Source organism: Caldifarcimen microaerophilum (genome assembly GCF_055387105.1).
The window spans coordinates 1,940,786-2,170,517 of sequence record NZ_AP038914.1; the positions used below are offsets into that span (position 1 = coordinate 1,940,786).

Sequence of the window (229,732 nt, forward strand, 5' to 3'; positions counted from 1 at the left end):
TGGTGCCCACCGAGGTCTCAAGGCTGTCTTCTTTCAGGTGATCAAACAGGAAAATCCCCTCCTTGTCCATCCGGCCTTCGGCATATTTGAACAGCATGGCGCCCCAGTGGCCTTCCACCTCGGCCACCACCACGTGGTCCACCCGGGCATGAGGGATCATCCCCCCTTCCTGAAACCGCATGATCTTCCGGAGCGCCATGAGGCGATCCCGGAGCCGGGCGGCATATTCAAAGGCGAGTTTCTCCTTGGCCTTTTCGATTTCCCGTTCAAAGTGCTCTTCCAGTTCCCGGGTCCGCCCCTGAAGAACATCCACAAATCCCCGAACCATTTCCCCATAGGTTTCCCGGCTCACCAGACCGGCGCACGGGGCACTGCACAGACCGAGATGGTAGTCCAGACAGGGCGCATAGGGTTTTCGCGAGGGAAGTTTCAGGGTGCAGGTGCGAATGGGAAAGGCCTGGCGAAGGAGATACAGGGTTTCCCGGAGGGCTTTCCAGGACGGATAAGGGCCAAAGAGCAGGCCCTCCCGGGGTTTGCGCAGGATTTCAATCCGCGGGAAGGCCTCCCGTGTGTCCAGAAAGATATACGTGTAGGTGTTGCTCGTTTTGAGACGGACGTTGAGAAGGGGCTGGTGGTTGCGGATGAGCTGGGCTTCGAGGAGAAGGGCGTCCGATTCCGACGCGGTCACCACCCAGTCCAGAAGAACCGCTTCCCGGTGAAGGGTCCGGGTCTTGCGGTCTGCAGGACGGCGATAGGCTTCAAGACGCTTCTGGAGGGAACGGGCTTTGCCGATGTAGAGATACCGGCCCGTGATATCCCGGAAGAAATACACCCCGGGCTGGTCCGGCGCCTCTTTCAGGCGTTCAAGCCATGCCGGACGCGCCATCTCCCCCTTTTCGATAGACCGACAGGATCGCCCCGACGATCTCGGAGGCGGAGGGCAAACCCACGAGAACCTCGCTTCCCACCTTCAGGGTGGGGACGGCAAACACCCCGTCCTTCCGGGCTTCTTCGCCACAGTGATCGGCATCCAGGATTTCAAGGGTTAAGTGAGGAGAAGCCGTCACGATCTCGGCGGCGAGGGTTGCGGTGGGCACGCAGTAGCCACACCCTTCCCGGATCCACGCCCGCAGGTGCAGGGGACGATCCACATACGTAAGATGCTCCCGGAGTCGATCCGGGAGGGTGGAGAAGCCGCCCACCCGCTTCAGGATCTCCAGGACGAGTCCCACCTCAAATCCCGCCACACGCCCCCGAAAGCGGATACGACCGTCCAGAAACGAAAGCTCCACCGGACCGCAGGGAGAATCGCCAGGTTCTTTCTGAAACATCACATGAGGAACAAGGATCCGGGCGAGCTCCTCCACGCCGGGATCCTCCCCACGCACCCCCACCACCACACCGTCCACGCCCTGCACGGCGTTCTGAATTCGCGCTTCCATCATTCGTTCCATCGGGATGAGGAGAAGGTTTCCAGGAGACGGGCCCGGAGACTTTCCAGGGCTTCTTTCAGGCGTTCTCCCGAAGACGCACCGCCTTCCGCCTTCTCCCGGGTTCCTCCACCGCCTCCACCCAGTTCTTTCCCGAGGTTCCGGACCAGGTCCACAGCGGAGAAGCGGTCGGTCAGGGAGGGGCTCACGCGGGCATGGAAAAACACCCGTTCGCCACGGGATGCAAGCACCAGAACCCCTTCGTATCCTGTGGAGAAGATGAGATCTGCAAGCCGGCGCAGGGCTTCCGGCCGGAGGTCCTCCACTTGAGTCACCAGGAAACGCACGCCGTCCTGTTCCACTGCCTGGCCCAGAACCTGATCACGGAGGAGGACAAGAAAGCGCTCTTCAAGCCGCCTGTAGGCCTTTTCCGTTGCGTCTTTTTCCTGAAGAAGTTTGTGCAGGCGTTCCGGAAGGTGACGGGGATCCACCCGCAGGACCTTCCCCGCTTCTTCAAGGAGATACCGTTCCTTTCGGGCTTCCCGCACGGCCCTCGCACCCACCAGGGCTTCGATCCGGCGTACCCCGGAAGCCACCGCCTCCTCCTTCACGATTTTGAAATACCCGAGATCCCCCGTCCGGCGGGCGTGGGTTCCACCGCACAGTTCTTTGGAAAATCCGCCGATGGTGATCACCCGGACCTCCTGACCGTACTTCTCCTCAAAGAGGGCCATGGCCCCTTCCTGAAGGGCTTCCCGATAGGATTTCCAGCTCACCTCCACCGGGATATTTTCACGAATTTTTTCGTTCACGAGATCTTCAATCGCCTCCAGCTCTTCCTTTCGAACGGCCTGGGGATGGGCAAAGTCAAACCGGATGCGGTCTGGCGCCACCAGCGACCCCTGCTGGCGGGCATGGCCTCCCAGGATCTCCCGGAGGGCGGCATGGAGCAGATGGGTACCGGTGTGGGCTCGCTGGGCTCCCTCCCGGTGCTCCCGGGACACCCGGGCCTGAACCACCACCGGCTCCTCCGGAAGCTCGCCCTGCCGGAGGCGTCCAAAGTGCACGATGTCCGATCCCACCCGGCGGGTGTCTTCCACATCCACCAGGAATCCCTCACCTTCAATCCAGCCCCGATCGCCCACCTGACCGCCGCCTTCCGGATAGAAAGGTGTTTCATCCAGCACCAGGGCCACCTGATCCCGCAGGACACCCCACTTCACCAGACGGCTGCGGTGCTCCAGCGTCTCATAGCCCACAAACCGGGAACCGGTGTAGGACGGATCCAGAACCTTCCATTCCGGGAGTTCCATCTTGAAGGCCGCGTGGGCACGGGCGCGCTCCCGCTGCCGGGCCATGGCCTCCTCAAACCCATCCCAGTCCAGCGCCACCCCCGCGTCTTTCGCCACCTCTTCAATGAGGTCCAGCGGGAGACCGTAGGTGTCGTAAAACCGGAAAAACGTTTCCCCGTCCAGCACCCCCCGGGATCGCGCCTCCTCCACCGCCTGAACCAGGTCGTCAAACCGACGGGCGATGGTCTGGATAAACCGCTCTTCCTCATGTTTGATCACCTGCTGGACCGTGACCTGGGCTTCCATCAGTTCCGGATAGGCGTTTTTCATGATGTCCACCACGACGGGAACCAGGCGATAGAGGATGGGTTCGTCCTTCACGCCGATTCGCTGGCCGAACCGGTAGGCCCGGCGCAGGATGCGCCGGAGGACATAGCCCCGACCGAAGTTGGAGGGGAAAATGCCGTCCGCGATGGCAAAGGTGAGGGCCCGCACGTGATCGGCGATCACCCGGTGAGGCGCACCGGCCTCCCCACGATCATAGGGAACCCCGGTGATACGCGCCACTTCTTCAATGATGGGAAGGAAGAGATCCGTGTGATAGTTGGAAAGCTCTCCCTGCAGAACGGCCAGAATGCGCTCAAGCCCCATGCCGGTGTCGATGTTTTTCTTGGGCAGGGGCTCCAGTGTCCCGTCCGCACGACGATTGAACTGCATGAAGACCAGGTTCCAGAGCTCCAGAAACCGTTCTCCTTCTTCATACGGTGTTTTCTGGTTGGGATCGGCTTCCTCTCCCAGGTCATACAGGATCTCCGAACTCGGACCGCAGGGACCGGTGTCTCCCATCTCCCAGAAGTTGTCCTTGGCACCAAACCGGAGCACCCGATCCTCCGGCAATCCCACCTCCTTCACCCAGATCTCGAAGGCTTCGTCATCTTCTTCATACACGGTTGCGATCAACCGGTCCGCCTCCAGCCCGAACCGCTCGGTGAGGAGTTCCCATGCAAACAGGATGGCCTCCCGCTTGAAATAATCTCCGAAGGAGAAATTGCCGAGCATTTCAAAGAAGGTGTGGTGGCGCCGGGTGAATCCCACGTTGTCCAGGTCATTGTGCTTCCCTCCGGCCCGAAGGCATTTCTGCACGCTCGCCGCCCGGGTGTAGGGGGGGGTGACCTCCCCCAAGAAATACGGCTTGAACTGGTTCATCCCGGCGTTGGTAAAGAGAAGGGTAGGATCCGGTGGGAGAAGGGAAGACGATGGCACCACCGTGTGTCCCTTTTCCTCAAAGAAGGAGAGAAACGTCCGCCGTACCCGATCACCCGTCCATTCCATGGGCTGTTCCTCCATCCGATCTTTTCACACAATGTACATACACACCCACCCCCTCCCTCAAGAGGGGGCGCACCACACGATGCCTTTGATCCGGGCGTTACTTCCCGAAGACCTGGCTCACCTTCGCCAGGGCGTCCTCCGCAACTTGGAGGTGATACACTGACTTGAGGTTCAGGAAACTGCGGAAGGACGGCGCCTCCATCGTCACGAGTTCGCCGGGTTTCACCTCTGCGGTGCCTTCCGCGTTCTGGGAAAGGAGCCACAGAATGTCCGCCGTGGCCTTCCCGACCTCTTTGAAGTCCGGTTCCATCCCGAAGGTGGCGCCGGCTTTCACGTGAGCCGCCGCGTAGCCCCAGAGAGGGAGTTTGTGTTTCCGGCTTTCGGCCAGGAGCTTTTTGTAGGATTCCAGGTTGGCAAACAGGGTGTCCACCGGGAGCCACACAAAGTCCACCTGGCTTGCCTTCATCACCTTCATCATCTGCGGGATGTCCTCCCGACTAGAGACCGCATAGATGAAGATCTGCACCCCCAGATCCCCGGCCATCAGAAAGAGTTTCTCCGCCTGGGCTTTGGACTGCTCCCCATAGGGCACCCCCACCCGCCTGATGTTGGGGAACACCTCCTTGAGGGTACGGATCTGCCGCTCGGGCGAGATCTCCAGGCTCACCCCGGTGAAGTTCACCCGGTTGATCTGGAACTGGGCACTGTTGAACACGGCTGTGTAGACCACCGGTTTGTCCGGGTTGAGTTGGAGCACAGCCCGGAGGGCCGGCGAGCCCACCGGAATGACCATGTCCACCGTCTGGAGCTTGGAGGCAAGCTGGGCAGGGTCCTCAGGCAGGGGGAACACCTCCACGCTTGCCTGGGGTGGAAGCCCGGACACAATCCCCTCCACCACCTCCTGATAGAGAGGAAGACGAGGGGACTGCACAACCAGCACCTTCAAACTGACCAGCGTCCACAGAAGCACACTCTCACCCCCTTACAGGTTAAAGTTGAGCCGCACCTGAAACACCAGGCGCCGGGCGTCGGGATACCACTGCTCATCCTCCGTGGGTGCGGGGCGAAGCCCCTGCTTGTATTCTTCCCACGGATAGGGGTTGAAGATAGACTTTTCTTCCCAGATGTTGTATCCCAGCACCCGGAACTCCAGGAAACGATACCGCAGGGCTGCGGACATGTTGAGAAAACCGTGCCCTGCAAGCCCCGCGTCCTTCCAGTCAAAGAAATGAACGTTGCGCCCCCCCGAAAAGTGCCGAACGAAGGAGACGTCACCCGACCAGTCTCCCACCGAATGGGAAAGAGTAAACCCTGCATTGGCATTACTGGTGAAATAGTCCAGGAAATAGAGGGCGACTGGATCGGAGGGATCGAACTTCATGTACGTCACATCGGCAAACAGATGAAGGAAAGGAGCTGGACGGCTTTCCACACGTGCCTCCACACCGTATTGCTTGACTTCGGGATAGTTTTCATAGGTGATGTGGGTGGGAACCGACCGGAGATCCTGCGGGAGCATCATCCCGGGAATGGGGAAACTGGTGGGGTCCACCGCGGGAAAATACACGAAGAGGGGTTGCAGCGTCGGTGTGGACCAGATCACGTCGTTCAGGATGTTGTAATACACCGAGGCCTCGGCCTTCAGAAATCGGCTGGGGGTGTAGCTCAGAAAGAACTCCGCCGTCTGGATCTTTTCAAGCCCGAGGCTGGAATTCCCTTCGGCTTTCGCGGTGGCAAAGAGCTGATCCACATAGAGCTCCACATAGTTGGGCGCCCGGAACGCCCATCCGTACATCACCTTGGCCACCAGGCGGGGAAGGGGCGTGAGCACCAGCGCCACCCGTGGCACCACAGAAGCCTTGTAAATCGTGTTGTAGTCATATCGCACACCCACCAGGGATTTGGCCCAGTCCGCAGCCTGCCACTGCCACTGGAGATAGGCGGCCACGTTGGTTCCGGTGAACACCTCCCCCTGTTTGATGGCTTCGTGATACACCCGCTGATAGAGAGCCTGCACACCCGCAATCACATAGTGGGCATCCCCCAGGGCAAAGTCCGTCTGGACTTCTCCGCCCACCTGAGTCTCAAAAGCCTGCCGGCGGGTGAAGGTGGTATATATGGGATCCGTGATCACCATGAACTTACCGGCCGTGAGGCGCTGGCGCATGGTGGTGGTGTCCATCGTGCCCACCACATCGTCACACTGGTGGGCAATCACCGTGTCAGCCGGAACCGCACCCGAAAGAACCGCCCAGACGTTGATCAGGCTGCTGTGATACTGGTCATCCCCGCAGCCGACAGGGGCCGGAAGGGGGTTGAACACCCAGAGGGTGTCGTCCGCACCATCCCCCGGGCCTTCAAACACGATGGCGTGGACGGGTACGGGGAAGGATCCGCGGGGCGTGAACAGCGAGTCCTGAAGCATCTGATCGGTGATATCCCCGCGAACGGGCACCACCGTGCTGGAAAGCCTGTAGTCCGCGTCCAGATAGTCTCCCCACAGCCGTGCCGACAGGCGGACGTTGGGCGAAAGATCGAAAGAAGTCCGAAAGTCGGCCATTACTCGCTGTTCAAAGGAACGATCGAAAGGTGTGGGATAACGGTAATTTCCATACCGCCCCTGCTGGTTCCGCAATCCCCAGAGGGAAAGCTCATGCCGTCCCCAGGTAAATTTGGCCCGGAGAAACTCGTCCTCGTGCTCCGCATTGGGTCCCACAGAGGTGTCCCGGTTCGGAGAGCTCTTCAACACGGGATCAAACCCTTCCGTGAAAAACATTCGCCCCCCCAGCATCATCGCACCCTCGCCGGGAAGGGCCCCTGTGGCGAAGCCGGCGATATAACCGGTTCCCTGCTCACCGGTCCCCACTTCAAAGGCGGAAACGGAGGCGGTGTCCGCCTTCCGGGTTACGATGTTGATCACGCCGGCATATGCGTTTGCACCGTACAGAGCGGATCCCGGTCCCTTGATGATCTCCACCCGTTCCACCCAGGGGCCGATGGGTTGCTGAAAGTCGTAATAGCCATAGCCCAGGGCGGCGGTGTTCATGGGACGTCCATCGATCAGGAAGAGGATCTTGTTGGCATAGGGGGTGGTGAGGCCACGGATGGTGGCCATGGGCAGGAGGCTCTCCAGATGCATATCGCCACCGGGGATGAGGCGAACGAGATCCAGGATGGTGAGGGCACCCAGGCGCTGGAGGTCCTCATAGGTGAACACCGTCACGTTGGACGGTGCCTCCACCGCGCGCTCCACCCGCTTGGTGGCCGCCTCCACCACGAGTTCTGTTCCATAGAGAAGGGCCTCCAGGTCCATCCCTTCCTGAACCTCCTGGGCATGGCCCAGAGAGGCCATCAGAAACATACCCAGCAGAACACGCATAGCCACCTCCCCGTTTGAAAAGAAGTTTTTCCCGCTTTCATGTTATATATAGCCCCGATCCCCCGAACTGTCACCCCCCAGGGGCTTCGGCCTCCTGATACCGGGACGGACACTTGGTCATGAGCGAAGTGGCGTCCACCCGGCGGTCTGATGCGTGAAAGGTGCCTTCCACTACCACAGGAACTTCGTCGGTGAAAGCATCGGGCAGAGGACCCCGATAGGTCACCCGCAGGGTCTCACCCTCTTCGGCCATGGCAAACCGGACCTCCAGGCCTTCCCGTTCCACCGTTCCGGGCACCACCGTTCCGGAGGTTTTCACCACCCGCCCGTCCACCTGCGACGCACGGAACATCAATTCAGCGGGGGTGTAGTAATACACCCAGGTTTTGCGCACCCCCTGCACCACCACAAACCCGGCGAACAGGAAAAACACCAGGCCTGTCAGGGCAACCTTAAGATTTTTGGGACGCAAGGGCTTCCTCCACCATGGTCAGGAAATACCGGTGAATCCGTGGATCCTCCGTGAGTTCCGGGTGGAAGGTCGCACCCAGCACGTTGCGAAAACGCACGAGCACGGGCTCATCACCGTCAATCCGCCCGATCACCTCCGCCTCCCCCGCATCCAGGATCCGGGGGGCCCGGATGAACACCCCGGTGATGGGGTCGGGGTCGAAGGAGAGGGTGACCGGCGCCTCAAAACTTTCCCGCTGACGTCCATAGGCGTTCCGTTCCACCGTGATGGGCAGCACTCCCAGGCCATAGCCTTCCTCTTCCGGAACCACGTTCCGCGACAGGAGGATCAGGCCGGCGCAGGTGCCGAACACAGGAAGTCCTTCTTCGATACGATACTGGAGTTGCTCCCACATGCTGGACCGCACGAGAAGACGCCGGATGGCGGTGGATTCTCCTCCCGGGATCACCAGGCCGTCCACCTGGTCCAGATCCCCGGCATATTTGACGGGGAGGGTGTCCACCCCGAGGGAATGGAACATGTCCCGGTGTTTGTTAAAATCTCCCTGAAGGGCCAGCACACCCACCTTCATCTCACCACCCCCTGTCCTGAAGCAGGGCTTCCTCGGGAATTTCCCGGATGTCCAACCCTTTCATGGGCTCGCCCAGATTCCGGGAGATGCGTGCCAGGACGGAAGGATTGTCATAATAGGCCACGGCCTCCACGATGGCCGCCGCCCGTTTCCGGGGATTCTCCGACTTGAAAATCCCGCTCCCCACAAACACGGCTTCCGCTCCCAGCTGCATCATGAGCGCGGCATCCGCGGGTGTGGCGATGCCACCGGCCGCAAAGTTCGGCACCGGAAGTTTCCCGTGCTCCGCCACCCATTTCACGAGCTCATAGGGCGCCTGGAGGCGTTTGGCCTCGGCATACAGTTCTTCAGGGCGTCTGGTGGTGAGCTCCCGAATCTCCCGCTGGATAAGACGCATGTGGCGGACCGCCTCCACGACGTTGCCCGTCCCGGCCTCGCCTTTCGTGCGAATCATGGCCGCGCCTTCCGCGATCCGCCGGAGGGCTTCACCGAGGTTCCTGGCCCCGCACACAAAAGGCACCGTGAAGGGGTGCTTGTCGATGTGATGCTCCTCATCCGCGGGGGTGAGCACCTCACTCTCATCAATGTAGTCCACCCCGAGGGCTTCCAGGATCTGGGCTTCCACGAAATGGCCGATCCGGACTTTGGCCATCACCGGGATGGACACGGCGTCCATGATGCGAAGAATGATCTCCGGATCGGCCATCCGGGCGACCCCGCCTTCCTTCCGGATGTCGGCAGGGACCCGTTCCAGGGCCATCACTGCCACCGCCCCCGCTTCTTCCGCAATCCGGGCTTGTTCCGGGGTGGTGACGTCCATGATCACCCCCCCTTTGAGCATCTCGGCAAGCCCGACCTTCAACCGCCAGGTTCCATGCATAATCGTCTGCGTTTTCATGGTCAGAACCTCCGCTCTTTGCCTCAATTATACCTTTCGGTTTTCGTTCTGTCAAAGACGCTGGGTGAAGTTCAGGAAGATGCGATGCAGGGTATCCAGGCTTCCCAGGTCCACCCACTCCCCCGCTTCGTGGATGTTTCCACCGATGGGATAGAGAATCACCACGGGCATTCCTTCCTCCGCAAAATACCGGGCATCCGTGGCCCCATGTTCCCGGGCCAGTTCAGCCGGGCGTCCCAGCACCTCTTCCACCGTTTCCCGGAACCGGACGAAGAGGGGGTGTTCCGGATCGGTTTTCACGGGTGCCGCCCGGGTGAGAACCTCCACCTCATAGGTTCCAAGATCCTTCAGCATGCCTCGCACGGTCTGTTCAAAGGCTTCCACCGTTGTGGGTCCGGGGAAACGAAAATCCAGATCCATCCAGGCCTCGTCCGGAATCACGTTGGCTTTTCTTCCCCCCTCAATCTTGCCCAGGTTGAGGGTGGGGTGCCAGTGTTCGGGATCGTCGGTTTCCTGTGTGGCGATCCACCCCCGGAGAGCGAGATAAGCACGGATCAGGTGATCAATGGCGTTTTCCCCCACCCAGGGTGTGGAACCGTGCCCGCCCTTCCCTCGGGCACGAACCCGGAGATGGAGGGCACCTTTTTCTTCATAGATCAGGCGGAAATTCACCCCACCGTCCGGAACCACCACAAACTCGCCTCCGATCCCTTTCTCCCGAACCAGCCAGGCCACGCCATCCTCGCTGCCCACCTCCTCATCCGTGGTGAGAAGGAGGGCCACCGGAGGAGGCGAAGACTGCTGAGCAAGGTCCAGAAAGAGCCTGATCATGGCGACAGAGGGCCCTTTCATATCCAGTGCCCCCCGGCCGTACAGCCGGTTGCCCTCCACGCGGGGTTCAAACTGGGAAGGATCCTGGGCCGGTACCACATCCAGATGGCCGGCAAAAAGCACCCGTGGGGTGTCGTCCGTGAAGGAGAGATACAGGCTGTGCTTGCCGTTGCGCTCATACCGCTTCCGAAGCAGAGGGGTGGACTCAAACCATCCTTCCACAAGGTCCACAACTTCTTTGAGGGCGTCGGGGTTTTCGTGGGTGGAAGGAATCCGGATCAATTGCTCCAGCATGCTGCGGATGTCCATCTCATGCCTCCTCGTTTTCTCCACGATCACGCAGTTCGGGCGGATCCGTGCGGAAATAAAAATGGTTCAGGGGTCCGTGCCCCTGTCCCAGAGGCAGGGCGTGCTCAATGGCCTTCTGAACATACGCCCGGGCGCGGGATACGGCCGTCCAGAGAGAAAAGCCCCGGGCCAGTCCCGCCGCGATGGCGGAAGCAAAGGTACACCCCGTTCCGTGGGTGTTTCGGGTGGAAATCCGGGGATACCGGAGAAACCGGATCTCCCCCTCCAGGGCCACCACATCCACCACGGTGTCCCCTGTTCCGTGCCCGCCCTTCACCACCACACACCGGGGTCCCAGGTTTTGAAGGACTTCTGCAGCCCGGATCTGGTCCTCCACATTCCGGATGGGAAACCCCACCAGTCGCTCGGCTTCGGGAATGTTGGGGGTGACCACATCGGCATGGGGAAGGAGTTCCTGGATCAGGAACTTTTCTGCGTCAGGTTCGAGGAGGGGATCTCCGCCCTTGGCCCGCATCACGGGATCCACCACCAGAACGGGGAAAAGACCTTCCCGGGCAAGACGTGCCACAGTCCGGATAATCTCCGGTGTGGCGAGCATGCCCGTTTTCACGGCATCCACACCGATGTCCTCCACCACCATCCGGATCTGACGTTCCACCACGTCGGGGTCCACCACCTGAACCGCTCCCACCTCCAGGGTGTTCTGGGCGGTGATGGCCGTGATGGCGGACATGCCATACACCCCGAAGGCGGCGAAGGTTTTGAGATCCGCCTGGATGCCTGCACCGCCTCCAGAGTCACTCCCTGCAATGGTGAGCGCACGGGAAAGAGGCATGATTCAAGGATACGTCCTTGGAGATGACCCTTCAACTGACCTTCTGCCTTCGGACCCCCCGATGACCCCACCGAGCCCGGTGAAACCTGACCCATGGGGTCACCATTGATAAACCCTCCACCGAGGTGTAAGATATCTCTATATCCTCCCGTTTCGTGTGTTCCCCCGGGACGAGAGGATGGTCGCCGCGAGGTGCGGCACGAACAGGAGGTTGACAATGCGGTCATGGGTGTACCGCACGGGAATGTGGGCAGGAGCCCTGGGACTCCTTCTGGTTCTGGGGGCCTGCCAGAAAACGGACCAGACCGGTCCGGATAACAACCAGAGTTCGTCCATTCAGGATATCCTCTCCGTCCAGGGCGGAACTTTTCACGAAGGGAACCTCCCCCAGCCCACCGGAGATCCCCAGGCGCAGCCCCAGATCAACGGAATCACCGGAAACAGCGTGGTGATTCCGGGGGGAAGTGTCACCCTCACCGTGGACGCCCAGGATCCCCAGGGTGATCTCACCACCCTGTATATCGGCGTGGAGGGGATGGACGGGTATTTCACGGTGGATGTGAGCCAGAACAAAGCGCAGAACGTGGTGCTCCTCATCAGCCAGGGCATCATCAACGACACCGTACGCCTCCTTGTGGGTGGAGGAGATGCTGCCGGAAACATCGGCCCCTTCGTTGGATGGACCATGGTCCGGACCCAGGTGGGAACGGGAATCCTTCAGGTCTCCCTCTCTTGGGACCAGCCCAACGACGTGGATCTCCATCTGGTGGAGCCCACGGGTGAGGAAATCTACTATGGCAATCCCGCTTCCTCGGCGGGCGGGCAGCTGGATCTGGACTCCAATGCCGGGTGCTCCATTGACGGCGTGAACAACGAAAACATCACCTATCCCGACAGCGTGACCCTGCCTGCAGGGCAGTATATTGTCCGGGTGGATTTCTGGTCTGACTGCAACGTGACCGACACCACCCATTACACGGTTTCGGCCCGTCTGAACGGCAGCCTGGTTGCGGCGGATTCGGGGAGCAATCCCTATTCCGGCTCGTTTGCTCCGGGCACGTCGGATGGCGGAGGAGCCGGATCTGGCGTCACGGTGATGGCCTTCACGGTGACCGGGTCCACCGTGGGGTATGTGATGCACTATCCCCGCCCTGCCGAAACCCGGACGGCGAAGAAGACGAAAAAGCACTGAGAGAGGATCTGGAAACGCCTCAACCCCGGGCTGCGGCCCGGGGTTTTTATGTTCCCAGGATCTGCTCCAGCATCTCCCGGAACATCCGGGCATTCCGGGGGGCATGCCCTCCCACATCGTTGTTGAAATAGGCAAACACCTTTCGGGGCCGCCTCTCTTTCAGGGCCTCCGCATAGGGGCGCAGATCCTCTTCCTCAAAGAAATCCCGATACCACCTGTTCTTCCCGTGAAACCGGAGATACACCACATCCGTTGTCTGAACCAGATCCGCGGGCAACCGGGGCGCCACCACCGTCACCCCCACAATCCCGGCATGCTTCAGGGCATCCCGGGTTTCCTCTCTCCACCAGGAGGCGTGGCGGAACTCCACTGCCACCGGAACGGATAGAGACGAAAGCCTGGTGCACACCCTTTCCAGGTTAGCGGGGCTAAATTTGAACCGCGGGGGGAGCTGAAAAAGCACCATCCCCAGATGGTCCCCAAGTTCCTGAACGATCCTGGCAAAGCGGAAAAGCCCCTCCACGTCCTCCAGAACCCGCTGGTGGGTGAGGGACCGGTGGGCCTTCACGGCATACACAAACCCCGGTGGTGCCTGTTTTTTCCACCCTCTCACCCGCTTCTCGTCAGGGAAGCGATAAAAGCTCGCGTTGATCTCCACCGTGTTGAATTCCCGGGCATAGTGGCCAAACCACCGGTGGGGTGGAAGATCCGGAGGATAGAACACACCCTTCCAGTGCCAGTAAAAATACCCCGAACACCCGACAAACCGTTCCATCTTATCCCGCTGTGTTCAACCGGTCCACGATGTCCAGGAGTTCCCGGATGTCCTGGATTTCAAAGTCCGCCCCGGGATCCTCCGTGCCAAAGATGTCGCCATACCGGGCGAACACCGTGACCATCCCCAGCTGCCGGCCGCCCACCATATCCTTCTGGGCCCAGTCTCCCACCATGATGGCCTCCTCTGGACGCACCCCCAGTTTCTCCAGTGCAAGGCGGAACGGTCGGGGATCGGGTTTGGGCACACCGGAGTCGTCCAGGGTGACCACCACGTGAAAGAGGTGGTGGAGGTTGAGTTCCACCAGGCGAGTCCACGCCTGCAGGCGGGGGGCATCGGTCACCACGCCCAGGAGGAGCCCCCGGTGGAGAAGGGCGATCAGGGTGGAGGTCACGTGAGGGAAAAGGGCCAGGGCTCCCTCTTTCGCCCGCCGGTACCCCACAATGCCCGCCGCCAGGATTCTGTAGTCCACCTCACCCAGCACGTCCTGCAAAAACCGGTCAAACACCTTCTGATATTCCCAGCCTTCTTTTTCATAGATCTCAAAGATCTTCCGGTATGCCGTCTCCTCATCCAGCGGCAGGCCCGCGTCCATCATCTCGGCAATGGCCCGGCGAACCGCCGCTTCCTTCATCCGCACAAAATCCACCAGTGTGTTGTCGAGATCGAAGATCACGGCCCGGATCATGCTGCGCCTCCCGTTTGCCTGAAGCATAGCCGGAAAACCCCGACCCGTCAAGTCCCGTCCCATCATGAGACCCCGTCCCGGCCTGGGCCGGTTCCGTCAGGGAGTCTTCTCCTCTGGAAAATTCCGGATGTGTCCTGTATGCTTTGGGCCATGAAATCCTACACCGAATACTGGACGTTTCACACGAAAAAGCGGAAAGAAATCATCCACATCACGGACCGGGTTCGGGAGGTCGTCCGCAAAAGTGGCATTCAGGAAGGTCTGGTGCTGGTGAGCTCCATGCACGTGACCGCGGGGGTATATGTGAACGACAACGAACCCGGCATCATCATGGACATCATGGAATGGCTCGAGAAGCTCGCACCCACCCGTCCGGACTACCGGCATCACGCCACGGGGGAAGACAACGCTGACGCTCACCTCAAAGCCCTTCTCATCCACCATCAGGTGGTGGTGCCGGTCACCCGCGGGGATCTGGATCTCGGCACCTGGCAACGGATTTTCTATGCCGAATTTGACGGTCAGCGACCCAAACGGGTCCTGGTCAAGGTGATGGGGGAATGAGCGCCATACGCACCCTCGTTATCGATCCCCTCGGGATCCTGTTCCCTGGCGACTACAAGGCCCGAGCCCTGAAGGACCTCTCCACCGAAGTGTGCCGCCGGTTTTTCGTGTTCGGCAAGGAAGACTCCCTTGAGAAACTCCTGGATTCCAGGATCCGGGTCCAGCTGGAATCTCCCCACGTTCGCTGGCCCCCCATCATGGAACTGGTAGCCCTCACCATCCGGGATTTCGGTCAGCGGGAAAAACTGTCCATCACGGGTCAGCACCTGAAAGAGCTCCTGGAATTCTACAAGGACAAACTCGTTGAACATGCCAGTCTCTCCCAGGAAGCCCTGAGTTTTCTGGAGTGGGTCCGGAACAACGGGGTTCAGGTGGTGGTGGTGGCCAACATGGACAAGGAAATTCTGGACCGTCTGATGGCCAAGGCGGCTGCGGAACATCTGATCGCCCTTTCCCTTGCGGCCAGCCAGTTCGGTGTGGGGATGCCCAATCCCCTGATGGTGGAATATGCCCTCCTCTATTCTCGAACCGGCCCTCAGGAGGCGGTTTTCATTGGTTCTTCCGCCTATCACAACCTGAACGTGGCCAAACTGCTCAAAATGCCCTATCTCCATTTCGGTAAGGCGCCGGAAGGACTGGACCTCACCGCCTTTCAGGATCTCGCAAGCCTGAAAACCCGCCTTTCCCAGCTTTTCGCCGCCCAGGGATCGCCCTCAGGCTGATTTCAGGGCGATCATTTCGATTTCCACCCGTGCGTCTTTCGGCAGGCGGGCCACCTCCACCGCGGCCCGTGCGGGATAGGGAGGGTCAAAGAAGCCTTCATACACCGCGTTCATGGCGGGAAAATCGTCCATATCCGCCAGATACACTGTGACCTTCACCACATGGGAAAGATCCATCCCGGCGGCTTCCAGCAGGGCGCGGGCATTTTCCAGTGCCTGGCGGGTTTGATTCTCCACCCCTTCCAGGAGTTCCCCCTCCGGGGTCATTCCCAGCTGGCCGGAGATGAACAGCCAGGGTCCCACCTGAACGGCAGGGCTATAGGGTCCGATGGCCCTGGGTGCTTTGGAGGACGTCACGGACTTGCGGATCATGCGTCCCTCCCGGTTTGGAACCATGCTTCAAGTTTCTGAATCTGTGACGCAAGTGCTTCCCTCACAGGGCTTTCTCCCACCATCCGGACCACCGGCTCCGTGTTGGAAGGCCGGATATGGATCCAGGTTTCGCCCCACCGGACATACACCCCGTCCTCCGTCTGGATCTCTTCGGCCTGGAGATGGCCGGCAAGCCCCTCAGGAAGTACCCGCCCCGGGATTTTTTTCTTCACCCGGAAGCGGGGGGAGAATTGAAAGACCTCCGGTCCACGGAGGGCCAGGGCATGGAGTCCGAGAACGGCAGCGAGAAGCCCGTCTCTGCACGCGTTCCACGCAGGCCAGATCACGCCTCCGTTTCCCTCTCCGCCGGCATCCGCCCCCGTTTCTTCCATGCGGGCCAGGACGTTGGCTTCTCCCACCGGTGCACGGATGACCTGGATTCCCATGGAGGAGGCCACTTCGTCCACCCAGCGGGAGGTGGAATAGTTCACCACCACGGGACCCCGGATCTGCCCCTGTTCGCCCAGGAACCGGAGCACCGCGGGCAGCGTGGTTTCTTCCGAAAGCACGCCCTGCCCCCCGAGGCCCAGCACCATCCGGTCCCCGTCCGGGTCGCTCGCCACGCCGAAATCGGCTTCTTTCTCCCGCAGGATTCGATCCATCAGCGCAAGGGCTTTCGGAGTGGGTTCGGGTGGACGGGGAAACCTCCCCTGCGGTGTGGTGTGGATAGGAATCACCCGTGCCCCCCGTTCCATCAGGAGGCGAGGGAGAAGGTCAAAGGTGGCCCCTCCACCTGCGTCCACCACCACCCGGAGATCCCCGGGGATGGAGGGGGGAAGGAACGCGTTGAGGAAAGCGTGCAACGCCTGCTCATACTCCCGGGCAAGGTCCACTTTTTTCACCTGACCCACCGCGTCCCACGCGGTGCTCCGGGGAGAGTTGTCCAGATGCAATCCGATGGCGTCCACCTCGTCTCTTCGGGGAAAGCGGCCCGCCGGATGCAGAAATTTCAGGGCGTTCCACTCCGGGGGATTGTGGCTTGCCGTGATCACCATCCCGCCCACGCCGTATTTCCGGACACCCCAGACCATCACCGGTGTGGGAACAACGCCGGCATCCAGCACCCTGAATCCCCGGGCGAGGGCAGCCCCGGTCACGAAGGCCTGAACCATGGGACCGTGAAGGCGGGTATCCCTGCCCACGAGAAGCTCGCGCACCCCCTGATCTTCCAGCCAGGAGAGATAGGCATGGGTGTAACGCAGGATCACATCCGGTGTGAGGTCCTCGCCCACCACACCCCGGAGCCCCGAAACCGAAAAGAGCGGCATCACACCTGCTCCCGTTTAGAGAAACCCGTGAAAGAATGTGCAGGTTTGCACGAAGTATCCAATCCAATCATCCATTTCACAGTAGCAACAACCAGGAGAGGGGGAGATAGAGAATGCGGTGCTTCTCGTTCCAATCGGGATGCTGAAATCTCGGAGAAACGACAACCCCGTATCGATAAGACATCCCGGTTTTCCGTGCATAGTCCACAATCTGCCGGGCGGTTTTCTTCCCCGTTCCCACCTCGATCAACACGGGGCGGTTCCCCGTTTCGACAACGAAATCGGGTTTGACCTCTGCCTTTCCATCCGGGAAGGAAACCATCTCTTTACCCACAACGCGCATCAACGTCATACCTACCAGATCTTCCAGCACCAGCGCCTGGAGACGGTCGTTCCGCTCACCATAAACCAGGGTGTGGAGTGCCCACCGAAATGTGGGTGATAGAAAAATAACCTTTCGAAAGTCTCGTTTTTTTTGAGGTCCCCCGTACGGTTGAAGAATGCCCAGCATTTCCGCGTGCTCGTATGCCTGCACCGCTTTCTCTATCCGGTCTCGGGAAACCCCCATTTCCCGAGAAAGGTTATTCAGGTGAATGGTATCTCCATCCACGAGCGTAACGAGAAGTTGCATGAGAACCGTTGGGCTTTCTCCTGTCCATCGGCTGACATCTTCTGCAGTGGTTCGCCAGATGAGGTCCATTACGGTTTCCCGAAGCTGTGGGGGTGAAAACAAAAGGAACCGTGGAAGGTTATGAAACATCATGTATCGTTGCGCAAGGTCCCACAGGGACGTTTCTGTTTCCAACCGAACTCCCTCCAGCCAGGCCATCACATCTTCTTGTTCTCGTGATATGCCCTGGATGAGTTTGGAGAAGTGTTCTGCATAGAACAGCGAATTTCGCAGCTTTTCCGCCAGGCCTTTAGGAGGGTACAAGCGTTTGCCCTGATACCATTGATTCAGCATCAAAAACTCCGCAAACTTCAAAGGGAACACGTGGATGCGTGTCCACCGTGCAGCCAGGTCCACACTGGTTGCAAGATGCAGGGCGGAGCTCCCCCCAACCAGGGTGAAAAGTCGGGGATACCGATCGTGAATAATTTTGAGATCCCGGGCCCACTGGTCCACAAAATGAACTTCATCCACCATAAGCGTCATCGGGTCTGAAAGCTTCCACAGAGGTTTCTTGATGATCTCTTGCTCCAGAACTTCGATCACATCAAGCAGACGAACTCCCATGCCCTGGAGCATTTCGCCCTCCAGAGCCCAGATGGTGCGGGCATGGTTTCGGTAAATGTAATCCAGGGTCTGCCACAACAGCACGGTTTTTCCTGTGCCCCGGAGTCCCGAGAGAGCCACAACCCGGGGTAAGAGCCCCTGACGAAAAAAGCGTCGTGCCAGGCTTTTAAGAAGAACAAAAACGTGCCGCTTGGGAAACGTTCCTCGCAGAGGATCCGTCGTATGGGATCGGATTTTCCCGGGGGTCACACGCGCTGTGTTTTGAAGATACGTAACGAGTCTTTCTCGTGCAGGCGGTTGCATCACGTTCACACCACCTCCATGGAGAAATTCAGGGCCGGAGCCGAGTGGGTGATCCGTCCCACGGAGATGAAGTCCACACCGGTCCGGGCATAGGCTTCCACCGTGTCCAGGGTCACCCCACCGGAGACTTCCAGAAGCACCTTCCCCTTCAGGGCTTCCACCACCCGCTGGACTTCCTCCGGGGTCATGTTGTCCAGAAGCAGAATGTCCGCACCGGCCTCGGCTGCATCCAGGGCATCCTGAAGGGTCTCCACCTCCACTTCCACCTTCAGGGTGGACGGAGCGCGCTGTTTCAGCTTTTTCACAGCGTCTTTCAAACTCCCCCGATACAGCGCCATGTGGTTGTCTTTAAGCAGAATACCTCCCGAGAGGTCAAACCGGTGGTTGCGGGCACCGCCGATCCGGGTGGCGTATTTCTCAAAGAAACGGAGGCCTGGAAGGGTTTTCCGGGTGTCCAGGATCTCCACACCATGGGGCCGGGCCCGGTCCACGAACCTCCGGGTCAAGGTGGCGATGCCCGAAAGGTGCATGAGGAGATTGAGGGCGGTTCGTTCTGCCCCCAGCAGGGCATCGGCCGGCCCTTCCACCTCGGCCACCACCATTCCGTCGTGAAGGGCTGCTCCCTCGGGGGCCTGCACCAGGGTCCGGGTAGCGCCCAGTAGTTCAAACACCCGGAGGGCAAAGGGAAGTCCGGCAAGCACCCCCTCTTCCTGCACCACAATCACCCCTTTGCCGGAGATCCCCTCTCTTTCAAACAGGATCCGGGTGGTGGGGTCTCCGCCCGCGAGATCCTCCCGAAGAAAGCCTGTGAGCCAGAGGTCCACAACGGCAGAGTTCAGAGGAGCCGGATGTTTTCCCATGGTTCCTCCTCACCATGTTCCAGAACGATCCCGGGGGGCGGACCGTAATAAGCGCAGATCCCGGTCCGGGGGGAGTTCACATAGGGGAGTCCTTCGCCATACGGCGTATGCCGCTTGCAGCGAAGCTCCACCGGTCCATCCTCTTCTTCGGCGTAAAGATACCGGGCCGGCTGATCACACTGGCTGCAGGTCAACCGGGGCTTCAAATTTCGCATGGCAAGCAGGACCACTCCCTTCCACAAGTTCTGGTCCACGGCAGGGCCCTGGAAAATATCCCGGACTTTCCCGTGAATCACCGTGGGGGATCCAAAATCATAGGTGTACGTGAAGGTGATGCCGGGTTTGAAGACTTCGAATATGGGAAGGTCCATGGGATATTCGCCCCGCTCCTCAGGCTCCCGGAGATACCGCTTTCTCCCCACCTTGAATTCCGACAGATGGCCACAGCACTCCACCCACACTTCCCGCAGGAAAAGGTCCAGTACCATCAAAGGGGCTGCCAGGTGTACGCCGATCTCCATCCAGTACAGAACGGGGACGACGGAGTATTCCGGATCGGAGCGGAGACTGATCCAGATGAAGGGCTCTTCCCAGCCTGCGCGATGCAGATCCCCCCACACATGGGCGTGCGCACCGGAGGGCTTGTATTTTTTCCGCATGCCGCACAGGAAGCACACCCCTAACGGCCGGATGACATCAGAACGTTTAGGACGAGGCATGGGGTCCACCCTTTTTCGCAGCCTGCCGCAGTTTCGTCAGGCTGGGCCCGATCTTCACAAGCCCCGCTTCGGTGATCTCCAGCAGATGGACGTGGGTGTCATGGCCGGTGAGACGGCACCCGTCAATCCGGAAGAGCCGGACCATTTCCCCCAGAGGAAGGCCATACAGGCGTTCTTTGTATTGGGAATCAATGGTTTCCTTGGAGAGCACCATCGTGCCGTCCACGATGTGGGCCACCGCATAGCCGCCAGCCGCTTCGGCCGAGAACTCCTCATGCCCCGACCGTTTCTGCGAGACGAGCAAAGCGGTCTGATACCACTTTTTCAGGAAATTGAAAATCCGGCGCACCACCTGACGGGCAAGCATTTCCCGGTGCTCATAGAGCCCTGTCACCGAATCGATCACGGTGTGTTTCACCTTGTAGGTTTTGATCACGTGGGCCAGGGTGGCGAGCAAACTCGGAAGATCCTCCCGCAGGCGGTGGACGCTCGCCGCATCCAGAAACACGATGTTTTCTTCCACCACCTCCGGAACCACGCCCAGCGCCTTCGCCTTCCCCTTCATGCCCATCGCCACAAAAGGCGCGGGAGACTCCACGGTGATGAAGGCCACCCGCTCCCCCCGACCCGCCTGGGTGAGGGCGTATTGCTCCACCATCAGGCTCTTTCCAGTGTCGGCCACCCCGGTGAGGTTCATCACGCTGTACCGGGGAATCCCGCCCAGGGATTTGCGAACGGCCTTTCCTTTTCGCCACTCCACGGTGAAAAAGAGGTCATCCAGCCCTTCAATGCCGGTGGGGACACCTTCCAGGTCCGGTGCCTTTTCTGCTGCTTCCGCAAAACGGACAATCCCTTCCTCCACCACCTCCGGCTTTCCTTCCTCAAAGGGCCTTTCGGGTTCGGTCATCGAGATTTCCTCCTCTTGGCAAATATTCCACCGACGGTGCCATATGCTGGGGCTGGGGATAAAGATTCATGAGCTCATACACCTCGGACGGGATCTCCGTGCGAACGTCCAGTCCCATCTCTTTCGCCTCTCCGGGCGTGATGGGGTAATCGTGGGTCCACCTGCCGGTGGCCAGGGTGTGGGCCACCTCCCGGGCCCGGGATTCGTCCATCCGGTCTTTCAGAAGTTCAAACACAAACGTTTCCACCTGCTGGATGGCTTTCCGGGAGACGTCTGCATAAAGAAGAATCTGGTCGGAAGCTTCTTTCTTCTTTTCTTCGGCAACCCGGACGATGCTGGCTGCCGGGAGGGTGCCCATCTGGGGGATGGAGAGCTGGGGATCCACCGGTCCCAGCACGGCATGGGGATCCATCAGAATTTCGTCGGCCGCCAGGGCGATCAGGGTTCCCCCGCTCATGGCGTAGTGGGGCACGATCACCGTGGTCCGGGCGGGGTGATCTTTCAACGCCCGGGCGATCTGGACCGCCGCCAGCACCAGCCCGCCAGGGGTATGCACAATCAGGTCAATGGGCTGGTCTTTCGGGGTGTTGCGAATGGCCCGGAGCACCGCTTCGGAATCCTCGATGTTGATGAACCGCACAAAAGGGATACCGAACAGCCCGATCTGCTCCTGGCGGTGCACCAGGAGGATCACCCGGCTTCCCCGGAGCTTTTCCAGGCGCCGGATCAGGCTTTCCCTGGCGCTCTGGAGCATCTGGAACCGGATTTGAGGCCACAGAAAGCTCCAGAGAAGGAACAACCAGAAAATCATGCCAAACGCATCCATGGGGTCCCTCCAGTGTTATGATCCGTTGTTTTTCGGAAGGAAGGGGAGAAGAGAGCGAACGAAGCTCGCCTCTGTCCGGGTCTGAATCACCACCCGGCCCGGTCCCTTCACGTCCATCACCAGCCCTTCCCCTCCAAGAATCGCGCTCTTGAGTCCTCCAAAGGTGCGGAGTTTATAGTCCACCGTGCCGTCCATGGCCACCGCGTGAAAGTTATCCAGCGTGAGGGTTTCCCCGGGGCCCAGTTCGAGAACCTCCAGGGCGCCGAAGGCCGCCATCCACAGACCTCCGGTCCCTTCTGCTTTGAGCCAGACGAACTGCCCTTCCGAAAGAAATCCTTTGAAGCCCCGGAACCCCACACCGATCGTCACCTCTCCATGGTGGGCCAGATAGGCCCGATCCTGAAGCAGGACGGTTTCGCCGTTCAGGGGGAGATAGGCAATATCACCGGGAGTGGAAGGGGCAAGCCACACCCGGGCCTGATCTTCCTTCGCCCGATAGGTGTTGATCCAGGGGCTTTCTCCACCCAGAAAGGACCGCAAAAGGGATTTCACCACCCCACCCTGCATGGAGGTTTTCACCTCCACCCCCTGCATCAGCACCAGGGCACCGGGTTCGCTGTGGAGTTCTTCGCCCTGGTTGAGCGTGACTTTCAGAAGGCTGTAGGCGGGGCCATGAGCCAGCTCATAGTTCACGAGGACGCCTCCTCTTTCATGGCCGCTTCTTTCAGGGCCCGCAGAAGCTCGGCCGGGGAAGAAAAGGAGGGGGGAAGATGCTCCTGAAGCGCCTCCACCGGTTTGCCTTCCACCTTCACACCCCGGAGGAGCATGACAAGGTCTTCCCGATACACGGGGAACTGGGTTCCCCGGATCCGGCGCAGAACCTCCACAGGCCAGGCGATGTCCAGGACATCCGACACCCGCTCAAAGGCGCTCTCCAGGAACGAAATGCTGTCATTCCCCTTTTTGATCTCCTCATACGCCCACAGGGCAAGCCCTCCCGCCGTGTGGACCTTGATCTCTTTGGCCTTCAGTTCGTCTGAGAGCTTCTCCTTCACAAGCTGGGGATCGGCCCGGAGCATGTTCCGAACGGTCTGGACGGTGAGGCCCAGTTCCACAGCCACCCCTTCGGCCGTCCTGCCAAACTCGTTCACCAGGACCACGGCATAGGATGCCTGAAGCAAACTGGGGATCCAGGTCAGATTCCGGTATTCGATCACCTTCCGGGGACCTCCGATGAGCTCCAGGGCTTTGAGAAACACCCGGATGGCCATCGGATCGGGGTTCACTTCCCGAACCTCTTCCGCACCCAGGATCACCATGGCTCACCTCCTGTTTCAGGGAATCCGCAACACCACCTTCCCGAAATGTTTCTTTTCTTCAAGATACCGGTGGGCTTCCCGCGCGTCCTCCAGCGAAAACACCCGATCCACCCAGACCCGGAGTTTCCCGGAAAAGAGAAGATCCGTGACTTCTTCAAATTCGGCCATGTTGCTCATGGTGGACCCGATGATTTCCAGCTGTCGCCAGAAGATATACCGGATGTCCACCTCCGCCTTGGGGCCCGTGGTGGCGCCGCAGGTGACGAGCCGTCCCCCCGGCCGAAGAAGGCGAAGACTTTCGGCAAAGGTGGCCGTTCCGGAACAGTCCACCACCACGTCCACGCCTTTCTTACCGGTTCGCTGCCAGACCTGCTTCGGCCAGTCGGGGTCGGTATAGAGCACGCCCCAGGACGCCCCCCGTTCGAGGGCTTCCTCAAGTTTTTCCGGACTTCCCGAGGTCACCCACGCTTCGGCGCCCATGAGGCGGGCGATCTCCAGACAGGCCAGGGCAACGCCCCCGCCGATCCCCTGGATGAGCACCCGTTCCCCGGGGGCAAGGCGTCCCCGTCTGGCGAGCATCCGCCAGGCGGTGAGATAGGTGAGGATCCCGGCGGCCGCCTCCTCAAAACTCATCCGGTCAGCGGGGAACTTCTTGACGTTCAGGGCCGGAACCACAATATACTGAGCATAGGTCCCTGACACGTGTTCACCGATAATGCGATAATGTTCACACAGGGAGTGTTCCCCGGCCTTGCAGAACCGGCACCGGCCACAGGAGAGGCTCGGGTTGATCACCACCGGATCGCCTGGTTTGAGATCAAACACGCCTTCCACCCTGTCCCCCAGGGCGTCCACCACACCCGCACCGTCGGAGCCCAGGATGTGGGGATAGGAAAGACGGATGCCGGGGATGCCCTCCCGGACGAAAATGTCCAGATGGTTCAGGGCCGCCGCTTTCAGGCGGATGCGAACCTCCCCCGGTCCGGGTTCAGGAACCGGAAGGTCCAGAACTTCCAGAACCTCGGGACCCCCATGCCTTTCAAGACCCACAGCCAGCATGAAAACCTCCTTTCGTTTTCCATTGATTAGGATAAGCCCCGGGGACAGGACCATCAATGGGCGGTGACGACACGAAGGAATGCTCTTCGGGGCAGGGGCCCCGGGAAGGATCAGGGATTTTTCGCCCGGACGACCTCCAGCCGTGTGCGGAGAAGGGCGAGAAAGCCCCAGTCCCCTCCGGTCCGGTCATAGAAGGATAACCGGAGGGGAAGGCCCGCCCCCAGATGTCCCCACCCGCTGTTCTCCCGCCGCATTCCCACGGAGGGGAAAAGCATGAATCCCGTGAAGTTCAGGTCCTTCGCAACCTGGCCCACACCGGGATACAGAACGAGACCCAGCGCATACCGGTTGTGGACCGAAGGCTGCCAGAACCCTTCGCCCCCCAGGAACACACCGCTCCCCAGGAGGTCCCAGCCGATCCGCCCCTGCACACCGAAATCTCCCTCCTGGCGCTCCGCAAAAACGGTGAGTCCGAAGGGCAACATCTGGCCTTCCAGGGCCACGCCGAGCCGCCACACCTCCCCGGCTGCGGGGCCCGCAAGGAGCAGGGCACCAAGGATGAACCCCATCGTCTTCCCCATGGCACACCTCCTCCGTGCTTGATGCCGGTACGCAGAGAAGTATATGGGGTTTCGCGGAAACAGACATCCCGCCAGAACTCCAGGAAGACAATACCCCGGAAGATTCATCCCGCCAGCGTTCAGGAACAACCTTATTTTTCGGGACTCCTACGGCGTTTTCGAAGGGAAACGTCGTGGGGTGCAGTCGGTGGGGTCCCCAGACTCTTGCCCGGAGGTCAGCTGCCGGGTGATGACATTCCACCTTCCGAAACGTATCCTATGTCCTGTGGGCAAGAGGGTAGGGGCGCGCGCCACGGGAAAAAGGCGCGTTCAGACGTGAAGAAGTGAAAAAGGAGGGAGGATATGGTCTGGAGCCTCATGCTCATCAGCCAGATGAACGCCTATCTGGGCATGAGCCGGGCGGGCGATCTCTGGGCCTGGCAATCCCCCGATCTCCGCGACACTTTTCTCGTCATTTCCCCAGCAGATACCTTCGTGATTGCAGATCTGGACACTTCCCTCGCCGATGCGGGGACGACCCGGGTTCTTTCCATCCTTTCCGTACCGGATACCGTGCACGTTCAGATGGAAGAAGTGAGTTTCGACGGTTCTCGGGACACCCTTCTCTTGTCCTTTTCAGGTGACACGGTTTTTCAGGATACCGTTGCCCGGCGGTACGTTCTTCCTTTCAACGTGGGATCCGTCTGGCGAATGTATCCCTTCCTCCCCCTTTCCACGCCTGTTCCGATGGATATGGATGGGGACGGGGATGTCGATACCCTGACCCTTTTCCGGGATACGGTCCGGGTGGTGGCTTCCGAAACCCTGCACACCTCCCTCGGACCCGTTCGGACTTTCCGCGTTCTCACCGAGGTTCAGTATCGCATGGTTTTCAGTGCAGATTCTCAACTCCCGGAAGAGGACAGCGTGAAGGCAACGTATATCCAGGCGGAGTGGTGGGTTCCCGACACGGGAAAAGTCCGGGATTCGCTGGATTACACGGTTTTGATGTGGCAGGCCGACACCCTGCGCCGATTTCACAGGATTTTCGTGAGGGAACTCCGGTTCACCACACCGGTGACGGAACCTTCAGGGGCGACGACATTGTCCGGAATTCGTATCCGGCTCCTGCCTGGTCGTCTGGTTTTCCTCTTCCCCCAGGAACGAACGTTCCTTCTTCTGGATCCCGCCGGTCGGCTTGTCCGAAAAGGCCGGGCACGGGAGGGAACCCTTCGTCTTGCTCCAGGAACGTACCAGCTTTACCTTCCGGAGCAGCGCAAAGCGGTGAAGGTTGTGGTGCCCTGAATCACCCGTCCATCACCCACCCGTACCAGGCATAAAAGGCCGTCCATCCCGCAACGTGGAGGATCCGGCGAAAGCGAAGAGGGATCCAGGGATCCACCCGGCGGGACAGACCACCCACCACAAGTCCAAGGAGAAGGAAACGCACAATCCGCGCGGGGAAACTCGCCAGGGCGAAGAAAAGGGGAGAAAGGTGGGCGATCCCGGCGGCCACGGCATAGATCTTGTAAGGCCTGCCGGTGAAGGCCCCCACAAACATGGCCCCGAACCCAATCTCCCGAACCTGCTGGAGCACGGTCTGGATCATCCCGGAGGAAATGGCGGGGACGAGGTCCAGCGTCCGCATGGCCGTCTCCGGGCTGATGCGGCCCCACCCATACATGAGAAGGCCGCCGACCACTGCCCCCAGACCCGCCGCGAGGGACGCCCGGACCGCCCGGCGGGGATCTTTCAGGGCAAGAAAGGTGATGAGCACGTCGGGAACGATGAAAAACAGCGTGGCCTCCGCGAATCCCCACAGAAGAGCCAGAAGGTCCTCCCGACGGGAGAAACGCTCGCTCCTCATGGCTCCTCCAGCTGCCGGGCAAGGCCCCGAACCGCCTCTTCCAGTTGACGCCGGATGTCCTCTTTCGTCGTCTCCGGGGAAAAGGTGAGGGGTTTGCCCACCACCACGTCCACAAAGAGGGGAACGAAGAGGAACGTGCCCTTGGGGAGAATGCGGGCGGTGTTGCGGATATACACCGGAACACACGGGAGTTCGGGATGCCGCTTGAGGAGGTGAGCCACGCCGGGCTTGAAGGGCCCGATGTCCTCCCCGTAGTTTCGGGTCCCTTCCGGATAGATGAGGAGGGAATATCCCGCCTCCAGGGCCTGTTCCATGAGCCGCAGGGGGTTGTTTTCCGGCGTGATGTGCTTCCGGGGAATGGGGAGGATGTGGAAAAGAAACCGGGTGAGGGCAAACACCACCGGGTTTTTCGTCCAGTAGTCGGCGGCGGCGACCGGCCGGATCCGGAGAAGGGTGTCCAGGGGGAAAAGGGAGAGAAGCACCAGCGTGTCCAGATGACTGCTGTGGTTCGCCACGAGCACGAACTGCCCCTCCGGGAGGTTTTCCCGCCCCACCACGTGGACGCCCATGATCAGTTTCATGAAGGGCTTGACCAGAAGGGCAAAGAACAGTTTGCGAAGGAACCTCATGTCAGCTCCGGGTTCCCGTCACCAGGAGATAGTGCCCGTGGAAATAGGCGATGTAATGGAAATAGATGGGCGCCGCCCAGCACAGCGCGTCAATCCGGTCCACAATCCCGCCATGACCCGGAAGGAGATAACCCCAGTCCTTCTTTCCGAGGTCCCGCTTGATGGCGGACATCACCCCGCCTCCGATGAAGCCCACCACCGTCACGAGCAAACTCACCCCCACCGACTCCATCCCGGAGAAGGGGGTGAGAAAGCGGAAGAGATAGCCCAGGAGCACCGCCACCGCGATCCCGCCCACCAGGCCTTCCCAGGTCTTTCCGGGGCTGATGGAGGGCCACACCCTGTGGCGGCCCAGGGCCTTACCGAACACATACTGGAACACGTCGCTCATCTCCACCACAAACAGGAGATACATGAGAAGCGTCACCCCGTTGTAGGGTGCGTCCGGATTGACGAAGTTGTGGAGATTCACGAGATAGGCCATATGCCCCACACCATACACGAAGGCCATGAGCCCCCAGTGGATCTGGGAGGCCGAATGGGTGAAGCCCCGGGGGTTGCGGGAAAGGAGGAGAAAGAAGGGGATGGAGAGAAAACCATACACGGGCACGAAGATGAGAAACATCACATACCACTGCTGCCAGATCCAGAGATACTGCAGGGGGAGGATCACGAAAAACGCCATGAAGAGGGCCACATGGTCCTCGGGGCGGGTGCGCAGCGCGGTGAAATATTCCTTGAGCGCCCAGAAACTCACAAAGGCAAACAGGAGAATGCTGGATCGGGGATGGATGAGGGTGAGCACCACCTGAACGCCGACGATCCACCACCAGGCCTTCACCCGGTTGGTGAGTTCTTCCGCAAATTCCGGAGAGACCCGGGGCCGGAGCATCCGGGTGATGAGGGTGGCAACGACCAGGAGCCCGAAGATGATGGAGATGAACCACAGGGCAGCCGGGGGCATGCCCTGGGGATTGGGGAGATACCATTCCACCTGCAGGGTATCCATCTCACCCCTCCTGGAGTTCGCGATAGATCCGAACGGTCCGCTGGAGGACCGTGAGGGTGGAACCGGCAAGAATGAGCCAGAGGGCCGTGTCCGGGATGGCGGGATGGGGCGCCACGGCCATGATCAGAGCGGCAAGGATCAGGGTGTACATCCGGACGGGCTTGGACATCACCCCTCCGTAGTGCATGGAGGCCCCCACTGCCCGGCCCGTGGTGCGCACCGTGGCGGTGAGCAGGGCGGCCACGGTGGCTCCATATCCGAGTTCCGGTGTGGCATACCGGGCATACCCGAACCCGATGAGCATCCCCACGTCCGCGATCCGATCGGTGAAGTCGTTGACGAAGGCGCCCCAGCGGGAGGCCATGCCGGTCCGGTGGGCGATCATCCCGTCAAACACGTTGAAGGCGGAACGAAGAAAGACGAAGAGAGCCCCGAGAAGCCAGAACAGGGCTCCTTCCCGGGTGCGGGTCAGGGCGAAACACACACCCCCGGCAAGCCCGAAGAGCATGCCCAGAACCGATGCCCCGTTGGGGGTGACCCGCAGCGCCACCAGGAGGTCCACCGCCCACCGGGTGATGCCCCACTCCCTGCCCGGCACAGGCCGGCGATCCCGGTTCTCCTTTGGACGATCCATGGCCCCTCCTAATCGGTGATATCTCCAAACCAGATGAGCAACGCCCCCTCCCGATCCCGGATGGGAATCCACACCGTGTCGGGGGTGGTATCGGGATCCCACATAAAATTCCTGTGAAAGAGGCCCATAAACCTGATTTGTCCGCTTTTTTCGTCGTAAGCGTAGGTCGAGTCACGTATTTGATCAAACGGGTACATGTCGTAATGAAGCCATGTTTCCTGTGTGTTCCTTGCGCCCTTCCGCACAATTCGCCGAAGAGGCGCTGTCTCTCCGAGAACGATGTACCCCCGGGTGACGCGGATAAAGTTGCCCTTCCGCCCATCCGGAACCAGTAGCAAAAAAGGCACAAAGCCTTTCCAAAGATCCCCATGACTAAGCAAGAATGGAACGATACGGGAATCCCATTGCGGGGAACGGTACGCGACGGGCTTTCGGTCGAAAAATCCGGGGATGATGTAATCATGGGCGTTTTGTCTCCCCAGTTGATCCAGCCAAACCACGTATCCCGGCCAGAAATCTTTGGTGAACTCATCCCCTGTGTCAGGGGGAACAGGAACCCATGACCGTTGATCTCTGACTGCATCCAGCACCACTTCCATCCATCCACCGCGACGCTTTGTAACGATGATCCGGAAAATAGCGTAGTCTATACAATAAGGGTGAACACCAAATCCGAAGAGGGTGGGAGTTCGGATGCTATCCACCAGAAAGCGACCGGCGGGGATAAATGTATCCCCTTTAGGCTGGAAAATGGGGATGGACAGCGTTTCTGCAATCTTTGCATAAGACCCCGCCGAATAGGGGCCTGGATACCGATCATCGAGAGGGCATGGCATCATCCACACCCCGATGGCGTCTTTCCGGACCTGAAGGTTCACGCTTTCCGGTGGCGTAATCAAAACCTCTCCCGGGAGGTCGGCATACAGGGGTAAGCCGATCGAGAGGCCGAACCAGACCAGACGCTTCACCGCAGCACATCCTCCAGCATCGCCTGAAGATGTTCAAGGGCGGCGTCCACCGTCTGGTTGCGTACGGCTGCCCGGTCCCCGTCAAACCGGTGCTCAAACACCCGGGTGCGTCCCGGAACCACCACGCCGATATAGACCAGTCCCACCGGTTTTTCCGGTGTTCCCCCCGTGGGACCGGCAATCCCCGTGATCCCCACCCCCACATCGGCGCCCAGGAGATCCACCACCCCCCGCGCCATCAGAAGGGCCGTGGGCTCCGAAACCGCCCCGAAGTGCTCAAGGATCGCCCGGGGAACACGGAGAAGCTCCTCTTTCACCCGGTTGTCATAGGCCACCACCCCTCCCAGGAAATACCGGGAACTCCCCGGAACGTCCGTGATGGCCCCCGCGAGAAGGCCCGCCGTGCAGGACTCCGCCGTGGCCAGCCACAGTTTGCGGGAGAGGAGCAACTCTCCCACCTTTTGCGCTCGCTCAAACCGTGTCATGACCCTCCTCCTGTAAGGATCGGAGTTTTCCCTGAATGGACAGGGGTTTGTCCCGGCGCTCATCCATCTTGATCACCGTGGACACCCGGAGGGCGCCTTCCCTGAAAACCGCCTCCTGCATGGCCGCAATGGCCTCAAAGACCCGCTGTTTGTCCCCCACCAGCGTGGTGAACATGGGGCCGACCTCCCACTCCAGATCGGGGAAGTCCCGTTTCAGCACCTCCAGGGCTTTGCGGACAAACCGGCTCACACTCACCCCCTCCCCCACGGGGGACACGCTCACCGCTGCCATCACCGGATAGCGGTTTTGCTGCCTCATCGGTAGCCTCCCTTTTCCACGCTATAGAGGAGAATCGTGCACCGGCGTTTGATCTCCTGTTCTCCTGGACGGGGACTGTACGGAAGGGGCGTTTTCAGGGCCGCATCCACCTGAACCGTATACACCCCGGGTTCCTCCGGATCCCAGTTGAAGCGAATGTCCACATCCTGGCCCTTCACCCGCCACCGGCTGGCTTCCAGAGAGGGAATCCCCGGGTAACGCAATCCCGAACCGGCGGGGACAACGCCGGCATAGGGCTGGCCGGGGTTGTAACTTGCGCGCTTCGTGTTGCGGGGATCCGGACGATCCCTCAGGATGATCATCCGAAGGGAGTCGGGATGGAGGGCATCGTCCAGCCGTCCGGCCATGGAAAACTCGGGAAACCGCCAGGAGGGACGAAGGGTCCACCGGACCCGGGACGTAATCATATACACCGCCAGGAAAAACGTGTCCCTTCCCGTGGCCATGCCCACATCCACGTGGGTGTGGCAGGGATCCAGAAGACTCCGGCGGTGGCGCCAGAAGGAAAGGGCGTCCCGTTCCACCATCATCCGGACGCCTTCCCGGACATACCGTTCCACGCCTCCATCCAGCAAAATCACACCGGGGGTTCCTTCACTCCACAGGACGTACAGGTTTTCCTCGAAGGCGTCTTTCCCCCACACCCGGGTCCAGTCCAGGAGGGGGCTGTACCCTTCCGGGGAGTAGTGGGAGAACACACCCCACGAAAGGAGATTCCGGGCCTTGCGCTCGGCGAGTCCGGTGATGAGGAGCCGGACGGGTGGGGATCCGTTTTCCATCCGGAGGCGATTGAGTTCTTCCAGCGCCACGGTCTGCCAGGCGGACAGAAGACCCACAACAAGGAGGATCATCCCGCCCTGACCTCCCCCTGCGCAAGGAGATCCCTTGCGGCCTGAAGGAGGGTGGGATCGTCCGCGTTCCCGAGCATCCGGGCAATCTCCTTCACCCGGTCTTCCCCCTGAAGGCGCAGGAGCCCCATGCGCACAGGCTGATCTTCCACTTTCACCACCCGGTCATGAACCCGGGCCCGGGCCGCCACCTGAGGCCAGTGGGTGATGGCCACCACCGTGTGATCCCTCCCGAGATCCCGGAGGAGTTCACCCACCGCATGGGCGGTGTCCCCTCCCACCGCCGCGTCGATTTCGTCCAGCACCACCACGGGAACGGAGAGCGCACGGGAGAAAACGACAAGAAGGGCCAGGGCCAGTCGGGCCCGCTCTCCCCCCGACGCCCGGGACGCATCCACAGGATTGCTCCCATGGGCGCTGAACAGAAGGCGGATCCGGTCCCGGCCCAGTGGACCCGGAGAGGTTTCCTCCCGGACAAACTGAACGACGGCTCTGGGAAGACGCAGGCGGCGGAGGATATCCATCATCTGAGATCCAATTTCCGGGAGAACGGCTTCTCTTGCGCGGGAAAGGGAGGAGGCTTCCCGGTCATACGCCTCTTCCAGCCTCTGGACCCGTGCCTCCACCTCCTGAAGGCGCTCTTCAAGCCCTTCAAGCTTCGCCCACTCCCGTTCCAGGCGTTCCCGAACCCCAAGAAGGCCTTCATAGTCCGTGTGATACCGGAGCATGAGGCCTCGCACCCGCTCCCGGAGCGCTTCCAGACGCATGCGCTCCTCCTCGTCCATGCCCAGCCCTTCCGCATACCGTCCCAGGTCCCGCCCCTGCTCTTCGAGAAGATCCACCATCCGGGCGAGTTCATCCCGGATCGCCCCCAGACGTTCATCCAGACGGGCCGCTTCGTCCACCTTCCGGAGCACGTCCGCCAGCGCATCCACACCGGATTGAAGACCCTCCCCCGCTTCCTCCAGCAGGCCGCGCAGCGCCTCCATATGCTCCATCCGGGAGAGGTCCCGGGAGATCTCTTCCCAGGTTTCGGGGTCGGGCAGTTCTTCAAACAGCGTCCGTTCGTGGCGCAGCACCTCCTCCCGGAGGCGCTTTTCCGCAAGTTTCTCCCGGAGTTCCTGGAGGTCCCTGCGGGATGTCACCAGGTCCTGCCAGAGATTGCGGAGGGTTTGCCGGTTCTCCGAGAGGCCTGCATACGCATCCACGAGGTCCAGGAGTTTCGCGGGGTCCTCCACGAGATGTTCCTGCTGCTCATGGAAGAGAACCAGCGCCTCACCGATCCGGCGCAGGAGCCGGAGGGTGGCCGGCGTATCCTGAACAAACACCTTCCCCCTGCGGCGGGTTTCATCCCAGACGCGGCGCAGGATCAGGGGTGTTTCCTCGGGAAGTTCATGCTGGCGAAGGATCTCTCTCACCGCCTCCGGCGGGTCTTCCACCACCAGGGTGGCATCCAGTGGGCCCTCCACGGGAAGTTCGCCCCCCAGCACAAACCGCAGGCCTCCGGCCAGGAGGGATTTCCCCGCGCCCGTCTCCCCCGTGATGGCAAGGAATCCCGGCGGCACCTCCCAGGTGATGTCCCCGAAGAAGGCAAACCCGCGCAGGGTCAGACTCAACATGCCCTAATCATATGAGGGGCTTGGGGAACCTTCAACGCGGGGAATGGCTGTTCCCTCCATCCAGCCGGAACAGCCGGCCCGAACCGTAATCCAGCACATAGATTTCCCCGGAAGCATCCTCCCCGAAACTGCTGATGGAGAGGCCGGAGTCCAGAAGAAGACGGGCCTTCCCGGTCTCGGGGTCAAAAGCCCAGATCTTCCCGGAGCAGAAGTCCCCGAAAATGTACTGACCCACCAGTTCAGGGATGGCCCTGCCCCGATAGACATATCCGCCCGTGATGGAACAGCCTTCCCGGTGGGAATATTCCCAGACCGGGTCCACGAGATTTTCGGGGAGTTTTCGGCTGGAGCGGTGCAGGTGTCGGCCTTCCCGCAGGTTCCATCCCAGGTTCAGCCCCCCTTTCCCTGCCGGGATTCGGTCCACCTCTTCAAACCGGTTCTGCCCCACATCCGCGATCCAGAGATCTCCCGTTGCCCGGTCAAAGCTGAATTTCCAGGGGTTGCGCAGGCCCCACAGCCAGATCTCCGGACGGCCTTTCCGGGGCGTGCGGGCAAAGGGGTTGTCCGGAGGGATGGCGTACGGGTGGGTTCGCACATCCAGACGAAGGATCTTTCCCAGGAGAGTGTGGGTGTTCTGGGCGTTATTCCAGGGGTCATGGGCCCGTCCCCCGTCCCCCAGACCCACATAGAGCATTCCGTCCGGACCGAACCGGATGCATCCCCCGTTGTGGTTGGATGCGGGCTGTTCCACATACAGGACCTGTTTCATCCGGGTGAGGTCCGGGCGTCCTTCGGAGGTGAGGGGGATGCGGGCGACCACCGTGTTGCCCGCCGTGTCGGTGAAGTTCACGAAAATCTCCGGGGCGTGGGGGGAAAAGGCGAGACCGAGAAGACCCTGCTCCATGCCCCGCGTGGTGATCCAGCGCCCGAGGTCCGCGATCGTGCGGATTTGACCCGTTTTGAGATGCACTTCCCAGATCTTTCCCCGCCGGCCGGTGACCCAGGCGAGCGAGGAATCCTGCGGGTGAGGGGCAAACTCGGTGGGCTCGTGAAGCCCCGCCGCCACCGGGACCAGGGTGATCTCTGCGATCCAGAGCCACAGCATCATCACGCGCCTCCGTTACATCCAAAGTGTATGGCCTTTTCCCTGAACAGCCCATCGCCGGGGGAGCAATGTCTATGAACCGCGTGGGCGTATGGAGGATTGATCGTTAACCCCGCTCATGCCGGGAGCGGATAACGGCCCCCACGGTGCTCAGGAGAAACAGAGCGATGGCCAGTCCGTTGCCCATCCCTCCAACGCGACGCAACGCCACATCTCCCACGGCATCGCCCAGAATCCGAACCACCAGGGAGAGGTGGAGAAGGAGGAGATAGGCATAGAAGATGGGGAAAAACCCCACCCGGAAACCCGTGACGGCGGGAAGGACGGTGGGGGCATGGGCAAAGATCATGCTGAACACAAACCCCAGGAAAACGGCGTGAAGGACGGCATCATACCCGAACCCGAAAAACCAGCCCGCAAACATCCCCACACCCCCCACCCCAAGCCAGGCGTACCCAAGCAGCAGAGACACCGCCATGAACCGGGAAAGGCCCGGCATCCTCACCGTATGACGGGCGATATCATACCGCAAAAGCCACAGGGCAAGCGACAGGCTTCCCAGTCCGGCAAGCCGGATGCCCGCCGGATAAACCAGGGAGAGGAGAAGCCCGGCAACATAGAGAGCCACAGACAGAAGAAAAGCCCCCTTTCCTGCGTTCCGCGGACGGAGATTCTGCGTGAGTTCCAGGCGCTCCGCCACGATGATGAGCACGAGAAATCCTTCCCACCAGGGAACAACCTCCGGGAAAGACTTCCCGGAAGCCCAGAGGAGGTTTCCCACAAACCAGGCGAGAGCCCCCATGCTCATCACCACGGTGAACGCGGCGGGCTGGCGCCGGTAGAGGGCAACCGACTGCAGAACCATACCGGCCGCGGCAAGAACGAGAAGCACCGCCCCGGTTTTCAGCGATCCTCCCAGGATGAACATCAATGTTGCCATGGCACTCAACACCGGTGGGAAGTAGGCGAAAGGAGAGCGAAGGGCCACCGCCCGCTCCAGGCTGATCAGGGCCCCGAGAAATCCGCCCACCATGAGAGGTCCGTGAAGAACAGGCCAGGAAGGAGAAACGGAGAACCAGCCCATCCGGGCAAGTCCCGCCAGCACACCCACAACAAGCCCCAGAAAGACGAGAAGTATCAGACCCATGCGCCAGAGAGGGCGAACCATGTCAGAAACCTCCCCGGACCAGCACCACGGCCCGAGACACGATCCAAATGTCCCCCGGTTCCTCAACGGCTTATCCGATGCGAAAAGACCGCAGTGGTCCCGCCATCCAGGCGGGACCACTGCGTGTCTGTCCCGGAGGGGAAGCGTTGCCCCTTACTGCCCCGTCCAGACCGAGAGGGTGAACCTCCGGCCCGGTTCAAACACCTTCACACCGCTTGCAAAGGGATTCCGGCGATAGGAAAGATGCCGGTAATACAGTTCGTTGGTCACGTTGTCCACCCGCGCTTCCATCCGGAGACCCTTCCACTCCACCGTGAAGCCAAGGTCCAGGCGTGTCCACGCAGGGGTGGGGCTTTCGTTCAGGTCCGGATTCACCCGGTTCTGAGAGGCCTCATACGTGACGGCCGCCAGAGGGGTGAACGCCGCCGCTCCCCGATGGATCCGGGGACGAACCTCCAGACGAAGGTGAAGGGGCGGGATCTCCGAAAGGGGAAGGTCATCGGTGAGATTGTGCGCCCAGGTGTAGTGGCTCTCCAGACGGACAAACCGGTATTGTCCCATCAGACGGAATCCGGCCATCACCGCGTCCACGTTCCGGAACGTCTCCACCGGAAGGGTGTCCGCCATGGTTTTCCCCGGTTCCACATAGTTTTTCACGCCGGATCCGAACACCTCCACAGACAGCGCGAGTCCACGGTGGGAGAAGGGAACGCGCACGCGCAGGGCGCCCTTCACCGGTTGCCGGAGGTCCGGATTCCCGATCCAGTAGGGCTTCTGCATGTTGTTCATCTTCCCGCGTTTCAGGGTGATGAAGAGGTATTCCGGATCCAGTTCCTCAAGCGCCACCTCTCCATAGGCCTGCGCCCGGCCCAGAGAACGACCCACCCCCAGGGCAAGGACCGGGAAAACCCGACGCAGGGTGGAGGAACCGAGAAGGGCGAACAGGTCCCTCCGACCATCTTCCCGGGAGGCATACGCCGCTCCCACGCGCCCCTGGAGTCTCCACGCGGCCCGTTCCATCTGGAAGGCCACCGACGCCCGCACCCGGAGAATGTCCAGCATCCGCTGAACGGTCTCCATGGGCATGTTGTTCATGGTCATCCGCTGGGTGTTGTCCGCGATCCAGCGCTGAACGCTCACATCATACAGGCCTTCCCGGGTGATCCCCGCCACCCAGGTTCGGGCATCCGTCTCCATGAACATCATCCCGCTGGACGCACGAAGACCGTTGTCCATAAGATGGTGAAAGCCGTTCGCATACACCCGGTGTCCCCGGTAGGCCCCGAACACCGAAAACCCCAGATTGTCCCGTTCATCCATCAGGAGATAGGGGAAAAGCACGTCCCGGTATCGGGCCACCGATCCCCCATAGGTCCAGTCGCCCCGGACCCCGTGAACACTTCCCTCCATCACCTCATAGGCGGTGCGGACGTCCGTTTTGTACCCATACAGGTCCTGGAACGTCCGTCCCTGAGCGTCGGTGTAAGGCCGGGCACGGGTGTATCGGGCATAGAAGCCCTGTCCCATGCCTTCCATCGCGAGGCCCGCATCCAGGCCCTCTTCAGAACCGCCCATGCCCTGAACGTATCCCATGGGCGTGAACGTCTGGGCCGGTGTGCGCCGGCGCACCTTCAGCACCCCGCCCAGACCTGCCGAGAGGTCCGCACTCGCCAGCACCACTTCCGCCGAAGCCATTTCCAGGGGATTGGCCCGAACCACCGGCACGTCCATCCGGTTGGGGCAGGCGTTGTGCGTGTGTTCTCCATCCACCACGATGGCGATATCGCTCCGCTTGAAGCCGTCCACAAAGAGATCGGCGGCAAAGGCCGGACCCCTGCGAATGAGATCCAGGCCCTGCATTTCCAGCGCACGGGGAACCGCCTCCCTCACCGGTGGGAGATGCACGCTCCAGGAAAGCGCCGGCGCCGTGACTTCCACGGTGGGAAGCATCACCGGCGCCCCGGCCTTGAGGGAATCCTCAAAGGTGGCCGGCGGGCGGGTGACCCCTGCGAGTGCCACCACCCCTAACACCATCCCCTTCATAGCTCATCCTCCTTTCAGGGTTGCCATTCTCTGTTCAGGATCCACTCCACCATCCATCGAATCTCATAGTCCTTGAAGCCCTCCCCCACCTTGTCCGGGCACTTCTCCAGAGGAAGTCCGGACCAGCGCCCCCGGGTTCCCTTCATCACCCGGCGGACCAGTGCCCGAATCGAGTCCGGATGGGGAGGATACCGTTCGGCGATGGCTTCAAAGGAAGGTCCGCCGATGGTGTTCCGGATGTCGTGGCAGTTGGTGCAACCCATCGTCCGGAACATCCGTTTCACTTCCTGTGAAGGGGGTTTCGGGGGCTCCTGTGAGGAGCAGGAAAACCAGAAGATCGTCAAAAATAGCGGGACCCATTTCATCCCCGACACCTCCAGAGCATCAAAAATCCCTCCGCTGGAATCGGGCGAAAGCCCGCAGGGTGGGAAGGATCATCCAGAGTGCAAGGGCAAGAACCGCGCTCACCGAACCCCAGACCGAACCCAGAAATTTCTTGAACACGGCGGCCGTGAAACCCATGAGTGCCGCCACGTCCATCTGCATGATCACGAGCAGACGGACCAGATCCAGGGGATTCAGAAAGGAAAGCCCCACGGCAATTTTCTCCACCGGATAGGCCGAGGCCAGCACGATCACGGTGAGGACGAGTCCGTCGTAGAAAAAGGTCAGGGCGAGCCACATGAGAAGCCCCACGGCCAGGGCTTTGAGCCGATCTTCAAAAGCGAAGGCAAGCCACAGGGCAATCCCCAGAAAAATCTGGCTGAGGAGCACCGCTCCGGCCAGCATCATGAGAGCAAGCCAAACATACGAGGGGTGTTCCACGAGATAAAACCCCATGGGCAATCCCATCCCCACCAGCAACGCCAGGGCCAGGGGTCCCCCCAGGCCTCCCCAGAACCCCCAGAACACCGACGAACGGGACACGGGCTGGGTGAGGGTCAGAAGGACAAAGTTCCGGTTGTTGAAGAGATAGGTCAGGGCAAAAATCAAACTCACCAGGGGGACCACCATGAGCACCAGATTCAGCAGGGACAGGAGGATGCGGGAAGGTTCTTCAAAAAAGGTGAAAAACGAAACCGAAAGGGCCAGAAAGAACCCAGAGTAAAAGATGATCCAGGCACTCCGCAACACATCCCGTCCCACCCACCGCATGATTTTCCAGGTCATGGCGTCTCCTCCCCGTTCACCATCGCCATCAATCGGGCCACCGCCTGCTCCATGGTTCCTTCTCCCGTGTGCCGGAGGAGAGCATCCCGGGAGCCTTCAAACACCATCCGTCCTTCCAGCAGAAACACCACCCGGTCGGCCAGATGCTCCAGTTCGCTCAGGATATGGGATGTCAGGATCACCGTTTTTCCCTTTTCTTTCTCAGCGAGAATCCGCTCCTTGAACATCTGGTTGGAAAGGGGGTCCAAACCCGCTGTGGGTTCGTCCAGGATCAGAATGGGAGGATCGAACATCAGAGCCACCACCATGCCCACCTTCTGACGGGTCCCGCCCGAAAGGGTCCCGAAGGGCTTGTCCAGGAAAGATTCAAGTCCCAGCCAGCGAATCCATGGATCCAGGTTCACCCGCACGCCCCGCAAGTCCTGCACCCATGTGAAAATTTCGAAAACCGAGAGGTTTTCTGGGAACTGGACCATCTGGGGCATGTAGCCGATGTGCCGGCGAATTTCCGGATGGCCGGTCACCCGTTCACCCATCACCCGGATTTCCCCTTCCTGAGGAATCACGAGGCCCAGAACACTCTTGAGCAGCGTGGTTTTTCCGGACGCGTTGGGGCCCACCAGGGCCGTGATCCCCGGTGGGAACTGTGCAGAAACGCCTTTCAGCGCTTCGAGTTTGCCGAATCGCTTGGTGACGTTTCGGACTTCGACCATACGATCCTCCCCATGAGCGGCCTGTCGTCTTCGATCACAGAAGGCAGAAGGACAGGCAGGAGTTTTTCAGCATAATGGAAAAGGTATTCCAGAGGGCTGTGGAGCAGGACCAGGGCAGCGGGATACTGCTCCACCATACGGGCGAAAAACGTCATGGGACGATGGGGGATGTCGCCATAGCCATCCCGGTTGAGATCGTAGCCCGTGTAGGCCGACCAGTAATTGTACAGATAGGAATTGTAATTCCGTGATGCGTTGGTGGACGCCTCAAAGGTGTTGTCCAGGATGTTGTTGTACATGAAACTCATGGCCATGGAGTTGCCCAGCACCCGGAGAGCCCAGCCATTTTTCTCAAAGGTGTTGCCCCGAACCAGCACCCGGTTGGACCCCTCGGCATAGAGCCCCACGGTGTTCTTGTAAAACACGTTGTGCTCGATCTCGGTGTCGTCAATCTCCTTGAGCATCAGCCCGTAGGATGCTCCTCCCCAGTTGAATTCAAACCGGTTGTCTCGCAACCGGGTGTGCTTGGAATACATCACGGCCACCCCGGCACCGCACCGTCGGAACACGTTCCGGGCGAAATCGTTGCTTTCCGAGAACATAAAATGCATTCCATACCGGGCGTGATCCTCGCTCACGTTGTCATAGATATGGCTGTCCCGGACAAACTCCAGATAGATGCCATCCCTGTGCCGGCTCAGGTGATTGCCCTGGATCAAAACGTTATAGGAGTTCCACAGATGAATGGCATTTCCCGAAAAGACCTCCGAGCGTCCGGGGCCCCGGACGGTGTTGTTTTTGATCACACAGGTGTTGCTCGCTTCCAGATAGATGGCAAAGAAATTGTCAAGGAAGGTGTTGTCCTCCACAATGCAGTTTCGGGTGTGCCGCAGGCGCAGGGCTGCCTGGTCCCGGGTGAAGCTGACGCCGGACCCACGAAAGGTGAACCCCCGGATGCGGAACCCATCCACGCTGTCCACCACCAGAATTTCGTGTTTCCCCTCACCATCCAGAACGGGGGCATCCTCCCCAATCAGGGTGAGGGGCTTGTTGACCACCAGCGTGCTTTCCCGATACACCCCTCCCAGCACATACACCGTCGCCCCCGGCGGCGCAAGTTCCAGCGCCGTGCGAAGGCTTTTGATTTCGCAGGAAGGGCACACGGTGAGGGAGGGGGGTGGGGACGTCGTTTGAGACAGATCAATTTCGATCACCTCCGTGTCAGGACGAGGGACGGTCACCAAAACCGAAAGAAGAATCCAGCCTGTCATGGTACCAGCTGTTCTCCCATGCCATGCATCTGGCGCATGTGCTCCTGAACTCGGGAGATAAAGCGGGATTCCCGGATCACGTTGGGAAGATCATCGAAGGTCAGTTCCAGACCGTCATACTCCTGTTTGGCCTTCTCCATCTCGGCTCGTGTTTCGAAAGCGGCGAGGTTCAGTCCCATGGGGCTGCGCAGGCGCACCGTCTGAAGGAAATAGGCCTTTTCGGCCGGGATCCACTTCTGGGTTGTGAAATCTTTGACCCAGTAGGCTTTCACCTGATCCGCCGGGATCTCTCCACTCACCACTGCCGCAATCATGCACTCGATGGAGTCGAACTTGTAGACCCGTCCTTTTTTTGTCACGATTTCTGCAGCGAACCGGGGGTCAGCAATGGCCATGTTGCAGAAGGCGCACACATCCCGTCCATAGGCAATCTCTTCAGGCTTTCCAGAACAGGCCACAAGAGCAACAACCGCTCCCATCACCCACCATGCGGTGGCTCGGGAGAGGATTTTCATCCTTATCCCTCCGAACGGTTTTTCTTCTTCCACACCAGCACGCTCGCCCATCCCGCCAGCGCGGCCACGATGAGCCCCACACCTCCAATGTGGGGCCAGGCCTCCACGTGGAAGTTCATCAAATCCTTCGCCCCCAGTAGCGGCGGCGTGAAAGGCTCCATCTGAATGGCGGCATGAGGATCCAGATCGTGGCCGTAATGATAGAGCCACCGGTAGAAATCTGCAAGGGAGAGAAGGGCAAACAGCGTGTACACCCCCACCCAGCCCCACAGGAGAGCCAGACTTCCACGGAAGGCGATCCAGAATGCCCACAGAGCGAACAGGGCAAACGCGATGGGGAAGGTCTTGAATTCGATGAACTGGTTGGCCTCCACCGGGTGCATGCCGATGTAGTGATTCACCAGATTGATCTTGTCCACATCACCGGAGAGCTTCCAGGCGTGGATGTACATGGCAAGCCCTTCGGGATACTGCGGGGCATCCAGTTTGTAGATCCAGAGGGGAAACACATAGGCCAGGAGAATCCCCACGGCCGCCACGATCATGAGGATCCTGACAGGTTTCGGTACTTTCATGGCTTTCCTCCTCCTTTGATATGTCGTGTTAAAAATAGGGGAGGGTGGATGGCCCACCCTCCCCTCCCCGTTCACCTCAAAACGGTGACGACTTATTCGGGAATGACCCAGGAGAGCTTCACGTTGGCGTTCCTGGGCGAAACCCGGACATACCCCTGCATTTCCTGGTGCAGCGCGGAGCAGAAGTCGGTGCAGTAGAAGGGATACACGCCGGGCTTATCCGCAATCCACTTGAGCGTGAGGGTCTGACCGGGCATGACCAGAATGTTGGTGTTGTGGGCACCGTACATGGCGAATCCGTGGGGGATATCCCAGTCCTGCTCCAGGTTGGTCACATGGAAATACACGGTGTCGCCCACCTTGATCCCTTCGATGTTGTCCGGGGCGAAGTGGCTTCGAATGGCGGTCATGTACACATCCACGCGACGGCCCTTCCGCACCACCTTCGCCGCAGCCTTGGATTTCGTCGCATAGGGATGGTGGTTCTTCTCGAGGGGATAGATCTTCACCTGCCGCTTCATCACAAGATCCGCGGGAATGCCCTGGGCATAGTGAGGCTCGCCCATGGTGGGGAAGTCCAGAAGCATCTCCATCTTGTCACCGGTGATGTCAATGAGCTGGGCGGCATGGGCCAGTTCGGGACCGGTGGGGAGATACCGGTCCTTCGTGATTTTGTTCAGGGCCACCAGATATTTGTCCCAGGGCTTGCGGGAGTCACCGCCGGGGATCATCAGGTGACCGATGGAGTAATACACCGGGATCCGGTCCACGATCTTTCCTTCTTTATAGCGCCATTTCACCACCTCGGAGGAGATGAAGCAGGAGGTGTACACGTTGCCCCGGGTGTCAAACTCGTTGTGGAGGGGCCCAAGGCAGAGGTTGGGGACCTCTTTGTGGAGCACGGCCTCGTATTTGAGCACGGGGATGCCGTAATCTTCTCCCGCAAACTGTTTGTTCTTGATGGCGTTCATCATCTTGCTGAAGGAGAACACGGAGATGGTGGAGGAGAGCTTGCCGCCGGGGATAATGTATTCGCCCGAGGGATCCACGTCCACACCGTGGGGGGATTTGGGCGTGGGGATATAGTAGATCACACCGGGGCACTTTTCCGGACGGAGAATGGTGACGGACGTCTTCTTTTCGGAAACCGCCATCTGCTTTTCTTCATCCCAGTAGTTGTGGTAATAGACCGTGCGCATCTTCTCGCCCTTCCCCTCCTTGAGGCAGGCTTCCGCACGCTTCCAGTTCACCGCGGCGATGTAGTCCTTGTCTTTCTGGGACGCATTCCTCTCCAGGAAGGTGTGGGCCTCTTCGGAGTTATAGGAGGTGAAGAAGCACCAGCCGTGGGACGGTCCCTTCCCGCAGTGAGCCAGGTCATAGTCAAAGCCGGGCACCAGGATCTGGAAGCCGATGTCCATCATGCCCGTTTTGGGATGAATCTTCACGAAGGTGAGGGTTCCTTTGAAGTTCCCCTTGTAATTGGCAATGGGCATGTCTTTCTGGGGAATGGGCACGGAGAAGCGGGTCCCCGCCACCACGTATTCCGAGTTCTGGGTGATGAAGGGGGAAGGATGGTTTCCGCCGGAGTTGGGGATCTCGATGATGTCCACAGTGTGGAAGGTGGCCAGGTCAATCCGAGCGATCCGGGGGGTGTTGTTGGCGTTGATGAACAGCCACCGTCCGTCGGGCACCCCGTTGGTCTGGGAAAGTTCCGGGTGATGGGTGTCATCCCAGGGCACAAAGCCTTTGGACGTCATGAGCATGGGTTTGGTCTCTTCCGAATAGCCATACCCGTTCTCCGGATTCACCGAGAAGACGGGAACGATGCGGAGAAGACGACCGGATGGGAGCCCATACACCCCGATCTGACCATTGAACCCTCCGGAGAGGAACGCGTAGAACTCATCGTACTCACCCGGCGCCACATAGACCTTTTTAGCCGCATCCCGGGCGAGCTTGCGGACCTTGGTGGCGCCCACCATCATGAGGGCCGCCACCCCCATCAGGATGCCCCATTTCCAGGACCATCGGCTCATCCTGCACCTCCTTTTTAAGGGTTTTGTAGGATCACGAAACCCACATGCATTTGACAGCAAAAACGTTGCCAGAGAAAATCAAGAACTGAGGACCCGTTTGTCTCAAATTTGAGACAAAATTTTTTGCTGAGGGTGTCAGGTTTAAGACAAACGGGTCGAACGGGAAGCTGCTCCTGTGAACTTTGACAGAAAGCCACAACCCGCAGTGCCCCGTTTGTGGGAGAAGATGTGGGGAGGGACTTCCGTCCCTCCCCACGGTTTTCGCTTCACTCTTCGGCCGTCTCATCGAGGGTCTGGTCGTGCTTGCGGAAAAACTCCAGCACCGCCCGGGCGTCCTCTTCCGTGAGGTTCTGGGGTGTCATGGGGGTGTAATACATGCCCAGCAGGGTTTTGGCCATCGGATCCTTCTGAATCATCTCCATGGGGTTGAGGATCATGTTCATGATCCATTCGGGACGACGGCGCCTGGTCACGCCGGAGAGAGGCGGGCCCACCACCCGCTTGTCCATCGCGTGGCATGCGCTGCATTTGAGCTTGAAGATCTCCTCGCCCTTCTTGGCCAGGGCTTCGTCAACGGTGTCGGCAAGAGCCACCGTGTCCACCGGGCCGATGCCCTTGCCGTCATAGAACTCGTCCGGGTTCAGCGTTTCGCCCGCATATACAGTGGACAGGGCCAGGAGCATCCCCAGCGGGATCATCCACCCTCTGTTCATCCTGCACCTCCTTGTGAAAGGATTTCAAAATCCGTTTCAGGTTCAAGGTCTTCAAGGGTCAGGCGCGAAAACAGCTGCGCCAGCATGCGTTTCTGAGGCTCCACATAGGGATGGAGAGGACAGGGGTGGTCCTCTCCACATTCGGGAAGCCCCAGCACGCACCGATCAAACACGTTACCTTCAATGGCCTCCACCACGTCCAGGACCCGGAGGTGAGCGGGATCCACCCGGAGCTGGATTCCCCCACCCGGCCCCTTTTTGGATTGAATCCATCCAAGGCGGCTGGCCCGCTGAACGAGTTTGGCCAGGAAGGGATAGGGAATTCCCATCTGCCCTGCAACCCTCCGCACCGGCACCGGGCCTCCCACTTCTTTCAGGAAGACCAGCATGCGAAGCAGATAACCCGTTTCTTTTGTGAAGGTCATGGTTGGCTCAATTCTGGATTTTTGGGTCCGATTTTAAGGATACACGCTTTGTCGCGGGATGTCAACCGGAACCGGTTGACATTCGGCATGAACGGAAAGGGCGACCCGGCTTATCCATGGTCCTCCCGGGATCTGCGGTTCTCCGGATCCGGGAAAAACCCCTTCCGGTGGGGCTCCGCAGGTTCAATATGGATGTGCGTCTGCACGCTGGGGAAGGCCTGTCGGAGGGCGGCTTCCACCTGATGGGCAAGGTCGTGGGCTTCCTGGACGGTCATCTCCGGATCCACCACCAGGTCAAAGTCCAGAAACAGCCGGCTTCCCGTGAACCGGGTGCGAAGATGATGGGCCCCTTCAATCCTTCCCTCAAACGTTCGCAGGACCTCCCAGATCCGTGCCTCCACTTCTTCTTCCACCGCCTGGTCCATGAGAACCATCACCGATTCCCGGATCAACCGGATTCCGATCCACACAATGTGCACGGCAACCCCCAGCGCCACCAGACCGTCCAGCCACCGGAACCCCGTGGCCACGGTGAGCCATCCCCCCACCACCACCGCCAGGGTGGTCTTCACGTCCGACAGGATATGCTGGGCCTCTGCCCGAATGGCCGGGGAATGCCTTCGCCTCCCTTCCCGCAAAAGCCACCATCCCCACAGGGCATAGGCCCCCGCCAGGACGGCAAGGACGGTCATCCCTTCCATCAGGTGCCGGGGGCCTTCCCCCTGTGCCCAGGCGTCCATCACTTCCTTGACAATTGCGCCTCCGGCAAACACCACCAGTCCGCCTTCCATCATGGCGGCAAAGGACTCGGCTTTTTCGTGCCCGTAAGGATGGGTCCGATCCGGAGGACGCCGGGCGATGGAGCGAAGCCAGAGCACCATAAAGGCCGTGCCCACATTGACAAAGGATTCCAGGGCGTCCGAAAAAACCGCCGTTGAGCCGGTCCACCGGAACACGGCCCACTTGGCGGCGAGGACCAGCACGGCCATGAGAACGTTCAGCCAGAGGAGTCGATCAGCGCCCATAGAACCCGATCCAGAATGCCCCCTGACGGATCACCCGGTCCGCCTCATCCAGCCCGTCCGGACTGCGACGAACGTGCATGATCACTCCTCCCTCCGCAAGAAGGTGATTCCGGCGCCGGAGGAGTTTCCGGAAGGGCCCCCGGGGGAGTGCCCGCACCCAGATTTGCACGGGACGAGGGGAAGGATTCCACGTTTCCACCGGCGTGTCCAGAACCTCGACGTGCGCAAGGTTCAGTTCCCGCAGAACGTGGAGAAGAAAGGCCCGGCGGCGCATGCGGGGCTCCAGCCACACGGCCGGGAGGTCCTTCCGGGCAAGGGCGAGGGGGACCGCCATCAGGCCCCCGCCCGCCCCCACCTCCGCCCAGCAACCTTCCGGAGGAAGGAGATTCGCAAGATCCAGCGAGGCCAGCAGTTCCTCCTCCAGATCCCGGGGGGACATGCTCCGTGAAAAAAGATTCACCCGGGCGTTCCACCGCACCAGTTCCCGGGCAAACCGGGAAAGGTCCGGTGAAAGCCGGGGAAAATCATACACGGGGGTCAGTTTCGGGGACAAGATGCCCTTCCCGGAATCGCCAGATCTGGTCGGCATGCTTTTCCAGTCCGCAGGGATTGTGGGTGACCCAGAAGACCACCTTCCCTTCGTTCCGCCACCGCCGCATGAGATCCATGAGAGCCTGCTTGCGTTCGTCGTCCAGGTGCTGGTCGGGTTCGTCCAGCAACACCACCCGGGGATCCTGAACCACCAGGCGGGCCACCCGCACCCACTGACGCTCCCCTCCCGAAAGGGTGGAATACAGGCGATGCCGGAGCCTCAAGAGCCCCAGATCGTCCAGCACCTTCCTCACCCGTTTGCGATCCTCAGGGCCCGGCACCCCTCCCTGCCATCGCGGGTAGCTCCCGAGAAGGACCATTTCCTCCACCGCGAGATCCATGCCGGGTCCCTCCACCTGGGGGAGAAGGCCCACCCAGCGGGCACGCTCCCGTGGTGGAATAGACAACAGGTCCTGTCCTTCCAGCACCGCCGAACTCTCCGATTCCACGGGAAGCAGCCCCACAAGGGCCCGCAAGAACGAGGATTTTCCAATTCCATTGGGTCCAATGCCGAGATGGATGGCCCCCGCTTCCAGGAAACCCTCAAAGGCGAAGAGAACCGGCTCGTGGAATGCCATGCGAAGATAAAGCCCCTTTTCCACACGGTGCGCGCCCTTCAGGCCTGGAAGGGAGATCGGGGGATCACTCCTCTTCTTCAAGTTCTTCCAGCTCTTCAAGGAGTTCAGGGTCCACCACCTTGGTGGCCACCCGGCGGGTCTGGGTTCGGGTTCCCACCACCAGCGTCTTGGTGACCGACGGCGACAGGCGCTGGGTGGTGGAAAGTTCCTGAATGGCCCGATCCAGAATGGCCGTCACGTTGGGGTTCCCCATCCGCTGGGTCATGGATTTGATCATCTGCAGGGTTTGCTGGGCCCGGACGGGATCGGTCTTGGCTTCGGTGAGGGCACGACGGATGAGGTTCTCGATGTTCCGCTGTTCCACATAGCCCAGCACCTCGTCATCCACCTCCCGGGCGATTTCGGGATCGTGGGTCACCGGGAGGGTGAGGGGCTGTCCCCCGATATCCTCATGCTCATCAAAGGCCGGAACGTAATAGGAAAATCGAAGATTTCCCAGGGGGTAGCGCTCGCCCTCAAAGGGCGGGTTCAGGGTGAGTTCCAGCACAAACACGGTGAAATCCCCGGTGATCAGGTTGCCCAGGGGATAGGGACGCCTGGCAACCGGGATGGGCTGAATGTTGGGATACACTTTGGTGATGGCGTCCAGGGTGACACGGGGCTCCAGTTTCAGGTCCATCTGCACGTCGGTCACTGCCTCCCGAACCACCAGGCCCACCTCCTGATAAAAGATGGCGGGGAGGAGGAAAGCGTCGTCCAGGTGATAGACCCGCCCGTGGGTTCGATCGGCAATTTCCATCAAAAATTCTTCGTGATATTCCGTCCCCAGGCCCAGCGCCACCACGGGCACCCGGAGTTCTGAAAGGGCCTCGGCGGCCTTCAGAGCTTCTTCCTCCTCATATGTGTAACCATCGGTGAGGAGAAACACCTTCCGGAGCACGTTGCCGGGCAGGGGGAGAAGTTCGGAATAAGCCTTCCGCAGCCCTTCTCCAATCTCCGTTCCTCCGCCCAGGGAACGGAGGGCATCCATCACCGCCAGAATTTCTCCCCGTTCTGAGAGGGGGGTCATGGGAAGGAGGACTTCGGCCCGGTCGTCAAACTTCACGATGGCCACACGGTCATCGGGGGCGAGTTCCGAATAGTTCAAAAACTCTTCCAGCGCCCGGATGGCCCCTTCAATCCGGTTCTGCTGTCGCATGGAATCGCTGGTATCGATCACGAAGACAAAGGCCACGGGCGGGCGATGATCAGCCAGGTCACGGCGCAGGAGAAACTTCAGCATCAGAAAAACCTTCTGGGGTCGCTGTTCCCCCGCAAGAAGCGCGGTACGGTGAGGACGTACCACAAACCGGACAAAGGGCATCTTACCCTCCTTCCTCAGGGAGCCCAGACCACCTCTTCGGCTTTCTGAAAGTGGGGACCTTTCAGCACACCGTGGACCACCTGTCCGAATGTGGTCAGCACGATGAGACCTCCCCCTTCCAGGGGGGCGGCGAGGAGGGGTTGTTCCACCGCCCGGTGGATCACCCCGACCTCTTCCTTCCCCTGCCACACCTTGCAGGTCCCCTCATCGTCAAAACTGCACCACACCGGAACATCCGGGAAGGCCACAATGGCCCGGACCGACGAAACATGCGCTTTGAACCGTCCTTCTTCCTTGAGATCGTGAAGGTCCACGATGACGATCTCTCCCCGGGCGGTCCCGAGATACATTTTCATGGCCACCCGGTGCACCCCCGCCGACACAAACGAGCCCTGCAACCGGAGTTCGTGAACCTTTTCTTTCCGGCGAATATCGTGCAGGGCCACCACCCCCCGGGCATCGGCATAGAGGAGAATCCGGGGAGAAAGGGTTTCGGCCGCAAGAACCCAGGAACTTCCGGAATGGTCGGTAAACCGCACCTTCTTTTCTCCCAGATCCCACAGGATCACATGGCCCCGGGAATCGCCGGAGATCAGATGGTGAGGTTCCAGTCCGACCCGGAGGGTGGAAATCCACCCGGGGTGACCTTTGAGGGTGAACCGATGCTGAAAGGTAGCGGTGGACCACACCCGGATCACACCGGACGCCTCCCCCGTGGCAAACCAGCCCTTCTGGGAAAACGTCACAGCTGTGGGGAGGGTTTTGTGGGCCAGATGGACAAAACGCTCTTCCCGGAGGGTGTCCGCTCGATACAGACGACCCGTGTGGTCACTCCAGAGCACGAACACGTGATCCCCCACCCGCGCAGAAGCCGTGGGCATCACCCGGGGGCGTTCCACACGTTCGGTGACAGCGAATTTGTAGGTGTTTGGGGAAACGTTCGAGGGCGCAATTGCTTTCTTCTTTCCTTCCTGTTCTTTCTCTCCGGTGGTGGGCGCCTCCTGTTTCTCCTTTCGGGATCGGACTGAGCGCCTCTCCTTTTTTGACTTGCGGGCTTCCCGGCGGGCCCGAATACGTTCCAGCACCGACGGCCCCCGACGCCGCCCCGTCGTGCCGGTGGTGCTCCGGGATTCCCCTTCCAGGAGTCCGAGGGATTCGATGGCCTCCCGTGCCTCATCCACATGACGGAACCGTTTCTCCGGATCCATCTCCAGAAAGTGCATCACCAGGTCGCTCACCTCTTCGGGCACCCGGGGGTTGACTTCCCGGGGGGCAAGGACCTCCACCCCCATTTTCCGGTCTGTCGCCGAAGGCGGAATCTGACCTGTGAGCATCTGATAGAGGGTGGCGCCCACCGCATAGAGGTCACTCCAGGGTCCCAGAGGCGCATCCAGAACCCCGGCCTGTTCGGGAGGCGAATAGCCCGGCGTGACCGTTCCGGGCCGCTCGCCCTTTTCATACTCCACCGCGGATCCGAAATCAATCAGGACAGCGTGGTTGACTTTGGGAGGCAGGAGGATGTTGTCCGGTTTGATGTCCATGTGAAGGAGACCCTCGTCGTGGAGGACCTCCAGAATGTCCAGAATTTCCAGCGTGAGCCGCAGTGCCCGCTGGACGTTGAACACCGTGTGTTTCTGGAACATCTTGGCAAGGGAATCCCCTTCCACAAACTCCATCACGTAATACACGGTGCCGTTGTCTTCAAAATATTCAAACACAGCCGGGATGTAGGGATGGGTGAACCGGGCGAGGACCCGGGCTTCCCGGAGAAAGCGATTTTTGAGCTCCTCAAACCGCTCGTCCCGGAGATCCCGGGGAAGAACCACCCGAAACCCATCCCGGCGACTTCCGTCCGGGAACAGTTCTTTCAGCACCCGGCGAGCGAGAAGCACCGTATCCTGAACCAGATAGGTGAGTCCGAACCCGCCGTGCCCCAGGAGTTTCACGATGGCATATTTGTTCCGGAGAATGGTCCCTTCCGGAAGGGCCACCGTTTTTTCCACCCGCCGTTCCAGAGGTGCCGAGCAGACCTCGCACACCTCGGCGTCAGGGGGATTGGTGTGACCACAGCTCATGCAGATCCGGACATCCATCAGGATGACTCCTCAACATGAAACTCGAAGGCAATGGACCCCACCCGGATCCTCGTTCCATCTTCCAGTCTGCGAGGTTTCTGGATGGGCCCCTCACCGTTCACGAACGTCCCGTTGGTGGACTCCAGATCCCGGATCCAGAAGGCGTCGCCTTCCCGGTAGATCTCGGCGTGGTGACGGGAGACGTATTCCGCGCCAGGGATTCCCTTGAGATCGATGTCCACCGGACCCGTTCCCCGGGACGAACGCCCGATGATCGCCCGATCCTGGACGAAAAAGCGCACCTCCGGGTTGTCCACACAGATCAGCACCCCCACTTTTTCAGGCACGCTTCCCTTCTGAGGGAGTGCGTGGGCACAGTGCATGCATACGTGCGCAGGATCGGGCAGGGCCACGCCACACGTGGGGCAGATCATTCTCCACCTCCTGAAACGCGGATCACCATGGCCGTTGCGTTGTCCTTTCCGCCCCGTTCCACGGCGACCCTCACCAGCCTTCGGGCAAGATCCTGGGGGTGCACGCTTTCGGCGGTGAACCGGACCATCTCCTCGTCCGTGAGGGATTCCCACACCCCGTCAGTGAGGAGGAGGAGAACATCGCCCCGTGCAATCTGCTCTCTGACCACATGGATACCCTCCTCAGGGATCTCCTTCCAGGGCCCGACGGCATAGACAAGTTCATGACGCGATGGATTCCCGCGGGGATCCACCTCACCCCCCGTCTGGGCCAGGGCCGAGTGATCCACGGAGAGCTGTTCCATGGTTTCTCCGGAAATCCGGTAAATCCGGGTATCCCCCACGTTGAAGGCGAGAACCCAGGGCCACCGAACCCATGCACCGGCGACCGTCGTGCCCATATAGGCATCCCAGGCGTCCCCATACAGTTCCTTGGCCCGGGAAAACACGGCCGTGTTGGCTTCCTGCAGCGCTTCCCGGACGGAAAGGGTCTCAAAGGGAGCCAGGGCCAGACGCCGGTGGAGAACCTCCATGGCCAGGCGGGCGGCCTCTTCTCCCCGAGCAGCCCCACCCATTCCGTCGGCCACCAGAAACAGCCCCTCAATCTGGAGCCCCTCTTCGTGGGTCTGGGCATAGCGAACGGCATAAGAAAAGGCGTCTTCGTTGTGGAGGCGGGAAGGGTTGCGCCCAATGCTGGAAAATGCGCCTACGTCCAGATAGATCCGGGGGGCGTATTCCAGGCGAAAGATGCGCTCCACATAATCCTCCAGCGCCTCACAATCGGGCAGGCGTTCCCGCTGAAGGGCCAGGGTCTGGACCAGGATCTGGACCACACCGGGCCAGGGGGCACGGTAGATTTCCCTCAGAGGACTGCGCACCTGGGGGGCAAAAAAGTCCGCGGGGTCTTTGCCGAACACCAGCCGATAGAGGAGGGCACCCATCACATACACATCCGAAGAAGGCCCCACCTCACCGCCAAACATCACTTCCGGTGCGACATAGCCATCGGCATAATCCAGATAATCCGGTTCACCCGGGCGGGGCCAGGGCGGGAGGCGAAGAAGGAGGGCACGGCCTTTTTCCGTGATCCACACCTGCTCGGGGCGCAGGCCCAGAAGGACATGCCCCCGGGTGTGGAGCTCCCGCAGGGTGCGAATGAGATCCAGGAGAAGGGGGAGAGCCCGGACCGGGTGCCGGTATTCCCCCACCACATGGGTGAGGGGCGCACCCTCCGGCAAACGATAGGCCACGGCGCGGGATTCGTCGCTCACCGCAAAAATCTCCGGGAATCCCGGAATCTCCCGAACCTGCTCCAGCTCTTTCAGCACGCGCCCCCACGACGCGTCGCTTTCTGCAAAGGCCACCAGACCCTCGGTCATATCCTGTTCCGTGAGGCAGGTGGCCGAGAAGAACTGGACATCGCCCACCTTCCACAGAGGATCCCCGAGGAGAACGGAACCTTCTTTGAGTTTGAGGTCTCTTGGCTCCATTGGTCTTATTATACGCAGTTCCTCCGGAAACTTCAAACGCCTGGCACAAAGGACAGCCCGATGCCCGTGGACAGAGGAAGGTCCGGATGGGTTTTGGACTGGATGGAGAGAAGCAAACCTTCTCCAGGGACAAGACGGATAAGAAACCCTGTGGCGCGGGAGGAGTGGAAGGCCACCCCCATGTCCACCCGTTCGTGAAGCGCAAGGAGGAACGCCACGCTTCCCAAGAATTCCCCTTTCCGCCATTCGCCGTCCAGGGCCAGTCGGCCCGGACCCTCCGTGACCCAGAAGGTTCCCCATGCCTGGGCTTCAACACCGTCGGTCTCAAGCGCCCAGAAGAACACACCTCGATTCAGGGGGAACTCCCCCGAAATCACGAGAGATCCTGAATACGATGGTGTTTCCCCTTCCACTTCCACCAGCCGGAGATCCAGCCCCACCCCCACGGGAACACCCGGACGAAGGCCCGCCCGGAGATGCACGATCTGGAAAAAGTCAGGACCGTATCGTGTCAGGAAACCCCCTCCCGCCGGCGTCCGGACCATCACCCCCAGATGCTGAAGTTCCGGCATGCCCAAAGCCTCTCCGGCCGCCGTGGTCACCTCCACCCAGGGGGCCGTGAAAGCATGGGGATAGACGGAAAAACCAGTTCCGGAAAGGAGGGTATGGTGAAGAAAAAGCGGCCAGAAGGACTGAAAGGGGGAATAGCCCAGGCCCATCACGGGCGGTTCTCCTGAAGATAGGCCCGCTCCTCCCGCCACCACACATCTTCCGGCCGGGTGGTAGAGATGCGCGTGGGCGCCTGGTGAATGGGGCAGGTATCCTGGGGAGCGAGACTGCGAAGGAAGACTTCTTCCCGAACCGGGCAGAAGGGCGTGGGCAGGAGTCCGGTGACCTGACAGATGGGCAGGCGCACCACACCGGACGGGACGGGAAAGGCATCCTGTGCCGCAAGGGGACCGATCAAACTGTCCGGCAGGGTATCTCCATGGAGCACCTTCATGATGGAGGCCCAGATGGGAAGGGCCATGGACGCCCCCGTGGCGCCCCGGGCAATGGTCCGCAGGCTGTCAAATCCCACCCACACGCCGGCGAGATACCGGCGGGTGAAGCCCATGAACCAGGCATCCCGATAAGCGTCGGTGGTTCCGGTCTTGCCCGCGGCAGGCCAGTGGAAACGATATCGGAGGCGTGCCGAAATGCCGGTCCCCTCGTTGATCACACTCTCCATCATGGAGAGGAGGAGATACACCACGGAGGAGTCCAGAACCGGAAGGGCAAGGGGTTCCTGCTCCTCCAGCACCCGCCCATCCCGGGAGACGATCCGGCGGATGAAGAAAGGCCGCACCCGCACGCCGTAGTTGGCCAGGGTGGCATAGGCCCGCATCAGTTCCCACAGGGTCACGTCAGCGGCCCCGATGAGGGAAGAGGGATACGGAGGGATGGGGCTCTGGATCCCGGCGATCCGGGCATATTGCGCCACGGTGGAAGGTCCCACGGCGAGACCCAGCCGGATGGTGGCCAGGTTCCGGGATAGGGCCAGAGCCTGGCGAAGGGTGATGCGTCCGAGATAGCGCCCGTCGTAGTTCTCCGGGACCCACGGCGGCTCGCGGGGGTCGGGTTTCAGGGCGATGGGCTCGTCGTCAATGGAATCCGCCGGCTGGTAGCCGTTGTCCAGCGCGGCGAGAAACACAAAGGGCTTGAAGGCCGATCCGGGCTGGCGCTTCATCTGAACAGTGCGGTTGAACTGGGATTCGCCGAAGTTTCGCCCTCCCAGCACCGCCAGAACCTCCCCGGTCTGCGGGATCATCACCATCACCGCCGTCTGGAGATAGGGGGGTTCCGGATACTGTGCCTGAAGGGCGGAGTCTTCCAGCCACTCCGTCCGGGTGGGGTGGATGAGGAACCGCTCTTCCAGCCGGGGGAGAAGGGTATCCACCACGGAATCCACCACCTGCTGAACCGTCCAGTCCAGGGTGGTGTGGATGGCTCCGCCTCCGCGATAGAGAAAGTCCTCGCCATAACGATCCGTGACGTACTGCCGGATCATCTCCAGGGCATAGCGCCCCACACCTCGCACGGCCTTCAGGGTGTCCGGCGTCTGGACCTGGAGGGTTTCTGTAAGGGCGGCCTGATACAGGATGTCGTTGAGGACCCCTTCCCGTCGCATGACCTCAAGAACCACCCGCGCCCGACGCAGGGCCCGATCCGGATGGCGGAGGGGGGAATACCCCAATGGAGACTTGGGAAGGCCCACCAGCACTGCAATTTCGAGGGGCGTAAGTTCTTCAAGGGTTTTGCCAAAATAAAATTTCGCGGCGGCCTTCACCCCATACACCCCGTGGCCGAAATAGATCAGGTTGAGATACCGCTCCAGGATTTCTTCTTTGGAGAAGTGCCGTTCCAGCTCGAGAGCCAGCAGAGCCTCCTGAAGTTTTCTCCGGAGGGTGCGTTCCTGGGTGAGGAAAAGATTCCGTGCGAGTTGCTGGGTGATGGTGGAGGCACCCTGGACCACCCGTCCGGCCCGGAGGTTCACCACAACCGCCCGGAGGATGGACACCGGCTCCACACCCCAGTGACGGAAGAAGCGGCGATCCTCCACCGCGACGAAGGCCTTCCAGACCCGGGAGGGGATCTCCGGAAAGGTCACGATTTCCCGGCGCTCTTCAAAGAAGCGAAACACCGGCACACCGTTCCGATCATACACCACAGTGGGCGCCGGAATTTTGTAGCGCAAAATCTGCCCCAGAGGAGGAAGCCCCGCCGAAAGGCGCCAGAGAACCAGGAGCCCCACCAGCCCCACCCCGGCGAACACGACCACGCCGGCAAGGGCACCCTCCAGGAAAGGACGGCTCAGGCGAAACGACATGGCACCCGCGCCCCCCAAAAAATCTGGATCACCCCGGTGAGAGCGACATCGGTGGGGTCTCCCGATCCGCGATAGAGGAGAAGCCCCGCGGGGAACCAGAAAGGCCCCAGAAACGCAAGCCACCCAACCCACCGGGGGAAAAACCACACAGCCAGGCGAAAAAGGGAAAGGATGAGAAGAAAAACTCCAAAGACCAGGAAGCGGAACATCAGGTGTTCAGGGAACGAAAGCATGCCGGGCCGATGGGGCAGGGCTCCGGAAAGAAAAAGGGAGAGCCCGCCCAGAGCGAGCCCTCCCCAGCGACCGATCCGACAGAGCCTCTGGATCACTTGGGAAAGATGGGGGCAAACACCAGGGACACAATGGACATGAGCTTGATCAGGATGTTCATGGACGGGCCGGTGGTGTCCTTGAAGGGATCGCCCACCGTATCGCCGACCACGGCCGCCTTGTGGGCATCCGAGCCCTTACCTCCGAGGTTCCCGGCCTCAATCCACTTTTTGGCGTTGTCCCAGGCTCCGCCTCCGTTTGCCATCATGAGACCGATCACCACCCCCATCAGCGTGGCCCCGGCAAGAAAACCACCCAGGGCTTCTTTCCCGAGGAAATAGCCCACCAGAACGGGGCTCACCACCGCCACCACCCCGGGAATGATCATCTCCCGAAGAGCCGCACGGGTCACGATGTCAATGCAGGTGTTGTAATCCGGCTCGGCCTTGCCTTCCATGAGCCCCTTGATTTCCCGGAACTGCCGGCGGACCTCATCCACCATCCGGTTGGCCGCCCGGCCCACCGCCTGAAGGGTGAGGGCGGCGATCAGCGTGGGCAGGGCACCGCCCAGGAAAAGACCCATCACGGTGTGCACATCCGTGAGGTCAATGGCCTCAATCCCGGCCGCCTGCTGATAGGCAGAGAACAGGGCCAGGGCGGTGAGGGCGGCGGAACCAATGGCAAAACCCTTCCCGATGGCGGCTGTGGTGTTGCCCAGGGCATCCAGCCGGTCCGTGATGGACCGCACCTCTTCGCCCAGCTGGGACATTTCGGCGATCCCACCCGCGTTGTCGGCGATGGGACCATAGGAGTCCGTGGACATCACGATGGCGATGGTGGAGAGCATACCCACCGCCGCAATGGCAATCCCATACAGGCCGGCCTGGAGAAAGGCAACATAGATAGCCGCAACGATGGTGAGAAGGGGAAGCACCACGCTTTCAAAGCCCACGGCGATGCCCACGATGATCACGTTGGCTGGCCCAAAAGGCGCGGAGTGGGCAATCCGGAGGATGGGCTTGCCGGAGGTGTAAAACTCACTCTCCAGCCCAATGAGAAGACCCGCGATCATCCCGGCCACCATGGCCCAGTAGGGCGCAAGGTCTCCGGCCAGAAAGGTGCGGGTGATGAAGTAGCCAGCGATCAGAAAGATGGCCGCCGCCACATAGGTGGCGTTCCGGAGGGCTGTGGCGGGATCCATCCGCTTGAAGATTTCAATGGAATAGATCCCGATAAGGGAAGCCACAAGCCCCAGAGCGATCATGAGGACAGGATAGCCCATATACAGGGATTTGGGAACAAGGGTCGCGGAGGTGGCAGCGATGGCAATGGTGGCCACCACCGAGCCCACATAGGATTCAAACAGGTCCGCCCCCATCCCGGCGGTGTCGCCCACGTTGTCTCCCACGTTGTCGGCGATCACCGCAGGGTTGCGGGGATCGTCCTCAGGGATTCCAGCCTCCACCTTCCCCACCAGGTCCGCGCCCACGTCGGCGCTTTTGGTGTAGATCCCCCCTCCCACACGGGCGAACAGAGCCACCGAAGAGGCGCCCATGGCAAAGCCCGAGAGAACCTGGGGATCTCCGATCCAGGCGAAAAAGAGACCCACACCCAGAAGGCCCAGGGCGGCCACCGCCACCCCCATCACCGAACCACCCTTGAAGGCCACGGCCAGGGCCTGCGGTGCCCCTCCCGTGCGGGCCGCCTCTGTGGTTCGCACCGCCGCCCGCGTGGCGGCTTTCATCCCGATGAACCCGGCCAGCATGGAACTTGCCGAGCCCGAGATATAAGCGAGGGCGGTCTGCCAGCCGAAGAAGCGAAAGAGCACCGCGGCCACAATGATCACGAAAATCGCAATGGCAGAGTATTCCCGGCGCAGAAATACCATCGCCCCGTCGTGGATGGCGCGGGCAAACCGCTGCATCCGCTCATCCCCGGCAGGCAGGCGAAAGATGGAAAAGTAGGTGCCAACGGCCACCAGCACGCCCAGTGCACCCAGGACCCATGCATAGTTTACCACCGTCGTCCACTCCATCGGCTCTGTCCTCCTTTGTGTGGTCTTCGGCTGGAATGGTCTGGATGGTTGAGATTATATGCATCCGGTGCGGGAATTTCAACGATGGGAAAGGTCATCCCTCCATTGCCGAAAGATACCCCCACCCTTCCGCGAAAGGGCCCTTCATCCGGCGGGTTCGGCCACGATACGCTCAGCGCCCCCGGAAAGGAAGGCGACACAGGCCTTCCAGGGGAACCGGACGCACAAAGATCTCTTCCGCCACATCCCGGTCCACCACCAGGGTGGTGTGATCCACCTGAACCACGATTTCGGGCTTCTTCCTCACAAGACGGACGGCCTTTCCGGGATGAAGACCATAGGTGTCCAGGATGTGCCGGACCCGGGGGGACTTCACATGGATGGACACGATCTTCCCCCATTCCCCTGTTTCCAGATGGGTCACCGGGAGAAAGAGGGGACGGACCACCATCCGGTGCTCCACACAGCAGGCCCCCTGAGGAATGGGACGCCCGTGGGGGCAGGTCCGGGGATGCCCCAGAAGGGTGCAGATCTGATCCGCCGCCTCATCCGTGAGGACGTGCTCCAGCCGGCAGGCGGCCACCTCCGCACTTCGGGGATCCTTCACCACCTCCGTGAACAACCACTCCGCAAGACGCATTCTGCGGATCAGGGTGGATGCCTCCTGCCTTCCCTCCGGCGTGAACACCCACTCACCGTTTTGCTCCTCAAGCCATCCCCGCCGGGCGGCCTCTTCAAAATCCTCCCGCCGGAGGTTATAGGCCAGGACAGGCCGGAGCTCCTCCGTCTGCCAGCCCTCTTCTTTGAGCCAGAGATACTTCAGCACCTCATCCACCCTCGTCGCCACACTCATGGCTTCTCTCCTTCCGGTGATTTTCGAAACATCCGGGTGAACAGAGATAGTGTACGGGATCGGGGAGAGATCATCACGTCATATCCGCAGTGGGGACACCGGGCAAACCCGCACTCCCCTTTCAGGGCTTCCAGGGGACAGCCCCGGCACCCGGACCCATAAGCCTCATCCAGCCGGAACCGGGTTCCGCACAGAGGGCACTGGAGGAGGGTCTCGCTGCTCAACCGAACATCCATGTCAGGATCCACCGGGTGAGCCAGCCCGCAAACACGGCATAGGGGATGATGAAGGCCACGATGGCGAAAGCCTTTTTCCCCTGCTCCCGGATCATCACAAGAAAGTTGGCGATGCAGGGGACGAACAGGGTGATGGTCACCACGCTCACGATGACCTGCTGAAAATTGAGCAATCCCGCCTCTTTGAGCATATAAAAGCCCGCAGCTCCGTAATCACGACGCAGAAATCCCATGACAAAGCCCCGGGCACTTTCGGCCGGAAGTCCAAGAATGTGAACCGTAATGGGGGCGAGCAGACGCTCCAGAACCCCGAGAAGTCCTGTGAGATCCATGAAAAACAGAATGGCCGTCCCGAGAATAAAAATGGGAATCACTTCGGTGAGATACCACTCCAGCCGAGCCCAGGTTTTGAAAAAGATGTTGGAGAGGCTGGGGCGACGCAGAGGGGGGAGTTCCATAATGAAGGGCGTGCGCTTTCCCGGAATGACCCGGGAGGCGAGAAAACCCACAAACAGCAGATGCAGGGTCACCATCCCCCCCCAGAGGATATACGCCCACGGAGAAAGCCCCGCCATCATGGCCATCACCACACCCAGCTGGGCGGAACAGGGTACACCGAGAGCAAGGAGAAGGGTGACGAGCAGCCTTTCTCTCCGGGTTTCCAGCGTGCGGGTGGTTACGGTGGCCATGGTCACACACCCCAGGCCCAGAACCATGGGCAGAACTGCCTTGCCCGTGAGCCCGATCCGGCGGAAAAACTGATCCAGGAGATAGGCCAGGCGGGGGAGATAGCCCGAATCTTCAAGCAAGCCGAAAGCGATGAAGAAGGTGAGGACGATGGGGAAGATGATGGCAAACCCATAGGTCAAGGCCATGGTGAACAGACCGAATTCACCGACGAAGAAATCCTTCACCACCTGAGGGAGGGGGAGGGAAGCAAAGAGGCGGACCAGACGAGGATTGAGCCACTCTCCAAACACCTGGTTTTCAAAGAAATCCACAAGCACGCCTGCTCCCAGCACACCGACAAACTCATACAGCGCCCAGAGCACCAGGGCCAGAAAGACAAACCCCAGAATCGGGTGGGTCATCCACCCATCCAGAAGAGCAACCCAGCGGGATGGGGGAGCCGCGGGAGGGCTTTCCATCACCTGACGGCTGATTTCTCTCGCCTGTTCATAGAGCGATTGAAAAACCTCGCTTGATTGAACAGGATGGATGAATCCTTTCGGGATCTCAAGGCCCGGGACCCCCTCCTCCCCTCGAAGAAGAGCCAGGAGGACCAGAAAGTCTCCTCCTCGAAGATCTCGCAGAGGCGTCCCGTGAAACGTTGCCCGAGATCGAAGCGCGGTCATTTTCTGGCGGATGCGATCAGGCAGAGCGGGCTTCCAGCGAGGGATCCGGGCTTCTTTCAGGCGAGCGCGCAGATCGCGAATGCCCGTTCCGTCCAGCGCAACCGTGGGAATCACCGGGATGCCCAGCATCTCTTCCAGTTTCTCGACGTCGATCCGGATCTGGCGATCCCGCGCCTCGTCCCACATGTTGAGCACCATCACAACGGGGATTTCAAGAAGGGCGAGCTGGGAGAGAAGCACAAGCCCCCGGTCCAGGTTCTTGGCATCCACCACCAGCACGGCCTGCTCGATCTCGGGGGAGAGAAGGATCTCGAGGGTTACCCGTTCATCTTCGGAGGCTGGGATGAGACTGCGCACACCGGGAGCATCCACCAGCACCCGGCCATCGGGCAACTGTCCGGTGGTGATCTCCACCGTGGTCCCCGTGTAGTTGGAGACCGTGACATACCGGCCCGTGAGATGTTTGAAAATGAGGCTCTTCCCCACATTCGGAGGACCCACCAGCACCACGGAAGACTGCGCGAGTTTTGTCGACGGTTTTCCATGCGTGTGCATGTCGAAAGTATACAAAACCTGACCCGTGCTGTCAACTTTAAAACATGAGGTTCACCAAAAAGTTCGGACATCATGTTCTCTCTTCAGATGGCGCAGATGGAAATCGTCCAAGGCTCCCTCCCCCAACCCCCTCCACCAGGGGAGGAGAAAACACACCCAGGCAATTCCTCTCGGGAATTGCCTGGGGACCCCGTCAGCGTTCACAGGAAAATTCTCTCCTATTCGGGGCCCCCACGCGGTTTTCTTTGGAAAACCGCGTGGGGTGCATTCGGTGGAGGTATCCGAACTTTTGCTCTAAGGTCAGAAGAAAACGATCATCTCCCTTCGGCCAACATAGATCCGGCTCCACACTCCCGCCACGCATAACCCGTCAATCCGGCTCCGGGAAAATTCAACTGGCCATGATGGATTCGGACCAGTCCTTCACCCGGCTCGATCGTTCGGCATATGAGACACGGTATTCAGTGGCCTTCTGGTTGAGAACGTGGGATGGGGACACGGTTCAGTGGGGTCAGAAGATTGCCGATGCCAGCGGAACGAGCGGGTTCATCGCCTGGTCCGACAGCACATGGAACCACATTCCACCCGGCACCGGAACGAATGCCATCTCGGTGTTCTTTCCGCGGTTAGAGCGCGGGAGCTTGAATTTTCGGAAATTTTTCGTTACCTTTCTGATATGATCGGGCGGCGGACACGAACCAGTCTTTCGCCACAGGGACGGTGCAGGGAGGGGAGAATATGAAAACGCGCCTTGTTCTCGTTCCGATTCTTTTTCTTTCGCTGATCTTCGGTTCCTGCCAATATCTTCCCTTCTGGCCCAAAGAGACCAGACCGTCTCCCAATCCGGATCTGGTTCGCCTTGTTCCGGTCGATACATTTCCTTACCCCTATCCCTACGAACCCATCGTTCCAAAAATCAAGGGAAATGTGCTTTTTTTCTTGAAAGGTCAAATTGCAGCGGAGTTTCTTTGCGGAGACCACCTATGGACGAAAGAGCTTCCCGATGGGCCTGCCCTTGAAATTCTGGATTTCACCACACTGATCGACTCCTTTCCCGACAACTGCGTGAATTTCTATGACCTCTGGTTTGCGGACACCGAAAGCCTCTTGGTCTTCACAACCGGTGTCCCCTACGCCGTCCCACCCAGCGATACGACCCTGTATCCCTTCCACAAACTCATGCTCTATGACTTCAGAACCGGAGGTCTGGACACCCTCCACTGGGGATGTGCCTCCTATATTGATCCGAGGTTCTCAGCCTCTGGCCGGTATATTTTTGTGGCCACCTCGGGTCCGTCTCCACGATGTCGGGGTACGTTGTGGCGGTACGACCGGGAAACAGGCCAGGTGGATTCCGTTTTGACGTTCACAGGTGGACCGCGCTACGGGGGCTGGTCGATTTACACGGGATATATTCTGGAAGGGGATTCGGCGTGGATTGTGCAGGGAGATCCGGTGGATATGAACGTGCTTCCGGATCTTGATCCGTGGGAAGGCCGTTTCGTAGTGATGCAAAAGTATTATGGACCCTCCCGATGGGCCCCCGGTGGTCTCGTCGTGTGGGATCAGGTGGGAAGGGTGCTGTATACACTGGACGTACCCTGGCCAGGTCCGGGAAGTTTTCAAGAATTTGCCGAATATTACCCTCAGTGGGTTGAGATACCCGGTGAAGGAAGAGGAATTTTGCTCAACCTTTTCTATGATCCAGGTGGAGAGGGAGGGATTTATGCTTCTCATGGCATTTGGTTCGTGAAACATTGGGATCGTTATATTACAAAGGAGGAGGTTCCATGAGTATGGTGATCATGTGGATGCTTCTTGGAACGGTCCCTTCCATCGAGCCGCTTTTCCAGGTCGATTCGTCGAATGTAGAGTGGGACGGCCAAAAACTTAACTGGACCCTCTGGATTCATGCTCAAAGGAATGTTCAAGCATCTGTAAGAGGGATACTTTTTACCTCACCCGTTTCCCAAACCCTGATATGGGACGCAGTTTCTCCAACAATGAAAACCCTGAATGTGGCGCCTTCAACACAACCTGTGACTTTTTCTTTCCAGTACACCGGGACCCCAGATTCCACAGACACCTTCCGCGTTACGCTGATGTTCCGCATGTTTTCTACAGACAGCGTGGGACTGGATACTCTTGCCTACGGCGTCTACACTCGCCACCTGTTGATCCACAGTGACTCTTTGTGGTTCCTGGATCAAGTTTCTGATACGTTGCAGGGCCAGATGTTTTCAACAGTTGAAGTGATCGAAGGGACCGGGAATCTGGTATACGGGAAAGTAGTGTTCGCCAATCACGATTACGATCCTCCCGTGCTTGAGCCTCTGTCACAACTACAGGTTAACGTTTGTGATGAGAGTGGGCACTGTGCAACTGTGCATACGGACAACGAAGGCGTATTTCCCGTTGTGAAGTTCACTCCTATTGGAACGATTTATATCTTCACGGTTGCAATCTCCACGGAGAACGACGCAGCATACATCAAAAATGATGGCCTACCGTGGGGTGGAGCGGCAGTTTTTTTTGAATCGAAGAATTACAGCTTCACCAGGAGACACTGTAATTTTCCAAGTAGGACCGCCTGAATGGGGAAAGGCAATTTCTACTATGCAAAGGATTAGGATGCGATCTGAACAACACGGATGGAACGATTGTGGAAGGCGCTGTGATGCAGGTTTTCTGGGATATATGGGATCACGACACCACCCCGGACCTGGACGGTGTGATCCTGGACGATGAGGGATATGGGCGGCTTCCAGGACAACAACAGCCAGGGCTGAAAATCAAGGCGGTCCTGAGCACCTATCAACCCGAAGATATCGTTTCTTTTCTGAATGGATGGGAAGTTCTGCATCCAGAGCATCCTGTTCGAAAGATGGCGGAAGTGACGTTATATGGCCATCCGATTGCGCGGCCGGTGGTCCATGCGGAGGCGCTGGATGAAGAGCGCGTACGGGTCTGGTGGGACAATCCTGTTCTTGGTTCTCAGGTGGGACGCGTGGGGGTGAAACTTTCCACCGGGCTTCTTCGAATCCATCCGTGGGGAGAAAACGGGGATACGTTGCAAGGCATACTCAACCCTGTGGGATCGGAGGACACGGTGTGGGCTGAACAGTGGCTGAATGACACCGTGTGGATGGCGGCTCCTTTTCTTGTCGATCGCCTCAACGCCCCCGGCAATCCTCAACTCACCATCACCGATTCGGGACTGGCGTTTTCGTGGACTGATCGTTCGTCGTATGAAACGCGATATGCGGTGAAGTTATAGAGCAACATGATTACGGGGATAATTACGGGGAACGTGAATGCACGACTTGAAATTTCGAAGAGGTCGATGTAGGATTTCGTGATGATGACGGGATTTGTGCCTCTCCTTCTCCTCTCGGCCCTCCAGGTTCAGGGCGTGGCCGGGAAGAAGGGGGTGATGCTCGTTTTTGACGCCTTCGAGCCCGCAGGCATCCAGGAAGTGGGACTTCTGTTCCTCCCCTCCCGGGGGAAATCCTCCGGCGATCCCCTGGCCCGGAAGGTGTGCACCCTTTCGGGGAAAGCCCCTTCCATCTGTGCCCGCGCCCACACGGTGAGGGTGAAGCGTTTCCCTCTCCCTCCGGCGAGGCTTCAGGATACGGTGATGTGGGTGATGCGGGATGGGTGGAAGCGCGGGGCGGGAGAGGTGGGGCTGTGGGTTCGAGGGGTGGATGGGACAGTAGAGGTGGGGTGGTTGAAGGAAGGGGCGAGCTTGCAGGTGGTGGGGGACACCTTCCGCTGGCCTTTTGCGGGGTATGATCCTGGTCAGAGTTACACCTATCCATGGGGCGTGTATCCCGATGTGAACGTGCAGTGGTTCAAATTCTGGACATGGGGACATTTGTTTGTGACCGAAGTGAAATCGGCGGTGAGTGATGGCCGGTTGTATATGGCGAATGGAGGGGAGGTGCTGGAGGTGATGGATGTGGAGACGGGTGAGGTGGTGGATTCGGTGGAGATGGTGTCGAATGTGAATGCAGCGGTGTTGATTGGGGATTCGTTGCTGGTGGTGGCGAGCACGTTTGGGACGCTGGAACCGGAGAAAGACACGACGCTGAAATTGTTTCGTTTGCCGGATCTGGAGCTGGTGTGGGGGATCACGGGGCTGAAAGCGGTGCAGTCGGTGACGGTGGTGGGAGACACGATTGTGACGGGAGGAGCAGGAGGGGTGAGGGCGATCACGGTGGACGGGCGGATTATTCAGCGCTGGCCGTTGTTTGGATGGATTCAGGTTCCGGTGCTGGTGTCGGACACGGTGCTGGTGGGATGGGGGGAGGGGGGGAATCTGGTGTTTTACCGGTGGCCCACGGAGGATACGCTGTGGGTGGTGAATCTCAACATTGGAGGTGGGTGGCTTCGGGTGCTGCCTTCCTATCCAGATATCCTATGGGTGATGGAATACAATGAGCCGTTGTTCGGCCTTGTGCCGGCGAGCCGCCAGATTCTGGAAATCCCTACATCTCCTGAAGTTGCGGTGGCCACGGTGGGATGGCGAGATACGTTGCTGGTGATGGAAGCGTTCTGGGAATGGAACAGTCACGTCCTGGGGAGCACCCTGAAGGTGTGGGTTCCAGAGGGGGAGGGATGGAGGCTCGGCAGAAAGGTGTATATGCACTTGGGAGCGGGAGGAGGAGGACTGCCTGCGCTCAGCGGTTTGGGGGATTCCAGCGGTGCACTGTGGGTCGTCGCGCAATACGGATATGTGGTGGACCCGCAGAGGTTCACGGTGAAACGTTTGGGAGAGATGCCTGGAAATTGGGATGACTGGCAATATGCCGTGCCCACCTCGTTTTTCTATCCGCTGTTCTATAAAGACCTTGTCCTTCATGCCAACCGGATGGGGCGGTTTGTGTTGCGGGGGCAGAGTCAACCGCCACCGGGATGGGGTGAAGTGGAACATCCCGTCCGGATGGTGGTGCTCCCCCGACGGGTTCGGGTGGAGCACATGCCCGAAACGTGGGAGGGGGCGCCCTTCTGGCTTCAGGACGTGCTGGGTCGGGTGGTGGTTTCGGGAACGGTGCGAGGAAGGGTGCTGGAGGTGGGACCGTTGAAGCCGGGGGTGTATCGCCTTCGCATCGGCAACACCTGGAATCGAAAAGTCGTGGTTTTCTGAAACAGGAGGATGGTCGTGAAAAGGGTGGGATGGACGGTCATGCTCATTCTCCTCAGCGCCGTGTCCCTTCGGGCACAGACCCGGGTGGAAAGTCTTGGAGGAGGGGTCTATCGTGCTATCATCACGGCGGATACAGGAAACGCTGGATCGTATCTAAGTGTGGAAGGGGTGATCAAAAGAGACACGTCCTTTCTCTCGAGCGTGTTGCCCTATGCAGGGTACCAGAACCCTTTCGGCACACCGGAAATCTTTCGCTTTGGCTGGGCCATTACAGCATCGAACTTCCAGAGTGTTGTTCCGAGAGATGCAATCATTGACTCGGTCATTCTCAAATATTCGGTATCCATCTGGTCCACTGACGGATCAGATCTTACCTTCTTTTTCGGCGTGTTACGTAATCCACCGACCTCTTCGACACCGGTCGACTTGTGGAACGCGCTGGGTGGGTTTACCACGCGGGTAACGAGAACGTACACCATCTACTCTTCTTCACGAGACAGTCTGGATCTGTCCTTTGCACTGGCAGATTTCACAGACCTTCAACAAAACCGGATTAACCTTCTTATGATTGGTGTTCGAGAATCGGTGGAATATCGTACAGAAGAAGGGGACTGGTACGGCAATTTTTCTTCCCCGGAGTTATGGATCTATTTCCGTCGTCCGCCGGTGATTGACAGCGTTTGGCCGGGAGGAGGAGACACGCTGTATACAGGGGCTGGGCCGGAGCGTGTGCGGTGGTGGGTTCGAGATGGAGATGGGGTGGTGGACTCGGTGTGGGTTCGGGTGTTCCGGCCGGGAGGAGGAGCGGTCACGGGAGGTGCGCGGAACACCGGCGGAGCCAACCCCTGGCAGGGGGAGATAAGCCTGGAGGTTTCATCGTTGAGTCCGTGTGATTCCTGTTACATGAAGCTGGATGTAGTGGATAACGACGGGACGACGAGAGACACAGTGGTGGGTCCTTTTGTGATGGCGCCTGCTCCCAATCCTGTGGTTGAGATCCACTGGCCGAACGGGCGTGGGATCAAGGTGGAAGAGGGAAACACATACTGGATTCGCTATTCGGCCTACACCCCCGAAGGTGTGGATTCCGTTGCGGGCTGGCTTTCCCTCGATGGAGGCCAAACGTTTGTGGATACGATTGGAACGCGGGGGTATTACTATCCTCAAGACTCCGTTCAGAACGATTCTCTTCGGTGGGTGATTGATTTTCCGCCGTCGAAGCGAATTCGTGTGAAGGTGGATGCGATATCGGTGGGAGGGAAGGTGGGTTCCGACACGAGCGATTACGACGTCGGATACAAGCTCCGAAAACCCGGCAATCCTCAACTCACCATCACCGATTCGGGCCTGGCGTTTTCGTGGATTGACCGTTCGGCATATGAAACGCGGTATTCAGTGGCTTTCTGGTTGAGGACGTGGGATGGGGACACGATTACGTGGGGTCAGAAGATTGCAGATGCCAACGGAACAAATGGCTTCATCGCCTGGACGGACAGCACATGGAATCATATACCACCGAACACCGGAACGAATGCCATCTCGGTGTTCGTTCCGCGGTCAGAGCGCGAGGGCTTGAATTTTCGGAAGTTTTTCTTTACCTTCCAGACATGACGAAAAGGCGGGGATGGCTGGTCCTGATTGTGACGGTTCTTTCTCTCGGTATGCGGTGTTCTGCGCCGACGAAGGAGGAACCTTCAGGGAAAATGTGTGAAGAGGGAGATATGATAAATCTTTCGTGCAATTCAACTCAATCTTTTTCTCCATGGATTGGAGTTGATCCCCGTGGTGTTTTGCATGTTGTGTGGATGGATGGAGGGGAGACGAGATATGAGCGGTCACTTTTGTACTATCGCTGGTTTGATCCGGAACGAAGGGTGCTAAGTGAAGTTGAGACATTGTCCGTAGACACGACCCACGATCATTGGGCACCGGTGGTCGCCGTGGACCGGTGGGGACGGGTGCATGTGGTGTGGGAGGAGGATAATCTGGCTGAGAATGTTTCCGCCGCGATGTATCGTATGAGGGATGAAACGGGCGTGTGGAGCAGTCCGTATCGGCTTTCAGAATGGAGCAACGATGAGAAGCAGGTTCGCGTGGGTGTGGATCCGACGGGGCGGGTGCATGTGATCTGGGGAGGGCATTATGCCTCAAGGTCGCCCGATGGGGTGTGGGATGTGTATGAAGAAAACGTTCCCATCGGACTGAATCCCTTCATGACCGTGGACTCAACGGGCGGGGTGCATGTGGTGTGGGGAGCCTCGGGGTTGGGGGATGTGCTTCAATATTCGGTTCGCACACCATCAGGAACATGGGAAACCTATCCGGTGGGGAGAATGGATGCGGCACCTCACGGGATCAGCCTGTTTCAGGGACGGGTGTGGGTTTGTGGCCTGCTCCGGGGTACAGATCCCACGCCGAGGGATGTGGAAGTGGTGTGTTACTGGGGGCAAAAGGGAGATTGGATCGAGGTGCCGAGACCGGCGAATTACGGGGCTTATGACGTGGCGACCGTGGGAGGAGAAAGAGAGGCCGTTGTGGTGTACTGGGGTCATGTGGAAGGGGCCGATGGGGATACGCTCAACATGGCGGTGCGATTTTTTGATGGATCAGGCTGGAGCCCTGCGCGGGTCATCCGGAAGTTTGATCAGGGAAGACCGCCGGTGGTGTTTCAACCGGCGTGGGATAGCGTGGGGAGGCGATTTGCGGTGGTGTGGACAGAAAATCTGTACGATGAGGCGGAACGGTTTGGGCAATGGGATGTGTTGTTGACGTTTGTGGAACCGGGAGGTACACCATGAGGTCATGGGGTGTGTCTGTCGGTATGCTCCTTGGAGGGATATCGATTCTGAATGCATGGAGTCTTCCCGAACACGTTTATCTTACATGGAAGACGCCCGAGGTATGGCAAAGTGTTGATCCTGAGTTCTACCAGGCCTTGATGGACCTGTGGAGTGGAGACTACTGGACTCGATTTAATGCGGTCATGACGTGGCACGCCTATCTGTGGGGGGCGATGTTGCCCGATCTTCTGGATGAAGCGAGTCAACGGGGAGCTGCGAAGATCGTGAAGAATTTGTATGAGATTCAGGCTCCGTGTGTGGATGTGGAGGCTCCTCTTCGGATCAAAGAGAACACCTATTCCACCCTGGTCGACAGGCAAAACACCAATCGGCTGCGGCTGATTCGTTTCAATGACCCCAATGATCCGCCGCCGAATGCCAACGTAGCCAGGTTATGGCAGATGGTGCAGTATGCGCGGTCACGCACGGACTGGTCCCCCAAGAAGAAGGCCCTGATTTATGGCGCCTATGCTCACGTGATTCAGGATTTGTTTGTGCATATGGTGTATCAGCCTGCTCATGCAGGTTATGGGTATAACCTTCTTGGGTTTGTTCCGGAAGACGGGAACAGTTTCCTTGAGATCTACGAGATCTTTTTTGAGACGATGTCGCCAAGTTTTATTCCTCCTTCGGAAGTGGCAACGCCATTGAAGCTGATGTGGATCAATCTGATTACCAATGGATCCATTGTTCCCGGGGAATACGGGCCGATGGAAGTGTACAGGCGCGATGGTCGGCACTGGATGTCCATGTATCAGGATACGATTCTTCCATGGGTGCAGGGTTTTGTGGAAGCATTTCATGGGGTGGGATATCGTGCGAGCGGGATGACAGCGGAGCGGTTGTCAGCTCTTCTTGAAGGTTCAGCGATTCTGGCATTTCTTGTCATGGGTTACGAGAAAACGAATGCAACAGATGTGACGAACGTGGGATGGGCGATGCTGCATCCGGAGTGGAGTTTTTGGGATGTGAAAGAACACGAAGCCAATCGTTTGGCTCCTTATGTGGGTACCAGTGATCTGTGTTGGGGTGCTCTGGTGGGATGGGTCTCGAGATTTTTGCCTCCGCCGTATTCAGGAGCTTTGGCTACCTTGGGTATGGTGGCGTATCTTGTGGACAAGCTTCTGCACGATGAGGTGATCGAATATGGTCTACGGAACATGACCCTTCCGATTCAGCCTTTTGCGTTGAATTTTGACTGTATTGATGATCTTCCTGGAGGGTGGATGAGTTATTTGTCGGACACGACCAAATTTGACCAGCTTGCGTCGTGTGCGGTGGATCTGGATCAGGAGGAATACCAGCGGTATCGACGACATATTGCAGCGTGGCAGCGTTACAGCACGGTGTTGCCTCCCAATCAGCGATCGAGTTACCAGGGGCAATATCGGCTTCTTCTTTCTCCGGGGTGGAAGGCGGTGTATATGGATCGTTTTGCGTCGGGGCCGTCATCGGAAAGGTATTTTGACTATAATGGGAGGTGGGTGTTTTCACGGAAAGCGGGGGTGCTTGGAGGGATGTGGGATGTGCAGGGGAATGTGTTTCCTCAACCGGGGGTTTTTCGTCTGGATTTTCGAAGGTATGATCCATCGTCGGGTCGGGCGAAGTTGAGATACACGAACACCCCTGTCTATGTGGAAGACACACAGAACTGGCGGAAGGAAGTTAGATTGAATTAGGTGATTGATTAAACGGGTCCATTAGTGTATACTAAAAGGCAACAGAAGAGGGAAACGATGGACCTGGTTCAATTAAGCAAGATTGCATCGGACGAAAAGAAGGCGGAAGCGTTTTTACGGGAGAAAGGAATTCTCAAGACGTTTCGCACGTGTCCGTACTGCGGGAGCGACAAGGTGAAGCGTGCGCGGAGGAAATCGTATAAGTGCTATGGATGTAAGCGGGAATGGGGGGTGAGGAAGGGGAGTGTGCTGGAGCGATCCGGTGTGAAATATGGCCAGTTTTTGCTGGCGTTGAAAATGTTTGAGCTGGAGATTCCTGTCTTGCGTGCGTCGAAAGAGTTGGGGCTTGCGTACAACACGGTGAGGCGTTTGTACATGCTTTTTCGCAAGAAGATTGTGGAAGAGGCGACGAAAGACGATCTTTTGTGGGGGGAGATTGAGATGGATGAGAGTTACTTTGGAGGTCGGAGGAAGGGCAAGAGAGGGAGGGGGGCGGAAGGGAAGATTCCGGTGTTTGGGATTCTGGAGCGTGGTGGGAAGGTGAAAGTGGAGGTGGTGAAGGATGTGAAGGCAGAAACGTTGTTAAGGGAGGCGATTCGGAAGGTGAAAAGGGGAAGTCTGGTGTACACGGATCAGTTCAAAGGCTATGACAGCCTGGTGATGTACGGATTTCGTCATGAGCGAATCGACCATGGGAAGCGTTTTAAGAACGGGAAGGTGTATATCAACGGGATTGAGGGTTTCTGGAGTTATGCGAAGGAACGGCTGATGCAGTTTCATGGGTTATCATCTCGGTGGTTTCCGTATTATTTGAAAGAACTGGAGTATCGATACAATCATCGTGATGAGGATCTTTATGAGTTATTTCTGGAGCTCCTGAGGGTGGAATAGATTGATGAATCACCTTGAATTATGATCTGATCACGTTTGGTCGAACCAAGCTTTACGCGGTCACGTATTCCGGTGACACGCTTGCAGATACCCTCTTGCGAGATCCTCAGAGATATCGAGGAGAACTGGTGATGGATCTTTCGGGCTGGCTTGCGCCTCAGGGACCGCCTGCAAGAAGGGATACGTTGTTCTGGGAAGTGAAAACGGCGGAAAGAGGCAACGCTTACGCTTTTCATCCCATGCTGAAATCAGATTATCGGGAGCCGTACGAGACGCGTCCGGAGATCCACAACAACGTGTTTTATCAGACGTATTTCAAGAACGGTGACCCTGTGCGTCGTCCAGGAGAGAATCCCCTTCAGGATCCGAAACACTACTGGCCCTACGTTCTTCCCGTCGAACCCAAACTCAACGCCCCTGGCAATCCTCAACTCACCATCACCGATTCGGGGCTGGCGTTTTCGTGGATCGATCGTTCGTCGTATGAGACGCGGTATTCGGTGGCCTTCTGGTTGAGGACGTGGGATGGGGACACGATTGCGTGGGGTCAGAAGATTGCAGATACGAACGGCACAAGCGGGTTCATCGCCTGGACAGACAGCGAGAGCTTGAAGTTCCGAAATTCTTATTCCACAATCACGACATGATGAGAGGGAAAGGAGGGGGATCGGTTCTGATGATTCTTTTCCCGCGTGTGAAGAGAAAACGTTTGGTTTCGGTTCTGATTCTCTTTCTTTCAATGATCTTCGGTTCCTGCCAGTATCTTCCCTTCTGGCCCTTTGGTCGGGAGGAGGAAAAGCCCTCGGAGGATGTGGTGCATCTTGCAAGCAACTTCTGTGGCGTGCTCGTCCCCGATCGAGGAAAACTGTACGGTTGCAAATGGTTTCGAGATTCAACCTTTGATAACCGTTTCACCCGCTGCCTTGGCATATGGGAACGGGATGTGGAGACCGGAGAGATGCGAGAGGTGTGGGGAGATACGAGTTTCAACGTGATGGGATACCAGGTTTCCAGAGATTTTCGCTATCTGATGTTTGTTGCTTCAACCCCAACAGACCAGAATGTGATCTTTCTTCTGGACCTTGAAACGATGGAGATCGTGGATTCGGTTCATCCCGTTTTTGCTCCTGCAGGTCCCATTTATGAGATTTCTCCCTACACCTCGGAGGTTTTCTATTTCATTTCTTATGAAAATTGGGGGAACACTTCGGTATTGTGGAGACTGGATTTTCGCACCCATGAGATGACATTGTTGAAGCGAGGGGGGCTTCAAACAGGATATCATGTCCTTCCCGGGAAGGGGGACAGTGTAGTGAGCGTGGAAGGATGGGGGGGAATTCAAACGGCGAATCACAGATTGAAGTTGCTGGTAATGGATGGATGGCTTCCTGGTTCGTTTTTGTTGAGAAATTATGAGACGGGAAAGATGTATCGTCTGGTGGCTGTGCCTCCACGGGAAATGTACTGGTTTGCAGACAGGGACTGGTGGGTTCATGATCGGGATTCGTTGTTGATTTGTACGTTCAAGGACACATGGTATATGCATCCTAAACAAATTGATCTCTGGTTGATCAAGAACGTGACGAAACATTTACAGGAGGTGTCGCCATGAGGGGGTTCTGGTCTATTCCCGGGCTTCTGGCCCTGGTGATGCCCTTGTATGCAGGTCTTCAGGTGGGCGGAGAAATCTCCGTTCCTTCCGGTCAGATGAAGGTGGGCGAAGGGATTCGCTGGCGACTCGTACTTCACGCTGACACCACCCTTCCTCCCTTCCAGATCGGCGTTCAGGTGGACAGCGGCGTACAAATCTTGAGCCCCTTGGTGGGTGGAACGGTGAACGGGATAAACGCAGGGGACAGTGTGGAATTTGTGCTGGATTTCAAACCGGTCAAGTCAGGATGGCACCGCATTGCATGGGTGGCGGCGCCTCCACAGGATACGGTGTTCTTTCTTCTTCCGCTGTTTTTCGAGACGTTTGTGTATGCAGATTCAGATACGGTGATTTTTGCCGATACCACGATGAACGAGGACAGTCTGGCCTTTCTTGCCGATCTACAGAATCCACCGTATACGGAAGGTGTGGAGACAACGATCAACAGCGTGGTCACGGGAGACGGGAGAATCCAGGGGTACATTCGATTTACAGATAGCGATAGGAGCGAAAAGCCTGTGGAAGCCAGAGTGTGTGCCGTCGAGATACCGTCGGGACAGGCATGGTGTGGAAACACAGATGCGAATGGCTATTTTGATATTGATTTACCGGAAGGTCGAGATATGCGCATTCGCCTTCAGGTGGAGAGCGAGGGACCGGCAGGCGCTGTACACGATATGTGGAAACCCACGATTTCGGTGAAATTTAAATGTTTTTGGGTGGTGTGTTATCCTGTGATCCACGGTTATGTGAATCTTTCTCCTGGTCTGCATGTTATGGCAGCGCAAGACGTTGACTACGAATCGGGCCATACCTACACTGTGAATCAAGTGATAAGAAGAGGACGTGGGCGTCGGGTGGCGAAGATTCTGGATTTGATGAAGCGGACGAGGCAGAAAGTGCTTTCGGCGGGTTTGCCCTTTGAGCGGTTTCAGGCGAACTCACCCGGGGGAGCGATGATTTGTGTGATCATTCGGACACCGCAGACTTGCTGGGTGGAAGACTTTATAGGATTTGCGGTGGATGTGAACGCGCTGGCACAGTTTGACATTCGATATCTCTGGGTGTTTCACCTTGGAGCGGACATTCGGAGAAAGTTCCGGTATATTGCGGTGATTGACGACAGCATGGACGTGTGGGAACCGGGAGGGAGCCGAACGATTTCTCATGAATTCGGCCACATTGTGCAATATCAGCTTCTCGGCAAAATGCCCTACGGGGATTTGATTCGAGACCATGACTTACCTACAGTTTCCAATCCTGGTCATGCGTTTCGGGAGGGTTTTGCCGAATTCTGGGCGCATGCGGTGTGGCATGACAACCTGGCGAACACCTTTCCGAGGGTAATGGAAGCATTTTACAGCAATCGCAACCGTCCGTTTTATATAGGAAACGATCCTCGTACTCCCAACTCCGATGGACGTAAGGTGGAGGGTTCGGTGGCGCAGTATTTATGGGATCTTCTGGACACAGGTCAGGAGCAGGACAGTTTGCCCACGCCTTCCATTCATCTGGACGACGACGGCTATCATGTGACGCTTTCGGATATTCTCCATGCGATGCACCGGGTGGGAACCGCGATGACGGGAGGACATGGCGCATTCAATGTGGTGGATACCACGGTGTCTGTTCCCGTTCTGGGTGATGTGCATTTCAAGATTAAAGCGCGAGGGTATTTTCTTTCCGACGGTTCGACGAACTATATCCAGGCGTTTCGGGATTCGCTGCAGGCACGGGTGACGGGGTTGAACACCACGACGCTTTATAATGTGGTGGTGCATCCTTTTCAGGATACGGCGCGGTATCCCCTGACAGCGCCCTCGATCTGGGGCGGAGGAGAAGAATCTGAAGGCGTGCGGGTGAACTGGAACCGGGTGGAAGGCGCGGGGATGTATACGGTGTCCTACCGGAGGCTTCCTTATGGGATCTGGCATACACTGTATGTTTCAGGCGAGTCCACGGGTGTGACGGTTCCGGTGTTTGCCGTTGGGGACTCGGTGGAAGTGTGGGTTCGTTACACGCTGGCCGATACGTCCCCGTGGGTAAGAGACACGTTCGTCATCAACCGCCTTGCCCCTCCCGGCAACCCCTCTCTCACCATCACCGATTCGGGACTGGCGTTTTCGTGGATTGATCGTTCGTCGTATGAAACGCGGTATTCAGTGGCCTTCTGGTTGAGGACGTGGGATGGGGACACGATTACGTGGGGTCAAAAAATTGCCGATGCCAACGGCACAAGCGGGTTCATCGCCTGGACGGACAGCACATGGAATCACATCCCACCCGGCACCGGAACAAATGCCATCCGCATTGGCCTGTACGCTGCACGGGATGAAGCTGCCGACACCTTCTTCTCCGACGTGGTGTGGATCGATACTCTCATCGTCCCCAACCCCACCCTCGACGCCGCCACCATCACCGACTCCGGCATCCAGATCTCCTGGAACAACAAACCTTCCTGGGCCGTTCACGTGGCCGCAAGCATCCAGATGGCCGGCTCCGGCCGGGGCTATATCCTGGGCACCTCCTCTTCCGGAACCGGCACCATCCCCTGGAACATCCCCCTCTGGAACGCCTTCCCCACCCTGGACGATACCGTCATCCTCTACCTCTATTCCCGCCGACCCCTCGGTCCTAACGGAAACCGCGCCCTCACTTCCCCGCCACCTCCTTCCCGCGAAACCCTCCGGATTCTCGACCCACCCGGCCATGTTCCCCTCTGGAGCAACTGCAGCGACTCCACAAGGATCAACATCCGGCTTGCCTATTACCCCAACGTTGCCAAAGGAAGCGGATTCGTGATCGAACGGACAACACCGGGCGGGAGTTCCTGGAGCGTGATCGACACGGTGTGGAGTTCCACGGCAACACTGGTTCAGGACATCCTTTCGCCGGGCCAGGCCTTTGAATACCGTGTCCGGAGTTTCCGGGCGCTCGGGCCGGATACCGCACAGCGGCTTGCGCTTTCAGGCTACAATTTCCGGAACGTGGGGTATGCGGAACACGCGCTGGACGGGGAGATAGGCCTGCCCAGTGCCGAACGGTTCACAAGAAACGCCCTGGCCTTTGCCTGGATCAACCAGAACGCACCGGCCTATTCGTATTTCGGCTATCTCATGAGTTTCAAAAACAGCCGTCCCCGGTGTTTCAACTGGCCGGTGTGGGTCTCGGCAGGCGTGGCCACCCGGGTGGATTCCCCCTGGGTCCCCATTCCACCCGTGGTGGCCGAACAGGGGAACACCGTGTGGGCAGCCCAGCTCATGAGGAACGGGAACCTCTATATCCGCCGGTACGAGCGGAACGGGAACACGTGGACGGGGGTGGCCGATACGTCCCTGCCCCTGACGGGGCTTTCCGGTGTTCGTGATCTGGGACTGGGTGTGGATGGACAGGGCCGGGTGTGGGCGGTGGTGAGCACCTCCACCAGGGTGGTCGGCATCGTGTGGGATGGAAGCACGGTGGGGTCGTCCACGTTGTATATCGTGCCATCTTCCGCATGGGAGATCAGCGGGGCGGTGGGCGTGTGGAGCCGGGGCGGGCACGTCCTGGTGAGCGTGCCGGTGTATAAGGTCAGTGACACCAAAATCACACGGGTGGTCGTGGTGGAGGTCGGAGGAGGGAGGACCACCGTGGTGGACCAGGGAGGGTATGCGGGAGAACCCCGGTACCACTACACCGACGTGGTGGGCCTTTCTCCCGGGATCGGGGTGGTGTATGGCTCCTCAACGAACGGCTGGCACTATCAGACCGTGGGACAGACCCCCCTTCTTCTTCCTGGCTCTTTCCGTGCCTGTGATCTTGAGGAGGCGGTGGGGTATGCGGTGGTCGTGTGCTCGCCGGAAGATTCCACGGCCAATGTCCAGGCCTTTGTGATCGACGTGGCCAACAACCGGGTGTATCGAACCGTGGACCTGGGCCTTCCGGGCCTGGCCCATGCTGAAATCCAGCCGGTGTATGCGGGGATGGACTTCCGGACCGGACGGACCCGGTATCGCCTGGACCTTTTCACCGCCCGCCGCCGTCCGGGCCTGTATGGCGGTGTCGCCATCGACAGCACCAGCCTCGGCTATGTCTGGAGCACCTCCCCCGCTCCAGCGTCTCGCCAGGAAGGGCCTCCTTCCCTTTTCGGCGGACGTCCCGATACGTCCTGGATTGGACTGTGGCGGGTGTATACGCTGAACGACGGGGAAAACACCCGTCTGGTGGTGGAGGAAGCCGGGAAAGGCGGGTTTGTGGTGGCTGTGGCCCCCAGGATTCAGATCGGGACGGTGCTTCCGGACGATTCGGGTCTGGTGATCCACGCGGGCTTCGGCGGGGTGAAGGGGTCGATGGTGTGGGGCGATCTCCCTGTTCCCCTTGAAGGTTTCCGGACCGACCGGGTGGCGTATGAAGTGCTCGGTGGAGAAACCCCTTCTTCGTGGCTTGTGGCCCGGGACGGAACGACGGGAGGAGAGGCGTTTGGACAGGACGTGGGGGATACGCTGGTGTATGCCATTCCGGTTTCGGGCTTTGAGGGCGTGGTGGATCTTTTGATGATGAAGGTGGAGAGCGACACGGTGTGGGCGGAAGTTTCGGGGTGTGGGGTGGAGGCGATCCCGGTGGAATCGGGTGTCTGGAAGGGCGTACGGCTGCCGGTGTGTGCAGGCGCGGGGGACACGCTGAGGCTCCGGTTGTGGGGTGAGGAGGGGAAGGCGGTGGGCCTTCGTCGGATTGCCCTGTTCGGGAGTGGTGAGGTTCTGGCGTCGGTGGGGCGTGGAGAAGAACGGAGCGGGGTGATGGATGAAGACGTTCGTCCGGTGATCCGGTTCGGGTGGGATCGGAGTCGGTTGATGAGGTCCGGTGTGCTGCGGGTGGGTGTGCCTGGAGGTGGGGAGGTGTTGATTCGTGTGTGGGATGTGGTGGGTCGGAAGCGGTTTGAGGAGCGTGTGGAGATGCGGGAAGGGGGGTATGTGGAGCGGGACCTCGGGAAAGTGCTGAAAGGCGGTGTGCACGTGGTGGAGGTGCGGTGGGGGGACCGTGTGGATCGGGGACGGATCGTGGTGCCGTGAGCGGAACAAAACACTGTCCCGTCCGGCTATATGTTGACATCCGGAAGGGGGGGCGGGAGGCTCCTTTTCTTTTCCGGGGGTTCTTCGCCTCCACCTTGCGTGACAGATCTCCAGGGCCCCCGGGCGATTTCCGAAGAAATCGCCCGGGGTTTCTTGTTCGGGGTCCCCACGCGGTTTTCCAAAGAAAACCGCGTGGGGTGCATTCGGTGGGGGTGCCCGAACGCTTGTCCGAAGGTCAGTACAACTCCTCTTCTCCATTTATCATCTTTCCCGTACCATTATGATCCATGCCGAGGCCAAAAGAATCCCTGGAGCGGTTGATTGCGCAGTGCAGGAGACGGGCCGGGGAGGAGGTGTTTGCCCGGGGTCAGGCGTATGTCCTGGAAGGTCGGGTGGACCACCTGACCCTCGAGGAAATGGGCGGGGGTCTCGTCCTCTCGGTCGAGGCCCGGGTGAGAGGTCAACACCGTCGAGGCTACCGAACGGTCTTCCTGCTTTTTCGGCAAGGGCTTCAACCCCTCCACCTCGCCTGCACCTGCCCTCATCACGAAAAGGGATATTTCTGCAAACACCTCGTTGCCACCGCTCTCACCCTGCCCCGGGCCCTCTTTGCCTCGCCCAACCCCTCCGAACAGCCGTCCATCCTGGCTCTTCAATTCCTGGAAGACGAGTGGGGCCTGGCCTTTCTTCCCGCGACGCCTGAGATTCCATGGAAAGAGCAGATCCCATTTCTGCTGCCCGATCCCTCCCTGTGGATCTCACAGAGGAAAGCAAAAAAACCTCCTCCCTGCCTCAACCTCCCACCCCCTGCCGTTCAGGATATCCTTAGACATGCACGGAAAGGAACGCTCTTCGAGGTCCTCCACCGGTATCCCGATCTTCCCATATGGATCCACCGCAAATCCCGACCCTCCTATTCCGGTCTGGTCTGGCCAGCTTCGAACCCACGGATTGTTGCCGATGTCGACCTTTCTGTGCCCCGTTTCCTCGTCGGCATCAAGGTTGATGATATCCTCTTTGAACCCGACGACGTCATCCGTTCCTTCTTCCTGGATGTAGACACCGACGAGGTTCTTTACGATCGATGGGTCGCCCTCATCCTTGCGAATGCCCACTTTGTCCTCCTCACGTCTGAAGAAAAGGGATTTTACAACTATCTCGTCCGGCTCAGAGAGGAGGTTCAACCCCGGCTTGAGGAAGAACCCCATCCCGATCAATACCTGCATCAATACGTGATCCCCCACGTACTGGGACATCTGTACACCGGTGAACTTTTGAAAGAACCGGAACTGTTCAAAAGCCTTCCCATTGAAATCGTTGAAACCGATCGCCCTCCCCGCCCTCGTCTGGTTCTGGGCTGGGATTCCGAAGAGGGGCTGGTGGGCGAAATTCGATGGGTGTGGAACGATGTGGACGTGGAGGTGAGCACTTCCGAGCTCGACATCCGGGGGTTCCGCGCGTTCGTCCCCACCCGACGACTGTGGCGCTATGCATGGGTGAATGCCTTTAAGGAAACCCTTGAAGCCTGGAAAAACCGGATTCGCTCCAGAGAAACAGGACTGAAGGTATCCCGGGATGGACAGGTTCGCCTCCGGAAAGGCGTAACCCTGGAAGACTTTCTCACCCGCGGTCTTCCCTATCTCGTTCGTCGAAAAGTGGAGGTGGTGGGGGTGGAAAACCTTCCCCTCCGCCTTATTCAGAGCACCCCCCGTCTTCGTCTTTTCACCGGGTCCGGTATCCGGTGGCTGGATGGAGAAGTTGAAATCGGATCGTACCGGTATAGCCTTGAAGATTTCCTGCGCCTTTTCGAAGGTTCCGACGCTTCCCGCGTCATCCGGCTGTCAGACGAAGAAATCGGCGTGATTCCCGAACGTGTGGAAAAGTTTCTCCGGTGGATCCAGCGCCTCTCCCGTATGGATGCCGAAATGGGCATGCGCCTTCTCCAGCAAAACCTCAACGTGGAAGACGATTTACCCCTCGAAATCGATCGTCCCCCTCTCAAACCCAAACTCCACGATCCTGAAGGACTGGATCCGAAACTCCCTCAATCCTTTCAGGGCAAACTTCGTCCCTATCAGGTTGCAGGATACCGGTGGCTTCACCAACTCCACGCATGGGGGCTTGGCGGTATCCTGGCGGACGATATGGGCCTGGGCAAAACGGTTCAGGTTCTCGCTTTTCTTCTCTCCCTCCGGGAACGAAACCACCCTGACACCCCCGATCTTATTGTGGTCCCCACATCTCTTCTTTTCAACTGGGAACAGGAAATCCGTCGGTTCACCCCCTCCCTCCGCATTGCGGTGTACCACGGCCCGGACCGGCCGGATCTCGCTTCCCTGATGGACCGGGATCTTATCCTGACCACATACGGTATGGTCCTTCGGGATCGAAAGAAATTTGCCCGTCACCGTTTCCATTTCATTGTGCTCGATGAAGCGCAGGTGGTGAAGAATCCTCTGAGCCGCACGGCCCGAAGCCTTCGGACCATTCCCTCCGAGCATCGCCTGTGTCTCACGGGTACACCGGTGGAAAACACGCCGTTCGATCTGTGGGCCCATATGGATTTTCTCCTTCCCGGTCTGCTCGGAACGCACACAGAGTTCAAGGAAACGTTTGCCGTGCCTGTCGTCGCGGGAGATGAGGAGACGGCCAGAACCCTTCGTCGAATCGTCCATCCCTTTATTCTCCGCCGGACGAAAGAGCAGGTGGCACCGGAGCTTCCACCGCGGGTGGAAGAAACGATGTGGTGTACGATGACACCGGAGCAGGAAGCCGTATATCACGACGCCCGTGCCCGATGGTACCGGACGCTCACGAAAGGCAAACACCGGCCTCTCGAAATCCTTCGCGCCCTCAATTATCTCCGCCAGATGGCCCTCCACCCCGCCCTCGTGCTCGACGACTACGAGGGCACTTCCGGAAAGGTGGACGTCCTGATGGAGATGCTGGAGACGCTTGCCGACGAGAAACGCAAGGTTCTGATCTACTCACAGTTCGTCAAATTCCTGGACCGGCTCGCGAAAGAACTGGATCAGCGAGGATGGCCTTATGTCACCCTCACGGGACGCACCCGTAACCGTGAAAAGGCGGTTCGCCGTTTCCAGGAAAACCCCGACATACACTTCTTTTTGCTCAGTCTGAAAGCGGGAGGCGTGGGACTCAATCTGACCGCTGCGGATACGGTGATTCTTGTGGATCCCTGGTGGAATCCGCAGGTGGAAGCCCAGGCCATGGATCGCGCCCACCGGATTGGTCAGACGAAAACGGTTTTCGTCTTCCGCCTTCTGACCCGCAATACGGTGGAGGAGAAAATCCAGGTCCTGCAGGAACGCAAAAAAGCCCTGGCCGAAACGCTTGTAACGGAAGATCGGAAGGGTGTGAAAGAGGTGGACTGGGACGAGGTGATCCGGCTCATGCTGGCCGATGGCGAATAGTCTGTGAATTGCCGGACCTCTTATCCCTCTTCCACCGGCACTTCCACCAGCGCGCCGGAGGGGACCAGCCAGAGATAGGCTTCCGCGCGGGTTCTGTCAAAGGCCCGGCGGGCGGCTTCGGCATAAAAGGACAGCACCTCCCGAAACGCCTCTCTCAACCTGTCCCATGCAGATTCCGGAACGTCAAAGGTCTTGTAGTCCACCACCACCACCCGGTCGGGCCCCACGAGAAGACGGTCCACCCGGCCCGTGACCAGCGTATCCCCCACCCGCAACGCAAAGGGCCATTCGGCATAGGCGTTGTCCCGGGGGAGAACCCATTCCGAAAACTTCGGATGGTCCTTCATCCGGGCAAAGGCTTCAAGTCCCCGCAAAAGAAGCGCCTCCCGAACCGCCTGCGAAAGCCGGGAGGTGGCAAGCCACGCCCGGAGAAATTCTTCCGGATCTTCCGGAGACACGTCTCCCAGCGAAACGGCCTGGAGGAGGGCGTGAAACATCTCCCCAAACGTCCGGTCACTGGGCGTGTGGGGAACGCTTTCCAGAAAGTGCTCCACCTCCTCCCCGGCGGGCTGCTGCACCACGACCCGGTCCACCGGGAAGGGCGGGACCCTCCGGCGTTCTGTCACCGTATGGGCCACCTCGCCCGCAGGATCTTCTGCTCCCACCCGCACCTCCACGCCCTCTGGAAGAAGAAGGCCAAAGGTCTGACATTCCGGATCCAGCGCCATCGCCCGGAGGAGGGTTCCCGCATACGTGTCCGATCCCTGAAGCGCTCCTTTTTTCGTGAGGGCGTAGGGAAGCACCACATGAAGGACATCCCGGGCACGGGTGAAGGCCACATAAAGGAGATTGACGCCCTGAAGCCGCTGGCGGGCCTGGTGGTGCACCCAGGGGGCAAAGTGATGCCGGGCATCTCCCGGGTTCACATACACCCGGATCTGATCCGCCGCAAGGTCTTCTTCCACCAGAACCTCGTTGTTCCGGGAGCTCACCATACGGCTTTCCAGTCCCACCACAAACACCACGGGAAACTCCAGCCCCTTCGCCGCGTGGACGGTCATGACTTGCACCGCGTCCACATCCACCACATCTGCCTGGCCTTCTTCCCGGCTTTTCGCGAACCGGAAAAGACGCTGCCAGATCTCCACCGCCGAAAGCCCCCGCGCCTCCCAGGCTTCCACAAGCCCCAGGAACTTGGCCAGGTTCGCCCGGCCCACCTCATCCAGATACGCGGGATAGGCCGCCTCCCGCACCCACCCCGCCAGAACCTCCGAAAGGGGCGTGGCCGGGAGCGCCTCCCGCCACGACTCCAGGGCTTCCAGCCACTCTGGACGCACAGCCCGCAGATGCCAGACCCCCTGCCCCTCCGGATGGAGAAGGGCATCCACCACGCTCAGGAGGGTGGTCACTTCAGGGGTCTGGAAAAAGCCCCGGCCTCCAGCCTGAACATAGGGAATATTCCGCTCCTGAAAGGCTTTCAGGAGATGGGGCAAAACGGTCCGGTTGGGGAAGAGCACGGCCATCTCCCGAAACGCCCGGCCTGCACGGTGTTCCCTGAGAACTTCCGCAGCCACGAGCCGTGCCGTCTTCTCCCGATCCTGGGCGATTTTTTCCCCTTCCTCCCGGGGAAGGAGGTGGAACACTACCCGTCCCTCGTCCGTCCGCTGGGCTTCGGCCTCTTCAAAGCGAAGCCAGGGAAAGTCCGCCCGGAGGTCTTCATACACCTTCCGGAACACGGTGTTGACGGTGTGAACAATGAGGGGGGCGCTCCGGTAATTTTTCACAAGGGACCGGGTTTCAAACCGGACGTGGGGGTTGTTCCGGGTCTGTTCCTCCAGCACCCTCCGGGCCTTTTCAAAGATTTCGGGGTTGGCACCCCGGAAAATATAGATAGACTGGCGGGGGTCACCCACCGCAAAGACGGAAAACGCCTCGCCCTTTTCGGTCTTCCGGGTCTCTCCACTGAACCAGTCCTCCACCAGACGCCACACAAACAGCCAGTTCAGCAGGTTGGTGTCCTGAAACTCATCCACCAGGAGGTGCTGGGTGGCCTCATCATAGAGTTCGAGAAGTTCAAAGGCCCGCTCATGATCTTCAAGAAGACGCAGAGCCTCCGCCTCCATATCGGCAAAGTCCATGAACTGGTGCCGGCGTTTCACGTGCTGAAGGGTGTCCCGAAAGGAAGCGTAGAGGGTGTGGAGGGGCTCATGGAGGGTGAGGAACCGATCCCACGCCCGGTGGGTTCCCAGAAGACGCTCCAGTTCTTCCTTGCGCGCTTTTTTCTCGGGCTTCCGCGCTCCTTTCAGCCCTTTCAGCTCCTCCTCATACGCTTCCCGGACGTCTTCGGAAAGGAGGGCATCTCCCGGCACGTTTACCTCCCCAGCCAAATCGGTGTGGGGGCGCTCTCCCCAGAATTGCTCCACCCGTTTGAGAAGGTCTGTTCCTGATGGAGCCTTTCTGCCCCTCCGTTCCAGCGCCACAAGACGCCGAAGAGCCTGGAGATCCGGATCCGTTGCCCGGCGGCGCCACTCCCGATAGGCTTCTTCCTTGAGAATCTCCAGATCCCCCCCCTGAAGGATGTCGCGGGGTGGGTGCCGGTCCGGATCCAGGAAAGAGGCCCGCTCCACAAGCCGAAGATAGGCCCCGTGAAAATCCGAAATCCGGAGGAAGGGGAAAGCCCAGGCCATCTGCTCAAAGAGTTCCGGGTGTTCACGGTGGAGAGATTCCATCACCCGGGTTTTCATCTCCGCAGCGGCGTTCCGGGTGAAGGTGATGGCCTGGACACGGAAAGCCTTCCAGGGGTCCTCGCGAACGAGATCTTCCAGAAGGGCCACAAACCGGCGGGTCAGGCGATGGGTTTTCCCTGACCCGGCCGGCGCCTGAAGGATCAGACTGGTCCGCGGATCCAGAAGGTTCTTCTCCATGGCTTCAGCTCCAGGAGGGCATGTGTTCCCGTCCCACCGGACAGATCCGGTTGAAGGGGCAGCTCCGGCACACCTCGTCCGCGGCGTCGGTGGTGGGGAACCGGCCCTCGAGAATGTCCCTTACCACATCTTCCAGAAACAACTCCCGGTTGGGCTCGAGAAACACCATCTGGCCTTCCCGGGGATAGAGAAACACCGCGCTTTCGGCCCGTTCCCGCATGGCCACATAGGCTTCCAGCTGAAGCATGGCCGCCGACTTTCTCCGCCCATAGGGCACGCTGCCCGTTTTGTAGTCCAGCACGAGTTCCTCCCCTTCGGGGGAAGCCACCACCCGGTCCCACCGGCCCCGGAGGGGAACACCCGCCACCTCCGTCACACCGGATCCTTCCAGGCTCACAAGCCGGCGGTATCCCATCTCCTCAAGTCGTGCTTCCAGGTCCACCATCCGATCGGCCAGGGCCCGCAGTTCTTCCCCAAACAGGGCCTGATCCATGGGGGATAAACCAGCCAGCATCTGCGGAATGGCAGACTTCACACGCTCCAGAAGGACGGAAGGCGAAGGGAGGTCTTTGCCCTCCCAGGGTTTGAGGGCGGTTTCGTAGGCCCGGTGAAATAGATCCCCCACATCCAGACGGGAGGGAAGGGCTTCGGGGAGTTCGATTTTGGGAACTCTTTGTACCACCAGGAGATAAAATCGGAATGGGCACTTCCCGTACTCTACAAGGTCCGTCGCCCGAAGCCCCTCGCTCTGAAAACGTTTTCTTAAATCATCTCGTTCAGAGGGCGAAAGTTCCACGCCTCCTTCCGGAAGTTCCGGGAGGGTTTCGCCGGCTTCATCCCACGGAAAATAGGCGAGAGACACGTGGACCTCCCGTTCGGCCGGCGCTTCCTGGAGAAAGGGGAGCAGAACGGGACTCGGGGCCACCTGGCGATCCTCGTCGTCCAGACGACTGGAGGAAAGCCACACATCGTCGTATCCCTTCAGGATCCGCTCAAATTGCCGTTTCTGACGCTCATACAGCTCCTGAGGCGGAAGCCAGCCAAAACGGTGGACGTGACGGAGGGGAACCCAGGGATGATAGGGGTAGGACGGCAGGGCGTGTTCGGAAAGGCCCACCCCATAAAGCCGTTCTCCCTCGAAGGGCACGTCGTCCGGGAAGGAGGCAAGCCACACCCCGCCTCCTGCGTCTTCTTCCGGCACGCGGAACTTCCGGGCGAACCGGTGGAGAAGGAGGCGGAAGGAGCGGGGGGCCAGACGGGGGTCCCCACCCGTTTCCACGGCAAACCGGAGTTCCTCCAGGAGGCGGTGAAGGCGTTCCCGGGCTTCCCGGTATCGGGGATGGTCCACCCACCGGAGGGCCTCTCCCAACCAGGCTTCCATGAGACTGATCCACCCCGAAACCGGCAGACGTCCCTCAGGATCCGCGCCGTTTGCATAGCGCTTGACAAGGTTCTTCCGGGCTTCTTCCAGTTTCGGGGACTTCAGAGCCGGTTCTTCCTGGATGCGCTGAAGGATGTTCTGCGGAACGTCGTCCGGGCTATCCGGCGAAGCGTATTCCACAAAGGCGAGACCCGCATCCAGCAGGTGGAACACGGGAAACTGGACGAGAAAGGGGCCCCCCGGTCGGATGAAGGGAATGCCGTAGTCGGTCAGCACCCGTTCCATCAGGGGAAACAGTCCCGGGCTTCCCAGGGCCACCACCGTCCGGTGAGGATGTTTGGGGGGATGGTCCCGGAGATGGCGGGCCACCGCATGGGCTTCTGCTTCCGTTCGGGGATAGATGCGGGCCTGGATCACCCGGAAGGGCTTTTCTTCGGGAAGGGGGGCAAAAGGAAACCATTCGAGGAAACGGGCGAGGGCTTCGGGAAGATACCGGTGGGCGAAGTCCTGCTTCACCGCATCGGCAGGAAAATGAACGCGAGATGCGGTCAGAAACAGGCCGGCCCGATCCATTCGCTCCTCACCCAGCCACTGTTCAAAGGCCCGTCGGCGTTCCCGGAGTTCCTGAAACCGTGTGAACACCGTGGGACGCGTTTCAAACACGCGCTGGATTTCGTCCCACGCCGGATCCACCTCCGGCTGGACCATGCGCCACTTCTGAATGAAGTCAATCTCTTCCAGGGCGCGTTCCAGGGGAAGGTCGGGGAAGCGCGAAGCATACCAGAGAGCCGCGTGGACGTCTTCCACGAACACCCGCTGCACACCGGCTTTCCGGAGCATCTCCTGGGCTTTGACCTCCGGTGTGACGAATCGGGGCATCGCCCCCCCGGCCACCACACCCCTTTCCCCCACGGCCGAAAGGAGGGCCTGGAGGGTGTGGTAGCGAGCGAGAAGCGCCGAAGGCACCAGTCGTTCTTTCATCGTCCCATAAACTCCTGTTCCCGCGCACGTGCATTCATCACCCTTATACCGCGGGGGGCTGAAAAATTTCCGGAAGCCACAGATCAGACGGTGACCGGGGCCTGTTCTTTTCGAAAGGCGTGAACCCCATACGTCCAGGCATACAGAAGGCTTGCCATCAGGGCGCTCGCAAGATAGAGCCAGAGGATGGCTTCCCGGAAGGGCCATTGCCCGAGATAGGCGAGAAGTCCCAGCACACCAATGATCCCGGTGATCCGCCCCCAGAAGCGGCTTGTGGGCATGAACCGGCGGAGCTTCCAGAGGGCGAGACCCACCAGGGTCGAAACGCTTTCCCGAACCCCCAGAAGCCACACCACCCACCGGGGCAGGTCCCGGTGGTCCGCCAGTCCCCAGGCAAGCAGCAGGATCACCGCCTTATCCGTGACGTGGTCCACCGCCCGACCCAGGATACCTTCCACCCTGAAATGGCGAGCCAGGAAACCGTCCAGGCCGTCGGAGATCACGAGCCAGGCAAGACCCATCCACAGGGAAGGGGAAAACCCTTCGGACAACGACATGCGGGTCACCATCCACCCTGCAACGGGCAGGCGGGAAAAGGAAAAAAGGTTCAACAGCACTTTGAGGCCGGCTTTCTTCACGATGCCGCTCCCCTGCGGGCCAGTTTCTGGGCCAGGGCGTTGGCCCGGTTTTCCTCCCGGGGAATCCACACCACCCGCGCGCCGGTCTTCTCAAGAAGGGTCCGGGCATACCGGTGAAGGACCTGAAGGCGGGGTTCCTTCACCTTCCACGTCCCCCGGAGTTGTTCCACCACCAGCCGGGAATCCATGCGGATCTCGGCACCCCGGAGTCCCCGCTCCAGAAGATCGGTCAGGGCAAAGATCAGGGCCCAGTATTCCGCCTCATTGTTGGTGAGGGCATCGCCCAGCACCACGCCCCGGGGCGTTTCTCCGTTCACCACCCACGCCGCCGCCGCCCGGCCAGGATTGCCGGAGGACGCACCGTCCACAAACACAACGGGTTGCACGGCCAAAGCATACAGAGCACGCCGGGAACCATCAAACGAGGGGTTGACAAACGGCCCCCGCATACCTATATATATCAAAATGGGTTTTATGTTGGGACCCGAGATATCAACCTCAAACGAGGAGGTGTGAGGATGTGGACGTGGTTTGTCGTGGGCGCATCCCTGTGGTTCTGGGGAAAACCGGTGGATCCGGCGAAAGCACCGCCCCCGGAACTCCAGGCCGCACCGGAAACACCCTACCGGGTGATCCAGTTTCCGCGACCCATTCAGGATGTCTGGCGGGAAGCCCTGCTGTCCCGGGGTATCACCATCTATGGCTATGTGAAGGAGAACGCCTATCTGGTGCGCCTGCCGAAGGATGCGGGTCCGGAACTCCTGCAGGGTCTTCCGGTGGTGGGGAACTTTCCCTATCAACCCGCGTGGAAGATTGAGCCGGACCTCGGGAAGCGGACCTTCACATCCCCGGAACGCAAGCAGAGCAACGAGTGGTGGCTGGTGGTTGAGGTGTTCCCCGACGTACGTCTCGTGGACGTGGTTGAGACACTGGAAAAACTCGGTGCTTCCGTCGATACATGGGTTGATTTTTCTCAGGGAAAAACCGTGGTGAAACGGGTTCAGATCAAAATCCCCAGGGACCGGCAGATTTTGTCCCGGATCGCGGCCCTGCCTGAGGTATGGAAAATCTGGGAAAAGGGAGAGTACCGCCTTTGGAACGACCGAAATCGCTGGGTCCTCCAAACCAACCAGGTGGACAACGCCAATCCTGACACCCTGATCTGGCAGAAAGGATTGCACGGTGAGAATCAAATCCTTGCCATCATGGACTCCGAACTGGACCCGAATTCCTGCTATTTTAACACGCCGGGGAAGGTGGTGGCCATCGATGTCTACGGCACGGCCACCACGGGAGGACCCCAGGACGCCCACGGGACCCATGTCGCCGGAACCGCACTCGGGAAAAATGGCAATGATCCTTACAACGGACTCGCTTATGAGGCACGCGTGTATTTTCAGGACATCGGGGACAACAACGAAAACCTTGTGGGGTTGAACGCCCTGGCTTCCCTGGTTCCGGCCTTTCAGGATGCTCTCAACAACGGGGCTTATGTCCACACCAACTCCTGGGGTGGTTCTTCCAACAGCTACGACAGTTATTCGCAGGATGTGGATCAGTTCACCTTTGACAATCAGACGTTCACCATTCTCTTTGCCATGGGGAACGACTCGGATGGAGAGAACATTGAAGACGGAACCATCGGTTATCCGGCCACGGCCAAGAACACCATCTCTGTGGGTGCAGCCGGTGAGCCCACCTTCGGGGCCCAGACACAGGATTCCCGGGCAGATTACTCCAGCCAGGGCCCCACGTACGACGGGCGAACGAAACCCGATGTCATGGCACCGGGGGGAGCCTGTGCCGACCTGACCTGTTCCATCAGTGGTTGTTCGTGCAGTGGGGGGACAGATCAGGTCATCTCCGCGGCTTCCTACGCATCGGGAGGATGTGGAACCACCACCATGCTCGGGACATCCATGGCCACACCGGCGGTGGCGGGGGCCGCCATCCTGGTCCGGCAATACTTCACAGACGGATTCTATCCTTCCGGATCCCCCAATCCGTCTGACGCGTTCACTCCCCTGGGGTCTCTCATCAAAGCCATGCTGGTTGCGTCCACCGATCCCATGGCCAACGAGCCCGATATTCCCAACAGCGAAATCGGGTGGGGACGGGTGAACCTCTCCAACGTTCTAAAGTTTTCGGATAGCAATTTCGAACTCTTTGTGGTGAACGCCACGTCGGGGCCCACCACGGGGCAGACCCTGACCTACACCATCAACGTGGACCAGGGATATCCCCTGAAGGTGGCCCTGGCCTGGTATGACGCGCCCGGGTCCAACCTGGTGAACGACCTGGACCTGGAGGTGGTGGCCCCAAACGGCACGGTCTATAAAGGTAACGTGTTTGCGAACGGCTGGTCCACGACGGGGGGAACGGCCGACAACCTGAACACGGTGGAAGCCGTCCGCATCCAGAACCCCACCCCGGGGACCTGGACCATCCGAGTCAAGGGTACCAACGTGCCCACACCGGCATCCGCGCCCTACAGCGGCCAGCCCTTTGGCCTGGTGGCCACCTATAAAGAGCTTGCGCTTTCCGCCGACCCGAAAATTTCCGTGAGTCCCGATACCGTCGTGGTGAACACGGAGTGCAAAGGTGTCGTGGACAGTGTAGGTGTGACCAATCTGGGCACACCGGACCTCGTGGTCAACAACGTTACCACCAACAACCCCCGCATCTTGATTCAGACTTCATCCCCTCTCACCGTCCTCTCCACCGCGACCGAATATGTCCGGTTTCAGGTGGATACCGCCGGGATGATGCGGGGATACCTCCCCCTGTGGGGCACCCTGTATTTCCACTCCAACGACCCCACGCCTGACCCGGACGACAGTGCCATTGTGAAAATTTACCACCCGTATCCGTATGATCCCGGTCAGGACTACGCCTCCACCTTCGCAACCGATGGGGGTGGATGGACGGCGGTGAACGCAAGCGGAAACGGGACCGGATGGCAGTGGGGAACCCCAACCGGATCCGATCCGACCTCGCCGACGGGCACCAGCGTCTGGGCGACCACGCTGGGTGGAAATTACGCCACCGATCTTGCCGACTGGCGGCTGGAAATGACCGTCTACCGGGGTTACTACTGCGGCACGCCCATGCTCATCATGACCCACTGGTATGACATGGAAACCGGAACGTCTGTGGGGTATGACGGCGGAAACGTGAAATACTCCCTCGACGGGGGAACCACCTGGAACCTTCTTACCCCCCGGCGGGGGTATGATAAGACCATCTCCACAAGCTACAACAGCCCCATTGCAGGTGAACAGGCCTTCACGGGGACCTCACCCGGTGGTGGCTGGGTGACGGACACCTTTGATCTCACGGCATGGGTCCTGTCCAAAGACGGGCGCCGCATCCCGGTGGAGCTCCTGTCGTCCCCCGGTGACTCCATGCGCATCCGGATCCAGTTCGCTTCGGACGCCAGCATCAACAATTACTCGGGGTGGTACATCGACGAGATCAAAGGAGTGGGGATCACGGCAGATCTCGCCCTTGCCGTGGGGGATCAGCCGGTTCAAACAGCCACCCTTCCGCCCTTCCGGCTGGCGAGTCCGGTGGTGGCCCACACCCGTGCCCTTGAGGTGATGCTCCACCTCACGACCCCCTCCCGGGTTTCGGTGGATCTCTTTGATGCCGCCGGGCGGAAGGTCCGAACCCTGTTCCGTGGCGTGGTGGCCGCCGGAGAGCATTCGGTGAAGGCGAACGTGAGCAAACCGGGGCTGTATTTCGTCCGGACGAAGATCGGGGATACGGTGTATCAAAAGAAGGTTGTGGTGGTGCGCTGAAGAGGTGGGGAGAAAACCCTGGCGGGCGGGGCCTCTGGCCCCGCCCGCCTTTTTTCAATCCTTTATCCCGCTCAACTCACAGGGGAATATTCCCGTGCTTTTTGGGCGGAAGGCGATCCCGCTTGGTGCGGAGAAGCTCAAGAGCCCAGATCAGTTTCTTGCGGGTTTCTCTGGGCTCGATGATCTCATCAATATAACCCAGGGACGCCGCGTAATAGGGATTGGCAAATTTCGCCCGATATTCCTCCACAAGACGCGCCCGCAGGGCCTCCGGATCGTCCGACTCGGCAAGTTCCTTCCTGTAGAGAATGGCAATGGCTCCTTCCGGCCCCATCACCGCAATTTCCGCCGTGGGCCAGGCAAAATTCATATCTCCCCGAACCTGTTTGGAGGAAAGCACGCAATAGGCCCCGCCATAGGATTTCCGGGTGATCACCGTGATTTTCGGCACTGTGGCTTCGGCATAGGCATAGAGGAGTTTGGCGCCATGCCGGATGATCCCTCCGTGCTCCTGGGCCGTGCCGGGGAGAAAGCCCGGCACATCCTCAAAGGTGATGATGGGGATGTTGAAAGCATCGCAGAACCGGACAAAACGGGCCGCTTTCACAGACGCGTCAATGTCCAGGGCACCCGCGAGATGCATGGGCTGCTGGGCCACGATCCCCACCACCTGTCCCGCAAGACGGGCAAACCCCACCAGGATGTTGGGGGCAAAGTCCCGGTGGACTTCAAAGAACGTGTCCCGATCCACCACCGTCTCGATGATCTTCCGCATGTCATAGGGGGCATTGGGGTCATCAGGGAAAAGATCCTCCACCACGGAAATATCCCGGTCCACAGGGTCTCCCGTATCCACAAAGGGGGGATCGTCCAGGTTGTTGGAGGGCAGATATGACAGGAGTTTCCGGATCCCCTGAAGGGTCTCGGGTTCGCTGTCATACACAAAGTGGGCCACCCCGCTCCGGGAAGCGTGGATGTCGGCTCCTCCCAGATCCTCAAAGGTCACCTCTTCGTGGGTGACCTGACGGACCACTTCGGGACCGGTGATGAACATGTAACTCGTGTGCCGGACCATGAAGATGAAGTCGGTGAGCGCAGGCGAATATACGGCGCCCCCCGCACTGGGTCCCATGATGGCGGAAATCTGGGGGATCACACCGCTCGCCTGCACGTTCCGCCAGAAAATCTCGGCATAGCCCGCCAGCGACCCCACCCCTTCCTGGATCCGGGCGCCTCCGCTGTCGTTGAGGCCCACGAGGGGAATCCCCAGTTTCATGGCCATATCCTGAAGTTTGACGATTTTCTCCGCGTGGGCCAGGGAGAGCGTTCCGCCGAACACGGTGAAATCCTGCGAAAACACCGCCACTTTCCGCCCCTCAATCTCGCCAAAACCCGTGACCACGCCATCTCCATAGATTTTCTTTTTTTCCAGACCGAAATCGTGGATGCGATGGGTCACGAACATGTCGAATTCTTCAAACGTTCCGGGATCCAGGAGAAGTTCCAGCCGCTCCCGTGCGGTCAGCTTCCCCTTTTCGTGCTGACGTCGAATCCGCTCCTCTCCTCCGCCCAGAAGGGCCTGTTCCCTGCGTTTCTGGAGTTCTTCAATGGCCTTGCGAAGACGCTTACCCATGGTTTCGCTCCTTCAATAGGGCCTCAAGCAGTTCCTGTCCACCGGGGACTTCTTCAAAGACCTTCCGGGTTCGGGGGTGATCAAAAATGGCCGGAAGAGGATGGCCCTGACGCTCATAATGGAGACTCTGGGAAAGGAGGTCCAGACGGTCGGCCAGGCGGACCACCCGGGCTTCCAGCGTGTCTCCCTTTTCAAACGCTTCCCAGAGTGCCTGGTATTCTTTCTGGAGAGATTCCGGGAGGGGGGAGAGCACGCGGGCCATGGCCCGGGCTTCGGCCTCCTGGACCCGGTCGTGACCCAGAAGATCCCGGGCTTCATAATGAAGATCGCCCAGGCGTGCCTCGCCCAGTTCGTGGAGGAGGGCCATGAGGAGAACCCGTTCCCTGGAGAGCGAATGGCCCTGGGATCGCAGGTGATCCGCAACCAGCAGGGCCCAGAACACGACACCAAACACATGATCCGCGATGTGCTCGCCATCCTCAAGGCCATAATGGAGGTAGCCCGCCCGGCGGAGGCGTTTCAGTCGGAGGATGTCGTCCCGGAGGCGTAGGATTGCTTCCATTCTGCAAGGAGGCGCATCCGCTCCCCGAGGGGGAGATGGTCAATGAAGAGGATGCCGTTCAGGTGATCCAGTTCGTGCTGGAAAGCCCGGGCTGCGAGCCCTTCCAGCGTTCCCGTCTCCTCCACGAGTTCGTTGCCTGAGAGGACCTGGGCACGGTAGTGGATGCGGGCGTATCGCCCCACCTCCGCATACAGTCCCGGGATGGAGAGACACCCCTCCTCCCCCATCTGCCAGCCCTCTTTGCCCGTGATTTCAGGATTGATGAAGGCCTTCACACCCTCCCCGATGCCGAGGGCCTCCAGGTCCAGAACGAACACCCGCCGGAGCACGCCAATTTGCGGGGCAGCCAGGCCCAGCCCTTCGGCTGCACGCACGGTGTCCGTGAGATCCTCCACCAGTTTGAGGAGTCCCGGATCCACACCCTCCACGGCCTCCGCTCTCCGGCGGAGGACCTCATCGCCCAGAAGCCGGATGGGAACCACGCTCATGGGGTGCTCTTCTTCTCTTCAGGCTCCTCCAGGGCGCTTTCCACGTCCGCCGTCACCTCGTTCACACTCTTGCGGAACTCGCGGAGCGCCTTGCCCAGTCCCCGGGCAAGTTCGGGGAGCTTTTTGGGTCCAAAGAGGAGAAGGGCCAGCCCGAAAATCAGAAGGACCTCAGGCATGCCCAGATTCATCTCACACCTCCCGGTTTATCCCGGGGGCCACCCCAGAGGACGGCCGCCCAGAAGGTGAACGTGAAGATGATAGACCGATTGCCCCGCGAAGGGACCGTTGTTGATCACCACCCGATAGCCTTCTCTTTCAAGGCCTTCTTTTTCGGCCACCGCCCGGGCAGCCAGGAGGAGTTCACCCAGAAGCTCCCGATCATCCGGTGTGGCGTCCGCGAGGCGCTCGATGTGTTTGCGGGGAATGATCAGGATGTGGGTGGGTGCCTGAGGGTTGATGTCCCGGAAAGCGACCCACATGTCCGTCTCCGCCACAATTGTGGATGGGATTTCCTTCGCAGCGATTTTGCAAAAGATGCAATCCTGCATGGTGAACCTCCCGTCCCTGACGGTGTGTTCAAGTATACACCCCCGGGGAAAAACCTGCAAATGTTGATGAACCCCGAACGGATCTGTATAATATCCATGCTTCTGCCGGGGTAGCTCAGTCGGTAGAGCACGGGACTGAAAATCCCGGTGTCCGCGGTTCGATTCCGCGCCCCGGCACCTTCCTGTTCTCCTTCAGGGTGGGGTGGTCTTGTTTCCCCGACATCTTGCCAACTCACACTTTCGGTGCGATGTTTCTCGGCTGTGGCGTGCACCCCATTCCTCCTGTGACGAAACACGACATTCCATCGGGCTCATGTTCTCAACGGGAGTCTGCGTACGAAGGCGTCGGTTCAGGAACTCCGGGACACGGGAATCCGGATCTTCATGCCCGGCCGGAGCCGCCGGGGGGAAGAAATGGCGTTGATGCGCATGAGCTCCCGCACCGAAACCCCGAAGGTCCGGGCGAGATCATAGAGGGTGTCTCCCCTGCGCACTTCATAAAGGAAATAGCTCCCTTCGGGGAGTTTGGGAGGCTTCCGGGTGCGCCGGGGACGGGATGCATACGCCCCCCGAACCGGTGGAGGGGGAACCAGAAGAACCTGGCCTGGCCGGAGCCGCCGGGGATTGCGGATGCCGTTCATCCGCATGAGCACGGAAACGGTGGTGCCATACCGCCGGGCGATATGGGACAGCGTCTCTCCCCGCCGGATCCGGTGCCGGGAAAACGTCTGCCATTTCCGGGGATCCTGATCCCGCTCAATGGCGGCAAGAAACGCGCCCTTCGTCCCCTCGGGCAGGCGAATCCGGAGCCCCTGGGGATGGGGAGGAAGGGCTTTCCGGCGCATCCAGGGGTTGAGTTTCAGAAATTCCCGCTCCGAAAGTCCCGCCCACCGGGCAAGGCGGGATAGGGTGGTGGGCTTCCGGAGTTCCACATAATCAAACCGGGGTGGCCCATCTTTCAGCCCCAGGACAAGTGGATCTTCCAGCCCCAGTTCGTCCCGGTGCAGGCGGAAAATTTCGTACATGGTGATGAAAAGGGGCACGTACATCCGGGTCTCCCGGGGAAGTCGGTGGTCGATGTCCCAGAAGGTCGTCCCCCCGGTCCGCTTCAGCGCCCGACGGATCTTCCCCTCCCCCACATTATAGGCGGCGATGGCAAGATCCCACCGGCCAAACTCCTCATACAGGGCTTTGAGATAGCGGATGGCCGCATCGGTGGAGCGGTAGGGATCCAGCCGTTCGTCCACCCACCAGTCCACCCGCAACCCGAATTTTCGGCCGGTGGAGGCGATGAACTGCCAGAGGCCCACGGCTCCTGCGCGGGAACGGGCCCGGGGATTGTAGGCGCTTTCGACGATGGGGAGATAGACGAGTTCCACCGGGAGCCCTTCCTCCAGAAGGCGGTCCACGATATATCCGTAATACGGTCGTCCACGCTCCACAATCCGCTTGAGATACCGTGTCCGCTTCCGGAGGGTGTATTGCACAAGACGCTGGATCTTTGCTCGTTCCTTCGGGGGAACGTCCAGAAAATTCAGGGAAATCCAGCCCTTCTCGCTCACCTCTCCCGGCCCGGCAAGGGCCTCCTCGTAAATCTCTTCCCAGGTGAGTTCGGCAAAGAGAGAATCCAGAGGGTCTCCCGGGTCAGGAGGGAAAAAGGCTTCGTCCACCGCTTCCTCCCAGAGATGGGGAAAATCCTCCACCTCCGGGGAGGGATTCCCCCGATGGAGGAAGGGGACCGATGCACAGGATACAAGCCAGATCGCCGAAAGAAGAACCGGAATCCGGGCCACCCGTAACGGTATCATCCAGAACTCCCTGCATCAAAACAGGTGGAGGCGGGGGGAATCGAACCCCCGTCCAGGAGGGAGGTGGTGGAGGCTCTCCGTGCGCAGCCCGCCTTCAGATCCCGGTTCCGCCTCCGGCGGGCGGGAGGCTCATGGAACCGGGTTCCCCCATGGATGTCCCCTCAGGACCGGGGGAAGGCCCTGAGAGCAAGCTCCGGTCTATGGCGCCCTTCTCCCACCCCGGAGCACGGTGGGAGAGGACGGGCTGCTCTGTCTTTAGGCAGCCAGCGCGTAGTTGTAGTCGGCAGCTGTTGGTTGCCGCTTTTTTACGAGGTGCGGCACCTCGGCACGCTCCTCCACGCACCTGCATCCCCCTGTCGAATCCTGTCGCCCCCACAGCTGCCCGTGAAATAGTATACGCGATGGGAGCAAAATTTTCAAGATTTGTTTCACGAACCTTTGAATTTCCGCACGCGGGACCGTATCATTCCCCCCACAAGAGGAGGTTGGCCATGGGCAAAACGCCGGATTTTCCGCGGATCTTGCTTGAGGGCATCGAAAACCCCGACGTCCGCACCCTGGAAGGGTATCGCAAAATCGGGGGGTATGAGGCTCTTCGCAAAGCCCTGACCTCCATGAAGCCGGAGGAGGTCATCGAAGAGGTGAAAACCTCCGGTCTCCGGGGACGGGGCGGTGCCGGGTTTCCCACCGGGATCAAGTGGGAGTTCGTGGCAAAGGCGAAGGGAGAACCCAAATACGTGGCTGTGAACGCCGACGAAGGCGAGCCCGGCACCTTCAAAGACCGGGTCCTGATGGACCACAAACCCCACATGGTCATCGAGGGGTCCATCCTGGCCGCCTATGCGGTGGGTGCCCGGGAAATTTATTATTACCTGCGGTGGGAATACCCCGCGCAATACCGGATCATGGAACAGGCCATTCAGGAAGCCTATGATGCGGGGTTCCTCGGAGAAAACATCCTGGGGACCGGCTTTTCTGTGGACATGTATCTCTTCCGGGGAGCGGGAAGCTACATCTGTGGAGAGGAAACCGCCCTCCTGAACTCCCTGGAAGGCAAGCGGGGGGAGCCCCGTCTCAAACCCCCTTATCCGGCACAGGCCGGACTCTATGGCCAGCCCACCCTGGTGAACAACGTGGAGACCCTGGCCTCGGTCACGGCCATTGTCAAAAACGGTGGGGAATGGTATCGCTCCTTCGGCACCGAAAAAAGCCCCGGCACCAAGCTGTTCAACGTGTCCGGCGGGGTGAAACGCCCTGGAACCTGGGAGATTCCCCTGGGATCCATCACCCTCCGGGAACTGGTGTTTGACCTGGCCGGAGGACCCCGGGACGGTCGGGAGATCGTGGGCATCATCCCCGGAGGGATTTCCACCCCCATCCTGGCACCGGATGAGTGGGACACGCCCCTGGATTATGAATCCATGCGGGAAAAGGGAACCTTCCTGGGGGCGGGGTCCGTGATCGTGATTGACGATTCCGTGCCCCTTGAGATCGTGTTCCGGCGCGCCATGGAGTTTTTCGCCCACGAATCCTGCTCCAAATGCACCCCCTGTCGGGAAGGGACCACCTGGCTGGTGCGGACCTTCCGGAGGATTGAAGAGCGTCTGGTGGAGCCGGTGGATGTGCAGGTGGTGATGGATCTCACCCGGTATATGGACGGAACCACCTTCTGTCCCCATGGAACCGCTGCAAGCTGGGTGGCCCAGGCGTTCCTGCGCAAATACGGGGATCGGCTGCTGCCTTCCCACCTCCAGCGCCTCTCCACCGCATGAGTCAGGTTGCCACAACCCGGAAACACACCCATTCCGAAAGGCAAAAGGGGGGGCGTCTTCGTTCCATCCTCTGGACGCTCGTGGTTCTCTTTTTCCTGCGGGCGTTCGTGGTCCAGGCGTATGTCATCCCTTCGGAATCCATGCTCAACACCTTTCTGCCCGGCGATTTTCTGCTCGTGGCCAAGTTCGTGTATGGAATCCAGATCCCCTACACCACCCTGAAGGTCCTGGAGTTCAACAAACCGGATCGAGGGGAAGTGGTGGTGTTCAACTTTCCGCTGGACCTCCGGAGGGACTTTGTGAAGCGGTGCGTGGCGGTGGCGGGGGACACGGTGGTGATCCGCCACAAGGTTCTTTTCGTGAATGGAAAAGCCGTGGACGAACCCTATGTGATCTACAAAGACACCACGGAATACCCCCCCCTCCTCCCGGATTCCCTCCTCACACCCGAAGCCCGGAAGGAATATCAGAAAGCCTGGGAACAGCGGCGGTTTGCCCGGGATCCCCGGGTCCGGGATAACTTCGGTCCGGTGGTGGTTCCCCCCGGGACCATCTTCGTCATGGGGGACAACCGGGATAACTCCCTGGATTCCCGGTTCTTCGGGCCCCTCCCCCTCACCCATGTGAAGGGAAGACCCCTGATCATCTATTTTTCCTGGGACCCCCACGGTCCCTGGTGGAAGGTGTGGGAGCGCATCCGGTTTCACCGGCTCTTGCGGATCGTCTACAACGCATGATCCATCCAGGCCCCATCCTCGTAGACCTTCCTCCCTGGCCCGAAGTTCGGCCGGCTCCCTTCCGCCCGTGGAAACACCTTTCCGTCCTTCGGGGACCGGTTGGGCTGGAGATTGGTTTCGGGGACGGACGATTCCTGGCAGCCCTGGCCCGGGAGCGTCCGGATCTCCTGTGGGTGGGGATCGAAGTTTCCGGCCATGCCATCCTCAAAGCGGCACGACGGATCCAGCGAGAAAACCTGTTCAACGTGATGCTCCTCAAGGGGGATGCCCGGACGTTGCTGGAACTCCGTTTTGCTCCGGGTTCGGTGGTGGAGGCTTATATCAACTTTCCCGACCCCTGGCCCAAAAAGCGCCACAGTGAACGACGTCTGGTGCGGGAGGACTTCGCCCGCCTGCTTGCCTCACGGATGGCACCGGGCGGGGAACTCCAGGTTGCCTCGGATCACCCGGCCATCTGGGAGGGGATGGAAGAGCTCAAGGAACTTCCCTTTTTCAGAGACGTTCCCGTCCGGGAAGGTCCCCGGACCAAATATGAACAGAAATGGCTCCGGGAAGGGCGGACCATCCGAAAAGCCCGGCTTCGCCTGATCCATCCTGTGGATGGCCCCCCGGTGCCGGAGGAGGAACAAATCATGGATCATCGGGTGCTGGAACAAGGAGCCCTGGAAGGCCTTTCGCGCCTCGCGCCGGAAACGGTGGTGCACCTGGACGGTGGTCTTCTCAAGGTTCTCCGTGCCTATCGGGACGAGGAAGAGGGTGTGATTCTGGCCCTGGTGGTGGATCACCGGTGGGGACTCCGCCAGACGGTGCTGTTCCACCTTCACCCCTACCGGGATCACCGCCTGCTCCTTGCACCCGTGCACACGGATCAAATTCTTGTGAGCCGGGCGGTTCTGGAGGCCCTGGACTGGCTTGCGGGGACCCTATCCGGATCAGGGCTCTGAAGGAACTTCCGGGAATTGAACGCTTCCCACCAGGTCCTGAAAGCGTTCAAGGCCCTGCCGTTCCAGATAGTCCGGCAGGGTATCCAGAATCCGGAAGGGAAGTTCGGGATCCTGAAACAGGGCCGAACCCACCTGGACCGCCACCGCCCCAACCAGGAAATAGGCCAGGGCGTCTTCCACCCGGGAGATCCCCCCCACCGCCACAATGGGAATGGAGACCACCTGATAGGCCCGCCACACGAGATACAGGGTCAGGGGGTGAATGGCCGGTCCGGAGAGCCCTCCCATGCCCCGGGGGAGACGAAACATCCGTCGCTCCACATCCACCGCCGTGCCCGGGTAGGTGTTGGCGATCACCACCGCATCTGCGCCTCCGGCTTCCGCAGCCCGCGCTTCTTCCCGGATGTCCACAAAACTCGGCGTGAGTTTCACCCAGAGGGATTTCTCCGTGCGTCTGCGAAGACGGGCCACAAGGCGTTCCAGGGCCAGGGGGTCCTGTCCAAACAGCAGCCCACTTTCCACATTGGGACAGCTCACGTTCACCTCGATGGCCTGCACCGGCGCCTCATCCGCAAGGTCCACCATGGCTTCAAACTCCTCCTCCGTTCGTCCTTCCACGTTGAGCACCACCTCCACCCCCTCCTCCTGAAGAAGGGGGAGGACCTCGGCGACGTAACGCCGGATACCCATATTCTCAAGGCCGATGCTGTTCAGAAGCCCGCAGGGGGTTTCCACGATCCGGGGAGGGGGATTGCCTTCCCGGGGCTCCAGGGTCAGCCCTTTGGACACCACCCCTCCCAGACGGGAAACCGGAAAGGTTCCGAGAAGTTCGGTTCCATATCCAAACGTGCCCGATGCGGTGAACACCGGATTTTGAAAGCGCGCCGGCCCGATCCGGATTTCAAGATCCATGGCCCATGAGGTCCTTCAGGTCTTCCAGCACCTTTCGGGCATGGCCCGCCACCCGGACGTTGGGATAGACTTTCGCGATGTTGCCCTCGGGATCAATCACAAACGTGGTGCGAACCGTTCCGAAATAGGTGCGCCCGAAGCGTTTCTTCTCCTGCCACACCCCATACGCCTGGACCACGGTTTTGTCCGTGTCGGCAAGGAGGTGGAAGGGAAGGCCCAGTTTTTCTTTGAATTTCCGGTGGGATTCCGGGGGATCCACGCTCACCCCCAGGATCACCGCTCCCAATTCAGCAAATTTCTCCGCAAGATCCCGGAAGTCTTCGGCCTCCCGGGTGCAGCCGGGGGTCATGTCTTTGGGATAGAAATAGAGCACCACCCATCGCCCCCGAAAATCCCGGAGGCAGCGTTCGGTTCCCTCCTCATCCGGGAGGCAGAAGTCCGGGGCAGGCATCCCTTCCTTCAGCATGGCGTTCCTCCTTATTGCGGGAACTGGAGAAGCCGGGCATCCACATAGGCCGTGTCCGGCGCGGTGAACTCAAAGAGGGTCACAAAGGTGTCCGCTCCGGCAGGAAGGGCACGATCCAGATCCAGGAGGAAGGTCACCGTGGTGTCCAGGAACACCCGGGAGAGGGTCTGGCCGTTCCGGTATTCCGAAAGGCCCTGGGTGTCCGTCCAGAGCACCCGGATCCCGCTCCCCCGGACAAGGCGCACGTCCCCGGCAAGTCTTCCCGAGGCGAACGCCCGGGGCCAGATCACATACACATACGTGGACTCCGGGAGCACCATCCGGCCGATCACCGCCGCTTGGGCGTTCACCCACGCGAGCACCCCATCCCAGGTCTGGGTGGACGTTTCGCCCGCGGAGACATAGGTGAACACAGCCTCCACGGTGGTGTCCGGAGGGGCAGAGCTCGGGAAGGCAATGCGGTAGGGGGACCCTTCCGGCGTGAGGGCAAGGGACGTGTCAAACACAAGGGTGTCGGAGGGAAAGATCAGGGCCAGCTGGGTGAGCTCCGCCTCACCGTCCACGCTGATCTTTGCCTCCACCTCGCCCAAAGAGGGGTAATACACCAGATGGTGGACGGTGAGGGTGCCCGGAAAGAGGGTCTCCACCAGCCGCCGGCAGGAGAGCCCACCGAGGGCAAGCAGACCGGCGATCAGGACGATCTTTCGGTCCATGCGGGTCTCCGTTTTTCCAGAAAGGCTTTCATGCCTTCCTGAGGTTCCCCGGTGGTGAAAAGATAGGAAAAGGTTTCCGCCTCAAAGGCCTGGGCCACCGGGAAGGGCATGTCCATCCCCCGCAGGATCATCCGTTTCGCAAGGGGAATGGCGTGGGGCCCACCTTTCAGCACATCCTGAGCCACCTCCAGGGCGGTCTCCAGCGCCTTGCCGTCTTCCGCGAGAACTTCGACCAGGCCAATACGATGGGCTTCTTCGCCGGAGATCCTTCGGCCGGTCAGGATGAGATACCGGGCCCATCCGGTGCCCACCAGACGGGGAAGACGCTGGGTGCCCGCAAAGCCCGGAATAATGCCCAGATGGACCTCCGGCTGGCCAAACTGGGCCGAACGTTCGGCCACACGGATGTCGCAGGCCATGGCAAGTTCCATCCCACCCCCCAGAGCATAGCCGTGCACAGCGGCGATCACCACCTGAGGGAGTTCTTCCAGCATCCCGAACACCCGCTGTCCCTTTCGGGCAAAGGCCACCCCGGCCTCCGCGTCGAAGTTGCTCATGGTCCGGATATCGGCACCGGCCACAAAGGCCCGGCCCTCTCCCCGGAGAATCAGGACCCGCAGGGAAGCATCCTGTTCCACGTCCCGGAGAAAGGCCTCCAGTTCATCCAGCACTTCAAGGCTCAGGGCGTTGAGTTTGTCCGGGCGGTTGAAGGAAAGAATCCCGATAGCATCACGCCGTTCAAAGGTCAGAAACTCCATGATCCTCCTCCGTGTTTTCGGCCTTGCGGGGATATTATACGAACCCGGACACAGATCATCAAAGGCACCTTCCCGGGCGATGACACTTCCGGATCCGTGCTCTATCCTTAAGCCATGCTGTGGATCACGGAAGTGGCTCCAAGGGATGGCCTTCAGAACGAGGCACAGCCTGTCCCCACCGACGTGAAGATCGCCTTTGTGAACGCCCTGTCCCGGACAGGCGTTCAGGAAGTGGAAGTGTCCTCCTTTGTGTCCCCCCGGTGGGTTCCCCAGCTTGCCGATGCGGAGGAGGTGTTTGCCCGGATCGAACGAGTCTCCGGTGTGGTGTATTCCGCCCTGGTCCCCAACATGAAGGGTCTGGAACGGGCTCTTCAGGTGGGAGTGGACAAAATTGCGGTGTTCACGGCGGCCTCTGAAACCTTCAACCGGAAAAACACCAACGCTTCCATTGCCGAATCCATTGCCCGTTTCCGGGACGTGGTCGCCCGTGCCCGGGAGGCAGGGATCCCCGTGCGGGGCTACATTTCCACCGCCTTCTATTGCCCCTTTGAGGGGAAGATCGCCCCCCGACAGGTTCTGCCCGTGGTGGAGCAGCTCCTGGATCTCGAGGTGGAGGAGGTGGACCTCGCCGACACCATTGGCCGGGCCGTTCCCCGGGACATCCGCGCCCTCCTGAAAGAGGTCCTCCGGCTTCTTCCCCCAGAGCGCATCGTCCTTCACGTGCACGATACGTACGGGACCGGGGTTGCCAACGTCCTCACCGCTTATGAAGAACTGGGCATCACCCGGTTCGACAGCTCCGCCGGAGGGCTGGGGGGCTGTCCCTTTGCACCGGGAGCAACGGGCAACGTGGCTACCGAGGACATCGTGTATGCCCTCAAAATGAGCGGGGCTCCCGTCTCCGTGTCCCTTTCGGCTGTAAAACAGGCCGTGGACCTGATCCGCCCCCACATCTCCCGCCCCATTCCCTCCCGTCTTTATGGAGTGCTCACCACCCGCTCCAATCTGGACCAGGTGATCGAACGGGATCTCAGAGAGGGCGAACGTAGAGAAGCCCGCGGCGGGGATAGGCCCGCTTGACCTTCACCCGGATGGGCTCCCCCCGCCTTCCTTCCCGCGGCGGCTGGAGAATACCCTGATAGTGAAACTGGGGAAAATACACCCGTTCCGGTGACATCCAGTATCCCTCAAGTTCCGGGCGTTCCCGGTCCAGAAGGGTGAGAATCCAGAACACCCGTCGTGCGCGCATCCCCTGACGGGCCCGGGTGGAAAAGGTTTCATACGCCTGGGCCCACGTGATCATGGCTTCCTCACCGAACGCCGGCTCGCCCGTGGCCTCGTGGTGGAGAAGCTGGAGCTGGATGACCAGGTCCAGAAACCGGCGGATGGGGGAGGAAATCTGGGTGTAGACGTCCACGCCCAGACCGTGGTGGGGCCGGGGGGTGGACGTCCAGATGGCCGGGGCGAAAAAACGGCCCACATAGGTGGGGAGAAGGGGATCGTCCAGATCTTTCGGCGTGGGCCGTTCAGCCGGAGGGTCGGAGGCCCGGAAGGCGATGGGGACACCCCGCCGAAGAGCCTCCACCGCGGCGAGATGGTTGATCCGGACCATCCACTCCATCACCGCGAGATGTCCCTCATGGGGGATCTCTCGCTCCACCTCGATGTGTTCCCCCTCCACCCGGACCTTGATGTCCGGAAGGAGAAGGGAAAACGCCCCCCGTTCTTCCCGTTCCCGGGTCCAGGCCCGGGTGATCTCGTGAAGGATCCGGCCTTCCGGATGTTCCAGAAGATACGTGCGAAGTTCATCCGGAGTCCATCGATCCCGGAGGCGCACCCACCCCCACCGAAAGGCAAACGAGCGGACGGCTGTCCCCTCCCCCTCAAGATCCAGGATCAGGGCGGGACGGGCTTCCTCCGTTGTGAGGGTGAAGCGCTGCTCCACCCACAGGGGTGGCATCATGAACAGGGTTTCTTCGGGGAAATACAGGGTGAGCATCCGGCTTTCTGCAAGGTCCAGCAGGGGATGCCCGGGGTTCAGCCACGCCGCAGGGGCTGCAATATACAGGGAGAACCGCAAGCCCCGGGGGGTGATTTCAAACGCGAAGGCGTCGTCCACCTCCACCGTGGACGGATGGTCCACCGCGATCCCGTCTCCCCGGGTTTCGGTGAAACTATCCTCATACGCCGGACGCTCAGAGAGTGCCAGCTCCGGCGTTTCCCGAAAGGCCCGGACCACACCCAGGCGATAGGGGATCTCGTTGATGCCGGCCTCCACCACGCCGGCCTTTTCCAGGCGTTCCAGAAGGATATCCGGCGGAGGCAGGCCGGGCAGGGACTCCCCTTTGAGGGCGGCCGTCCGCATCTGCTCCAGAACGCGCATCAGGAGATCCTGCGCTTCAGGGTCGGAAAAGGTCTGTTGCAGGGCGTCCAGGGATGGGTCCGGCTGTTGAAGCCAGGAGGCCACCGCTTCCTGAACGTCCTGTTCCAGGCGTTCCCGTTTTTCCTTTTCTTCCAGGGCTTTCAGTTCTTCCCGGCTCCGGACCACCACCTCCCCCGACCGGAGGAGTTCAAAGGCGCGGTGACGGGAAATCAGGAGAAGCAGTCCCCCACGTTCCTCGGGAGAACCTGCCAGGGAGAGAAAATCCGGAAGGGGCATGCGCTCCCCTTCCACAAGATCCAGCAGATCTTCAACCGAAGGCCGGGGAAGGCGATCCAGCACGTCCTGGAGCCTTCCTCTGCGCTCCGCATCGCTTCGGGGAAGGTCACCCGGCACGTCCAGCTGGAGGATGATGTCCCGGGAACGGTTTTTCAGCACCTTCTCTGGCGTCCACACCCGCTCCCGATCCTCGAGAAAACCCCAGAGGATCCTGCCCCGAACCAGAAGGGCCACCACGGTCATCGTGTGTTGCTCCCCATACGCCGGGATAGGGAATCAGGAGCGGATTTCGGTGGGGGTGGTTCGACCCACCAGACGGCAGAAGGCGCACACGTCCAGGGTGGTGGGCATGCCGCACACCTGGCAGGAGCGCAGTTCCGGCATATCTTCTTCCTGGATGCCGGAAAGCACCCGGTCCCGGAAGGCAAGAAACTCCCGATAGAACCGGAGTTTGGTCCCGGGCGAGCGCTCCTCCAGGGTGTTGAGGATTTCCTTATAGAGAATGCTTTTCGCCCCCTCCGCGAAGGGACATTCGTCCCGGATATAGTCAATGCCATTGAAAATCGCATACAGGGCCACTTCCTTTTCGCTCATGAAGGCAAAGGGTTTGGCTTTGGCAGCCATGGCGGGGTGGGTGGAGGGAAGGAAGGGTCCCTGACGGGCGAGATACCGGACATCCCACCGCAGGGTGTTCCCGAACAGGGTGGCCACCTCGTCGTCCAGGTTGTGGCCGGTGACCACCACCCGGTATCCCCCGGTTGCCGCCTTCCAGTTCATGAGATAGCGCTTCACGGTGCCACACATGGAGCAGGGGACCTGATGGCGCCGGTGTTTCACAAGGTCGGGAATGGCGAGGTGATGCCGCTCACGCAGGGGATAGATCTCCACCGGGATCCCGAACTTCTCGCTGAACGTCTCCACCTTCTGTCGGGATACGGAGGAATACCCGATGCCCCCGTCAATGCCCAGGTCAATATAGAAGCCATGGACGTTGTAACCGTGTTTGGCGAGGAGATAGAGCACGGCCAGGGAATCTTTTCCGCCGGACACAGCCACAAGAACGGGATCCTCGGGGGTGAACATCCGGTATTTCCGGATGGTTTTCAGAACCTCCCGTTCAAAGCGTTCCACAAAATGATCCCGGCACAGCGCCAGGTTGTGCTGGCGCAGATGCACCTGAGCCCGGGCTTTGCAGATTTTGCATTTCATGACGCGTTTAGGATACACACCTCCGCACGGTCCATCAACGCATGGGGTTATTCCTCCTTGATTCTTCCCCCGCGGAACTTTAGACTTTCCCCGAGGAACGGTCAAGGAGGTGGATCATGCACAGAGCATGGATGGGGGGTGTGCTGATCCCCGTGGTCCTTGGAGCCTTCCCCATCAGGAGAGGCGATCTCTCCCCCGATCCCCGGCTTCATGCCCTGGACTCCATGAATGTGCGGTTTGTGGGGAACTGGCCCTTTGGACCTTCCTCTGCGGTGGCGGTGGACTCTGCGAGAAATCTTGTTTTTCTCGGCTCAGGAGGAGGCGTGTATGTTCTCGACGTTTCCAATCCAGCCAGCCCACAAAAGGTTTCGGAAGCCATTCACACGCGGGGTTTTGTGGAGGAATTGTTTTATGATGGGGTGAACCAGCGGCTGTATGTCGCGGCGGGTCCAGCGGGACTCGGAATCTGGAGCGTTCAAAATCCATCCAGCCCTGTGAAGCTAGGATTTTATGAAACATCGGGATGGGATGAATGGGCTTCAGATGTCTATGTCTCTGGTTCCTATGCCTATGTGGCGAATTATGCGGGTCTCCGTGTGATCGACATCTCCGATCCCTCTTCCCCTCAGGAGGTAGGATTTTACGATACACCGGGATCTGCTGTAGGTGTCTATGTCTCTGGTTCCTATGCCTATGTGGCGGATGGGAGTGCGGGTCTTCGTGTGATCGACATCTCCGATCCCTCTTCCCCTCAGGAGGTAGGATTTTACGATACACCGGGATATGCATTGGGTGTCTACGTCTCCGGTTCCTATGCCTATTTGGCGGATGGGGATCGTCTTCGTGTGATCGGCATCTCCGATCCCTCTTCCCCTCAAGAGGTGGGATTTTTCGAAATAATGGGAGTTGCATATGATGTCTACGTCTCCGGTTCCTATGCCTATTTGGTGGATCGGGATGGGGCTGGTCTTCATGTGATCGACATCTCCAATCCCTCTTCCCCTCAGTGGATGGGTTTTTACGGTACACCGGGATCTGCACTTGATGTCTACGTCTTCGGTCCCTATGCCTATTTGGTGGAAAGTTATAATGGTCTTCATGTGATCGACATCTCCAACCCCTCTTCCCCTCAGAGGGTGGGTTTTTACGGTACACCGAGATATGCTGAAGATGTCTACGTCTCCGGTCCCTATGCCTATTTGGTGGATCAGTATGATTTTTATGTGATTGACATCTCTAATCCCTCGTCTCCTCGGGAAGTGGGTTTTTACGATACACCGGGATGGGTATGGGATGTCTACGTCTCCGGTTCCTATGCCTTTGTGACGGATAGGCTTTCGAGTGGCGGTCTCCGTGTGATCGACATCTCCAATCCCTCTTCCCCTCAGGAAATGGGATTTTACAATACACCAGGAGATGCTCAAGATGTCTATGTCTCTGGTTCCTATGCCTATGTGGCAGATGGGGGTGCAGGTCTCCGTGTGATCGACATCTCCGATCCCTCTTCCCCTCAGGAGGTAGGATTTTACGATACACCGGGATCTGCTGTAGGTGTCTATGTCTCTGGTTCCTATGCCTATGTGGCAGATGGGGATAGTGGTCTTCAAGTGATCGACATCTCCAATCCCTCTTCCCCTCAGGAAATGGGATTTTACGATACACCGGGATCTGCTGTAGGTGTCTATGTCTCTGGCTCCTATGCCTATGTGGCAGATGGGGATAGTGGTCTTCAAGTGATCGACATCTCCAATCCCTCTTCCCCTCAGGAAGTAGGATTTTACAATACACCGGATTGGGCTTCAGGTGTCTATGTCTCTGGCTCCTATGCCTATGTGGCGGATAGGTATGCAGGTCTCCGTGTGATCGACATCTCCAATCCCTCTTCCCCTCAGGAAGTAGGATTTTACAGAGTACCGGGATATTATACTCGAGGTGTCTATGTCTCCGGTTCCTATGCCTATGTGGCGGATTGGTTTAGTGGCCTCCAGATCTACGAATTTCTCGGGACTGACGTTGCGGAGAACAGTCCGGAAACTCCACGCACGGTTACGTTCACGCTTCAAAACCGCCAGTTGCTCCTTTCTTTCCCCGGCGGGGCGCCGGCGGATGTGAGTGTGGCGCTGTACAACGCCCTCGGACAGAAAATCCTTGCCCTTCCCGTCTCCCGCGGAACGCGGAGAACAACGATCTCCCTTCGCCACCTCCCCTCCGGCGTGTTCTTCCTGAAGGTGGGCGGAGACGTCAAAGGGAAACTGGTTCTCCCATAACCTGGATTGCGAAAAACCTTACCGGGGTGGGATGAATCCCGCCCCGGTTTGTTTTTTGCATGACAGATACCTGTTTCCTCCACGAGAGAAATAGAAACTCTCCAGACGCGCTGTTTGATGGTTTTTCCGGAGGAGCGTATAATTAGCGCCGAACAGGAGTCTGCGATGAATCCATTTGCCCTTCTTGGACTGGTGTTTGTGCTTGCGGTGGGTTATGTGGGGCTCGTGATTCTCCTCTCCCTGATCCTTTCCCCCAGGAGCCGGGGAGGGGAAGCCAAAGGCGAGCCCTATGAATCCGGCGTGATCCCCCGAATGCCCGCCGATGCCCGGCTCCCGATTCGCTTTTACCGCGTGGCTCTCCTGTTCCTGATCTTTGACGTGGAGATCGCCTTCCTCTATCCCTGGGCGGTTCAGGCGAAGGAACTCGGCGTCACCGGCGCAGTGGAGATCGCCCTTTTCGTCGGTATGCTGTTTGTCGCCTACCTGTATTACTGGAAACGGGGAGGCCTCCAATGGGAGTAGCGGAATATCGCATTTCCACTGTGGATGAAGACAAGGTTGTCGAGAAACTGCTTCGCTCCACCCTTCTTCTCACGACGGTGGAGAAAATGGTCAACTGGGCCCGGAAAAATTCCATCTGGCCCCTCACCTTTGGCCTTGCCTGCTGCGCCATTGAGATGATGGCCACCACCGACCCCCGGCACGACCTGGCCCGTTTCGGCGCCGAGGTGTTCCGGGCGTCTCCCCGTCAGGCGGATCTCATGATCGTGGCCGGCACCGTCACCCTGAAAATGGCCCCGGTCCTTCGCCGGCTGTATGAACAGATGCCCGAACCCAAATGGGTGATCTCCATGGGGAGCTGTTCCTCCGTGGGAGGTCCCTACAACTCCTATGCCGTGCTCCAGGGCGTGGATCAGGTGGTTCCCGTGGATGTGTACGTTCCCGGCTGCCCGCCCCGACCGGAATCCCTCATCTATGCCATCATGACCCTCCAGAAAAAGATCCAGCAGTCCGGGAGGCTCTTCTGATGGAGAACATCCTTCAGGACCTTCAGGAACGCTTTGAGGCCACTGTCACCCCGGCCCGGGACGGCATGCCCACCGTGGAGGTCCCCCGCACCCGCATCCGCGAGGTGCTTCGCCATCTTCAGGAACGATGGGGCATGGATCTCTTGGTGGATCTCACCGCTGTGGACTGGCTGGGCGTGCGGGAGGCACGGTTTGAGGTGGTGTATCACCTGGCCCGCTCCCTCGAGCCGGTGCGTATCCGGGTGAAAACCCAGGTTCCTGGATCGGACCCCACGGTGGAGAGTGTGGGGGATCTTTTCAAGAGCGCCCTGTGGCTGGAACGTGAAGTGTATGACCTTTTCGGCATTGTGTTCACCGGCCATCCGAACCTGAAACGCATCCTTCTCTGGGAGGGCTTTCCCGGTCACCCGCTCCGGAAGGACTATCCTCTCCGGAAGCGGCCGCCCCTCCCCGAACCCATCTGAGGAGCCTGCCATGCTGGACATTGCCTTCAGGCAGAAAACCGGAATCAACACGGAGATCCTTGAGCTCAACATGGGCCCGCAGCACCCCGCCACCCACGGGGTGATGCGGATTCGCCTTTACCTGGATGGAGAGGTGATCCAGAAGGCCGAGGTGATCATCGGCTATCTCCACCGGGGAACGGAAAAGATCGCGGAACATCGCAGTTATTTCCAGGTTCTCCCCTGGACGGACCGGATGGATTATCTCTCTCCCCTCATCAACAACCTGGGGTATGTCCTGGCAGTGGAAAAGCTCCTGGGGGTGGAGGCACCGGAACGGGCGCAGTATATCCGCACCATCATGTCCGAACTCTCCCGTCTGGAATCCCACCTGGTCTGGTTCGGAACCTCCCTCCTGGACCTGGGCGCCCTCACACCCTTCTTCTATGCCTTCCGGGAACGGGAAAAGATCCTGGATCTTCTGGAGATGGCTTCCGGTCAGCGGATGAACAACGCCTATATGCGGATCGGCGGTGTGATGGGGGATCTCCCGCCGGGGTGGCTGGACGAACTCCAGGCTTTCCTTTCCAATTTCGAAAAAGAACTCGCCGAATGGCACGCCCTGGTCACGGGGAACGACATCTTCCTTGCCCGGACGAAAGGTGTGGGGGTCCTCCGGGCGGAAGATGCGGTTTCCCTGGGGGTGACGGGACCCGCCCTCCGGGCTTCCGGCGTGAACCGGGACCTTCGGAAACTGGAACCCTATCTCGTGTATGATCAGGTGGCGTTTGAGGTCCCCGTGCGGGATGAAGGGGATGTGTTCGCCCGGTACATGGTCCGGATGGAGGAGATGCGAGAATCCGTCCGGATTCTGAACCAGCTTGTGAAGGAAATTCCCGACGGGCCGGTCCTTCTGGACGATTTCAAGATCGTTCCACCTCCCAAGTCGGAGGTGTACCGCGGAATGGAGGAACTCATCCACCATTTCAAGCTTGTCTCCGAAGGGTTTTCTCCCCCGCCGGGGGAGGTCTATGTCGGCGTGGAGGCCCCCAAAGGGGAACTCGGCTATTACATCGTTTCCGACGGTTCCCCCCGGCCCTATCGCTTCCGCGTCCGTCCCCCCTCCTTCGTGAACCTTCAGGTGCTGGAACATATCCTTCCGGGTCATCTGGTGGCGGACGTGGTGGCCATCATCGGGAGTTTTGATCCCGTGTTCGGGGAGGTGGACCGATGAGTGTGCGGACCCTTGACACCTTCCGTGAGCGGATTGAGGAGATCAAACGGAAGTTCCCCAAAGGTCACACGGCCATTTTGCCATCACTCCTTGCGGCGCAGGAGACCTTTGGCTATGTCACACCGGAAAGCCTTGCCCTGATCAGTGAGGTGCTCGGGATTCCCGAGGGCATCCTGGTGCAAACCGGAAGTTATTACCATTTCATCGATTTCGAATTCAAAGGTCGCCATCGCCTCTATCTATGCACCAACCTGTCCTGCCTTCTGAACGGTGCGATGGATCTGGTGGAGCACCTGAAAGTCCGCCTCGGGGTGGAGGAGGGGGAAGTCACGGAAGACGGGCTGTTCTCCTTTGAACAGGTGGAATGCATCGGGCTGTGCGATGGCGCACCCGCGGGAATTCTGGATGGGGAACAGCACACCCATCTCACGCCCGAGGCCCTGGATCGTTTCCTCGAAAGTCGCCGGAAAAAGGAATGAAACTCTCTTCGCTCTTTTTCTTTCTGACCACGCTGGTGCTTCTGGGCTTTGGGGCCTATTTCTATGTGGAGCGGTGGCGCCCCCTGGTGCAGGCTGTCTCGGACCTTGAGGAAGATAACCTCCTCCTGGCCCGAAAACTCCAGGAACTCCGGCCTTCGGGCCAACCGCTGGAAGTGGCCCTTCCCGAAAGCACCCGGAAGGTGCTGGAGGAGGAACGAGAAGCCCTCCTTCCCCAGCGGTTCGCCTTCCAGATCAACCAGATCTTTCGGCGGAACAGCCCGCGCCTTGCACGGGGTGCGGATCAGGCGCTGCGGGACTTTCTTTCCGCCCTGTCCGACACCAGCCTCACCCGGGCGGAAGTGTGGATTCCGGCCTATCGCCGGGGGAAGGATCCGGGCTATAATCTCGCTGCCCGGCGGGCCGCCACGCTGGGTGAAAAGATCCTTGCCGCAGGCTTTCCCCGGGACAAACTTCTCCTTTCCTTTTCATCGAGCAGCACAGACAGCCTGGAAATCCGCCTGTTCAGGGGAGGGAAACCATGAGCAAGGCTTTTGAGCCCACCATTTTTGAGCTGTCCCGTCCCGGACGGCGGGGCCTGGAACTGGATGACGGAGCCTTTCCCGACGCCCCCAAGGAGATTCCCACCGCCCTTCAGCGCCATCTGGATCTGGAACTTCCGGAAGTTTCCGAACCCGAGGTGATCCGCCATTTTGTGCGGCTCTCCCGGGCCAACTATCACCTGGACCTCGGCATCTATCCCCTGGGATCCTGCACGATGAAGCACAATCCCCGGGTAAACGAACAAATGGCTCGCCTTCCGGGGTTTCTCCACATTCATCCCCTCCAGCCGGAAGAGACCGCCCAGGGAGCGCTGAAACTGATGAAAGCGCTGGAAGATGCCCTCACCGCCATCACGGGAATGGATGCCGCCACCCTCCAGCCTGCCGCCGGTGCTCAGGGCGAACTCACGGCCCTTCTCATGATTCGGGCCTACCACACCGCCCAGGGGAATCCCCGGAAGATCGTCCTGGTCCCGGACTCGGCCCACGGAACCAACCCGGCATCTACCACCCTTGCAGGCTACGAGAGCGTGACCATCCCGTCCACTCCCGAAGGGCTGGTGGATCTTGAGGCGCTGAAAGCGCATCTCTCGGAGGATGTGGCTGCCCTCATGATCACCAACCCCAACACGCTGGGGCTGTTTGAAGTCCAGATCCGGGAAATCGTGGAGGCGGTGCACAGCGTGGGAGGACTGGTGTATATGGACGGTGCCAACCTCAACGCCCTTCTCGGATACGTCCGGCCGGGCGACGTGGGGGTGGATGCCATGCACATCAACCTCCACAAGACCTTCTCCACCCCTCACGGAGGCGGTGGCCCCGGTTCGGGGCCGGTGGTGGTGAAGGCCCATCTGGAACCCTATCTTCCGGTACCCCGCATCGTGGAAGAAGAGGGCCGCCTGAAATTTTCCTTTGACGCCCCCCATTCCATCGGCAAGGTGCTGGGGTTCTGGGGGCATTTTCTGGTGATGGTTCGGGCCTACACCTATATCCGGAGGCTGGGGGCGGAAGGTCTGCGGGAAGTGGCCGAGAACGCCGTGCTCAACGCCCGTTATCTCTTTCATCTTTTGAAAGACCTCTTTGAGCCGGCCTCCCCCCTGCCACCCATGCACGAATTCGTGGTGAGTCTTGCCAAACTCAAGAAGGAAACCGGTGTACGGGCGATGGACGTGGCCAAGCGGTTGCTGGATTACGGCGTGTATGCTCCCACCGTGTATTTCCCCCTCATCGTCTCCGAAGCCTTCATGGTGGAACCCACCGAAACCGAGACCCCCGAGACCCTGGAGCGGTATGCGGACATCCTCCGAACGGTGGTGCAGGAAGCCCATGAAACTCCAGAACTTGTGAAAGAGGCTCCCCACACCACACCGGTTCGCCGCCTCAACGAGGCCAAAGCGTCCCGTGAACTTGTGGTGACGGAGTGATGCGTCCCTTCCGGCGAGGCGAGCGGCTGGGCGAGGAACTGCGGAAAGTGCTGGCGGATCTGTTCCTTGAGATGGACGACCCCCTGTTGCGACGGATCAGTCTTCACCGGATTGACGTCCGGGACGATCTCGAAGAGGCAAAGGTGTATTATTCCCTTCTTTTCGGGAACGAAGAGGATCGAGCACGGGCGCAGGAGCGACTGGAAGCCCTGCAGGGAGAGATCCGTCGCCGGGTGGGGAAAGAGCTCTATATCCGGAAAGCACCGGTGTTTCACTTCGTGTATGTGGAGGAGACCGAATGGATGGATTCCTTCTGATTGACAAACCCAAGGGCATCACCTCCCACGGGGTGGTGGATCGGGTCCGCAGGATCCTGGGCATCCGGAAGGTGGGCCATTCGGGAAGCCTGGATCCCCATGCCACAGGCCTTCTGATCCTGGGCATCGGCAGGGCCACCCGGTTTCTTCCCTTTTTGATGGATTTGCCCAAAACCTATCTCGCCACTTTTCGCCTGGGGATTCTCACCGACACCCTGGACATCACGGGTGAGATCCTGCTCGAACGGGAAGTCCCTCCCCTCACACGGGAGGGCATTGAGCAGGTCCTTCGCACGTTCCGGGGGGAGATCGACCAGGTCCCTCCGGCTTTTTCCGCCAAAAAAATCCGGGGCAAGCGCCTGTATGAACTTGCCCGGGAGGGGGTTCTGGTGAGTCCGGGCAAAAAGCGGGTCACCATCTATGAACTGGAGCTCCTGGATTTCGAGCCTGCCCGGCTGTTCCTCCGGACACGGGTGTCCAAGGGAACGTATATTCGTTCCCTTGCCCGGGACATTGCAGAAGCACTGGGCACGGTGGGGGTGGTGGAAGAACTCCGCCGGATCGCCATCGGTCCTTTCCGGGTGGAAGAGGCGGTCCCCCTGGAGGATGAGGAGGGGATCCGGGACCGGATTCTGGGGCTGGATGAGGGATTGCGTCACCTGGACCGGGTGGTGCTCAAACCCCGTGGAGTGGCCCGTTTTGTGAACGGGAATCGGGTGTCCCTCCAGGCCGTGGCCCAGCGGGGGACGGGCATGTTTCAGCATGTCCGGGTGTATGATCCCGAAGGGAATTTCCTGGGTGTCGGCATGCTCACCTGGGAAGGGCTGTATCCTGAGCGACTGCTGCCTCTGGAGGAGCATCGAACATGATCCGGTTTGTTCCGTTCAAAGAGCTACGTCTGGACGGATCGGTGGTGGCGGTGGGCACCTTTGACGGTCTCCACCGGGCCCATCGGGAACTTGTGGGATGGGTGCGGTGGCTTGCATCCCGCTTCCGCGTGCCTTCGGTGGTTCTGTATTTCCCCTTCTCTCCCCGGTTTCTTCCCGAGCCCCATCGCACCCAGCTCTTCACGCCGGAGGAAAAGAAAGAGGCCTTTGAACTCGCGGGGGTGGACATCGCATCTGAACTCCCCCTTGAGGAGACCCTGAAGATTCCCGCAGACGCTTTTCTCCGGGATCTCCGGGATCGGCTGGGGGCCCGGGCGGTGGTGATGGGCTACAATCACCGATTTGGACACCGGCGGGAAGGAGATGCCGCGTGGCTTGCCTCCCGGGTGGAGGACCTGGACCTTTCCCTTCTGGTGGTGCCTCCCGTCCGGGTGAAGGGAGAGATTGTGAACAGCGAACGCATCCGTTCCCTTCTCCGGGAAGGCGAGCTCCAGAAAGCCAACGAGATGCTGGGATCGCCCTATTCCGTCCCCGGCGTGGTGGTTCGGGGGAAGGGGCTGGGCCGAAAGCTGGGCTATCCCACCGCCAACCTGGAGGTCCATCCCTGGAAACTCCTTCCCAGGGTGGGGATTTACGCGGGGTGGGCCCGCTTTCAGGGGATGACCCGTCCGGCCGCCATCTCCGTGGGTTTTCGTCCCACGGTGGACACCGCACCGGCACCGGAACCGGTGGTGGAGGCCCATATTCTCGGGTTTGAGGGGGATCTCTACGGAGAGCGTATGACGCTGGACTTCGTGTGTTACCTCCGGGATGAGAAGAAGTTCGCTTCTCTCGAGGAGCTCAAGGAAGCCATCCGCAGGGACGTGCAGGAGGTTTATCGGGTCCTGCCCACCTATGTTCGCCCGGAGGCGGAGCCGTGGCTTCAGTCCTCCTCATAGGCCTCGGTCCCATCGGTCAGGCCGTGGCCCGGCGGGTGCTGGAAGATCCCCACCTTGAACTTGTCGGTGCGGTGGATCTCCGTCCCGACTGGATCGGGAAGGACGTGGGTGAGATCCTGGGAACAGAGCCCCTGGGCATTCCGGTGTATGGGGACATTGCCCGAGCTCCCCGGGCCCGGATTGCCCTCCACCACACCCGCTCCCATCTTCCTGAGGTTCTGCCTGATCTTCTCCTTCTTGTGGAACGGGGGATGAACGTGGTGTCCACCACAGAGGAGCTTGCCTTCCCCTGGGTGCGGTATCCAGATGAGTCCGGGCGTCTGGATGGGCTTGCCCGGCGAAAGGGGGTGGCCGTGGTCGGGGTGGGCGTGAACCCGGGGTTCGCCATGGACGTGTTCCCGGCGTTGGTGGCGAAAGCCAGCCTGAACGTCCAGCGGGTGGAAGTGACCCGGGTCCAGGAAGTCCGGTACCGGAGAAAACCCCTCCAGCAAAAGATCGGCGCAGGCTTATCCGTGGAGGCCTTTGAAGCCCGGAGGGAACACCTGGGCCATGTGGGGCTTGTGGAGTCCGCCTATCTTCTGGCCCACCTTCTCGGGTTCCGCCTCACCCGGGTGGAGGAAGAGCTCACCCCCCTGGTGGCCGAACGGTTTGAATGCACGGAGTTTGTCACCATCCGTCCAGGTCAGGTCCGGGGGATTCGTCACAGGGTACGGGGGTATGAGGGGCTGCATGAACGCATCCTCCTCCACCTGGAGATGGCCGTGGGGGTGGATCACCCGAGGGACGAGGTGCGCGTGGAGGGGAGTCCTCCTCTCCGGATGGTGGTGGACGGAGGTTTTCCCGGAGACGAGGTGACGGCAAACCTGGCCCTGCGGGCAGCCCACGCCATCCAGGGCGTCCCCGCGGGTCTTCGTCATGCAGGAGAGGTGCTCGCATGAAAAAAATCATGGTCATTCCCACCTACTGGAGCCGAACCACCCGGGAAGGATGGGTGGAAGGAGACGATGTGTATGATCATCCCACGCCACTCGACCGGGAGGGGACCCTCGGACGGACTCTGGAAAGCCTTTCTCGTCTCGCGGCGCGGGATTTTGAACTCCTGATCGTGGTGGTGGCCGTCTCCGACGAGATCGGGGACGCGGTGGAGCCCCGGGTGGAGCGCCTGGTGAGGCGCCATGTTCCGGAAGAAATCCCCACCCGGATTCTGGGGCCCCAGGCGAGCCGTGCCCTGCGGGAATTCCTGGAAGAAAAAGAAGCCTCCCAGTTTCTCCCCTTCACGACCTTTCACGGCTACAGCAATATCCGGAACGCCGGCCTGTGGGGGGCCTTCCTTGCCGGTGGTGATGTGGTGCTTTTTGTGGATGACGACGAGGTGTTTCTGGATGAGGACTGGGTGGAACGGGCCACGTCCCTGATCGGAAAGCCCCTGGGGGGACGAATGGTGTATGGCGTGGCCGGCTATTATGTGAATGCGGAAGGGGAGTTTTTGCTTCGGCCTTCCCACCACCCCTGGGCCAAAATCTGGGGGAAGGTGGAGGCCATGAATCAGGCCTTTGAGGATGTGATCGCTTCACCTCCCCGGTTCAAGGAAACGCCGTTTGTGTTTGGTGGGGCCATGATTATCCACCGGGAGATGTTCCGGATGGTGCCCTTCGACCCTCAGGTCCCCCGCGGGGAAGACATTGACTATCTCCTGAACGCCCGGATGTTTTATTTTGACTTTTTCCTGGACAACACCCTCCGCATTCTCCACCTCCCCCCTCCGAAAACCCATCCCGTATGGCGTCAGATGCGGGAGGACATCGTCCGGTTCATCGTGGAACGGGAGAAGCTCCGCAAACAGCGCGCCCGTCCGGGCATGCGGCGAGTGCGGGTGGAAGAACTGGACCCCTATCCCGGGATCTACCTGAGGGACGACCTGGAAGACCGGGTGCTGCGGGCAAGTGAGGTGCTGGCGGTGGAATATCTCACCCGGGGCGATGTGGAAAGCGCTCGGGAAGCCCTGGACAACATCACCCTTGCCCTGGAAAAACCTTTTCTCACCGAGGATCCCTTTGAAAAATTCCTGGCCTTCCGGGACCTGTGGGTGGCGTGGATGGAGTTTGTGGACGCCCACCGGGATGAGTTGACCCATCGTCTCGGGTTCGCCCCCCTGGACTGACCCCCCATGCAGAACCCGCTCCCTCCCTGGGCGGACTTTCTCCAGGAAGGCGTTCTGCTAATTGACGCAGACGGGCGAATTCTGGCCGAAAACGCCCGGGCCCACGCGCTGTTCTCACGGGGCGGAGCCTATTTGTGGGAACGGGTGCGCCGGCACGAAATCTTCGGATTCCTCCAGGCACTGGAGAAGCATGAAACCGTGTCCATCCTGCTCCGCCGTCCCTCGGGTGTGCTGGAGTTCCGGGGAATCCGGGACGGTCCTCTGCGGTGGGTCTTTGTCCTGCCCCGTCCCGATGTCGCGCTTCGGGAAAACCAGCTTCATCTTTTTTCCCAGATTTCCCATGAACTTCGCACCCCCCTGTCCAACATCCGGATGGCCTTTGACCTCTTCGAGAGCGGTTCCATGGAACGAGAAGCCTTTCTGGAGACGGTGGGAAGGAACCTGGAACGGATGGAAGTCCTGGTGGAAATGCTCTCCCGCCAGCACAAACTGGAAGCGTGGGACCCGATTCTGGCGCCCGGTGACTGGTGCGCGGAAATCAGGACCATCCTCAAAGCCTTTGAGGGAAGAGTTCAGAGCGAAAGCCTTGCGCTGGATTTCCGGTGTGAGGTGCCTTCTCCCCTTCCCCTGGACCGCTTTCTTCTCTCCACCATCCTGTTCCCCCTGCTGGATAACGCCGTGCGTTACAACCGGCCCGGAGGGCGCATCGCCGTGCGGGTGGTCCATCGCCCGGGAGAGGTCGAAATCGTGGTGGAGGACACGGGACGGGGAATTCCCGCGCCCATGCGGGAGCAGGTGTTTAACCCCTTTGTGCAGTTTCAGGGAGGCACAGGGCTGGGGCTGAGCCTTGTCCGGGTTGCGGTGGAACGGTGGGGAGGGACCGTTCGTTTGGAGAGCGAGGAAGAGAAAGGGACCCGGGTCACCGTGGTGCTTCCCGTCCCCCACAGACCCTCAGACGGATAGCCCTTCGGGCAGAAAAGAGGACGGGACCTCCGACGCCAGCGTCCACACCTCCACCTCCTGAACCCCACCGGTTCGGAGAACCCGGGAGGCTTCATGGAGGGTGGCTCCGGTGGTGATGATATCATCCACGAGAAGGACGCGTGAGGGAAGGGATGGCTCTCCCCGAAGGGTTAATCGTCCCCGGGCGTTCTGGATCCGTGCTTCATGGGAAGACTGGGCGGCCTGCGAAGGACCCTTTCGGGAAGCCAGAACGTCCAGGAAAGGGAGTTCCAGGGTCTCGGCCACAAAACGGGCCAGGATGCGGGAAGGCTCATAGCCCCGTTCCCGGGTGCGTTCGGGGTTTCCCGGAACAAAGGTGACGGCCTCCGCCCCCAGTGGCCAGTCCAGGAGGGTGTGTTCGGCAAGGTGAAGGAGGAGAGCGGGATATCCCCCGTATTTGCCTTTGCGCATCAGGGTTTTGGCCATGCCGGCATAATAAAAGCTCGCCCGCGCCCGGCGGAAGGCGAAGGGTTTTCCAAACTGAAAGCACCGGAAGCAGGATCGCCCTTCCATGGGCATCCCGCAGATCCGGCACACCTCAAGGGGGAGGCGATGCTTTTCAAGCCTATCCGCGCAAGCAGGGCAGAATCCTGCGCCTTCGGTCCACGCTTCCTCACACCCCCAGCAGAGAGGGGGAATCAGAGCGTCGAGAAAAGCCCGGGCCAGGTTATGCAAAAGGGGAAACACAGCGTTCACCCCAGCCTCCCGTTATAGGGCGGAATTCGGCGAGGGCCTACCGATACAGCCCCTCCGGATCAATCTCTTCCCGGAGGATTTCCAGTTCGTCCGGTGTGGGCGGCGGGGTTTCGGTGAGGTTGTCGCTCCAGAGGAGTTCAAACCCCGTTCGCTCTTCCACGGTTTTTCGGGACACACCGGGATGGAGGGACAGCACCTTCATCCGCCGGGTTTCTTCATCAAACCCCATCACGGCGAGGTCGGTGATCACCCGATAGGGACCGGTTCCCTCTGGAAGCCCTGCGGCTTCCCGGGCACCGGGACCGGTGAGATAGCCCGGCGTCGTAATGAAATCCACCTTTTCCACGAAACGGCGGGGTTCGTGCTTCATCAGGATGATGGTTTTCCAGCACAGGCTCCCCACCTCGTTCCCCCCACCGGGGCCGGGCAAACGCACTTTCGGACGTTCATAGGGGCCGATCACAGAGGTGTTCAGGTTGCCGTAGGGATCGATCTGGGCACCTCCGAGAAAGCCATAATCCACAAAGCCGCGGGCGGCCGTTTCCATGATGTCCGTGATGCCCGTGGCAGCCACGGCCTGGTGGAAGGTCCGGCTTTCGCCCACCGCACGGGGAAGTTTGCGTAGTCGTGCTCCCACGCCTCCGAATTCAAAGATGGGGATCAGGTTGGGGGCGTGGAGGCGCTGGGCCAGCATGGCCGCCAGCATGGGAATGCCTGTTCCGATGAACGCCGTTTTACCGTCCTCCATCATCCTCGCCGCCACCACGATGAGAAGTTCGGTGGGGGTGTGGTTCATGATCCAACCTCCCGGAGCACAGGATATCCGAGCCGGGCATACAGTTCCTCCCGGGGGATCACCTCCTCCACCTCCATCACGGGGGTGAGGCCCCGGATGGTCCGGATCCGGCCCCGGAGAAGGGTTCCGGGCTCATATCGCCCCGGTGCGATCACGGTCAGGTGGTTGCGGGTTTTCCCGGCACTGAAGGAGGGGTCTTTCTTGGACGGCCCCTCCACCAGCACGTCCACCTCCCGATCAAGGAGTTTCTGGCGCTGGAGATAGATCCCGCGGTTCACCTCTTCAATCAACACCCTCAGACGCCGGCCCTTTTCCTCTTCAGGCACCTGATCTTTGCGTTTGGCCGCCGGGGTTCCGGGGCGAGGGGAATAGATGAACATGTAGGCCCCGTCAAACCGGACCTCACGCACCACATCCAGCGTGTCTTCAAAGTCCTCCTCGGTCTCTCCGGGATAGCCCACCATCACATCCGTGGTGATGATGGCATCGGGCAAAATCTTCCGGATGGCGCGGGCCAGTTCGAGGTATTCTTCTTTGGTGTAGCCCCGGCGCATGTCCTTCAGGATGCGGGTAGATCCCGCCTGAAGGGGGAGGTGGATCCAGTGGGAAAGGCGGGTGGATTGGGCCAGGGTGTCCAGCACTTTCACGGTGATGTCGGAGGGATGGGGACTGGTGAACTTGATCCACAAAAACCGGGTGCGCCGATCCAGGATGGAAAGGAGATCGGCGAAATCGTGGGGGCCATCCACGTATGCATTCACGTTCTGTCCCAGAAGGGTGAGTTCAAGAATGCCTTTGCGTTCCAGCGTGAGGGCGTCTTCCACCACCTCCGGAACCGGGCGGGAGATCTCCCGCCCCCGGGTGTAGGGCACAATGCAGAAGGTGCAGAAGTGATCGCACCCGATCATGATGGTCAGGAAAGCTGAAATCTGTCCGGGTTCGATGTGGAGTTCCCGGTTGTGGTCATGATCCACCATATCCTCACAATACACACCCCCAGAAAAGCCTTCATCCAGCAAAAGCTGGGGCAGGACGGCGTAACTCCGCGGTCCCACGACAGCATGGGCCCCGTGATCCAGGAGTTGTTCTTTCATTTGCTGGGCAAGACAGCCCAGCACCACCACCTTTTTCCCCCGTTTGGCGGCGTGGTGGACCAGGTGAAGGGCCTTTTCGGCGGCTTTCTCCCGCACCGTGCAGGTGTTCACCAGTACGACATCCGCCTGATCCGGCGATGACGAGGGGACAAACCCCAAGCTTTCCAGCTGGGCCTGGATGCGGGCCGAGTCGTATTCGTTCATCTGACAGCCGAACGTCTTGATGAAAAACCTTCGCTTCATGGGCCTTTCCTTCTCCTCCCTTTGAGGCAACCCGTTTCCCAACCGGGCATATTGTACGCTGCGAGGGGAGAAACTTCAAGGCGGGATGCCGGCGGGTTGAAAGACCTTTCATGGGGATGTATAAATATTCGCGACATGCAAACCACCTGTTTAACCTGCGGAGCTGACCTTCCGGAGGGAGCCCGATTCTGCCCGCAGTGCGGGGCTCGTGTTCGATCGGAACGTCCCGCATTCTATCCCGTCACGGTTGTTTTTGTGGACCTCGCCGGATACACGCGCCTGGTGCGTTCCCGTACCCCCGAAGAGGTGGCCGAGATCACCGATCGGTTTTTTTCGATCGTTGAAGAGGAAGTCCAGCGCGCAGGAGGGATCCTGTATCAGAAGCTCGGAGACGGTGCGCTGTGTTTATTCGGATATCCAAAGGTGATGGAGGGGGCAACAGACCGTGCCCTGTTGATGTGCGAACGCCTGAAACGGCGTGTTCCGGAAGAACTGCCTGGACTGGATGTTCACGGCGGCGTGGCTTCCGGACGGGTGCTTGTTCTTCCCGAAGGGGGTGTGCGGTTCGTCGGCGAGCCCATGAACCTCGCAGCCCGGCTGGAGGAGCACTCCCGCGCCGGCGAATTTCTGGTGGATCGCCGGACATGGGAGCGTTCCCGGGATGCCTTTGAATTTCGCTTTCTGAAGCGTCTGGATCTCCCCGGACTGGGTGTCCAGGAGGCCTATCTCCTGCGGGGTATCCTGGAGCGCCAGGACCTCCCGGGCGGGGGAGGAAGTGTCTTTGTGGGACGGGCGCAGGAGCTTCTGGATCTCTACAACGCCTGGGAGCAATTTCGCGCTCACCCCCGTCCCACCATGGTCCGGATCCTTGGAGAACCAGGGATAGGGAAAACCCGGTTCATTGCGGAGTTCCTTTCGTGGATTCCTCTGGACCAGGTGATCATCGCCCGCGCCCTTCCCTATGGAATGCCCCCCTATGGGCCCCTGCTCTATGCCCTGTGGCACCTCCTGGTGGATAGGCGGTCCGATGCCCACACGTCCCTGTACCGGTCCGTTCCGGATATCCTGGCCGCCCTGGAAGAAGATGCCCTGAAGTTTCTCCCCCGGGATCCTGAAGAGGCCGAAAGGGTTCTCGTCCAAACGTTTTCCCAGTTTCTGCGGGAACCCCGGGTGATGATTCTGGATGATGCCCAGTGGACAGATCCCGGGACGTTTCAGGTTCTCCGGAAGTTTTTCCAGAAGGAATTCCCGGTTTTTCTGGTCGTGAGCGGTCGGACGCCCTCGGAGGATACCCCCCACTGGAGGGAAGAACTTTCCAGGCTTGAACGGGAAATTCCAGCGACCACCATCCGGCTGGGACCGTTGACCCGGGAGGAACTCCGGGAATGGTGGCAGCGGACGTGGCAGGAAACGCCTGACCCGGGCGTGATTGAAGAAATCCATCATCGCACCCGGGGGGTGCCCCTCTTTGCCAGAGAACTCATGTATTTTGTCCGGGAAGAAGGTCTGGAACTTCAAAACGTTCCACCCCGGGTGGAAGAGGTGTTGCTGTCCCGGCTGACCGCCCTTCCGCCGGAAAGCCGCGAAATCCTGGACTGTGCATCCGTCATGGGACCCTTCGTGATTCCCGAAGCCGTCCGGCATGCCCTGAACCTTGGAGAAGAAGCCTTTGAGGTCCGTTTTGCTCCCCTAATTCGGGCGAACCTTCTGGAAAAACGCTCCCTCTTTCCTTCCCTTGCGGATCCTCCCTGGGAAAAATACGCTTTCCCTACGCCTCTTTTCCAGCAGGCGGTGCTGAACAGCCTTCCCAGAGACCGAAAAATCACCTATGCCCGCGGTCTTCTGGAGTTTTTCCTCCATGCGGAGTTTCCGGGGCTTTCCCGGAATCATTTCGTCATTCGCCTCGCCCTCCAGGCGGAAGAGTTCTCAACGGCAGAGAGACTCATCCCCCCGGTCCTGCAGGAACTCACCCAGATGGAAGCATGGCAGGCGATTCTGAACCTTGTTCGTGAAATCGAACCCTATCGTTCCCACCTGTCCGAAGAGGTGGACCTCCAGATGGATCTTGCCCATGCCCGCGCCCTCATCCGCACCGGGCGAATTCAGAAGGCGATCCCCCTGCTGGAACGTCTGGAGGAAACGCCGCCTTCCCTGGAGGCAACCCTCCTGCTGGCCGAAGCCCTGGTCTGGAAAGGGGAACTCCAGCGGGCGGAAGACATTCTTCAGCAGGCGAAACCCCGCTCGCCCGATGAGGAGTGGGAATGGCTCATGATGAAGGTGTGGGTTGCCTATCGCAGGGGAAAATGGGATGAAGTCAAAACCCTCTGGGAAAAAATGGAAAACCTCCCCGATCCAGAAGATCCCCACCTCCATGCCCGCATGCTCAACCTCAAGGCCAACACCCTGCCCCCTCACGATCTCCGCCTGAAGATCCGGACCTACAAGAAGGCCCTGGAAATCGCGGAAGCCTCCGGCATGGTTTCCATGGTGCAGAATATCCACAGCAATCTGGTGATCCTTGCGAGTCGGGGATACATCGGTAAAACCCTGGAGCATCTCGAAAAAGCCGTTGCTCTGGCGAGAGAGCGAGGAGACTTCCTTGCGGAGTCGGTGGCGACCTATAACCTTGTCAGCGTCCTGGTTTCGGTGGGGGCCTTTGACCTTGCGCAGAAGCGTATGGAAGGGTTTCCGGAGCTTGCCCGCAGGGTTCAAAACCCGATGGGATATGTTTTCTTGTATGAAATCCAGGGCCGAATTGCTATGGGCATGGGCCGAGAAGAAGAGGCCCTGCGCGCCTTCCGGGAAGCCCTGCGGTGGGCATGGAGGCTTCGAAGTCCGGGGCTCCGGGCGGAAATCATGGACGTGTTTGCCCATTTTCTCATGGAGAACGGTCGAAGAGCCGGGATTCAGCTTGCCCGGTGGACGTGGGATCGCTGGCCTCCTCACCGGCGGATCTTTTTCCTGTGGAGGTGGAATCTCGCGGATGTAAGGGCCGAAGACGTGCTCCGGGCCTGTCCACCTCACCTTGCCTGGGATGCATGGCTGGACATTCTGGTGGAGATCCTTCAGAGAGAACCCCGGCTGGCTCCACGCCTTGAATGGAAGGTTCGGAACATTCTTCGCTTTGTGTGTGCACACACGCCGGCGTCTCTCCGCCCTGCCCTGCTGGAGCACCCCCGGTGGAAGAATTTCACCGGGGATGCCCTCCTTGAGCACGCAACCTAAATTCGTCCTCCCCCGGTTGAACCGTCCAGAGGGGTTCTGTACAATGGCGTACCCTCAAACTCAGAGAGAGGAAAGGCAATGATCCCGGTTTTGATCGGGGTTCTGGCCATTTCCACGGCCGCCATCGCCATTCGGTTCGTGGCGCCGGACATGCCGGCCCTGGCCATCGCCACCTGGCGCATGATCCTGGGTGCCCTGGTGTTTTCCTGGACACTTCCCCGGGCCCGGTGGGTGACCCGATTCCCCCGGGAGGCTCTCCTGGCCGGTGTTTTCCTGGGCCTGCATTTCGCCCTATGGATCTCCTCCCTCTTCTTCACCACGGTGGCGAGTTCCGTGGTGCTGGTGACCACCACGCCCCTCTTCACCGCTCTGGTGGAGTGGGTTCGGGGAGAACTCGCCCGGCCTCTGTGGACGCTGGGCGTGATCCTGATCGTGTTCACCGGGATGGTTCTCCTCGCAGGCGGAGACCTGGCACTGGGGGGAAAAGCCCTTCTGGGCGATGGTCTTGCCCTCGCGGGTGCGGTGTGCGCGGCGGGCTATCTGCTTTCGGGAAGGCGGGTTCGCCCCCACGTTCCGGCCACCCTGTATGTGGGGCCGGTCTACGCCGTGGCCGCCCTGGTTCTCCTGGGGCTCGCCCTCCTTTCCCGGACACCCCTTGAGATCCCGAACCTCCGGGCCGGGGGATGGCTTCTCTATCTCGCCCTCATCCCTCAGGGGGTGGGCCACACCCTGATCAACTGGGGGCTGGGCCGCACCACGGCCACCGGTGTGAGCCTGCTCATCCTAGGGGAACCGGTCCTCTCCAGCCTCTGGGCCTGGCTCCTCCTCCACGAAGTTCCCCCTCCCCTCTCCCTTGCCGGCATGGGCCTGATTCTCGCCGGCCTTGCCCTCCACGTGGCGGGGGAGCGGGGGGATGTGTGAGACCCAGATCCGGGTTGAATTTCCCTTTTCAACGATGTAGATTTACCAATGACACATCCACCACAGGAGGAACGTCATGAGTGGACGGACGTGGATGAGGATCATCACCGTTCCTACGCTGCTCATGGCACAGATCGGTTCGGGAGATGGAAGAGCAATGCGTGAGATGGAAAACTTGACCATCCAGAAACGGGATTCCCTCAACGTACGATTTGTGGGAAACTGGCCCTTTGGCCCCTGTTTTGCTATGGCTTCTGACTCTTTTCGGAACCTGCTCTTTGTGGGATCAGGCGGCGGAGTCTATATACTTGATGTTTCTGATCCAGCCAATCCACAAAAAATCTCAGAAGCCATCCATACACGAGGCGGGGTCAGGGGATTGTTCTATGAAGCCGCCCGTCACCGGTTGTACATTGCCGTAAGAATGGAAGGGTTAGAGATCTGGGATGTACAGGATCCCGCAAACCCCATCCTTCTGGGCCAGATGCCGACCTCAGATAGCGTGGAAGATGTTTTCGTTTCGGGAGATTTTGCCTATGTTGCCGAAGGACCGGTTGGTTTCCGCGTGATTGACGTCTCAAATCCCTCCTCACCTCTGGAGGTCCTCGCTTTCAATACGCCTGGATATGCTCATGCCGTGAAAGTTATGGGAGCGTATGCCCTCGTTGCGGATGGAGATGCGGGGCTCCGTATCATCCAACTGTCGGGCACGCCCTTCGAAGCAGGATTTCTGGATACGCCCGGCAATGCGATGGACGTGGATCTTTCAGGCACCCTCGCATTTGTCGCGGACGGTTCAGGAGGATTGAGGATCCTGGATGTTTCCAATCCCGACGCACCCCAGGAAATTGGGGTCTACACGGGAGAAGATATTGTAAATGTCCACGTTTCGGGAACGTACGCTTACGTGGGTACGCCGATCGGCCTGCAGGTCCTGGATATTGCTGACGTCTCCGCTCCCCAAACCGTGGGCACGTATACAGGGGTAGGGTTCACGCGATGCGTTCACTTTGCCGGAACTTATGCCTATGTCGCCGATCAATTTGCGGATATGCTGATCATCGCAGGCATTCGTACCGTTGATCTTTCCGATCCCACCCATCCGCAGGAGATCGATTTTTATCCGCTTCCAGAAGGTGTTGCTTCTGTGTTTGTCCATGATTCTTTTGCCTATGTCACGGATCCCGCGTCAAGACTCAGGATTCTCGACATCTCTCAACCGGAGCAGCCTTATGAAGTTGGGAACGTTTATGTACCCCTCGTGATGAAGGACGTCTATGTGGTCTGGCCCTACGCATTCGTGGTCGGCGAGATCTGGGTACTGGATCGAATTGAACTTGTCACCATTGATATTTCTGATCCCTTTTCCCCACAGATTATGGGTTCCTTCGATACCACTGGATACGTTCAAGATGTTGAGGTGTCGGGATCGTATGCCTACCTTGCTGCTTCCTTCGGAGGGCTCCTGGTCATAAACCTTTCTGATCCCGCCTCTCCTCAGATGGTTGGAGCATTCGATACGCCAGGGATGGCCATGAGCGTGGACGTCCAAGGACCCTACGCCTATGTGGCGGACGCAAGCGCGGGCCTTCGAATCATTGATATCTCTGACCCCGCTCAACCGCGAGAGATAGGATTTTATGACACACCCGGTTCGGCTTGGGGAGTTAAGGTCTCCGGCTCTTACGCCTATGTTGCCGATCGAGTGGGAGGACTTCGGGTGATCGATGTCTCAGATCCTGCAAATCCTCAGGGGGCAGGGTACGATGACACGCCGGGGAATGCCACAGATGTAGCCATCATGGGTTCTTATGCATTCGTGGCGGACGAAGATTCAGGGCTTCGCGTGATCGACATATCGAATCCCTCTTCCCCTCAGGAGGTAGGATACTACGACACGCCTGGACAGGCACGGAAAGTCGACGTGTTTAACTATCAGGCCTTTGTGATCGATGGAATCAACGGCTTGCAAGTTTACGAATTCCTCAGAACAGCAACCAGGGAGGACTTTTCTGCTCCTGGAAAAGTTGTGGTTTATCGTCTGTCAAAAGGCCGTCTGGTGTTCTCTTTCCCTGAAGGCGCGCCCTCCAATCTGCGCCTTGCCTTGCTGAACACACTGGGCCAAAAGGTGCACACCTTTTTCATCCCTCGTGGAACGCGGAGAAAAACGGTGGTTCTCCACGGTATACAAAAGGGGGTGCTGTTTCTCGTGGGCGAAAACGTCCATGAAAAGCTTATCATTCCGTAAACAGAGTAGATTTGAACATCGGGGGAGATTTGAATGTTGATGGTTTGACAGGTCTCTGGGGGGCGGCTATAATATCCCCGGAACGTCCAGATCAAACCGGAGAGGTGCGCATCCATGGGACTCAAGAACGACCGGTGGATTCGGGAATATGCCCTCAAACACCGGATGATCGAACCCTTTGAGGAACGGCTGGTTCGGAAAGGGAAGATCTCCTATGGCCTTTCTTCCTACGGCTATGACATTCGGGTGGCCGACGAGTTCAAGATCTTCCAGCCCGAGTTTTCGGTGCGGATGCTTTCGGACTCCGAAAAGGGCTACATCGCGGCCCTGGTGGATCTTTATGGCGAGATCTCCAGCGACCCACCCCTCCTCCGTCTTCGCCTGCCGTCGGAGGAACTCCTGAAACGCATCCAGACCCTCCTGGGCGGGGGGGATGTCCACGGTGGGGTGTTCGTCCTCCAGCGACCGGGAGACCTGGCCATGCTCCTTTCTCAGCTCCTTCCCTTCCTGTTTGCGCAGAAGGAACAGGCTGCCCATCTTCTGGAACGTCTGCCCACCCGATCCCTGGTGGTGGATCCCAAAGCCTTTGACACTTCCACCTTCGTGGACGTGAAAGGGGAAGAGTGCATCATCCCGCCCAACTCCTTTGCCCTGGCACGGAGCGTGGAATATTTCCGGATCCCCCGGAGCGTGTTCGGGCTGGTGGTGGGCAAATCCACCTATGCCCGGTGCGGGATCATTGTGAACATCACGCCCCTGGAGCCCGAATGGGAAGGGTATCTCACCATTGAGATTTCCAACACCACACCCCTTCCGGCCAAAATCTATGCGGGCGAGGGCATCGCCCAGCTCGTGTTCTTTGAGGCGGATGAGGTGTGCGAGGTGTCCTATGCCGATCGCAAAGGAAAATATCAGAAACAGATCGGGGTGACCCTGCCCCGTGTGGAATCTTGATCCTGAGGAGGGAGAGAATGAGCAGGAAAAACAACCCGGAACTCAAGGAGCGGCTCAAAGCCCTGGAGGCCGCCATCAAACAGATCCAGAAATCTCACGGTGAAGGCACCATCATGCGCCTGGGAGAGATGGTGGGGAAAAAGGTGGACGTGATCCCCACCGGATCCCTCTCCCTGGACATCGCCCTGGGCATTGGCGGCTATCCCCGGGGCCGGATCGTGGAGATCTATGGGGCGGAGGCTTCCGGGAAAACCACCGTCGCCCTTCACGCCATCGCCGAGGCGCAGAAGCACGGGGGGATCGCGGCCTTCATTGATGCGGAACACGCCCTGGACCCCACCTATGCCGCCCGGCTGGGCGTGGACCTGGAAAGCCTGTATATCTCTCAGCCCGATACGGGAGAACAGGCCCTGGACATTGTGGAGAAACTCGTCTCCAGCGGCGCGGTGGACCTGGTGGTGGTGGACTCGGTGGCAGCCCTGGTTCCCCGGGCGGAGATCGAAGGAACCATTGACGATCAGGGCGTGGGTGTCCAGGCCCGCCTCATGTCCCGGGCCATTCGCCGTCTCACCGGTGTGGTCTCCCGGTCCAACGCCATCGTGATCTTCATCAACCAGATCCGCCACAAAATCCAGGCGTACGGCAATCCGGAGACCACCCCCGGCGGTCTCGCCCTGAAGTTTGCGGCCAGCGTCCGGATCTCCGTCCACGCCAAATCCAGCCCCATCAAGGATAAGGGCGAGGCGGTCGGCATCGAAGTCACCGCCAAAGTGGTGAAAAACAAACTGGCCCCGCCTTACCGGGTTGCTCGCTTTGATATCCTCTATGGCCAGGGGATTTCCAGGCTCGGTGAGCTGGTGGATCTCGGGGTGGAATACGGCGTCATCAAGAAAAGCGGATCCTGGTTCTCTTATGGCGACAAGCAGCTCGGTCAGGGACGGGACAACGTGCGTCAGCTTCTTGCAGAGAACCCGGAACTCGCTGCGGAAATTGAGCAGGCCATCCGGAAGAAAGCCGGCCTCGTGGAGGACGAGGAAGCCTCTCCGGCCTCATCCTGACGGGTGAACGACCTTCACGCCTTCCTCCTTTCCCTCTGGACCCGACGGGTGGACGAGGGAGAGGAGGTGTGGGTGTGGGTGCCGTGGGATGATCTCCTGGAGAAAGCCCGGATCCGTTTGGGAGAGCATATCCGGGAACTCCCCCTCCGTCAACCCGCCCGAACCCGGGAAGGGAAGCCCGTCCGTTCCTGGTGGGTTCCCTGGGAAGGCCCCCGGGTCCACCGTCCCGTCCCCCTCACCCCCGAAACCCTGGATCTTCCAGAACCGGAGGAGATCTGGACATCCGGCATCCGGGTGGTCCGGGGAAAGCTCCCTCTCCGGCGGATCTCCTGGCCCCCTGCACGAAGGGAAGACCTGTATGCCCTGGTGATCCTCCTCCGGGGCCGCCTTCCAGAGACCCTGGTGGTGGAGTGGCTCGCCCACTATTCAACCCGGCCCCAGCGGTTTGAAGAAGAGGCCACCGAATATCTGGAGCGGTTTTTCCGGGATCCTCAGCACGTGCGTGCCCTCCAGGGGTCTTTCCCGGTGTCCTTTGAGATCTCTTCGGATGGATGGGTCTGGGAGGTCCCGGACGTTCCCCGGTATGTGCGGTGGCTGGATCGTCTCCCCCCGTGGGTTCAGGTGGAGGTGGCCCTCCTCCCCGAACACCTCCCGGTGTTTCTTGCCCGTATGGCCCGGTATCGCCCCCGGGATCTCTTCCAGGACCGTCCACCTCCCTGGCCCCCCGCACCCCGGGGGTGGACGCGCTCGCCTTCTTCGGAACCCTGGGTCCGGTTCTCCGGGGGATGGGCCTGGGTGCCGGAGGTGTGGCTTGCGGATTCAGAGCAACCTCCGGTGATTCCGGTGATCCGGGGACGCCATCCCGTCCCGGGGGTGCGGACGGTGTCTTCCTGCGGTCATCCCCTCCCTCCTCCCGAGGAGCACGAGGAACGGGTGCTCCGGGTGAACGGGTTCACGCTCACGCTGGGGGAAGACCTGGAGGATCTTCCGCCCCTCGGGGAGGTGGAGCGTTTCCGCGTTCACGTGGAGGATCATCCGGATCGGGAGGTTTTTCCCCCCGGTCCCCTCACGGTGGCCGACCTGGTGCGCGGGACCCCGGAAGATCGCCTTCCCCGCCTGCCCTATCTCGTGGAGGTGCTGGTGGGGGCGGGACTCCTGCTGGATCCCCTCACGCGGGAGGTTCACGGGGAGGTCCCCTTCTCCGGGATCGCCCGGCGAATGCTCCGGCGGTTCCTGGGAAAGGACGACCTTTTCCGGGAAAGGCCTCTGGAGCCTGCCCCCGGTGAACTTGTGCCGGTTGCGCCCCTTCTTCCCCCGGATCTTGCCGAGCTTTTTGCCCGGAGGGTGGATCTCAGGGAACTGGAGCGGATGTGGGACCGCATCGTCCGGCGGTTCATGGCCCACTTCATGCCTCCGGCGCGGATCCGGGAAATCCGGATCCAGGTGACCTATCGCCGGAAGCCCGTGGCGGAACGGGTGGTCCCGGTGGGGGTGGTGGAACCGGGGTTCACGCTGGTGGAGCCCCTGTCCCTCCATCCCTTCCGGGGGGGCAAACTCGTCCCCGTCCGGATGGATGTGGTGCGCACCCGCCTGTCCCTTTCCGAACGCCTGGCCCGCCTGGCCGCCCTGTGCCCGGAAACCCCCCTCAAGGACCTGGTGAAACGCGCCTCATGAAACGCTGGGTCGGGTGGTTCATGGTTGCAGCCCTCGGAACATGCCGGACGGCTCCACCGTCTTCGCGTCCTGTGGGCCTTTCTCTCCGGGTGTGGGAGCGAACGGTTGTGGGCACCCACTATGAGGCCTTCCTCTCCATGAAACCGCAGGCAAACGGCTACGCTTTCCGGTTTGTCTGCACTCCCCGTCTGGTGTACCGGAACGACTGCCCCTGTGACCACAGCGAAGGGTGGATTCCCGATACCGCTCTCGCTTCCTGGATGGACCGGGTGATCCACCTTCCCGACACGCTGGAACCCTGGGTGGACGCCTCCCTCACCCGGGTGGTGATCCACGGGGACCGGCCGCGGGTGATCCGCTATCCCGCCAACCTTCTGAACGACCTTTTCCCCCTTCTCTGCACGCCCTCCGATACGGTCAGAACCAGCGCTTTCGGTGGTGAAGGAGAGTGAGGAGGGCAGGAAGGAAGGATCCTTCCGTGGAGATCAGGGTGTGCTCCACATCCAGGGAGAGCACCCCATCCCGAAAACGATGGAGATGTTCTTGAAGACGCCGTTCATAGAGGTCCCGGATGGCTTCGGCATCCGCCTCCACCGCCTCCCTCGTCTCCAGATCCACGAACCGGAGCCCCCCCCGAAAGGGAAAACGTAATTCGTCCCGATCCAGAACCTGAAACACCAGCACGTCCCGCCGGGCGGTTCGGGTGAGGCGAAGGCTTTCCAGAAAACCCTCTAAGGGCATCAGACCGTCCGTGATCCACACCACCAGACTCCGGCCCCGCATCGTCTGGAGGGTGTTCCGGAAGGCGTCCATGTCTGGCGGACCCGACGGGACCAGGCCTTCCAGCAGGCCGAACAGTCGCTGGAGATGGAGCCGACCGGTTCGGGGGGGAAGCGCGTCCCGTTCCGGGAAGGTCCACAGCCCCACCGCATCCCGCTGGAGATAAAGGAGATAGGCCAGGGCCGCCGCCAGGGTGCGGGCGACCTCCCACTTGGACCCGAAGGCCATGGAACCGGAGACGTCCAGAAGGAGATAGGCCCGGAGGTTGGTCTCCTCTTCAAAGCGTTTGACATAGAGCCGTTCCCGCCGGGCATACACCTTCCAGTCCAGAAACCGGAGGTCGTCCCCGGGGGTGTAGGGACGGTGCTCTGAAAACTGGACAGAAAAGCCGTGGTAGGGCGATCGGTGCATTCCCGCCAGAAAGCCTTCCACCACCACCCGCGCCCGAACGGGAAGATGGGGTATGGCAAGGATTTCCTGGATGGTCACGCCTTCCTCCGGAACCGGGCGAAGGTCTCCACGTGGTGGGTCTGAGGGAAGAAGTCGTACGGGATGAGCTGGACCAGTTCGTATCCGTTTTCGAGAAGCACCCGGGCATCCCGGGCAAGGGTGGAGGCTTTGCAGGAAAGATAGTGGATCTCCGGGATGTTCCGCTTCAGGATCTCCTGGAGCACCCTGGGATGGAGGCCCTGACGGGGCGGGTCCACAAAGAGAAGATCCATCCGCTCGGGCCAGGACGGCGCGTGATCCTCCACCGCCCCCACCCGAACCTCCACGTTCAGAAGGTCCTCCGCCCGCACGTTGGCTTCCAGGTCCACCACGGACGAGGGCGCCACCTCCACCGCGATCACCCGCCGGGCCCGCTCGGCAAGGAACAGGGCGAACAGGCCCACCCCGGCATAGGCGTCCACCGCCACGTCCATCTCGTCCAGATGGGGCAACCATTCCCGGATCAGGGCTTCCACCGCGTGGGTGTTCACCTGAAAGAAGGACAGGGCGCTCACCCGGTAGGTGTGGTGGAGCACCCGTTCCCGGAAATACCCCTGTCCGGCGATCACACGGGTGTCGTCGCCAAAGATCATGTTGGTTTTCCGGGGGTTGCGGTTCTCGAACACCCCCACCACCCGTGGAGAAAGCGCGCGCACCTTTTCGGCAAACTTCCGGGCAATGGCGGGCTCTTTCACCACAAAACCCACCAGGATCTCCCCCGTGTTCATCCCCATCCGGAGAACGAGATGGCGGAGTTTCCCGTGGTGACGCTGCTCGTCATACACCGTGATGGGCTCCCGGGACAGAAGGTCCCGGATTCCGTGCCACAGGAAGTTCAGGGGACCGGCCAGCACCGGGCATTCCGGGGCGTCCACCACCTCATGGGTGCCCCGGCGATAAAAGCCCATCCGGATCCGTCCCCGATCCCAGGCGAGGGGGATGATGGCCTTGTTCCGGTACACAAAGGGAAAGGGTGTGGGGGAGGGACGGGTGTCCTCCAGGGGGAGTTCGTGAATGCCGGCGATCCGGGCAAAGGCTTCCCGGACGATGGCTTTCTTCCACCGGAGCTGCGCCCCATAGGAAAGATGCTGCCACTGACACCCCCCGCACAGCCCAAACACCTCACAGCTCGGCTCCACCCGGTCCGGGGAGGCCTCCAGAAGTTTCCGGACCTCCAGCGTCATCCAGTCCGGGGTTTCCTTCACCACCACGCCCAGAACGCGATCGCCGGGGGCGCCGTAGGGCACAAACACCGCCTTTCCATCCCAGTGGCCCAGCCCGTCCCCTCCTTCCACGAGTTTTTCCACCACGACCGGACCGAGGAGAGGCGGGTGTTCAGAAGGAGGTGGCGAAGATCTTCTGGAGGACCTGCCGGGCGAGGTCTTCGGCCGCCCGGGCGAGGCCGTCCTGTTCCCTTTCCGTTTCCGCATCATAACTCCCCCAGGGTGAGATCTGCATCGTAAAGGAGGCGGTGGTGTCCCGCCGGTTCTCCACCGTGACATCCACATCCAGACGCACCCGATAGGTCAGGACTTTCCCGGTTTCGTCGTAGGTGTAGGGCTCCCAGGTGTACGCCTTCACCACCCCCAGGAGAAGAAGGTCCGCCCGGGCCGTGTCGCTCACCACCCGCAGCCGTCCGTCTTCATCCAGCGCCCGGATCACCGAGGAGGTGAGATCCAGCTCCACCCCCGGCCGGGGGCTCTGGTTCAGAAACACCGGGACCGCAATGGTCCGGGCGCCGCCGGGCGCACTCATGGAAAACGTGTACACACAACCGGCAAGGAACACCAACCCGAAGAGCAGAATCACGCGTTTCACCGGATCACCACCTCTTTTCGTCCCTGTCCATGAAAGAGAAACCCGCGCCGGACTCCGCGGGCTTTCCGGCCCAGGAGGTCCAGCGGTCCCGAAACGTCCCGGGGCTGGACCACCGGGTGGGCTCGTTCCGCAATGGCGGTGGCGGAGGAAAGGGCAAACATCAGATCCCGCCCCGTTCCGGTGGACTCGCTCCAGAGAAGAAGCAACCTTCCACCCGGCGTGAGGGTGGCCCACACACCGGCATACACGTGGGCCAGCGAACCCGAACGAACCAGCCGGAAACTGTCCTGCCGTACGCCGGCCGAATCCAGAGCCACCCCCCACACGGCCGAGTCCGTCCGGGCCACCACCCACAGGCGGTTCCAGGCCGCCAGCAAATGGGGTTTTTGCCCTGTTCCCACCGTGAGGAGTCCCCAGTTCGGGTGGAACAGGCGAACTGTGCCGTTCTCTTCCAAGGCGACGACCCAGTCCCCGGCGAACCAGACCGCATGGGCATAATCCTGCGCATAGCCCTGGAAAGGAACAGGGGAGGCCATCGCCTCCCAGGCGGCGGTCCGGCGGCGGGTCCGGATGCGGTAGCCCCCCAGGGCGTTGTCCGACCACACCACGAACAGGGTGTCTCCCCGGCCGGTGATGAAGGGAAACCGGGCGTTGGCACCGGAGTCGGAGAGAGGGATCTGCGGCGTGGTCCAGTCCCCGTCCGGCGGACGGAAGGTGTGATACACCCGGGCCCGGGCGGACTGAGGATCGTCCCGGTAATCGTACCACACGAGATGGAGGGTGTCTCCCGGTCCCCGAAAAAGAACGGGCACATAGGAGTTGTCGCCCGGTCCACCGCTCGAGGTCCAGGTGATCCGGGTTTCTGGAAGACAGGCAAGGTCGGGTGTGCAGGTGGTGGCGAAGATCTCCACGTTCCGAATTCCGTCCACCCGGTAATCGTGCCAGGCGATGTGAAGGGAGTCCTGCGCGTCCCGGACCAGGGAGGGCCATTTGGTATCTGCGCCGGTGTGGGTCAGGCGGAAGGCATCCTCCCAGAGGCCACCGGCGTATCTTCTCAGGAAGATCTGATACACCCCGTTCGTCACGGCGTGATAGGCCACCACCAGGGTGTCCCCCACCCAGGCCCCCTGACGGTGGGTGAGGCCCACCTCCTCCACCTCCGGCGTGGAGGCCACCGGTGCCACGACGGAAAAGGTGAGTGCAGGGAAAAACCAGAACATCATGGGAGGTATCTCAGGGGGTTCACGGCCCGGCCCCCCACCCGGAGTTCAAAATGCAGGATTCCCCGGCTGTCCACCGTGCCCACGGGATCTCCCTGCTTCACCCGATCCCCTTTGCGGACCTTCCGGGTACCCAGGTTGGCATACAGGGAATAGAAACTTCCGTGGTCCACGATCACCAGCCCGCCGTATTCCAGAAACTCGTCGGAATACACCACCTCGCCCCGATCCACCGCCTGAACCACCGTTCCTGCCCCGGCGTCGATGTCGATGCCCTTGTTCCTTGTGCGGGTTTTGTATTTGGGGTGGACGTTCACCCCAAAGGTGGCCACCACCCGGCGAGAGGGCACCGGCCAGATGAGTTTGCGACCGGCCAGGGGTTTGCCCATCCCCTCCACGATTTTTGCCTGACGCCGGGCTTCTTCCCGCTCTTTGAGGATTTTCTGGACCAGCGCCTCCAGCTCCCGGAGGGTTTTCTGGAGGTTTTCGATCCGGGAGAGTTCCTGTCGTTCCTGTCGGGAAAGGCGTTCTTGAAGTGCACGTTTTTCCTTTCGGGTTCGGGCGAGTTCCGCCCGACGGGCCTCAAAGGTTTTGCGGACTTCCCGGAGGTCCTTCCGCCGGGCTTCCCGGAGGCTCCGGAAATATTCCAGGCTGTCCTGGACCTCCACCGCCCGCTCATACAGCCGTTCGTTGTAGGTGAGGACCAGATCCGCCGCCTTGAGGGCCAGCACCCCGTCATACAGGTTGCGGGCCTCCAGCAGGATGGCCAGAGGATGGGGGTTGGGCCACTTGTAGAGGAACACCAGTCCGTCAATCATCCGGTCCACCGCGGCTTCCAGCGTGGAGTCAAGACGCACAATCTCCCGGTTGATCCGGGCGATGCGGACGTCCAGCAGTTTTTCCTGCACGGAAAGATCCTGGAGGATCTGTTCCAGAATGCGCTCCTGCTCTTCCAGGGTCTGGACCTGGGCCAGGAGGGCCGCTTTCTCTTTTTTCAGTCTGGACAGGCGGACCCGGGATTCCCGCAGTTCCCGCTCCATCTGCTCAATCCGCTTCCGGGTTTCCTCAAGCCGGTCCTGGGCGTGGAGGGCCGGAGGAACCAGGGACAGAAGGAGGAACGTCCACAGAACGCGCATGGTCAGACCGGGAGTTCCTGGTCCAGGAGGTCGTCCAGGGTGCTCCGGGCAGAGGCATATCCCATGAGGAGGGCAAACAGCACCACACCCGCAAGGATCCCGGCTTCCACCTCCCGGGGATAGGGAAGAAGCACCCGGTTGAACACCCGCAGGAGCACCCAGACCCCGAAGGTGGCGAGAAGTCCACCCACCCCCGCATACACGGAGCCCAGGAGTTCAAAGGGCGCCCGAACCATGGAGAGGGGGGCCCCCTGAAGAAGAAGGAGATGGACCACCTCGTGGCGGGCCAGCACGGTGAGGCGGATGGTCTGAGCAACCACGATGGACAGGGCGAGAAACACCACCAGGAGAAAGCTTCCTGAAATCAGGGTGAGGAGGAAGGTGAAGCGCTCCAGCCGTCCCAACCAGCGCCCCCCGGCATAGGCATCCTCCACCCCCGGAAGGCTCCGGGCCACCTCCTCCAGATAGGTGAGAAACCGGCTGGTTCGCCAGTGGGGCTTGGGGATCACCCGGAAGTGGTCGGGGAAAGGAACATCCACAAAGAACCGGAAAAATCGCTGATACTGTGGATAGCGGGACAGAAAATCCCGGGTGGCCTCCTTTCGGTCCACAAACTCCACCCGTTCCACCCCTCCCAGGGACGCCAGGGTGGTCTGGATGTCCTGGCGGGTTCGGGAGGTCTGGCCCCGTTCGAGATACACGTCCACCACGAACTCTTTGCGGACGTTCTGGAGGAAGAGATAGAACCCCGTGCCGGTGGCAACAGCGCTTCCAAAAATGAGGAGCAAAAGGGCCGTCACCCCCATGGCGATCCAGGCGGTGAGGGTGCGGACCCGGTAGCCCCTCCACGCCTCCTGCAGGGTTCGTTTCATGGCTCCACCCAGGTGCCCGTTTTCCCTTCCAGGGCTTCCGGCAGGGCTTCCAGAGAGGTGATGAGGGCTTTCCGGTGGCCGTTCCCCTCCAGGAACCGGATGACCGCCTCCACCTTGGGTCCCATGTTGCCCGGTGGAAAATGGCCATCCCGGGCATAGGTTTTGAGTTCGTTCAGGCGCACGGTGTGCAGGGGGGTAGCGTTGTAACGGCCGAAGTTGAGGTACACCTGTTCCACACCGGTGAGGATAATGAGCATTTCCGCATCGAGTTCGTGAGCAAGAAGGGCCGAGGCCCGATCCTTGTCAATCACCGCCGCCACGCCTTCAAGCGTGTCGCCTTTCCGGACCACGGGCACGCCTCCGCCGCCGCAGGCGATGGGGGTGATGCCCGACTCCACCAGCGCACGGATGGCGTCTTTTTCCACGATATCCAGCGGTTGAGGGGAAGGCACCACCACCCGCCAGCCCCGGCCGGCATCCTCCCGCACCGTCCAGCCAAAACGGTTCGCAAGTTCCTGAGCCTCTTCCCGGGTCATGAAGGGTCCCACATACTTGGTGGGGTTCTCAAAAGCCGGGTCCTTCGGGTCCACCACCACCTGGGTGACCACGGTTGCGGCGGCAATGCCTTGGTTCCGGAAAGCCTGGGCGATGAGATAGCCGATCCATCCTTCGGTTTCCGCATTGAGAACGTCCAGGGGATAGGGAGGATAAAGCTCCCGGGTGACGGTGTGGCGGAGAAAGGCCGCCCCCACCTGGGGACCGTTCCCGTGGGTGACCACAATGGAGGCCCGTTCCAGGAGCGGGACCAGATCCGCCACGGTCTCCCGCACCCGTTTCTTCTGCACGTCCACCGTCCAGGGATCGTTGGGTCGAAGGAGGGCATTGCCTCCCAGTGCGACAATCCAGAGGGGTTTCCGTTCCATCACGGTCTCTCCAGCACGCAAATGGCTGTGGCGAGTTCTTTCAGGTGGCTCAGCGATACATGGGCCACAAGCCCTTCGGCGAGGTGGGCCACCTTTCCGGCGAGTTCCACGTAGGGCTGTCCGCTGGGCCGGTTCAGGATCACGATGTCTTTCGGGCGAACGCCGCGACGAAATCCGGTGCCCAGCGCCTTGGCCACGGCTTCCTTGGCGGCAAACCGCGCTGCAAGTTCCCGGATCATGTCCTCACCCCGCCGCGCGTATTCCACCTCCCGGGGATCGTAGATTCGCTTCAAAAAACGATCCCCGTGGCGTTCCAGCGCACGGGCAATCCGGGGCACTTCGATGATATCAATCCCAACCCCAACAATCACCCACGGATTATACGCCCCATGCGTGGAAACATCAACGCAGGGGGGGTCAGGAACCGCGGGTTCGCCGGTACAGCCACCACCCCACCAGGGGGAAGAGGGCGAGCACCCCCGTGCCGGTCCGGAAGGCCACCGGGGTGTCGTGAAGGGCCCGGACCACCCCGCTCCAGAGGAGAGGCCCCACCATGCTGGCCGCCCGTTCGATCAGGGCGAGATAGGTGAAATAGAGGGTGAGGGGGCGATCCGAAAAGCCCTCCAGGAGCACGAGCCGCAGGAGCACCCAGATGCCCGCAAGGAGGGCCCCCAGCAGAAGGGCCAGGGGAAACACGCCCCAGCGGGGGGTGAGGGCCACGAGAAGGAGGCCCGTCGTCCAGAGGGGAAAAAGCCAGACAAACACCTTCCGGGCGGTGAACCGCTGGGCGAGGCCTCCCCACATCAGGGCGCCCAGGGCGGCGCTCACCGCCCCTCCGGCAAGGAGCAGGGCGATCTGGCTATCCGGCATGGCAAAGACTTTCTTGAAGTAGAGGGACAGGAGGAGAATCCCGGTGTGGGCGGGTTCGGTGAGGGTGAAGGCCACGAGAAGAAACACCCCGAAGGCCCGGTCCCGGAACACCACGCCGAAGACGTCCCGGAGGGTGGGGGCGGATATGCGCTGGTCCCGGGGCGGGGTGGAAAGGGCGGTGAGGGCACCGAGGAGGCCGAACAGGAGGGCGGTCCCCAGGAAGATGGCGGGATAGGAGGGATGGAACAGCCGGGTGAAGGAAAGGGCCACGGCCGAACCCACATAACCCAGGGCCACCCCCAGTCCGGAGGCAAGCCCGGCCTGCTCTTCGCCCGCTTCCGGGAGAAGGTTGTTGTAAAAGGCCAGGGTGACCTGATAGAAAAAACCCGCCACGATGAAGGCCGTCACCACCAGAGGGAGGTGCCCCACACCCAGCAGCACGGTGAACAGGGCGGTGAGCAGGGCGGCGGTGAAAAAGTGACGCCGGGGGGCATGTCCACCCCGATGGTCCACGTGCCGGGCCCAGAGGGGACCCAGGAGGAGAAACGCCAGCACGGCCAGGGCCCGACCGGAGGTGAGGTGGAGGTGGGAACCGCCGATGTGGTCCAGAAAGAGGGGGAAGGCATAGGTGAACACCATGAGGGAGAAGATGGTCTCCCCGAAATCAAAAGCCGCCCAGAAGAAGGTCCGACGGTTCATCCCCGGGAATCCCGTGTCGGCCTTACCATACGGGCGAAAAACCGGAGCGTCAACCTGTCCGGACCCCCCATTTTGCGGAAAAGCCGTCTCATATATGAGATTTTGCGTTGATGGTCTTGAACGGGTCCTGTAGGCTTGGGGGAACGGGTTTCCAACAACAGGAGGTTCCATCATGTATGCCCGTGGTCTTCTGGTGGCTGTGCTTGCCTCATCGCTGGGTTCCACAGCATGGGCAGGAAAACCCTCGCTCTCCGGACATGCCGAAACCTGGACGAAGCTGGACTCCATGAACGTCGCCTTTGTGGGAAACTGGCCCTTTTCCAGCGCCCAGGCCGTTGCTCTGGATCCTTCCCGGGGGCTCGCGTTCCTGGGGTCTGGCGGAGGGGTCTATGTCCTGGATGTGGGCACATCTTCCATGCCCCACCTGATCACCACAGAGATCCGCACACGGGGGCTCGTGAACGGGCTGTTTTACGACCCGACCACCCAGCGGCTGTACATTGCCGACGGGGAGGAAGGCCTGGAAATCTGGGACGTGCAGGACTCCCTTCATCCGGTCCGCCTGGGCAGGCTTGCAGGCCTAGGCAACGCATGGGACGTGGCCGTCTCCGGGACTCACGCGTTTGTGACGGACGAGTGGAACGGCGTGCACGTGGTGGACGTTTCCTCCCCCGGAACCCTCCAGGAAGTGGGGTCCTTTTCCCTTCCCTCGCCCACCTACGGGATTTTTGTGTCCGGCAATCTCGCGTTCGTGGCCAACGGGACCTATGGTCTTCGCATCTTCGATGTGTCCGCGCCCACATCGCCTGCCCTCGTCGGCACCTACGACACACCCGGTCAGGCATGGAGCGTGTATGTTCAGGGGAATTACGCGTATGTCGCGGACGGAAGCAGCATGCGCATTCTCGATGTGTCCACCCCTTCCTCTCCTCAGGAGGTGGGGTTTTTCAACTCCACAGGGTGGGTTCGAAGCATTCACGTGTCCGGAAATTATGCCTATGAGGCGGATGGAACATCGGGACTGGTGCGAATCCTGGATGTGTCAGTCCCCTCCTCTCCGCAGGAAGTGGGCACGTTTTCCACCCTGGGAGATGTGCGGCGCGTGATCGCGTCAGGGAATCAGGCCTATGCGGTGGACTATGTTCAGGGGCTGTTCGTTCTGGATATCTCCTCGCCCTCCGCGCCACAGGAGACGGGCAGATTCTCCGTGCCGGATCTGGCGGTCGACGTGGTGGTTTCCGGCAATCTCGCTTTTGTTGCCGATGGTCTTGCAGGGCTTCGCATCCTTGACCTCTCCACCCTCAGCAGGCCACAGGAAATGGGCGCATACGACACCCCGGGGAACGCGAGCGGTGTCGCCCTGTCGGGGAACCTCGCCCTTGTGGCGGATGGGGGTTCGGGCCTTCGTGTGGTGGACATCACCACACCTTCCGCTCCCCAGGAAGTGGGGGCTTATGCAGGGATTGGATGGGCGAGCCGGGTCCGTGTAGCTGGCTCCTATGCGTATGTGGTGGATCGAGGCGCCGGACTGCGGGTCCTTGATGTTTCCATCCCCACATCTCCGCAGGAAGTGGCATGGGTTCCCACGTCGGGATACGCCGAAGATGTCTTTGTGTCGGGTTCCTACGCCTTTGTGGCCGATGGGGGCGCCGGTTTGCGAATTTTCGACATCTCCAGTCCTTCCTCTCCTCAGGAAGTCGGGCTTTTTGACACGCCAGACTACGCTTCTGGCGTGTATGTCGTCGGAAATCTGGCCTTTGTTGCCGACCGGTATGCGGGCCTTCGGGTGGTGAACGTGTCCCCTCCTTCCTCTCCGCAGGAAGTGGGGTTCTATGACCTGTCTTCAGGGGATGCCCGGAGCGTGTTCGTCGCGGATAGCCATGCCTTTGTGGCCTTTGGATCTGCAGGTCTCCGGGTGGTGGACATCTCCTCTCCGGCTTCTCCTCAGGAAGTGGGGTTCTGGAACACGCCCGGGACCGCCAGCGGGGTGTTTGTTATCGAAGGCCATGATGCCTTTGTGGCCGACGGGAATACCGGTTTGCAGATCTACGCCTTCCCGGGAACCGACGTGGCCGAACAACCCGTCAGGGAACGTCTCTTCCTCATCGTTCATCCCGCAGAACGGGTCCTCATTCTGCGCTTTACCGGCGGCGCTCCGGAGGATCTGACGCTGGGTCTTTTCACCCCCGTGGGTCAGCGCATCCGCGCCTTTCGGGTGGCTCGGGGGACCCGGGAACGGGTGATCACCCTGGAGGGACTGCCGAAGGGGGTGTACATTCTTCAGGGACACACCGGCATGGTGGGGAAGGTGACGCTGCTCCGGTAAACGGCGAGGTCAGGAACTCCGCCGGACCATCAGGATCTCAAGGAGGAGAAGGACCACCGCCAGGAGGAGAAGGGGACGGGTGAGGGGAAGGGGAAGACGGCCCCTGTGAACACCGGACAGCTCCACCCTCACCTCCTCCTCCGGGGGCTGGACCACGATGAGAAGGGATCCGGGACCTTCCACCCGGAACACGCCGGTTTTTGTGAACACCACCTCCAGACTGTCCCGGACCAGGCGGATGTCCCCCGGAGAAGGGGAAAGAAGAGCGTCCTTCGGAAGTTTCAACGTGTCCCCCTCCTCAAAAAGCCACACCCCCGATCCTCCCAGCAGGGCGTCATAAAAGGCTCGCAGCCGTTCCGGATTCTCCAGAAGCTGGAGACCACCGGCTTCATCCGGGAGAAAGGGGAAAACTTTCCAGCCCGGACCGGGATCCATGCCCTCCGGAGGGGCAAACCACACCCCCCGCCGTCTGCGGACCTCATCGTAATCCAGCACCAGGTTCCCCACCACCACCCAGGCATCCGCCCCATCCCGGGAAGAAGGGAGAAAGAGGTCAGGGAAGACAGCAAGGAGGCGAGAAAGGAGCACGGTGTCGGCGGTGGCCGAGAGAAGGGCCACCCGGACCGGGGGCCTGGGGGGAGGACACACCCGGAGACGGTTGTCTTCGGGATAGGCATCTCCTTCGGTCACCACCACGTCCACGCAGCCCTCAAAGGAAAGGGTCAGGGTGTCCCCGTCCCGGGCCTGAATCCGCCCTTCGGGAAGCCGGAGGTTCAGGGTGTCCTCACAGGTGCTGTAGGCAAGGACCTGGACCTCAAAGGGGCGGTCGGGGAGGACCGCGTAGGGCCAGGAGAGAAGCCGAACCCCCCGGTTGCAGGGGCGGGGGAGGATCACAACGGGACCGGATCCCTCTCCGTGCTGCCCGTCCGTCACCCAGAGGACACCCGGCGGTGGGAAGGCGTCCAGGGTCCCGTAGGGACGGGAAGGGAGGGGCTGGATTTTGCCCTCGGTGAGACCTTCCACCGGGATCGCTCCCGCAAGTTCCTGGAGATCGGCCCGGAGGGCGTCCCAGTGGGGCTGCATGCTCCAGGATGCATCCACCACAATGCGGGAAGGGGGCGTGCGACCCATCCACACCGGACGGGCCATGGCCAGAAGCAGAGACGCCAGGATGAGCATCCGGAGAATCACCAGGAGCCAGTCCCGCATCCGCCGGCCTCTGCGGCCCTCCTGAAGATCCCCCAGGAGAAGGGCCACCCAGGAGAAACGCACCTCCCGGGAGATTCGGGGGCCGAGGAGGAAAAACACGAGGGGGGCCAGCACCAGGGGGGCAAGCCACAGAACAAAAGGCTGGAGGAAGGTCACGGTCTGGAGCTCACATGCTCTCCGGCGCGCTCACACCGGCCAGCTCAAGCCCCCGGGCCACCGCTTTCCGGATACCGTCCACCAGCGCAAGGCGGGCACGGGAGAGATCCTCGTCTTCCGTCACGATCCGGACCTTCTGGTAATAGGCGTGGAAGGTGCGGGACAGGTCCAGAAGGAACTGCGGAAGCCGGTGGACCTCGCCCGTCCGGGCTGCATCGACCACCGTTTCGTAGATCCGGAGGGTCGAAAGGATCAGGGCGCGCTCTTCGGGAAGGGAAAGGAGGTCCAGGCGGTCCCATGTGGGGCCCAGACCTTTTTCCTCCCCGAATCGGAGAAGGTTCACCGTCCGTGCGTGGGTGTACTGCACATAATACACCGGATTGTCCTGCGAAAGTTTCCGGGCAAGGGTGAGATCAAAGTCCAGGGGGGTGGACGGCGCCCGAAGGAGCATGAAGAACCGCGCAGCGTCCACGCCCACCTCCTCGAGGAGGGTTTTCATCTCATAGAATTCGCCCTTCCGTTTGGACATCCGCACCCGTTTGCCTTCCCGGAAGAGATTCACCTGCTGAACGATGAGCACCTCCAGCCGATCGCCCCCCACGCCCAGCGCTTCCAGCCCCGCTTTCATCCGGGGAACATACCCCTGATGATCCGGGCCCAGGAGGTCCACCAGCCGGTCGTAGCCCCGTTCGGCCTTGTAGAGGTGATAGGCGAGGTCCCAGAAGAAATAGGTGGGTTCACCGTTTCTGCGGACCACCACCCGGTCCTTGTCGTCCCCGAATTGCGGAAAGGCGGTGGACCGGAACACCACCGCACCGTCCTGTTCATACAAATAGGGAGCCAGTTTTTTCCGGACCTTCCGGGGATAGTCCGAGGCCCGGATCCAGGATTCCCGGACCACCGCATCGTATTCCACCCGGTAGTCCCGGAGAACCCCCATCTGGTCCTCCAGAATCCACTCCACCACCTGCTGGGCCCACCGCTCCCGGGGAATCTTTTCTTCCAGGAGGCGACGGGCAAAGGCCTCCACATAGTCGCCCCGGTATCCGTCTTCGGGAAAGGTATCCCGGAGGCCGGCAAAATACTCCAGGGACGCCTGGAGGGCCTGAATCTGGCCGCCGGCATCGTTCACATAATATTCCCCGTCTGCCTGAACACCGGTAAACCGCAGCATCCTTTTCCACGTGTCCCCCACCGCGGCCGCCCGGGCGCTCACCACGTTGAGGGGACCGGTGGGGTTGGCCGACACGAATTCGAGGAGGACCCGTTCGTCTCTGGACGGTAAGGGAGGAAAGTCTCTCTGAACCGCTTCCCGGAAGCGCTCCCGAAGCCAGGCATCGTCCAGAAACACGTTCACAAACCCGCCCGCGGGCACCGCCCGGGCGATGCCTTCCACCCCCTCCAGGGCTTCGGCCACCTCTCGACTGATCTCCTGAGGTGGACGGCGAAGGTGGGGAGCCAGAAGGAAACCGGCATTGGATGCGTAGTCCCCAAGATCCGGGCGCGGGGGATAGCTGACGGGGAGATCCACCTCCACCTCCCACCGCGCCCGGAGGATCCTCTGAAGGTGCTCGGCGAGCCAGATTTTCAGGTTCATCCCACCGTTTCCGCGCGTTTGTTCTCGAACACCGCCTGGGAGAGGGCGACGGTGGCCATGGTCACGATCTGATCCACGCTGTCACCCCGCTGGAGGGCATGGGCCGGTCGGGCCGTACCGAGGAGGATGGGACCGATCAGATCGGCATTGGAGAGTTTCGCGAGAAGTTTGTATGCGATGTTGGCAGAAGACAGGCACGGGAAGACAAGAACGTTCGCCCGGTGTTTCAGGTGGGAGAAGGGATAGACTTTCTGAAGCCGGTCGGGGGAAAGGGCCACGTCGGCCTGGACTTCCCCGTCCACTTCCAGATCGGGATACCGCTCGTGAAGGATCCGAACGGCCTCCTGGATTCGCCGGGTCTCCTCGGCATCCACGCTTCCGAAGTTAGAATAGGAAAGGAGGGCCACCCGGGGCTCCAGCCCCATGGACCGGGCAAAGGACGCGGTCTGCACCGTGATGTCCACCAGTTCTTCCGGGGTGGGGTGGATGATCATGGTGGTGTCTGCAAAGAGAAACACTTCACCGTCGTGGATCACGAGATACACCCCCACCACCCGCCGTACGTTCGGGGCCTTGCCGATCACCTGGAGGATGGGACGGACGGCATCGGGATAATGATAGGTGATACCGGTGAGAAAGGCGTCGGCATCCCCTTCGGCCACCATCATGGCACCGAAATAGTTGGGAAGCCTCAAAAGACGCCGCGCCTCTTCCAGCGTGATGCCTTTGCGGGCCCGGCGCTCAAACAGGTGCTGCGCATACCTCTCCAGCCGAACGTCCTTCTCGGGCTCCACAATTTCGATCCCCTCGGTGAGGCCCAGTCCCTCCATCCGGGTCTGGATGACGTCTTTCCGTCCCAGGACAATGGGCCGGGCGATCTTCTGGTGCCACAGGGCGTGGGCAGCCCGAAGGATGGACACCTCTTCTCCTTCCGCAAATACCACCCGGTGGGATGGCGCTTTGTGCGCGGTCTGGATGAAGAACCGGCGGACCTCCCACACCTTGCCCAGGCGGTTTTCCAGTTCCTCCCGATAGTGGTCCAGATCCAGCATCCGGCGGGCCACTCCGGTTTCCATGGCCGCTTTCGCCACCGCCGGTGCCTCCCACAGGAGCACCCGGGGATCCAGGGGTTTGGGGAGGATGTATTCCGGACCGAAGGCCAGGTAGTCCAGGTTATAGGCCCGGAGCACGCTGTCCGGAACGTCTTCCCGGGCAAGTTTCGCAAGGGCCTGAGCCGCGGCGAGTTTCATCTCATCGTTGATCTTGCGGGCCCGAACGTCCAGCGCACCCCGGAAGATGTAGGGGAATCCCAGGACGTTGTTCACCTGGTTGGGATAATCGGAGCGGCCGGTGGCCACGATGGCGTCCGGTCGAATCGCCCGGGCCACGTCATAGGGCACTTCCGGATCAGGGTTGGCCAGGGCAAAGATGATGGGCCGGTCCGCCATGGAACGAAGCATCTCCTCGGTGAGGAGGTTGGCCACCGCCACGCCAATGAACACGTCCGCGCCCCGGATGGCGTCTTCAAGGGTGCGGGCATCGGTCTCCTGGGCAAACTGGGCTTTGTAGGGGTTGAGATCCGTCCGACCCGTGTGGATCACCCCTTTGGAATCCAGCAGAAGAATGTTTTCCTTGCGCACGCCCAGGAGGAGCAGGAACTTGCCGATGGCGATACCGGCCGCCCCCGCACCCACGATCACCACCCTCACATCTTCGGCCCGCTTGTTCTGGAGTTCCAGGGCGTTAATGAGGCCGGCGCCGGCGATGATGGCCGTGCCATGCTGGTCGTCGTGGAACACGGGGATGTCCATGAGTTCGATGAGCTTTTCCTCGATATAGAAGCATTCTGGCGCCTTGATGTCCTCCAGGTTGATCCCGCCGAAGGTGGGCTCCAGGGCTTTCACCACCTGGATAAAAACATCCGGGTCGCTTGTGTTCACCTCCAGGTCATACACATCAATGTCACCGAACCGCTTGAAGAGAACGCCTTTCCCTTCCATCACGGGCTTGGACGCCAGGGCACCCCGGTTGCCGAGGCCCAGAATGGCACTCCCGTTGGAAACCACGGCCACAAGATTGGCCTTGTTGGTGTATTCATAGGCCAGATCCGGTTCCCGGTCGATTTCCAGCACAGGGGCAGCCACCCCGGGGGAATAGGCCAGGGAAAGGTCCCACTGGGTCCGGGTGGATTTGAGGGGCACCACCCCCAGTTTGCCCGGAACGGGCTCCCGGTGATATTTCAAGGCTTCCTTATAAAGCGGGCTTTGAGGATCCATCTGCACCCTCCAGGTTGAGGGGGGTCACGGGGAACCCCCGGAATTCTGTATGGACTGGACCGTGCGACGGAGAAACCCGACGGCCTCCTCCACCGAACCGGCGGTGGGCATCTCAAAGGGCCAGCCCGGCTGGAAAAGGCCCACCACGGGTTTCCCGATGCGCAACGCGAGCGACAGTTCGTTGAGCGTCCCCAGGCTCCATCCCACCGCCACCAGGGCCCAGGAGGTCTGCACCACCAGCGCATTCCGGACATGCCCCAGCCCCGTGGGAAGCGCCACGGTGAGATGGGGATTGCCTTCAAAGGGATCCGTCCCCATGAGCATCCCGATCACGAGTCCTCCAGCCCGCCGGGCTCCGCGGCTCGCCGCCTCCATCACCCCGCCATACCCGCCCGAAAGAAGGACCCACCCTTCCCGCGCGATGGCCTCACCCAGCGCTTCTGCCGCCGCATACCACTCTGGCTGGGGAACGCTCGGACCGATGACACCAATCACCGGACGCGGTTGCATATGCATATTATAAACGCCCGGAAGCGGAAGGAAAAGAAAACGCCTTACTCATCAACCTACGCGAAACCACCCCGCGAGAAAATCTCTAAAAAAGCCTACGGAAAGGAGAAATTCCCTTCGGCTTCCGGATGTGCGGGAAATTCCGAAAATCCCCCGGCGCCGCCAGAAGGCGGCACCGAAAGAAGGTTATTTCGTCACCACAATCCGGAAAGGTGTGGGAGCAAAGGGCGTTCGGAGAAGATACATCCCCGCCGGAAGACCATGAAGCCAGAGAAGCACTTCCTTTACACCTGCTGCCAGGGCATATTTCCGGACGCGGCGACCGTCTGGAGCATAAAGGGCGAGAGAGACCGGTTCAGAAAGTGGCATGGTCAAGACCAGACGGAAAGCCCCCGGCCCTGCCGCGACAAGACGCACCCGGTTCGGCGAAACCTCGCCATGATCCTCCGAAACGTCCGTGCCCAAAAACTCCAGAATCTGGAGACCAGCGCTGGTCGCTACATAGATGTGGTTCTCTATAACGGCCACAGACCTTGCAAATCCCGATGTTCCGTAATATCCCACCTCCACTGGATTTGCGGGATCGAGCATGTCTATCAAGCGAAAACCTTCGTACCCATCTGCGACATAGACAAGATGTCCTGCAGCCGCCACATCCGAAGCACTTCCCGGCGTGTCATATTCCCCCACCTCCCTGGGGTTTGTTGGATCGGACACGTCAATCACGCGAAGGCCTGAATCTCCGGTTGCCACGTAGACGTAATTCCCCGACGCTGTCACGCTCACAGCATACCCTGGCGTATTGTGCGCTCCCACTTCTGCGGGGTTTGTGGGATCAGACACATCCACCACACGAAGGCCTGAATCTCCATCTGCTACGTAGGCATAGTTGCCCGCGATCACAATGTCACGGGCACTCCCTGGTGTGTTATAAAACCCGACCTCCAACGGGTTTGTGGGGTCAGACACGTCCACCACACGAAGGCCTGAGCCCGCATCCGCCACATAGGCGAGATTACCCGAAATTGCAACGGATAAGGCACTCCCCGGCGTATTGTATGCTCCCACCTCCACAGGGGTTGCCGGCGTCGAAACATCCACCACTCTGAAGCCAGAATCATAATCGGCCACGTAAGCGTAGCGTCCGGACACCGCCACGCCCTCCGCATATTGCTGTGAAAGATAGTACCCCACTTCAAGAGGTCTCGCCGGATCAGTTACATCAATTACGCGGAGTCCTCCGTACTCGGCCGCAATGTAGGCGTAATTTGCCGAAACTGCTACGGCGTTAGACCAGTCCGGCATATAGTAATATCCCACTTCTACAGGATTCGCTGGGTCAGACACGACAATTAAACGAAGTCCTGCCCAGCCCGCCGCGACATAAGTATAGATCCCTTGAGACACCACATCGTTTGCCCACCCTGGCATGTCATAGCGCCCAACCTCTACAGGATCTGTGGGATTAGAGACATCCACCACGCTAAGGCCCCCAAATCCAACTGCCACATAGGCATAATTCCCCGAAATCGCCACACCCGAAGCACTTCCCGGCGTACTGTATGATCCCACTTCCACGGGATTCGTGGGATCGGACACATCCACCACACGAAGGCCAGAGTACCCCTCTGCCACATAGGCGTGATTCCCCGCAATCGCAACATCCCATGCACTCATAGGCGTATGATATGCTCCCATTTCAACAGGACTTGTGGGATCGGACACATCCACCACATGAAGGCCTGAATCTCCAGATACATAGGTGTAATTTCCGGAAACCACCAGACTATTGGCACTCCCTGGTGTGTTATAAAACCCGACCTCCAACGGGTTTGTGGGGTCAGACACGTCCACCACACGAAGGCCTGAGAACCCAGCTGCCACATAGGCATAATTTCCCGAAACCACAACGTCATTGACCCAGCCCGGTGGAATATAAGATCCCACCTCCACGGGATTCGATGGGTCCGATACGTCCAACACGCGGAGCCCCGCCCAATCTTCTGCAACATAAAGTTTCCGTGTTGCTGAGACATAGTAGAGACTTCTCACAATCTCGGGCAGTGTCAAGCCTTTGATCATGACCGGCCGGGATGAATCCAAAATATCCAGAATGTATAGTCCACCCTCAATACCCACAAATGCCAGATGCCGAGCACTATCCACCGCAACCGCATATGCTCGTCCAAAAGGCCATGCACCCACCCGACGGACATTCAACGAGTCCTGGAAGAGCCGGACAGGTGGGTCGGGGCGGTCCAGCTTCCACCCATCCCGCGGAGATCCCGGGAGGAACACAATGAGACTCATCCACACCATCGGTTACCTCCTGTTGTTGTGCTTTTGAGTGCGGGGAGTTTTTAAGGTACAATCGGCGAAGGATCAAGAGAAAGTTTGACAATCCCGTGCGGCAACCTTACAATCACCATCACCCCGAAAGGGGACGCGGAGGGGTGCCCGAGTGGACGAAGGGGTGCGACTGGAAATCGCACAGCCCCCGAAAGGGGGCTCAAGGGTTCGAATCCCTTCCCCTCCGCCATAGGTGGGGCCGTAGCTCAGTTGGGAGAGCGCCAGAATCGCACTCTGGAGGTCAGGGGTTCGAATCCCCTCGGCTCCACCATCGTGGTCATCCCCGCTCGCTGGGCCTCGTCCCGGTTCCCCGGAAAAATCCTCCATCCCATCGCCGGAAAACCCCTTCTCCAGTGGGTGTTTGAGCACGTCCGGCGCCTTCCTGTTCGGGGGGTCTGGGTGGCCACGGACGCCCCCCGCATCAAAGAAGCCGTGGAATCCTGGGGGGGCGAAGCCCTCCTCACGCCTCCGGACCTTCCCTCCGGCACCGATCGTATCGCCTGGGCCGTTGAGCACTTTGACCTCCCGGGAAACTTCGTTCTGAACGTCCAGGGCGACGAGCCCCTCCTGACCGACAGCATCCTCCTGAACTTTCTCCAGGAGGCCTTCCGGCACAGGGACTGGGATGTCGCCACCCTCACCACAACGTTTGCCTCGCTGGAGGAGATCCAATCCCCCCACACGGTCAAGGTGGTGACGGACCGTTCGGGGCGCGCCCTCTATTTCTCCCGCAGTCCCATCCCCCACGTGCGGGGTCGGGAGACGCCTCCGGTGGAGGTCTTCTGCAAACACATCGGCGTGTATCTCTATACCCGGGAATGCCTTCTCTCGGTGGTGAAAACGCCGCCCACACCCCTGGAGGAACTGGAAAAACTGGAACAGCTTCGAATTCTGGAGACAGGGCGAACCCTCCGGGTGGTTCATCTCCCGGGCCTGCGCCTCCAGGCTGTGGACACGCCGGAAGACGCATCCAAAGCGGAAACCATGCTCTTAAAGGGGATTTAACATCGGTCATGTATCCTTTGTTCACGCCCATACGAACGGGATGGCTCCGATGAAAGCACAGAGGGACGTCTTCTTCTTCCTGACCACTGCGGTGCTGGGGATGGCTTCATGCCGGAAAACCTCCTTCACGCCTCCTGAAAACCGTCCGCCGGAGACTTATCTTTCCATCCGCAGCGCACAGACGGACACGGTTTCCGCGAAAGTCGGCCTCGCCTGGTATGGCAACGATCCGGACGGGGAGGTGGTGGGCTATCATTACCTCTGGCTTTACGGGGATTCCCTTGTGACGGGCACCACCTTCACCACTGCCACCTCCGACACCTTTGTCCTTCCGGTGTTTGATTCCGTCCGCACCTACACCTTCCGCATCTGGGCAGAAGACAACGCAGGAGCATGGGACCCCACACCCGCGGAGGTTTCCATCCCCATGGTGAACACGCCACCCGAGGTGGCTTTCGCCTTCCGGAGCCTCCCCCCGGAGACCACCCTTCCGGCCGTGACCTTTTTCTTTGAGGCCCATGATGTGGACGGGGACACCACCATCACCGATCTCCTCTATCGCCTGGATGTCGACACCGCCTGGACGTCCATGCCCTATGCCCCCCACGTCACCCTCACGAACATCCCGCCCGGAAACCGCACGGTGTTTTTCCGGGTGGCGGATTTCACCGGTGCCCTCTCCGACAGCATCGCCTTCTCCTGGTTCGTGGAACCGCTTGCCGGAAGTCTGCTGGTGATCCTGGATCACGTGGACAGCCGGGATGCCTGGATCGGTCTGGTAGAGGGGGCGGGATTTGCCCCCGGTTCCTACACGGTCTGGGAATTCCCAAAACACGAATCCCGGAGCGTGCAAGACTTTCCGGAAGTGCGGGAGAGTTTTGAGGCTATCGCCCTGGACCCCCGTTTCACCCGGATCCTGTGGGCCAGCGATCGGTATCAGCCCGACTCCACGTCCCTGGAACACTTCACCTATCCGGATGCTCGGGGCCGACGCCTGTTTGAGGAATTCCTCAATCGAGGAGGGAAAATTCTGGTCTCAGGCCAGAGTGCCCTTCAGGATATGGCTTCGGATTTTGTGCAGAGCCAGATCGGGGTGGATCCCTATGACACCACCCAGGTGGTGGCCAACCGCTCCGTTCTGAAATTCTACGGTCCCATTCTCCGGGAATCCGGTGCACCCGCCGGTCTTCCTGATTCCCTGGAGTTCAGTCCGGGAGTCTCCATCCTGACCCAGCCAGATGGGTTCCTCACCGGGACGTTCACGCCCCTGTATCGGGCGCACTTTCTGGTGAACGGGCAGGATTCTGCGATGACGGCGGCGGTGCAGAAGGGAAGCTTTGCCCTGTTCAGTTTTGAACTGGTGAAAACCAACGGCCTGGGGAATGCGCCCCAGGTCCTGGCGGTGCTGTTGCAATAGGGTTGCGAAAACGGTTCAAACAGGAGGAGAGATGATGAAACGTGTGCTGGGTCTGGGGATCCTGCTCTGGGCAGGGAGCCTTTCCGCCCAGACAGTGGTCACCATCCAGGAACTCCAGTGTAACTGGGACTCCACCTATGCCTCCACGTACGTGGGGCAGACGGTGGAAGTTTCCGGCGTGGTGTCCTCACCCTTCGGGTCGGTGGCTTCGTCCCGGACCTTCTTCATCCAGGATCCTGCGGGCGGTCCCTGCAGCGGCGCGATGGTGTATGTGCCCAGCAGCGCCGGTGACCCCACCCTTTCGCTCGGGGACAGCGTGACCGTCGTGGCATCGGTGGACGAATACTTCGGGAACACCGAGCTGATTGTGTCAGATGTGGCCAACATCACGGTGCACGGCAACGTGGGGGAGCCCAACCCCACCGTGATCGCGGCCGGTGTGCTGGATACCACTGCCACGTCCAGCTATGCGGGTTCCCAGCCTGACACGGCGGAGATGTACGAAGGGGTGCTGGTGGAAGTGGCCGGGTTCGTGGCGGACACCGGGCAATCCCAGGGCGACTGGACCCTCACCGACGGGACGGGATTTGCCTATGTCCGCCTGAACGGGAATTACGCCTACAACCCCATGCCCGGTGACCCCGTGACCGTGCGGGGGATCGTCCACACGTATTTCAGCCTCTACCGGATTCAGCCCCGGTCGGATGCGGACGTGATTGTGCAGGCGGTGCACGTGTCCTATGCCTATGCCCGGGGCGCGGATCAGGTGGACGTGCTCTTCAGCACCGAGATCGGCCAGGCAAGCGCCGAGGACGTGACGAACTACACCATCTATGACTCCACCATGACGAACACCATCCCCATCACCACCGCCACCCAGGATCAGAACAACCTGAAGCGGGTGACGCTCACACTTGGACAGTCCCTGAACCCGGGCGAACTGTATTACCTGGTGTCCACCATCCCGAATCCGGCCGAGACCACCAGCTTCTATGGCCTCCTCACCCTGGCCCAGATTCAAAGCGACACCGTTCCCGGGGATACGTCGGGGACCTTCCCCACCCAGTGGGACGGGAAGGTGGTGAGTGTCCAGGTGATTGTCACCGCGGATCCCACGGCCATCTCCTTCACCTCCTCCGCATGGGCTTTCTTCCAGGATCCGGGGGCAGGCCCCTGGAGCGGAATGATGACCTATGCCCCGGGTGTGGCCCCGAACTGGACCGTGGGGGATTCTCTTCTGGTGGTGGGGGAAATTACGGAATACAACGGCATGACCGAAATCGTCAACATCCTGTACTGGGAACTTCTGGGCCAGAACGCGGCGGTGACGGTGGACAACGTCCAGACCGGCGATGTGGGGGAGATGTGGGAAGGGGCGCTGGTGAGCGTGTCCGGAACCGTGCAGTCCATCACGGGATCCCAGTTTATTCTGGATGACGGCACGGGGCCCGTTCAGGTAAACGCCGACACCACCATCACCCAGAACATGTTTGTGGGGGGAGTGGCGCAGGTGACGGGCGTGGTGCGGTATACGGGCGGCAATTATGTGATCTATGTCCGTTCGGTGAACGACGTGCCGGTGGAAGAGGGTGTGGCACCGGTGGGAGCCGGTCTCCGGCTCCTCACGCCCATCGTGCGGGATGGCCAGGTGGTGCTTGCCGCACCCGGCCGGAACGCCCTGGACATCCAGATTCTGGACGTGCTGGGCCGGAGGGTGAACCGCCTCCAGGTGCCGGTGGTGAACGGACTCGCCCGGATTACGGGTCTGCGCCTTGCGGGCGGAGTGTATTTCCTGAGAGCCGATGGCGAGACCTTCCGCTTTGTCCGTCTGCGCTGACGTGACCCGCACGCAACCTGTTGCTCCGGGGGGCTCTGCCCCCCGGAGTGTTTTCTGGAGGAGGTGACCAGGATGATCCCCCGTTACACCCTTCCCGAAATGGAGGCCGTCTGGTCCGAAGAAAACCAGTACCGCACCTGGGTCGCCGTGGAGTTCGCCGTGCTGGAAGCCCAGATTGAGCTGGGCGTGGTGCCCCCGGAAGCCCGGGACGTCCTTGCCCGAAAAGATCAGATCGACGTTGCCCTTCTTGCAAAACGGGCCCAGGAAATCGAGCGGGACGTGAACCACGATGTGATCGCCTTTCTGTGGGCGCTGGAAGAACAGCTGGGGCCTTCGGGGCGCTGGATCCACTTCGGGCTCACCTCGTCGGATGTGGTGGATACGGCTCTTTCTCTTCGGATCCAGCAGGCGGGAGCCCTGCTCCTCGAGGCGATGGACGGTTATCTTGACGCCCTCAAACGCCGGGCGCTTGAGGAGAAACGCACCCTCATCATGGGGCGCACCCACGGGATGTTCGCGGAACCCACCAGCCTGGGCCTGAAGTTTCTGTCCTTTTATGCCGAAGGACTTCGCCACCGTCATGCGCTGGCAGAGGCCCTTGAAGGCCTGCGGGTGGGGAAACTCTCGGGTGCGGTGGGGACTTATGCTTTCACCCATCCGGAGGTGGAACGGCGGGCCCTCCAGAAACTCGGCCTGGAGGTAGAACCCGTGTCCACCCAGATCCTTCCCCGGGACCGCCACGCCCGGCTTCTCTCCGCCATGGCCCTTGCCGGAGGAGGGGTGGAGCGCCTGGCGGTGGAGATCCGTCTTCTCCAGCGGACAGAGGTGGGGGAACTGGAAGAGCCCTTCACCACCAGGCAGCGGGGCTCATCCGCCATGCCCCACAAACGCAATCCCATCCGGAGCGAACGCCTCACAGGACTTGCCCGCCTTCTGCGGGGCTATGCCCTTCCAGCCATGGAAAACCAGGCGCTGTGGCACGAACGGGACATTTCCCATTCCTCGGTGGAGCGGGTGATCCTTCCGGACGCCTTCCATGCCCTCTATTACATGCTCCACCTCGCCCGAAAGGTGGTGGACGGCCTTGTGGTCCATCACGACCGGATTCGGGAAAACCTGGGCCGGTTCGGAAACTTTTATTACAGTCAGGGGATTCTGCTCCGTCTTGTGGCGAAGGGGGTGGCCCGCCAGGTCGCCTATGGCTGGGTGAAGGAAGCCGCCCACCGATCCCTCCAGGAGGGCATCCCCTTTGAGCAGACTCTCGGTGAGCACCCCCGGATCCGGGAACGTCTCTCCAGGGAGGAAATCAGCGAGGTCTTCGAAACGGACTTTCTTGCCTTCGTGGACGAAATCTACGATCGGGTGCTTGGGGAGGCCGGTGCCCGATCAGGGTGATCACCCCCACCCGGCCGTCTTTCCACACCTCCACCTGGGCCAGGGGAACCGGGTGGAGTACCTCCACCGTTCCGTCCAGATAGACCCGAAGGGCCCGTTCTGGAAAGACCTTCACGCTGTCCACATCCGGTGGAAGATCCAGACGGTCCACGGGGAGGGTCAACACCTGAGGGGGGAAAAGGGGCGGAATGTCCACATACACGGGGATCCGCACCCGTCCTTTCCCCGGACGAGCCACCACCAGCGCGCCTCGCCCCGGCTCCACCCCTTCGATCCGGAACCCCTTTTCCTCTTTTCGGACCACCACGCCGCCCTGAGCCCAGGCTTCCACCTTTCGAAGCCCCTCCACCTCCCGGATTTCTCCCTTTTTGAGATACAGGGGTTTCCACCAGGACAGGTCGCCTGTTCCCGGCAGGCAGACCACCAGGGTTCGGCCAAACTGGATGGCATTGTCCTTGCGGAGTTCATAGAACACCACGCTCCGGCCGGGGGATGTGCACGTGGCCACCACGCCCCCATCGGTTTCATCAAGATGCAACCGGTCTTCGGGCAGGGCCAGGGTGCGTATGGCGTAAGTCCCCGGGGGGATCACGGTGAGGGTTTCTCCGGGCGGGATAACCACCCGGGGAGGAATCCGCCGAAGGGGCGTTTCGTGAAAGGGGCGAACCTCCACCGGGAAAGGACGGATCCCCCGACGGGATTTCACAAGGAGCACGCCGGCACCGCCCCGGAGGGGAACCACCCGATCCCCCTCCACGCGAACCAGGTCTTCCGGGAACACCCGCACCACCCGGACGTCGGGAGGCAGGGGGTGGGGCTTGCCCACTTCAAGTTGAAGGCCGGCCAGGGCGAAAAGAAGAAGCATCATCAAAGCTCAAACCCTCCGGTGAAGACGATTCGCTGGATCTCCAGGGTATCCCGTCCTGCTTGCAGGGTGATCCGGATGTCGTGGGGCCCCTCTTCGGGAAGATAGAAGTCCTCCAGCACCCAGGCGTCGTCCAGGCGCTCCATCCAGGCTTCCAGAGGCTGACCGTCCACCTCGGCCTGCAGGAGTTTCGCGCCGGGAAAGGCCGATTTCACGATCAGGGTGAGGCGGCCGTTCTTGAGAACCGTCCCGTCTTCGGGGAACACGAAAACCTGCGATCCTGCCGTGGTGGCTGTGAGGGGTGTGCGGGTGGGGATCCGCGTTCGCCCGGCCAGCAGGGCAAACACCAGGAGAGCAGCCACCGCCAGGCCGGCGACCAGCGCCTGTCCGGCACGGCGAAGGAACCGGCGCCGGCGGAAGGTTTTGAGCATGCGAGTTTCTTCTTGCAGGGCATCGGGGACGATGGGCGTTCGGGCCGCTTCCAGCAGGTCCAGGTGGACCTGAAGGAGTCTCCGGCAGGACGGACATGCGGCCACATGGGCCCACACCTCCGGGGAAAGCTCCTCCACCTCCCCGTTCAGATAGGCCTCAAGCATGGCTTCTTCACGGCAGCTCATGTTCCATCTCCAGGATCAGGTCCCGCAACTTTCTGCGGGCCCGGTTCAGGCGGGACTTCACCGTCCCCACCGGAACGTCCAGTGCCTCGGCAATTTCGGCAACCGACAGACCTTCAAAATAAAACATCATGATCACCTCCCGAAATTCCTCCGGCAGGGCCTGGAGTGCCCGACGAAGGCGAACCGTTCGGGCCGGGAGTTCCTGATGAGGGGCGGCGGGCTCCCCGTGAGACTCCATGTGGAGTTCCAGGGAGGTGGTGGGGTTTTTCCGCCGGAAAAAATCCCGGACCGCATTGCGGGCGATGGTGAAGAGCCAGGTGCGGACGCTCGCATCACCCCGAAAGGACCCCCAGGCACGAAAGGCCTTGGTGAAGATGGTCTGGGTGAGATCCTTGGCGTCTTCCAGGCTGCCCACCTGCCAGGCCACATAGTTCAGAATCTCCTGGTAATGTCGAGCCACCACCTCTTCAAAAGCCTTCATTCCCGTCCTCGCGAGGAGCCCCGTCTTCCGATGAATTAGACGAGGAAGACCCCGATGAGGTTCCCGGGGGACGGGGAAGGGGAGGGATGCTGGCCCGGGGGCGGAAGCTGCGAAAGCGAAAATGAAGCTCCGCGTCCCGCGTGATCACCCGGAGACTTTCCGGAACACCGGCCCGGGAGAACCACAGGCGGGCCTCCACGATTTCGGGGTGGAGGGAAGGGCCGAAAACGGCTTCGAAACCATCGGGATGTGCGATCAGCGTATCCCGGGCTTCCAGGAGAAAGAGACCCGGTTTGAGGGGGGTGGTCTCCCGAATCACGTCACCGCCGGCTTCCACCCAGGCCGTGTCCCCCACGATCCACACCCGCTGGGATTCGGGAACGACCACCTGAAGAAACACCCGATCGGGAGCCACGAAGGCGAGGGTTCCCTGGAAGGTGTCCGATTCCCCAAAAGCCGGATAGGTCACCACCTCATGGAAGGTGAGGGAAAAGGTGTCATGAACGGCAAAAGGCAGCGTTGCGAGCAACCACCATCCCATCGGCGCACTCCTGTTTCGGGGAATTGTACACACCCGCTGAAGGTGCATCAAGGGGACGAGACGTTTCAGAATTTGCATGCGCAGGTGACGAGGATTCCTGATTTACCCCGAGGTATAGGAGAGGATTTGGTGGACCCGGGCACTGGGCGTTGGTGGATGTGGAGGTAGGGAAGAAAAGCTGGTTGAGAAGGTGGTGGAGAGGAGTGGGGAGTGGTGTGCGGAGGAATTTCGAGGGGATGCGAACGTGGTGACGGGGAAAGGGGTTGATGAGTTGAGGGGGCGGGAGATTCGTGGGAGAGATGGGCGGCGCTTGACAAAGCGCCACTTTTTTTTTTACACTATGAGAAAGTTCATGCAGGAGGGAAGCGATGAGCTGGCTGATGCTTTTTGCCCTCGCAAAACCTCCGGAGGTTCAACCTCCAGACTTCTCACCACCGGCCCTTCATCGGCAAGATTCCATCCACTTCGCCTGGCAGGTGGACTATTACATGCGCATCATCCCCTGGCACCGCCCTAACCCCTTCCTCCACCACCCTCAGATCCAGCAATGCCTGGGCTTTACCTTGAAAAACGGTCGGCCCGTCTTCCCTAAAACCATGTCCTATGAACAACAGGCCTACAACCTCCACATTTTATGGAGATCCTATTTCCTGCCTGGCCGGGTACTGACCGTATGCGGCTTGATCCCAGAAGATTTGATCCCCTATTTGCGGCATGGTCGGGAGTTTATCCCGCTGGATAAGGATGTAAAGCGATCCGTCCTTCTGAGCACGTTGTGGACAAACGTTGCAGGCGGTTTCGGGCTTATCATTCTAAGAAACGTAAAGCGTCGGTGGGTGATGCCGTGGGAGAAGGCGTGGAAGGCTGGCTATCGCTCGGTGTTCATCGGTGAAATCGTTGAGAACATCCTGCCACCGGACACTTTCCTGGGCCGTCTGGACAAAAAGGGGAGGGTGCGGCTGTGGAGCGTGCTGGGACCGTTTGAAGGGGGAACGATCATGGGACTGGACGAGGAAATTGCCTGCAAAGTTCCGCCTGCAAAACCGCTGATGCTGTTTGCCTATATCCCCTTTCCCGCCTATCCCCACAAGGATCTCCCTGGCCTTCCCGGTGCCATCCGGACGACGGTGGCCTATGGGCTCGAGCCTGCAGGAGAAGACACGCTTGTTATTCGATGGTGTGAATATTTAAGACCATGGGAGATCGAAACGGATCTGGGCATACGGGTGATCCGGTTCGAATCCGACACCACCCGGATGAGTGTGGTCCGTGCCATGGTGGCCGAAATTCAGCAGTGGGTTGAAAAGGTCCGCCGCGGTGAAAAACTCGACCCGGTGATCGTTCCATGGCCCAAAGAGATGCGGTACTGAACAGGGGGGGGCGCTATGGTATGGCTGGTCTTTATCCTCGGATACCCTTATGTGAGCCCTCTCTATTTTGAGGAGATTCCATGGGGTTCTTATCTGATGATCAATTCCCGCCTGCAGAACTCGGTCATTGAATCGGCAATCTACAACCAGGTTGTGATGGACTGGAACTACAATGTGTTTTATGATTACCCCTATGCACTCCAAATGGACATACATGCCTCAGATTGTGACACCACACCCGGAAACATCTGTCTGACACACCTTCAGGACGATCCAACCTCTATCTGTGATAAATACCCCAACGATGGTGACGATCCTCGTCTTGCGCGGACTTGCTACAAGATAAAGCGTATTCTCGGAATTTTCCCCACGGACAAGATTGAATGGGCGGTGATTTATATGCCCTATTACGACAGCACCCACATTTCCTGGAACCCTTCTCCTGTTTCCGGGAAATGGCATGGTCCCACCATCGTCCGTCACGAAATCGCCCATGCCGTGGGACTCGGGCACGACCGGGATGACCTGGGAAGCCTCCTGATGAAACCTGTCCTTCCACCTGGAGAATACCGCCCCATCGACAACGTGGTTCGGGATGCCGTGTATTGCAAATACGGACCTCCGGATACCTACACACCCCCTGAACCCGGACAGGCAGGTCTCCGGGTATTGGGCACCGGCAGACAAGAAGTGAAAGAGGAAAAAGAAGCCGTCACCTGTCCGATCTTTCAGGTCGGGGGCTGCGCATATGTCCCCCCTTCAAGCTGTGACATGGACAGCGTGGTCCTGGAGGTTCGAGATTCCCTCGGAAACATGGTCCAGACCTGGTCGGGCAATCCGGACGGGTGCGTGTTTCAAAGGCAATGGATTAGCATTCCCAAAACAGGACGCTATCAGGTCCAGGCCACCGTATGGTTTTCGGGACAACCTGTTCCCACAGCATCCCTCTGGATCTACGCCTATCCTTCCCGAGCATGTTTGTCTGGTGCGGATCAGATCATTCTGGCGACAGGTTCTTCACAGAAAACGTCTCCAGACCAACCCTACGCTCCTGAGATTCGGGTGATTCCGGGAGGCGTACGGCTTCTTCTCGCAGATGATTGGCATCGGATGGAAGTGTGGGATGTGAACGGGAGGCGGGTACGGGTGGTCGAGCCTCTAAAAAGAGAGGACGCGGTCTCCCTCCCCCGTGGGGTGTATGTTTTGAGGCTCTGGGGGCAAAGCGGCGCATATAGGGTCCGGAAGGTGGTGATCCCCTGAAGGGACATCAGGCGGTGAAGAGCGCGTTTCCCAAATTTGTCATGCAATATTGTGGAGACAATCTCAAGGTGAGTTTTGAGTATTGAATCCACACCTGCCACCCTCGACATACGTGGCAGATGCCAGCTTTCGCTGTTTTTCCTTCTCCCCACGACCCCATTCCGAGTCGCATGCATCCCATCTCTGACATCTCCCCGCGGAAAATTTCTCGCATCCCCTTCCCGGTCTCCACAGGACCAAAGGAGAAATATTTTCGGGCTCCCTACGGTGTTCTGAAGGAACGCCGTGAAATGTATTTGGGGGTGGGGGTCCGAACACCTGTCCGGAGGTCAGAAAGTCCGCGTCCCCTTCAGAGAGGCCGTTTGCAGGTATCTAATGGAACAACAGGTCCCTCATCGGTACGGATGGTGTTTCACCGGCATGCCGGGGAGGGATGATCATCGCCTCCGGCGTGGGCAGGAGGACGCTCTGTCCAAAAGACGGGCGCAGGCTACCGTATGGCACAGAGCTTCCCTTCCGGGAAATCCGGGGTGGATGATTTCTCCCGGGGGGTGTATCCTTGTACTATGCTCCGAAGGGTTGGGCTTTTCCTGGGTGACGTGCTCGTGCTCATGGCCATGGCGAGCCTGGGCCTGGCATACCATGGATATCCCCTCACACTGGAACGTGTCCTGGACGTGTGCACGCCCTTTGTGCTCTCCTGGGTGCTCGTTGTATGGATCATCGGTTTCCAGCGCACCTCCACCCGACTCTCAGGGATTCTCCGGGCCTGGGTTGTGGCCTTCCCCCTGGGGCTTTCCCTCCGTCTTCTGATGGGGGATGAGGTTCCCCTTCTCTTTGCGTTCGTGACCTTCGTATCCTATGGCTTTGCCATGATCGTGTGGCGGGCGGTGGTGGCTCGTATCCTATGCCGTTTGGGCTGATGCTCCTAGTCCCCTCGGTTTTGCCTGGAACCCTTTTCGTGGCCGGGGACACCCTGTTTGTGGAGATCCTCACCACCGAAGAAGAGCGGGCGCTGGGGCTCATGTTTCGAACAGATCTTCCCGAGAATCACGGGGCGCTCTTTGTGTTTCCCCGGTCCGAGCGGCTTTCCTTCTGGATGAAAAACACGTACATCCCGCTGGACCTTGCCTTTCTGGACGCATCCGGCGTGATCACCGAAATCCATCCCCTCCGGCCCCTGGACGAACGTCCCGTCACATCGTCCCGCCCGGTTCCCTTCGCCCTGGAGGTGAACCGGGGATATTTTGAACGGCGGGGTGTGGGGGTGGGGGACACCGTCCGTCTCCCTGTGTGGCTTGTGGAACCCTATCGTGAGAGTCATGGAACGGTGGGTGGTTCTGGCCAGTGGTGGCATTGAGAGCGCGGCCCTGATTCGTTTCATGCTGGATCGGGGGGAGGTGGTCCCCGTGTATGTGCGGGTGGGATTCCCCTATGAGGACGCCGAAGCCCGGAACATCCGGAAACTTCTTGAGGTGTTCCAGGACCCGGGGCTTGACGCCCTGCGGGAGGTCCGGCTGTCCGGTCTCGCCCTCCGTCTCCCGGCCGTGCTTGCCCGGGAGGAGGACGTGGAGATTCCCCTGAGGAACCTGATCCTTGCAGGGGTTGGAGCGCTGGTGGCCCATGAGGTGGAGGGGATGGGGGTGGCCATGGGGACGCTGGGGAACGCGCCCTTTCCGGACAACAACCGGGACTATCTGGACCGTCTGGAGCGCCTTCTTGCGGAGGGGCTCCGCAGGCCCTCTTTCCGGCTTCTCACCCCCTTCATGGGCCGTCCCAAAGAGGAGATCCTTCAGGTGTATGCGGGCAAAGTGCCCTGGGAGCGGACGTTTTCCTGCATGAGCCCGGTGCGGGGGGAGCACTGCGGCGCCTGTGACAAGTGCCGGGAGCGCCACACCGCCTTTCTCCGGGCAGGGCTGGAGGATCCCACCTTTTATGTGACGCCGCCCACACCCTATCCACCTCCCGGGGAATCCGGAACGGGTTGACAGGTCCTCAGCCCCGGGCTATACTCTCCCCATGCTGCTTGGATTTCTGTCGGCCGTGGTGGGGGCTTCCGTGGTGATGGGGCTCGCCTGGTTTTTCTTCGGCCGGGACGACCTTCCTGAAGGGGAAGTCCAGCCCACTTTCCCTCCTCCTTTTCCCGCCTGGGCTGCCGGTGTTCTGGTGGACGAACACCTGGATGGGGTGGACTGGCTGGCCATGATCCTGCACCTGGTCCAGCAAGGAGCCCTCCGACTGGAACGCACGGGGGACACCCTCCAGGTGGTGTGCGTGCCGGACCAGGCGCCGGAGGAACCGGCAGAGAGGGCGCTGTACCGGTTTGTCTGCGAACGCTCTCCCCTTCCTCTGGACCGACCCCTTCCCGAAGGGGAGCTTCTGCCCGTTGCGCAGGTGGTGTATGAGGATCTCACCCGGAAGGGCTTTTTCCTTCACAACCCCTGGCGGGTTCGAAGGCTTTACCGGGATCTCGGGAACATTCTCGCCCTGGCCGGCATCCTGGGAACGCTGGTGGGGGTGCTGTACGGAATGGTCCCGGTGTGGCTCGGATTCAGCCTGGGGCTTGTTCCGGCGGGTCTGATCGTTCGTGTCGTGGGCGAACATATGCCCCGCAAAACCGCCCGGGGGTCACAGGCCGTGGAAATGCTCCAGGCCCTCCAGCGGATGTTTCGGAACCCCGAACTTCCGGGAAAGCCGGAAGAGGTCCTGCCCTATGCGCTGGTCCTGGGGATGATGGGCGACGTGGTGGAGAGGCTTGCCGACCCACCCACATGGTGGCCCGGAAACGGGACATTCAAAGACGAACTGACGCTGGACTTTCCCCTTCTTGCCCGGAATCTGCCTGACTACGGCTGAGGGCAGTGAGCCCGGCGGCGGTTCCCCACCCCATCCCCCAGGAGCACCTCCACCCCCTGAGGGTCACGAACATCCAGAAGGTCCAGAATCCCCCGATTGGCGTTGGAGAGGAAGGGACGCCAGGTCCCGTTCACCCGAACCGTGGTTGAATCGGGATCCCACCCCGCCACGTCGTCCTCCACCTGAATCCGGAGACGATCCGGGAGCACGGTGCACGTGCGAATCCGGGGCGCACCGGTGTCCACCCGGATCTCCCAGTCCGGGATGAAGTCCACCTTCCCGAGAGGGACAAAACGATCCCTTTTCCACCGGCCCAGAACCTGCGGCGCGGGGACATGGACCTCGAGGGGCAGGGCAAGGGGAAGCCGGCGGGGACGGAGGGCTTTCGCGTTGTATACCGCGAAAATCGACCGGAACACACCATTTCGGCGAAGGACAATCTGGATCGAACCCAGGGAAAACGTCTCGCTTTCCTGAGGCGAAAGACGGACCACATGAAGGGTGTCCTCCGGCGTGGTGAGCGTGATGGGTTCCCGGACCCAGAAAACGTCCTGATCGTTCCTGTGGCGGAGGGCCACCCCCCAGGGATGGGCCTGGAGTTCCCACATCCCCAGGGTGTCCCACACGATGTGTCCCCGGGGATCTCCGTCCGGGAAGGAGGGAACCACGGTGAAGGGCCGTCGGGCTTCGGCCAGAGGGTGGCGGAGAACCACGGTATAGGTGGCCGGAAAACCGGCTTGCAGGGCTTCGGTGCTCCGGCGATAGGCACGATGGGGGGGTGGAGGGAACCCGTACATGCGGATCCACAGGTCTGAGAAGAATCGGCCGTCATGGGCATAGAGAAAGGCGGCTTCCTGCTGGTGGGCATAATCCAGCGTGTCCATCCGCACGTGAAACAGGGTGTCATGGGGCGAAAGGAGGAGAACTTCCCGGGGCGTGGTGGCATAGCCGTTCAGGTGCACGAGTGCCTTAACCCACACCCCAAAGGGTCCCGTCACGTGGAGGGTTTCAGGAACACCGGGGAAAACCCGGGTGAAGGGTTCCCCCTCAATCAGCGTTTTGGGCGAAAGGGGGACGACCCGAAATCCCTGGATCTGGATCCACGCCCGGGGACGCCGGGGGTAGGGGAGAAGCTCGGCCGGATGCACGGGGCGCCATGCGGGATCCCGGAGTTCCACGTGGATGTGGGGGTCCACACTCCCCGTCCATCCCGAAAAAGCCAGCGTATCCCCGGGACGCAGGAGAAGGGAAGGGGACAGGTTCACCTGGACGGCAACCCGCCGGGCGGCTTCCTGCTTCTGGCGCAGGATCCGTTCCAGGCGGGGATGAAGGCGGTCCAGATGGGCAAACACCCAGCGATGTCCCCGGGTGTCCACGCCATACACCGCCCGGCCATAGCCCCAGTGGCCGTCCCGAACCCGGACCACCCGGAAGGAATCCGAAAGAACGAGGGGCCAGCCGATCTTTCCCTGTGTGGACAGGTCCCATCCCATATGAAAACGCAGCAAAGGCCGATATTCCCCGAAATCCGACACCACACGGAGGGAGTCCATCCCCAGAACGGGGAAAAGGAGGAGAAAAATGATCATTTCAGCAAATCCGCCAGGGTGGTTCCGGTGTGGAAGGAGACCTCCAGGGGAACGCTCAGAAGGTCCATGCGTTCCATCCCTTCCCGGAGCACCTCTTTCCAGGCCTCCATCTCTTCCTCCGGAATCTCCAGCACGAGTTCGTCGTGGATCTGGAGAATCATGCCTCCCTGAAGGCCCCGCCGCTCTGCGAGATCTTCGATCCGGATCATGGCGAGTTTGATCACGTCGGCCGCCGATCCCTGCACGGGCGTGTTGATGGCAATGCGTTTGAGGGCCCCATACTCGTTTCCGGACAGTTCATCCGAGAGGGGGACCCGGCGTCGCCGTCCCAGGAGGGTGCGCACCTCTCCGGTCCGTTTGGCTTCTTTTTCCGTATGCTCGATCCACGCCTTCACACCGGGGTAACTTGCCAGGGTCCGATCAATCAGCTCTTTCGCCTCATCCTGAGAAATGCCCAGGGACTCCGCCAGCCCATAGGGGCTGATGCCATACATGATCCCGAAGTTCACCACCTTGGCCATGCGCCGTTCGTCCGGTGTGATGGCTTCAGGCGGTTTCCCAAAAATCCGGCTTGCCGTTTCTGCATGGATGTCGTGCCCTTCCAGGAACGCCCGTTTCAGGTTTTCATCTCCCGAAAGATGGGCCAGGATCCGGAGCTCAATCTGGGAATAGTCGGCTGAAAGAAACACCCGCCCGGCTGAGGCTTCAAAGGCCTTCCGGATGAGCACCGCCCAGTCCCCCCGGACAGGCAGGGTCTGCAGGTTGGGTTCCCGGGTCACGATCCGCCCGGTGGCAGCCGCTTTCTGCTCAAAGGTGGGATAAATCCGTCCGGTTTCGGGATTCACGTGCTGAAACAGGTTGTCCAGATAGCTGGACCGGATTTTTTCCACCTCCCGGTATTCCAGAATTTTGGCCGGAAGGGGATGGATCTGGGCGAGTTTTTCCAGCACCGACGCATCGGTGGAATAGCCCGTTTTGGTTTTCTTGAGAGGCTTGAGGCCGATTTTCTCAAACAGGATTCGGGCAAGCTGGCGGGAGGAGCGGAGATTAAAGCGTTCCCCGGCCATCTCGTAGATTTCCGCTTCCAGGGCGTTCAGCCGGGCCATGATCTCGGCGCGCGCCTCTTCAAGCCGGGACGGATTGACCGGAATCCCCCGGGTTTCCATCCGGGCAAGCACCCGGGCCACGGGGATTTCAAGGTCGTGAAGAAGGGAAAGGAGGCCTTCCCGCTCCAGCCTCCCGCGGATGTCCGGATAGAGTTCGTGGGTGAGGGTGGCCACGGCCTCTGCGCTTTCCGGGAGTTTCACACCGCCAAAGGCCAGGGCGATTTCCTGGGCGCTGTATCGCCCGAGATCCGGCTCCAGCACGTACACCCCCAGACTCAGATCTCCCTGCACTGCATCCACACCAGCCCGGAAGAGATCTTTGCTGTCAAAAGCGATCCATGAACCGCCCTCAGGCAGCTGGGGCGTGCGAAAACACCGCCCCTCTGACGCGATCACGAAAGCCTCGCCCTCCCGCACCACCGCCCCTTCCCGGGGAGGGGCTTCCTGGACAAGGGGATAGGGGCTCAGGGGCTCGGACACCTCTTCCAGGAGGGAGAAGAACTCCATCCGCCGGAACCATTCCCTCAGGGCCTGCCGATCCTCTTTTCGGGGCTTCAAAAAATCGTCCAGGTCCACATCCACCGTCTGGAGGGTGACCATCTCCAGGTTCTGGCGAACCAGGGCTTCATGGGGATGAAGGAGTTTCCGGTATTTCTGGGGAAGTTCAAAGAGGGCTTCCGGGAGGGCGTCCAGCCGGATAAGGGACAGGATTTCCCGGGCGGTTTTCTTCCCGATCCCCGGAATTCCGGGGATGTTGTCCACGTTGTCCCCCACAAGGGCCAGGTATTCCCGCATTCGCTCGGGAGGAACGCCGTGCTTTTCCTCCACCTTTTCCGGCGTGAACAGGGTGGGTGGGCGGGTGGCCGGGTCATACACCTGGATGCATTCGTTCACAAGCTGCAGAAGGTCTTTGTCTGACGTCACGATCCAGACCCGAAATCCCCGTTCGCAGGCCTGCCGGGCCAGGGTGGCGGCAAGATCGTCGGCTTCATATCCCTCTTTTTCTGCATGAACGATGCCCATGGCCTCCCAGATGGCACGGATATAGGGTTTCTGCCGGACAATGGGTTTGGGGGTGGGGGGGCGGTGGGTTTTGTAGGCCTTCTGGATCTGTTCCCGACCGGAGAACCCGCGGTCCCACACGGCGATCATGAACCGGGGACGGTGCTCCTTGATCAGGTTCCACATCATCCGGGTGGCCACAAAGGTGGCGCCCACATCCTCTCCATAGGAGGTGCGGAGATTCTGTTTGGACACGGCGTAGTGGGCCCGATAGACCACCGCCGGTCCGTCCACAATCACGAGATCAGGGCTGGTCGTGTTCCCACTCATGGAAAATCTTCCGGAAACGGGCTCCCAGGAGGGATGCCAGGTTTTTGAGGGCGCGCTTGTGGAGAATGTTTACCCGCTGACGGGTGATCCCCATGATCTGGGCGATCTGCTCCATGGTATGGGTGGGGGACCCCCTCAAGCCGTAATAGAGAATGACCACCTCCCGCTGCCGGGGTGTGAGCTCATCCACGGCCCTTTCCAGCGTGGAGAAGACCTCTTCCCGCAGGACCAGGTTCTCCGGGGTGGGATACCGGAGGTCTTCCAGCACCTCCTCCATTTTCCGCCCCTCCACCCGGGGCGACGGCTCATCCAGGGAATCCACCTGGATGGGAAGCAAATTGGCAAGGAGGAGATCCCGGGAATAGGGAAGGGATTCTTCCAGTTCCTTGAGGGTGGGGGGCGGCGTTCCCTCCTGATCATACTGCTCCAGGATCTCACGCAGCACTTTCTGGATCCGGGTGTCGGTGGCCCGGAGGGGGATGAGGTGATGGGTCCGGAGAGCGTGGATGATGCGGTTCATGATCCACCAGCGGGCATAGGTCATGAGGCGGGTTCCCCGGGAGGGATCAAACCGCTGAATGGCCTCCAGGAGCCCGAGATTCCCTTCCTCCACAAGGTCGGCCAGGGGAACACCCCGTCCCCGATACTGCAGGGCGACCTGAAACACGTAACCCAGATACGCCTCCACCAGACGGCTGAGCGCCTCCCGATCCCCCCGCTGAGCTTTCTGAACGAGCTCTAACTCCTCTTCTTCCGAGGGGATCCCTGCGTGTCGCTCCCGCGCCTGCCGTAAATAGATTTCAAGAGCTTTCTCTTCCGCTTCTCTCCACATTCACCCGGCTCGCAGGTCACTCCTCCTGGAGATCTCGAAAGGCTTCGTCCAGGTCCCCCACATGTTCCAGGTAAAATTTCACGCTCGCAAGGTTGAATCCCTTTTCATGAACCAGATATTTGATGAGCCAGAGTTTGCGGATGTCCCGGGCAGAATACAGCCGGGTTTGACGATCGGTGCGGTGGGGGACCACCAGACCCTTCTTCTCATACAGCCGAAGGGTCTGCTCATGGAGACCCACGAGCCGGGCAGCCACGCTGATGATAAACAGGGGCTCATCCTCCGGAACCTGCCATTCCCACGGTTTCATCACCCGTCCGCTCATGGCTCCAGCCCCCTTTGTTATAAGATTTTCTGACGCGAACGTGTTTAGCTTTATTGTATTGCCCGGCTCTGCCACTGTCAAGTCTCCCACCGCGTCATCCGTGGGGCGGGAGAAGCACCGCTCGCCCCTGGATTTTTCGTTCTTCCAGCAGCTCGTAGGCCCGGTTGATCTCGTCCAGGGGGAAAGGGGTGTATTCCACCTGAACCTTCCCCTCTCCCAGCCACCGGGCCGCTTCCTCGTATTCTTTCTGGGTGAACGCCGCGGACCCCACGATGTGATGTTCCCGCATGATGGAAAGGGCGGGACGCATGAGGGTGATGGGTTCCCCGCTGATGTTTCCGATGAGCACCAGCGTCCCCTGGGGACGGAGGACCCGCAGGGATTCGTTGATGGTGAGGCTTCCCACGTTTTCAAACACCACGTCCACGTGGTCCACCACCTTCCGATAGCGCGGCGTGGTCACCGGCGTAACGCCCATCTGTTCCAGGCGTTCGGCCTTGGGTGGCGACGTCGCGCCGAAGACCTCGAGACCCATGTTGCGAAGAGCCTGAACAAGCACATAGCCCACGCCGCCCCCCGCGCCAGTCACCAGGGCCTTCATCCCGGGCCGGAGGTCCACGAGAGAGGTGGCATGAATGGCCGTGGCCGTGGGACAAAGACCTGCGGCGTAGATCTCAAACCGGTCGTTCGGAAGGGGAAACACCCGATGGGAGGGCACCTGAACATGGGTGGCATAGCCTCCCGGGCGCCCTTCCCCGATGATCTGGGCCTGCGGGCAGAAGTTTTCCCTTCCACTCCGGCAGGCAGGGCAGGTCCCGCACGTGATCACGGGATACGCCGCGACGGGTTTTTCGTCCAGGACACCGACAAATTCGTGACCCAGGATGGCGGGGAGAGGAAATCCCTTGAAGCCCCCTTTCCAGACCACGCGGTCCCGACCACAGATGCCCGTGGCCCGGACCTCCAACCACACTCCGTCTCCGTCAGGGAGATCCACTTCTTTAAGCACAAAGGGTTGTCGAAAAGCCTCCAGAACTGCAGCATACACCCTCATGATGGTTCGCTCCGTGCAAGTTCCCGGGCGGCGGCCACCACCATGGCCCGGAGGTTCAGGAGGAAGGCCTCCCGGGTCTGGCCGGTGGACGCTCCGAAGATGGGATGGTTGCGCACGGCCTCCAGAACCCCCTCCACATCCGGGTGGTTCCGGTAGGTTTCCGCGATGAAACGCCCGAGTTCCCGGGTGTTTTCAAGGGACTGCTCCAGAAAGGCCCGCACCTTCTCTTTTCCCACCACGTAGGATCGGTGAGGAAGGCCCAGGGCGCGCAGGGGTTGAAGCCCCGCGATGCGTTGAAGGCTTTGGTGATAGAGGTGATACGAAGCCAAAAATTGCGGGCGCACCACACCCCGGAGGTCGGGAACCCCTGCGGCTTCGCCGGGAATGGCCACGCCATCGGGCCGGACCCGAAAGGTGAGGGAGTCCCGGGTGTGTCCCGGTGTCTCCAGAACCTCGATGACCACCCCTCCCCCAAGATCCAGAACCGCACCATCCTGGAGGGTGTCGTCCAGAGAAAAGGGCTCGAAAGCCGGCGCCTCCACGCCCACGGTCTGTGCGGCCTCCTCTGAGAGACGACGGATCAGGTCCACCGCCCGTTCGCTCTGCAGGACTTTTTCCACCTTCGGGTGGGCGAGGATCCGGATGTCCGGAAAGGCGCGTTTCAGAAAGGGCGTGCTCCCGATATGGTCAAAGTGAGAGTGGGTTAAGAGGTGAAGAAAGGTTTTGGCGGGATCACGCCGGGTGCGGACCCATGCGATCAGGGGCTCCGCATTGGCCGTGTATCCGGAGTCCACAAGAACCTGGGTGTGTTCGCCCTCCACCCAATACAGGAAAACCCAGGGATTCCCCCACACCACCACGTGTTCGGAAAGGGGTTTTTCAGAAAAGGTGACGGTGAAAGGTTTCTTCGCGGTTTCGTCCATCTCCTCAGGATCCGGTCCGTTCCGCGATCACCACGGCATCCTCGCCGTCGGTTTCTTTGAGCTTGACCTTCACCACCTCGCTGGCGGTGGTGGTGATGGTGCGCCCCACCCAGTTGGCGCAGATGGGAAGTTCCCGCCACCCCCGATCGATCAGGCAGAAAAGATACACCGCCCGGGGACGTCCAAAGTGGATGAGGGCGTCCAGTGCCGCGCGCACGGTCCGTCCCGTATAGAGCACATCGTCCACCAGAATCACCCGCCGGTCCTGGATTTCCACAGGCAGATCGGTGCCCTTCACCACGGGTTTCTCCGCCACCATGGAAAGGTCGTCCCGATAAAAGGTGATGTCCAGTCCGCCCACGGGGATGTGTTTGCCGGACATGTCCTCCAGTTTTGAGGCAACCCGGCGGGCCAGAGGTTCACCCCGCGTCCGGATCCCTACGAAAAGCACGTCGGAGAGATCACCCAGGTCTTCCAGGATCTGATAGGCCACCCGGGTGAGGCTGCGACGAATGGCTTCTTCATCCATGAGAACGTATTTTTCCACAAGCCCCTTTGAGGCCATAAGAACCTCCCTCGTTTTGGGCTATACCTTATGGAACCCACACAGGACTGTCAAGGTATCGCCGTTCCCCTCCCGCTATCTGCACAACGTGAAAAACCATCGGCGAACCGGAATCCCCTCACAGGTCTCAGACCCGCTCGGTCACCGCACCAGGATCTTCTCCCGGTAGGTCCGGGACCCTGCCTCCACCCTCAGGAAATACACCCCCGACGGCGCGCCCGCAAGAACGAGCCGCAGCGGATGCACACCCGCACCCAGCACACCGTAATCCTCCCTCACCACCACACGTCCCAGCGCATTCATCACCTTCACACGCACCGGCACCGCACGCCCAAGCACCAGACGCACCTGCGCCACATCATCCACCACCTTCCGCGCAAGATACACACCCTCTCCCTCCATCGTCATCCCCGCAACACCTCCCTTCACCGCACCCGGGCTGAACCGAATCGTCAACCCCTGCTCCGGATGCCCACTGTACGAACCGTTATACGTCACCTGCAATCCCGTTCCGCTTCCCCCCTGAATCCCCACCGTCGCACTCGTCACCGTCCCGCTCATCCGTCCATACGAAAAATGCACCGTCCCGTTCGCATCCAGAATCACTTCAAACGTGTAACTCGCCACATCGTCCCGGTACCGGTGCAGATTCTCAAACAGAAACACCACACGGCTCGAACTCACCGCCTTCGCATACACCCGGCTCCCTCTCGAATTGTACGCCGTCAGATCATCCCAGAACGGCGCAAGAAAATAGCTGTACGACCCGTTCGGAATCGGACCGTTGCTGTACGGATCCGCCGCCGTCGTGAAAAACATCACCCCGTTCGACGACACGTACACCCGGTTGAAACTCTGACCGTAAAAGTTCACGCTGAAGGGCAAACTCACCCACTTGCCCACATCGTCCCCGTTGATCCCCAGATCCGTCCACGTGTTGTCCCGGTTGTACCACAGATAGCCCGGACCTCCCGGAATGTGCGAGTCGATCCACGTGTAGCCCCCCGCATCCGGACCACCCTGGTGCCCCGACGAACTCTTCGGCGCCTTGAAGTAAATCGTGCTTCCCGCATCCGGATGCCCACCGTTCGATCCATTGTATGTCACCTGCAGCGCAATCGATCCGTCCTGAATCCCCACCGTCGAACTCGTCACCGTCCCCGAAAGCGTCTTGTACGAAATGTACACGTCCCCGTTCTTCACCAGAATCACCTGGAAGGTGTAGCTCACCGTCGAATCCCCGTACCGACGGGCATTCCGCCACTCAATCACAAACTTGTCCGATCCCACCGAGCCATAGTACACATAGCTCCCCTGACTGTTGAACACGGTGAGGTCATCCCAGAAGGCCGCAATCATCCGGCCCGCCGAGCTCATGGGAAGCTTCGAATTGCTGTACGGGTTCACCGACGACGGATTCCCAAACTGCAGCACACCGTTCGACCCCACGATCACCTGGGTGAAGGTCTGCCCATAAAAAGGAAAGGCAAAGGGCAGGTTCAGGGTCACCTCGGCATCATCCCCGTTCAGCGACGACCGGGTGCTCACCGTGTACCAGGTGAACTGCGGCCCACCCGACGTGTGGGAATCAATCCAGGTGTACCCAAACTTGTCCGGACCGCCCTTGTGGTTGCCGGGATTGGGAGGTGGTGGAGGTGGCGTGGAGGAGGATCCCATCGCCCACAGGCTCATGTTCATGAGGAGCACACCGTTATCCAGTTCGTTCCACCCGTCATACAGCCGGTCGCGGGGATCCCCGGAACCGTCATCGGCGGGGGACGAGTCCCCCACCACACAGAACCGCCCCTGACCGTAGGTTCCGCACACCACCATGGCCAGGGTGTTACTTTGCGGCTTGCCTTCAATCCAGACCACACCCCAGAGGTGAGAATCTCGACGGAAGGAAAACACGGTCCCCGCATGGAAAGCGATCCGGTTGACCTGACCGGCCGGCCCGTGGATGATGGGTGTGGCGCTCGCGTTGAAGTTGGAGCTCTGAGCGGAAAAGGAGTTGTACCGGTCTCCACGGACGTGGGCATGAATGCCCAGAGCCTGTTCAAAGGCCGCATTCCAGATCCGGGGGGAATCCCACCCGTCCCGATCCCGGTCGGACGCATAGTGATCCGCCAGGAAAATCAGCCCTCCTCCGTTCTGGAGATAGGTGAGGATGGCCTGAACTTCGGAGGCGCTGAAGGGATTCTGCGGCTCGGGGAGAATCAGGAGATCCACCCGGGAGAGATCCAGCGAGTCCGACGTGCCGTAGGTCAGGGAATGGCCGGGAGGCAGGGTCCGGATCGTGTGCCCCCGCTCCCAGAGTTCATAGCCCCAGGAGGAAATGGCGCCATCCCAGGACGTGGGACTCGTGGGGTTCGGAGGGTCGGGGACCGGTGCCGTGTGGTCCACCACCCAGTCTGCGTTCCCTGCCGTTTCGTTTTTCGTCCAGTCAAAGAGCACCACGCCAGCCGAAAGGAAGCGCACGGCCAGCAGGATGAGAACGCTGAGAGCCCCCAGATCCAGACGCTTCATCCCTCCTGCCTCCTCTTATCGTTGCGTGTAGTGAAGGGACAGGGTGTCCCCCTGGATCACCCGAATCAGATTGAACGCACGAAGATCCTCCCCGTCAAATTCCAGCCTGCGATCCTCCCGCACAACGGTTTGCCCGGAAAGCCGCAACACACGGGAAAGATGAAGGACAGGACCTTCCTGAATCTCAAGAATCTGGTGTTCTTGGGTCTCGAGGGTGTCCCGCCCCCAGATCACCCGCCCGGATCGAGAACCCTCCCGGCGAAATCCCGGAAGGGGAGGGAGGGGATAGACCAGAAAAGGGGCAAAGACATAGGAACGCACCGTCCCATTATGGAGAAGTTCCACCGTATCGGCGTGGGCATAGCCGTCGGCCACCGCAACCCAGCCTTCCCGGATTACACCGGCCTGGAAGGTCACCCCCGATCCGGAAGAAACCAGGCTGACCTCCACCGGACGCCCCGCCTCATCCACCATGGACCAGGTTTGGGGTGCTTCAAAGGAGGTGGAGAGAAAAAACGCGGGGCCACCCGAACAGGAAAACAGAAGCCCCGCGAAAAGGATCACGAGTCGCTGCACTATGCCCCGCCAGAAAGTTTTTCTTCAATCCGGGACAGGCGTTCCAGCACCTCCCGGGCGAACTGGTTCATATCCCGCTTTTCCGCGTCCTGGAGCTTGATGCGAAGGCTTGTGTTTTCCCGCTGGAGCATCCCGGTGTAGATCCGGTAGGCCGTGTCCAGGACCAGAATGAACATCACGTGAAACAGAAGGATCACGGGGAGCAGAGCCACCTGGACCTTGACCCCCGGAAACACCTGCACGAGAAAGGGTGTGGTCATCCATTCCCAGTTGAGAAGGGTGAACCACACCACCAGCAGGAGATACACCACCACCAGACCATACCGCCAGGTCACGGTTTTTCCTCCTGATGGAGCGCGAGGCTTTCCAGGACCGCCCGAAGGGACTCCAGGCGGGTCTGAAGTTCACGGAACGTCTCGCGCTGACGGGCCACCACGTCCGGTGGCGCCTGTTTGAGGAAGGCTTCGCTGGAGAGGCGCTTCTGAAACCCCTCCACCACGCGCTCCAGCTCCCGGAGCTCTTTCTCCAGACGGGCCCGCTCTTGTTCAAGATCCACCACATCCCCCAGTTCCACATACACGGGAATGCTCCGGACCAACTGGACCGCCGATCCGGGCACCGGTGTTTCGGTGGTGTGGAACATGGCGCCAAAGGCCAGGCGTCCCCACAGAGATTCGGTGGTCCGGAGGAGTTTCTCATAAGGGGCACCTTCCGGAAGTTTGAGATACACCTGCACCGTCCGGTTTTTGGGAACACGGAAGGTGCTCCGGACCTCCCGAATCCGCACCACCCAGTCCTTCAGAAACTCAAACTGTTCAAACGCCTCCCCATCTTCAAAGGACCATTCCGGCCAGGGCGCCACCATGATGGAGGGCGCGGCCCGAAAGGCTTCCGGAAGGCGCTGCCACAGCTCCTCCGTGACGAAAGGCATGAGGGGATGGAGCATCCGGAGGAGGTGGTCCAGGATGAAGAGACTCACCGAAAGGGCATCCTCCCGGGTCTCGTCGTTCCGCAGGCGCTCTTTGATGGCCTCCAGGTACCAGTCGCAGAATTCACTCCAGAAAAGGTGATACATCTCCTCCACTGCGTGGACGTAATCAAAGGTTTCCAGATCCTGTGTAATCCTCGCCAGGCTCCGGGAAAGACGGGTGAGCATCCAGCGGTCTTCCAGCGCAAGGGAAATCTCATCCAGCGGACGGGGGGAGAACCCGTCGGGTGTCTGCGTGAGGAGAAGACGGGAAGCGTTCCACACCTTGTTGGCGAAGTTCCGCCCCTGTTCCATCCGCTTCTCGCTGAACAGGACATCCTGTCCCTCCGGAGCGATCATGGCGATCCCCGCCCGCACGCCGTCCGCGGAGAACCGGTCAAAGAGGTCGATGGGGTCGGGGGAGTTGCCCAGGCTTTTGGAGAGCTTGCGCCGCTTCTCGTCCCGCACCAGCCCATGGAGATACACGTTCCGGAACGGCGGTTTGCCGGTGAAGGCGTAGCCCGCCATGATCATGCGGGCCACCCAGAAAAAGAGGATGTCCCACCCGGTGACCAGGAGGGTGGTGGGGTAGAACGCCTGAAGTTCAGGGGTGTCTTCCGGCCATCCCAGGGTGGCAAAGGGCCAGAGCCAGGAGGAGAACCAGGTGTCCAGCACGTCCTCATCCTGCCGGAGGTTCCGACTTCCGCACGTTTCACACCGCACGGGAGGTTCTTCACTCACGGTGATGTGGCCCTCATCGCAGTAATAGGCCGGAATCCGGTGGCCCCACCAGATCTGGCGGCTGATGCACCAGTCCCGGACGTTTTCCAGCCAGTGGCGATAGAGATTCACAAAGTTTTCCGGAATGAGGCGGATGGCACCTTCCTCCACCACCGCCTTCAGGGCGGGCTCAGCGAGGGGCTTCATCCGCACAAACCACTGGTGGGAGAGCATGGGCTCCACCACCGTCTTGCACCGGTAGCACACGCCGATCTGAAGGGTGTGGGGCTCTTCGCCCACCAGGTATCCGGCCTCTTTCAGCGCCTCCACCACCCGGGCCCGCGCTTCAAACCGATCCAGCCCCTGAAAAGGCCCGGCGTTTTCCGTGGTCCGGGCAGCGAAATCCAGGATCACCACATAGGGCAGATGATGGTCCCGGGCGATCTCATCGTCGGTGTAATCGTGGGCCGGGGTGACCTTCACCGCACCGGTTCCAAACTCCGGATCCACCCGGGGATCCGCAATGATGGGAATCTCCGGAGGAACAGGTTGTCCATCGGGGGTGGTGCGTTCCCAGTCCACAAGGGGAAGACGCACCCGTTTGCCCACCAGGTGGCGATAGCGCTCATCATCGGGATGGATGGCCACCGCCGTGTCACCCAGATAGGTCTCCGGACGGGTGGTGGCCACCCGAAGCTCTCCGCTCCCGTCCGCAAGGGGATAACGGAGAATATACAGTTTGCCCTGGCGCTCCTCTCGCTCCACCTCATCGTCCGCCAGGGCCGTGCCGCACCGGGGACACCAGTGAATGAGACGAAAACCCCGATAAATCAGACCCCTGCGATACAGCTCCACAAAGGCTTTCCGGACCGCCCGGCTGTAGCGGGGATCCATCGTGAACACCAGACGATCCCAGTCGGGGGACACCCCCAGACGTTCCAGCTGTTCGAGAATCCGCCCCCCATACTGTTCCTTCCACTCCCACACCCGTTTCAGAAAGGCCTCCCGACCCAGGTCTTTCCGGGTTTTGCCTTCTTTCGCCAGCTGACGTTCCACCACGTTCTGGGTGGCAATTCCGGCATGATCCAGTCCCGGCTGCCAGAGCACCTCATAGCCCCGCATCCGGGCAAACCGCACAAAAAGATCCTGAAGGGTGTTGTCCAGCACGTGTCCCATGTGGATGATGCCCGTCACGTTCGGAGGTGGCATCATCACCACAAAAGGTTCGCGCTCGCCCGAAAGCACCCGGTTCGGATCCGCCCGGAAAAACCCCTTTTCCTTCCAGAAGCGGTACCAGCGTTCTTCCACTTCCCTGAAAGGATAGGTCTTGGGAAATTCGCCTTTCATAGCTTTTCCTTCACCGTTGGGTTTCCGTCCCGATCCTGAAGGACCATCCAGACCTCTACCTCCGCCGTTTTGCCGAGCATGGCGGTAACGGAACAATAGCGCTCTTTGGAAAGGGTGATGGCTTTCTTCACCCGGGCAGGATCCAGGTCTCCGCGAAACACATAGGCCATCTGGATCCGGGTGTAGACCCGGGGGTGGTCCGGTGCCCGTTCTGCCCGAAGCACGATCCGGAAATCGTCCCACGTCTGGCGCATTTTGGCCAGGATACTCACCACGTCCATGGCGGTGCACCCGGCAAGAGCGTGGAGGACGAGTTCCATGGGCCGGACCCCACTTCCCTTGCCTCCCGCCTCCTCCGATGCGTCCATCACCACCGCCACCCGGGAAGGACCGTTCGAGACAAACTGCATCCCCTCCACATGGACCGTCTCCACCTGAGGCTCAAAAGGAACATCCCTCATAGGTTATCCGTCAAAACGTTTGAGAAGGATCACGGCGTTGTGTCCCCCAAACCCGTAGGATGCTTTCAGGGCATAGGGGATGTCCATCTTTCGGGCGCCTTCCGGCACATAATCCAGGTCGCATTCGGGATCGGGGTGTTCGTAGTTCCGTGTGGGGTGCACTTCCTGGTGGAACACGGAAAGGGCGGTGACCGCGAGTTCCACGGCACCGGCCGCACCCAGAAGGTGTCCGATCATGGATTTGGTGGACGAAACCGCCAGGCGATCGGCGTGGTCCCCAAAAACGCGCTTGAGGGCAAGGGTTTCGGATTTGTCGTTCAGAGGTGTGGAGGTTCCGTGGGCGTTGACATAGGTGATGGCCTCTTTGGGCGCCCCCGCATCCCGGATGGCCGCTTCCATAGCCCGGACCGCTCCTTCGCCGTCGGCGCAGGGGGCGGTGATGTGGTAGGCATCCGCCGAGGCCCCGTAACCGGCCACCTCCGCATAGATCCGGGCCTCCCGCTTCGCCGCGTGCTCCAGCGATTCCAGGACAAGGGCGCCGGCACCCTCGCCCATCACAAAGCCATCCCGCTCCCGATCAAAGGGGCGGGAGGCTTTCTCCGGCTCGTCGTTGCGGGTGGAGAGGGCCCGCATGGAGGCAAAACCTGCCACGCCGATGGGGGTGATGGGCGCTTCCGCGCCCCCCACCACCGCCACATCCACCTCACCGTACTGGATTTTTCGAAAAGCCTCGCCCACCGCATGGAGGGATGAGGCGCAGGCCGAAACCACACAGAAGTTCGGCCCCTTCATCCCATACCGAATGGAGATCAATCCCGCGGCCATATCGGGGATCATCATGGGCACCAGGAAAGGACTCACCCGGAGGTCCCCTCGTTCCACCGCCTTGACAATCTCCCCTTCCAGGGATTCCAGCCCTCCGATGCCCGAGGAGAAGAGAACAGCCCCGTGCTCCAGGGAAGGGTGGCCCAGAAGACCCGCGTCTTCCAGGGCCTGGTCAGCGGCGTGCACGGCATAAATGGCATAGCGATCCCACCGACGGAATTCCTTGGGCACCAGGCGGTCGGTGGGATCAAAGTTCACGATTTCCCCGGCAATCCGGGTTCGAAGGCCCGACGCGTCAAAGCGGGTGATGGGGCGGATCCCGTTTTCCCCCGCAAGAAGCCGGGGCCACACCTCATTCACACCCACCCCCACGGGGGTCACGAGACCCAGCCCGGTGATCACCACCCGTCGCATGGAAACTTATCCAAGTTTCGCGGCGATATACTCCACCGCGTCTTTCACCGTCGTGATCTTCTCCGCATCCTCTTCGGGAATTTCGACGCCGAACGTGTCCTCAAGCTTCATCACGAGCTCCACCACGTCCAGGGAATCCGCACCGAGATCCTCCTGGAACTTGGCATCTTCGGTGACCTTTTCTTCGGGGACATCCAGCTGCTCGCTCACGATTTTTTTGAGTTTGGCGAGGATTTCATCGCGGCTCATCCTTCCCTCCTTGTTTGCCACCCGGTCCTCCGGGCAGAACGACCGGGGACGTTGAACGAAGTTGATGTCAGGAAAAAGAACCATGCCGGGGGCGGGACTCGAACCCGCACGGGATTGCTCCCACTGGGTCCTGAACCCAGCGCGTCTGCCAATTCCGCCACCCCGGCATGCAGGACATGATTGTAAAGAACAACCTTCAGCCTGTCAAAGCCCGCGGGGTGGGGCTGCGCCCCACCCCGCACCTGCATCAGCGAAGTACCACAAACCGGCGAACCGCCTGCACGTCGCCGGAGAGCCGGACGAAATACACCCCCCGGGTGAGCCCGGTCACGGGAAACCGGTGAACCCCGGGACCGAGACGTCCGGCAAACACGGTCTTCACCCGCCGTCCGGCAGGATCCACGATTTCCATCCGCACGTCGCGGGCAGCCGGCAGGTTCACCTCCAGAAGCACCCCGCTCCCGGAGAACTTCGGTGCCAGGGCAAAGCCACCCGGCCGCACCGGGAGTTCTTTCACCTCCACCACCGGTTCAAACCCGGTGAAGATGGTGTCTGCCGTGTCCGCAGCGGCCTGGAGTCCGGCAAGGGTGTTGGACGCCAGGAAGGCAAAGGTGACATACAAGGTATCCGCCGCACCCGCCGTGAGGGAGAAGGGTCCCACCGAGGCGACCATGGAGTAGTCCGCATCCCCGCTGTCCGGTGTGGTCATGCTGTACGTTCCGTCCAGAAAATTGATTTTGGTCTGCTCACTCGTACCGTTGTACACATAGGTGGGGTTGTGCAGAAGGGAGAGGTTGGCCACGCCCACCGGACTTGCACCGGCCGAACCCAAGGAAGCACCCAGGACCCGGATGCCGGCATAGGCCGTGTCGGAAAGGTTGGTCAGGATGGCGTTCTTCATATACACGAGATTCCGGGAGGCGTCCACCCCGCCCGTGTTCAGGCTGAAGCTGTCGATGTCCATATCCATGAAGAGCCCCGCATAGGCGTTGGCGATGTCCGTGGCCCCCGTGTTGAACAGGGCATACTGAACAAACACGATGTTGCCGTAGTTTGCGCCGGAGAAGGTGTAGGCGGACTGGATCACCTCCAGACCCTTTGGCGAGGCATGGCCGGAGTCCGTCATCTGGTTGGCAATCTGGAAGTCACCCAGAACGGTCGGCGAGATCTCCAGGATCTTCCCACCGGATTTCACGTTGAAGTCCTGGTTCATGGCCCCTCCGGCCGTTGCGCCATACCATCGGTCCACCACATAGGTGAATCCGGTTCCAGTGGCAAAAGATCCGTAATAGAGCAGGTTGTTCCCGAGATATTCGAAGCCCACGCCCGCACCGGGGGCACTGCCCATTTCCACGGGGCTGGGGAAGGCGCCGACACTCGTGAAGTTTACAGCCAGGTCGCCGGCGTTCACATCATACACGTCAAACCGGGGCCGACCCAGGGGGAAGGTGAAGGTCAGGGTGTCGGCCATGCTGTTCCCCTGGGAATCCGTGAAGGAAAGGTACAGCGTGAAGGAGACATCCCCTTCCTGGGCGGAGGTGGACGCCTGAACGGTGAAACCTCCGTCTGAGGTGAAGGCTCCGCTGCCCGGAGCGATATCCGCCCAGGCGGCACTGTTGTCTGTCACCGTCACCCCCGGATGGGACACGACAAGGGTTCCCGTGATGGACTTGGCCGTATCTCCCCCTGTGTTGGCAAGCCGGATGTCAATGGAAAGCTGCTCACCCGGATCCCAGCGATCCCCACCCGGATAGGTGAAGACCAGACTGTCCGCCGCAAGGAAGGGGGCCTGGAGCATCTGGATGGCCGCCAGTACATCCAGACGTCCCCACCCGGCCTGGTTGTTGGGGAAGGTCCCGCAGGAATCACATGTTACCGTATGGGCCGCGCTTCGCGTTAAAACCATATACAGGTCGTATTTGTTGAGACTCGGGTTGGCCTGGAGAATCAGGGCCACCGCACCCGCCACGTGGGGCGACGCCATGGACGTTCCGTCCCAGGATTGATACCCGCCTCCCGGCACCGAGGAATTCACTCCGGCCCCTGGAGCGGAGATATCGGGTTTGAGAAAGTTCCATCCGGGTTCAAACCAGTACTGCGGATCGTTCACCGGGTTCACGTTGGGGGCGGGTCCCCACTGGCTGAAACTGGCAAGGTAGTCGTTGGACGCCGTCGCACCCACACCCACCACGGTAGGATAGTTTCCAGGAGAGCTTGCACTTCCCGGTGCCGGGCCGGAGCAGGTGATATCCGCGTTTCCGATGGAGAACACGGGGAGAATGTCCAGGTTCCACCACAGGAGAACGTCATTCCAGTGAGAAAGAGAAAACCCGTAGTCATGGCAGATCCCCCACGAGTTGTTCACCGCCCGGATGTCGATCCCCGAGTCCGCTTTGAGGGAAGCGATCCACTGGAAAGCCCCGGAGAAGTTGTTGGAAGCATTCCCCTGGGCATCGAACACTTTGGCTCCCACGATCTGGGCCCCAGGAGCCACGCCGATATCGGTGGAGGTGAGCCCATTGGCCGGACCGTCACCCCCCACCATCGTCCCGCTCACATGGGTCCCGTGCCCCACCCCATCGTTCACTGGGTTGTTATCCGCCGTAAAATCCCGAAGACGAAGGAACTTGCCTCCCGAGAGAGCGGGGTGAGTGGTGTCAAACCCGGAGTCCAGCACACCCAGCACGATGCCCTGGCCTGTGTACCCGAGATTCCACACATCATCGGCGTTGATTTTCCGGATATTCCAGGGAGCCACTTTATTTACTTCAGGAGCCCCATCGTCGGACGGCACCCCCCGGAAGAGGACATACCGGGGAACCGGTTCCACCCAGAACACATCCGAACGGGCCGCAATCTTTTCCAGTTCCGCCTTGGTGACCTTCATCCGGAACCCGTTGAAAGACCAGTAGGACTCTGCCTCCTGCGCCTGGATCTTCCCGCGCACGAGATCCCGTTTCAGGGCTTCCTGGGACACCCGGGCAAGATCCCGGAGGTAGTCCACCCGTGCCTTGTAGGTGGGAAGCGTCCGGACATAGTTCCAGTCCGGCTGGGGATTCATCAGAACGAAGACCTCGAGCACCTCATCGGGCGAGGCCTCCGCCAGACGGGCGGCAAAGGCCGGATGCATGCCCGCCGCCGCGACGGTCAACCAGAGCATCACGCCCATTCTGCACCTCCTGTTCTCCACCTCAGGCCCGGGGGCCTGAGGAATCCCTGGGAAGTGTACAGCCCTCGCCAGAGTTTTTCAAGCACCGCGGGGGACGGTCCGCAGGATCCAGATCCCCAGGCCCACAAGGCCCAGGGCCATGAGCTGGGCCACCGAGAGCCCGGGGATGAAACTCGGTGTGGTCACCCGGAGAAACTCCACGAGAAACCGCTCACTCCCCGCAAGGACCAGATACAGTCCCCCCAGCCTCTCCGGCGTCCATGTCTTCCGGATCCGCCAGAGCACGACAAAGATCACGAGGGAAAGGACAATCTCATAGAGCTGGGTGGGGTGGACCCGAAAGACTTCGCCGGTCACCGGATCAATGGTGGGCGGTGCCCCCCGGGGAAAGGCCATGGCCCAGGGGAGGTCCGAGCGCTTTCCGTAATCATCTCCCACCAGAAAACACCCCACCCGCCCGATGGCATAGCCCAGGGCGAGGGAGGGAGCAAGGGCTCCCAGAAGCCGTTTCCAGGGCACGGGATGACGCCGGAGGACCAGCAGTGCGGCGAAAACTCCCCCGAAAAACCCTCCGTAAAACGTCAATCCTCCCCGGCTGAACAGGTGGGGCCAGGGGTTTGAGAGAAACTCCGACAGGGGTACGTTTTCAAGGATATACAACAGTTTAGCGCCCACGATGGCAGCGATGGGGATGGCCACCCCCAGCTCTTCCAGAAGGCGCAGGGGAAGGCCCAGCCGTTTGAACTCCCGCTCGGCCACCCCATAGCCCACCAGAAAAGCCAGGGCCACCATCACACCGTAGGAGGAAACCACGAAATTCCCAATCCGGAAGAGTTCGGGATACATCAGATCATGCCCCCGTCCACCACCACCACCTGACCGCTCATATAGGAGGCCTCGTCTGAAACAAGGAAGGCCGCCACGGACGCCACCTCCTCGGGTGAGCCGAACCGGCGCAGGGCAATCTGCTCGAAATACGCATTCTTCACCTCCTCTGGAAGACTTTCCGTCATGGCGGTCTGGATGAAGCCGGGTGCCAGGGCAAGCACCCGGATGCCCCGGCTTCCCACCTCCTTGGCCAGGGACTTGGTGATGGCGTTGAGGGCGGCTTTGCTTGCCGCATACACACTCTGTCCAGGATTCCCCACCAGACCCACCACCGAAGAAACAAACAGAATCACTCCTCCCCGCTTTTTGAGCATCCCCCGGAGAAGTTCTTTGGCAAGGAACAGCCCGGAACGGACGTTCACGTTCATCACCGTGTCAAAATCCTCATCCTTCAGGCGCAGAAGGAACTTGTCCCGGGTGATGCCCGCATTGTGGATCAGGATGTCCACCCCTCCCCAGGCCTCCTGGACCGCCCTGGCAATCCGGGCCGGTGCCTCCAGATCCGAGAGATCCTCGGGAATCACCAGCGAAGACGTCGGAAGCTCCCCGGCAAGCCGCTCCAGCGTTTCCCGGTTCCGGGCCACCAGAGCCACCTCCGCTCCTTCCGCCGCAAGCTTCCGGACGATGGCCTCACCGATTCCCCGGGAGGCCCCCGTGACCAGCGCCTTTTTCCCCTGCAATCTCATCCCTTTCCCTCCAGCATGGAACGGTATTCTTCCAGAACCTGAACCGTCCGGGAAAGGCCCAGCCGATCGGCTCCCGCCTGCAGCAGGTCCAGGGCCTGCCGGGCCGAACGGATCCCGCCGGACGCCTTCACCCTCCCACCGAGGGGGTGAACAACGGAGGCAAGAAGGCGCACATCCTCCACCGTGGCTCCCCCTGGACCGAAGCCCGTGGAGGTTTTGACAAAGTGGGCCCCAGCCCGCATGGCGGCAAGGGCCGCCGCTTTCTTTTCCTCTTCCGTCAGGGCCCCCGTCTCCAGGATCACCTTGACAACGTTCCCCTGGGCGGCATCCACCACCCCCCGGATGTCCTCCTCCACCCGGTCCATTCGGCCTTCCTTCACCCATCCCACGTGGATCACCATATCCAGTTCATCCGCCCCTTCGTCCACCGCCTTCCGGGCTTCCATGGCCTTCACTTCCGGATAGGTCACGCCGTGGGGAAAACCGATCACGGTGGCCACATGAACGCCCGAACCTTCCAGTTTTTTCCGGACATACCCCACCCAGGTCGGCTGCACGCACACCGCCCATACCTTCCAGGTGAGGGCTTCCTCCACCAGGCGATCCAGATCCTTGGAGGTCGCCTGGGGAGAGAGCAGGGTGTGATCCATGGTTTGCGCAAGTTCCTGCAGGGTCATGACCGCACTCCTGTGAACGTTATCCTTCCAGAAGACTCACCACGCCCAGACCGTCATCCGGAACAGGCCTTCGCCGGAGGCCCACCAGCGCGTCCCGGAAATCCGTGGGGAGAAGGGCTTCCACCAGGGTGATCACCAGGTCCAGCGCCCCCAGGTTCCGGATGATGGCCCGTTCCAGAAAGGGGAGGCGTTCCACCGCCTGCATGAGATGGTGCGGTCCCACCGCGAACGCCTCCGGACGCACCTTCTGAAAAACGTCGGGATGATAGAGGGGTTCTCCCCCCGAAACCACGATCCATGCATCCAGAATCATCTGGCCCCACACCAGAATCCGGAGTTCGGTATCCCGTGGTTTCCACCGGGGAATCTCATCCAGCACCCATCCCAGAAATTCCGGGACTTTGCCCAGGAGAAGTTCCAGAAACTTCGTTCGGGCCTGGAGAATGCCCTGACCCGAGAGCTCCCGGGCCAGACCTGGACTGCCCCCGCTTGCACGATACAGCACCTCCCGACCCGCATATCCCTGCGCTTTCATCACCCGGTCAAACTCCTCCCGCGAGAGCGGTCCGAACCGAACGGGAAAAGCCCGGGATCGGATGGTGGGAAGGACCTTCTCCGGCTGAGAGGCCACGAGCACAAACACCGTCCGGGAGGGAGGTTCTTCCAGCGTTTTGAGAAAGGCGTTCTGGGCCTCCAGGGTCATCTCCTCCGCATTCACAATCCCCACCACCTTGAAGGGTGCGTTCACCGGCCCCTGGAGGGTACGGATTTCCCGGATGGCCTCCACCGGGATCTTCTCCCGGGAAGGGTTATAGGGGAAAGGTCGCAGGGATGTCTCACCGGGAAATCGTTCCAGATTTTCCGGTGTCAGGAGAACGAAATCCGGGTGGGTGAGCCGGGCCACCTGTTCGCACGCCCGGCAGGTTCCACACGGACGGTCTTCCGCAGTGCAGAAGAGGGCCTGGGTCCATTCCCACAGGGCCAGGGCCTTGCCCACCCCTGGCGGTCCTTCGAACATCAGGGTGGTGGGGATTTGACCGGTTTCCACCATCCGGCTGAGAATCCGCCGGGCCACCGCCTGGCCCACCAGACGGCGAAAGATCACGTATCTTCCTCCTCCACAAGCCCTTCAGGGAGATGGACCACGATTCTTCGTTCATTTCGCAGCACGTTACGGACAAAGGCTTTCACCATGGGTAGAAGAAACGTTCCGGACTCCCTCCGGATCTCGAGAACGTCCTGGGCGGGATAGAGATACACCTCTTCCACCACCCCCACCCGGTTGCCCCGCTCATCCACCACCTCCATGCCCACAAGTTCATGGGCATACAGGGCATTTTCCTCCCGGGACAAGGCGTCGGCTTCCACCCACACCTCCACGCCCGTGAGGGCGGCCGCTGCCGTCCGATCCAGCACCTCCCGGAATCGCGCACGGAACACCCGCCCCCCATGGGGATGGATGCGTTCCAGGGTGAGGGGACGATGGAGGTGAGGAGAAAGGGCAACGAAAACGGTCAGATCTTCAGGAACGTCCGGGGGATCCGCGTAGAGATAGAGGTAGACCTCTCCCTCAAGCCCCCTGGGGCGGAGGACCCGCCCCAGGAGAAGCCGATGAGGTGCCTTATTCAAGGATCTCCAGAACCGCGCGCTTGCCCTGCTTCATGGCGGCGGCAGAGATGATGGCACGGATGGCTTTGGCCGTGCGACCCTCCCGGCCGATAATCTTTCCGAGGTCGCCCTCCGCCACCTTCAGCTCGAAGATCACGGTCTTCTCGCCGGGAATCTCTTTGACCGACACCTGTTCGGGATTGTCCACCAGGGCCTTGGCGAGGTATTCCACCAGATCTCTCAGGTTCAGGGTGTCCGACATGGCGATTCCTCCTGTTCGGAAACTTATGCCTGCTGGCTCTGCGCCATCTCCTTCCTGAGTTTCTTCACAAGGCTTGCCACCCGGGGCGTGGGCTGGGCACCTTTCTGGATCCAGGCGTCATACGCCTCAAAATCCAGCCCGTGGACGTCTTTGTGAAGGGGGTCAAAGTGCCCGATGACGGCCAGCACACGGCCGTTGCGCGGCGCCCGGGAATCGGTGACCACAACGCGGTAATAAGGGCGATTCCGCTTTCCAACCCGCATCAACCGGATCTTAACCACGCGCCATCCTCCTTTCTCGAGTTTTGGAAGGATTATACACAACCATTCCGGTCCTTTCAAGAACCGGGGAGGGCGAGCGCCTCCAGAAACGCCCGGAGGGCGCGAAACACCTCCGGAGAAGGGGGACCGTATTCCAGATAATGCCGGGCCAGCATCTTCAGCGGCTCCGGTGCATCGGAAAGCACCAGGGCCTCAAGGGTTTTTCTCCCCTCCTCCGGCGAGTTCGGGAGAAGGAGGGTCCCCTGAAGGATCGTGCACACCGCATCCTCACAGCGGACCGCCCGGGGTTTCTCCAGAAGGCGAAGCAGGGCAGAAACGCCATCCCGGTTCCCCAGGGCAGATTCCAGCACCCAGAGCCACAGCAGGGCCTCCTCTTCGCCCGCGTGGGCCATGATCACCCGTCGAAGACTCTTCAGGGCTTTGTCCGGCCTGTTTGCCCGGAGATAGGCCGCCCCGCAGGAACGGGCCAGGCCTTCAGAAAGATCCTTCCCGCCGCACAGCGTGTCCAGCCGGGCTGGTGGGACCGTCCCCGCAAAAACCCCATGGGGCAACGCCTCTTTCAGTCCCAGTTGTTCCCCCAACCGGGCAAGTTTCTCACTCCAGGCCTGATCCGGGGGGAGATACTCCATCACAAACGCCCAGTCCTCCGGACGCAACGTCCCGGCGTGTTTCTTCAGAAAATCCCGAAACGTGATCTTTCCCAGACGAAGGGCCACCCCATCCCGTTCCAGACTTTCTGGAAGGAGGCGAAACAGGCTGTCCGAAGGTGGAATCTCCAGAAGAAGTTCCCGCGCCGTCTTCGTATCCTTTCCGAGAAGGGCATAGCAAACGGCATGGATCGGGTCATACAGCCGGGCCACAGCCGCCAGGACTTTCCAGGCCTCCACGCGCTTTTCCCGGGATGCCCACGCTTCTGCCCGGGGACGGATCTGATCCCAGATGGTGTGAAACACCCGCAAATACTGATCAACAAAAGTTTTCACAAGCCGGGGATCCCGCACCCCCTGGATCCGGCGCAGGACCTCTTCCAGCGCCCGGTCCGCATTCCGCTCTCTCACCGCCGCCGTCCAGCCCAGATCCGCATAGCAGGTGGGGCAGGAAAAATGCGCGCGGAGCAGGGAAAGGGCGTCCCAGAAGCCGTCGTAGGCTTTGTGGGCCAGAAAACTCTGAAGGACCAGGCGTCCCTGCACCTGATTCATCCGGGGAAGATCCGACTGGAGAACCGAGAGGGCGCGCTCCACCTCCCCCTGGGCAAGCAGCCGGTCCACATCCTGGGGAGATGCGAGGAGAACGAAAAGAAAGCCGATCACGACAGGGCTCTCCTGAGATCCAGCATCCGCCGGATCACGGTGATCCAGATGAGCACCACCCAGACGGGGACAAGTCGGGCAAACCCTTCCATCCCCAGGAGACTTCCTCCCACCCAGAACACATAGCGGAGCACCCGGTCCATGGGCCCCTTCCGGGTGGAATACCCGAGGCCTTCTCCCCGTGCCCGGAGATAGGAGACCATGAACGCCCCCACCCATCCCCCAAACAACCAGGCCGCCACCGCGGTGTTCTCCCGAAAGGCATAGATCCAGGCGGCGAACAGGAGGCCCTCGGCCAGACGATCCAGAGAAGAATCCAGAAGGGCACCAAACCGGCTTTCTTTCCCCGTGGCCCGGGCGAGCTGTCCGTCCAGGGTGTCAAACAGGCCCACGGCAAACAGGGCAAGGCCGGCTTCCCGGAACAGCCCCCGGGCATACAGCCAGGACACCCCCACCGTGAACAACGTTCCCAGCACGGTGAGGAGGTGGGGGGACACCCCCATCCGGGCAAGCAGCCGCACCACCGGGTTCAGGGGTCGCCTCAGCTCATCCCGCACCGTGGACGACAAGGACAAACTCTCCTTTTTTCCCGGAGACCCAGGCCAGGGCCTCCGTGAGCCTGCCGAAAAAGTGCTCCTCATGCACCTTGGTCATCTCCCGGGCGAGAAACACCTCCCGGTCCCCGAAGACTTCGAGCATTTCGGCCAGTTCTTTCTCGATCCGGTGAACGGACACGAAAAAGATCAGGGTCCGGGGCTCCTCCCGCAGGGCCTCCAGGCGTTTTCTCCGCTTGCCTGCCGTTCGGGGGAGAAACCCCTCAAACACGAACCGGTCCGTGGGAAGGCCCGAGACCGAGAGGGCAGTCACCACCGAGGAAGGTCCGGGGACGGGGATCACGGGAAACCCGGCCTGCCGGGCGGCGCGCACCAGCCTGTACCCGGGGTCGGAAATGGTTGGTGTGCCCGCATCGCTTGCAAGCGCCACCCGTTTGCCTTCCTCAAGCAGTCCAAGCACCGCAGGGATCTTTCGCTCCTCGTTGGCTTCAAAAAAACTCCACACCATGGGGGCGGGGATGTCGTGGGCGGAGAGAAGTTTCCGGATTCTCCGGGTGTCCTCGGCCAGGATGCAGTCCGCCTCCCTCAGCACCCGGAGGGCCCGGAGGGTGACGTCCTCCAGGTTGCCGATGGGCGTGGCCACCACAAACAGGACACCCTCCCCAGGCTCAGTCCGATTCATATCGCTTCCACCGGGCGTCGATCTTTTCAAAGGTTTTCTCCAGGCGCCGCTCCAGGTTCAGCATCTGCTCCCGACCCCAGTAGGTGGTGGGCTCCATCTCCTCCACCTCCAGAAGGGCCCGGATCACCGCATGGATTTTCTCAAGGTTTTTCATCACCCGCACAAAATAGCCTTCCCACTCCTTTTCAGGGATCTCTTCTCCCGCTTCCCACCGTTTCCAGAAGGAGCGTCCCATGCCGAGGGGAAGGGTAAGGAGGTTGTTCACGTGATGGGCCAAGGTGATGGCCATCTGGCGATAGAGGGTCTGCACCTGCTGGGTTCGACGGGCCATCTCCAGGCTCACCAGGAAAAGGTCTTCCTGGAGGGGCTTGGGACAGAAGGCATGAGCGCCGGCCCGGAGCCACCGGGCGATTTTCTTGCTCTGGGCATAGCCCGCCAGGACCACAAAGGGAGGAACGAAGGTGTGCGTCTGGAGCCAGTCCGGTTCCGGGAGATCCGGGAGGTGGAGATCCAGGACCCAGTAATCCCACCCTCCCGCTGCCTGTTCCTCAAAGGTCTTGAATTCCTGGACGATTTCGGCCTCGATCCCGGCGTGAGCAGCCGCCGTCCGGATCTGCTCCCCCAGGACGGGTTCCCGAACGGCGGCCAGCAACCGGGGCATCAGCGCGCACGGAGTTCTTCATAAAAGGGGGTGATGTCGAGAAGGGAGCGGCTCTCCTCATCCCGGATGCGCACCAGCGCCGGTGGATGGACCCGATAACGGGGATTTCGCTCGGCAATCCGCTCCTCATAGGTGGGTACGTTCCGGTTCACCAGAAACACCCCCGTGGGGATGCGGTCCCCCCATTCAAAGGCTTTCTCTGCAAACCGGGCGATCTTTTCAGCCCGGATGCCGTCGTCCGCGTCCTCGGGAATCACCGGGTCATACCCTTCTTCGTTGAGATCGTACAGGCGCCCCTGATACCAGTCCTTGGTGTGGAGGTTGTTGTAGGTGGGGCAGGGCTGAAGCACCTCCAGGAAAGAAAGCCCGGGATGCTCCGTGGCCTCCCGGATGAGACGCACCAGCTGCTTGATGTTGTAGGCATACCCCCGGCCGATCCAGGTGTAGCCGGTGGTGAAGGCGAGCATCAACGCATTGATGTTCCCCTGGATGTTGGGTTCGGGAAGGCTCTTGGTCTGGAGCCCCAGGGGCAGGGTGGGGGAGGCCTGGCCCTTGGTCAACCCGTACACCTCGTTGTTGAACATGATATAGGTGATGTCCACGTTCCGGCGTCCGCCGTTCACAAAGTGCGCCGCCCCGATGGCCATGCTGTCCCCGTCTCCGCTCACCACGAACACCTTCAGGTTGGGATTGGCCAGTTTGATCCCGGTGGCCACCGGAAGGGGCCGGCCGTGCAGGGTGTGCACACCATACCCGTTCACGTAATACTGGGCTTTCCCCGAACACCCGATGCCACCCACCACCACCGTTTCATACGGACTCACCCCCATCTGGGCCAGCGCCTGATACAGGGCGTTGAGGATTCCAAAGTCCCCGCAACCTGGGCACCAGTCAATGTCGTAGGGGGCTTTAAAATCCTTCACACTCCAGCGGGGTTTGGTTTCCACCGCCATGATGATCCTCCTCATTCAAACGGCTGGAGCACGGTGAGCTCTTCTTTGTGCTGCTCCAGCACTTCCTTCAAAGCGTCCACAAGTTCTTCATAGGAGAAGGGGCGACCGGTGTATTTCAGGATCCGGTGATCCACCTCCACCCCGAGTTCCATGCGCAGGAGTTTCGCAAGCTGGGCGGTCCGGGTGAGCTCCACCAGAATGAGGGGTTTCCGGCTCAAAAAGGATGCGATCTCCTTCGGGAAAGGCATCAGGAGTTTGACCTGCACAAACCGCGCCCGGAGCCCCTCTTTCTCAAGGACCTCCAGGGCTTCCAGGATGGCGCCCTTGGTGGATCCCCAGGAGATCACGGTAAAGTCGGCATCGTCCGGACCGTACACCTGGAATTTCTCTTCCACCGGAATGGTGTTCGCCGCATAGTCCAGCTTCGACAGGCGCTTATCGTGCATCCGGACCCGAATCACCGGGTCTTCCGTCACCCGGCCTTCTTCCGTGTGTTCTCCCCCCGTCATCCAGTGGTGGACATGGGGCGTGCCGAGAAGCACCCGCGGAGAGATGCCGGTTTCGGTATCCAGAGAAAACCGCTTCACAATCCGATGACCTTCGGTCTCCTCCGGGACAAAGATCTCCCCTCGCTGGATGGGAACACGGGTGGGATCGGGCACGGGAAGGGTCATGGTGGTGCTCGAAAGGGCCTTGTCCACCAGGTGGATCACGGGCATCTGGAACATCTCGGCATAGTTCAGGGTGCGGATAGCGTCATAGAAAGCCTCTTCCACATCCCCGGAGGCATACACGATCCGGGGGGCTTCCCCGTGGCCGGCAAACAGGGCGAAGAACAGGTCTCCCTGATCGGTTCGGGTGGGCATCCCGGTGGAGGGGCCGCCCCGCATATACAGGGTGATCACCAGGGGCGTTTCCGTCATGCTGGCCCAGCCCAGCTGCTCCACCATCAGGGAAAACCCGGGACCGGACGTGGCCGTGGCCGCCCGTGCGCCGGTGAGGGCCGCCCCACTCGCCATGGCAATGGCCGAAATCTCGTCCTCCGTCTGGACCACCACGATGCTCTGCTCGTCCCCTTCCCGGGTCCGGTAGGTGGTGTGGGCCTCAAGAAACACGCTCTCATCCGTGGCCGGGCTGATGGGATAGTAGGTCTGGAAGGTGAGACCTCCAGCCAGTTTTCCGATGGCGACCGCCTGATTGGCATTGAGCATGATGCGGGGTTCCTGATCCGCCACCCCTTCCAGCCGGAAATCAAAGGCGAGGTTGCTGTGGGAAGAGGCCATGTAGTCGTAAATCACGTCCACCGCGGCCTGGTTGAGCTCGATCACCTTTTCTTTGCCGGCGAACACACGGGCCAGGGCGTCTTTGAGGTATTCGCGGGGAAATTCCAGGAGTGCAAAGGAAAGGGCCACCGCCAGGGTGTTGCGGGTGCGCTGGGCGATGCCCAGGGGAACCTCAAACCGCTCGGAAAGGGTCTGGAAGAGCTCGTCGTAAGGCACGGGATACAGCTGTACCCCCCGTTTCCGTGCAAGCTCCAGCAGCCCTTTGAGGGACGTGGTGGGCTCCACCCCTTCCCTTTCCAGGATCCGGGCGAGATCCTGGCGAACTCGATCATCCAGAAAGGTGATCCGGAGAAAAGGCGTGTCTTCGTCTTTCTGGTTATAGATGACCCCGCCTCCCGGGACCACGGAAAGGGCGTGCCGGGCCAGGGTTTCCGCTTCGAAGCTGGTGAGCAGATCCACCCGGATGCGGTGGGAACGGGGCTGGTGGGTTGCAGAGAGCCGCACGTCGTAATAGCTGTGGCGTCCGATGATGTTGGAGTAATATTCTCTGCGCCCCAGAACGTTCAGGCCCCCCAGGCTCGCGGCGAGGGAAAACAGGCGGGCTGCGGTGTCCACACCGCTTCCCTGGGGGCCTCCAATGCGCCAGGCAAGTTCACCCACAGTTTTCATGGAAAATCCTCCTCATCCTCGTGAAACCGTTGGCGGAAAGTATACTTTTCCGCATGGGGACTGTCAAACCTTCTTGACAGCCCCCCGGTAGCGCTGTATATTGTATTTGTCTTCTGCCGCCCGAAAAGGAGCGGAAGCGGTGCTCTCTATTCTGCCCGAAAGACCTCGACCAGATGCATACACAGAGGAGGTGGAGAAGATCGCTACCGTCGCCAACGAGATGAGTGGCCTCACCCAGAGCGGTGTGGTGATGGCCATCACGGGAGAATGGGGGATTGGCAAAACCTCTTTGCTGAAAGCGCTGGAAGAGCATCTTTCTTCCCATCACGTTCCAGTGGTTTTTTATGAAGCCTGGCGCTTTTCCGAAGATCCCCACCCTCTTCCTTCCCTTCTTCGCACCCTCCAGGACCAGCTCACTGGAGCGAAAAAGTTTCAGTCTATCTTCTCCGGCCTCGACTGGGGAGAGATCCTTCAGACAGCATCTCTTCTGGCTCCGAGTGTCATCCAGCCGGCTGGAGCCATCGTTGCCGGCTTTTTGAAAAACCCCTCCCCTTCGTTCACCCTGCAGCATCGGCTTCGTAAGTTATTCCAGTCAATCAAATCCCACCAAGGGAGTTCAAAATACCCTCACCTTGCCCTGGCGCTCCTGATCGACGATCTGGATCGGCTTGCACCAGACCGCGCATACGCCCTCATTGAGGTGCTCCGGTTTTATTTTGACGTGGACGACATCCTTGTGGTGGTGGCCATCAATCCCCGTCCCCTGGTGGATCACCTCCTCCGGCACAATCTCGTGGCCGGTGAGGATGACACCGCCCGCAGAGCCAACGCTCACCGGTTCCTGGAGAAGGTGGTCCACTGGGAATATCCAATGGTCCCCAGGACATCCGATGAGGTCCTCGAGACTCTCAAGCGTCAGAACGAATTCCAAGAAGTCCAAGAATTCCAAGAAAAATTCACCACAACCCTCAACGACTCTCCTCTCAAGGACTCACGTTTCCCCCCACGTGTCTGGATCCGGCTCTGGAACCGGACGGCGACCTTCATGAAGCAATGGGATTCGAACAACGTTGAACAAGATCTTCCCCACGCCTTCCGCCTTGCCGTCTGTCAGACATTTTATCCTGATGCCTATGCACGACACATGGGTTATCCTCTTTCACCCGTGATGGGGTCTGTGGGAGACGTTTTTTCCTTTGTGAAAGGTCAAAAATCCCCTTTTCTTGACAAGACAACAAATGAGAAAGTGATTTCCTGGCTTCAAGGAGAAACACGGGAGGAGAATGTATGATTCGAGAAGAAGACCTCCGGCGGGGATGGCATCGTCTGGTGCGCCAGCGTGAAGGGCGGGAGGAGGTGAAGGCCTTCCTGGAAAAGCGCCTGGAAGAGGCCTTGAGAACGGGGGATCCCGTGCGCATCCATTCTGCACTCGATTATCTGTTTGCTCAGTTACGCCACGGTTTTCCCGAGGGGACGGAGGAGGAGCGTCGCGCCTGGGCCGCAGACAGGATGCCCCAGGTTCTGGAGGCCCTCACTTTCCTGGACCGGCCGAAGATGTGGAGGGCTCAACTTCCCACAGGTGTGCTGTTCCTGCGAAATGCGCTTCTTGCGCAACGCTCCCGGAGCGAACGTGCGGACTGGACAGCCCGGCTCGCCTTCTGGATGTTGATGGTGCTGTATCACCTTTCATTCCAGGATCAGGATGATGAAGATGTGCAAAGGACGACATATCTTGCACTGCGCGCCCTTTTCCGGATGGGCCTTCCGCTGAAATCTCTGCAGAAACACACCCTGAGCCTGGACGATTTTGTCCTGGCCTCGGCACACCGGAATGCCTTTGATTCCCTGGTTTCAGAAGTGCAAAAACACGGATCGTCTTCGAAATGGGACCTCTATGAAGGCATTCAGATGCTCCAGAGGGAGCTGGCGGGCCTTCCCGGGACTTCTCCCGCTGAGGCCCTGCTTCGCTGGTGGTGGTGGCATGAAGTGCCGGAGATGGACGAACGGATCGCCCTCCAGCAATGGACCGAAACGGTTCTGAACGCCTTTCGCCAGGCTTCTCCCGAATGGAAGGGCCTCCCGGGAAACCTTCTCCGGAAAATCACGGGGCTCACCGCACCGTTTGACAAACCCTCCGTCGCTTTCCACATCACTGCGCGAAAACCCCCGGAAAGAGGGGAACGATCCGGGGATTTGGCCAACATCCCCCGATCAGATCTCATCTTCCGGATCGGAAGCCAGCACTTCCTGGAGGAGTTCCAAATGCGGATGGCCCACCCACCCACGGAGGTGGAGAAGATAAGGCTGGAGATGTTGCCTGAAAAGTTCCTCTGAGACCTTCCCCTGAAAGAACTCCCCATAAAGATCCCCCGGATCACGGGCCCTTTCCATCAAACGAACAAGCCATGTTCGCACATCTGCCGGGAAGAACCGGCGTAAGGCTCCAAGCGTCCTTGTCAGGTCTTTCCGCATGTCCGGTGAAAGGGCCGTCGGAAGGCACACGAGGCGGGATGCAAGGTCCAGCAGCAAGAAGAACCCCGCCACATGCTGGAGACGCGAAACAATCTCCCGATCCACATCCTGTCGGGTGAGCCTCTCCAGAAATACAGGGATTCTTTCCCCCTTTTTCCCACGCCACCAGGCCTCCAGCGCCCGAACCCACCACCCCTCCCCTTCCTCCACCTGCCCCACCATCACCTTCAACTCCCCAAGATGCCGATACGCATTCCCCAGATTGTTCCACACCCTCACATCATCTTTCCCCCGCTTCAGCGCCTCTTCATACGCCTCCACCGCCTTCCTCAAAAACCCCTCCCCTCCCTCCACCTCACCCACCATCACCTTCAACTCCCCAAGATTTGCATACGCAATCCCCAGATTGTTCCACACATCCACATCATCTTTTCTCCGCTTCAGCGCCTCTTCATACGCCTCCACCGCCTTCCTCAAAAACCCCTCCCCTCCCTTCACCTCACCCACCATCACCTTCAACTCCCCAAGCCTCACATACGCAATCCCCAGATTGTTCCACACCCCCACATCATCTTTCCTCCGCTTCAGCGCCTCTTCATACGCCTCCACCGCCTTCCTCAAAAACCCCTCCCCTCCCTTCACCTCACCCACCATCACCTTCAACTCCCCAAGATGCCGATACGCATTCCCCAGATTGTTCCACACCCCCACATCATCTTTCCCCCGCTTCAGCGCCTCTTCATACGCCTCCACCGCCTTCCTCAAAAACCCCTCCCCTCCCTCCACCTCACCCACCATCACCTTCAACTCCCCAAGCCTCACATATGCAATCCCCAGATTGTTCCACACCCTCACATCATCTTTCCCCCGCTTCAGCGCCTCTTCATACGCCTCCACCGCCTTCCTCAAAAACCCCTCCCCTCCCTCCACCTCACCCACCCTCATTTTCAACTCCCCAAGCCTCACATACGCAATCCCCAGATTGTTCCACACCCCCACATCATCTTTCCCCCGCTTCAGCGCCTCTTCATACGCTCCAATCGCCATCTGAAGCAGTCTTTCCGCCATGGGCACCTCACCCCGGTGCAGGAGATCTTCTGCCAGATTCTGCAAAACATCGGCAAGGTTTACCTCCCCCACAAGAACCCTGCCGGGAAGGCGGAGGAGGGAAAGAGGAAGCCCGCGGTTCAGCCAGAGCCGGAGCCCCTCCATGAAGAGCATCCCCTTTTCCTGCTCATCGTCAGGGACAATGCCGAGGTCTCTCGCTTTTTCCGGATACCGGAGGATCAGGGCGATGCGAAGAGAAGGAGGAATCTCCTTCAGGTTTCTCAAGCGTTCCCGGAAAGCCTTCCATTCATCTTCCGGCCCATCCGGAACCTCTCTGGTGATCAGATAGGACCAGAGCGCACGGGGCAGGCGGGCTTCCGGATCAGAAGGGTCCACAAGTGCGAGCCCTTCTTCCAGGAGACGGCGGAACGCTGCCGATGTGAGTTTGAGCCAGGCCGGGCGCGGGATTCCCGGTCCCAGCGCGGGAAGAATCGGAAGATCTCCAGAAAACTGACAGAAATAGGCCACATAATCTTCCATCACCTGGATGAACTCCGGATGCTCCACGATCTGTTCCGGGAGCCATTCGTCCCGGAAACAGCTCTCTGCAAAAATCCGCAGGGCCAGTGGATGATGGCCAAACCACCTGTGAAATTCCCGAAGGGCCTCAACCAGCACAAAACGGTTCGGGGGAAGACAGTTCTTTTCCCGGCGACGCGTTTCAACAGCAGCACGGACATACAGGGCGGTTTCCATCGGGGCAAATTCTCCCAGCTTCACGCCCCGCAGCGGTGTGCGCGGATCCATGTGAAGGCGAAGCCGGGAAAGAAGGAGGACCTGCCACTGATCGGTGGCCACCAGACCCTGAAGCCAGGTTTTCCACGCCGGGGGAAGCACCCAGGGGAAATTGCGACGGTTTCCCTTCCAGGCTTCGGGGCTGTTCAACACCTGTTCGAAATTGTCCAGAATCAGGATGATGGGAACCCCGACTCCTTCAAGACCGCTCCCCGTGGTGAGATCGTCGGGCGTGAGGGAGATTCCGGTCTGCCTGTTGATCTCCCCGGTTATCCACCGGGCAAGTTCTTCCGGACTTCTCCCGCCTCTTTCCGCCATGTCCACATACACGACGGAAGGGAAAAGACCGGTGAGAAACCGGGCGAGATATCGGGCCAGAACGGTTTTTCCCACGCCTCCCAGTCCATGGAACTGCACGATCTTGTGTTCCTGAAGAAGTTCCACCGCCTGCCGGACCTCCCGATAGCGATAGACCATGGTTTCGGGGAGGTCTTCTTCACCTGGAAGAATGTGGATTGCAGGAGGGGAGACCTGATCCTGCGGTGCTTCCCTGAACCGATAAACAGGCTGGTCTGGTGTATAGGAGAACAGCCGGGGAAGGCTCCACGCCTCACCCGAGCGATCCAGCAACCGGAACTCCCCAAGGAGGGCCCCCGCAGGAACTCCCTGCGCAAGTGCAGCATACAGGTTTTCCGCCATGAGAACGGCCACATGATCCGGCACGACGTTTCCATGGGCGACCACTGTGGCCTGCGGGAGGAGACGATGGAGGGTGAGCGCCAGGGAAGGAAGGTTTTCCTCCCCCATTGCGGTTTCGCATGCGTTGAGCACCACGAGGCGAAGGTCGCGTTGCGCCAGAGCCAGCGATTCCACCACTTCTTCCACCTCCCGGAGATCTTCTCTCCCATCCTCTCCTTCAAAAACAAGACGACCCCCACGGATCGCATGTCCCGCAAAATGAAGGACGTGGTAGTTCCGACGGTCCAGGTGCTGCCGAAAGTCCTCCAGCGTGCCCCCCAGCACCAGATCCAGTTTCACCCGATTTTTGTGCAGGAGAGGCTTCAGGGCGCGGCTCACCCGATCAAACTCTGCAAGTGGATTGATCGGCGCCTTTTCATACATTTCCCGCGAAAGCGCAACGAAGAAAAGGATCCGGAGGGGAGGAGCCTGCACAGGTGTCCATCCTTCCAGGAGGGCACGATCCGGCAAGGGGAGATGCTGTCGAATGAGGTGGAATCCCCGGCGCCGAAAGATATAGCCCAGACGGGAGTGCTCGTCCCACCCTTCCACGTAGAACCACTCCAGCGGGAGGCGCAGAATTTCCTCCGGCCCCCGAACCACGAGGAAATGTTCGCCCCCTTGTTCAACCCACGAAAGGAAAGCTTCGCGGCGTTCACGGGTGTTGAGGAGGAGGTGGGCCGGAAATCGTCGCCGGTTTTCGATTTCTTCTTTCAGCGTCGGTTGCTGAACGGGCGGAAACCACTTGTCATCTCCGACCTGCCATCCCCGGAACGTGAGACGGGTTACATAATCCCCGTCTCTCCGGAAAAACTCAACAACAAGCATGTCCGACAACGTCATCCCTTCCACCCTTTTGGCCCACACCCGGACGTTCTTTTCTCCGCAGCGCGTTTTCTATGGCTAAAGCATTCACCTCGAAGGAAGGAAAGTCAAGCCCGCCCGCCAGGTTGATCGGCCAGGCCTTTTCCTTCATCCTTCCGGACCATGAAACCCTTTCCCTGTCCGCCCCGACCGGAACCCGAACCCGTGGTCCTGGAGCGGTTCGGGGACCGGCGGGTGGACCCCTATGCGTATTTCCGTCATCTGGACGATCCCCGGGTCCTCCCCCACCTTGAGGCTGAAAACCGGTGCTTTGCCGGGGCCCTGGCCGGGCTTCACCAAGAGGTGGAACGCCTGTTTGAGCGCCTCGCCACCCTCGCGCTGGAGGATCAGGACACCTACCCCTTTGAGGAAGGTCCGTTCCGGTATTTCTTCCGGATCCGGAAAGGGATGAACCATCGCCAGTTCTGGCGCATCACCCCCCAGGGGGACGAAGAGCTCCTGCTGGATCCCAACCCCCTGGAAGAACAATACGCCTATGTGGACGTGGCTCAGGTGTTCCCTTCTCCGGACGGCACGTTTTTCTTTTATCTTCTGGACACCACGGGGGACGAAACCTACCATCTCCATCTGGTGGAAAGCGCCACGCGGCGGGAACTCCACCGCATCGAACGCGATGTGTCCTGGGCCGCCTGGCTCACGCCCAGGGTTCTTCTCTTCGTGGAGAAAACCTCCCGCACCCGGCGACCCTTCCGGGTGTGGCGCTGGGACCTGGACCGGGAACCGGTGGTGCTGCTGGAAGAGCCCGACGAGGCCTTCTTTGTGAGCGTCCGGCGGTCCCTGGACCGGCGGTTCGGGATGATCGAACTCCACAGCATGGACACCACCGAACTCTGGCTCCATGCCCCGGACGACGAACGCCCCCGCCTCCTTCTCCCCCGGGAAAAAGGCGTGGAGGCCTGGGGGGAGCCCCGTCGGGACGAACTCTGGGTGCGGACCAACCGGGATGCCCCCCAGTTCCGCCTGGTCAGAACGTCCCTCCACCGCCCGGATCTGGATCGGGCGGAGGAGGTGGTCCCCGAGCACCCCGATGTGGGGCTCATGGATTTTCTGGTGTTCGACCACCACGTGGCCCTTCTGGAGCGCCGGGACGGCCTTCCTGTGGTGGACATCCTGGACATCGCTTCTGGCGAACGTCACCCGGTCACTTTTCCCCATCCGGCCTATGAGGTGGCCTTTGACCTTCACACCCGGGCGGACACAACCGAACTGCGCCTGACCTATTCCACCCCGGTAACCCCTCGAAGGACACTGGTGTACGATATGGCAGCCCGGCGGCTGGAGACCCGTCACGCCCTGTCTGCCCCCGATCACGATCCCGAGCGGTATGAGGTGACGCGGGTGTGGATTCCCTCCCACGACGGTGTGAAGGTCCCGGCCACCGTGGTCCGTCCCCGGGACCTCCAGGACCCCATGCCCCTGTTCCTGGAAGGCTACGGAGCGTACGGGATTCCCTTTCCCCTCTCCTATCGCCCCAGCGCCGTGGCCCTTCTGGAGCAGGGGGTGGCGTGGGGTGCCGCCCACGTTCGGGGCGGAGGGGAACTGGGAGAGCGATGGCACGAAGAGGGGAAGCTCCTCAAAAAGAAAAACACCTTCCTGGACTTCATTCACGTGGCCGAACACCTGGGCCATCAGCCCTGGGTGGACCGGGAGCGCATTGCCATCCGGGGTGGAAGTGCGGGAGGGCTCCTGATCGGGGCGGTGGTGAACCTCCGGCCGGATCTCTTTCAGGTAGCCCTGGCCGAGGTTCCCTTTGTGGACGTGCTCAACACCATGCTGGACCCTTCTCTTCCCCTCACCGTCACCGAATACGACGAATGGGGCAACCCCAACCAGGAAAGGTTTTACGGTTATATCCGGTCCTATTCCCCCTATGACAACATCCGGGATGCGCGCCATCCCCACATCCTCGCCGTGGGTGGGCTTCACGACCCCCGGGTGCGCTTCTGGGAACCGGCCAAGTGGGTGGCCCGTCTGCGGGACCACAATCGGGGACAGGGGCAGATCCTTCTCCGGATGGAGATGCGGGGAGGCCACTTCGGCCCCCCCGGACGCTACCACCGTTTCCGGGAGATGGCTGAACTCCTGAGCCTGGTCCTCCACCTGCTCAACACCCCGCGGTAAGTTCACGTTTCCCCCACGCATTTGATGGTTCCCCGGAAAAGGCGTATCTTTGGGGGTGTTTTTCCAAACAAGGAGCGGGCCATGAGCCAGATGACCCGGACGCAGGAATTGATCGATCTTGCCGAGACCTACGGCGCCCACAACTATCACCCCCTTCCCGTGGTGCTCACGAAGGGCGAAGGCGTGTGGGTGTGGGACGTGGAGGGGAAGAAATACCTGGACATGCTCTCCGCCTATTCCGCCCTCAACCAGGGCCACCGGCACCCCCGGATCCTCCAGGCGGTGAAAGCCCAGCTGGAACGCATCACCCTGACTTCCCGTGCCTTTCACAACGACCAGCTCGGCCCCTTCATGGAAAAGATCACCCGCCTCACGGGATATGACAAGTTTCTTCCCATGAACACCGGTGCGGAGGCGGTGGAAACCGCCCTGAAAGCCGCCCGGAAATGGGGATACCTCAAAAAGGGCGTGCCGGACAATCAGGCGGAAATCATCGTGGCCGAAAACAACTTCCACGGCCGCACCATCACCATCATCAGCTTTTCCACCGAAGCCCAGTACCGGTACGGCTTCGGGCCCTTTACCCCCGGTTTCAAAATCGTGCCCTATGGGGACGCCGAAGCCATCGAAAAGGCCATCACGCCGAACACCGTAGCGGTCCTCCTTGAGCCCATCCAGGGGGAGGGCGGGGTGATCGTGCCGCCAGAAGGCTATCTGGCGAAAGTCCGGGACATCACCCGCCAACACAACGTCCTCCTCATGCTGGATGAAATCCAGACCGGCCTGGGACGGACGGGGAAACTGTTTGCCTATGAATACGAGAACGCCCGTCCTGACGTGCTCATCGTGGGCAAGGCCCTGGGAGGCGGGGTGTATCCCGTGTCGGGCATCCTGGCCGACGACGAGGTGATGGATGTCTTCACTCCGGGCGATCACGGTTCCACCTTTGGCGGCAACCCCCTCGCCGCCGTGGTGGGCATGGCCTCCCTGGACGTCATCGTGGAAGAGCGTCTCCCCGAACGGGCCTTTGAGCTTGGAAACTATTTCATGGAGCGTCTCCGGGCCATTCCGAGCCCCTACGTTAAAGAAGTCCGGGGCAAGGGACTCCTGATCGGCGTGGAGATCAAAGAGGAACATGGAACCGCACGGCCCTTCTGCGAGCGGCTCATGGATCTGGGAATTCTGGCCAAAGAAACCCACCACCAGGTCATCCGTTTCGCCCCACCCCTCGTGATCACGAAAGAAGAGATCGACTGGGCGCTGGAACGGATCGAACAGGTGCTCACCGCGTGACCGACGCGCTCCTTCAGCACACCTACCGGGATCTCGGGGAGCGGGTGCGCATCCTGGCCCGGGAGGTGCAGGAACTTCTCCAGATGTTTCCGGAGTGGGTGGAAGATCCGGAAGAGGACGCCGTGCTCCTGGACATCCACATCACCCTGGAACTCATCCTCTTCGAACTGGAACTCATTTTCGAAACCCTTGAGGAATTCCGGGACCTGGCCCATGCGGTCTGAAGGAGGCCGGGCACCGGAGGTGAAGGTCCTGGCCTCGGAAAGTCTGGGCGTGCGGGCCTTTGCCCTGCAGGTGGAGACGGGGAAGGGGGTGTTGCTCGTGGATCCGTGCGTGGCCCTGGCGCCCCGGGTGCAGGGGCTGCCTCCTGCACCGGAGGAACTTCAGGCCTTTTTTGCCGCGTGGGAGCGAATCCGAGAGGCCCTCGCCTCGGCGAGATGGGTGGCCATCACCCACTACCATCACGACCACCAGGTTCCCTATCTCCCCCTCACCTTCCCGGAGCCTCCACCTCACGTTTTTCTCAAATCCCCTGAGGACACGAACCGGAGCCAGAAAGCACGGGCAGAGCTTTTGATCCGTGCACTTGATGAGCGGAACATTCCCTGGAGCATTCCTCAAGGCAAAACCCTTTCGCCCGCTTCAGACGTATCTTTCTGGTTTTCTCCTTCTCTATTTCACGGGATGACCCCCCGCCTGGGGACGGTGATGATGGTGGGCGTGGAATTCGGTGGGCATCGGGTACTTTACACTTCCGATATTCAGGGACCGGTTCGGGAAGATCACCTGGAGGGTATTCTGTCCTTTGCCCCCCAGGTGCTCTTTCTTGATCCCCCCATGGCACCCGGTGGGAAGATGCCTGACGCCTTTTTCACGCATATGGAGAAACTTCTTCATGCCCTCCCCTCACTGGAGGTGCTGGTGGTGGATCACCATCCCCTGCGGGATACCCGGAGGGACCGCTGGTGGGGCCAACTTGAAGCCATGGCGACCCGTTATGGGGTTCGACTCACCACAGGTGCAGGCTGGAACGGAGAAGAGGAGCGTCTGCTGGAAGCCCGCCGACCGAATCTCTGGAAAACGCACGCAGGAGGCTTTCCATGGTGATGCTGGGTTTGCTGCTGGTTTCGGCCCTGCAGGTGGGACTGGTGGATATGGGGCGCATTGAACGGGAATACGTGGATTTCCAGGCCGCCCGCAACGAAATTGACCGCCTGAACCGGGAATGGATCCGCCAGCGAGACAGCCTCCAGCAGCAGATCAACGAACTCAAAGCCCGGTTCCGGACCCAGAGCCCCGCCATGACCGAAGAACAGCGTCTGGAAATGCTGGACCAGATTGACGCACTGGAGAAGGACCTGCAGAGCTTTGTTCAGCGCATCTGGGGTCCGGGTGGGGAATACGCCCGGCGAAGCCAGGACATCCTCCAGCCCTACATGGACCGCATCCATGAGGTGATCCAGCGGCTTGCCACCGAGCAGGGACTCGCCCTGGTGATCGACGTCAAAGAAGCCGGCGCAGTGTTCTGGGACCCTGCCCTGGATCTAACCTCCATGGTCCTCGACGAACTGAACCGAACAGCGGTGTCCGCCACCACCCAGCGCCTCCGGATCGCGGTTGCCCCCTTCCTGGCCCGCACACCGGAAACCCGACAGCGGGGCTGGGCAGAAATTGTGGAAGAAGAAGCCCACAAGGCTCTCCGGGCGTATTCCAGGATTGATCTCGTGCTGCGGGGAGATGTCGCGCAGGTGGCGGACCGTCTCAACGCCCGGCGGGACAACATGACCCTGGATCTCGCCCGTGAAATCGGAATGCAGGTCAACGCCCAGGTGGTGGTCTATGGCGAGGTGGAGTGGAACAACGGCCAGGTGCAGATGACGGTTATCTTCCTGGATCTCCGGGAAGGAGGGGAGGGACAGATCCGGGCACGGGGAAGTCAGCGCGTGCAGGACACCCGAACTGCGGTGGAATCGGCCGTTCGTAACCTGGTGCAGGGACTTCTGGAACGGAACTTCCCCGAGGTGGTGGGACGATGATCCTGGCCCTGGATATCGGGGGCACCCGGGTGAAAGCGGGACTGGTGAAAGAAGGACAGGTGCTGGACCAGGCGGTCTTCCCCACACCGGGGCATCCCCGGGACCTTGTTCCGGCGCTCAAAAAACGCTTCGAATTTCGCTGGAGAGACATCCGGGGTGTGGGGGTGGGCCTGGCGGGGCTTGTGAAAAACGAACAGGTGGTCCAGGCCCCCAACCTCCCGCCCGTCTGGTGGGTGAGCCGGCCTCAACTCGAAGAGCTCTTTGACTTTCCCATCCGGATGGACAACGACGTGAATGTCGCCCTGCTGGGAGAGGTTGCGTATGGAAACGGCAGAGGGGCCCGCAGTGCGGTGCTGATCGCCCTGGGCACGGGAGTGGGCGGAGGGGTCTGGATGGACGGCCAGCTGATGCGGGGCGGTGGGCTTGCCGGGGAAATCGGCCACATGTCTCTCGCTCCCCTTTCCGGTCCGGTGTGCCGGTGCGGAAACCGGGGATGTGTGGAAGCCTATCTCGGCGGATGGGCGGTGGAAGCATGGATCCAGAACAACCGCGCCCAGCAGCGCATTCCAGAGGGCCTCCACACCATGGAAGACCTGGCCCGGTCGGATCATCCCCGGGTGGAGGCGTTTTTCCGGACGTACGGAACGATCCTGGGACACACGGTGGTGTCCGTGGTTCACCTGCTGGATGTGGAGCGGGTGCTTGTGGGCGGGGGCATCGCCCATGCGTGGGGCCGGTTTTCTCCTTATCTTTTCGAAACGCTTGACGACGTTCTTCTGGCGAAAGACATCCGGAATGTTTCGGTCACGCGAACAAAGTTCGTTGAAGAAGCCGGCATTCTGGGTGCTGCGGTGCTCTTTGAACGAGAAGGAGGCTCTGCATGAAAACGCTGGTTCGGGGAGACTGGGTGCTTCCCATCACTTCTCCACCCATCCAGGAGGGTGCGGTGGTGTTTGAAGGAACACACATCGTGGAGGTGGGTTCGGCTGAAGAGCTCCTCCGGCGTCATCCGGACGCCACGGTGGTGGATCGCCGGCCGGCCATTGTGATGCCCGGCATCGTCAACACCCACACCCACGCGGCCATGATCCCCTTCCGGGGGCTTGCCGACGACCTCCCTCTCATGGAGTGGCTGGAGAAGTACATCTGGCCTTCGGAAAGCCGGTTCGTGAATGAAACCTTCATCCGGACAGCCCTGCCCGGTGCCCTCATTGAGATGGTCCGGAGCGGAACCACCACCTTTGCCGACATGTATTTCTTCCAGGACCTGGCGGGTGAAATTGTCCGGGAGTTCGGCATGCGGGCCGTTCTGGGGGAAGGGGTGATCGACTTTCCCACCCCCGCGGCACCCACACCGGAGGAACAGCTTCGCCGCACCGAAGCCCTGATCCTGAAGTTCCAGGGGGATGAACTGATCTTTCCCGCCGTGGCGCCCCATGCCCCCTATTCCTGCTCCCCCGAACTTCTCAAGAAAAGCCGCGCGCTGGCGGATCGTTATGGCGTTCTGATCCTCACCCACATCGCCGAAACCCGGAACGAAGTGGAGATCATCCGGGAACGCTATGGGACCACGCCCGTTCGTCACCTGGACCACCTGGGTTTTCTGGACGACCGGGTGGTGGGGGCCCACAGCGTGTGGGTGGACGATGAGGAGAAGACCATCTATCGGGATCGGGATGTGGCGGTGGCCCACTGTCCGGAGTCCAATCTGAAACTCGCCTCGGGCGTGGCGCCCATTCCGGATTACCTTCGGTTCGGGATCCGGGTGGGACTGGCCACGGATGGAAACGCGTCCAACAACGACCTGGACATGATCGGAGAGATGCGCACAGCGGCACTCATCCAGAAAGGTGTGCGTCTGGACCCCACGGTGATGGACGCCCGAACCGTCGTGGAAATGGCCACCCTGGGAGGGGCCCGGGCCCTCCATCTGGACAATCGCATCGGGAGTCTGGAGCCTGGCAAAGAGGCAGATGTGGTGGTCCTCCGCACAGACGCCATCCACGCCGCACCCCACTACGATCCCTATTCCTGGATCGCCTATTCGGCAAAGTCCACCGACGTGGACTCCGTCTGGGTCCGGGGGAAGGCCCTGCTCCTCGCGGGCGAGATTCAGGGTCTGGACGAAGAGGCGGTGAAAGAAAACCTCCGGGCGCTGGCCCGGGATATTCAGGCATCGGTTGGATCCTAACGCCAGGGAGGTGGGTATGGAATTTCGAAAAACGATCCTCACGCAGCTCGAAGGCATGAAGATGGAAGAACTTCAGGGGCTGTGGCAGCTCCTGGAGCGGGTGGAAGCCCGTCGAATCGTGCGGGAAAACCGCAAACGCCGCCCCCGAAAGAAAGACGAACTCATCGCGGCACTCCGGGAGCGGCTGGAACAGCTGGACAACGAGGACTGGCGGGTGTTTGAATCCCTGTTCCGCCGGGTTCACATCCTGAACCTGCTGGAAGAAACCTGGAGAGAACTGGAGGAACGCAAAGGGGAGCGCATCACCATTCGGGAACTGGTGGAGACATCCCGGAAGAAGATCCAGAACGTCCCCGAACTTCGCAAAACCCTGAAGGAGATGACCCGGAAAGAGCTTCAGGACGCCATCAAATCCTTCACCCGCATGCGGCTTCTCCGGGCCCTGGAAAGCTCCCTGGAGGAACTCTGAACGGCACGCGTTATTCCACGTATCGCCAGTAGAGACCGATCCCCCATCCCAGGGGACCGAATTCCTGATCGAGGTCTCCCCATCCCCGGAAAAGCCAGAGGGCGAGGTCCTGGCGATCGGAGAGATCCCGGTAGAGGTACGCCTGGAGCAGGACCGATCGGTCCTCCAGGTTCAGGATGGCCAGTCCCTCCAGCCGGTTCACGGTCTGGAAAGACCAGGACATCTTCGGGATCGCATACGCCCCTCCTCCCAGCCACCGGAACCCTCTGGCCATGAGACGGCTTCTTGCCGAGGGGGAGAGATCGGCATAGCGCACCATTGCCAGGGAAAACTCGCGGTTCCCGGATAGATAGGTGAAGCCCGTCTCCACAGCCCACTCCCTTCGCCGATCCGATGAATCTTTCCCAGGATGCCATCGCCCCTCCACCCACAGAATGAAAGGCTCCTCCAGCCGTTCCCCATAGGCACCCAGGAAGGTTTCTCCCCGGAGCACGCCCCCCAGCCCTCCCAGGGTGGTCAACCCCTGGTCCAGCCGGGCAAGTCCCAGCCAGGAGGAATCATCATGCACCAGAACCCCACCCCCCAGGGCGTTCCGAAAAAGCCAGAGCCGGACAAAGTCCCCGGTGGGCTCCAGTCCCGGATCCAGGGTGGTGGGTGGGCGGGGGGTGACCACATCCAGCACACCGGCCACCCGGCTCACCCCGGGATGGACGGGCATCCTCCCCACCCCGAAGGCAAAAAAGGGCCCCTGCACCATGGCCTCCCCACGGAGGATTTCGCCTTCAAGGACAATGCGCCCCACCGTGTCCCTCCGGATGTCAGCCAGCCCGGACCACCGGAGAGGTTCAGGTCCCGGAACGGTCCAGAGAAAGAGAAAGGGTGTGGTGGCCCAGGACGACCGCCCTTCCAGCGCACCGGAGAGGCGGATGTGGCGTCCTTCTCCTGAACATTCCAGCCGGAGGGCGCTTGCGTGGAAACCCACGCCTTCCAGATCCGGCAGGAGCCGGACCAGAGCCTTCGGAGCAAACCACGCCCCTGCAAGTTCCCGGAATTCCACACCGCAGGCCGCCCCACCCAGCGCAAGCCCCGCCCAGAGCCATGCAGAAGGGATCACGACCGCTGCAACTCAGGAGGACGGGAGGGCTTCCTGGAGCACATCTTCCAGGACGCGACCGTCCCGCAAACGGATCACCCGTCGGGCATAGGAAATCACCAGGGGATCGTGGGAGGAGAAGATCAGCGTCACGCCCTCTTCCTCGTTGAGCCGGACCAGGAGGTCCATGAGGTTCCGGGCGTTGTCCGTATCCAGGTTGGCGGTGGGTTCGTCCAGAAACACCACACGGGGCTCGTGAGCCAGGGCACGAACCACGGCCACCCGCTGCTGCTGGCCCCCGCTCATCTGAGCAGGCCGGCGTTTCTCCAGTCCTGCAATGCCCAGTTTTTCAAAATAGGACCGGATCCTTCGCTCCCGCTCTGCCCGGTCCACGCCCAGCATCAGGAGCACCAGTTCGGCGTTTTCCTGCGCGGTGAGAACGGGAATCAGGTTGAAGGCCTGAAACACAAACCCCATCCGGCGCAGTCGAAGTTCCGAGAGGGTGTCCTCGTCCATCCGGGTGAGATCCCGGTCCTCAAAAAACACCCGGCCCTCGGTGGGGGCTTCCAGACCGCTCATCAGGTTGAGGAGGGTGGTTTTGCCGCTTCCGGAGGGCCCGGAAAGCACCACCCGTTCCCCGGAGCCGATCTCCAGGGTCACCCCCTTCACCGCCACGGTCCGGGCCTCGCCCGAACCAAACACCTTCGTGACGTTCTCCAGACGGATCACCGGGTTCATCCCTGTCCGTTCTCCCGGTTTGGAGCCAGAATGGCTTCCAGAACGTAGTGATAGGGATAGATGTCGTGGGGTTTCACCGCCTGCACCTCGCCCCGACCCACCAGAAAATTGTGGACCGCAAACTCCGAGAGCCGTTCCTCCAGCGGCGGTCCGGCGGGGGTTTCTTCCCGTTTCCAGTCCACGATCACGATGCGCCGGCGGGTGATCCGGACCAGTTCCCGGAAAAAGGCTTCCCCATCCTGCACCTCGTGGAACACGTTCACCAGCAGGGTTCCGTCCACGGCTTTTTCGGGCAGGGGAATGTGGTTTTCACCGGAAAGCACCATCTCCACATTGTCCACCCCCGCTTCCCGCAGACGGTTCCGGAGGATGCCCAGCATGGGCGCCTGAATGTCCACCGCATACACCTTCGCCACCCGCCGGGCCAGGGGAAGGGTGAAAAACCCGGGACCGCACCCCACATCGGCCCACACCTCCGAAGGCTTCACCCTCAGCGCGTCCAGCAGCCGATCCGGGTCCTGCCATTCCCTGCGTTCCGGGGACACGAGACGTTCCCAGTTCTCGTGGGGGAATTTGTGCGCCATGGTTTAACCATACAGGAACGGCAGAGAACCGTCCACCAAAAAATCGCGGTTTACCCATGAGTCAGACACCATGCTTTCGATCCGGGTTTTCCACGGACTAAGCCTCCATGAGATTACGCGATTGGAGACCGTCCATGGCCCCCCAGCCCCCCCGCCAGGGGTGGGGAGATAATACCTCGTCAGTTTAGGGAAAACCCCTCATTTTGGGTGGTTTTTCGGGGGTCCCCACGTGGTTTTCCAGAGAAAACCGCGTGGGGTGTATTCGGTGGCCTTCTGGTTGAGGACGTGGGATGGGGATACCATTATGTGGGACGAAAAGATTGCGGATACCAACGGCACGAGCGGGTTCATCGCCTGGACAGACAGCACGTGGAATCACATTCCGTTCGGCACCGGGACGAACGCCATCTCGGTGTTCGTTCCGCGGTCAGAGCGCGGGGGTTTGAATTTATGAGGATCTTTCTTTACCATTCCAACATGGCAAAACGGTGGGGGGCTCTGATCCTGGTTCGGATGGTTCTCTCCCCTGACATGCGGGAGGAGGGAGGAAAGTAGATGAAACGCTTCGTCCCGGTGCTCGCACTTTCGCTGATCTTCGGTTCCTGCCAGTATCTTCCCTTCTGGCCTCTGAATGACCGGCAACAAGAGGAAGGTCCGGACGTCATCCATCTTGCAACCAACTTCTACGGCATCCTGGTTCCCTCCACCGGCCAGATGTATGGGTGTGTCTGGGTTATTTTCGATTATGGACGTCACTGGGAATGTCGGGGATTCTGGAAGTTGGATCCACACACAGGGGACCTTGTCCCGTCCGGCTATATGTTTACATCCGGAAGGGGGGAGTCGGTTCATGATGGCCTCCCGGATGCTTTGATGGCTTCAAAAGCTGGAATGACAACCTCTCCTCTGTACACCTCCTCCGGTGTCGCATACCCCAACGCTTCGTGAGGACGATCCGTGTTGTACAGCCTGATCGCCTCTTCCACCGCCCGACGCAACGACCCCTCGTCCGGAAATCCCTCCCCAAGCCCATACTCCCCCTTCAACGTCCCAATCGCCCGCTGGGCCCCCACGGCGTTTCCTTCAGGAAACGCCGTGGGGTACTCTACGCATTCCCCTTCCGACCCATGCTCGCCTGAATTCCCTGCCTTTCCAGATACTCCACGTACCGCCGGTTCGTGTACTGCACCCCATGGTCGCTGTGATGCACCATCCCCTCCCGCTTCCACAACGCGCCTTCCACCGCCATCTGCAGTGCCTCCAGCGCATAGGTCCCCTCCAGGCTCCGACCCACCCTCCATCCCACGATCTTCCGGCTGTACAGGTCCATTACAACAAACAGATACCGGAAATCCCCGCCCACCGGCAAAAACGTGATATCTGCCACCCACACCTGGTCCGGACCCGTGACCCAGAAACCCTTCAGACGATTGGGAAAAGTCTGATCTCCGGATCTTGTGGTCCGAACCCGGGATCGCGGGGATGGCACCGTCAGATCCGTCTCTCGAAGAAGGGCATACAGCCTGTCCCGTCCCATCCGGATCCCTTCTCGTTCCAGAAAGGGCTTCAACTTCACAAGAAGTTTTCGCCCGCCCATCCGGGGGTGCTTCCTCCGGATCATCTGGACCATGAAGATAACCTTCTCCTCCTCTTCTCGCCTTCGTTTCTCCCGACGCTTCTTCTGATAGTACGCCTGGCGGGTGATCCCCATGGCTCTGCATACGGCTTCCACCGTCACCCCCGGTCCTCCTTTTTCTCTCGCCCGTTCGATGATCTCCGTCCGTTTTTTTTCGCGAGGTCCTTTCCATACGTCTCCTGATAGATCTCCAGCGTACCTTCCAGAACGGCCTTTTCCACGGCCAGACGGGCGATGGTTTTCTCCATCCAGGCGATCCGGCGACGGAGTTTCCGGATCTCGGCTTCGGCGTCGTTTTCCGTTCCCGAAGTTACAGGTGGATGCACGCTGTATTGCTCAATCCACCGCTTGATCGTCATGGTGCCTCCAATGCCATACTTCCTCCGGAGGGATGATAGCGAAGCCCCTTCCTCATATTCCCGGACCACCTGAAGTTTGAAGGCTTCCGTGTACCGTTTTTTCTTGCTTTTTCCAGACATTTCTTCTCCTCCCCCGACCCCCCTATGATACACCCAAAAATGTAAACGTTTTTCCGGACGGGTCACACACGCTTCCATCCACCCACTGGCTTACTCCTTTTCGGGAATCATTTCAGGCACTATCAAACAGGGGAATGGTATGAACTGGATCGTAATGTGGAAGGAGAAATTGAGGGTGACATGCTTCCTCATTCGATGTGGATTGGTCTTCGGGATAGCTTTTTGCTGTTCACACAAAAACAGAAAAGTCCAAATCACGTGCTTCAATTTGATGCATGGCTCATCCGGAATCTGAGCAGGCATTTACAGGAGGTTACCGATGGAAATCCGGTATCTGTGGTTCTTCATCCCCGTATGGCTGATGGGTCAGGAGGCCCTGCATTTCGATTTTTCGGGAAGCGTCCAGGGAGGGAACCAACCCAAGACGGGAACCGTTCTGCACTTGCGCTTGCGCGTCCAGGCTTCTGATGATTAAACTGCCCCCTTCGTCATTGGTCCAAAGGTGCCCTCAGGCCTGGAGTTCCTTGGTGGAGACACCCTGAAAACCCTTGCACTTTCACCCGGGGATCGGGATTCCGTCCAGATGACCCTGCGGATCCATCAACCGGGTGTGTATCGCGTGGGCTGGTTGATTTTGCCGGCCCATCGTGACACCGTGACACCGTTTGAAACACTCTACCTGACCACATTCTTTGTTTCTCGTGAAGATACGGGCTAATTTCTGGACTCGTCTCGGATCAAAACCCTCCTTCAGAAGGGCGGGCTGTATAATGACCTGAACCATGCGCAGAATGTGCTGTCGGTTGACTCGATGCATTCCGCCGATATAGCGCAACTTGAAATTTCGAAGAGGTCGATGTAGGATTTCGTGATGATGACGGGATTTGTGTCTCTCCTCCTTCTTTCGGCCCTGCAGGTTCAGGGCGTGGCCGGGAAGAAGGGGGTGATGCTTGTCTTCGACGCCTTCGAGCCCGCAGGCATCCAGGAAGTGGGACTTCTGTTCCTTCTCTCACGGGGGAAATCCTCTGGCGATCCTCTGGCCCGGAAGGTGTGCACCCTTTCGGGGAAAACCTCTCCCATCTGTGCCCGCGCCCACACGGTGAGGGTGAAGCGTTTCCCTCTCCCTCCGGCGAGGCTTCAGGATACGGTGATGTGGGTGATGCGGGATGGGTGGAAGCGCGGGGCGGGAGAGGTGGGGTTGTGGGTTCGGGGAGTGGATGGGAACGTGGAGGTGGGGTGGTTGAAGGAAGGGGTGGGCTTGCAGGTGGTGGGGGACACCTTCCGCTGGCCTTTTGCGGGGTATGATCCGGGGCAAAGTTACACCTATCCATGGGGCGTGTATCCCGATGTGAACGTGCAGTGGTTCAAATTCTGGACATGGGGACATATGTTTGTGACCGAAGTGAAATCGGCGGTGAGTGATGGAAGGCTGTATATGGCGAATGGAGGGGAGGTGCTGGAGGTGATGGATGTGGAGACGGGTGAGGTGGTGGATTCGGTGGAGATGGTGTCGAATGTGAATGCAGCGGTGTTGATTGGGGATTCGTTGCTGGTGGTGGCGAGCACGTTTGGGACGCTGGAGCCGGAGAAGGACACGACGCTGAAGCTGTTTCGTTTGCCGGATCTGGAGCTGGTGTGGGGGATGACGGGGTTGAAAGCGGTGCAGTCGGTGATGGTGGTGGGGGACACGATTGTGACGGGAGGAGCAGGAGGGGTGAGGGCGATCACGGTGGACGGGCGGATCATTCAGCGCTGGCCGTTGTTTGGATGGATTCAGGTTCCAGTGCTGGTGTCGGACACGGTGCTGGTGGGGTGGGGGGAGGGGGAGGGGGGGAATCTGGTGTTTTACCGGTGGCCCACGGAGGATACGCTGTGGGTGGTGAATCTCAACATTGGAGGTGGGTGGCTTCGGGTGCTGCCTTCCTATCCAGATATCCTATGGGTGATGGAATACAATGAGCCGTTGTTCGGCCTTGTGCCGGCGAGCCGCCAGATTCTGGAAATCCCTACATCTCCTGAAGTTGCGGTGGCCACGGTGGGATGGCGAGATACGTTGCTGGTGATGGAAGCGTTCTGGGAATGGAACAGTCACGTCCTGGGGAGCACCCTGAAGGTGTGGGTTCCAGAGGGGGAGGGATGGAGGCTCGGCAGAAAGGTGTATATGCACTTGGGAGCGGGAGGAGGAGGACTGCCTGCGCTCAGCGGTTTGGGGGATTCCAGCGGTGCACTGTGGGTCGTCGCGCAATACGGATATGTGGTGGACCCGCAGAGATTCACGGTGGAACGCTTGGGAGAGATGCCTGGAAACTGGGATGACTGGCAATATGCCGTGCCCACCTCGTTTTTCTATCCGCTGTTCTATAAAGACCTTGTCATTCATGCCAACCGGATGGGGCGGTTTGTGTTGCGGGGGCAGAGTCAACCGCCACCGGGATGGGGTGAGGTGGAACGTCCTGTCCGGCTGGTGGTGCTCCCCCGACGGGTTCGGGTGGAACACATGCCCGAAACGTGGGAGGGGGCGTCCTTCTGGCTTCAGGACATGCTGGGGCGCAGGGTGGTTTCGGGAACGGTGCGGGGAAGGGTGCTGGAGGTGGGGCCGTTGAGACCGGGAGTGTATCGCCTTCGCATCGGCAACACCTGGATTCGGAAGGTTGTGGTTTTCTGAAACAGGAGGATGGTCATGAAAAGGGCGGGAGCGCGGGGGTTTGAATTTTTGAAAACTTTTCTATACTTTCCTGTCATGACCGAACGGCGGGGATGGTTGGTCCTGGTGGTTCTTTCTCTCGGTATGCGGGAGGAGGGAGGAAAGTAGATGAAACGCTTCGTCCCGGTGCTCGCACTTTGACCCGTCCGGAAAAACGTTTACATTTTTGGGTGTATCATAGGGGGGTCGGGGGAGGAGAAGAAATGTCTGGAAAAAGCAAGAAAAAACGGTACACGGAAGCCTTCAAACTTCAGGTGGTCCGGGAATATGAGGAAGGGGCTTCGCTATCATCCCTCCGGAGGAAGTATGGCATTGGAGGCACCATGACGATCAAGCGGTGGATTGAGCAATACAGCGTGCATCCACCTGTAACTTCGGGAACGGAAAACGACGCCGAAGCCGAGATCCGGAAACTCCGTCGCCGGATTGCCTGGATGGAGAAAACCATCGCCCGTCTGGCCGTGGAAAAGGCCGTTCTGGAAGGTACGCTGGAGATCTATCAGGAGACGTATGGAAAGGACCTCGCGAAAAAAAACGGACGGAGATCATCGAACGGGCGAGAGAAAAAGGAGGACCGGGGGTGATTCACACCCCATGGCGTTTTCTGAAGAAAACGCCATGGGGACCCCGAAAAACACCCCAAGCGATTTCCAAAGAAATCGCTTGGGGATCCCATCGCCCGGGGCGACGGAAAAACTCTACGCAGGGGTCCCCACGGAGTTTCCATATGGAAACTCCGTGGGGTGAGATGATCCGGAGGAAGCACCCCCGGATGGGCGGGCGAAAACTTCTTGTGAAGTTGAAGCCCTTTCTGGAACGAGAAGGGATCCGGATGGGACGGGACAGGCTGTATGCCCTTCTTCGAGAGACGGATCTGACGGTGCCATCCCCGCGATCCCGGGTTCGGACCACAAGATCCGGAGATCAGACTTTTCCCAATCGTCTGAAGGGTTTCTGGGTCACGGGTCCGGACCAGGTGTGGGTGGCAGATATCACGTTTTTGCCGGTGGGCGGGGATTTCCGCTTTACACCCCACGAAATTTCAGAGAAATTTCGTGGGGACCCCGCTTTCTTTCAGGGAGCAGCAGGATATTTTGGGGTCCCCATGGAAAAATCTCTGATTTTTCCATGGGGTTGAGTCCACGAACCGGCGGTACGTGGAGTATCTGGAAAGGCAGGGAATTCAGGCGAGCATGGGTCGGAAGGGGAATGCGTAGAGTACCCCACGGCGTTTCCTGAAGGAAACGCCGTGGGGGCCCAGCGGGCGATTGGGACGTTGAAGGGGGAGTATGGGCTTGGGGAGGGATTTCCGGACGAGGGGTCGTTGCGTCGGGCGGTGGAAGAGGCGATCAGGCTGTACAACACGGATCGTCCTCACGAGGCGTTGGGGTATGCGACACCGGAGGAGGTGTACAGAGGAGAGGTTGTCATTCCAGCTTTTGAAGCCATCAAAGCATCCGGGAGGCCATCATGAACCGACTCCCCCCTTCCGGATGTAAACATATAGCCGGACGGGACAGAGTGCTATCTCCCCTCCCCTGGTGGGAGGGGTTGGGGGAGGGGGAAAATGTGGCATACCGGAGGTCTCTGGTGGTGTCGGTGGGGCGGGTGAAATGGAGAGGGTATCCGCGGTGACGGGTCAGATTTCGTGCATTATGCTCCCGGCCCGTTCCGCCGAATCCCCCACTTGGCCAGGATGAAAAAGAGGAGCGTGGTGAAGGTTAAGATAAAAGAGGCCGCCCAGGCCTGGGCGTGCCACGTGTCATACGGACCCGTGGCATACTGGAAAATGGTCACGGTGAGGGAGGCCATGGGCTTGGTGGGATCCAGTTCGGTGAAGGCGTTGTTGAAGGACGTGAACAGGAGGGGCGCGGTTTCCCCGGAAATCCGGGCAATACCCAGGATCACCCCCGTGAGGATGCCCCGCCGGCCCGCCTGGAGGGTGACCTTCAACACGTCCACCTTGCGGGCGCCCAGGGCGAAAGCCGCTTCCCGGAGATGATCCGGGACCATCCGGAGGACTTCGTCGGTGGTGATGGCGATGATGGGGAGCATGAGAAGCGCGAGAGCCACGGACCCCGCAATCCCCATGAAATGCCCCACGGGCTGAACCATCAGTGCATACACCAGCGTCCCCACCACGATGGACGGGATGCTGGTCATCACATCCACGATGCTCCGCAACACCCGCGCCCAGGCGTGTGCGCGCCCGTATTCGGCAAAAAAGATGCCGGCACCGATGCCGATGGGAATGCCCATCAGAGCCGCAAGCCCGGTGATGATGGCGTGACCGATGAAGGCGTGTTTCAGCCCGCCCCCTTCCATGCCCGGAGGCACGGGGTCATGCAGAAAGAGGTCCAGGTGAAGGGCCTGGAAGCCGCGGATGGTGACGTCCGCCAGGATCCAGAGCAGAAAGACCAGGCCATACAGCGCGGCCAGGGCCGAAAGCCCCAGCATGGTGACGTTCACAAGCCTGCGCCTGTTTTTCATGCCCCCTCAAACCGCCTGCGAATCCGAAGAAACACGATCTCCTTGGCCACGTACATCAGCAGAAAACTCACCAGAAACAAAACCAGGGCGAGATAAAAGAGAGCCCCCAGATAGATGTCCGTGTCCGCCTCGGTGAATTCGTTGGCGATGGCCACCGTGATGGTGGTGAGAGGATCCAGAAGAGAACGGGGAATCTGATGGACGTTTCCTGTGAGGAACGCGACTGCCATGGTTTCCCCCAGCGCCCGTCCCACGCCCAGAATAAAGCCCGCTACAATTCCGGGAAAGGCGGTGGGAATCACCGCACCCCACACGGTTTCCCACTGGGTGGCTCCCAGACCGTAAGACGCTTCCTTGATGTGGTCTGGCACCATCTCAAAGGCGTCCTTGATGACGGTGGCCATGTAGGGAATGATCATGATGGAGAGGATGAAACTCGCCGTGAGGGCATCGATCCCCAGAGGGGCCCCGGAAAAGAGGGGACCGATCAGGGGAACCTTCCCCAGCGTGGTCTGGAGAAAAGGCTCCACGTGGTTGGCCATGAGGGGAGCGATCACAAACAGTCCCCACATTCCATAGATGATGCTTGGAATGGTGCCCAGGAGTTCCACCGCGGTGGTCCAGAAGGGTTTGAGGACACGGGGGGAGAGCTCGGTGATGAAAATGGCGATCCCGACGCTCACCGGAAAGGCGATCAGGGCGGAAAGGGCGGTGGTGAGGAGGGTTCCCGTGATGGCGGGAAGCGCCCCAAACACTTCCCGCACGGGGTCCCAGGTGGTTGAAACGAAAAACCGGAGTCCGAACTTTTCGATGGCGGGCCAGGCGTCTTTCAAAAGCCCCAGAAGGGTGAGCAGGGGGAAAATCGCACCAACAAACAGGGCGAGGGCCCCGAGAAAGGCCCCCACCCCATAATCGGCAAGGCGTTTCCGGATCATTCCATCAGGCCATTGGCTTTCCAGTAAGCCTGAATGGCTTCCTTTGCATTCTGCGGGAGGGGAATGTAGTGAAGTTTTTCCGCCGTGGCATCCCCCTTCTCAAAGGCCCACTGGAAAAACGCCACCACCCGCCGGTTGTTCTCTTTTTTCTCCCGGGCCAGGAGAATGAAGGTGGCTCCGGTGACGGGATAGGCGCGCTCTCCCGGTTCCCAGGTGAGCACCTCATAGAAGTGATTTTCCGGCTTCCAGCTGGCGTGGCGGGCGGCTTCCTGGAAGGCCTCCTCCGATGGTTCCACGAACTTTCCATCCCGGTTTTCCACCCGGGCGGTGGACAGGCGGTTCTGGAGGGCATAGGCGTATTCCACATATCCAATGCTTCCCTTGAGACGCCGGAGATAGTTGGCCACGCCCTCATTGCCTTTGCCACCGATTCCGGTGGGCCAGTCCACGGCTTTGCCATAACCTACTTTTTCCTTCCACTCCGGACAGGCCTGGGAAAGGAAGTGGGTGAAGATCCAGGTGGTTCCGGAACCATCCGAGCGGTGCACCACCCGGATGGGGAGATCCGGAAGGTTGACCCCTGGATTGGCCTTCTGGATGAGGGGATCGTTCCACCGGGTGACTTTGCCCAGAAACACGCCGCAGAGGGCTTCCGTGGTCAGGTTCAGTTCGGTGACTTTGGGAAGGTTGAAGGCCACCACCACCCCTCCGATGGCCACGGGAAACTGGAAGAGATTGTGTTTCTCAAGTTCTTCCGGCGTCATGGGGGCATCGCTTGCCCCGAAGTCCACCGTGCGGTTCACGATCTGCCGAACCCCTCCGCCGGAGCCAATGGACTGGTAATTGAGCCGGTTCCCCGTTTCTTTCTCATACTGATAGGCCCAGGACGAGAGCAGGGGATAGATGAAGGTGGAGCCTGCTCCCGTGAGGGTTGCCCCCAGGGTCAGGGCGGTGAGGGCCAGGATCGCTGCTGTGTGTCGCATATGTTCACCTCCCGGTTTGATGGACTGCAGCGGATGTGTCTGTAGGATACCGGGAATGGGTTAAAAGCGTATGAAACCAGCGTTAAGAATACGTGAATGGCAAGCGCCCCGGAGTTTGTCCCCGGGGCGGTGGGCGAAACGGGGCCACGGCGTCAGGACATCCGCACCTCAAACGCGCAGGCGTCGTATCCTCTGGCCCGGCAGGTCACCTCTTTGACCTGGACTTCTTCCCCGTGACGGCTTTCACAAAGCCCTGGGTGGACGAAGCAATGGGATGACACGCGGGTTTCTTTGCAGAGGTGGCTTCAGAAAAAAGGGCGGAGGGTGCTTTCAGGGTGAACCCGGTCTCGTCCCGGGATACCACGTCAAATTCCCCAGTGGCCTTGCCTGAGAAACGCCGCAACAATATCGGGAGGATCCGCGGGATCGGGCTCACCATCCTCCGAAATGAGGAAAGCCTCACGTCGGGCACATCCCGTTCCAGTTTCCGAAAGTATTCGTCAATCCTTTCGGCCAGTGTCATGGGTGACCGCCTGTTCGGTTCGCAGGATGATTGAAAAACCATTGCCAGAAGAAGGAGAGCGATAGAGTTCCGAACTTCCCCATGAGTACCGCACGAGACATATCAGGGCGGGGTGTTTCAGCTGTGAAACTTTCGCCGAAGCGGAATTCCCGGAAATGAAGCATCACCAGATCCGGAAGTGTCATGATGTTGCGAAAGGAAAGACTTGCGGTTTTACCGCGCGGCCGGGACATTGTCCCGGCCGCGCACGAATCAGGAGGCCCTCCGGGGCACCGCCTGGAGATGCTTTTCGAGTTCCTCTGCAGGCATCACGCTGGGAGAGAGCTCCCCTTTCAGGAACTGATCATAGGCGGCAAGATCAAAGTGTCCGTGCCCGGAGAGGTTGAACACGATCACCCGGGGCGTTCCTTCCTCCCGTGCCCGAAGGGCCTCATCTCGCGCCACCTTTACGGCATGGGCCGATTCCGGAGCGGGGATGATTCCCTGGGCCCGCACGAACTCCGTCGCCGCCTCAAAGACGCTTACCTGATCCACCGCCACCGCTTGGATGTAGCCTTCCTTATACAGCGCGGACACCACCGGCGCCATCCCGTGATACCGCAGCCCCCCTGCGTGGATAGGAGGCGGGACGAACCGGTGTCCCAGGGTATACATGGGCAATAGAGGCGTCATCCCGGCCGTGTCCCCAAAGTCATAAGCATACACCCCGCGGGTCAGGGAGGGTGCGGCCGCAGGTTCCACCGCAATCACCCGATACCGACGGCGATCTCCGGAACGAAGCATCTCTCCAAGGAAGGGAAAAACAAGGCCCGCGAAATTGGACCCTCCTCCCACGGCGCCGATCAGGATGTCGGGCTGTTCGCCCAGGATTTCCAGTTGCTTTTGCGTCTCAAGACCCAGGATGGTCTGGTGAAGGAGCACGTGATTGAGGACACTTCCCAGGCTGTAATGGGTTTGGGGATCTTGCAGGGCCACCTCCACCGCCTCGCTGATGGCGATCCCGAGACTGCCGGGATGATCGGGATCCTCCTCAAGGAATCGTTTTCCGGCTTCCGTGTGGGGACTGGGGCTGGGGATCACCCGGGCGCCGAAGGTTTCCATCAGGATCCGCCGGTAGGGCTTCTGTTCGTAACTCACCCGTACCATGTAGACCTCGCAGGCAAGACCAAACAGGGAGGAGGCGAAGGAGAGGGCGCTCCCCCACTGCCCGGCTCCGGTTTCGGTGGTGAGGCGGCGGATCCCCTCTTCCCGGTTATAGAAGGCCTGGGGAACGGCGGTGTTGGGCTTGTGGCTGCCCACTGGGCTGGTTCCCTCGTATTTGAAGTAAATGCGGGCGGGGGTGTCCAGGACCTTTTCCCACCGGCGGGCCCGGATGAGGGGGGTGGGCCTCCAGAGGCGATAGGCCTCCAGGACGGGTTCGGGGATCTCGATTTCCCGTTCGGTGGTACCCTCCTGTTCGATGAGGGCCCGCGGGAACAGTCCCTCCAGGGCCTCCGGGGGAAGGGGCTCACCGGTTTGAGGATGACGGGGCGGATCCGGAGGAAAAGGAAGATCCGCCAGGATGTTATACCATCTCCGGGGCATGTCCTGCTGATCCAGGACCACCACGTCGCGCATCGGACACCTCCTTGTTGGTGAAAACCCTTCAAAATAAAAAACCCCCGGCTTTCGCCGGGGGTCAGGATATCGCACAAGCCTCACGTTCAGGGCGGCGATACCCCGACCCCCTGGCGGCTCGTCCACCACCAGCCACGGAGGATCAGGGTGATCGCCACACCGCTCATGACGGTAGTGAGTATACAGAACCCCTTCCACCCCGTCAAGATCGGGGGCCTGATCTCCGGACAAGCGTATACCCCTGAAGTCGTTCATGCAATTTCTTTTTCCGGCTTCTCCTCAGAAACCCTCAAAGATACGGGAAGCTCACGAAATGCCGTCCACATCCAGACGCTTCTTTCCTGGAAGGTTCTCTGGAAATCGTCCCCTTGTGATGGACCGGGAATTCAGCTATACGACTCTCCTGCGCCATCTCTCACCCCATGGCGTTTCCTTCAGGAAACGCCATGGGGACCCCGGAAAGTATTCGTTAGTCAACGTGGGCGTGGGGGCGGGTGACCTTGATGGCTGATGACCACACCGGAACCTGAAGAAGCGCTGCGGTTGTGCCGGAGGCGGATGGAGAGGAGATGGGGGAATCGTTCCGGGACAAAAGCTGGTAGGATTTTTGCTCCTGGTCTACGGTATTGTGCTGCTTCTTGGAGGAGAGGTACGCCAGGAACTTTTCCGTCGTACAGGCTCTGCAAGATGGAAACGCTTTTCCGGGCCTTTTATCCTGCTTGAGAAGAAATGGCGATTGCCGCTCAAAGAATGGAGATCCTTGATTCAACGTGTGCACCACACGTTCATCCAATCCCTCTTCCCGGGTGTCCGAACTCATGGGTGAACTTCAGCATGCGAGATGTTGAAAATCTCTCCCCCCTCCCCTATACTTATGAGGCTTTCACGTGGGGCCGTAGCTCAGCTGGGAGAGCGCCAGGCTGGCAGTCTGGAGGTCGTGGGTTCGAATCCCACCGGCTCCACGTTCTTTTTCTCTCAAGGAGCATACCATGGCCGAATTCAAGCCTTCCCCTCTTGCTCTGGAAGATCTGTTCCGACCCTGTCATGAAGAGGAACTCGGGTTTTCCTCCACCCGGGAACTGGAACCCCTGAAGGAGATCGTCGGTCAGCCCAGGGCGGTGGAAGCCCTTTCCCTCGGACTTGCCTTTTCCCGGAAAGGTTACAACGTCTATGTGGCCGGGCCACCGGGAACGGGCAAGCGGACCCTGGTGGAAGAAGAGCTGAAACGGGTGGCGAAAACCCTCCCCACACCGCCAGATCTTGTCTATCTCTTCAATTTTGAGGATCCCACCAAGCCCAACGCGGTCACCCTTCCTGCGGGGATGGGGCGGACACTCCGGAAAGACATGGAAGAACTCATCCAGAACGTTCAGCGCGCCATCCGCACCGCCTTTGAGTCCGAAACCTTTGCCCAGGCTCGCCAGCAGATCCTCCGGGAAAACGAACAGCGGAAACAGGAAATTCTCTCAGACCTCCAGAAGAAAGCCAGCGCCCTGGGGTTCCAGGTTCAGATGACCCCCTTCGGCATCATTCTCATCCCCATCTGGGAAGGGAAGCCCCTTTCTCCTCAGGATTTTGCCCGTCTCTCTCCAGACGTGCGGGCCAACCTGGAACATCAGCGCCAGCTTCTGGAAGAGGACGTGCAGCGCACCCTTCAGACCTTCCGGAAAATCGATCGGGAAACCCAGGAAAGGGTCCAGGAGCTGGAGAAGCAAACGGCCCAGAACGCCATCACGCCGCTGATTGACGAACTGAAAGCCCGCTATCGGGACGTGGACGAAATTCCGGACTATCTTTCCGCCGTTCAGGAAGACATGCTCCGGAACTTCCAGATCTTTCTTCAGGGAGAACTTCCTCAGGGACCTCAGAACCCCCTGCGGCGCTATCAGGTGAACGTCCTGGTGGATCATTCTGAAACCGAGGGTGCGCCTGTGGTGTTTGAATACCATCCCTCCTTCACCAACCTGGCGGGGCGGGTGGAGCGGGAAGCCGTGATGGGGGTGCTTCAGGCGGATTTCACCCTGATCCGTCCGGGAAGTTTTCACCGGGCCAACGGGGGATTTCTGGTGATTGAAGCCCTGGAACTGTTCAAATATCCCTGGGCCTATGACGTTCTGAAACAGATTCTGAAAACCGGCAACATTCAGATTCAGGATCCGGGAGAACGCCTGGGCGTGATCCCGACGAAAGGCGTGGAACCTGAACCCGTTCCTTTTACCGGGAAAGTGATTTTGATTGGCGAAACCTGGATCTATCACCTCCTCTATCAGATGGACCCCGATTTTCCGGAACTCTTCAAGGTGAAGTCGCCCTTTGACACCACCATGCCCCGGACGTCCGAGTCCTCCCGTCTGATCGGACGGTTTGTGGCGGGTTTGTGCGAACAGGAAAATCTTCTTCCCTTTGATGCATCGGGGGTGGCCGCGGTGGTGGAATATGCCTCCCGCCTTTCCGATGACAAGGAGAAGCTCACTCTCCGGTTTTCGGAGATTGCGGACCTGGTGGAGGAAGCCCACTTCTTTGCCCAGCAGTCCGGAAGCGAGGTGGTGAAGCGGGAGCACGTGGAAACCGCCCTGGAAAAGCGCCGGTTCCGGCTGAATCTGTATGAGGAAAAAACGCTGGAACACATCGCCCGGGGAACCATCCTCGTGGACACAGAAGGCGAACGGGTGGGGGCGGTCAACGGCCTCGCCGTGTTCGACCTCGGCGATTATCGCTTTGCCCGCCCCTACCGGATCACCGCCCGCGCCGTCCCCTCCCGGGCCGAAGGGCTCCTGAACATCGAAAAAGAAGCCGGTCTTTCCGGCAAAATCCACAACAAGGCCGTGCTGATCCTGGGTGGCTATTTCAAATCCCAGTACGGCGGGCTCTTTCCCCTCTCTTTCAGCGCTCAGATCGCCTTTGAACAGAGTTACGGGATGCTGGAGGGAGATTCCGCCACAGTCGCCGAGCTCCTGGCCCTTCTTTCGGCCATTGGAGACATCCCGGTTCGCCAGGACGTGGCCATCACAGGCTCTCTCAATCAGCTGGGAGAGGTTCAGCCCGTGGGTGGTGTGAACGAAAAGGTGGAGGGCTTTTTCCGGGCATGCAAGGCAAAGGGGCTCACCGGAACTCAGGGGGTGATCCTCCCTGTCCAGAACGTTCGGAATCTCATGCTGGATCGGGAGGTACGGGAGGCGGTCCAGGCAGGCCGGTTCCACATCTGGGCGGTGCGCCATCTGGATGAGGTGATCCCCATCATGACTGGACTTCCGGCGGGGAAGCGTCTTCCCGACGGGACGTTTGAAGAAGGATCCTTCCACGCCCGTGTGCTGGAACGTCTGCGCGCCTTTTATGACGTGATCCGGGCCCGAAAAGAGACCCCTGAGGCCCAGAAGTCCGGCAACGACGCCAGCGATACGCACGAAAACCACGACACCTCCGCATGACCCATCCGCCCCTTCCCACCGCCCGGCTGGAAGAAATCCTGGAGCATGTTCGGTTTCTTTCGGAGCAGGGGTTTCTCTGGGCCACCGAAGGGAATTTCAGCCTGAGAGGCGAAGAGGGCTTCTGGATCACCCCCGGAGGCAAAGAGAAACGCCATCTCACCCCTGACGATTTCGTCTGGGTTCCCTTTGAGGGCAACGTCCCGCCGGAAGCGTCTTCCGAATGGCGATTTCACCGGGCCATCTATCAGGCGGTCCCCACACGGACCGTGTATCACACCCATCCCCCCTTCTCGGTGGCGGCAAGCCATGCCCTTCCCGGTGTGTATCACCCCATTCTCGAAGAGGTTCGCCTGTTTGAAGGCGCTGTGCCCGTGGTGGAGGGGCCCACCGGAACCCAAACACTGGCCGAGCGCATTGTCTCGGTCGTCCGTGAGGGGGCCAAAGCCATCATCCTTCGCGATCACGGTCTTGTGACGCTGGGGGAAACACCCCAGGAGGCCTTTCACCGCACCCTGCGGGTGGAGCGGGAATTTCAGGTGGTTTCTCTGCGCCGCCTCTGGAGCCCATAAAGCCCCAGCATTCCCCCGTACAGTCCCACCATCTCCCATTCCGAAAGCCGGACGTCCAGGAATCCCGGCAACCTTTCGGCAACGTTGAGAAGAAAGCCCATCAGGTGATGGGCGATCCAGGCAAAGGGATGGCCGCCCGCGAGCGAAAGCATGGCCTCGCTGTAGGCAAGCCCCACCAGGGGAAGGGCCAGAGCGTTCCACAGAGGTGCGAGCAGGTTCACACCGCCAAAAGTCCAGGCAAGATAGGGCCAGGTGGCGAGACTGGCTCCCAGAGAAACCATCAGGCCCTGAATGAAGCCGGGCAGGCCCCGTGCTTCAGGAAGGACAAGAAAAATCCCGCCCGTTGCAAGAAAGGAGAGGATCAGTCCGGGGGATGAAGCCTGGTGGGGCGCAACCAGAAGGGACAGGAAGAGGGCGCCTCCCCAGACCTGGGCTAAGCGAAGGGGACGGCCCAGAAGTCTCCCCGCAACCCACAACCCCGCCATGACCGACGCCCGGAGGACCGAAGGTCGCACCCCCACCCCCCAGAGATACAGCACAAGACCAGAGAGAAGGAGCACATAACGCCACCGGAAGGGAAGGCCCAGCATGACGCCCAGAAGCCACACCATCCCCAGCCAGAACCCCACGTGCAAACCGGACAGGGCCAGGATGTGGAAGAGCCCGGCCCGTTTCAACGCCTCCCGCACGGATCGAGAGAGTCCCAGACGGTTCCCCAGAAGCATGGCCATGAACACCCCCCGGGTTTCAGGCGGATAGACGTCCAGACGTTCAGCCACCCACCGCCGGATCCGGGCCCGGACACCCGGCGCCGGTTGGGCTTCCAGCGTATCGCCCCGAAAACTCGTCACAGCACCCTGGACCGTCAGACGCCCGGCCACCGTCCGGACAGATCCCGGGGGCGTGAGGGGTGTGCTCAGTGAAATCCGTATGGGCGCAAAATCGGAAGAGCCGGGGGCTCTCCAGGCCACCACCTGATCCTCCTCCACCCGGAAAACCCCCACCCACTCCCGGGAAGCCTCCCTGGTTCCGAGAAAAACACCCAGCAGCCCCACCAGGAACAGGAAGCGAAATCGAAGGGAAACCAGCGCCAGAATGCCCAGCATTAGAAGGAGAATGCCCTTCATCCATAACGGAAGAACCAGGAGACTCCAGAGCACGATCCCCGCACCGAAAAGGGGGGCGCCCGTCAAAAACCGGTCAGGGGAAACCGGGAAGGATAAACGCCCTTCAGGGTTCCTCATGAAGAACGGCCTGGATCCGATCCCGTTCCAGAAGCCACAGGAAAGCTCCCGGAAGGGCTGCAAGCACGCTCACCGCGTAATACAGGAGGCTTGAAGCGAAAGCCGCCTCCCGGCTCATGAACCGGGAAAAGGCCGCCACGAACCCCCCTTCCCGGATCCCGAGTCCACCCACCGTAACGGGAATCATGGTCAGGGCGTTGATCAGGCTCACATACGCCAGGGTGGCCGGAAGGGAAGGGGGAGAGGACGTCACGGCACGCAATGTCAGATGCGCGGCCAGCACATAGAAAAACTGGAAGGCCAGGGAAATGCCTGCCGAAAGGAGAAGGCGTCCGGGCGCCCGGGCAAAACGCCGGGTGGCTTCGTAAAGACGGAGTATGTAGTGCCCTCCACGAATGGGTTCAGCCACCCGGCGGAGAATCTTTCCCACAGGCTCGAGAAACACCACAATCCACCCCGCTGTCATGGACAGAAGCGCAAGCCCCAGGGGATACACCAGGGCCTTCTCTTTCAAACCCACAGCCCCCAGGAAGGCAAGGAAGAGAATGGCCCAGAACCCCACCACCCGATCCACCAGAATGGAAGCAAGACCTTCCCCCCGCTTTCCGGGAAGATCCCGCCACAGATAGACACCCCGAACCGCATCAATGGAGAAACCACCGGGAAGAAGATATCCGGCAAAGTGAGAGATGTAGGTGAGCTTCAGGAGATCCCGGAAAGGGACACGGACCGAACTTCCATCCAGCAGGATCTTCCACCGGAAGGTGAGGAGAACATACGCCACGTGAACGGACAGAAAGGCGAGAAGGAGATCCACAGGAGAGGACTGTCCCACGAGCGCCAGAACGGCCTGAACATCCATTCGGGAAAGGAGCCAGGCAAGGAGGGCGAAAGCGATCAGAACACGCAGGAGGACCTTCATGCTGTTCCCTTTCCCCGAACCGCGAGGGGAACGCCCTGGCGGCACAGAGGGCAGGCCTCCGGCGGATAGGCATCCAGGGGCATACGGATGGCTGAAATCACGGGGAAGGGAAAACCCTGCGCGCCTTCTTTCCGCCGGTCAATGAGCACAAAGGCGCCTACGACCTCCACCGAAGGGGGAAGGGCATCCAGGGTGGCGCGGAGCGAGGAGCCTGTGGTGAGAACGTCGTCGGCAAGAAACACCCGCATGCCTCGCGTGAACACAAACCCCCGCCGGAACACCCGCCGGTCTCCCTGACGTTCCGCGTAATAGGCGCGGACCCGCAGCTGCCGGGCCAGTTCATAGGCCACGAGCACGCCGCCCGTGGTGGGTCCCACGATCACATGGGGGGAGCGTTGAGAGACGAGTGGGAGGGCGTCGGACACGAGGGAAGAGAGAAGCTCCGGATCTTCTAAGATGCGGAATTTTTCCACATACACCGCGGCGTGGAGGCCGGAGGTGAGGAGAAAGTGGCCGCGGAGTACGGCTCCGCGCTCTTCCAGCACCCGGATCCAGTCTGTGGTCATGACTCTTTCAGCGTCTTGTGAAGGAAAGCCAGGATGCCCTCCCGGGGCACCACCGCGTCTTCGCCGGAAGCCATGTCCCGGACCCGAACCTTCCCCATCCGGCGTTCCTCTTCGCCCACGAAGAGGACGAGCCGGGCCTGGAGGCGGTTGGCCAGGCGCATGCGGGCTTTGAGGCTTCGCCGCTCCGGGTACACATGCACCCGCCAGGGTCCTTTTCCGGTGATGGCCTCCCCCAGCGCCATGGCGTCGGGGAGATCGGGTTCGTCCACCCCCAGGACCACCACGAGGGGTGGAAGGGAAGGCGCCTCCATGCGGGAGGCAAGATGGAGACGTTCCACGCCCATGGCGAATCCTGAAGCCGGGGTGTCGGGTCCCCCAAGATAGGCCACGAGACCGTCATAGCGCCCCCCTCCCCCCACCGCATCCTGGGCACCGAGCCCTTCCGCTTTGAACTCAAACACGGTGTGGGTGTAATAATCCAGTCCCCGAACCAGCCGGGGATTTTCCACAAAGGGAATGCCCGCCCGGGCAAGGCCCTCTTTCACGGATTCGTAAAAGGCGCGGCTTTCTGCCCCAAGAAACTCCACCAGCCGGGGTGCATCCTCCAGGTGGGGGCCGTCAATCTTGCAGTCCAGCACCCGGAGGGGATTGCGCTCTTTCCGCTTCTCGCAGTCCTGACACAGCGGTTTGTCTTCAAGGTATTTCCGGAGTTCTTCCCGGTAGCGTGCGCGCTCATCGGGTGTTCCGAGGGTGTGCAGTTCCAACCGCCAGGAAGAAACGCCCGCGGCCTCAAGAATTTCTGTGGCGATCTGGATGAGAAGAACATCCGAAGCGGGATGGGCATAGCCCAGAAA

At 60.3% G+C, this 229,732-nt stretch carries 212 protein-coding genes, 5 tRNA genes, 1 other RNA gene and 2 pseudogenes (2 of these 220 cut by a window edge); 78 read left to right on the top strand and 142 right to left on the bottom strand.

Annotation, left to right across the window (positions count from 1 at the left end; genetic code table 11):
* From uvrC to thiD, 10 genes are all read right to left on the bottom strand, one after another.
* Positions 1–886, bottom strand: the start of a protein-coding gene (gene uvrC, locus AC6HU3_RS09175; protein WP_497473465.1) for an excinuclease ABC subunit UvrC. Its footprint begins 899 nt before the window's first position; only the first 886 of its 1,785 coding nucleotides appear in the window; the start codon lies at positions 884–886; its stop codon lies off the left edge, out of view.
* The gene (locus tag AC6HU3_RS09180; RefSeq protein WP_497473466.1) at positions 864–1,454 is read right to left on the bottom strand and encodes a hypothetical protein; all 591 of its coding nucleotides are present in this window, start codon (positions 1,452–1,454) and stop codon (positions 864–866) included. Before AC6HU3_RS09180 ends, uvrC begins: the two co-directional genes overlap by 23 nt.
* A complete protein-coding gene (alaS, locus tag AC6HU3_RS09185) occupies positions 1,442–4,054 on the bottom strand; it encodes an alanine--tRNA ligase (protein WP_497473467.1) in 2,613 nt (870 codons plus the stop codon). Before alaS ends, AC6HU3_RS09180 begins: the two co-directional genes overlap by 13 nt.
* Before the next feature lie 97 nt (positions 4,055–4,151).
* Positions 4,152–5,024 (bottom strand): ABC transporter substrate-binding protein, encoded by an 873-nt coding sequence (locus AC6HU3_RS09190; protein WP_497473468.1) that lies wholly within the window; start codon positions 5,022–5,024, stop codon positions 4,152–4,154.
* Between the two features lie 12 nt (positions 5,025–5,036).
* Positions 5,037–7,433, bottom strand: coding sequence for a TonB-dependent receptor plug domain-containing protein (locus AC6HU3_RS09195; RefSeq protein WP_497473469.1), 2,397 nt, complete (start codon positions 7,431–7,433; stop codon positions 5,037–5,039).
* A gap of 70 nt (positions 7,434–7,503) precedes the next feature.
* Positions 7,504–7,905 (bottom strand): cytochrome c maturation protein CcmE, encoded by a 402-nt coding sequence (locus tag AC6HU3_RS09200; RefSeq protein ID WP_497473470.1) that lies wholly within the window; start codon positions 7,903–7,905, stop codon positions 7,504–7,506.
* Positions 7,886–8,476, bottom strand: a complete 591-nt coding sequence (gene pdxT, locus AC6HU3_RS09205) for a pyridoxal 5'-phosphate synthase glutaminase subunit PdxT (RefSeq protein ID WP_497473471.1) — start codon at positions 8,474–8,476, stop codon at positions 7,886–7,888. Before pdxT ends, AC6HU3_RS09200 begins: the two co-directional genes overlap by 20 nt.
* A gap of 1 nt (position 8,477) precedes the next feature.
* Entirely contained in the window at positions 8,478–9,374 is an 897-nt protein-coding gene (pdxS, locus tag AC6HU3_RS09210; protein WP_497473472.1) for a pyridoxal 5'-phosphate synthase lyase subunit PdxS, read from the bottom strand.
* A 51-nt stretch (positions 9,375–9,425) separates the two neighbouring features.
* A complete protein-coding gene (locus AC6HU3_RS09215) occupies positions 9,426–10,514 on the bottom strand; it encodes a M20 family metallopeptidase (protein ID WP_497473473.1) in 1,089 nt (362 codons plus the stop codon).
* 1 nt (position 10,515) lies between these two features.
* Positions 10,516–11,349: a bifunctional hydroxymethylpyrimidine kinase/phosphomethylpyrimidine kinase gene (gene thiD, locus AC6HU3_RS09220; protein WP_497473474.1), complete on the bottom strand. Its 834-nt coding sequence runs from the start codon at positions 11,347–11,349 to the stop codon at positions 10,516–10,518.
* Positions 11,350–11,566: 217 nt separating this feature from the next.
* Between thiD and AC6HU3_RS09225 the strand changes: the two genes are divergently transcribed.
* Positions 11,567–12,541 carry a YfaP family protein gene (locus AC6HU3_RS09225; RefSeq protein ID WP_497473475.1) on the top strand — a complete coding sequence of 325 codons (975 nt, stop codon included), beginning with the start codon at positions 11,567–11,569 and terminating at the stop codon, positions 12,539–12,541.
* 46 nt (positions 12,542–12,587) lie between these two features.
* On the opposite strand, the gene AC6HU3_RS09230 is transcribed toward AC6HU3_RS09225, so the two are convergent.
* Both AC6HU3_RS09230 and AC6HU3_RS09235 read right to left on the bottom strand, forming a co-directional pair.
* Positions 12,588–13,316 (bottom strand): DUF72 domain-containing protein, encoded by a 729-nt coding sequence (locus tag AC6HU3_RS09230; RefSeq protein ID WP_497473476.1) that lies wholly within the window; start codon positions 13,314–13,316, stop codon positions 12,588–12,590.
* Between the two features lies 1 nt (position 13,317).
* Positions 13,318–14,004 carry a TIGR02253 family HAD-type hydrolase gene (locus AC6HU3_RS09235; protein WP_497473477.1) on the bottom strand — a complete coding sequence of 229 codons (687 nt, stop codon included), beginning with the start codon at positions 14,002–14,004 and terminating at the stop codon, positions 13,318–13,320.
* A 150-nt stretch (positions 14,005–14,154) separates the two neighbouring features.
* Between AC6HU3_RS09235 and AC6HU3_RS09240 the strand changes: the two genes are divergently transcribed.
* Positions 14,155–14,568 carry a secondary thiamine-phosphate synthase enzyme YjbQ gene (locus AC6HU3_RS09240; protein WP_497473478.1) on the top strand — a complete coding sequence of 138 codons (414 nt, stop codon included), beginning with the start codon at positions 14,155–14,157 and terminating at the stop codon, positions 14,566–14,568.
* Positions 14,565–15,290, top strand: coding sequence for an HAD family hydrolase (locus tag AC6HU3_RS09245; RefSeq protein WP_497473479.1), 726 nt, complete (start codon positions 14,565–14,567; stop codon positions 15,288–15,290). Before AC6HU3_RS09240 ends, AC6HU3_RS09245 begins: the two co-directional genes overlap by 4 nt.
* Here AC6HU3_RS09245 and AC6HU3_RS09250 read toward each other — a convergent pair.
* The 11 genes from AC6HU3_RS09250 to AC6HU3_RS09300 form a co-directional block, all read right to left on the bottom strand.
* Positions 15,282–15,662 (bottom strand): RidA family protein, encoded by a 381-nt coding sequence (locus AC6HU3_RS09250; protein ID WP_497473480.1) that lies wholly within the window; start codon positions 15,660–15,662, stop codon positions 15,282–15,284. The two genes, AC6HU3_RS09245 and AC6HU3_RS09250, sit on opposite strands and share 9 nt — an antisense overlap.
* Positions 15,659–16,990, bottom strand: coding sequence for a phosphohexomutase domain-containing protein (locus AC6HU3_RS09255; RefSeq protein WP_497473481.1), 1,332 nt, complete (start codon positions 16,988–16,990; stop codon positions 15,659–15,661). The genes AC6HU3_RS09250 and AC6HU3_RS09255 overlap by 4 nt, the downstream gene beginning before the upstream one ends.
* A 76-nt stretch (positions 16,991–17,066) precedes the next feature.
* Complete coding sequence (locus AC6HU3_RS09260; protein WP_497536312.1) at positions 17,067–18,530, bottom strand: AAA family ATPase; 1,464 nt, start codon at positions 18,528–18,530, stop codon at positions 17,067–17,069.
* A 5-nt stretch (positions 18,531–18,535) separates the two neighbouring features.
* Positions 18,536–19,390, bottom strand: a complete 855-nt coding sequence (nadC, locus tag AC6HU3_RS09265) for a carboxylating nicotinate-nucleotide diphosphorylase (protein ID WP_497473482.1) — start codon at positions 19,388–19,390, stop codon at positions 18,536–18,538.
* Positions 19,366–20,049, bottom strand: a complete 684-nt coding sequence (locus AC6HU3_RS09270) for a hypothetical protein (RefSeq protein ID WP_497473483.1) — start codon at positions 20,047–20,049, stop codon at positions 19,366–19,368. The genes nadC and AC6HU3_RS09270 overlap by 25 nt, the downstream gene beginning before the upstream one ends.
* Before the next feature lie 46 nt (positions 20,050–20,095).
* Positions 20,096–21,016 (bottom strand): KaiC domain-containing protein, encoded by a 921-nt coding sequence (locus AC6HU3_RS09275; protein ID WP_497473484.1) that lies wholly within the window; start codon positions 21,014–21,016, stop codon positions 20,096–20,098.
* Positions 20,991–21,842, bottom strand: coding sequence for an SDH family Clp fold serine proteinase (locus AC6HU3_RS09280; RefSeq protein ID WP_497473485.1), 852 nt, complete (start codon positions 21,840–21,842; stop codon positions 20,991–20,993). Before AC6HU3_RS09280 ends, AC6HU3_RS09275 begins: the two co-directional genes overlap by 26 nt.
* A gap of 15 nt (positions 21,843–21,857) precedes the next feature.
* Entirely contained in the window at positions 21,858–22,535 is a 678-nt protein-coding gene (locus AC6HU3_RS09285; protein ID WP_497473486.1) for a TIGR00266 family protein, read from the bottom strand.
* Complete coding sequence (locus tag AC6HU3_RS09290; RefSeq protein ID WP_497473487.1) at positions 22,532–23,161, bottom strand: bacterio-opsin activator; 630 nt, start codon at positions 23,159–23,161, stop codon at positions 22,532–22,534. Before AC6HU3_RS09290 ends, AC6HU3_RS09285 begins: the two co-directional genes overlap by 4 nt.
* Before the next feature lie 15 nt (positions 23,162–23,176).
* On the bottom strand, positions 23,177–24,220 hold the full coding sequence (locus AC6HU3_RS09295) for a zinc-binding dehydrogenase (protein WP_497473488.1): 1,044 nt from the start codon (positions 24,218–24,220) through the stop codon (positions 23,177–23,179).
* Positions 24,221–24,330: 110 nt separating this feature from the next.
* A complete protein-coding gene (locus AC6HU3_RS09300; RefSeq protein ID WP_497473489.1) occupies positions 24,331–24,801 on the bottom strand; it encodes a hypothetical protein in 471 nt (156 codons plus the stop codon).
* Positions 24,802–25,143: 342 nt separating this feature from the next.
* Here AC6HU3_RS09300 and AC6HU3_RS09305 point away from each other — a divergent pair, with 342 nt between their 5' ends.
* Positions 25,144–26,085: a hypothetical protein gene (locus AC6HU3_RS09305; RefSeq protein WP_497473490.1), complete on the top strand. Its 942-nt coding sequence runs from the start codon at positions 25,144–25,146 to the stop codon at positions 26,083–26,085.
* Position 26,086: 1 nt separating this feature from the next.
* On the opposite strand, the gene AC6HU3_RS09310 is transcribed toward AC6HU3_RS09305, so the two are convergent.
* From AC6HU3_RS09310 to feoB, 35 genes are all read right to left on the bottom strand, one after another.
* Complete coding sequence (locus AC6HU3_RS09310) at positions 26,087–26,647, bottom strand: YqaA family protein (protein ID WP_497473491.1); 561 nt, start codon at positions 26,645–26,647, stop codon at positions 26,087–26,089.
* The gene (locus tag AC6HU3_RS09315) at positions 26,644–27,276 is read right to left on the bottom strand and encodes a lysophospholipid acyltransferase family protein (protein WP_497473492.1); all 633 of its coding nucleotides are present in this window, start codon (positions 27,274–27,276) and stop codon (positions 26,644–26,646) included. Before AC6HU3_RS09315 ends, AC6HU3_RS09310 begins: the two co-directional genes overlap by 4 nt.
* Before the next feature lies 1 nt (position 27,277).
* A complete protein-coding gene (locus tag AC6HU3_RS09320) occupies positions 27,278–28,285 on the bottom strand; it encodes a phosphatidate cytidylyltransferase (protein ID WP_497473493.1) in 1,008 nt (335 codons plus the stop codon).
* Between the two features lies 1 nt (position 28,286).
* A complete protein-coding gene (locus tag AC6HU3_RS09325) occupies positions 28,287–28,919 on the bottom strand; it encodes a CDP-alcohol phosphatidyltransferase family protein (RefSeq protein WP_497473494.1) in 633 nt (210 codons plus the stop codon).
* 8 nt (positions 28,920–28,927) lie between these two features.
* Complete coding sequence (locus AC6HU3_RS09330; RefSeq protein WP_497473495.1) at positions 28,928–29,887, bottom strand: hypothetical protein; 960 nt, start codon at positions 29,885–29,887, stop codon at positions 28,928–28,930.
* A complete protein-coding gene (locus AC6HU3_RS09335; protein ID WP_497473496.1) occupies positions 29,884–30,372 on the bottom strand; it encodes a CinA family protein in 489 nt (162 codons plus the stop codon). Before AC6HU3_RS09335 ends, AC6HU3_RS09330 begins: the two co-directional genes overlap by 4 nt.
* The gene (locus AC6HU3_RS09340; protein ID WP_497473497.1) at positions 30,359–30,691 is read right to left on the bottom strand and encodes an MTH1187 family thiamine-binding protein; all 333 of its coding nucleotides are present in this window, start codon (positions 30,689–30,691) and stop codon (positions 30,359–30,361) included. Before AC6HU3_RS09340 ends, AC6HU3_RS09335 begins: the two co-directional genes overlap by 14 nt.
* Positions 30,688–31,563 (bottom strand): CAP domain-containing protein, encoded by an 876-nt coding sequence (locus AC6HU3_RS09345; protein ID WP_497473498.1) that lies wholly within the window; start codon positions 31,561–31,563, stop codon positions 30,688–30,690. Before AC6HU3_RS09345 ends, AC6HU3_RS09340 begins: the two co-directional genes overlap by 4 nt.
* A complete protein-coding gene (locus AC6HU3_RS09350; protein ID WP_497473499.1) occupies positions 31,560–33,179 on the bottom strand; it encodes an AAA family ATPase in 1,620 nt (539 codons plus the stop codon). The genes AC6HU3_RS09345 and AC6HU3_RS09350 overlap by 4 nt, the downstream gene beginning before the upstream one ends.
* Before the next feature lie 31 nt (positions 33,180–33,210).
* The gene (locus AC6HU3_RS09355) at positions 33,211–34,287 is read right to left on the bottom strand and encodes a PQQ-dependent sugar dehydrogenase (protein ID WP_497473500.1); all 1,077 of its coding nucleotides are present in this window, start codon (positions 34,285–34,287) and stop codon (positions 33,211–33,213) included.
* 103 nt (positions 34,288–34,390) lie between these two features.
* Complete coding sequence (locus AC6HU3_RS09360) at positions 34,391–35,431, bottom strand: DUF8744 domain-containing protein (RefSeq protein ID WP_497473501.1); 1,041 nt, start codon at positions 35,429–35,431, stop codon at positions 34,391–34,393.
* Between the two features lie 174 nt (positions 35,432–35,605).
* Positions 35,606–37,495 (bottom strand): porin family protein, encoded by a 1,890-nt coding sequence (locus AC6HU3_RS09365; RefSeq protein ID WP_497473502.1) that lies wholly within the window; start codon positions 37,493–37,495, stop codon positions 35,606–35,608.
* A 14-nt stretch (positions 37,496–37,509) separates the two neighbouring features.
* Positions 37,510–37,860, bottom strand: coding sequence for a c-type cytochrome (locus AC6HU3_RS09370; RefSeq protein WP_497473503.1), 351 nt, complete (start codon positions 37,858–37,860; stop codon positions 37,510–37,512).
* 19 nt (positions 37,861–37,879) lie between these two features.
* A complete protein-coding gene (locus tag AC6HU3_RS09375; protein WP_497473504.1) occupies positions 37,880–38,665 on the bottom strand; it encodes an ABC transporter permease subunit in 786 nt (261 codons plus the stop codon).
* On the bottom strand, positions 38,662–39,378 hold the full coding sequence (locus AC6HU3_RS09380) for an ABC transporter ATP-binding protein (RefSeq protein ID WP_497473505.1): 717 nt from the start codon (positions 39,376–39,378) through the stop codon (positions 38,662–38,664). Before AC6HU3_RS09380 ends, AC6HU3_RS09375 begins: the two co-directional genes overlap by 4 nt.
* Positions 39,327–40,649, bottom strand: coding sequence for a nitrous oxide reductase family maturation protein NosD (locus AC6HU3_RS09385; RefSeq protein WP_497473506.1), 1,323 nt, complete (start codon positions 40,647–40,649; stop codon positions 39,327–39,329). Before AC6HU3_RS09385 ends, AC6HU3_RS09380 begins: the two co-directional genes overlap by 52 nt.
* Positions 40,646–41,164, bottom strand: coding sequence for a nitrous oxide reductase accessory protein NosL (locus AC6HU3_RS09390; RefSeq protein WP_497473507.1), 519 nt, complete (start codon positions 41,162–41,164; stop codon positions 40,646–40,648). Before AC6HU3_RS09390 ends, AC6HU3_RS09385 begins: the two co-directional genes overlap by 4 nt.
* 2 nt (positions 41,165–41,166) lie before the next feature.
* On the bottom strand, positions 41,167–41,739 hold the full coding sequence (locus tag AC6HU3_RS09395) for a hypothetical protein (protein ID WP_497473508.1): 573 nt from the start codon (positions 41,737–41,739) through the stop codon (positions 41,167–41,169).
* 92 nt (positions 41,740–41,831) lie between these two features.
* Positions 41,832–43,724 carry a Sec-dependent nitrous-oxide reductase gene (gene nosZ, locus AC6HU3_RS09400; protein ID WP_497536313.1) on the bottom strand — a complete coding sequence of 631 codons (1,893 nt, stop codon included), beginning with the start codon at positions 43,722–43,724 and terminating at the stop codon, positions 41,832–41,834.
* 317 nt (positions 43,725–44,041) lie between these two features.
* Positions 44,042–44,488, bottom strand: a complete 447-nt coding sequence (locus tag AC6HU3_RS09405) for a c-type cytochrome (protein WP_497473509.1) — start codon at positions 44,486–44,488, stop codon at positions 44,042–44,044.
* Positions 44,485–44,913 (bottom strand): RrF2 family transcriptional regulator, encoded by a 429-nt coding sequence (locus AC6HU3_RS09410; RefSeq protein WP_497473510.1) that lies wholly within the window; start codon positions 44,911–44,913, stop codon positions 44,485–44,487. Before AC6HU3_RS09410 ends, AC6HU3_RS09405 begins: the two co-directional genes overlap by 4 nt.
* 110 nt (positions 44,914–45,023) lie before the next feature.
* The gene (locus AC6HU3_RS09415; RefSeq protein WP_497473511.1) at positions 45,024–45,938 is read right to left on the bottom strand and encodes a cation diffusion facilitator family transporter; all 915 of its coding nucleotides are present in this window, start codon (positions 45,936–45,938) and stop codon (positions 45,024–45,026) included.
* Positions 45,928–46,491, bottom strand: a complete 564-nt coding sequence (locus tag AC6HU3_RS09420; protein WP_497473512.1) for an RsmG family class I SAM-dependent methyltransferase — start codon at positions 46,489–46,491, stop codon at positions 45,928–45,930. Before AC6HU3_RS09420 ends, AC6HU3_RS09415 begins: the two co-directional genes overlap by 11 nt.
* Positions 46,463–47,188, bottom strand: coding sequence for an ATP-binding cassette domain-containing protein (locus AC6HU3_RS09425; protein ID WP_497473513.1), 726 nt, complete (start codon positions 47,186–47,188; stop codon positions 46,463–46,465). The genes AC6HU3_RS09420 and AC6HU3_RS09425 overlap by 29 nt, the downstream gene beginning before the upstream one ends.
* Positions 47,172–48,470, bottom strand: a complete 1,299-nt coding sequence (locus tag AC6HU3_RS09430; protein ID WP_497473514.1) for a vWA domain-containing protein — start codon at positions 48,468–48,470, stop codon at positions 47,172–47,174. Before AC6HU3_RS09430 ends, AC6HU3_RS09425 begins: the two co-directional genes overlap by 17 nt.
* Positions 48,471–48,484: 14 nt before the next feature.
* Positions 48,485–50,563, bottom strand: coding sequence for a protein kinase domain-containing protein (locus tag AC6HU3_RS09435; RefSeq protein ID WP_497473515.1), 2,079 nt, complete (start codon positions 50,561–50,563; stop codon positions 48,485–48,487).
* Entirely contained in the window at positions 50,563–50,979 is a 417-nt protein-coding gene (locus AC6HU3_RS09440) for an FHA domain-containing protein (protein WP_497473516.1), read from the bottom strand. The genes AC6HU3_RS09435 and AC6HU3_RS09440 overlap by 1 nt, the downstream gene beginning before the upstream one ends.
* On the bottom strand, positions 50,976–52,508 hold the full coding sequence (locus AC6HU3_RS09445) for a protein phosphatase 2C domain-containing protein (RefSeq protein WP_497473517.1): 1,533 nt from the start codon (positions 52,506–52,508) through the stop codon (positions 50,976–50,978). The genes AC6HU3_RS09440 and AC6HU3_RS09445 overlap by 4 nt, the downstream gene beginning before the upstream one ends.
* Before the next feature lie 32 nt (positions 52,509–52,540).
* On the bottom strand, positions 52,541–53,230 hold the full coding sequence (locus tag AC6HU3_RS09450; protein WP_497473518.1) for a hypothetical protein: 690 nt from the start codon (positions 53,228–53,230) through the stop codon (positions 52,541–52,543).
* Entirely contained in the window at positions 53,227–55,377 is a 2,151-nt protein-coding gene (locus tag AC6HU3_RS09455) for a penicillin-binding protein 1A (protein WP_497473519.1), read from the bottom strand. The genes AC6HU3_RS09450 and AC6HU3_RS09455 overlap by 4 nt, the downstream gene beginning before the upstream one ends.
* Positions 55,362–55,586 (bottom strand): hypothetical protein, encoded by a 225-nt coding sequence (locus AC6HU3_RS09460; RefSeq protein ID WP_497473520.1) that lies wholly within the window; start codon positions 55,584–55,586, stop codon positions 55,362–55,364. The genes AC6HU3_RS09455 and AC6HU3_RS09460 overlap by 16 nt, the downstream gene beginning before the upstream one ends.
* A gap of 116 nt (positions 55,587–55,702) precedes the next feature.
* The gene (locus tag AC6HU3_RS09465) at positions 55,703–57,682 is read right to left on the bottom strand and encodes a sodium-translocating pyrophosphatase (protein ID WP_497473521.1); all 1,980 of its coding nucleotides are present in this window, start codon (positions 57,680–57,682) and stop codon (positions 55,703–55,705) included.
* Between the two features lie 172 nt (positions 57,683–57,854).
* On the bottom strand, positions 57,855–58,535 hold the full coding sequence (locus AC6HU3_RS09470; protein WP_497473522.1) for a metal-dependent transcriptional regulator: 681 nt from the start codon (positions 58,533–58,535) through the stop codon (positions 57,855–57,857).
* On the bottom strand, positions 58,532–58,771 hold the full coding sequence (locus tag AC6HU3_RS09475; protein ID WP_497473523.1) for a hypothetical protein: 240 nt from the start codon (positions 58,769–58,771) through the stop codon (positions 58,532–58,534). The genes AC6HU3_RS09470 and AC6HU3_RS09475 overlap by 4 nt, the downstream gene beginning before the upstream one ends.
* On the bottom strand, positions 58,756–60,681 hold the full coding sequence (gene feoB / locus AC6HU3_RS09480) for a ferrous iron transport protein B (protein ID WP_497473524.1): 1,926 nt from the start codon (positions 60,679–60,681) through the stop codon (positions 58,756–58,758). The genes AC6HU3_RS09475 and feoB overlap by 16 nt, the downstream gene beginning before the upstream one ends.
* A 738-nt stretch (positions 60,682–61,419) precedes the next feature.
* Between feoB and AC6HU3_RS09485 the strand changes: the two genes are divergently transcribed.
* The 11 genes from AC6HU3_RS09485 to AC6HU3_RS09535 all read left to right on the top strand — a co-directional run bounded on the left by AC6HU3_RS09485 (position 61,420) and on the right by AC6HU3_RS09535 (position 77,936).
* Positions 61,420–62,475: a TolB-like translocation protein gene (locus AC6HU3_RS09485; RefSeq protein WP_497473525.1), complete on the top strand. Its 1,056-nt coding sequence runs from the start codon at positions 61,420–61,422 to the stop codon at positions 62,473–62,475.
* Positions 62,472–63,275 (top strand): hypothetical protein, encoded by an 804-nt coding sequence (locus AC6HU3_RS09490; RefSeq protein ID WP_497473526.1) that lies wholly within the window; start codon positions 62,472–62,474, stop codon positions 63,273–63,275. The genes AC6HU3_RS09485 and AC6HU3_RS09490 overlap by 4 nt, the downstream gene beginning before the upstream one ends.
* An 83-nt stretch (positions 63,276–63,358) precedes the next feature.
* Complete coding sequence (locus AC6HU3_RS09495) at positions 63,359–63,958, top strand: hypothetical protein (protein ID WP_497473527.1); 600 nt, start codon at positions 63,359–63,361, stop codon at positions 63,956–63,958.
* Between the two features lie 81 nt (positions 63,959–64,039).
* Entirely contained in the window at positions 64,040–65,827 is a 1,788-nt protein-coding gene (locus AC6HU3_RS09500) for a hypothetical protein (RefSeq protein WP_497473528.1), read from the top strand.
* Positions 65,828–65,842: 15 nt separating this feature from the next.
* Positions 65,843–67,438, top strand: coding sequence for a hypothetical protein (locus AC6HU3_RS09505; protein WP_497473529.1), 1,596 nt, complete (start codon positions 65,843–65,845; stop codon positions 67,436–67,438).
* A gap of 329 nt (positions 67,439–67,767) precedes the next feature.
* Positions 67,768–68,625, top strand: coding sequence for a hypothetical protein (locus AC6HU3_RS09510; protein ID WP_497473530.1), 858 nt, complete (start codon positions 67,768–67,770; stop codon positions 68,623–68,625).
* A complete protein-coding gene (locus AC6HU3_RS09515) occupies positions 68,622–70,346 on the top strand; it encodes a hypothetical protein (protein ID WP_497473531.1) in 1,725 nt (574 codons plus the stop codon). Before AC6HU3_RS09510 ends, AC6HU3_RS09515 begins: the two co-directional genes overlap by 4 nt.
* Before the next feature lie 57 nt (positions 70,347–70,403).
* Complete coding sequence (locus tag AC6HU3_RS09520) at positions 70,404–71,237, top strand: IS1595 family transposase (RefSeq protein ID WP_497472928.1); 834 nt, start codon at positions 70,404–70,406, stop codon at positions 71,235–71,237.
* 14 nt (positions 71,238–71,251) lie between these two features.
* Positions 71,252–71,884, top strand: a complete 633-nt coding sequence (locus AC6HU3_RS09525; protein WP_497473532.1) for a hypothetical protein — start codon at positions 71,252–71,254, stop codon at positions 71,882–71,884.
* Complete coding sequence (locus AC6HU3_RS09530) at positions 71,881–72,849, top strand: hypothetical protein (protein WP_497473533.1); 969 nt, start codon at positions 71,881–71,883, stop codon at positions 72,847–72,849. Before AC6HU3_RS09525 ends, AC6HU3_RS09530 begins: the two co-directional genes overlap by 4 nt.
* A complete protein-coding gene (locus AC6HU3_RS09535) occupies positions 72,846–77,936 on the top strand; it encodes a hypothetical protein (RefSeq protein WP_497473534.1) in 5,091 nt (1,696 codons plus the stop codon). Before AC6HU3_RS09530 ends, AC6HU3_RS09535 begins: the two co-directional genes overlap by 4 nt.
* Before the next feature lie 758 nt (positions 77,937–78,694).
* Here AC6HU3_RS09535 and AC6HU3_RS09540 read toward each other — a convergent pair.
* Complete coding sequence (locus AC6HU3_RS09540) at positions 78,695–79,144, bottom strand: hypothetical protein (RefSeq protein ID WP_497473535.1); 450 nt, start codon at positions 79,142–79,144, stop codon at positions 78,695–78,697.
* A gap of 24 nt (positions 79,145–79,168) precedes the next feature.
* Between AC6HU3_RS09540 and AC6HU3_RS09545 the strand changes: the two genes are divergently transcribed.
* A complete protein-coding gene (locus AC6HU3_RS09545) occupies positions 79,169–81,370 on the top strand; it encodes a DEAD/DEAH box helicase (protein WP_497473536.1) in 2,202 nt (733 codons plus the stop codon).
* 20 nt (positions 81,371–81,390) lie between these two features.
* Here the strand turns inward: AC6HU3_RS09545 and AC6HU3_RS09550 are convergent, their stop codons facing one another.
* The 4 genes from AC6HU3_RS09550 to AC6HU3_RS09565 form a co-directional block, all read right to left on the bottom strand.
* Complete coding sequence (locus AC6HU3_RS09550) at positions 81,391–84,294, bottom strand: UvrD-helicase domain-containing protein (RefSeq protein WP_497473537.1); 2,904 nt, start codon at positions 84,292–84,294, stop codon at positions 81,391–81,393.
* Positions 84,295–84,298: 4 nt separating this feature from the next.
* Positions 84,299–86,656, bottom strand: coding sequence for a PD-(D/E)XK nuclease family protein (locus AC6HU3_RS09555; RefSeq protein WP_497473538.1), 2,358 nt, complete (start codon positions 86,654–86,656; stop codon positions 84,299–84,301).
* 83 nt (positions 86,657–86,739) lie between these two features.
* Positions 86,740–87,294 (bottom strand): CDP-alcohol phosphatidyltransferase family protein, encoded by a 555-nt coding sequence (locus AC6HU3_RS09560; RefSeq protein WP_497473539.1) that lies wholly within the window; start codon positions 87,292–87,294, stop codon positions 86,740–86,742.
* Positions 87,291–87,680 (bottom strand): ribonuclease HI family protein, encoded by a 390-nt coding sequence (locus AC6HU3_RS09565; protein ID WP_497473540.1) that lies wholly within the window; start codon positions 87,678–87,680, stop codon positions 87,291–87,293. Before AC6HU3_RS09565 ends, AC6HU3_RS09560 begins: the two co-directional genes overlap by 4 nt.
* Before the next feature lie 132 nt (positions 87,681–87,812).
* On the opposite strand from AC6HU3_RS09565, the gene AC6HU3_RS09570 reads away from it, so the two are divergent.
* Entirely contained in the window at positions 87,813–91,094 is a 3,282-nt protein-coding gene (locus tag AC6HU3_RS09570) for a S8 family serine peptidase (protein WP_497473541.1), read from the top strand.
* A 76-nt stretch (positions 91,095–91,170) separates the two neighbouring features.
* Here the strand turns inward: AC6HU3_RS09570 and AC6HU3_RS09575 are convergent, their stop codons facing one another.
* Genes AC6HU3_RS09575 through AC6HU3_RS09595 form a run of 5 tightly spaced genes read right to left on the bottom strand, consistent with a single transcriptional unit; the run spans position 91,171 to position 94,325 of the window.
* A complete protein-coding gene (locus AC6HU3_RS09575) occupies positions 91,171–92,727 on the bottom strand; it encodes an acyl-CoA carboxylase subunit beta (protein ID WP_497473542.1) in 1,557 nt (518 codons plus the stop codon).
* The gene (locus AC6HU3_RS09580; RefSeq protein WP_497473543.1) at positions 92,720–93,289 is read right to left on the bottom strand and encodes an HD domain-containing protein; all 570 of its coding nucleotides are present in this window, start codon (positions 93,287–93,289) and stop codon (positions 92,720–92,722) included. The genes AC6HU3_RS09575 and AC6HU3_RS09580 overlap by 8 nt, the downstream gene beginning before the upstream one ends.
* Entirely contained in the window at positions 93,247–93,777 is a 531-nt protein-coding gene (gene def / locus AC6HU3_RS09585; RefSeq protein WP_497473544.1) for a peptide deformylase, read from the bottom strand. The genes AC6HU3_RS09580 and def overlap by 43 nt, the downstream gene beginning before the upstream one ends.
* On the bottom strand, positions 93,774–93,965 hold the full coding sequence (locus AC6HU3_RS09590; RefSeq protein ID WP_497473545.1) for a Sec-independent protein translocase subunit TatA/TatB: 192 nt from the start codon (positions 93,963–93,965) through the stop codon (positions 93,774–93,776). Before AC6HU3_RS09590 ends, def begins: the two co-directional genes overlap by 4 nt.
* A gap of 15 nt (positions 93,966–93,980) precedes the next feature.
* Entirely contained in the window at positions 93,981–94,325 is a 345-nt protein-coding gene (locus AC6HU3_RS09595) for a histidine triad nucleotide-binding protein (protein WP_497473546.1), read from the bottom strand.
* Positions 94,326–94,429: 104 nt separating this feature from the next.
* Between AC6HU3_RS09595 and AC6HU3_RS09600 the strand changes: the two genes are divergently transcribed.
* A tRNA-Phe gene (locus AC6HU3_RS09600) sits at positions 94,430–94,502 on the top strand.
* Between the two features lie 173 nt (positions 94,503–94,675).
* On the opposite strand, the gene AC6HU3_RS09605 is transcribed toward AC6HU3_RS09600, so the two are convergent.
* A complete protein-coding gene (locus tag AC6HU3_RS09605; RefSeq protein ID WP_497473547.1) occupies positions 94,676–96,133 on the bottom strand; it encodes a LysM peptidoglycan-binding domain-containing protein in 1,458 nt (485 codons plus the stop codon).
* A 22-nt stretch (positions 96,134–96,155) separates the two neighbouring features.
* Positions 96,156–96,507: a transfer-messenger RNA gene (ssrA, locus tag AC6HU3_RS09610) on the bottom strand.
* Between the two features lie 117 nt (positions 96,508–96,624).
* Here ssrA and nuoF point away from each other — a divergent pair.
* Genes nuoF through trmB form a run of 3 tightly spaced genes read left to right on the top strand, consistent with a single transcriptional unit; the run spans position 96,625 to position 99,586 of the window.
* Positions 96,625–97,905 carry an NADH-quinone oxidoreductase subunit NuoF gene (gene nuoF / locus AC6HU3_RS09615; protein ID WP_497473548.1) on the top strand — a complete coding sequence of 427 codons (1,281 nt, stop codon included), beginning with the start codon at positions 96,625–96,627 and terminating at the stop codon, positions 97,903–97,905.
* On the top strand, positions 97,902–98,642 hold the full coding sequence (lepB, locus tag AC6HU3_RS09620; protein WP_497473549.1) for a signal peptidase I: 741 nt from the start codon (positions 97,902–97,904) through the stop codon (positions 98,640–98,642). The genes nuoF and lepB overlap by 4 nt, the downstream gene beginning before the upstream one ends.
* Positions 98,639–99,586 (top strand): tRNA (guanosine(46)-N7)-methyltransferase TrmB, encoded by a 948-nt coding sequence (gene trmB / locus AC6HU3_RS09625; protein ID WP_497473550.1) that lies wholly within the window; start codon positions 98,639–98,641, stop codon positions 99,584–99,586. Before lepB ends, trmB begins: the two co-directional genes overlap by 4 nt.
* Here trmB and AC6HU3_RS09630 read toward each other — a convergent pair.
* From AC6HU3_RS09630 to AC6HU3_RS09645, 4 genes are read right to left on the bottom strand one after another with little or no spacing between them, the layout of a single operon-like run.
* Positions 99,575–100,498, bottom strand: a complete 924-nt coding sequence (locus tag AC6HU3_RS09630; RefSeq protein ID WP_497473551.1) for a dihydroorotate dehydrogenase — start codon at positions 100,496–100,498, stop codon at positions 99,575–99,577. The two genes, trmB and AC6HU3_RS09630, sit on opposite strands and share 12 nt — an antisense overlap.
* Positions 100,488–100,964: a thioredoxin-dependent thiol peroxidase gene (gene bcp, locus AC6HU3_RS09635; protein ID WP_497473552.1), complete on the bottom strand. Its 477-nt coding sequence runs from the start codon at positions 100,962–100,964 to the stop codon at positions 100,488–100,490. Before bcp ends, AC6HU3_RS09630 begins: the two co-directional genes overlap by 11 nt.
* A gap of 11 nt (positions 100,965–100,975) precedes the next feature.
* Positions 100,976–101,677: a hypothetical protein gene (locus AC6HU3_RS09640; RefSeq protein ID WP_497473553.1), complete on the bottom strand. Its 702-nt coding sequence runs from the start codon at positions 101,675–101,677 to the stop codon at positions 100,976–100,978.
* Positions 101,656–102,435 carry an enoyl-CoA hydratase/isomerase family protein gene (locus tag AC6HU3_RS09645; RefSeq protein WP_497473554.1) on the bottom strand — a complete coding sequence of 260 codons (780 nt, stop codon included), beginning with the start codon at positions 102,433–102,435 and terminating at the stop codon, positions 101,656–101,658. The genes AC6HU3_RS09640 and AC6HU3_RS09645 overlap by 22 nt, the downstream gene beginning before the upstream one ends.
* Positions 102,436–102,549: 114 nt before the next feature.
* Here AC6HU3_RS09645 and AC6HU3_RS09650 point away from each other — a divergent pair, with 114 nt between their 5' ends.
* Positions 102,550–103,515, top strand: a complete 966-nt coding sequence (locus AC6HU3_RS09650; protein WP_497473555.1) for a hydroxymethylglutaryl-CoA lyase — start codon at positions 102,550–102,552, stop codon at positions 103,513–103,515.
* Here the strand turns inward: AC6HU3_RS09650 and AC6HU3_RS09655 are convergent.
* Complete coding sequence (locus tag AC6HU3_RS09655; protein ID WP_497473556.1) at positions 103,466–105,337, bottom strand: RNB domain-containing ribonuclease; 1,872 nt, start codon at positions 105,335–105,337, stop codon at positions 103,466–103,468. The two genes, AC6HU3_RS09650 and AC6HU3_RS09655, sit on opposite strands and share 50 nt — an antisense overlap.
* 33 nt (positions 105,338–105,370) lie before the next feature.
* Positions 105,371–106,303 carry a TIGR00269 family protein gene (locus AC6HU3_RS09660; protein ID WP_497473557.1) on the bottom strand — a complete coding sequence of 311 codons (933 nt, stop codon included), beginning with the start codon at positions 106,301–106,303 and terminating at the stop codon, positions 105,371–105,373.
* 116 nt (positions 106,304–106,419) lie between these two features.
* On the opposite strand from AC6HU3_RS09660, the gene AC6HU3_RS09665 reads away from it, so the two are divergent.
* From AC6HU3_RS09665 to AC6HU3_RS09730, 14 genes are all read left to right on the top strand, one after another.
* Positions 106,420–108,570, top strand: coding sequence for a T9SS type A sorting domain-containing protein (locus AC6HU3_RS09665; RefSeq protein WP_497473558.1), 2,151 nt, complete (start codon positions 106,420–106,422; stop codon positions 108,568–108,570).
* A 165-nt stretch (positions 108,571–108,735) separates the two neighbouring features.
* The gene (locus AC6HU3_RS09670) at positions 108,736–109,092 is read left to right on the top strand and encodes an NADH-quinone oxidoreductase subunit A (RefSeq protein ID WP_497473559.1); all 357 of its coding nucleotides are present in this window, start codon (positions 108,736–108,738) and stop codon (positions 109,090–109,092) included.
* Positions 109,083–109,598 (top strand): NADH-quinone oxidoreductase subunit B, encoded by a 516-nt coding sequence (locus AC6HU3_RS09675; RefSeq protein WP_497473560.1) that lies wholly within the window; start codon positions 109,083–109,085, stop codon positions 109,596–109,598. The genes AC6HU3_RS09670 and AC6HU3_RS09675 overlap by 10 nt, the downstream gene beginning before the upstream one ends.
* Positions 109,598–110,062 (top strand): NADH-quinone oxidoreductase subunit C, encoded by a 465-nt coding sequence (locus tag AC6HU3_RS09680; RefSeq protein ID WP_497473561.1) that lies wholly within the window; start codon positions 109,598–109,600, stop codon positions 110,060–110,062. Before AC6HU3_RS09675 ends, AC6HU3_RS09680 begins: the two co-directional genes overlap by 1 nt.
* A gap of 10 nt (positions 110,063–110,072) precedes the next feature.
* Positions 110,073–111,275, top strand: a complete 1,203-nt coding sequence (gene nuoD / locus AC6HU3_RS09685) for an NADH dehydrogenase (quinone) subunit D (protein WP_497473562.1) — start codon at positions 110,073–110,075, stop codon at positions 111,273–111,275.
* Positions 111,272–111,754 carry an NADH-quinone oxidoreductase subunit NuoE family protein gene (locus tag AC6HU3_RS09690; protein ID WP_497473563.1) on the top strand — a complete coding sequence of 161 codons (483 nt, stop codon included), beginning with the start codon at positions 111,272–111,274 and terminating at the stop codon, positions 111,752–111,754. Before nuoD ends, AC6HU3_RS09690 begins: the two co-directional genes overlap by 4 nt.
* On the top strand, positions 111,751–112,296 hold the full coding sequence (locus tag AC6HU3_RS09695) for a hypothetical protein (RefSeq protein ID WP_497473564.1): 546 nt from the start codon (positions 111,751–111,753) through the stop codon (positions 112,294–112,296). Before AC6HU3_RS09690 ends, AC6HU3_RS09695 begins: the two co-directional genes overlap by 4 nt.
* Positions 112,293–113,738, top strand: coding sequence for an aminomethyl-transferring glycine dehydrogenase subunit GcvPB (gcvPB, locus tag AC6HU3_RS09700; RefSeq protein WP_497473565.1), 1,446 nt, complete (start codon positions 112,293–112,295; stop codon positions 113,736–113,738). The genes AC6HU3_RS09695 and gcvPB overlap by 4 nt, the downstream gene beginning before the upstream one ends.
* Complete coding sequence (locus AC6HU3_RS09705; RefSeq protein ID WP_497473566.1) at positions 113,738–114,055, top strand: ribosome-binding factor A; 318 nt, start codon at positions 113,738–113,740, stop codon at positions 114,053–114,055. The genes gcvPB and AC6HU3_RS09705 overlap by 1 nt, the downstream gene beginning before the upstream one ends.
* Positions 114,037–114,924 carry a tRNA pseudouridine(55) synthase TruB gene (gene truB / locus AC6HU3_RS09710; RefSeq protein WP_497473567.1) on the top strand — a complete coding sequence of 296 codons (888 nt, stop codon included), beginning with the start codon at positions 114,037–114,039 and terminating at the stop codon, positions 114,922–114,924. Before AC6HU3_RS09705 ends, truB begins: the two co-directional genes overlap by 19 nt.
* The gene (gene ribF / locus AC6HU3_RS09715) at positions 114,921–115,880 is read left to right on the top strand and encodes a riboflavin biosynthesis protein RibF (RefSeq protein ID WP_497473568.1); all 960 of its coding nucleotides are present in this window, start codon (positions 114,921–114,923) and stop codon (positions 115,878–115,880) included. The genes truB and ribF overlap by 4 nt, the downstream gene beginning before the upstream one ends.
* Positions 115,859–116,818 (top strand): NAD(P)H-dependent amine dehydrogenase family protein, encoded by a 960-nt coding sequence (locus AC6HU3_RS09720; RefSeq protein ID WP_497473569.1) that lies wholly within the window; start codon positions 115,859–115,861, stop codon positions 116,816–116,818. The genes ribF and AC6HU3_RS09720 overlap by 22 nt, the downstream gene beginning before the upstream one ends.
* Entirely contained in the window at positions 116,815–118,041 is a 1,227-nt protein-coding gene (locus AC6HU3_RS09725; RefSeq protein ID WP_497473570.1) for a glycosyltransferase family protein, read from the top strand. The genes AC6HU3_RS09720 and AC6HU3_RS09725 overlap by 4 nt, the downstream gene beginning before the upstream one ends.
* A gap of 6 nt (positions 118,042–118,047) precedes the next feature.
* Entirely contained in the window at positions 118,048–119,004 is a 957-nt protein-coding gene (locus AC6HU3_RS09730) for a sensor histidine kinase (RefSeq protein ID WP_497473571.1), read from the top strand.
* Here AC6HU3_RS09730 and AC6HU3_RS09735 read toward each other — a convergent pair.
* Genes AC6HU3_RS09735 through miaB form a run of 3 tightly spaced genes read right to left on the bottom strand, consistent with a single transcriptional unit; the run spans position 118,993 to position 121,872 of the window.
* Positions 118,993–119,739: a phosphoribosyltransferase family protein gene (locus AC6HU3_RS09735; protein ID WP_497473572.1), complete on the bottom strand. Its 747-nt coding sequence runs from the start codon at positions 119,737–119,739 to the stop codon at positions 118,993–118,995. The two genes, AC6HU3_RS09730 and AC6HU3_RS09735, sit on opposite strands and share 12 nt — an antisense overlap.
* 37 nt (positions 119,740–119,776) lie before the next feature.
* Entirely contained in the window at positions 119,777–120,535 is a 759-nt protein-coding gene (locus AC6HU3_RS09740; protein ID WP_497473573.1) for a CoA-transferase subunit beta, read from the bottom strand.
* Complete coding sequence (gene miaB / locus AC6HU3_RS09745) at positions 120,532–121,872, bottom strand: tRNA (N6-isopentenyl adenosine(37)-C2)-methylthiotransferase MiaB (protein WP_497473574.1); 1,341 nt, start codon at positions 121,870–121,872, stop codon at positions 120,532–120,534. Before miaB ends, AC6HU3_RS09740 begins: the two co-directional genes overlap by 4 nt.
* Before the next feature lie 135 nt (positions 121,873–122,007).
* Here miaB and AC6HU3_RS09750 point away from each other — a divergent pair, with 135 nt between their 5' ends.
* The 8 genes and pseudogenes from AC6HU3_RS09750 to AC6HU3_RS09785 all read left to right on the top strand — a co-directional run bounded on the left by AC6HU3_RS09750 (position 122,008) and on the right by AC6HU3_RS09785 (position 132,404).
* Complete coding sequence (locus tag AC6HU3_RS09750; RefSeq protein WP_497473575.1) at positions 122,008–125,097, top strand: AAA family ATPase; 3,090 nt, start codon at positions 122,008–122,010, stop codon at positions 125,095–125,097.
* Positions 125,098–125,175: 78 nt separating this feature from the next.
* Complete coding sequence (locus AC6HU3_RS09755) at positions 125,176–126,018, top strand: DMT family transporter (RefSeq protein WP_497473576.1); 843 nt, start codon at positions 125,176–125,178, stop codon at positions 126,016–126,018.
* A 76-nt stretch (positions 126,019–126,094) separates the two neighbouring features.
* Complete coding sequence (locus AC6HU3_RS09760) at positions 126,095–128,266, top strand: LVIVD repeat-containing protein (protein WP_497473577.1); 2,172 nt, start codon at positions 126,095–126,097, stop codon at positions 128,264–128,266.
* A 114-nt stretch (positions 128,267–128,380) separates the two neighbouring features.
* Positions 128,381–128,536 (top strand): annotated as a pseudogene (locus tag AC6HU3_RS09765) (dCTP deaminase); the annotation flags it as partial.
* A 291-nt stretch (positions 128,537–128,827) separates the two neighbouring features.
* Positions 128,828–129,220 (top strand): annotated as a pseudogene (gene dcd / locus AC6HU3_RS09770) (dCTP deaminase); the annotation flags it as partial.
* Positions 129,221–129,237: 17 nt separating this feature from the next.
* A complete protein-coding gene (gene recA / locus AC6HU3_RS09775; RefSeq protein ID WP_497473578.1) occupies positions 129,238–130,278 on the top strand; it encodes a recombinase RecA in 1,041 nt (346 codons plus the stop codon).
* A gap of 3 nt (positions 130,279–130,281) precedes the next feature.
* Positions 130,282–131,952 (top strand): hypothetical protein, encoded by a 1,671-nt coding sequence (locus AC6HU3_RS09780; RefSeq protein ID WP_497473579.1) that lies wholly within the window; start codon positions 130,282–130,284, stop codon positions 131,950–131,952.
* Positions 131,949–132,404, top strand: coding sequence for a hypothetical protein (locus tag AC6HU3_RS09785; protein WP_497473580.1), 456 nt, complete (start codon positions 131,949–131,951; stop codon positions 132,402–132,404). Before AC6HU3_RS09780 ends, AC6HU3_RS09785 begins: the two co-directional genes overlap by 4 nt.
* Here AC6HU3_RS09785 and AC6HU3_RS09790 read toward each other — a convergent pair.
* The 9 genes from AC6HU3_RS09790 to AC6HU3_RS09830 are packed head-to-tail and all read right to left on the bottom strand — an operon-like array spanning position 132,370 to position 140,759.
* Positions 132,370–133,221, bottom strand: coding sequence for a DUF58 domain-containing protein (locus AC6HU3_RS09790; protein WP_497473581.1), 852 nt, complete (start codon positions 133,219–133,221; stop codon positions 132,370–132,372). The genes AC6HU3_RS09785 and AC6HU3_RS09790 overlap by 35 nt on opposite strands.
* The gene (rlmD, locus tag AC6HU3_RS09795) at positions 133,218–134,531 is read right to left on the bottom strand and encodes a 23S rRNA (uracil(1939)-C(5))-methyltransferase RlmD (protein WP_497473582.1); all 1,314 of its coding nucleotides are present in this window, start codon (positions 134,529–134,531) and stop codon (positions 133,218–133,220) included. Before rlmD ends, AC6HU3_RS09790 begins: the two co-directional genes overlap by 4 nt.
* A gap of 25 nt (positions 134,532–134,556) precedes the next feature.
* Positions 134,557–135,039, bottom strand: coding sequence for an LptE family protein (locus AC6HU3_RS09800; protein ID WP_497473583.1), 483 nt, complete (start codon positions 135,037–135,039; stop codon positions 134,557–134,559).
* Positions 135,036–136,262: a hypothetical protein gene (locus AC6HU3_RS09805; RefSeq protein WP_497473584.1), complete on the bottom strand. Its 1,227-nt coding sequence runs from the start codon at positions 136,260–136,262 to the stop codon at positions 135,036–135,038. Before AC6HU3_RS09805 ends, AC6HU3_RS09800 begins: the two co-directional genes overlap by 4 nt.
* Positions 136,259–137,395 carry a murein hydrolase activator EnvC family protein gene (locus tag AC6HU3_RS09810; protein WP_497473585.1) on the bottom strand — a complete coding sequence of 379 codons (1,137 nt, stop codon included), beginning with the start codon at positions 137,393–137,395 and terminating at the stop codon, positions 136,259–136,261. Before AC6HU3_RS09810 ends, AC6HU3_RS09805 begins: the two co-directional genes overlap by 4 nt.
* 2 nt (positions 137,396–137,397) lie before the next feature.
* Positions 137,398–138,267: a cell division protein FtsX gene (locus tag AC6HU3_RS09815; RefSeq protein WP_497473586.1), complete on the bottom strand. Its 870-nt coding sequence runs from the start codon at positions 138,265–138,267 to the stop codon at positions 137,398–137,400.
* Positions 138,264–139,190, bottom strand: a complete 927-nt coding sequence (gene arcC, locus AC6HU3_RS09820) for a carbamate kinase (protein WP_497473587.1) — start codon at positions 139,188–139,190, stop codon at positions 138,264–138,266. The genes AC6HU3_RS09815 and arcC overlap by 4 nt, the downstream gene beginning before the upstream one ends.
* Entirely contained in the window at positions 139,190–139,561 is a 372-nt protein-coding gene (acpS, locus tag AC6HU3_RS09825; protein WP_497473588.1) for a holo-ACP synthase, read from the bottom strand. The genes arcC and acpS overlap by 1 nt, the downstream gene beginning before the upstream one ends.
* Before the next feature lie 46 nt (positions 139,562–139,607).
* Positions 139,608–140,759 (bottom strand): MFS transporter, encoded by a 1,152-nt coding sequence (locus AC6HU3_RS09830; protein WP_497473589.1) that lies wholly within the window; start codon positions 140,757–140,759, stop codon positions 139,608–139,610.
* Positions 140,760–140,931: 172 nt separating this feature from the next.
* Between AC6HU3_RS09830 and AC6HU3_RS09835 the strand changes: the two genes are divergently transcribed.
* The gene (locus AC6HU3_RS09835) at positions 140,932–143,085 is read left to right on the top strand and encodes an LVIVD repeat-containing protein (protein WP_497473590.1); all 2,154 of its coding nucleotides are present in this window, start codon (positions 140,932–140,934) and stop codon (positions 143,083–143,085) included.
* 9 nt (positions 143,086–143,094) lie between these two features.
* On the opposite strand, the gene AC6HU3_RS09840 is transcribed toward AC6HU3_RS09835, so the two are convergent.
* The 5 genes from AC6HU3_RS09840 to AC6HU3_RS09860 form a co-directional block, all read right to left on the bottom strand.
* A complete protein-coding gene (locus AC6HU3_RS09840) occupies positions 143,095–144,450 on the bottom strand; it encodes a BatA domain-containing protein (RefSeq protein WP_497473591.1) in 1,356 nt (451 codons plus the stop codon).
* A gap of 10 nt (positions 144,451–144,460) precedes the next feature.
* The gene (gene argS, locus AC6HU3_RS09845; protein WP_497473592.1) at positions 144,461–146,047 is read right to left on the bottom strand and encodes an arginine--tRNA ligase; all 1,587 of its coding nucleotides are present in this window, start codon (positions 146,045–146,047) and stop codon (positions 144,461–144,463) included.
* Positions 146,044–148,323: an NADP-dependent malic enzyme gene (locus AC6HU3_RS09850; protein ID WP_497473593.1), complete on the bottom strand. Its 2,280-nt coding sequence runs from the start codon at positions 148,321–148,323 to the stop codon at positions 146,044–146,046. The genes argS and AC6HU3_RS09850 overlap by 4 nt, the downstream gene beginning before the upstream one ends.
* 24 nt (positions 148,324–148,347) lie before the next feature.
* Positions 148,348–148,818 carry a TIGR00725 family protein gene (locus tag AC6HU3_RS09855; RefSeq protein WP_497473594.1) on the bottom strand — a complete coding sequence of 157 codons (471 nt, stop codon included), beginning with the start codon at positions 148,816–148,818 and terminating at the stop codon, positions 148,348–148,350.
* Positions 148,819–149,019: 201 nt separating this feature from the next.
* Positions 149,020–151,152 carry an LVIVD repeat-containing protein gene (locus AC6HU3_RS09860; RefSeq protein ID WP_497473595.1) on the bottom strand — a complete coding sequence of 711 codons (2,133 nt, stop codon included), beginning with the start codon at positions 151,150–151,152 and terminating at the stop codon, positions 149,020–149,022.
* A 128-nt stretch (positions 151,153–151,280) separates the two neighbouring features.
* Between AC6HU3_RS09860 and AC6HU3_RS09865 the strand changes: the two genes are divergently transcribed.
* From AC6HU3_RS09865 to purB, 6 genes are all read left to right on the top strand, one after another.
* Positions 151,281–151,372 (top strand) — tRNA-Ser (locus tag AC6HU3_RS09865).
* A gap of 5 nt (positions 151,373–151,377) precedes the next feature.
* A tRNA-Ala gene (locus AC6HU3_RS09870) sits at positions 151,378–151,453 on the top strand.
* A gap of 2 nt (positions 151,454–151,455) precedes the next feature.
* Positions 151,456–152,187 (top strand): 3-deoxy-manno-octulosonate cytidylyltransferase, encoded by a 732-nt coding sequence (gene kdsB / locus AC6HU3_RS09875; protein ID WP_497473596.1) that lies wholly within the window; start codon positions 151,456–151,458, stop codon positions 152,185–152,187.
* A gap of 49 nt (positions 152,188–152,236) precedes the next feature.
* A complete protein-coding gene (locus AC6HU3_RS09880) occupies positions 152,237–153,604 on the top strand; it encodes a hypothetical protein (protein WP_497473597.1) in 1,368 nt (455 codons plus the stop codon).
* A 31-nt stretch (positions 153,605–153,635) separates the two neighbouring features.
* The gene (locus tag AC6HU3_RS09885; protein ID WP_497473598.1) at positions 153,636–155,441 is read left to right on the top strand and encodes a hypothetical protein; all 1,806 of its coding nucleotides are present in this window, start codon (positions 153,636–153,638) and stop codon (positions 155,439–155,441) included.
* A gap of 72 nt (positions 155,442–155,513) precedes the next feature.
* Positions 155,514–156,836 carry an adenylosuccinate lyase gene (gene purB, locus AC6HU3_RS09890; RefSeq protein WP_497473599.1) on the top strand — a complete coding sequence of 441 codons (1,323 nt, stop codon included), beginning with the start codon at positions 155,514–155,516 and terminating at the stop codon, positions 156,834–156,836.
* On the opposite strand, the gene AC6HU3_RS09895 is transcribed toward purB, so the two are convergent.
* Genes AC6HU3_RS09895 through AC6HU3_RS09910 form a run of 4 tightly spaced genes read right to left on the bottom strand, consistent with a single transcriptional unit; the run spans position 156,748 to position 159,340 of the window.
* Positions 156,748–157,704: a hypothetical protein gene (locus AC6HU3_RS09895; RefSeq protein ID WP_497473600.1), complete on the bottom strand. Its 957-nt coding sequence runs from the start codon at positions 157,702–157,704 to the stop codon at positions 156,748–156,750. The genes purB and AC6HU3_RS09895 overlap by 89 nt on opposite strands.
* Positions 157,704–158,318, bottom strand: a complete 615-nt coding sequence (locus AC6HU3_RS09900) for an anti-sigma factor family protein (protein WP_497473601.1) — start codon at positions 158,316–158,318, stop codon at positions 157,704–157,706. The genes AC6HU3_RS09895 and AC6HU3_RS09900 overlap by 1 nt, the downstream gene beginning before the upstream one ends.
* Positions 158,305–158,799 carry an RNA polymerase sigma factor gene (locus tag AC6HU3_RS09905; protein ID WP_497473602.1) on the bottom strand — a complete coding sequence of 165 codons (495 nt, stop codon included), beginning with the start codon at positions 158,797–158,799 and terminating at the stop codon, positions 158,305–158,307. Before AC6HU3_RS09905 ends, AC6HU3_RS09900 begins: the two co-directional genes overlap by 14 nt.
* Entirely contained in the window at positions 158,786–159,340 is a 555-nt protein-coding gene (locus AC6HU3_RS09910; RefSeq protein ID WP_497473603.1) for a LolA family protein, read from the bottom strand. Before AC6HU3_RS09910 ends, AC6HU3_RS09905 begins: the two co-directional genes overlap by 14 nt.
* Positions 159,341–159,708: 368 nt before the next feature.
* Between AC6HU3_RS09910 and AC6HU3_RS09915 the strand changes: the two genes are divergently transcribed.
* The 6 genes from AC6HU3_RS09915 (at position 159,709) to AC6HU3_RS09940 (ending at position 164,826) form a co-directional block, all read left to right on the top strand.
* Positions 159,709–160,710, top strand: a complete 1,002-nt coding sequence (locus tag AC6HU3_RS09915) for a hypothetical protein (protein ID WP_497473604.1) — start codon at positions 159,709–159,711, stop codon at positions 160,708–160,710.
* A 15-nt stretch (positions 160,711–160,725) separates the two neighbouring features.
* Positions 160,726–161,970 carry a hypothetical protein gene (locus AC6HU3_RS09920; protein WP_497473605.1) on the top strand — a complete coding sequence of 415 codons (1,245 nt, stop codon included), beginning with the start codon at positions 160,726–160,728 and terminating at the stop codon, positions 161,968–161,970.
* 566 nt (positions 161,971–162,536) lie between these two features.
* Positions 162,537–162,893, top strand: a complete 357-nt coding sequence (locus AC6HU3_RS09925) for a DUF3054 domain-containing protein (RefSeq protein ID WP_497473606.1) — start codon at positions 162,537–162,539, stop codon at positions 162,891–162,893.
* Positions 162,894–162,913: 20 nt separating this feature from the next.
* The gene (locus AC6HU3_RS09930) at positions 162,914–163,330 is read left to right on the top strand and encodes a DUF192 domain-containing protein (RefSeq protein ID WP_497473607.1); all 417 of its coding nucleotides are present in this window, start codon (positions 162,914–162,916) and stop codon (positions 163,328–163,330) included.
* Positions 163,293–163,958, top strand: a complete 666-nt coding sequence (locus AC6HU3_RS09935; RefSeq protein ID WP_497473608.1) for a 7-cyano-7-deazaguanine synthase — start codon at positions 163,293–163,295, stop codon at positions 163,956–163,958. The genes AC6HU3_RS09930 and AC6HU3_RS09935 overlap by 38 nt, the downstream gene beginning before the upstream one ends.
* Before the next feature lie 31 nt (positions 163,959–163,989).
* Positions 163,990–164,826: a TIGR04222 domain-containing membrane protein gene (locus AC6HU3_RS09940; RefSeq protein ID WP_497473609.1), complete on the top strand. Its 837-nt coding sequence runs from the start codon at positions 163,990–163,992 to the stop codon at positions 164,824–164,826.
* On the opposite strand, the gene AC6HU3_RS09945 is transcribed toward AC6HU3_RS09940, so the two are convergent.
* From AC6HU3_RS09945 to AC6HU3_RS10085, 29 genes are all read right to left on the bottom strand, one after another.
* Positions 164,817–166,415, bottom strand: coding sequence for a M23 family metallopeptidase (locus AC6HU3_RS09945; RefSeq protein WP_497473610.1), 1,599 nt, complete (start codon positions 166,413–166,415; stop codon positions 164,817–164,819). The genes AC6HU3_RS09940 and AC6HU3_RS09945 overlap by 10 nt on opposite strands.
* Positions 166,412–168,853: a DNA polymerase gene (locus AC6HU3_RS09950; protein WP_497473611.1), complete on the bottom strand. Its 2,442-nt coding sequence runs from the start codon at positions 168,851–168,853 to the stop codon at positions 166,412–166,414. Before AC6HU3_RS09950 ends, AC6HU3_RS09945 begins: the two co-directional genes overlap by 4 nt.
* Positions 168,828–169,685, bottom strand: coding sequence for a sigma-70 family RNA polymerase sigma factor (locus AC6HU3_RS09955; RefSeq protein WP_497473612.1), 858 nt, complete (start codon positions 169,683–169,685; stop codon positions 168,828–168,830). The genes AC6HU3_RS09950 and AC6HU3_RS09955 overlap by 26 nt, the downstream gene beginning before the upstream one ends.
* A 16-nt stretch (positions 169,686–169,701) precedes the next feature.
* A complete protein-coding gene (locus tag AC6HU3_RS09960; RefSeq protein ID WP_497473613.1) occupies positions 169,702–170,010 on the bottom strand; it encodes a MerR family transcriptional regulator in 309 nt (102 codons plus the stop codon).
* Between the two features lie 94 nt (positions 170,011–170,104).
* A complete protein-coding gene (locus AC6HU3_RS09965; RefSeq protein ID WP_497536314.1) occupies positions 170,105–171,058 on the bottom strand; it encodes a zinc-binding dehydrogenase in 954 nt (317 codons plus the stop codon).
* Between the two features lie 2 nt (positions 171,059–171,060).
* Positions 171,061–171,987 (bottom strand): MBL fold metallo-hydrolase, encoded by a 927-nt coding sequence (locus tag AC6HU3_RS09970; protein WP_497473614.1) that lies wholly within the window; start codon positions 171,985–171,987, stop codon positions 171,061–171,063.
* 4 nt (positions 171,988–171,991) lie between these two features.
* On the bottom strand, positions 171,992–172,552 hold the full coding sequence (pyrR, locus tag AC6HU3_RS09975) for a bifunctional pyr operon transcriptional regulator/uracil phosphoribosyltransferase PyrR (protein WP_497473615.1): 561 nt from the start codon (positions 172,550–172,552) through the stop codon (positions 171,992–171,994).
* 141 nt (positions 172,553–172,693) lie between these two features.
* Positions 172,694–175,078, bottom strand: coding sequence for a T9SS type A sorting domain-containing protein (locus tag AC6HU3_RS09980; protein ID WP_497473616.1), 2,385 nt, complete (start codon positions 175,076–175,078; stop codon positions 172,694–172,696).
* 15 nt (positions 175,079–175,093) lie between these two features.
* Positions 175,094–175,642, bottom strand: a complete 549-nt coding sequence (locus tag AC6HU3_RS09985) for a hypothetical protein (protein WP_497473617.1) — start codon at positions 175,640–175,642, stop codon at positions 175,094–175,096.
* A gap of 11 nt (positions 175,643–175,653) precedes the next feature.
* Positions 175,654–175,989: a hypothetical protein gene (locus AC6HU3_RS09990; protein ID WP_497473618.1), complete on the bottom strand. Its 336-nt coding sequence runs from the start codon at positions 175,987–175,989 to the stop codon at positions 175,654–175,656.
* Entirely contained in the window at positions 175,986–178,688 is a 2,703-nt protein-coding gene (locus tag AC6HU3_RS09995; RefSeq protein ID WP_497473619.1) for a valine--tRNA ligase, read from the bottom strand. The genes AC6HU3_RS09990 and AC6HU3_RS09995 overlap by 4 nt, the downstream gene beginning before the upstream one ends.
* Complete coding sequence (locus AC6HU3_RS10000) at positions 178,685–179,149, bottom strand: OsmC family protein (protein WP_497473620.1); 465 nt, start codon at positions 179,147–179,149, stop codon at positions 178,685–178,687. Before AC6HU3_RS10000 ends, AC6HU3_RS09995 begins: the two co-directional genes overlap by 4 nt.
* A 3-nt stretch (positions 179,150–179,152) precedes the next feature.
* Complete coding sequence (fabF, locus tag AC6HU3_RS10005) at positions 179,153–180,388, bottom strand: beta-ketoacyl-ACP synthase II (protein ID WP_497473621.1); 1,236 nt, start codon at positions 180,386–180,388, stop codon at positions 179,153–179,155.
* 6 nt (positions 180,389–180,394) lie between these two features.
* Complete coding sequence (gene acpP, locus AC6HU3_RS10010) at positions 180,395–180,637, bottom strand: acyl carrier protein (RefSeq protein WP_497473622.1); 243 nt, start codon at positions 180,635–180,637, stop codon at positions 180,395–180,397.
* Positions 180,638–180,720: 83 nt separating this feature from the next.
* Positions 180,721–180,804, bottom strand: a tRNA-Leu gene (locus AC6HU3_RS10015).
* An 80-nt stretch (positions 180,805–180,884) separates the two neighbouring features.
* Complete coding sequence (locus tag AC6HU3_RS10020) at positions 180,885–183,806, bottom strand: S8 family serine peptidase (protein ID WP_497473623.1); 2,922 nt, start codon at positions 183,804–183,806, stop codon at positions 180,885–180,887.
* Between the two features lie 78 nt (positions 183,807–183,884).
* Positions 183,885–184,652 carry a prolipoprotein diacylglyceryl transferase gene (locus AC6HU3_RS10025; RefSeq protein WP_497473624.1) on the bottom strand — a complete coding sequence of 256 codons (768 nt, stop codon included), beginning with the start codon at positions 184,650–184,652 and terminating at the stop codon, positions 183,885–183,887.
* Positions 184,652–185,380 (bottom strand): 3-oxoacyl-ACP reductase family protein, encoded by a 729-nt coding sequence (locus tag AC6HU3_RS10030; protein ID WP_497473625.1) that lies wholly within the window; start codon positions 185,378–185,380, stop codon positions 184,652–184,654. The genes AC6HU3_RS10025 and AC6HU3_RS10030 overlap by 1 nt, the downstream gene beginning before the upstream one ends.
* Entirely contained in the window at positions 185,377–186,051 is a 675-nt protein-coding gene (gene deoC / locus AC6HU3_RS10035) for a deoxyribose-phosphate aldolase (protein WP_497536316.1), read from the bottom strand. Before deoC ends, AC6HU3_RS10030 begins: the two co-directional genes overlap by 4 nt.
* A 25-nt stretch (positions 186,052–186,076) precedes the next feature.
* Positions 186,077–187,162 carry a DNA polymerase III subunit gene (locus AC6HU3_RS10040; protein ID WP_497473626.1) on the bottom strand — a complete coding sequence of 362 codons (1,086 nt, stop codon included), beginning with the start codon at positions 187,160–187,162 and terminating at the stop codon, positions 186,077–186,079.
* The gene (rimM, locus tag AC6HU3_RS10045) at positions 187,159–187,686 is read right to left on the bottom strand and encodes a ribosome maturation factor RimM (protein ID WP_497473627.1); all 528 of its coding nucleotides are present in this window, start codon (positions 187,684–187,686) and stop codon (positions 187,159–187,161) included. The genes AC6HU3_RS10040 and rimM overlap by 4 nt, the downstream gene beginning before the upstream one ends.
* Complete coding sequence (locus AC6HU3_RS10050) at positions 187,679–187,927, bottom strand: KH domain-containing protein (protein WP_497473628.1); 249 nt, start codon at positions 187,925–187,927, stop codon at positions 187,679–187,681. The genes rimM and AC6HU3_RS10050 overlap by 8 nt, the downstream gene beginning before the upstream one ends.
* A 23-nt stretch (positions 187,928–187,950) precedes the next feature.
* A complete protein-coding gene (gene rpsP / locus AC6HU3_RS10055) occupies positions 187,951–188,208 on the bottom strand; it encodes a 30S ribosomal protein S16 (protein WP_497473629.1) in 258 nt (85 codons plus the stop codon).
* Between the two features lie 56 nt (positions 188,209–188,264).
* Positions 188,265–189,518: a hypothetical protein gene (locus AC6HU3_RS10060; protein ID WP_497473630.1), complete on the bottom strand. Its 1,254-nt coding sequence runs from the start codon at positions 189,516–189,518 to the stop codon at positions 188,265–188,267.
* On the bottom strand, positions 189,515–190,087 hold the full coding sequence (locus AC6HU3_RS10065) for a CDP-alcohol phosphatidyltransferase family protein (protein ID WP_497473631.1): 573 nt from the start codon (positions 190,085–190,087) through the stop codon (positions 189,515–189,517). The genes AC6HU3_RS10060 and AC6HU3_RS10065 overlap by 4 nt, the downstream gene beginning before the upstream one ends.
* Positions 190,065–190,754, bottom strand: a complete 690-nt coding sequence (rsmI, locus tag AC6HU3_RS10070; RefSeq protein WP_497473632.1) for a 16S rRNA (cytidine(1402)-2'-O)-methyltransferase — start codon at positions 190,752–190,754, stop codon at positions 190,065–190,067. The genes AC6HU3_RS10065 and rsmI overlap by 23 nt, the downstream gene beginning before the upstream one ends.
* A complete protein-coding gene (locus AC6HU3_RS10075) occupies positions 190,741–191,415 on the bottom strand; it encodes an ANTAR domain-containing protein (protein ID WP_497473633.1) in 675 nt (224 codons plus the stop codon). The genes rsmI and AC6HU3_RS10075 overlap by 14 nt, the downstream gene beginning before the upstream one ends.
* Positions 191,415–192,368 carry a thiamine pyrophosphate-dependent enzyme gene (locus tag AC6HU3_RS10080; protein WP_497473634.1) on the bottom strand — a complete coding sequence of 318 codons (954 nt, stop codon included), beginning with the start codon at positions 192,366–192,368 and terminating at the stop codon, positions 191,415–191,417. The genes AC6HU3_RS10075 and AC6HU3_RS10080 overlap by 1 nt, the downstream gene beginning before the upstream one ends.
* 11 nt (positions 192,369–192,379) lie before the next feature.
* The gene (locus AC6HU3_RS10085; protein WP_497473635.1) at positions 192,380–194,320 is read right to left on the bottom strand and encodes a 2-oxoacid:acceptor oxidoreductase subunit alpha; all 1,941 of its coding nucleotides are present in this window, start codon (positions 194,318–194,320) and stop codon (positions 192,380–192,382) included.
* 190 nt (positions 194,321–194,510) lie between these two features.
* Here AC6HU3_RS10085 and AC6HU3_RS10090 point away from each other — a divergent pair, with 190 nt between their 5' ends.
* Complete coding sequence (locus AC6HU3_RS10090; protein WP_497473636.1) at positions 194,511–195,611, top strand: P-loop NTPase fold protein; 1,101 nt, start codon at positions 194,511–194,513, stop codon at positions 195,609–195,611.
* Between the two features lie 920 nt (positions 195,612–196,531).
* Here AC6HU3_RS10090 and AC6HU3_RS10095 read toward each other — a convergent pair.
* A complete protein-coding gene (locus AC6HU3_RS10095; protein ID WP_497473637.1) occupies positions 196,532–200,200 on the bottom strand; it encodes a CHAT domain-containing tetratricopeptide repeat protein in 3,669 nt (1,222 codons plus the stop codon).
* 159 nt (positions 200,201–200,359) lie between these two features.
* Here AC6HU3_RS10095 and AC6HU3_RS10100 point away from each other — a divergent pair, with 159 nt between their 5' ends.
* The 8 genes from AC6HU3_RS10100 (at position 200,360) to AC6HU3_RS10135 (ending at position 208,367) form a co-directional block, all read left to right on the top strand.
* The gene (locus AC6HU3_RS10100; protein ID WP_497473638.1) at positions 200,360–202,378 is read left to right on the top strand and encodes a prolyl oligopeptidase family serine peptidase; all 2,019 of its coding nucleotides are present in this window, start codon (positions 200,360–200,362) and stop codon (positions 202,376–202,378) included.
* A gap of 90 nt (positions 202,379–202,468) precedes the next feature.
* Positions 202,469–203,671, top strand: coding sequence for an ornithine--oxo-acid transaminase (gene rocD, locus AC6HU3_RS10105; RefSeq protein WP_497536317.1), 1,203 nt, complete (start codon positions 202,469–202,471; stop codon positions 203,669–203,671).
* Complete coding sequence (locus AC6HU3_RS10110; RefSeq protein ID WP_497473639.1) at positions 203,668–203,895, top strand: hypothetical protein; 228 nt, start codon at positions 203,668–203,670, stop codon at positions 203,893–203,895. Before rocD ends, AC6HU3_RS10110 begins: the two co-directional genes overlap by 4 nt.
* Positions 203,885–204,778: an MBL fold metallo-hydrolase gene (locus tag AC6HU3_RS10115; protein WP_497473640.1), complete on the top strand. Its 894-nt coding sequence runs from the start codon at positions 203,885–203,887 to the stop codon at positions 204,776–204,778. The genes AC6HU3_RS10110 and AC6HU3_RS10115 overlap by 11 nt, the downstream gene beginning before the upstream one ends.
* Positions 204,772–205,707 (top strand): OmpH/Skp family outer membrane protein, encoded by a 936-nt coding sequence (locus AC6HU3_RS10120; protein ID WP_497473641.1) that lies wholly within the window; start codon positions 204,772–204,774, stop codon positions 205,705–205,707. Before AC6HU3_RS10115 ends, AC6HU3_RS10120 begins: the two co-directional genes overlap by 7 nt.
* Positions 205,704–206,591 (top strand): ROK family protein, encoded by an 888-nt coding sequence (locus tag AC6HU3_RS10125; protein WP_497473642.1) that lies wholly within the window; start codon positions 205,704–205,706, stop codon positions 206,589–206,591. Before AC6HU3_RS10120 ends, AC6HU3_RS10125 begins: the two co-directional genes overlap by 4 nt.
* Positions 206,588–207,898 carry an amidohydrolase gene (locus AC6HU3_RS10130; protein WP_497473643.1) on the top strand — a complete coding sequence of 437 codons (1,311 nt, stop codon included), beginning with the start codon at positions 206,588–206,590 and terminating at the stop codon, positions 207,896–207,898. The genes AC6HU3_RS10125 and AC6HU3_RS10130 overlap by 4 nt, the downstream gene beginning before the upstream one ends.
* Before the next feature lie 55 nt (positions 207,899–207,953).
* The gene (locus AC6HU3_RS10135; RefSeq protein WP_497473644.1) at positions 207,954–208,367 is read left to right on the top strand and encodes a hypothetical protein; all 414 of its coding nucleotides are present in this window, start codon (positions 207,954–207,956) and stop codon (positions 208,365–208,367) included.
* 10 nt (positions 208,368–208,377) lie between these two features.
* On the opposite strand, the gene AC6HU3_RS10140 is transcribed toward AC6HU3_RS10135, so the two are convergent.
* The 7 genes from AC6HU3_RS10140 to AC6HU3_RS10170 all read right to left on the bottom strand — a co-directional run bounded on the left by AC6HU3_RS10140 (position 208,378) and on the right by AC6HU3_RS10170 (position 212,897).
* A complete protein-coding gene (locus AC6HU3_RS10140; RefSeq protein ID WP_497473645.1) occupies positions 208,378–209,481 on the bottom strand; it encodes a hypothetical protein in 1,104 nt (367 codons plus the stop codon).
* 12 nt (positions 209,482–209,493) lie between these two features.
* Positions 209,494–210,198: an ABC transporter ATP-binding protein gene (locus tag AC6HU3_RS10145; protein ID WP_497473646.1), complete on the bottom strand. Its 705-nt coding sequence runs from the start codon at positions 210,196–210,198 to the stop codon at positions 209,494–209,496.
* Positions 210,195–210,782 carry a class I SAM-dependent methyltransferase gene (locus AC6HU3_RS10150; protein WP_497473647.1) on the bottom strand — a complete coding sequence of 196 codons (588 nt, stop codon included), beginning with the start codon at positions 210,780–210,782 and terminating at the stop codon, positions 210,195–210,197. Before AC6HU3_RS10150 ends, AC6HU3_RS10145 begins: the two co-directional genes overlap by 4 nt.
* Positions 210,783–211,157: 375 nt before the next feature.
* Positions 211,158–211,451 (bottom strand): hypothetical protein, encoded by a 294-nt coding sequence (locus AC6HU3_RS10155; protein WP_497473648.1) that lies wholly within the window; start codon positions 211,449–211,451, stop codon positions 211,158–211,160.
* Between the two features lie 179 nt (positions 211,452–211,630).
* On the bottom strand, positions 211,631–211,855 hold the full coding sequence (locus AC6HU3_RS10160; protein WP_497473271.1) for an integrase core domain-containing protein: 225 nt from the start codon (positions 211,853–211,855) through the stop codon (positions 211,631–211,633).
* A gap of 32 nt (positions 211,856–211,887) precedes the next feature.
* Complete coding sequence (locus AC6HU3_RS10165) at positions 211,888–212,520, bottom strand: IS3 family transposase (protein ID WP_497473272.1); 633 nt, start codon at positions 212,518–212,520, stop codon at positions 211,888–211,890.
* Positions 212,517–212,897, bottom strand: a complete 381-nt coding sequence (locus AC6HU3_RS10170; protein ID WP_497473649.1) for a transposase — start codon at positions 212,895–212,897, stop codon at positions 212,517–212,519. The genes AC6HU3_RS10165 and AC6HU3_RS10170 overlap by 4 nt, the downstream gene beginning before the upstream one ends.
* A 319-nt stretch (positions 212,898–213,216) precedes the next feature.
* Here AC6HU3_RS10170 and AC6HU3_RS10175 point away from each other — a divergent pair, with 319 nt between their 5' ends.
* From AC6HU3_RS10175 to AC6HU3_RS10205, 7 genes are all read left to right on the top strand, one after another.
* Positions 213,217–213,372, top strand: a complete 156-nt coding sequence (locus AC6HU3_RS10175) for a hypothetical protein (RefSeq protein WP_497473650.1) — start codon at positions 213,217–213,219, stop codon at positions 213,370–213,372.
* Positions 213,373–213,399: 27 nt separating this feature from the next.
* Positions 213,400–213,615, top strand: coding sequence for a hypothetical protein (locus AC6HU3_RS10180; protein WP_497473651.1), 216 nt, complete (start codon positions 213,400–213,402; stop codon positions 213,613–213,615).
* Positions 213,616–213,768: 153 nt separating this feature from the next.
* Positions 213,769–215,562 (top strand): hypothetical protein, encoded by a 1,794-nt coding sequence (locus tag AC6HU3_RS10185; RefSeq protein WP_497473652.1) that lies wholly within the window; start codon positions 213,769–213,771, stop codon positions 215,560–215,562.
* Between the two features lie 15 nt (positions 215,563–215,577).
* On the top strand, positions 215,578–215,709 hold the full coding sequence (locus tag AC6HU3_RS10190; RefSeq protein WP_497473653.1) for a hypothetical protein: 132 nt from the start codon (positions 215,578–215,580) through the stop codon (positions 215,707–215,709).
* A gap of 95 nt (positions 215,710–215,804) precedes the next feature.
* Positions 215,805–216,185 carry a transposase gene (locus AC6HU3_RS10195; protein ID WP_497473649.1) on the top strand — a complete coding sequence of 127 codons (381 nt, stop codon included), beginning with the start codon at positions 215,805–215,807 and terminating at the stop codon, positions 216,183–216,185.
* A 143-nt stretch (positions 216,186–216,328) separates the two neighbouring features.
* Positions 216,329–216,739, top strand: a complete 411-nt coding sequence (locus tag AC6HU3_RS10200; RefSeq protein ID WP_497473654.1) for a hypothetical protein — start codon at positions 216,329–216,331, stop codon at positions 216,737–216,739.
* 111 nt (positions 216,740–216,850) lie between these two features.
* Positions 216,851–217,075, top strand: coding sequence for an integrase core domain-containing protein (locus AC6HU3_RS10205; protein WP_497473271.1), 225 nt, complete (start codon positions 216,851–216,853; stop codon positions 217,073–217,075).
* Positions 217,076–217,254: 179 nt separating this feature from the next.
* Here the strand turns inward: AC6HU3_RS10205 and pstA are convergent, their stop codons facing one another.
* The 4 genes from pstA to AC6HU3_RS10225 form a co-directional block, all read right to left on the bottom strand.
* Positions 217,255–218,091, bottom strand: coding sequence for a phosphate ABC transporter permease PstA (pstA, locus tag AC6HU3_RS10210; RefSeq protein WP_497473655.1), 837 nt, complete (start codon positions 218,089–218,091; stop codon positions 217,255–217,257).
* A complete protein-coding gene (pstC, locus tag AC6HU3_RS10215; protein ID WP_497473656.1) occupies positions 218,088–219,026 on the bottom strand; it encodes a phosphate ABC transporter permease subunit PstC in 939 nt (312 codons plus the stop codon). The genes pstA and pstC overlap by 4 nt, the downstream gene beginning before the upstream one ends.
* A complete protein-coding gene (pstS, locus tag AC6HU3_RS10220) occupies positions 219,023–220,009 on the bottom strand; it encodes a phosphate ABC transporter substrate-binding protein PstS (protein WP_497473657.1) in 987 nt (328 codons plus the stop codon). Before pstS ends, pstC begins: the two co-directional genes overlap by 4 nt.
* Before the next feature lie 775 nt (positions 220,010–220,784).
* Complete coding sequence (locus AC6HU3_RS10225; RefSeq protein WP_497536318.1) at positions 220,785–222,149, bottom strand: TrpB-like pyridoxal phosphate-dependent enzyme; 1,365 nt, start codon at positions 222,147–222,149, stop codon at positions 220,785–220,787.
* A 373-nt stretch (positions 222,150–222,522) separates the two neighbouring features.
* On the opposite strand from AC6HU3_RS10225, the gene AC6HU3_RS10230 reads away from it, so the two are divergent.
* From AC6HU3_RS10230 to AC6HU3_RS10250, 5 genes are all read left to right on the top strand, one after another.
* Positions 222,523–222,660: a hypothetical protein gene (locus tag AC6HU3_RS10230; protein ID WP_497473658.1), complete on the top strand. Its 138-nt coding sequence runs from the start codon at positions 222,523–222,525 to the stop codon at positions 222,658–222,660.
* Positions 222,661–222,756: 96 nt separating this feature from the next.
* Positions 222,757–222,975: a hypothetical protein gene (locus tag AC6HU3_RS10235; RefSeq protein WP_497473659.1), complete on the top strand. Its 219-nt coding sequence runs from the start codon at positions 222,757–222,759 to the stop codon at positions 222,973–222,975.
* 63 nt (positions 222,976–223,038) lie between these two features.
* Positions 223,039–223,111: transfer RNA gene (locus AC6HU3_RS10240), tRNA-Ala, on the top strand.
* 27 nt (positions 223,112–223,138) lie between these two features.
* A complete protein-coding gene (locus AC6HU3_RS10245; protein WP_497473660.1) occupies positions 223,139–225,577 on the top strand; it encodes a Lon protease family protein in 2,439 nt (812 codons plus the stop codon).
* Positions 225,574–226,146, top strand: a complete 573-nt coding sequence (locus tag AC6HU3_RS10250; RefSeq protein ID WP_497473661.1) for a class II aldolase/adducin family protein — start codon at positions 225,574–225,576, stop codon at positions 226,144–226,146. Before AC6HU3_RS10245 ends, AC6HU3_RS10250 begins: the two co-directional genes overlap by 4 nt.
* Here AC6HU3_RS10250 and AC6HU3_RS10255 read toward each other — a convergent pair.
* The 4 genes in view from AC6HU3_RS10255 to hisS are tightly spaced (each overlapping or abutting the next) and all read right to left on the bottom strand, a layout consistent with a single transcriptional unit that may run on beyond the window.
* Positions 226,110–227,390: a ComEC/Rec2 family competence protein gene (locus AC6HU3_RS10255; protein ID WP_497473662.1), complete on the bottom strand. Its 1,281-nt coding sequence runs from the start codon at positions 227,388–227,390 to the stop codon at positions 226,110–226,112. The genes AC6HU3_RS10250 and AC6HU3_RS10255 overlap by 37 nt on opposite strands.
* The gene (locus AC6HU3_RS10260) at positions 227,377–228,312 is read right to left on the bottom strand and encodes a lysylphosphatidylglycerol synthase transmembrane domain-containing protein (protein WP_497473663.1); all 936 of its coding nucleotides are present in this window, start codon (positions 228,310–228,312) and stop codon (positions 227,377–227,379) included. The genes AC6HU3_RS10255 and AC6HU3_RS10260 overlap by 14 nt, the downstream gene beginning before the upstream one ends.
* Complete coding sequence (locus AC6HU3_RS10265; RefSeq protein ID WP_497473664.1) at positions 228,309–228,878, bottom strand: phosphoribosyltransferase family protein; 570 nt, start codon at positions 228,876–228,878, stop codon at positions 228,309–228,311. The genes AC6HU3_RS10260 and AC6HU3_RS10265 overlap by 4 nt, the downstream gene beginning before the upstream one ends.
* Positions 228,875–229,732: the 3' portion of a histidine--tRNA ligase gene (gene hisS, locus AC6HU3_RS10270; RefSeq protein ID WP_497473665.1), read on the bottom strand. Its footprint extends 381 nt past the window's final position; 858 of the gene's 1,239 nt are visible here — the last part of the coding sequence; its start codon lies beyond the right edge, outside the window; it ends in the stop codon at positions 228,875–228,877. Before hisS ends, AC6HU3_RS10265 begins: the two co-directional genes overlap by 4 nt.

Bases quoted from the DNA above. Each gene is read 5' to 3' on its own strand.
- AC6HU3_RS09760 (WP_497473577.1), top strand. From the start codon at position 126,095: ATGAGTGGACGGACGTGGATGAGGATCATCACCGTTCCTACGCTGCTC.
- AC6HU3_RS09665 (WP_497473558.1), top strand. From the start codon at position 106,420: ATGCACAGAGCATGGATGGGGGGTGTGCTGATCCCCGTGGTCCTTGGA.
- AC6HU3_RS09935 (WP_497473608.1), top strand. From the start codon at position 163,293: ATGGAACGGTGGGTGGTTCTGGCCAGTGGTGGCATTGAGAGCGCGGCC.
- AC6HU3_RS09415 (WP_497473511.1), bottom strand. From the start codon at position 45,938: ATGGGCGCTGATCGACTCCTCTGGCTGAACGTTCTCATGGCCGTGCTG.
- AC6HU3_RS09785 (WP_497473580.1), top strand. From the start codon at position 131,949: ATGAAACGCTGGGTCGGGTGGTTCATGGTTGCAGCCCTCGGAACATGC.
- AC6HU3_RS09235 (WP_497473477.1), bottom strand. From the start codon at position 14,004: ATGATCCGGGCCGTGATCTTCGATCTCGACAACACACTGGTGGATTTT.
- AC6HU3_RS09850 (WP_497473593.1), bottom strand. From the start codon at position 148,323: ATGGATCCTCAAAGCCCGCTTTATAAGGAAGCCTTGAAATATCACCGG.
- AC6HU3_RS09255 (WP_497473481.1), bottom strand. From the start codon at position 16,990: ATGCCGCTCTTTTCGGTTTCGGGGCTCCGGGGTGTGGTGGGCGAGGAC.
- AC6HU3_RS09275 (WP_497473484.1), bottom strand. From the start codon at position 21,016: ATGACCGAACCCGAAAGGCCCTTTGAGGAAGGAAAGCCGGAGGTGGTG.
- AC6HU3_RS10135 (WP_497473644.1), top strand. From the start codon at position 207,954: ATGAAGATGGAAGAACTTCAGGGGCTGTGGCAGCTCCTGGAGCGGGTG.
- AC6HU3_RS09915 (WP_497473604.1), top strand. From the start codon at position 159,709: ATGAGCTGGCTGATGCTTTTTGCCCTCGCAAAACCTCCGGAGGTTCAA.
- AC6HU3_RS09405 (WP_497473509.1), bottom strand. From the start codon at position 44,488: ATGAACAGAGGGTGGATGATCCCGCTGGGGATGCTCCTGGCCCTGTCC.
- AC6HU3_RS09365 (WP_497473502.1), bottom strand. From the start codon at position 37,495: ATGAAGGGGATGGTGTTAGGGGTGGTGGCACTCGCAGGGGTCACCCGC.
- AC6HU3_RS09955 (WP_497473612.1), bottom strand. From the start codon at position 169,685: ATGTGGAGAGAAGCGGAAGAGAAAGCTCTTGAAATCTATTTACGGCAG.
- bcp (WP_497473552.1), bottom strand. From the start codon at position 100,964: ATGCTGAAGGAAGGGATGCCTGCCCCGGACTTCTGCCTCCCGGATGAG.
- AC6HU3_RS09650 (WP_497473555.1), top strand. From the start codon at position 102,550: ATGCTGTGGATCACGGAAGTGGCTCCAAGGGATGGCCTTCAGAACGAG.
- AC6HU3_RS09645 (WP_497473554.1), bottom strand. From the start codon at position 102,435: ATGGAGTTTCTGACCTTTGAACGGCGTGATGCTATCGGGATTCTTTCC.
- AC6HU3_RS09680 (WP_497473561.1), top strand. From the start codon at position 109,598: ATGGAGAACATCCTTCAGGACCTTCAGGAACGCTTTGAGGCCACTGTC.
- AC6HU3_RS09630 (WP_497473551.1), bottom strand. From the start codon at position 100,498: ATGGATCTTGAAATCCGGATCGGGCCGGCGCGCTTTCAAAATCCGGTG.
- AC6HU3_RS09370 (WP_497473503.1), bottom strand. From the start codon at position 37,860: ATGAAATGGGTCCCGCTATTTTTGACGATCTTCTGGTTTTCCTGCTCC.
- AC6HU3_RS09180 (WP_497473466.1), bottom strand. From the start codon at position 1,454: ATGGAACGAATGATGGAAGCGCGAATTCAGAACGCCGTGCAGGGCGTG.
- pstA (WP_497473655.1), bottom strand. From the start codon at position 218,091: ATGAAAAACAGGCGCAGGCTTGTGAACGTCACCATGCTGGGGCTTTCG.
- AC6HU3_RS09430 (WP_497473514.1), bottom strand. From the start codon at position 48,470: ATGCCCTTTGTCCGGTTTGTGGTACGTCCTCACCGTACCGCGCTTCTT.
- AC6HU3_RS09960 (WP_497473613.1), bottom strand. From the start codon at position 170,010: ATGAGCGGACGGGTGATGAAACCGTGGGAATGGCAGGTTCCGGAGGAT.
- AC6HU3_RS10030 (WP_497473625.1), bottom strand. From the start codon at position 185,380: ATGAGATTGCAGGGGAAAAAGGCGCTGGTCACGGGGGCCTCCCGGGGA.
- AC6HU3_RS10170 (WP_497473649.1), bottom strand. From the start codon at position 212,897: ATGTCTGGAAAAAGCAAGAAAAAACGGTACACGGAAGCCTTCAAACTT.
- AC6HU3_RS10245 (WP_497473660.1), top strand. From the start codon at position 223,139: ATGGCCGAATTCAAGCCTTCCCCTCTTGCTCTGGAAGATCTGTTCCGA.
- pdxT (WP_497473471.1), bottom strand. From the start codon at position 8,476: ATGAAGGTGGGTGTGCTGGCCCTTCAGGGAGATTTTAACAAACACCGG.
- AC6HU3_RS09340 (WP_497473497.1), bottom strand. From the start codon at position 30,691: ATGAGGCAGCAAAACCGCTATCCGGTGATGGCAGCGGTGAGCGTGTCC.
- AC6HU3_RS10195 (WP_497473649.1), top strand. From the start codon at position 215,805: ATGTCTGGAAAAAGCAAGAAAAAACGGTACACGGAAGCCTTCAAACTT.
- AC6HU3_RS09690 (WP_497473563.1), top strand. From the start codon at position 111,272: ATGAGTGTGCGGACCCTTGACACCTTCCGTGAGCGGATTGAGGAGATC.
- AC6HU3_RS09880 (WP_497473597.1), top strand. From the start codon at position 152,237: ATGAAAGCACAGAGGGACGTCTTCTTCTTCCTGACCACTGCGGTGCTG.
- AC6HU3_RS09705 (WP_497473566.1), top strand. From the start codon at position 113,738: ATGCGTCCCTTCCGGCGAGGCGAGCGGCTGGGCGAGGAACTGCGGAAA.
- AC6HU3_RS10100 (WP_497473638.1), top strand. From the start codon at position 200,360: ATGAAACCCTTTCCCTGTCCGCCCCGACCGGAACCCGAACCCGTGGTC.
- AC6HU3_RS10250 (WP_497473661.1), top strand. From the start codon at position 225,574: ATGACCCATCCGCCCCTTCCCACCGCCCGGCTGGAAGAAATCCTGGAG.
- AC6HU3_RS10095 (WP_497473637.1), bottom strand. From the start codon at position 200,200: ATGCTTGTTGTTGAGTTTTTCCGGAGAGACGGGGATTATGTAACCCGT.
- AC6HU3_RS09805 (WP_497473584.1), bottom strand. From the start codon at position 136,262: ATGATGTTCTGGTTTTTCCCTGCACTCACCTTTTCCGTCGTGGCACCG.
- AC6HU3_RS09390 (WP_497473507.1), bottom strand. From the start codon at position 41,164: ATGAAAATCCTCTCCCGAGCCACCGCATGGTGGGTGATGGGAGCGGTT.
- AC6HU3_RS09595 (WP_497473546.1), bottom strand. From the start codon at position 94,325: ATGCAGGATTGCATCTTTTGCAAAATCGCTGCGAAGGAAATCCCATCC.
- AC6HU3_RS09515 (WP_497473531.1), top strand. From the start codon at position 68,622: ATGAGGTCATGGGGTGTGTCTGTCGGTATGCTCCTTGGAGGGATATCG.
- AC6HU3_RS09575 (WP_497473542.1), bottom strand. From the start codon at position 92,727: ATGGGTAAGCGTCTTCGCAAGGCCATTGAAGAACTCCAGAAACGCAGG.
- AC6HU3_RS09670 (WP_497473559.1), top strand. From the start codon at position 108,736: ATGAATCCATTTGCCCTTCTTGGACTGGTGTTTGTGCTTGCGGTGGGT.
- AC6HU3_RS09605 (WP_497473547.1), bottom strand. From the start codon at position 96,133: ATGATACCGTTACGGGTGGCCCGGATTCCGGTTCTTCTTTCGGCGATC.
- AC6HU3_RS09315 (WP_497473492.1), bottom strand. From the start codon at position 27,276: ATGAGGTTCCTTCGCAAACTGTTCTTTGCCCTTCTGGTCAAGCCCTTC.
- AC6HU3_RS09550 (WP_497473537.1), bottom strand. From the start codon at position 84,294: ATGGAGAAGAACCTTCTGGATCCGCGGACCAGTCTGATCCTTCAGGCG.
- AC6HU3_RS09900 (WP_497473601.1), bottom strand. From the start codon at position 158,318: ATGAGCTGCCGTGAAGAAGCCATGCTTGAGGCCTATCTGAACGGGGAG.
- lepB (WP_497473549.1), top strand. From the start codon at position 97,902: ATGAGTCAGGTTGCCACAACCCGGAAACACACCCATTCCGAAAGGCAA.
- AC6HU3_RS10120 (WP_497473641.1), top strand. From the start codon at position 204,772: ATGGTGATGCTGGGTTTGCTGCTGGTTTCGGCCCTGCAGGTGGGACTG.
- AC6HU3_RS09940 (WP_497473609.1), top strand. From the start codon at position 163,990: ATGCTGCTTGGATTTCTGTCGGCCGTGGTGGGGGCTTCCGTGGTGATG.
- AC6HU3_RS09885 (WP_497473598.1), top strand. From the start codon at position 153,636: ATGATGAAACGTGTGCTGGGTCTGGGGATCCTGCTCTGGGCAGGGAGC.
- AC6HU3_RS09345 (WP_497473498.1), bottom strand. From the start codon at position 31,563: ATGATCCTCCTTGTTGTGGGTCTTCTGTCCGCCTGGCAGACCGTGGCG.
- AC6HU3_RS09500 (WP_497473528.1), top strand. From the start codon at position 64,040: ATGATGACGGGATTTGTGCCTCTCCTTCTCCTCTCGGCCCTCCAGGTT.
- pstC (WP_497473656.1), bottom strand. From the start codon at position 219,026: ATGATCCGGAAACGCCTTGCCGATTATGGGGTGGGGGCCTTTCTCGGG.
- AC6HU3_RS09280 (WP_497473485.1), bottom strand. From the start codon at position 21,842: ATGGATGCGTTTGGCATGATTTTCTGGTTGTTCCTTCTCTGGAGCTTT.
- AC6HU3_RS09440 (WP_497473516.1), bottom strand. From the start codon at position 50,979: ATGATCTGCCCCACGTGTGGCGTGGCCCTGCCCGATCCTGCGCACGTA.
- AC6HU3_RS10150 (WP_497473647.1), bottom strand. From the start codon at position 210,782: ATGGCGCACAAATTCCCCCACGAGAACTGGGAACGTCTCGTGTCCCCG.
- AC6HU3_RS09905 (WP_497473602.1), bottom strand. From the start codon at position 158,799: ATGAAGGCTTTTGAAGAGGTGGTGGCTCGACATTACCAGGAGATTCTG.
- AC6HU3_RS09490 (WP_497473526.1), top strand. From the start codon at position 62,472: ATGAGTATGGTGATCATGTGGATGCTTCTTGGAACGGTCCCTTCCATC.
- AC6HU3_RS09320 (WP_497473493.1), bottom strand. From the start codon at position 28,285: ATGGATACCCTGCAGGTGGAATGGTATCTCCCCAATCCCCAGGGCATG.
- AC6HU3_RS09755 (WP_497473576.1), top strand. From the start codon at position 125,176: ATGATCCCGGTTTTGATCGGGGTTCTGGCCATTTCCACGGCCGCCATC.
- AC6HU3_RS09570 (WP_497473541.1), top strand. From the start codon at position 87,813: ATGTGGACGTGGTTTGTCGTGGGCGCATCCCTGTGGTTCTGGGGAAAA.
- AC6HU3_RS09910 (WP_497473603.1), bottom strand. From the start codon at position 159,340: ATGGGATGGTGGTTGCTCGCAACGCTGCCTTTTGCCGTTCATGACACC.
- AC6HU3_RS09335 (WP_497473496.1), bottom strand. From the start codon at position 30,372: ATGACACGGTTTGAGCGAGCGCAAAAGGTGGGAGAGTTGCTCCTCTCC.
- AC6HU3_RS09810 (WP_497473585.1), bottom strand. From the start codon at position 137,395: ATGCGCGTTCTGTGGACGTTCCTCCTTCTGTCCCTGGTTCCTCCGGCC.
- AC6HU3_RS09980 (WP_497473616.1), bottom strand. From the start codon at position 175,078: ATGAAGCGTCTGGATCTGGGGGCTCTCAGCGTTCTCATCCTGCTGGCC.
- AC6HU3_RS09655 (WP_497473556.1), bottom strand. From the start codon at position 105,337: ATGACCGTGGTGGCCCTTCTGGTTCGGGGCAGGATCCTCTGGGGTTTT.
- AC6HU3_RS10025 (WP_497473624.1), bottom strand. From the start codon at position 184,652: ATGTATCCCGAACTCTTCCGGATTGGGAATTTCGTGGTTTCCTCCTAC.
- AC6HU3_RS10255 (WP_497473662.1), bottom strand. From the start codon at position 227,390: ATGAGGAACCCTGAAGGGCGTTTATCCTTCCCGGTTTCCCCTGACCGG.
- fabF (WP_497473621.1), bottom strand. From the start codon at position 180,388: ATGCGACGGGTGGTGATCACCGGGCTGGGTCTCGTGACCCCCGTGGGG.
- AC6HU3_RS10265 (WP_497473664.1), bottom strand. From the start codon at position 228,878: ATGACCACAGACTGGATCCGGGTGCTGGAAGAGCGCGGAGCCGTACTC.
- AC6HU3_RS09455 (WP_497473519.1), bottom strand. From the start codon at position 55,377: ATGTCGTTTCGCCTGAGCCGTCCTTTCCTGGAGGGTGCCCTTGCCGGC.
- AC6HU3_RS09215 (WP_497473473.1), bottom strand. From the start codon at position 10,514: ATGGACATCCGCAGCATGCTGGAGCAATTGATCCGGATTCCTTCCACC.
- AC6HU3_RS09815 (WP_497473586.1), bottom strand. From the start codon at position 138,267: ATGAAACGAACCCTGCAGGAGGCGTGGAGGGGCTACCGGGTCCGCACC.
- AC6HU3_RS10190 (WP_497473653.1), top strand. From the start codon at position 215,578: ATGAAAAGGGCGGGAGCGCGGGGGTTTGAATTTTTGAAAACTTTTCTA.
- AC6HU3_RS10230 (WP_497473658.1), top strand. From the start codon at position 222,523: ATGGACCGGGAATTCAGCTATACGACTCTCCTGCGCCATCTCTCACCC.
- argS (WP_497473592.1), bottom strand. From the start codon at position 146,047: ATGAACCTGAAAATCTGGCTCGCCGAGCACCTTCAGAGGATCCTCCGG.
- rocD (WP_497536317.1), top strand. From the start codon at position 202,469: ATGACCCGGACGCAGGAATTGATCGATCTTGCCGAGACCTACGGCGCC.
- AC6HU3_RS09325 (WP_497473494.1), bottom strand. From the start codon at position 28,919: ATGGATCGTCCAAAGGAGAACCGGGATCGCCGGCCTGTGCCGGGCAGG.
- AC6HU3_RS09925 (WP_497473606.1), top strand. From the start codon at position 162,537: ATGCTCCGAAGGGTTGGGCTTTTCCTGGGTGACGTGCTCGTGCTCATG.
- AC6HU3_RS10080 (WP_497473634.1), bottom strand. From the start codon at position 192,368: ATGGCGGTGGAAACCAAACCCCGCTGGAGTGTGAAGGATTTTAAAGCC.
- AC6HU3_RS09555 (WP_497473538.1), bottom strand. From the start codon at position 86,656: ATGAAAGAACGACTGGTGCCTTCGGCGCTTCTCGCTCGCTACCACACC.
- ribF (WP_497473568.1), top strand. From the start codon at position 114,921: ATGATCCGGTTTGTTCCGTTCAAAGAGCTACGTCTGGACGGATCGGTG.
- AC6HU3_RS09640 (WP_497473553.1), bottom strand. From the start codon at position 101,677: ATGGACCGAAAGATCGTCCTGATCGCCGGTCTGCTTGCCCTCGGTGGG.
- AC6HU3_RS09695 (WP_497473564.1), top strand. From the start codon at position 111,751: ATGAAACTCTCTTCGCTCTTTTTCTTTCTGACCACGCTGGTGCTTCTG.
- gcvPB (WP_497473565.1), top strand. From the start codon at position 112,293: ATGAGCAAGGCTTTTGAGCCCACCATTTTTGAGCTGTCCCGTCCCGGA.
- AC6HU3_RS09300 (WP_497473489.1), bottom strand. From the start codon at position 24,801: ATGGGGAAGACGATGGGGTTCATCCTTGGTGCCCTGCTCCTTGCGGGC.
- AC6HU3_RS09540 (WP_497473535.1), bottom strand. From the start codon at position 79,144: ATGGGGTTCTTCCTCAAGCCGGGGTTGAACCTCCTCTCTGAGCCGGAC.
- AC6HU3_RS10260 (WP_497473663.1), bottom strand. From the start codon at position 228,312: ATGAAGGTCCTCCTGCGTGTTCTGATCGCTTTCGCCCTCCTTGCCTGG.
- AC6HU3_RS10175 (WP_497473650.1), top strand. From the start codon at position 213,217: ATGGAAATCCGGTATCTGTGGTTCTTCATCCCCGTATGGCTGATGGGT.
- AC6HU3_RS09830 (WP_497473589.1), bottom strand. From the start codon at position 140,759: ATGAACCGTCGGACCTTCTTCTGGGCGGCTTTTGATTTCGGGGAGACC.
- AC6HU3_RS10020 (WP_497473623.1), bottom strand. From the start codon at position 183,806: ATGGGCGTGATGCTCTGGTTGACCGTCGCGGCGGCGGGCATGCATCCG.
- AC6HU3_RS10085 (WP_497473635.1), bottom strand. From the start codon at position 194,320: ATGAAAACTGTGGGTGAACTTGCCTGGCGCATTGGAGGCCCCCAGGGA.
- AC6HU3_RS09495 (WP_497473527.1), top strand. From the start codon at position 63,359: ATGCAGGTTTTCTGGGATATATGGGATCACGACACCACCCCGGACCTG.
- AC6HU3_RS09385 (WP_497473506.1), bottom strand. From the start codon at position 40,649: ATGACAGGCTGGATTCTTCTTTCGGTTTTGGTGACCGTCCCTCGTCCT.
- AC6HU3_RS09895 (WP_497473600.1), bottom strand. From the start codon at position 157,704: ATGATGCTTCTTCTTTTCGCCCTGGCCGGCCTTCAACTTGAAGTGGGC.
- alaS (WP_497473467.1), bottom strand. From the start codon at position 4,054: ATGGAATGGACGGGTGATCGGGTACGGCGGACGTTTCTCTCCTTCTTT.
- pyrR (WP_497473615.1), bottom strand. From the start codon at position 172,552: ATGGCCTCAAAGGGGCTTGTGGAAAAATACGTTCTCATGGATGAAGAA.
- AC6HU3_RS09295 (WP_497473488.1), bottom strand. From the start codon at position 24,220: ATGCTGGCTGTGGGTCTTGAAAGGCATGGGGGTCCCGAGGTTCTGGAA.
- AC6HU3_RS09435 (WP_497473515.1), bottom strand. From the start codon at position 50,563: ATGGATGTCCGGATCTGCATGAGCTGTGGTCACACCAATCCCCCTGAC.
- AC6HU3_RS10000 (WP_497473620.1), bottom strand. From the start codon at position 179,149: ATGAGGGATGTTCCTTTTGAGCCTCAGGTGGAGACGGTCCATGTGGAG.
- AC6HU3_RS09860 (WP_497473595.1), bottom strand. From the start codon at position 151,152: ATGGTGTGGATGAGTCTCATTGTGTTCCTCCCGGGATCTCCGCGGGAT.
- AC6HU3_RS09945 (WP_497473610.1), bottom strand. From the start codon at position 166,415: ATGATCATTTTTCTCCTCCTTTTCCCCGTTCTGGGGATGGACTCCCTC.
- acpP (WP_497473622.1), bottom strand. From the start codon at position 180,637: ATGAGCCGCGATGAAATCCTCGCCAAACTCAAAAAAATCGTGAGCGAG.
- nadC (WP_497473482.1), bottom strand. From the start codon at position 19,390: ATGGGAAAACATCCGGCTCCTCTGAACTCTGCCGTTGTGGACCTCTGG.
- rsmI (WP_497473632.1), bottom strand. From the start codon at position 190,754: ATGAATCGGACTGAGCCTGGGGAGGGTGTCCTGTTTGTGGTGGCCACG.
- AC6HU3_RS09530 (WP_497473533.1), top strand. From the start codon at position 71,881: ATGATGAGAGGGAAAGGAGGGGGATCGGTTCTGATGATTCTTTTCCCG.
- feoB (WP_497473524.1), bottom strand. From the start codon at position 60,681: ATGCACACGCATGGAAAACCGTCGACAAAACTCGCGCAGTCTTCCGTG.
- trmB (WP_497473550.1), top strand. From the start codon at position 98,639: ATGATCCATCCAGGCCCCATCCTCGTAGACCTTCCTCCCTGGCCCGAA.
- AC6HU3_RS09470 (WP_497473522.1), bottom strand. From the start codon at position 58,535: ATGAGTGTGGCGACGAGGGTGGATGAGGTGCTGAAGTATCTCTGGCTC.
- AC6HU3_RS09270 (WP_497473483.1), bottom strand. From the start codon at position 20,049: ATGCGGAAAAAATACAAGCCCTCCGGTGCGCACGCCCATGTGTGGGGG.
- miaB (WP_497473574.1), bottom strand. From the start codon at position 121,872: ATGAAGCGAAGGTTTTTCATCAAGACGTTCGGCTGTCAGATGAACGAA.
- AC6HU3_RS09290 (WP_497473487.1), bottom strand. From the start codon at position 23,161: ATGGTGATCCTGGGTGCGGAAGAGGTTCGGGAAGTGAACCCCGATCCG.
- AC6HU3_RS09240 (WP_497473478.1), top strand. From the start codon at position 14,155: ATGAAATCCTACACCGAATACTGGACGTTTCACACGAAAAAGCGGAAA.
- AC6HU3_RS09520 (WP_497472928.1), top strand. From the start codon at position 70,404: ATGGACCTGGTTCAATTAAGCAAGATTGCATCGGACGAAAAGAAGGCG.
- AC6HU3_RS09230 (WP_497473476.1), bottom strand. From the start codon at position 13,316: ATGGAACGGTTTGTCGGGTGTTCGGGGTATTTTTACTGGCACTGGAAG.
- AC6HU3_RS09310 (WP_497473491.1), bottom strand. From the start codon at position 26,647: ATGAGGAGCGAGCGTTTCTCCCGTCGGGAGGACCTTCTGGCTCTTCTG.
- AC6HU3_RS09535 (WP_497473534.1), top strand. From the start codon at position 72,846: ATGAGGGGGTTCTGGTCTATTCCCGGGCTTCTGGCCCTGGTGATGCCC.
- AC6HU3_RS09305 (WP_497473490.1), top strand. From the start codon at position 25,144: ATGGTCTGGAGCCTCATGCTCATCAGCCAGATGAACGCCTATCTGGGC.
- purB (WP_497473599.1), top strand. From the start codon at position 155,514: ATGATCCCCCGTTACACCCTTCCCGAAATGGAGGCCGTCTGGTCCGAA.
- AC6HU3_RS09475 (WP_497473523.1), bottom strand. From the start codon at position 58,771: ATGGATGTTCGGTTGAGCAGCGAGACCCTCCTCCAGTGCCCTCTGTGC.
- pstS (WP_497473657.1), bottom strand. From the start codon at position 220,009: ATGCGACACACAGCAGCGATCCTGGCCCTCACCGCCCTGACCCTGGGG.
- AC6HU3_RS09350 (WP_497473499.1), bottom strand. From the start codon at position 33,179: ATGTTGAGTCTGACCCTGCGCGGGTTTGCCTTCTTCGGGGACATCACC.
- AC6HU3_RS09660 (WP_497473557.1), bottom strand. From the start codon at position 106,303: ATGAAATGCAAAATCTGCAAAGCCCGGGCTCAGGTGCATCTGCGCCAG.
- AC6HU3_RS09725 (WP_497473570.1), top strand. From the start codon at position 116,815: ATGAAAAAAATCATGGTCATTCCCACCTACTGGAGCCGAACCACCCGG.
- nuoD (WP_497473562.1), top strand. From the start codon at position 110,073: ATGCTGGACATTGCCTTCAGGCAGAAAACCGGAATCAACACGGAGATC.
- AC6HU3_RS09360 (WP_497473501.1), bottom strand. From the start codon at position 35,431: ATGGGTCTGATACTTCTCGTCTTTCTGGGGCTTGTTGTGGGTGTGCTG.
- AC6HU3_RS10115 (WP_497473640.1), top strand. From the start codon at position 203,885: ATGCGGTCTGAAGGAGGCCGGGCACCGGAGGTGAAGGTCCTGGCCTCG.
- def (WP_497473544.1), bottom strand. From the start codon at position 93,777: ATGAGCGTGGTTCCCATCCGGCTTCTGGGCGATGAGGTCCTCCGCCGG.
- AC6HU3_RS09740 (WP_497473573.1), bottom strand. From the start codon at position 120,535: ATGAACCACACCCCCACCGAACTTCTCATCGTGGTGGCGGCGAGGATG.
- AC6HU3_RS09485 (WP_497473525.1), top strand. From the start codon at position 61,420: ATGAAAACGCGCCTTGTTCTCGTTCCGATTCTTTTTCTTTCGCTGATC.
- AC6HU3_RS09245 (WP_497473479.1), top strand. From the start codon at position 14,565: ATGAGCGCCATACGCACCCTCGTTATCGATCCCCTCGGGATCCTGTTC.
- AC6HU3_RS09730 (WP_497473571.1), top strand. From the start codon at position 118,048: ATGCAGAACCCGCTCCCTCCCTGGGCGGACTTTCTCCAGGAAGGCGTT.
- AC6HU3_RS09355 (WP_497473500.1), bottom strand. From the start codon at position 34,287: ATGATGCTGTGGCTCTGGATCGCAGAGATCACCCTGGTCCCGGTGGCG.
- AC6HU3_RS09195 (WP_497473469.1), bottom strand. From the start codon at position 7,433: ATGCGTGTTCTGCTGGGTATGTTTCTGATGGCCTCTCTGGGCCATGCC.
- AC6HU3_RS09225 (WP_497473475.1), top strand. From the start codon at position 11,567: ATGCGGTCATGGGTGTACCGCACGGGAATGTGGGCAGGAGCCCTGGGA.
- AC6HU3_RS09375 (WP_497473504.1), bottom strand. From the start codon at position 38,665: ATGACCTGGAAAATCATGCGGTGGGTGGGACGGGATGTGTTGCGGAGT.
- truB (WP_497473567.1), top strand. From the start codon at position 114,037: ATGGATGGATTCCTTCTGATTGACAAACCCAAGGGCATCACCTCCCAC.
- AC6HU3_RS09750 (WP_497473575.1), top strand. From the start codon at position 122,008: ATGCAAACCACCTGTTTAACCTGCGGAGCTGACCTTCCGGAGGGAGCC.
- AC6HU3_RS10185 (WP_497473652.1), top strand. From the start codon at position 213,769: ATGATGACGGGATTTGTGTCTCTCCTCCTTCTTTCGGCCCTGCAGGTT.
- AC6HU3_RS10130 (WP_497473643.1), top strand. From the start codon at position 206,588: ATGAAAACGCTGGTTCGGGGAGACTGGGTGCTTCCCATCACTTCTCCA.
- recA (WP_497473578.1), top strand. From the start codon at position 129,238: ATGAGCAGGAAAAACAACCCGGAACTCAAGGAGCGGCTCAAAGCCCTG.
- AC6HU3_RS10125 (WP_497473642.1), top strand. From the start codon at position 205,704: ATGATCCTGGCCCTGGATATCGGGGGCACCCGGGTGAAAGCGGGACTG.
- thiD (WP_497473474.1), bottom strand. From the start codon at position 11,349: ATGCCTCTTTCCCGTGCGCTCACCATTGCAGGGAGTGACTCTGGAGGC.
- AC6HU3_RS09465 (WP_497473521.1), bottom strand. From the start codon at position 57,682: ATGGAGTGGACGACGGTGGTAAACTATGCATGGGTCCTGGGTGCACTG.
- AC6HU3_RS09995 (WP_497473619.1), bottom strand. From the start codon at position 178,688: ATGAAAGGCGAATTTCCCAAGACCTATCCTTTCAGGGAAGTGGAAGAA.
- AC6HU3_RS09950 (WP_497473611.1), bottom strand. From the start codon at position 168,853: ATGAGTGGGAACACGACCAGCCCTGATCTCGTGATTGTGGACGGACCG.
- AC6HU3_RS10155 (WP_497473648.1), bottom strand. From the start codon at position 211,451: ATGGATGACGTCCGGACCTTCCTCTTGTTGCCGGTCATTCAGAGGCCA.
- AC6HU3_RS09580 (WP_497473543.1), bottom strand. From the start codon at position 93,289: ATGGAAGCAATCCTACGCCTCCGGGACGACATCCTCCGACTGAAACGC.
- AC6HU3_RS09675 (WP_497473560.1), top strand. From the start codon at position 109,083: ATGGGAGTAGCGGAATATCGCATTTCCACTGTGGATGAAGACAAGGTT.
- arcC (WP_497473587.1), bottom strand. From the start codon at position 139,190: ATGGAACGGAAACCCCTCTGGATTGTCGCACTGGGAGGCAATGCCCTC.
- AC6HU3_RS10200 (WP_497473654.1), top strand. From the start codon at position 216,329: ATGGAAACTCCGTGGGGTGAGATGATCCGGAGGAAGCACCCCCGGATG.
- AC6HU3_RS10075 (WP_497473633.1), bottom strand. From the start codon at position 191,415: ATGCCCCGGTTGCTGGCCGCCGTTCGGGAACCCGTCCTGGGGGAGCAG.
- AC6HU3_RS10145 (WP_497473646.1), bottom strand. From the start codon at position 210,198: ATGAACCCGGTGATCCGTCTGGAGAACGTCACGAAGGTGTTTGGTTCG.
- AC6HU3_RS09460 (WP_497473520.1), bottom strand. From the start codon at position 55,586: ATGTTCCGCTTCCTGGTCTTTGGAGTTTTTCTTCTCATCCTTTCCCTT.
- AC6HU3_RS09380 (WP_497473505.1), bottom strand. From the start codon at position 39,378: ATGGTCGAAGTCCGAAACGTCACCAAGCGATTCGGCAAACTCGAAGCG.
- nosZ (WP_497536313.1), bottom strand. From the start codon at position 43,724: ATGATGGTGGGCGCCACCAAGGTCCGCAAGCTCGCCCGGGATGCGGCT.
- AC6HU3_RS09250 (WP_497473480.1), bottom strand. From the start codon at position 15,662: ATGATCCGCAAGTCCGTGACGTCCTCCAAAGCACCCAGGGCCATCGGA.
- nuoF (WP_497473548.1), top strand. From the start codon at position 96,625: ATGGGCAAAACGCCGGATTTTCCGCGGATCTTGCTTGAGGGCATCGAA.
- AC6HU3_RS09410 (WP_497473510.1), bottom strand. From the start codon at position 44,913: ATGACCTTCACAAAAGAAACGGGTTATCTGCTTCGCATGCTGGTCTTC.
- AC6HU3_RS09445 (WP_497473517.1), bottom strand. From the start codon at position 52,508: ATGGAGCCAAGAGACCTCAAACTCAAAGAAGGTTCCGTTCTCCTCGGG.
- AC6HU3_RS09835 (WP_497473590.1), top strand. From the start codon at position 140,932: ATGTATGCCCGTGGTCTTCTGGTGGCTGTGCTTGCCTCATCGCTGGGT.
- AC6HU3_RS09920 (WP_497473605.1), top strand. From the start codon at position 160,726: ATGGTATGGCTGGTCTTTATCCTCGGATACCCTTATGTGAGCCCTCTC.
- AC6HU3_RS09970 (WP_497473614.1), bottom strand. From the start codon at position 171,987: ATGGACGAAACCGCGAAGAAACCTTTCACCGTCACCTTTTCTGAAAAA.
- AC6HU3_RS09260 (WP_497536312.1), bottom strand. From the start codon at position 18,530: ATGCAACCGCCTGCACGAGAAAGACTCGTTACGTATCTTCAAAACACA.
- AC6HU3_RS09395 (WP_497473508.1), bottom strand. From the start codon at position 41,739: ATGAAAGTACCGAAACCTGTCAGGATCCTCATGATCGTGGCGGCCGTG.
- pdxS (WP_497473472.1), bottom strand. From the start codon at position 9,374: ATGAAAACGCAGACGATTATGCATGGAACCTGGCGGTTGAAGGTCGGG.
- AC6HU3_RS10225 (WP_497536318.1), bottom strand. From the start codon at position 222,149: ATGCGCGACGTGGTGGTCCTGGATCAGCAGGACATGCCCCGGAGATGG.
- AC6HU3_RS10050 (WP_497473628.1), bottom strand. From the start codon at position 187,927: ATGTCGGACACCCTGAACCTGAGAGATCTGGTGGAATACCTCGCCAAG.
- AC6HU3_RS09590 (WP_497473545.1), bottom strand. From the start codon at position 93,965: ATGAATCTGGGCATGCCTGAGGTCCTTCTGATTTTCGGGCTGGCCCTT.